This is a genomic window from Kitasatospora sp. NPDC096147 (genome assembly GCF_044763225.1).
Lineage (GTDB): Bacteria > Actinomycetota > Actinomycetes > Streptomycetales > Streptomycetaceae > Kitasatospora.
The window spans coordinates 596706-779854 of the sequence record NZ_JBIWFX010000004.1; the positions used below are offsets into that span (position 1 = coordinate 596706).

Sequence of the window (183149 nt, forward strand, 5' to 3'; positions counted from 1 at the left end):
TTTAGGCGCGGGGGGCGGTGTGGGCGGTGGGGGGGGGGGGGGGGCGGGGGCGGGGGGGGGGGGTGGGGGGGGGGGGGGCCCCCCGGGCCCCCCCCCCCTCCACGTCGTCGGTGGTCCGGTGCGGGTGTCTCAGTAGGCCTGCTCGGCCTGCTCCGCCAGGATCGAGCGCAGCCGGGTGGTGCGCGGGCGGGCCGGTCGCTCGGCCACCGCGTGGGCCAGCGCCGGACCGGCCGCGTGCACCACGGAGAGGTGCCGCTCGGCCCGGCCGAAGACCGTGTAGACCCACTGCCTGGTCAGCCCCGCAGCGGCGTCCTCGGGCAGCACGGCGACCACGCCGGGCCAGCGGCGGCCGACCGCCTGATGGCCCGTCAGCGCCCAGGCGTGCCGCAGCTCGCCGGCCTTCGCGGGCGGCAGGGTGAGCCGGTCGCCGTCGGTCAGCTCCACGTGCAGGCCGGCCGCGTCGCCGTCCAGCACCCGGCCGAGCCGGAGCACGCCCGGGGCGGGGGAGTGCACGACCCGGTCGCCCGGATCGAAGCCGCCGAACCGACCGGGGCCGGGGTTGAGCCGGGCCTTCGCCGCCGCGTTCAGCGCCCGGGTACCGGCGGTGCCGCCGTGACCGGGCGTCAGCAGCACCACCTGCTCGGCCGGGATGCCGAGGGCGCGCGGGATGGAGTCGGTGAGCAGCTGCACGGCGCGGTGCACCGCCTCGCCGCCGTCCTTGGCGGTGAGGATCACCACCTCCTTCTCCGGCGCGTCGACCGGCTGGAGCTCGCCGATGCCGACCGAGGAGACCAGCTCGCCGATCGGACCGAAGTCCGGCGTCCGGGAGGCGACCGCCGGGCAGGTCTTGGCGGCCAGCAGGTCGGCGAAGAACCGGCCGGGCCCGGCCGACCAGAGCTGGCCCGGGTCGCCGCTGAGCACCAGCCGGGTGGAGTCCGCCAGGGCCTCCAGCAGGGTGGCGGCCAGCTCGACGTCGATCAGCGGGGCGTCCAGCACGATCAGCAGGTCGAGGGCGAGCGAACCGTCCGGCGCCCGGCCGGGGCCGTCGGCCCCCGCCAGCAGCTCGCCGAGCACGGCCACCTCGGCGGCTCCGGTCCGGGCCCGCAGGACGTCCCGGCCCTCCGCCGTCCAGGTCGTGGCCCAGGCCCGCAGGCCGAGCCCCCGGGCGGCGGTGAGCAGTACGGCGGGCTCCGCGCGGGCCGCCTCGCCGCCGGTGTGCAGCACCACCGGGTGCTCGGCGACGGCGCGGACCAGGGCGGTGGCGGAGGAGGAGGGCGCGGCCACGGCGGCGGCCTCCCAGGCGGTCGGGCCGGGCTGCACGGGCTCCTCGGTCGCCCGGGCCTCGTCCTGTCCGGCGGGTGCCGCAGGAGCCGACGGGGCGTCGGCGGGCCGGTCGGCGGCCGGGTCGGTGTCCTCGGCCGCCTCCTCGGTGGCCCCGCCGGTCCCGGCGCTGGCGGTCTCCCCGGCGTCCTCCGGGTCTCCGGTGTCCTTGACGTCCTCGGTGCCCTCGTCGTTCTCGCCGCGCCCGTGGTCCTGGCCGGGGCGGTCCGTCGGGACCGCCTCCCGGGCGGCCTGGTACTCCTCGTCGGTGCCGGGCACGAAGGTGGACATCACCCGAACGAGACCGTCGGCGAGGCTCTCCTCGGCGAGCGCGAGCCGCTCCAGCGCGAGCAGCGTGCGCATCGGGGGCTCGTCGTCCTCGTCGTTGCCGGACGGGCGGTGCCCGGGCAGCTCCTCCTGAAAGGCCATCACCAGGCCGTCCATCACGACCTCCTGGAGCGCGGCGGCCGCGTCCGGCAGGCCGAGCCGCTCCAGCCCGGTGGCCACCTCGCCGATCTCCGCGGCCGAGTCGCCGCGCAGCGCGGACTGCTCCAGCAGCCACGGCACCAGCGCCCGGGCACGGCGCGGGTCGCCCGGGCCGGCGGCGGGGCCGAGCAGGCCCCGGGCGAAGTTGTCGGCCTGGTCCGGCCGGACACCCGGGAGGGTGAGCACCGCCCAGGGGTCCTCGCGCAGTGCGCCGGCCGCGCCCTCGCCCAGCACGGCCACGGCGGCCGGGGCGAAGTCGGCCGGGGCGCCACCGGCCGTCAGCACCTCGGCGGCCTCGCGCAGCGCCTGCTCGCGCTGCCCGTCCACCGGGCCGGCGGCCGGGGCCGCGTTCGGCCCCGAGGCCGTGTCCCGGCCCGTCGCCGGGGTGGCCGTCGCGCCGCCGACCGTGCGGATCGCCTCGGCGAGCGCGGCGACGGTGGCGGCGGTGTCGGCGCCGGGCTCCGTCCGTGAGGTCGCCGGGGGCGCTGGCGGTGCCGGGGGCGCCGCCGGGGGTGTTGCCGTCGTGCCGTCAGTTCCCGGCTCCGGAGCGCCTTCGGCCACGTTCTCCGCTTCCTTCACGTCGCCCACCACTTCGCTCCTACAGCTCCGTCCAGCCCTGGTCGGGGTAGCGGTGCACCGGGGCCGAGACGTCGTCCAGCGCACCGCGAATCTCACCCGGAAGCGTAAGCGCTTCCACCGACAGGGCCGCAGCCAGCTGGGTGGCGGTCCGGGCGCCGACCAGCGCGCTGGCCACCCCGGGACGGTCCCGGGCCCAGGCGAGGGCGACCGCGAGCGGGCTGCTGGCCAGGCCGTCGGCGGCGGTGGCGAGGGCGTCCACGATCCGGCGCGAACGGTCGCCGAGGTACGGCTGGACGAAGCCGGAGAGGTGCGGCGAGGCCCCGCGTGACTCGGGCGGCACGCCGTGCCGGTACTTGCCGGTGAGCACGCCGCGGCCGAGCGGGGAGGAGGCGATCACGCCGAGTCCGGCGTCCAGCGCGGCGGGCAGCACCTCGCGTTCGATGCCCCGCTGGAGCAGCGAGTACTCCATCTGGGTGGAGGCCAGCGGCACCCGGCCGGGCACGGCGCGCTGCCAGGTGGCGGCCTTGGCCAGCTGCCAGCCGCTGTGGTTGGAGAGACCGACGTACCGGGCCCGGCCGGAGGAGACGGCCAGGTCGAGGGCGTGCAGCGTCTCCTCGGTGGGGGTGCCGGGGTCGAACGCGTGCACCTGCCACAGGTCCACGTGGTCGGTGCCGAGCCGGCGCAGCGAGCCGTCCAGGGCGGCCAGCAGGCCGCCCCGGGAGGTGTCGAAGCGCCGACCGGAGTCGGGGGTGCTGCCGGCCTTGGTGGCGATCACCAGCTCGGAGCGCGGGACCAGACCGTCCGTCAGCCGGGAGATCAGGTACTCGGCGCCGCCGTCGGCGTAGACGTCGGCGGTGTCGATCAGGGTGCCGCCCGCGTCCACGAAGGTCTTGAGCTGCTCGGCGGCCTCGTGCTCGTCGGTGTCCCGGCCCCAGGTCATGGTGCCCAGGCCGAGCCGGGAGACCCGTAGGCCGGTGCGGCCGAGATGACGCTGTTCCATCGGGCAGGCCCTCCGTCGGCTGACCCGCGCCCGGTGGCCCGGAGCGGACGTCGGGCCCGGCCGGGGCCGGACGTCGGACGCCGGACCGGGCAACGGCGCAGGTGAGGGAAGGTTCCTCCCCCGTCGGCCGAGCGTAGCGGCCCGGGGGCGGCGCGCCGTGCCGACGTGCCGGGGGTGCGACACGCGCGGGCACCTACCGGCGGGTAGCTTGACCGGCTACGCTCCGTCCAGCGGCTCGCCGGCGGGCGGCCGGGCCACCACGACACCCCCTCCGGAGGGCATCACATGCGACTCGGCATCAACCTCGGCTACTGGGGCCTCGGCATGGACTCCGACAACGTCGCCGTCGCCCAGGAGGCCGACCGGCTCGGCTACGCGGTCTGCTGGGCCGCCGAGGCCTACGGCTCGGACGCGGCCACCGTGCTCTCCTACGTGGCCGCCAAGACAGAGCGGATCGACGTCGGCTCCGCCATCTTCCAGATCCCGGCCCGCACCCCCGCGATGACCGCGATGACCGCCGCCACCCTGGACACCCTCTCGGGCGGCCGGTTCCGGCTCGGCCTCGGCGTCTCCGGTCCGCAGGTCTCCGAGGGCTGGTACGGCGTCAAGTTCGACAAGCCGCTGGCCCGCACCCGGGAGTACGTGGAGATCATCCGCAAGGCGATGTCCCGCGAGCGGCTCAGCCACGAGGGTGCGCACTGGACCCTCCCGCTGCCCGGCGGCCCGGGCAAGCCGCTCAAGCTGACGGTGCATCCGGTCCGCGAGCACATCCCGCTCTACATCGCGGCGATCGGCCCGAAGAACCTGGAGCAGACCGGTGAGATCGCCGACGGCTGGCTCGGCATCTTCTTCGCCCCCGAGCACGCCGCGCTCTCGCTGGACCCGCTGACGGCGGGCCGCGCCAAGGCCGGGCAGACCCTGGAGGGCTTCGACCTCTGTCCGACCGTCGCCATCTCGGTCGGCGACGACGTCAAGGCGGCTGCCGACGTCCAGCGGCCGTACACCGCCCTCTACGTCGGCGGCATGGGCTCCAAGGAGAAGAACTTCTACAACCAGCTGGCCCGACGGATGGGCTACGAGCAGGCCGCCGACGAGATCCAGGAGAAGTACCTGGCCAAGGACTACGCGGGCGCGGCCGCCGCCGTCCCGCACGACCTGATCGACTCCACCGCGCTGCTCGGCACCACCGAGCGGATCGCCGACCGGATGCAGGCGTACGCCGACGCGGGCGTCACCACGCTCACCCTCGCCCCGGCCGGCTTCACCCTGGAGGAGCGGATCACCGCGCTGCGCACCGGCGTCGAGGCGCTGGAGCGGGCCGGGCTGGCCTGATCGTCCGTCAGGTCCTGCGCCGGGGCGGGCGGGTCGCCGCGCGGGTGTCCCTGCGGGTGCGTCTCCGTGGTCGTCACGTGCGGGTCGTGGCGCGGGTGTCCTCGCGCGGTCGGCCCCGTGCAGGCGGCCCCGTGCGGCTGCCCGCGCCGGGGCGGGGCTACGGGGTCAGAGCCAGCCGCTGCGCTTGAAGACCCGGTGCAGGACCAGACAGATCGTCACCATCACCCCGACCGCCGCCGGGTAGCCCCAGGGCTGGCGGAGCTCCGGCATGTCCTCGAAGTTCATCCCGTACACGCCCGCGATCATCGTCGGCACGGCGGCCAGCGCCGCCCAGGCCGAGATCTTCCGCATGTCGTTGTTCTGCTGCACGCTGACCTGCGCGAGGTTGGCGTTGAGGATGTCGGAGAGCAGCCGGTCGAGCGCGTCCACCTGCTCGTTCACCCGGGTGAGGTGGTCGGCGACGTCGCGGAAGTAGGGCCGAAGCTTCGCGGGGACGGACTCCACCGTGCCGGAGGCCAGCCGGAGCAGCGGCTCCTGGAGCGGCACGGTGGCCTTCCGGACGCCGGTCACCTGCCGTTTGAAGGCGTAGATCCGTTCGGCCAGCCCGCGCACCGGCCGGCCCGGGGCGAACACCTCGGCCTCCAGGTCGTCCAGGTCGCCCTGGAGCGCGGTGGTGATCTCCAGGTACTGGTCCACCACCATGTCCGCGACGGCGTACAGCACGGCGGCCGGGCCCTCGGCGAGTAGCTTGGGCTCCCCTTCCAGGGCGGAGCGCAGGCCGGCCAACGGGCTGTCGTCGCCGTGCCGGACCGTCATCACGTAGCAGTCGCCGAGGAAGAGCATCACCTCGCCGGTGGAGACGGTGTGCCCGTCGGGGTGGTAGCCCAGGGTCTTGAACACCATGAACGCGGAACCGGGGAAGCGCTCCAGCTTGGGCCGCTGATGGGCCGTCACGGCGTCCTCGACGGCCAGCGGGTGCAGGCTGAACTCCTCGCTGACCAGGTCCAGCTCGGCGGCGGTCGGCTCCTTCAGGCCCAGCCAGAGGAAGGTGTCTCCGGCCTTCCGAGCGGCTGCCAACGCGTCCGAGAAGTCCTCGGGACCGGGAGTGCGACGGCCTGCGCGGTATATGGCGCTGTCGACGATCATGCGGTCCATTCTGGTCCCCGCCGCCCCGTTGCGGCCCGAGGAGAGCACCATACCGAGGGTCCGGGCCCGGGACAGGCCGTACGCTGGGCGCCATGCCGACCCTGCTGCTCGTTCGCCATGGCCGTTCCACCGCCAACACGGCGGGGGTGCTCGCCGGTTGGACCCCCGACGTGCACCTCGACGAGACCGGCCGGGCCCAGGCCGCCGAGCTGGCCGGACGCCTGGACGGCATCCCGCTGGTCCAGGCCGTCTCCAGCCCGCTGGAACGCTGCGCCGAGACCCTCGCACCGCTGCTCGCTGGCCGCCCGGAGCTCGGCCCGGCCGCGGTCGACGAGCGGCTCGGCGAGTGCCACTACGGGGACTGGACCGGACGGCCATTGGCGGAGCTGGCGGCGGAGCCCCTCTGGCGCACCGTCCAGGACCACGCGACGGCGGCCGTCTTCCCCGGCGGCGAGTCGCTGCGCGAGCTGAGCCACCGGACGGTGGACGCCGTGCGGGAGTGGAACGAGAAGATCGCCGCCGAGCACGGGCCGGACGCGGTCTGGGTCGCCTGCTCGCACGGTGATGTGATCAAGGCGGTGGTGGCCGACGCGCTCGGTCTGCACCTGGACCACTTCCAGCGGATCTCGGTCGAGCCCTGCTCAGTCACCGCGATCCGGTACACCCCGCAGCGGCCGTTCGTGCTGCGGGTCGGGGACACCGGGAACCTGGCCTCGCTGGCGCCCCGGACCCCGGCGCCGGGCACGGGCGGCGAGGGTGACGCCGTGGTCGGTGGGGACACCGGCGTCCGCTGAGGGCGCCACCCTCTGCGCGCTGAGGCGAGCGGGGCCGGCCCGGTGCTCGGACCCGTGGTGTTGTCCGGTGCTCCGTCCGGTGTTCTGCCGTGCGTTCGGCGCATGCCTGGACCGGCTGGTGTTCGGGTGGCGCCCGGTCGGGTGCGGCACCGGGCGGAGGCGGGAGTGACAGCTCGGTGCGGGGCTTCGGCCCCGACGTGACGGCGCACGTCGTGTCATCTGACGCAGCGGTACCCGCGCCGCCCCAACTGGGCTGCGCAGGCCGTAGGGTGGCCGGTGAGACCACGATCCACCGCGCGACAACCGCCGCGCTCCCCATCGCGACAGCGTCAGATCCCGGAATCCAGAACTCGGAGCGAGCACGTGCCCCGTCAGGTCCACTTCTATGACCAGCCCGAGCGGTTCGTCGCGGGCACCGTCGGCCAGCCCGGCGCCCGGGCCTTCTTCCTCCAGGCCAGTGCGCGGGGTCGGATCACCTCCGTGCTGCTGGAGAAGGCCCAGGTCGCCGCCCTGGCCGAGCGGGTCGAGCAGGTGCTCGACGAGGCCCTCCGCCGCAGCGACGGCGAGGCGGACATCCCGACGACGGCGCCGGCCGACCTGATCGACACCGCACCGCTCGATCTGCCACTGGAGCAGGAGTTCCGGGTCGGCACCATGGCGCTGGCCTGGGACAGCGTGGAGGAGTGCCTGGTCGTCGAGGCCCAGGCGGTCGTCGAGGGCGAGGAGGAGGCCACCGCCGAGGAGGAGGCCGACTACTACGACGAGGCGGACGAGGAGCACGGCCCCGACATGCTCCGGGTGCGGCTCAGCGGGGCGATGGCGCGGGTCTTCGCCAAGCGAGCCCTCGACCTGGTCGCGGCCGGGCGCAAGCCTTGCCCGTTCTGCAACCTGCCGCTCGACCCCGAGGGCCACCTCTGCCCGCGGGCGAACGGCTACCGGCGCTGACCGTGGAGAGCACGCGCGGGGCCGGACCACAGGCCGAGGAGACCGAACAGGCGCAGCCGGTCGGGCAGACGCGCCCGAGTGGGCGGGCCGAGCCGGGCGGAGCGGCGGAACGGCCGGCTCCGGCCGGCTCCGGCAACGGCACTGGGGGCAGGGGCAGCGGCGATGCCGGGGAGCCGGACCGGATCGAGGTGCCGACGGTGGACCCGGCCGTCGCCGCTGCACTGGCCGCCGACCCTCAGACCGCGCTGGCGCTGCTCCAGTCGGGCGAACTGGAGGTGCACGGCCGGGTCACCAGCGCCTCCAACACGGTGCTCTACTGCACCGTCACCCTGGACGGCCTCACCGCGCCCTGTGCCTACAAGCCGGTCGCCGGGGAACGGCCGCTCTGGGACTTCCCCGACGGCACCCTGGCCGAGCGGGAGGTGGCGTCGTTCCTGGTGTCGGCCGCCACCGGCTGGGGCCTGGTGCCGCCCACCGTGCTCCGCGAGGGCCAGGCCGGGCCGGGCATGGTGCAGCTCTGGATCGAACCTGACGCTGCCGCCGAGGAGCTGATCGACCTTCAGGACCCCGCAGGCCCGGAGGCCGGATGGTTGCCCATCGTCCACGCGGACGTGGGCGGCGGCCGGACCGCGCTGCTGGTGCACCGGGACGACGAACGCCTGCGCCGTCTGGCGGTACTCGACGCGGTGCTGAACAACTCCGACCGCAAGGGCGGCCACTGGATCGAGGCGGTCGACGGCCGGCTGTACGGCATCGACCACGGTGTGACCTTCGCCCAGCCGGCCAAGCTGCGCACCCTGCTCTGGGGTTGGGCCGGCGAATCGCTGCCGGAGGAGTCGGCGGAGGTGCTCGACCGGCTGGCAGGTGCACTGGACGGCGCGCTCGGCGAGGCCCTGCGCCCGTTGCTCACCGCCGCCGAACTGGCTGCCACCCGGGCACGGGTGGCAGCGCTGCGCACCGGGGGACGGCACCCGGAACCGGCTCCTGACTGGCCGTCGATTCCTTGGCCTCCGGTGTGAGGGCGTGAGGCAGCGAGGTGGGCCGGGGTGTGGGGCCGGGCGTGGAGCGAGGGTGAGTGACCTGGGTGTGGAGTGGTGCCCCGGGCAGGGGTGTAGCCCGGCTTTATTCCCGGATGAGGGCAGCTGAAGGTGTAGCGAACGCAATCCGGCCGATCTCGCGTACTGGTTAGCCTTTCAAATGATCGCGAGGTTAGAGTCGAGCCATGCATTCCTGGCCCGCCTCCGAGGTTCCCGCCCTGCCTGGTCAGGGGCTTCCCCTCCACATCCACGACACCGCCACGAACAGCGTCCGCGAGGTGGTCCCTCAAGGGCCGACCGCAGGGCTGTACGTCTGCGGCATCACCCCCTACGACGCCACCCATCTGGGCCACGCTGCCACCTACAACGCCTTCGATCTGGTGCAGCGGGTCTGGAAGGACGCCGGCCACGACGTCCTGTACGTGCAGAACGTCACCGACGTGGACGACCCGCTGTTGGAGCGGGCGGTGGCCACGGGTCAGGACTGGACGGTGCTGGCCGAGCGCGAGACCGCCCTGTTCCGTGAGGACATGACGGCGCTTCGGATCCTGCCCCCGGCCCACTACGTCGGCGCGGTGGAGTCGATCCCGTGGATCGTTCCCCTGGTGAAGAAGCTGCTCGCCTCGGGCGCGGCCTACGAGCTGGACGGCGACATCTACTTCTCCGTCGAGTCCGACCCGCACTTCGGTGAGGTCTCGGGCCTGGACCGGGAGGCCATGGTGCCGGTCTTCGCCGAGCGCGGTGGTGACCCGGACCGCCCGGGTAAGAAGCACCCGCTCGACGCCCTGCTCTGGCTCTCGGCCCGGCCGAACGAGCCCGCTTGGGACACCGAGCTCGGCCACGGCCGGCCCGGCTGGCACATCGAGTGCGTGGCCATCGCACTGCAGTACCTGGACATGGGCTTCGACATCCAGGGCGGTGGCAGCGACCTCTCCTTCCCGCACCACGAGATGGGTGCTTCGCACGCCCAGGTCGCGAGCGGTGATCACCCCTACGCCCGGGCCTACGTGCACGCCGGGATGGTCGGCCTGGACGGGCACAAGATGTCCAAGTCGCGCGGCAACCTGGTCTTCGTCTCGGCCCTGCGCCGCGAAGGTGTCGACCCGGCCGCGATCCGGCTCGCCCTGCTCGCCCACCACTACCGCAGTGACTGGGAGTGGACCCAGGACGATCTTGACCAGGCGCAGGAGCGGCTCGCCCGCTGGCGTGCCGCGGTCTCCCGGCCTGATGGTCCGTCTGCCGAGGCGCTGCTGGCCGAGGTCCGCGCCGCGCTGGCCGACGACCTGAACGCCCCGGCCGCGCTCGCTGCGGTCGACCGCTGGGCCGCCGGGCAGGAGGAGGCGGGTGGTACCGACATCGGCGCTCCGGGGCTGGTCTCCCGGACGGTGGACGCCCTGCTGGGCGTGGCGCTCTAAGGGCTGAGGCTCAGGGGTTCGACGGTCGGCGATCCGACCGACAGGGTCCGTGCCGTTCCGGGATTCTCGGAGTGGTGCGGACCCTGTCGTGTCGTCAGCCGCAGCGTCGAAGGTGACGTCGGACCTGATGCGGTGCGGGGAGTGGTGCGGACGGCTGCTGTCCGTCCGTCACTGGTCCTCGTCCGGCGGGCTCTTCGGTTCGGTGGCGTGGCCAGAGACGGGCTTCTCCCCGGTGGGGCCGAGGTTGTCCCGGCGCCTGAGGTAGCGCTCGAACTCCCTGGCGATGGCATCTCCCGACGCCTCCGGCAGTTCGGCGGTGTCCTGCGCCTCCTCCAACTGCTGGACGTACTCCGCCACCTCGCTGTCCTCGGCGGCCAGCTGGTCCACTCCGAGCTGCCAGGCCCGGGCGTCCTCGGTCAGCTCGCCCGGCGGGATGCGCAGGTCGAGCAGGTCCTCCAGCTTGTTGATCAGGGCCAGGGTGGCCTTCGGGTTCGGCGGCTGGGCCACGTAGTGCGGTACTGCGGCCCAGAGCGTCACGGCCGGGACGCCGGCGTGGGCGCAGGCCTCCTGGAGCACCCCGACGATTCCGGTCGGGCCCTCGTAGCGGCTCTCCTCCAGATCGAGCGAGCGGGCCAGCGCGGCGTCCGAGGTGACTCCGCTGACCGGCACCGGTCGGCTGTGCGGGGCATCGCCCAGCAGGGCGCCCAGGATCACCACCAGCTCGACCCCCAACTCGTGGGCGAAGCCGAGCAGTTCGTTGCAGTACGAGCGCCAGCGCATGCTGGGCTCGATGCCGCGGACCAGGACCAGGTCGCGCGGGCGCGGCTCGGTGACCCGGACCACCGAGAGGCGGGTGGTCGGCCAGGTGATCCGGCGCACTCCGCCGTCCAGCCAGACGGTCGGACGGTTCACCTGGAAGTCGTAGTAGTCCTCGGCGTCCAGTGCGGCGAACACCTTGCCGCCCCAGGTCGTGTCCAGGTGACCGACGGCGGCTGAGGCCGCGTCACCTGCGTCGTTCCAGCCTTCGAAGGCGCAGACCATCACCGGGTCGATCAACTCGGGAACATCTTCCAGCTCGATCACCCAGCGTCTCCCTCCGGACGTTCCATGGTCCCTACCTGCCCAGCCTACGGGCTTTGAAGCGTGGGCCAGGAGCGGTCGAGCCTATCCCGGAGTGGCCTTCCCGACCCACTCGGTTTTGGGATGTTCTGGACGGGTGTCTATGATTACTGGACAGGTGTCTATAAAAGGGAGCTCGTCGTGAACGTCCTCGCGAACGTCCTGGTCGGCCTGGTGGCAGCCCTCCATGCCTGGATCCTGGTGCTGGAGATGTTCCTCTGGGAGCGGGCGCCGGGCCGCAGCCTCTCCGGCTTCGACGCTGTCATGGCCAAGGCCACCGCTCCGCTGGCGGCCAACCAGGGGCTGTACAACGGCTTCCTCTCCGCCGGCCTGGTATGGGGACTGGTGGCTGCCGACCCGACCGGCTTCCGCGTACAGGTCTTCTTCCTGGTGTGCGTCGTGGTGGCCGGCCTGTACGGGGGCGCCACTGCCAACCGCCGCATCCTGGTCGCGCAGGCGCTGCCCGGTGCACTCGCGCTGGCTGCCGTGCTGGTCGCGGGATGACCGGCCCCGACCCGCGAATCCCTGCCGGCGCCGACGCCCGCTCGGACCCGCGCTCGGCCCCCCACTCCGGGGCCGGGGCCGACCCCCGATCGGGCGCCCGATGCGATCCCCGAGTCGACCCCCGAACCGAGCGCACCAGGGCCAGGCTGCGGGCCGCGCTGCTCGCGGAGTGTGCCGAGAGGCCGCTGGCCGAGGTGGGAGTGGCGGCCCTGGCCCGCCGTGCCGGGGTCGGGCGGGCCACCTTCTACGTGCACTACCCGGACCTCCAGGCCTTGGCCGTGGACGCCTGCGCCGAGGTCGTCCGGGCCGGGGTGGAGGCGCTGCACGCCTGGCGCGGTGTACCCGATCCGGCGGCCCCGCCGCCACCGCTGGTGGACTTCCTGACCGCGCTGGCAGGGCACGGCCCGCTCTACCGTGCCCTGCTCACCCCCGGAGGGGGTGGGCCGCTCGGCGAGCTGATGCACCGTGAACTGCGTGCCTACAGCAGGCGCGAGCGCGAACTGGCTGGCGCCCCGCACGCCGCTCTGGTCGCCACCGCCGTCGCCGCGACCTTCACCGGACTGCTCGCCGACTGGCTGCACGGAGAGCTTCCGGGCACGCCGGCCCAACTGGCTGCTCATTGCTGGCGCCTGCTGATCGCGCTCCACCGCACCCCCCTCGATCCTGCGTGAAGGCCGGGGCGCACCCCGCTCCCGAGGCCTTCTCGAGGTCCATCATGGACGCGTTCGCCTTCCCTGTGACCCTGACAAATGTCAGGTACCGGTGCATTCGTCCCGGTGGTTCTCTGATCTCGGCACGGGAGATCCCGAGCCGATAGAGCAGAGCGAGGAGAACCACCATGTTCGGTGCACTCGGAGTCCGCAGGCTGGTGATGGCCGGTGCGGCCCTGGCGCTCGGTGCCGCCACCCTCGGGGCAACCGCGGTCGGTGCCGAGGCCGCGAGCGGCTGCTACGGCATCGGCGGCGGAAAGTACAACTGCAACGTCTGGAAGACCGCCCCGACCTTCTGGGAGAACAACGTCCGGGCGGGCACGCTGAACGCCGGCACCAACTACTTCTACTGCCAGGCGATGGGTACCCGGATGTCGGACGGGCCGTACTACAACAAGTGGTACGCCAAGACCGACGACGACAGCGGCAACAAGGGCGTCTGGGTCAACGCCATCTACATCTCCGGGGGAGGCAACGACGAGCCCGTGCCGGGCCTGCCCTACTGCTGACGGCCGGTCAGCCCCCGTACTGCGCGAGGTAGCGCAGCACCAGGTCGACGTGGGGGCGGACTCGTTCGGGGACGCCCCCCACGTCGGCCACGGTCTTGTCGCTGGTGCGGTAGCCCGCAGTGATCAGGGCGGGAAGGTCACCGTGGACTCCGCGCCGCTTCAACTGCTGGTCCAGCCAGCAGACGTAGTTGCCCATCGTGATGATGGCGTCCGGGGCGGACATGTAGTCCTTCCTGCCGTCCCCGTCGCCGTCCTGTGCCCAGGCGTTGAAGACCGAGGGGGTCCACATCGCGATCCCGTACTCCTCGGTCTGCGGTCGGGAGGCTCGGGGGTCGAAGCCGCTCTCGGCCTTGAGCATGGCGGCGATCAGCACCGGCGTGATCTCGGGCTCGGGGCAGCGTCGGGCCGCCCGCTCGATGGGCTCGCGCAGGGCGGTCGGCACGTCGGAGTCGGGTGGTAAGGCTCCGGCCAGGGCGCTCCGGGCGGTGGAGGGGCCGGCCGGTGCCGGACCGGAGTAGGGGGCGGAGTAGGGGGCGGCGGGTGGCGCAGCAGCCGGGGTCGAGACCGTCGTCGCCGTCGGCGGTGGGGGTGCGGTGGGGGACTGGCCGGCCGCACCCGTCCGTTGCTCGGTGGGCCCGATCACGGGCAGGGCCAGCAGTAGGGCCAGCAGTAGGGCCGGGGTCACGGTCAGGCCGATCCGGCGCCAGCGCCGGGGAGGAGGGGGAGAGTGCAGGAGTCGCAGTCGTGTCACCAGCCGCTCGGCGGTCGGCCGCAGGACCTGATCGACCGCCAGGCAGTCGGAGATCAGCGTCCGCCATCCTTCCGGCAGCCGCTCGTCCAGGCGGAGCGGCGTGCTGCCCCGGGCGTAGCTCTGCGCGGTCAGCGCCCTGGCTCGCGCGGTCGCGCCGAGGAAGGGGTGCAGGCCGCCGGTGAGCACCTGGTGAGCCAGAACGCCGAAGGCCCAGACATCGGCGCTGGGGCGGAGCTGGACACCGCGCGGTCCGGACCGCTGGGACCACCACTCGGGCGGGACATGGTCCAGCGAACCCAGCGGTGGAGCGTAGGCGTGGGTGCCCTCCAACTGCGTGGTCAGCCCGAAGTCGGCGAGCCGAATGCCGCCGTCGGGCATCAGCAGCACGTTGCCGGGCTTCAGGTCGCCGTGCACCCAGCCCCTGCCGTGCATGTGGGCCAGTCCGGCGGCGAGTTGGCCGAGCATCTGCCCGACGTCGGGCAGCGGCCGTCCGGGCGCCGCCTCCTGGAGCAGTTGTTGGAGGCTCAGCTCGGCCCGTTCCATCACCAGGACCACCGCGCCGTCCAGCGCGGGGCAGGTGGGATCCCGGATGGTGGTGACGGACAGGGTGCGGATCAGGTGCGGGTGGTCGGCCCGGCGGCTGAACCGGACCTCACGACGGGTCAGCTCCGCCATGGTCCGCCGCTGCCCGGGGGTGAGCCGGCCGGGCGGCAGGAATTTCACGGCGACGGGAGTGCCATCGGCCTCGCACTCGCCGGCGTACACCCGACCCCAGGCGCCGGAGCCGATGAGTGGCCCGATCCGGCAGCCCGCCACCAGGTAGCCCGCCGGCACGTCGAGCTGGCCCGGCTCGGTCGGCATCGGCACGGCGCCTGCTCAGCCGCGCCGGACGGGGGACACGGTCGGAGCCGCATTCGGTGCGACGGGGTGGGTTGCTGCACCGAGGGCGCGCGCCCGGTCGGCCGACGCGCCGGTTCTGGGCGCGCGGACCGCACCGGCCGTGGCGTCGGCACCACCAGCGGGACTGCCGGCCGTGCCGGGCACGCCCCCTCCACCGGACCTGCTGCTCGCATCGGTTGCCCTGCTCGCATCGGCCGCCCTGCTCGTACCGGCCACCCCGCTGGTACCGGCCACCCCGCGCTGGACGGACTGAACGGGGGCGCCGGGCGGGGCAGGGGCGACGGGCCGTCCGTCGGGCGCCGCTGCCCGGGCTCTGCCCACCGGCGGGTTGAGCAGCGCGAGGTGCTCCTCGCGCACCAGGTCGAAGCGGAGAGCCAGCGAGACCAGCTCCTCCCGCTTGCGACCGGTCCGTCCACCGTCCTCGCAGTCGCGCAGGCGCAACTTCGTCTCCGCCAGGTAGTCGATGTGGTAGTTGACGGCGGATCGGGTCAGGCCCCGCCCGGTCGGCAGGGCACGGAGCCGCGCCAGTACGTCGCCGACTCCCGGTACGGCGGCGGCCGACGGGTCACGCAGTCGCGGTTCGCAGAGGGCGAGCAGGACCAGGAAGTACTTCGCCGTCGGGTCCAAGGCGAAGGGGCTGACGGTGTGTTCGCCGCCTTGGTGGTCGGGTGGCCCGTCCAGGTAGGCGTGCTGTGGTGCGAAGACCTTGAAGTCGGTGGAACCGCCGACCGAGGGAAGCACCACCCGGGCGAACTCGAACGGGACGGGTGCGCCCAGCCGCCCGGGCGCGACCTTCAGGTGCTCGCCCGCCCCCTCCATGTTCTCCACCACGTACGTCGCGGTGGAGCTGAAGTTGGAGAGCCGCCAGTAGTCCTCGGCCGCGATGATCTCGCCGGCCCGCCGGGAGACCCCTTGGTCGACGAGCTGGATCGCGACCGGGCGGTCCGGCGCACCCCGGCCGAAGTCCGCCTGTTCACCGGGCCCCATCCGGAGCAGCGGGAGCCGTTCCGAGGGGGCCGCCCCGGGGCGGCCGGGCAGTTGGACGATCACCGTGTCCATCGGGACTCCTCCCCGGCCGACGGTCGTGCGCGAATCATGCTAGACGCTCCGCTGTCATCCGGTCACCATCCGTTCGGGTGGCCCTGGTTGACCGACCTTCAGCGCACCCGCCCTCCGCCCGCACGTCGGCACTCGCACCCGCTCCCTCGATCTCGGGACCGCCAGCGCTCTCGGCGCCTCCCGGCTTGGGCCGTGCGCCTCGGCGGAGATCTGACGGGCCCTCGGGTACCGCGCCACCGCGAGAGAGCCGTCGTGCTCGTGCTTGTGCGGACCGGCGGGCCCGGTGCGCACATAGAGGTAGCGCACCCCGGTCCCCTCCGGGAGCCGCGTCAACGCGGCGACGTCGGCTTCCCCCTTCCGTCCGCCCGTCCGGGAGGGTTCGCCGGAGTGGGCCGGCCGCAGCCCGATCGCTGTGGTCGCCACCCGAAGGAGCACCAGCAACACGCCCGTTCCGGCGCAGAACAGGGCCCCTCCGCCGGTTCCAAGCTGACCGGATCCGCCGGAATCCCTTGATCAGCGGTCCTCCCTGTGGATGGCGGGCGCTCAGGATGCGGAACGGGTTCTCAGCCTCGGCCTCCGGCCGGATACCCTGACCGCGTGCGTCCCGTACACGGACGGGTCGCATAGCCGACAGCCGTCGCACCCAGGGAGTAGCCCCATGGCCACAGCCGTCCCCTCGTCCACCCCGCAGGAGAGCGCGTCCACCCCGCAGGGCCGCGCGAACGAACTGCGTGAAGCCCTCGCCACCCGCGTGGTGGTGGCCGACGGTGCGATGGGCACCATGCTCCAGGCTCAGGAGCCGAGCCTCGAGGACTTCCAGCAGCTCGAAGGCTGCAACGAGATCCTCAACGTGACCCGGCCCGACATCGTGCGCTCCGTCCACGACGCCTACTTCGAGGTCGGTGTCGACTGCGTCGAGACCAACACCTTCGGCACCAACTACTCGGCGCTGGGCGAGTACGACATCTCCGACCGGATCTTCGAGCTCGCCGAGGCCGGTGCCAGGATCGCCCGTGAGGCGGCGGACGACTTCACCGCCCGGGACGGTCGCACCCGATGGGTGCTCGGCTCGATCGGCCCCGGCACCAAGCTGCCGACCCTGGGCCACGCCCCGTACGAGACGCTCCGGGACGGCTTCCAGCAGAACGCGGCCGGTCTGATCGCCGGTGGTGCCGACGCCCTGTTGGTGGAGACCAGCCAGGACCTGCTGCAGACCAAGGCGGCCATCCTCGGCTCCAAGGCGGCGCTGGCCGAGGCCGGGCTCGACCTGCCGATCTTGGCCCAGGTCACCGTCGAGACCACCGGCACCATGCTGCTGGGCTCCGAGATCGGCGCCGCGCTCACCGCGCTGGAGCCGCTCGGCATCGACTACATCGGGATGAACTGCGCCACCGGCCCGGCCGAGATGAGCGAGCACCTCCGCTACCTGGCGAAGAACGCCCGGATCGGCCTCTCCTGCATGCCGAACGCCGGCCTCCCGGTGCTCGGCAAGGACGGCGCCCACTACCCCCTCAGTCCGGTCGAGTTGGCCGACGCGCACGACAGCTTCACCACCGAGTACGGTCTCTCCCTCGTCGGTGGCTGCTGCGGCACCACGCCCGAGCACCTGCGCGCCGTGGTCGAGCGGGTCCAGGGCCGTCCGGTGGTGGCCCGCGACCCGCAGCCCGAGCCCTCCGCCTCCTCGCTCTACCAGCCGGTGCCGTTCCGTCAGGACACCTCCTACCTGGCGATCGGCGAGCGCACCAACGCCAACGGCTCGAAGAAGTTCCGCGACGCGATGCTCGCCCAGGACTGGCAGGCGTGCGTCGAGATCGCCCGCGAGCAGATCCGGGACGGCTCGCACATGCTCGACCTCTGCGTCGACTACGTCGGCCGGGACGGCGTGGCTGACATGAAGGAGGTCGCCGGCCGACTGGCCACGGCCTCCACCCTGCCGATCGTGCTCGACTCCACCGAGCCGCAGGTGCTGCGGGCCGGTCTGGAGGCGCTCGGCGGTCGCGCGGTGCTCAACTCGGTCAACTACGAGGACGGGGACGGTCCGGAGACCCGGTTCGGCCGGATCGCCTCGTTGGCCCGCGAGCACGGCGCCGGTCTGATCGCGCTGACCATCGACGAGGAGGGTCAGGCCCGCACCGCCGAGACCAAGGTGGCGATCGCCGAGCGTCTGATCACCCAGCTCACCACCGAGTACGGCATCGACGAGGGCTCGATCCTGGTCGACTGCCTCGCCTTCACCCTGGGCACCGGCCAGGAGGAGTCCCGCCGGGACGGCATCGAGACCATCGAAGCGATCCGTGAGCTGAAGCGCCGTCACCCGGCGGTGCAGACCACCCTCGGCCTGTCCAACATCTCCTTCGGCCTCAGCCCGGCCGCCCGCCAGGTGATCAACTCGGTCTTCCTGCACGAGTGCGTCGAGGCCGGCCTGGACTCGGCGATTGTGCACGCCTCCAAGATCCTCCCGATGGCCCGGATCCCGGACGAGCGGCGCGAGGTCGCGCTCGACCTGATCTACGACCGCCGGGCCGAGGGCTACGACCCGCTGCAGAAGCTGCTCCAGCTCTTCGAGGGCGTCAGTGCCGCCTCCGCCGCCGCCTCCAAGGCGGAGGAGCTGGCAGCCCTCCCGCTGGACGAGCGGCTCCAGCGCCGGATCATCGACGGCGAGCGGAAGGGACTGGAGGCCGACCTGGACGAGGCCCTGACGGAGCGTCCGGCCCTCGACATCGTCAACACCACGCTGCTCGCGGGCATGAAGGTGGTCGGTGAGCTGTTCGGCTCCGGCCAGATGCAGCTGCCGTTCGTGCTCCAGTCCGCCGAGGTCATGAAGACCGCGGTGGCCCACCTGGAGCCGCACATGGAGAAGTCCGAGGACGAGGGCAAGGGCACCATCGTGCTGGCCACCGTCAAGGGCGACGTGCACGACATCGGCAAGAACCTGGTCGACATCATCCTGTCCAACAACGGCTACACCGTCGTCAACCTGGGCATCAAGCAGCCGGTCTCGGCGATCCTGGACGCCGCCCAGGAGCACCGGGCGGACGTGATCGGGATGTCCGGCCTGCTGGTGAAGTCCACCGTCATCATGAAGGAGAACCTGGAGGAGCTGAACCAGCGTCAGCTGGCCGCCCAGTTCCCGGTGATCCTCGGCGGTGCCGCGCTGACCCGCGCCTACGTCGAGCAGGACCTGCACGAGATCTACGAGGGCGAGGTCCGCTACGCCCGGGACGCCTTCGAGGGCCTGCGCCTGATGGACGCGCTGATCGCGGTCAAGCGCGGCGTCCCCGGCGCGGCCCTGCCGGAGCTGCGCCAGCGCCGGCACGCCCGGGTCCAGGTGGAGGAGCCGGAGGAGGTGAACCTCGGTCAGGTCCGTTCCGACGTGGCGGTGGACAACCGGGTGCCGACCCCGCCGTTCTGGGGTGACCGGATCGTCAAGGGCGTCCCGTTCGCCGACTACTCCTCCTGGCTGGACGAGGACGCGCTCTTCAAGGGCCAGTGGGGCCTGAAGGCCGCCCGGGCCGGGGAGGGTCCGTCCTACGAGGAGCTGGTGGAGACCGAGGGCCGTCCGCGCCTGCGGATGTGGCTGGACCGGCTGCAGACCGAGGGCTGGCTGGAGGCCGCCGTGGTCTACGGCTACTTCCCGGCCGCCTCCAAGGGCGACGACCTGCTGGTCTACAACTCGGACGGCAGTGAGCACACCCGCTTCACCTTCCCGCGCCAGCGCCGTGGTCGCCGCCTCTGCCTGGCGGACTTCTTCCGTCCGGAGGAGAGCGGCGAGCGCGACGTGCTCGGCCTCCAGGTCGTCACCATGGGGAACCGGATCTCCGAGGCGGCCAACGAGCTGTTCGCCGCCAACGCCTACCGGGACTACCTGGAGCTGCACGGCCTCTCGGTCCAACTGGCCGAGGCGCTGGCCGAGTTCTGGCACGCCCGGGTCCGCTTCGAGCTGGGCTTCGGCGACGAGGACCCACAGGACGTCAAGGACATGTTCCAGCTGAAGTACCGGGGCGCGCGGTTCTCGCTCGGTTACGGGGCCTGCCCCGAGCTGGAGGACCGGGCCAAGATCGCCGAGCTGCTGAAGCCGGAGCGGATCGGCGTGGTGCTCTCCGAGGAGTTCCAGCTCCACCCGGAGCAGTCGACGGACGCGATCGTGATCCACCACCCCGAGGCCAAGTACTTCAACGCGAGGTAACGAGGTAGCCGCGCTCCGTTCGTGTCGTTTCGGCGGGCGGGGCGTATCCTGGATCACCCTGAACGGGCCGGTTCGCTCACCGCGGACCGGCCTGCGTCATCTCCGGGGACGCCCGCCGACGGGAAGGACGCCCACCATGACCACGATCTCCACCGCCACCCAGCTGCCCGGCCGGGGCGACGGACTCGACCCGCAGGCCGTCCTGCTGGACATGGACGGCACCCTGGTCGACACCGAGCACTTCTGGTGGCAGGCGGAGGCCACGCTCTTCGCCGAGCTCGGCCACGAGCTGAGCGAGGCGGACCGCATGCACGCGGTGGGCGGCCCGATGAGCCGGGTCCTCGACCACCTGATCGCGGTCACCGGGGTGACGCTCACCCCGGCCGAGCTCACCGTGCTGGTCAACCAGCGCTTCCTGGACCTGCTGGCCGACGGCGTCCCGCTGATGCCCGGCGCCGAGCGGCTGCTCAACACGCTGGCCGCGCACGGCATCCCGGCCGCCCTGGTCTCGGCCTCGCACCGGCACGTGATCGACATCGTGCTGGAGGGCCTGGGGCGGCACCACTTCGCCTTCACGGTGGCCGGTGACGAGGTGGCCCGCACCAAGCCGCACCCGGACCCGTACCTGGCCGCCGTGGCGCGGTTGGGCGCCGATCCGTCCCGCTGCGTGGTGGTGGAGGACGCCCCGACCGGGGTGCGCTCGGCCGAGGCGGCCGGCTGCCCGGTGATCGCGGTCCCCTCGGTGGCACCGATCGACCCGGCCCCGGGCCGGACGGTGATCACCTCCCTGGAGCAGCTCGACCTGGAGCTGCTCCGCTCGGTGGTGGCCGCCCGGGTCTGACGGTCGCCCATCAGGTCACTGGTCATCCATCGGGCCCACGGTCATCCGCCAGGCCCACGGCCGCCCAGTAGGCCAACGGTCAGCCATCAGGGCCGGGGAGCACTCCGACGTGCGCGATCTGACGGACAGTCAGGGCCAAGTCGGACACTCACCCCCAAGCCGGCCCCAGGTGTGACATTGCCCACCCCGGGCCATGATCCGGCTGCCGCACCGGGGGATGAATCGGGCATTGCCTGACAAGACGTCAAGGTTCCGGCTCGGACGGGCCGATTCGTGATCACTGCCGGTGATATTCGTACATGTTCGATGTGGCACGCTTCATCGGGTTCAGTGACCCCACGCCCGACCGTCGCACGTTCTCACCAGGGACAAGCGACTTCGGCAGCCACCGGCTCACCGTCGGTCCGTCCGAGAAGGAACGTTCCCGCATGACTTCTGCCTACCGTCTGGCCGTGCTGGCGTGTGCCACCCTGGTCGTCACCTCGGCCGCAGGCTGCGCCTCGGCCAAGAAGGTGGTGTCCGGCGGTGACGACAAGGGCGCCATCACGATGGGGACGACCAACGTCACCACGGTGCTCGACCCGGCCGGTGCCTATGACGCCGGTTCCTGGCTGGTGCTCAACAACACCTTCCAGTCGCTGCTCAAGTTCCCCTCGGGCGCCTCGACTCCGCAGCCCGACGCGGCCGAGTCCTGCGCCTTCACGGGCGGCGGCACCAGCGTCTACAAGTGCACCCTGCACAGCGGGCTGAAGTTCTCCAACGGCCATCGGCTGACCGCCCAGGACGTGGTCTTCTCGGTCGAGCGGATGAAGAAGATCGCGGACGAGAGCGGTCCGTCCAGCCTGCTCTCCACGATCGAGAAGGTCACCGCCAAGGGCGACCTCGAGGTGGAGTTCCAGCTGAACACGCCGGACGCGGTGCTCCCGGCCAAGCTGGCCACGGCGGCCGGTGCGATCGTGGACCACGAGGTCTTCCCGGCCGACAAGCTGCTCCCCAACGACAAGCTGGTCGGCTCCGGCCCGTACAAGATCGACGCGATCGAGACCGGCGGCGGGAACGGCAGCCTGGCCAAGGTCACCCTGAGCGCCAACGGTGACTACAAGGGCGAGGCCAAGCTCCAGAACAACAAGTTCGTGGTCCGCTACCTCGCCGACGGCGATGCGCTCAAGGCCGCCCTGGAGGCCGGTGACATCGACCTGGCCGACAACAGCCTGGACCCGGCCACCTCGGCCCGGCTGAAGGACGAGCAGCTCAGCGGCTCCGGCAAGTTCAAGGTCGCCGAGGGCGACAGCGCCGAGACCCGCTACATGGCCTTCAACACCAAGGACGCCATCGGCGGCAACCCGGCCGTCCGCCAGGCGGTCGCGCAGCTGCTGGACCGCAAGGTGCTGGCCCGCGACGTGTACGCGCGCACCGTGCAGCCGCTCTACTCGGTGGTGCCGGCCGGCATCACCGGCCACAACACCGCCTTCTTCGACCGCTACGGCGAGCCGGACGTGGCCAAGGCCAAGAAGATCCTGACCAACGCCAAGGTGCAGACCCCGGTCAAGTTCACCCTGATGTGGTCCCGCTCCCGGGCCGGCGACGCCGAGGCCAAGGAGATCAAGAAGCAGCTGGACGCCAGCGGCCTGTTCCAGGTGACGGTCCAGCAGGAGGCGGACTGGACCGCCTTCCAGAAGGGCTGGACGGACGGCGCGTACCAGGCGTACACGGTCGGCTGGACCCCGGACTACGCGGACGCGGACAACTTCGTCGGCCCGCTGCTGGTCGACGGCGGCGCCTTCCACACCGGTTGGGACGACCCGAAGATCAGCCAGAAGCTGCTCCCGGAGAGCATCAAGCAGACCGACCGCAGTGCGGGCGGCGCCTACGGCCAGGTGCAGAACCTGGTGGCCGAGTCGGTGCCGATCCTCCCGATCTTCCAGAACAAGGCGTTCTACGCCACCCGCACCGACATCACCGGCGTGGACGGCACGGTGGACACCACCGGCGTGTTCCGCTTCTGGGAGATCGGCCGCGGCAAGAAGTGACGCGCGGCGCCACCGGCTGACGCGCCGTCAGCCGTGACGCGAAGGAGGCCCGCCCCACCGATCGGTGGGGCGGGCCTCCTGCTTGCGGCGCCGTTACCTACAAGCCCCGTTACCTGCAAGCCCCGTTACGTGCGGCCCCGCCAGGTGAGCCCATCACGTGCCGTCAGGGCGGACCGGCTACTGGGCTCCCGGCCGGACCAGGCCGCTCTCGTAGGCGTAGACCGCCGCCTGCACCCGGTCCCGGAGCTGGAGCTTGGTCAGCACGTGCCCGACGTGCGTCTTCACCGTGGTCTCGCTGACGAACAGCTGGCCGGCGATCTCCGCGTTGGAGAGCCCGCGGGCGACCAGCTTGAGCACCTCCAGTTCACGCTCCGTCAGCGCACCCAGCGCCTGCGGCGGGGCCTCGTCGCCGGACGGCAGCTTGGTGGCGTACATGTCCAGCAGCCGCCGGGTGATCGAGGGCGCCAGCATCGCCGCACCGTCGGCCACCACCCGGATCGCCTGGACCAGTTCCTCGGCCGGGACGTCCTTGAGCAGGAAGCCACTGGCCCCGGCCCGGAGCGCCTCGACCACGTACTCGTCCAGGTCGAAGGTGGTCAGCACCAGCACCTTGGCCGGACCGTCCCGGCCGGGGCCGGCGATCCGTCGGGTGGCCTCGACCCCGTCCATCCGGGGCATCCGGATGTCCATCAGCACCACGTCCGGCTGGAGCGCGCGCACCTGGTCGAGCGCCTGCTGTCCGTCCCCGGCCTCGCCCACCACCACCAGGTCGGACTCGGCTTCCAGGATCATCCGGAAACCGGTTCGCAGCAGTGGCTGGTCGTCGACCAGCAGCACTCGGATCGTCACTCGGACTCCTTGCTCGTCTCTTCGCTCGTCCGTCCCGCAGCCGGCCCACCGGCCGGTCCGGGACCCTCGTCGTCCGTCCGCCCCGGGAGCGGAAGCACGTCCGCCCCGAGGCCGTCCCCGTCCGGCCGCCGCTGCAGCGGCAGCGGGTAGGGCGGGGGAGTGCCACCGAACTCCGGGCAGCTGGCCTTGTGGTCGCACCAGTCGCAGAGCCGGTTCCGGGTGGCCGGGAAGTCCCCGGTGGCCACGGCCCGGTTGATGGTCTCCCAGAGGGCGGTGAGCTTGCGCTCGACCGCCAGCAGGTCGGCCTCGTCCGGGTCGTAGGTGACCACGTCGCCCCCGCCGCCCAGGTAGACCAGCTGGAGGCGCTTGGGCAGCACGCCCTTCCACCGCCAGACCACCAGGGCGTAGAACTTCATCTGGAACATCGCCTTGCCCTCGAAGTCCCGCGAGGGCGCGCGGCCGGTCTTGTAGTCGACCAGCCGGACCTCGCCGGTCGGGGCGACGTCCACCCGGTCGATGTAGCCGCGCAGCAGCAGGCCGGAGCCCAGCACCGTCTCCACGTAGAGCTCGCGCTCCACCGGGTGCAGCCGGGTCGGGTCCTCCAGCCGGAACCAACGGTCGATCAGCTTCTCGGCGTCGCCCAGCCAGCGGGTCAGCGCCGCGCCGTCGGGGTCCTCCGGGAACAGCCCGGCCAGCTCCGGCCGCTCGCCGAGCAGCCGCTCCCACTGCGGCCGGAGCAGGCCGAGCGCCCGCTCCGGGGTCCGCTCGGCCGCCGGGCTGTCGAACAGTCGCTCCAGCACCGCGTGCACCACCGTGCCCCGGGTGGCCGCTGAACTGGGCGGTTCCGGAAGCTTGTCGATCACCCGCAGCCGGTAGAGCAGCGGGCAGGTCATGAAGTCGCCCGCCCGGGAGGGCGAGAGTCCGGTCGGGGCCAGGGCCGGCCGGGGTGCGGCGGGTGCCCCGGCGGAGCGGTCGGTGTCGTGCTGCATACCCATGACCCTATTGCCCCGGGCTGCCATCCCGCCGTCACCCCACTGTCACGGGCCTCCGCCCACGGGTCACCGCCCACGGCTCGGGGCCCGCCGCCGACCCGACTCCGCCCCTACCTCACCGGCTCAGCCCCTACCTCGCCGGCTCCGCCCCGCCGTCGGCGAGCGTCCCGGCCGCTGGCGAGCGTCCCCGCCATCGGCGAGCGTCCCGGCCGTCGGCGAGCGTCCGGGCGGCGATACGGACACGGCTCGGCAACGACCGGCACGCTCCGTGCGTTGACCGGGTACAGCACCCGCACGGGGCGGACGGCCGGAACCGGCCGGAGATCACGTAGCGTGGCGCGGAAGAGCACCCGGCGCAGGACGACCACGACGAAGGGACCGCGGTGAGTGAGAGCAGGGGTCAGGAGGAGCGGCCTGGCGGCATCCTGATGGGCCGTCCGTTCGGCGTGCCGGTCTACGTCACCCCCTCGTGGTTCGTGATCGCGGCGCTGATCACCTGGATCTTCGGTGGTCAGCTCAGCGAGGTGCTGCCGGACCTGGGCGGCACCCGTTACCTGGTCTCCTTCTCCTTCGCGGTGGCCTTCTACGCCTCCGTCCTGGTGCACGAGCTGGCGCACACCGTGGTGGCGCTCCGCCAGAAGCTCAACCCGCGCCGGATCCAGCTCCAGTTCTTCGGCGGCGTCTCGGAGATCGAGAAGGAGGCCGCCACCCCGGGCCGGGAGTTCTGGCTGGCCTTCGTCGGTCCGTTGCTGTCGGTGGTCCTCGGCGGCCTGTTCTACCTGGCCTTCCTGGCGGTCGAGCCGAGCAGCGTGCCCGGCGTGCTGCTGGCCGGGCTGTTCGTCAGCAACCTGGTGGTGGCGGCCTTCAACCTGCTGCCCGGCCTCCCGTTGGACGGCGGCCGGATCCTGCGCGCGCTGGTCTGGGGTCTGACGGGCCGTCCGATGACCGGCACGGTGGCGGCGGTCTGGGTCGGCCGGGCCCTCGCCCTGCTGGTGCTGTTCGGCCTGCCGCTGGTGGCCGCCGCCCGGGGCGGTGCCGACCGGTCCACCGCCGACAGCCTGATCGACTCGGTGCTGGCCGCGATCCTGGCCGTGATCATCTGGAACGGGGCCGGTGCCGCCCTGCGCAACGCCCGCCTCAAGGAGGCGCTGCCCGGCCTGCACCCGCTCCAGCTGGCCCGCCGTGCCGTGATGGTCACCGCCGACACCCCGCTCGGCGAGGCGGTCCGCCGGGCCCGGGAGGCGGAGGCCGGGGCGATGATCGTGGTGGACGGCCGGGGCGAGCCGGTCGGCCTGGTCAAGGAGGCGGCCGTGAACGCCGTCCCGGAGCACCGCCGCCCGTGGGTCCAGGTCGGCGCGCTGGCCCGTGACCTCGAACCGGGTCTGCGGCTCGGTGCCGAGCTGACCGGGGAGGAACTGCTCGCCGCACTGCGCTCCACCCCGGCCACCGAGTACCTCGTGCTCCGCCCGGACGGCACGCCCTACGGGGTCCTCACGCTCGCCGACCTGGAGCGGTACCTGAGCTCGGCGATGAGCCGGCGCTGACCGGCGCCGACCGCAACCGATCGTCGCAGGCCGGCGCTGGCCGCCCCCGGCCGGAGCCGACCCTTCGCGGACGCGCCGCCGCACCGCCCCGGTCCCGGCCCGGAGCCCCGCTGGTCGGAGGCGCTCCCCGGGTCCCTTAGGATTGCCGTCATGTCCGAACCGACCGGTGCCACCCGCCGACGCGGGCCCTTCCAGGTCGGGGACCAGGTCCAGCTGACCGACCCCAAGGGCCGCCACTACACGTTCACGCTCCAGGCCGGGAACCAGTTCCACACCCACAAGGGTGCGTTCCCCCACGACGAGCTGATCGGCGCCCCCGAGGGCACTGTCGTGCGCACCACGGGGAACGTCCCGTACCTCGCGCTGCGCCCCCTGCTCCCCGACTACGTCCTGTCCATGCCGCGCGGCGCCGCCGTGATCTACCCCAAGGACGCGGGTCAGATCCTGGCGATGGCCGACATCTTCGCGGGCGCCCGCGTGGTCGAGGCGGGTGTCGGCTCCGGCGCGCTCTCCACGTACCTGCTGCGCGCCGTCGGGGACACCGGCCTGCTCGCCTCGTACGAGCGCCGCCAGGACTTCGCCGACATCGCCAAGGGCAACGTCGAGCGCTACTTCGGCGGTCCTCACCCGGCCTGGAAGCTGACGGTCGGTGACCTCCAGGACAACCTGGTGGAGACCGACGTCGACCGCGTCATCCTCGACATGCTCGCCCCCTGGGAGTGCCTGGACGTCGCCTCCAAGGCGCTCGTCCCCGGCGGTCTGATCTGCTGCTACGTGGCCACCACCACGCAGATGTCGAAGACCGTCGAGGCGCTGCGCGAGCACGGCACCTTCACCGAGCCGCAGGCCTGGGAGACCATGGTCCGCACCTGGCACCTGGAGGGCCTCGCGGTCCGCCCGGACCACCGGATGATCGGTCACACCGGCTTCCTGCTGACCTCCCGTCGGCTGGCCGACGGGGTCGAGCCCCCGCTGCGCCGCCGCCGCCCCTCCAAGGGCGCGTACGGCGAGGACTACGACAACGGCACCGGCCGGGAGCCGTCGCTCGCCGAGCGCGCGGCTGCCCGCGCCGCCACCAAGTCCGAGGGCGAGTCCGTGTCCGGGACCGAGGCCGTGTCCGGGACCGAGTCCGAGGCCGTGTCCGGGACCGAGTGACGAACGGCCGACCAGAGCACTGAACGACCGGAGGGTGCCCCCGCGCGGGGGCACCCTCCGGTCGTTCATCAGCCTGCACGGGCGGGCCGGGTCGGCCGTCGGCCCGGGCCGTGGGATGATGCTGCCTCACATGCCACCCCGCCCGGGAGGGGACTGCCTGGTGGAACGCGCGGCCGAGACGGTGCAGATGACGACGGTTCAGACGGACCCGACCGAGACGGACCCCGGGCGGACGGCCGGCCGGAGCCGGATACGCCACTGGGTGCTGGTCGCCGCGGCCACCGCCGCCGTGATCGCCGCCGCCCTGGCGGCCGCCCCGGCCGGCGGCGTGGCGCGGCCCTCGGGCCCCACGGTCGGCCAGGCGGGCCACTCCGACCCGAACGGTCCGTCCGGCAAGCCCGGCAATGCCCCGGCCGCCGCGCTGCCCAGGGAGTCCGCCCCGGACCCGGCGAAGGCTGTCCTGCCGCTCGACTGCGGCCCGGCCCCGGTGAAGGTCTCGCTCAGCTTCGGCGCCCTGCTGGGCGGCCGCCCGAGCACCGTGCTGGCCGCCCACTGCGACGGTGGCAACGGCACCCCACCGGACGGCGTCTTCCTGCTGACCAACGGTCAGGACGGCCGCCCCCGGGTCGCCGCGACCCTGCTGGAGGAGTCGGCCGGCCGCACCGTCACCGAGCTCAGGCTGCGCAGCGACGGCACCCTGACCGCCCGGGCCAAGGGATACTCCAGCGACGAGGTGCCGCGCTTCGCGCCGGACCTGCTGGTCTCGCTGGAGTGGCGGGAGCAGGCCGACGGCGGCTGGCTCAGGTCCGAACGCTCCGAGCCCGCCGCGACCGCCTGAGCCCCCCTCGGCCGACCTGCCGTCAGCCGGGCACCCGACCTGCCGTCAGCCGGGCACCCGACGGGTCGTCAGCCGGTCACCCGACCGGACGCCGGCCGTCACCCGACGGGACGTCAGGCGGGCACCCGACGGAACGTCAGTCCGCGTCCGGCCCGTACACCTCGACCCGGTCCTTCACCCGGCGCACGTGGATGCAGTCCCCGGGGCACTCCTTGGCCGAGTCCACCACGTCCTGAAGCAGCGTCAGCGGCACCGGTGCGGTGTCGCCCGGCTGCTGCCGCAGTTCGTCGTCCTCACCCTTGACGTACGCCAGGCCGTCGATGTCCAACTCGAAGACCTCCGGGGCGTACTGGACGCAGATGCCGTCCCCGGTGCAGAGATCCTGATCGATCCAGACTTCCAGTGCTTCCTGGGCTTCCTGGGTCTCCGACATGTCCTCTACCGCTCCTTCTGGCGAACTCCACGTACCGCGCCGGACACCGCCCGGTCACGATCGGACACCGAGCCTACCCGTCGGCCGCATTAGCGGGCTGACGGTGGGTATCCACTCAGCACGGGGGGCAGCATCCGAGCGCGAAGATCGGACACGCCCGACCTTCTTTCTGATCTACCGGGTTTACCCGGCGGGATTGAAGGTAGGTTTGGGTCGTCCAGCTCCCCCAGGAGGAGGTGAGGACCGTGGCATCCCACGATGACGACTACAACCGCAGCGCCGGTCGGCCCGCACGGGGTTCCGACGACCAGGCAGCTCAGGTCTCGTACCTTGAGCAGGAGATCGCCGTCCTGCGCCGCAAGCTCGCCGACTCACCGCGCTCTTCGAGGATCCTCGAAGACCGCATCGTCGAGCTCCAGACCAACCTGGCCGGTGTGACCGCCCAGAACGAACGGCTCGCCTCCACGCTCCGGGAGGCCCGCGACCAGATCGTGGCCCTCAAGGAGGAGGTGGACCGGCTGGCCCAGCCGCCGGCCGGGTTCGGCACCTTCCTGAGCGCGAACGAGGACGGCACGGCCGACATCTTCACCGGCGGCCGCAAGCTGCGGGTGAACGTCAGCCCCAGCGTCGAACTCGACGAGCTCCGGCGTGGCCAGGAGGTGATGCTCAACGAGGCGCTGAACGTCGTCGAGGCGTTCGCCTTCGAGAGCATCGGTGACATCGTCACCCTCAAGGAGGTGCTGGAGGACGGCGAGCGAGCGCTGGTCACCGGGCACACCGACGAGGAGCGGGTGGTCCGGCTCGCCGAGCCGCTGCGCGAGCTGAAGCTGCGCCCCGGCGACGCGCTCCTGCTGGAGCCGCGCTCCGGCTACGTCTACGAGGTGGTCCCGAAGGCCGAGGTCGAGGAGCTGGTCCTCGAGGAGGTCCCGGACATCGACTACCGGCAGATCGGCGGTCTGGGCACCCAGATCGAGCAGATCCGGGACGCGGTCGAGCTGCCCTACCTGCACGCGGACCTGTTCAAGGAGTACGAGCTCCGGCCGCCCAAGGGCGTCCTGCTCTACGGCCCGCCCGGCTGCGGCAAGACGCTGATCGCCAAGGCGGTGGCCAACTCGCTGGCCAAGAAGGTCGCCGAGGTGACCGGACGGCCGCAGGGCAAGAGCTACTTCCTGAACATCAAGGGCCCCGAGCTGCTCAACAAGTACGTCGGCGAGACCGAGCGGCAGATCCGCCTGGTCTTCCAGCGGGCCCGGGAGAAGGCCAGCGAGGGCACCCCCGTCATCGTCTTCTTCGACGAGATGGAGTCCCTCTTCCGCACCCGCGGGTCGGGGGTGAGCTCGGACGTGGAGAACACCATCGTCCCGCAGCTGCTCGCCGAGATCGACGGTGTGGAGGGCCTGGAGAACGTCATCGTGATCGGCGCCTCGAACCGCGAGGACATGATCGACCCGGCGATCCTGCGGCCCGGCCGGCTGGACGTCAAGATCAAGATCGAGCGCCCCGACGCCGAGGCCGCGAAGGACATCTTCTCCAAGTACCTCAAGGAGACCCTGCCGTTCCACCCGGACGACCTCAAGGAGCACGACGGCTCCGTGGCGTCGACCGTGGGCGGGATGATCCAGGCCGTGGTCGAGCGGATGTACACCGAGACCGAGGAGAACCGCTTCCTGGAGGTCACCTACGCCAACGGTGACAAGGAGGTCCTGTACTTCAAGGACTTCAACTCCGGCGCGATGATCCAGAACATCGTCGACCGGGCCAAGAAGATGGCCATCAAGGCCTTCCTCGACACCGGCCAGCACGGTCTGCGGGTGGCCCACCTGCTGGCCGCCTGCGTGGACGAGTTCAAGGAGAACGAGGACCTGCCGAACACCACCAACCCGGACGACTGGGCCCGGATCTCCGGCAAGAAGGGCGAGCGCATCGTCTTCATCCGGACCCTGGTCACCGGCAAGCAGGGTGCCGAGTCCGGCCGCTCGATCGACACCGTGGCCAACACGGGGCAGTACCTGTAGCACGCTCCACCCTCCGTCCGGCTGCGGCGCCCACCCGGCCCCGCAGCCGGACGGCGCGTCTTGGGACACCGTCAGAACCGGGCAAGGAGGGCCGCATGACCGTACGGCGCGTGATGGGGATCGAGACCGAGTACGGCATCTCGGTGCCGGGCCACCCGAACGCGAACGCCATGCTCACCTCGTCCCAGATCGTCAACGCCTACGCGGCCGCGATGCACCGGGCGCGGCGGGCCCGCTGGGACTTCGAGGAGGAGAACCCGCTGCGCGACGCGCGCGGCTTCGACCTCGCGCGGGACGTCGCGGACGCCAGCCAGCTGACCGACGAGGACATCGGCCTGGCCAACGTCATCCTCACCAACGGCGCCCGCTTCTACGTGGACCACGCGCACCCCGAGTACAGCTCCCCGGAGATCACCAACCCGCGGGACGCGGTGCTCTGGGACAAGGCCGGCGAGCGGATCATGGCCGAGGCCGCGGCCCGCGCGCTGGAGCTGCCGAACGGCCAGCGGATCAACCTCTACAAGAACAACACCGACAACAAGGGCGCCTCGTACGGCACCCACGAGAACTACCTGATGCAGCGGGCCACCCCGTTCGCCGACATCGTCCGCCACCTCACTCCGTTCTTCGTCTCCCGCCAGGTGGTCACCGGCGCCGGCCGGGTCGGCCTGGGCCAGGAGGGCGGCGCGGACGGCTTCCAGATCAGCCAGCGGGCGGACTACTTCGAGGTCGAGGTCGGCCTGGAGACCACCCTCAAGCGCCCGATCATCAACACCCGGGACGAGCCGCACGCGGACGCCGAGAAGTACCGCCGGCTGCACGTGATCATCGGTGACGCGAACCTCTCGGAGATCTCCACCTACCTCAAGCTGGGCACCACCGCACTGGTCCTGACGATGATCGAGGACGGCTTCATCACCGCCGACCTGGCCGTCGACCAGCCGGTCCGGACCCTGCACCGGGTCTCCCACGACCCGTCGCTGCAGTACCTGGTCCAGCTGCGCAGCGGACGGAAGCTGACGGCCGTTCAGCTCCAGCTGGAGTACTTCGAGCTGGCCCGCAAGTACGTCGAGGACCGCTACGGCCAGGACGCCGACGAGCAGACCGTGGACGTGCTGCTGCGCTGGGAGGACGTGCTCAACCGGCTGGAGAACGACCCGATGAGCCTGTCGAGGCAGCTCGACTGGATCGCCAAGAAGGAGATCCTGGAGGGCTACCGCCAGCGGGACGGCCTGGACTGGGACAACTCCCGGCTGCACCTGGTCGACCTCCAGTACAGCGACGTGCGGCCGGACAAGGGCCTCTACAACCGCCTGGTGGCCCGCGGCCGGTTCGACCGGCTGGTGACCGAGGAGGAGGTCACCCGCGCGGTCTCCAAGCCGCCGGAGGACACCCGGGCGTACTTCCGGGGCCGCTGTCTGGAGCAGTACGCCGACCACGTGGCGGCGGCCTCCTGGGACTCCGTCATCTTCGACCTGCCGGGCCGGGACTCGCTCCAGCGGGTGCCGACCCTGGAGCCGCTGCGCGGCACCCGCAGCCACGTCAAGGACCTGCTCGACCGGTGCCGGACGGCCGAGGACCTGCTGCGCGTGCTGGCCGGTGGATGAGGGCCGTCCGGCGGGTAACGTCTCGATCACCAGGGGTGAAATTTCCCCGAAAAGGGAATCATCCTGACGAGGCACGGACGTTGTACGGAAACCGGAAGCGGATGTCGTGGCCGGTGGATAGTGTCGGACCAACCGAGCGAGCGGGGTGAGGGAAATGGCCAGCAAGGACACCGACGGCGGTCAGCAGCGGGCGAGCCGTTCCTCCGAGGAGGTCGAGGAGCAGGCGGTCGACGCACAGGCGTCCGACGACCTCAAGGAGCGCCAGGAGAAGCTCAGCGACGACGTCGACGCGGTGCTCGACGAAATCGACGACGTCCTCGAGTCGAACGCGGAGGATTTCGTCCGGCAGTTCGTCCAGAAGGGCGGCCAGTAGCCGCCCGCCAGTAGCTCCGCCGCGCGCGGCAATCCCGTGGGAATTCCCCCGGGGTTGCCGCGCGCGGACTATCGGAGGACTGTTTCGGCGCCCCGTGGAGAAGCTCGCCGCCGACGAGGTGGTTGAGGGGCGAAGAACGGGTAGTCTCCGGTTCACACAGCGCCAGTTGATCTACCTGGAAGGAATCGAGTGGAAGCCAACACTGGTGGCACCGGGCGTCTACCGGCTGCCTTCCTGACCCCGGGCTCGTCGTCGTTCATCGACTTCCTCGCGCAGCACTCGCCGGAGCTGCTGCCCGGCCGCCGCACCCTGCCGGAGGGCCTCACCATCGAGGCGCCGCACGGCACCACCATCGTCGCGGCGGTCTTCGACGGCGGCGTGGTGCTGGCCGGCGACCGCCGCGCCACGATGGGGAACGTGATCGCCCAGCGGGACATCGAGAAGGTGTTCCCGGCCGACGAGTACAGCGCGGTGGGCATCGCCGGCACGGCCGGCCTGGCGGTCGAGATGGTCCGGCTGTTCCAGCTGGAGCTGGAGCACTACGAGAAGATCGAGGGCGCCGTGCTCTCCCTGGAGGGCAAGGCCAACCGGCTGACCACGATGATCCGGGGCAACCTCGGGATGGCCATGCAGGGCCTGGCCGTGGTCCCGCTGTTCGCCGGCTACGACCTGAACCTGAACCGGGGCCGGATCTTCACCTACGACGTCACCGGCGGCCGCTCCGAGGAGCGGGGCTTCGCCGCCACCGGCTCCGGCTCGGTCTTCGCCCGGGGCTCGATGAAGAAGCTCTACCGCGAGGACCTGACCGCCGATCAGGCCTCCACCCTGGTGGTGCAGGCGCTGTACGACGCGGCCGACGACGACTCCGCGACCGGCGGTCCCGACCTGGCCCGCAAGATCTTCCCGATCGTCTCGCTGATCACCGAGGACGGCTTCCGCCGGCTCTCCGAGACCGAGGTCTCGCAGATCGCGCACTCCATCACCGACCAGCGCCTGGAGCACCCCAACGGCCCGCAGGCCCCGCTCCTCTAAGTCCGCCAGCAACCTCCCAGGAAGGGGACGGCCGAGGTGTCCACACCGTTCTACGTCTCGCCCCAGCAGGCCATGGCGGACCGCGCGGAGTACGCCCGCAAGGGCATCGCGCGCGGTCGCAGCGTGGTCGTGCTGACCTACGACGACGGCATCGTCTTCGTCGCCGAGAACACCTCGCGGGCCCTGCACAAGGTCTCCGAGATCTACGACCAGATCGCCTTCGCGGCGGTCGGCCGCTACAACGAGTTCGAGAACCTGCGGATCGGCGGCGTCCGCTACGCCGACCTGCGCGGGTACTCCTACGACCGGGCCGACGTGACCGCCCGCGGGCTGGCCAACGTCTACGCCCAGACGCTCGGCACCATCTTCTCCTCGGTCGGCGAGAAGCCGTACGAGGTGGAGCTGATCGTGGCCGAGGTCGGCCGCAGCCCCGAGGACGACCAGATCTACCGGCTCACCCCCGACGGCTCGGTGGTGGACGAGAAGAATGCCGTGGTGGTCGGCGGGAACGCCGACTCGATCGGCAGCTACCTGGGCCAGAAGCACCAGGCCGGGCTGAGCCTGGCCGCCGCGCTGAAGCTGGCCGTGGACGGACTGGCCCGGGACCCGAACGGCGGCACGCCGCGCACCCTGACGCCGGACCAGCTGGAGGTCGCGGTGCTGGACCGCACCCGCTTCCAGAAGCGCAAGTTCAAGCGGGTGCTGGGCGGGCAGCTGGGCCGCCTGCTGGCGGGCGACGAGTCGGCCGCCGCCGAGGAGAGCACCGAGGAGTAGGGAGCAGCGGGGGCCGCCCGACGGGGCGGCTCCCGCTCCACCGAGGCGATTTGACGCACCGTCGGCCGCCCCGGGGTTTCGCAAGGCCCTCGAACAGAGAAGAGATGCCTTATGGACCGCCGAATTTTCGGGCTGGAGAACGAGTACGGCGTCACGTGCACGTTCCGGGGGCAGCGCCGGCTGTCGCCGGACGAGGTGGCCCGGTACCTCTTCCGCCGCGTTGTCTCCTGGGGCCGCAGCAGCAACGTCTTCCTGCGCAACGGCGCCCGCCTCTACCTGGACGTCGGCTCGCACCCCGAGTACGCCACCCCCGAGTGCGACGACGTCACCGAGCTGGTGACGCACGACAAGGCCGGCGAGCGGATCCTCGAGGGCCTGCTGGTGGACGCCGAGCGGCGGCTGCACGAGGAGGGCATCGCCGGGGACGTCTACCTGTTCAAGAACAACACCGACTCGGCCGGGAACTCCTACGGCTGCCACGAGAACTACCTGGTGGCCCGGCACGGCGAGTTCTCCCGGCTGGCCGACGTGCTGATCCCGTTCCTGGTGACCCGTCAGCTGATCTGCGGGGCCGGCAAGGTGCTGCAGACCCCGCGCGGCGCGGTGTACTGCGTCAGCCAGCGGGCCGAGCACATCTGGGAGGGCGTCAGCTCCGCCACCACCCGCTCCCGCCCGATCATCAACACCCGGGACGAGCCGCACGCGGACGCCGAGCGGTACCGCCGGCTGCACGTGATCGTCGGCGACTCCAACATGTCCGAGACCACCACCCTGCTCAAGGTGGGCTCGACCGACCTGGTGCTGCGGCTGATCGAGGCCGGCGTGGTGATGCGCGACCTCACCCTGGAGAACCCGATCCGGGCCATCCGCGAGGTCAGCCACGACCTCACCGGCACCCACCAGGTCCGGCTGGCCAACGGCCGGGAGGCCAGCGCGCTGGAGATCCAGGAGGAGTACTACTCCAAGGCGCTGGAGTTCGCCGACCGCAAGGGCATCAACACCGGCACCATCGCCAAGGTGCTGGAGCTCTGGGGCCGCACCCTGGAGGCGGTCCGCTCGGGGAACCTCGACACCGTCGCCACCGAGATCGACTGGATCATGAAGCACCAGCTGATCGAGCGCTACCGGGCCAAGCACAACATGGGGATGTCCAACCCCCGGGTGGCCCAGATCGACCTGGCGTACCACGACATCCACCGCCGCCGGGGGCTGTTCTACCTGCTCCAGAACAAGGGCCAGGCGCAGCGGATCACCACCGACCTGAAGACCTTCGAGGCCAAGTCGGTGCCCCCGCAGACCACCCGGGCCCGGCTGCGCGGCGACTTCATCCGCAAGGCGCAGGAGCAGCGCCGGGACTTCACCGTCGACTGGGTGCACCTCAAGCTGAACGACCAGGCGCAGCGCACGGTGCTCTGCAAGGACCCGTTCCGCTCGGTGGACGAGCGGGTGGAGAAGCTGATCGCCGGGATGTAGCTGGGCCCCGGGCGGGGTGCCTGCGGTGCGGCGGGCGGATCGGGCAATACGCTGCGGGCAGGCTCCGCCCCGTACTTGACCGACAGTTAGGAACACCGTGCGTCGCACCGCCGGTCTGCTCGCCGTCCTGCCGCTGCTGCTGCTCACCGCCTGCGGGGGCAGCGACGGCAAACCCGCCCAGGGCGCCTCCGGCTCCGCCTCGGCCTCCGCCCCGGCGGTGCCCAGCCCGGTGGCCTCGGCCTCGCCGATGCCGACCGTCTCGGGCGGCTTCGGCAGCAAGGCGACGCTGACCCTGCCGGAGGGCCAGCCGGGCGGGCAGTTCGTGGTCTCCACGGTGATCGAGGGCGAGGGCCCGACGGTCAACAAGAACGACTGGGTGACCGTCAACTACACCGCCAAGGACTGGACCTCGGGCAAGGACCTGACCAGCTCCTACGACTCCGGCCAGAAGCCGCAGCTCTACCAGGCCGGCAGCGGGCAGCTGGTGCCCGCCTTCGACCAGAGCGTGCTGGGCAAGAAGACCGGCACCCGGCTGCTGGTGGTGGCCCCGCCGGCGGCCGGCTTCGGCGAGCAGGGCAGCGCCAACCTCGGGATCGCCGGCGGCGACACGGTGGTCTTCGTGCTGGACGTGACGCAGTCGCTGCCGCAGGACTCCACCATCGGCGGCGAGCTCACCCAGCCGCCGGCCGACCTGCCGCAGGTGAAGGACAACGGCAAGGCGGCGCCGACCATCACCGTCCCGGCCGGGCCGCCCGCCCCGCCCACCGAGCTGAAGACCTCGGTGCTGGTGAAGGGCGACGGCAAGCCGGTGCAGTCCGGCCAGACCCTGGTGGTGCAGTACACCGGCGTGCTCTGGGCCAACGGCCAGCAGTTCGACTCCTCCTGGAGCCACGGCGGGGCGCAGGCGCTCCAGGTCGGCACCGGCAGCCTGATCAAGGGCTGGGACCAGGGACTGGTCGGCCAGAGCGTGGGCAGCCGGGTCGAGCTGGTGGTGCCGCCGTCGCTCGGCTACGGCGACAAGGCGCAGGCCTCGGTGCCGGCCGGCTCCACCCTGGTCTTCGTGATCGACATCCTCGCGGCGGTCTGACCGCTCTGACACCGAATCGACGCTCGCGGCTCTTACCGCGCCCTCATGTCCACCTGACATACTGTCGCGCACTGTGGCAGGTGTCCGTCAGGACCCGGCGAGGGCGCGGCCCGCGAGATGGATGGGGAGTCATGACTGAGAAGAGCGTCGGGGACCCGACGGCCGCACGGCCCGGTGGGCCGCTGCCGGGTGACGGCGAGTCGATCGTGGTCCCCCCGGCGATCCTGAAGCAGCAGGCCGGCTGGGGTCAGGACGTGGCGCGCCCGGCCGGGGAGAAGAAGGACGACGACGAGCTCCAGGTCTTCGCCTCCACGGTGCGCCGCAAGGACGTCGACGAGTCCGGCTACGACGAGAACCCCGGCTCGGCGGGCAAGCTCGGCGCGATCCTCGGCACGGTCCTCGCGGTCCTGCTGGTCGGCAGCGGCATCACCCTCTACATGGTGAACCGGCCCGACACGGACAAGAAGGCCGCCGCCGACTCGGCCCCGTCCGCCTCGGCCCAGCCGACCCCGACCCAGGCGCCGGTGCCGCCGATCAAGAACGACGCCAAGGTGCTCCCCGTCGTCACCGGCGACTTCGGCACCAAGGCGAACATCGAGGTCCCCAAGGACGCGCCCGACGGCAACTTCGTGGTGAAGACGCTGACCGAGGGCACCGGCCCCGAGGTCAAGAAGAACGACTGGGTGACGGTCGACTTCACCAGCAAGAACTGGGCCACCGGCAAGGACCTGGCGAACTCCTTCGACAACAAGAAGCCGCAGCTCTTCCAGGCTGGCGCGGGCAAGCTGATCCCGGCCCTGGACGACGCGGTGACCGGCCACAAGGCCGGCAGCCGGATCGTCGTGGTGGCCCCGCCGGCCGCCGCCTTCGGCGACCAGGGCAACACCCAGATGGGGGTCGGCGCGAAGGACAACCTGGTCTTCGTGATCGACATCAAGCAGGGCACCGCGCCGGACGCGGTGCTCAGCGGTCCGATGGCCGCCCCGGCCGAGGGCATGCCCACGGTGAAGGACAACGGCAAGAAGCCGGCCACCATCACCCCGGTGCCGGGCGTGGCCGCGCCGACCGAGCTGAAGACCTCGGTGCTGATCGAGGGCAAGGGCCGCAAGATCGAGTCGGGCGAGAAGGTCATCGTCCAGTACACCGGCGTGACCTACGCCGACGGCAAGCAGTTCGACTCCTCGCTGGAGAAGGGCCAGGCGTTCGGCTTCGTCACCGGCGGCGGCGGCGTGATCGAGGGCTGGGACAAGGCCGTCACCGGCCAGACCATCGGCAGCCGGATCGAGGTCGTGATCCCGCCGGCGCAGGGCTACGGCGACAAGGCGTCCGGGGCGATCCCGGCCAACTCCACGCTGGTGTTCGTGATCGACATCCTGGACGCGGGCGTCGGCGGCAACGACTAGTCGTCGCGTAACGTAGCCCTGTTACATCACCGAACGAGAAGAGCTGTGCTGTGAGCCTTACCAAGCCCGAGATCGACTTCCCGATCGGCGACGCGCCGGCCGACCTGGTCATCGAGGACATCGTCGTCGGTGACGGCGCCGAGGCGAAGGCCGGTGCCATGGTCGAGGTCCACTACGTGGGCGTCACCTTCGAGACCGGCGAGGAGTTCGACGCCTCCTGGAACCGCGGCCAGACCTTCCGCTTCCCGCTGGGCGGCGGCCGGGTCATCAAGGGCTGGGACGAGGGTGTCCAGGGCATGAAGGTCGGCGGCCGGCGCAAGCTGACCATCCCGGCCCACAAGGCGTACGGGAACCAGTCCCCGAGCCCGCTCATCCCGGCCGGTTCGACCCTGATCTTCGTGGTCGACCTGCTCGGCGTCTGATCCCGCGTCAAGGCCGAGGCCCCACCCCGCTCCGTGCGGGGTGGGGCCTCGGCTTTCCCCGCGGCCACTCCGTTCGGTACGGTCAGCGACGGCTCACGAAGCACCCCAGCACGGAGCAACCCCAGTTACCGGAAAGGTCCGCGATGGCGATCGCCAAGGCAGAGCGGCTGATGAACCTCGCCCTGTGCCTGATGAACACCAGACGTCCGCTCTCCAAGAAGGAGCTCCGGGAGTCCGTCGAGGCGTACCGGGAGGCCTGGCAGTCCGGCAGCGAGGAAGCCTTCAACCGGATGTTCGAGCGGGACAAGGACGACCTGCGCGAGCTCGGGCTGATCATCGACGTGGACGAGAACGGCCTGGACGGCGAGATGGGCTACCTGGCCCGCAAGGACCGCAACCGGCTGCCGGAGATCGCCCTGGACGCCGAGGAGGCGGCGGCCCTGACGCTGGCCGCCCGGGTCTGGCAGCAGGCCAAGATGTCCGGCGCGGCCAGCGGCGCGCTGCAGAAGCTGCGGGCCGCCGGGGTGCCGTTCACCGAGGAGCGCGAGCACAGCGCCCTGGAGCCGCGCATCCCGGCCCGGGAGGCGGCCTTCGAGCCGCTGCTCACCGCCGCCCGGGACCGACGGCCCGTCACCTTCGAGTACCGCAAGGCCGGGGCCGCCGCCGTCGAGCAGCGCTCGGTGGAGCCCTGGGCGCTGGAGTGCTGGCGCGGCCACTGGTACCTGGCCGGCTGGGACCGGGACCGCGGGGCGGCCCGGGTGTTCCGGCTGAGCCGGATCACCGGCAAGGTGAAGTCCCGGGCCGGGCGGTTCACCGGCACGGTGCCCGAGCACGTGGACGTGCGGGCCGTGGTGGCCCGCTTCGGCGGCGAGGGCGCGACCGCCTCGGCCACCGTCCGGCTCCGGCAGGGCAAGGGCTTCCCGCTGCGGACCAAGGCGCTGACGGTCCGTGAGGGCGAGGGCGGCTGGGACGAGTTGGAGATCCCGTACGGTCCGGGGCTGGCCGCCGAGGCGGCCGAGTTCGGGCCGGACCTGGTGGTGCTGGCGCCCGAGGACCTGCGGGCGGACGTCGTCGACCGGCTGCGCGCGGTGGCCGGTCTCCTGGAGGGGCAGAGTTGAGCAACGCGATCGACCAGACCCGGCGGATGCTGTCGCTGGTCACCTACCTGCGCGAGCGGCCCGGCGCCGAGGTGGCCGAGGTGGCCCGGGCGTTCGGCATCACCGAGCGCGAGCTGATCAACGACCTGAACGTGCTGCCGATGTGCGGCACCAGCTTCCGGGGCGGTGACCTGCTCGACATCGACACCGACGGCGAGCGGATCTGGTGGCACAACGTCGACGACGTGGCCCAGCCGCTGCGCCTCGCCGCCGACGAGGCCACCGCGCTGCTGGTGGCCGCCCGCGCGGTGGCGGGGCTGCCCGGCCTGCGCGAGCGGGACCGGCAGGCGCTGACCCGGGCGGTGGCCAAGATCGAGGACGCGGCCGGCGACAGCGCCGAGTCCTCGGCCCGGGTCGGGGTCACCTTCGAGGCCGAGGGCCAGGTCTTCGCCGACATCGACCGGGCGCTGAGCGAGGGCCGGCTGATCTGGCTGCGCTACTGGTCGCACGGGCGCGGCGGCATGACGGAGCGTCTGGTCGACCCGATCCGGCTGGTCACCGAGGGGCACACCTACCTGGAGGGCTGGTGCCGCACCTCGGAGGACCGGCGGGTCTTCCGGCTCGACCGGGTGGCCGAGATCAAGGTGCTGGACGAGCCGGCCGACCCGCCCCGGCTGGAGCCGCGCGACCTGTCCGCCGGGCTGGTCACCCCGGCCGCCTCCGATCCGGAGGTGGTGGTCGAGGTCGGCCCCGGCGGTCGCTGGGTGGCCGAGTACTACACCCACGACGCGGCCGAGGAACTGCCCGACGGCGGACTGCGGATCACCCTGCGCAGCGCGGACCCGGCGGGCCTGCGCCCGCTGGCCCTGCGGCTGGGCCGGGACGGCCGGATCGTCTCGCCGCCGGAGCTCGCCGCCTCGGCGCGGGCCGCCGCGCTGGAGGCGCTCCAGGGGTACGGGGACTGAGCCGATGACCGCCGGGGGCACCAGGTTCAAGGTCTACTGCTCGCACTGCCGGGAGAAGGTGGAGCTGCCGGCCGAGGACTTCCGGCTGGCGCTGGGCGCCAGCCGGGAGCGCACGTTCTACAGTTTCAGCTGTCCGGCGTGCGGACGGGCGGTCCGCAAGACCGCCGGCGAGTCCATCGTCGAGGCGCTGACCAGGGCCGGGGTCAGCACCATGCGCCTGCTGCCGGTCGACTGAGCACCACCCAGCTAGGAGAAGCCAGTGCCCTGGACCGTCGTCGCCGCCGTCCTGCTGTCCACCGCCGGACTGCTGGTGCTCGGGGTGCTGGCCGCCCGGCTCTGGCTGGACGTCCGGGCGCTGGCCCGGGAGGTCGGGACGGCCTCCCGGGCGGTGACCGAGGCGGCCGAGCGGCTGACGGGGTGACCGGGGGCCGTCGCGGTGCCCGTTCCCCGAGGCCAGGTAGCATCCGGACGTTGTCGCAGCTTCACCCGCAGGGGCTACCATCGCCGGGAGCGGGGGAGTGCTGCCCCTGGGAGAAAGGTGGTCGCACATGCGGATCGGCACGATCCTCATCATCGTCGTCCTCGCCCTGCTGCTGTTCGGCGCGAAGCGGCTGCCCGACCTCGCCCGGTCGCTCGGCAAGTCCGCGCGCATCCTGAAGGCGGAGGGCAAGGCGCTCAAGGAGGAGGGCAAGTCCCTCAAGGACCGCACGGTGGCCGCCGCCAAGGAGGGCGCCGCCGAGCCGATCGAGCCGGTGGAGCCGGCCCGGGTCGTCAAGTCCGCCCCCGGTGAGACCGCACGGGGCGGGGACCGGGCTTGAGCAAGAGCGAGAAGGCCGTCAAGCCGGCCAAGGACCCCGAGGGCCGGATGGCCCTGGCGGAGCACCTGCGCGAGCTCCGCAACCGCCTGGTCAAGTCGATCCTGGCGATCCTGCTGTTCACCGTCGTGATCGCGGTCTTCTACCGCCCGGTGATCGACTTCCTGATCGCCCCGCTGCCCGCCTGCGGCCCGGACAACAAGCCGCCGCCCGGTGAGAACAAGTGCGCCCTGGTGGCGAACATCGGCCTGATGACCGCCTTCACCGTGGTGCTCAAGGTGGCGCTGACCGGTGGCGTGGTCGCGGCCACCCCGGTCTGGCTGTTCCAGCTCTGGCGCTTCGTGGCGCCCGGCCTGCACAAGAGCGAGCGCCGCTACACGGTGGCCTTCATGGGCTTCGGCATCCCGCTGTTCCTGGCCGGTGCCGCCTTCGCCTACCTGATCATGCCGATGACGGCGGCGATGCTGATCCACTTCGCCGGCACCGACGTCACCTCGATCCTCACGGTCGAGGACTACCTCGACGTGGTGACCAGGATGGTGCTGGTCTTCGGCCTGGGCTTCGAGTTCCCGCTGCTGTTGGTGATGCTGAACTTCGTCGGCATCCTCACCGGCAAGCGGCTGCTCGGCTGGTGGCGCGGCATGGTGATGGCGATCACCGTCTTCGCCGCCTTCGCCACCCCCTCGGCCGACCCGGTGAGCATGATCCTGCTGGCCCTGCCGATCATCGCGCTGTACTTCGTCGCGGTCGGCGTGGCGCTGATGAACGACCGGCGCAAGCTGCGCAACAATCCGGATGCGGACCTGGACGACGAGGAGGCCTCGCACCTCGACCTCTCGGTGGATTCGGTCGAGGACGCCGAGGCCGTCACCGCCTCCGCCGCGCCCGAGCTGCCGTCCGCCGTGCCGGCCGCCCGCCGGGAGCAGCTGGACGACATCACCTGACACAGTCCGAGCTGACCCACCGTCAACTCGCCCGAACGGCCCCGGCCTGCTGGTTCTTCCAGCGGACCGGGGCCGTTCGGTCGTGCGGGCGGCCTTGGCAGCACGAAAACCATGTGACATATTACTGGCGTGTCCACGAGATCCCTCCCCGATGTCCTGGTGGTCGGCGCCGGTGTGGTCGGCGCCGCCTGCGCCTACTACGCGGCCCGAGCAGGCCTGAGCGTCACCGTCGTCGACCGCGGCCCGGTGGCCGGCGGCACGACCGGTGCCGGCGAGGGGAACCTGCTGGTCTCCGACAAGGAGCCGGGCCCCGAGCTCGACCTCGCGCTGTACTCCACCGGCCTGTGGCGCGCCCTGGCCGAGGAGCTCGGCGAGCGGATCGAGTACGAGCCCAAGGGCGGCCTGGTGGTCGCCTCCTCCGAGGCCGGCATGGACGCGCTGCGGAGCTTCGCCGCCGGACAGACCAAGTCCGGCGTGGAGTCCGCCGAGATCTCCGGTGACCGTCTCGCCGAGCTGGAACCGCACCTGGCCGCCGGGCTGGGCGGCGGCTTCCTCTACCCGCAGGACGCGCAGGTCCAGCCCGCGCTGGCCGCCGCTCACCTGCTGCGGGCCTCCGGCGCGCGCCTGCGGCTCGGCGAGACGGTCACCGGCATCCGCACCTCGCCCTCGGGGGAGGTGCTCGGGGTGACGACCGATCAGGGGCGGATCGACGCTCCGGCGGTGATCAACGCGGCCGGCACCTGGGGCGGCGAGCTGGCCGCGATGGCTGGCGTCGAGCTCCCGGTGCTGCCCCGGCGCGGCTTCGTGCTGGTCACCGAACCGCTGCCGAGGATCGTCCGGCACAAGGTCTACGCCGCCGACTACGTGGCCGACGTGGCGAGCGGCTCGGCCGCGCTGCAGACCTCGGCCGTGGTCGAGGGCACCCCGGCCGGGCCGGTGCTGATCGGCGCCAGCCGGGAGCGGGTCGGCTTCGACCGCACCCTCTCGGTCGAGGTGCTCCAGCGCCTGGCGGCCAACGCCGCCCGGCTCTTCCCGGTGCTGCGCACCGTCCAGGTGCAGCGCGCCTACCGGGGCTTCCGCCCGTACCTGCCGGACCACCTGCCGGCCATCGGCGCGGACCCCCGGGTGCCGGGCCTCTACCACGCCTGCGGCCACGAGGGCGCGGGCATCGGCCTGGCCCCCGCCACCGGTGAGCTGATCACCGGTCAGCTCACCGGGCAGACCCCCGGGCTCGACCTCACCCCGTTCCGAGCCGACCGCTTCCCGCACCCTGGAGGAGCCGCGTGAGCGCCCGCACCCCCGCCGAGCTGGTCGGCGCCCTGCCCCAGCCGGGGCACACCATCGACTTCGACGGCCGCCCGATCCCGGTGCTGCCCGGCCAGACCATCGCCGCCGCGCTCTGGGCCAACGGCATCCTGGCCTGGCGCACCACCCGGGTGAACGGACGCCCGCGCGGCGCGTTCTGCGGCATCGGGGCCTGCTACGACTGCCTGGCCACCGTGGACGGCGCGCCGAACCAGCGCACCTGCCTGATCCCGGCCGACCCCGGCACCACCGTCACCACCCAGGAGGGCCACGGCCGTGCCGACCTCGCCGTCTGACCTGCGGGGCCCGTCCGAGGAGCCCTACGACCTGGCCGTGATCGGGGCCGGCCCGGCCGGGCTGGCCGCCGCCGTCACCGCCGCCGCCTTCGGCCTGCGCTGCGTCCTGCTGGACGCCGGGCCGCGCCCCGGCGGTCAGTACTACCGCCACCCCGCGCCGGCCCTGGGCGCCACCCGTCCGGAGAAGCTGCACCACGGCTGGGCCGCCTTCGCCGCGCTGCGGGACAGGCTGGCGGCGAGCACCGTGCACCACCTGACGGAGCACCAGGTGTGGACCGCTGAGGCCGGCACCGCCGAGCGGCCCTGGCGCCTGCACGCGCTGCACGGCGGCGAGGCGGTGCGGGTCGAGGCCACCTCGGTGCTGCTGGCCACCGGTGCCTACGAGCGCCAACTGCCGTTCCCCGGCTGGACGCTGCCCGGCGTGGTGACGGCCGGCGGCGCGCAGGCCATGCTCAAGGCCGGCCTGGTGCTGCCCGGCCGCCGGATCGTGGTGGCGGGCAGCGGCCCGCTGCTGCTGGCCGCCGCCTCCTCGCTGGTCTCGGCCGGGGCCACCGTGCCCGCCGTGGTCGAGGCGTCGAACTACCTGGGCTACGCCCGGGGCCTGACCACCCTGGCGGCCAACCCGGCCAAGCTGGTCGAGGGCGCCGAGCACGGCACCAGGCTGCTGCGCGGCAAGGTCCGGCTGCGCCGCTCCAGCGCGGTGGTCGAGGCGCACGGCACCGACCGGGTGACCGCCGTGACGGTGGCGCGGCTGGACGCCGGGTGGCGCCCGGTGCCCGGCACCGAGCGGCGGATCGAGTGCGACGCGGTGGCGATCGGGCACGGCCTGCTGCCGCAGATCGAGCTGGCCACCGAGCTCGGCGCGCGGACCGTCACCACCGCCGACGACACCGTCGCGCTGGCGGTCGACGACGAGCTGCGCACCTCGCTGCCGGGTCTGTGGGCGGCCGGCGAGACCTGCGGGGTCGGCGGCGCCGACCTGGCGATCGCGGAGGGCGCGCTGGCCGCCCGGGTGATCGCCGGGGCCCCGGTGCCGGCCTCGCTGCGGGCCCGCCGGGAGCGCCGCCGGGCGTTCGCCGGCCTGATGGCCGCCGCGCACCGTCCCGGCCCGGGCTGGACCGACTGGCTGCGCGAGGACACCGACGTCTGCCGCTGCGAGGAGGTCCCGGCCGGGGCGATCCGGGCCGCGGTGGACGAGCTCGGCGCCGCCGACCCACGGACCGTCAAGCTGCTCACCCGGGCCGGGATGGGCTGGTGCCAGGGCCGGATGTGCGGCCCGGCGGTGGCCTGCCTCTCCGGTGCCCCGGAGCTGCGGCCCGACTCCCGCCCGCTGGCCTGCCCCGTCCCGCTGGCCCAGCTCGCCGACGGCGAGCCGCGCTGACCGCGCCCGGACGCGGCGCACTCCGCGGTGGAGTGCGCCGCTCCGCGCCCCTGACATCCCCTCAGGTGGTCCACACCCTTGTGGTTCACCGATCGCTCTAATAAAATGTCACACCTCACCACTCAAGGAGACCCCCAAGTGTCCGCAACGCACGAGCCCACCCGTCCCTGGCGCGGCATCATGGTCGCCACCACGCTCCCGCTGCGTGACGACCTCTCGGTCGACTACGACGCCTACGGCGAGCACGTCCAGTGGCTGATCGCCAACGGCTGCGACGGCGTGGTCCCGAACGGCTCGCTGGGCGAGTACCAGGTCCTCACCGCCGAGGAGCGGGCCCGCGTGGTCACCACCGCCGTCGAGGCGGCCGGTGACGGCTCCCGCGTCATGCCGGGCGTCGCGGCCTACGGCTCCGCCGAGTCCCGCCGCTGGGCCGAGCAGGCCGCCGAGGCCGGCGCCGGCTCCGTCCTGCTGCTCCCGCCGAACGCCTACCGCGCCGACGCCGCGACGGTCCGCGCGCACTACGCCGAGGTGGCCAAGGCCGGCCTGCCGATCGTGGCGTACAACAACCCGATCGACACCAAGGTGGACCTGGTCCCCTCGCTGCTCGCCGACATCCACCGGGACGGCAGCATCGTCGCCGTCAAGGAGTTCAGCGGCGACGTCCGCCGGGCCTACGAGATCGCCGAGCTGGCCCCGGGCCTCGACCTGCTGATCGGCGCCGACGACGTGCTGCTGGAGCTGGCCCTGGCTGGCGCGGTCGGCTGGATCGCCGGCTACCCGAACGCCCTGCCGGAGGCCAGCGCCAAGCTGTTCCACGCCGCCGTCTCGGGTGACCTGGAGACCGCCGTCCCGCTGTACCGCTCGCTGCACTCGCTGCTGCGCTGGGACTCCAAGACCGAGTTCGTCCAGGCCATCAAGCTCTCGATGGACATCGCCGGCCGCCCGGGCGGTCCGGTCCGCCCGCCGCGCTTCCCGCTCTCCCCGGAGATCGAGGCGGCCGTCCGCACCGCGACCGAGAAGGCCATCGCGGCCGGCCTGGTCTGACGTAGCGTCAAGCCCGAGAAGTGACCAGAGGCCGGCTGCGGCGGCAGCCGGCCCTCTCTCCCCGAGGAGATTCCCCCATGCGCAGCCGTCACGTGTTCCACGCCGTGGACTCGCACACCGAGGGCATGCCGACCCGGGTCATCACCGGCGGCTTCGGCACCATCCCCGGGGCCACCATGGCCGAACGCCGGGTGCACTTCCAGCAGCACCTGGACGACTTCCGCACCCTGCTGATGTACGAGCCCCGCGGCCACGCGGCGATGAGCGGTGCGATCCTCCAGCCGCCGACCCGGCCGGACGCCGACTTCGGCGTGCTCTACATCGAGGTCTCCGGCCTGCTGCCGATGTGCGGGCACGGCACCATCGGCGTGGCCACCGTGCTGGTCGAGACCGGCATGGTCCCGGTGGTCGAGCCGGTCACCACCGTCCGGCTGGACACCCCGGCCGGCCTGGTGATCGCCGACGTGCACGTCCAGGACGGCGCGGCCAAGGCCGTGACCATCCGGAACGTGCCCTCCTACTCCGTCGCCCTGGACCAGAAGATCGAGGTCCCCGGCTACGGCGCGGTCTCCTACGACCTGGCCTACGGCGGCAACTTCTACGCCATCCTGCCGCTGGCCGAGTTCGGCATCCCGTTCGAGCGCGAGCGCAAGCAGGAGATCCTGGACGCGGGCCTCGCCATGATGGACGCCATCAACGCGGCCGACCGCCCGGTGCACCCGGAGGACCCGTCCATCCACAGCTGCCACCACGTGCAGCTGCTGGCGCCCGGCTCGACCGCCGAGCACTCGCAGCACGCGATGGCCATCCACCCGGGCTGGTTCGACCGCTCGCCCTGCGGCACCGGCACCTCGGCCCGGATGGCCCAGCTGCACGCCCGCGGCGAGCTCCCGCTCGGCCGGGACTTCCGCAACGACTCCTTCATCGGCACCACCTTCACCGGCCGCCTGGTGGAGGAGACCACGGTGGCCGGCCGCCCGGCCGTGGTCCCGACCGTCACCGGCCGGGCCTGGGTCACCGGCACCGCGCAGTACTTCCTCGACCCGAGCGACCCGTTCCCCGCGGGCTTCCTGCTCTGACCGCGCCGGGCGGGGCGGCCCGGCGTCCGTCCGCGCCGGCCGCTCCCGCCCCGGCCTCCTGACCCACCGTCAAGCCGCCCGACCGCCGTCCGAAAGGCACCCCCGTGATCACCTCGTACAACCCCGCAGACCCGGCCGACCTGGTGGTCGAGGTCGAGAGCCCCGGTGCGGCCGGGGTGACGGCGGCCATCGAGAAGGCCCGGGCCGCCCAGGCCGGGTGGCGGGCGCTCGGTGCGGCGGGCCGCTCCGCCGCGCTGACCAGGGCCGCCGCCGCGATCGAGGCACACGCCGACGAGCTCACCGAGCTGATCGTCCGTGAGGTGGGCAAGCCCGTCGCCGAGGCGCGCGGCGAGGTCGGCCGCACGGTGTCCATCTGGCGCTACTACGCGCAGGCGCCGTTCGCCCCGTCCGGCGAGGTGCACGAGCCTGCCGCCGGCGAGGGCCTGCTGCTCACCCGCCGCCGCCCGTACGGCGTGGCCGGCCTGGTCACCCCGTGGAACTTCCCGCTCGCCATCCCGACCTGGAAGGCCGCCCCGGCCCTCGCGGTCGGCAACGCGGTGGTGCTCAAGCCCGCTCCCGAGGCGACCGCCTGCGCGCTGCGCCTCGCCGAGCTGGCCGACCTGCCCGAGGGCGTGCTGACCATCGTCCCCGGCGGGGCCGAGGAGGGCGCCGCGCTGGTGGCCGGCGCCGACGTGATCTCCTTCACCGGCTCCACCGGCGTCGGCCGGGCCGTGGTGGCCGCCGCCACCGGGCGCGGCGTGCCGGTGCAGGCCGAGATGGGCGGCCTGAACGCCGCCATCGTGCTGCCGGACGCCGACATCGCCCAGGCCGCCGCCCACCTGGCCGCCGCCATCGCCGGCTACGCGGGCCAGAAGTGCACCGCCACCAGCCGGGTGATCGCCGTCGGCGACGCCTACGAGCCGCTGGCCGCGGCGCTGGCCGAGGCGCTCACCGCGATCGCCGCCCCGGGGCCGATCACCGAGGTCTGCGGCCCGGTCATCAACGAGCCCGCGCTGGAGCGCCTCACCACCGCGATCGACTCCGCCGTCGGGGCCGGTGCCACCGCGCTGGCCGGCGGGCACCGGATCGACCGGGACGGCTGGTTCATCGAGCCCACCCTGCTGGAGCAGGTGCCGGCCGAACACCCGCTGCGCACCGAGGAGTTCTTCGGCCCGGTGGCCGTGCTGCTGCCCGCCGCCGACCTGGAGGAGGCCATCGCGGTGGCCAACGACACCGCCCAGAGCCTCTCCACCTCGGTGCACAGCCGCGACCTGGACACCGCACTGGCCGCCGCCGACCGGCTGGACGCCGGCATGGTCCGGGTCAACGCCCCCTCCAGCGGCGTGGACTTCCACCTCCCGTTCAGCGGCGCCAAGGGCGCCGGCTACGGCGCCCGCGAGCAGGGCCAGGCCGTGCTCGACTTCTTCACCGCCCAGCGCACCGTCACCCTGCTCCCCGCCGGGACCGCGCGATGAGCGACGCCCTGACCGTCGACACGGTCGACTACCACACGGCGGGGGAGCCGTTCCGGATCGTCACGGCCGGCCTGCCGGCCGTCCCGGGCGACTCGGTGGCCGAGCGCCGGGCCATCGCGCTCGGGGCCGGCGGCACCGCCACCGACCCCCGGCCGAGCGCGCTGGACACCGTCCGGCAGCTGCTCACCCGCGAGCCCCGCGGCCACGCCGGGATGTACGGCGGCTTCGTGGTGCCGGCCGACGACAGCGAGGCGCACTTCGGCGTGCTGTTCTGGCACAAGGACGGCTACTCCACCGCCTGCGGCCACGGCACCATCGCGCTCGGTGCCTGGGCCGTCGACTCCGGCCTGGTGGAGGCTCCCGAGGACGGCGACGCCCGGGTGCGGATCGACGTGCCCTCCGGCCGGGTGACCGCCACCGTGCACCGCTCCGGCGGCGTCACCACCGGCATCACCTTCCGGAACGTGCCGACCGCCGTCGCGGCCCGGGGCGTCAAGGTGGAGACCTCGCGCGGCACCGTCTCCGTCGACCTCGCGCACTCCGGCGCCTGCTACGCCTCGGTCCGGGCCGCCGACCTCGGCCTCACCGTGACCACCGACCGGCTGCCCGAGCTCACCGCCCTCGGCCGGGAGATCCGGGCCGCCCTGGCGGACCACCCGGCCACCCGGCACGCCGCGGACCCGCTGCTCTCCGGCGTCTACGGGGTGATCCTGCACGAGGACCTGCCCGACACCCCGTCCGGCCCCCACCAGCGCAACGTCACGGTCTTCGCCGACGGCCAGATCGACCGCTCCCCGTGCGGCTCGGGCACCTCCGCCCGGCTCGCCCTGCTGGCCGCCGAGGGCCGGCTGACCGCGGGTCAGGAGCTGCGGCACGAGTCGATCATCGATACGGTGTTCACCGGCCGGCTGGCCGGCGAGCACCCGGACGGGGTGATCACCGAGGTCACCGGCTCCGCCCACCGCACCGGCGAGCACCGCTTCGTGCTCGACCCGGCCGACACCCTCGGGACGGGGTTCCTGCTCTGATGACCGCTCAGCTCCCGTTCGTCCCCCTCACCCTCGGCCCCGCCGAGGCGGTGGACGCGCTCGCCGCCGTCCTGCTGGAGGGCCTCGACGTCGAGGCGGCCCCGGCCCGCAGCAACATCCCCGTCCCGGCGGGCGAGCTGCTGCTGATGCCGGCCGCCTCGGCGCGGTACGCCGGAGTGAAGATCGCCGGGGTGGTCCCGGGCAACGCCGCCCGCGGACTGCCCCGGATCACCGGCAGCTACCTGCTGCTGGACGGTCCGACCCTGCAGCCGGTGGCCCTGCTGGACGGCGTGGCGCTCACCTCGCTGCGCACCCCCGCCGTCACCGCCCTGGCGCTGCGTCAGCTGGCCGAGCCGGACGCCTCGCACCTGGTGCTGTTCGGCACCGGCCCGCAGGCCTTCGCCCACCTGGACGCCCTGCTGGCGATCCGCCCGCTGCGCCGGGTGACCGTGGTCGGGCGCTCGCCCGAGCCGACCGCCGCGCTGGTCTCCTACGCCGCCTCGCTCGGTCTGGCCGCCACGGCCGGGACCGCCGGGGCGGTGGCCGGGGCGGACCTGGTGGTCTGCGCCACCACGGCGCGCGAGCCGCTCTTCGACGGCGCGCTGGTCCCGGCGCACGCCGCCGTGGCCGCCGTCGGCTCGCACGAGCCGGAGGCCCGGGAGGTGGATTCGGTGCTGGTAGAGCGATCCGCGCTGTACGTGGAGTCGCGGGCGGTGGCGCTGCGGGAGGCCGGGGACCTGCTGGTGCCTTCTGTCCCGGCCGACCGGCTTGCTAACCTGTCAGAACTGGTGAACGGCAAGGCAGTTGTCCCCACCGACCGGCCGCGCTTCTTCAAGAGCGTCGGGATGGCCTGGGAGGACCTGGCGGTCGCCTCCGCACAATTTGCTTCGGCCGAACCTAAGTAATTCACAAATCAACGTAACGTGACATTGTACAATGGTGTCCTGCTCAGCCCCCACCGGAGGAACACCATGGCGGACCTCAAGCCCCGCGCACTCATCTCCGTCCAGGAGCGCCTGCGCGACCAGGTCGCCCACGCCCTGCGTGCGGCCCTGATCTCGGGCGAGCTCCGTCCCGGAGTCGTCTACTCGGCCCCCGCGCTCGCCGCCGACTTCGGCGTCTCCGCCACCCCCGTCCGGGAGGCGATGCTCGACCTGGCCCGCGAGGGCCTGGTCGAGGCGGTCCGCAACAAGGGCTTCCGGGTCACCGAGCTGACCGAGCGCGACCTCGACGACTACACCGAGATCCGCGCCCTGATCGAGGTCCCCACGGTGGGCCGGGTCACCCGCACCGCCACCCGCGAGCAGCTGGAGGCCCTCCGCCCGGAGGCCGAGGCCATCGTGGTCGCCGCCCGCAAGCACGACCTGATCGGCTACCTGGAGGCGGACCGCCAGTTCCACCTCTCGCTCCTCGGCCTGGCCGGCAACACCCGCCTGGTCGAGGTGGTCGGCGACCTCCGCAAGCGCTCCCGCCTCTACGGCCTCACCCGCCTCGACCAGCGCGGCGAGCTGGTCTCCTCGGCGGAGGAGCACCTGACCCTGCTCGACCTGATGATCTCCGGCGACGCCGCCGCCGCCGAGCGCTGCATGATGGAGCACCTCGGCCACGTCCGTTCGCTCTGGGCGGCGAACGAGGAGGCCATGGAGGAGCGCCCGGCCCTGCGGCTCGGCGCTCGCTGAATCGGGTGACACCGGCCCGTCTCCCCTCCGGGAGGCGGGCCGGCGGCGTACCGTGCGGCTGTGGATCCGACTCTCCTGCAGGCCGCCGACCTGATCACCGATCGGGTGCCGGGCTTCCGGGCCGAGGTGATCGACAGTCAGATCATGGTGACGCCGCTGCCGGACGGTGGCCATGCGGAACGCCTCACCGATCTCACCCTGACGCTGATCGAGGCCGGGCTGCACGGTGGCGGAACCGTGGTGGTGCAGCGCCTCGCCGTGCGGCTCGTCGGCGGGCCCGCCGACTTCGCGGTCCCGGACCTGGCGGTGGCCGAAGCCGGACTCGTGGACGAGGTCGCCGAGTACAACTGCTACCGGCCCTCGGGCTTCCGGCTGGTCTGCGAGGTCACCTCCGTCAACCCCGCCCTCGACCGGACGGTCAAGCCGCAGGCCTACGCGGCAGCCGGCATCCCGGTCTACCTGATCATCGACCGCGAGCGCGAGCAGGTCGTGCTGCTCACCGACCCGTCCGACGGTGAGTACCGCGTCCACGCGGTGCGGCACCGAGGGCAGACGGTCACGCTGCCCGCGTCCGTCGGTGCGGCCGTCACGCTCTCCGTCGACCTGATGCTCGGCCCGGTCTTGTAGGTCCTCGTCGTTCGCGGCCCGTCTCCTCAGTGGGGAGGCGGGCCGTCGGCGTTCCCGGCCGCGGCCCGCAGGTGGGGCAGGAAGGCGGTGACGGCCGGGGGATCGGTGTGGGTGCGGCGGGTGGCGGTGTGGAGCAGGCGGATCGGGGTGTCGTCGGGGTGGAGCGGGACCAGGGCCAGGTCGGGGCGGGCTGCGGGTGCGGCCAGGGACGGGATCAGGGTGACGCCCAGGCCGGCGGCGACCAGACCGAGTTTGGCCGTCCACTCGGCGACGGTGTACTCGATCCGGGGGTGGAAGCCCTGGCGGAGGCAGGCCGCCAGGAGGGTGGAGCCGGGGTCGCGGTCGGCGGCGATCCACGGGGCGTCGGCGAGGTCGGTGAGGCGCAGCGACGCGCTGGTCGCCTGGGGGTGGCCGGGCGGCAGCGCGACCAGGACCGGGTCGGTGGTCAGCGGGGTGAGGTCGAAGGTGTCGGTGTCGTAGGCGTGGCCGGGGTAGGCGGTGACCACCGCGAGGTCGATCCGGCCGTCGCGGAGGTGGTCCAGGAGGGTGGCCGAGAGGCCCTCGGTGACCGAGACGGCGATGGCGGGGTGAGCGGCCCGGAAGCGAGCCAGGGCGGTGGGGAGCAGCACGGCGTTGGCACTGTCGAAGGAGCCCACCCGGAGGTGGCCGCCGGTCAGTGAGGTGAGGGCGGTGAGCTCGCGGCGGGCGGTGCCGAGCCGGTCGAGGACGGCCTCGGCGTGCGGCAGCAGGGTGCGGCCGTGCTCGGTGAGGCGGACCCCGCGCGGCAGGCGGTCGAACAGCGGCGCGCCGAACTCCCCTTCGAGGGAGGAGATCTGACGGGATATCGCGGACTGGGTGTAGCCCAGCCGTTCGCCGGCCGCCGTGAAGGAGCCGAGGCGGGCGGCGGTGCGGAAGACGTCGAGCCAGGCCATGTCCATCGCGCATGGATAGCATGCGGGACATTCGTTTGTCGCCTGCCGGGCGGCTGCCTACGGTGGACGCCATGGAGAAGATCGCATTCCTCGGGCTGGGCCGGATGGGCCTGCCGATGGCCAGGCGGCTCAAGGACGTTGGCCACGAGCTCCGGGTGTGGAACCGCACCCCGGGCAGGGCGGAGGACCTGGACGCGACGGACGACCCGGTCGAAGCGGTGCGCGGGGCCGGGGTGGTGGTGACGATGCTGGCCGACCGGGTGGCGCTGGCGGAGGTGGCCGGACGGATCGCGGGGGAGCTGACGCCTGGCACGCTCTGGGTGGACATGTCGTCGGTCGGCCCCGAGGCGGTGGCCGAGCTGGCGGGGCAACTCCCTTCCGGCGTCGGCCTGGTGGACGCGCCGGTGCTCGGCAGTGTCGGCCCGGCGGCGAGCGGCGGGCTGACCGTCCTGGCGGGCGGCGCGGCGGTGGACGTGGAGCGGGCCCGGCCGGTGCTGGCCGCGCTCGGCACGGTGGTGCCCTGTGGTGGGCCGGGGAGCGGGGCCGCGCTGAAGGTGGTGGTGATCAGCGCGATCGTCGGGGGAGTCGCGGTGGTCGGCGAGGCGCTGGCGGTGGCCGACGCGTACGGGCTGCCGGCGGAGCTGACGGCTGGGGTGCTGGGGAGCGGCCCGCTGGCCGGTCTGCTGGCCCGGGCCACCAGCATTGAGGCGGACTTCCCGGTCCGGCTCGCCGCGAAGGACGTGGCCTTGGCGGACGGCGGCCGGGTACTGGCGGCGGTGGCCGAGGGGCTCAACTCCCGCCCGGAGCTGGCCGATCGGGACCTGGCCCGGTACGTGGACGCGCTCCGTGCCGAGGTCGTCGCGGCGGCGCGGTAGCCGGGGCGCCGGAGCCCGCCGGGCGGACCCCCGGTCCGACACGGGGCGGAGTCGAGAGGGCCCGCCCGGCGGGAGTGGCGAGGTGAACGGACGGGAGGCCGGCGGGGTGAGTGGCCCGCCGTGCCGATCGGCACCCGACACGGCGAGGCAGACGGCCGGGCCCATGCGGGCGCAGCCGGCGTGCGGCCGGTCGGCGTCATCCAGGCGGGGCGGCCGGGGTACCGGTCCCTTGGTCGGCTTGGACAACACCCAGCCGCCCCAGGATGATTCGCGCTGACCGCGCTGACCGCGCTGACCGCGCTGACCGCGCTGACCGCGCCGGGCCCGCCGCCTGCCGCGCGGCAGGCGGCCGGTGCCGGGCGGCGGGTGTCAGCGCAGGCGGCCGTCGTGCATCTCCAGGACCCGGTCGACCCGGCCGAGCAGGTCGCGGTCGTGGGTGACCATGACGGTCGCGGTGCGGTGCTCACGGGTCACGGCGGCGAGCAACTCGACGATCTGGGCGCCGCGTTCGTGGTCCAGCGCGGAGGTGGGTTCGTCCACCAGCAGCACCGAGGGGGAGCCGAACAGCGCGCGGGCGATGTTCACCCGCTGGCGCTCGCCGCCGGAGAGCTGGTGCGGGCGGCGGCGCTGCTTGGCCGGGTCCAGGCCGACCGAGGCGAGCAGCGCCTCGGCTCGGGCCCGGGCGGCCCGCACCGACCCGCCCCGGACGGATTCCAGCACCAGCAGCTGCTCCACGGCGGTCAGCGAGGCCAGCAGGTTGGACTGCTGGAAGACGATGCCCAGCCGCTCCCGGCGCAGCGCCGCCCGGGCCTTCTCGCCCAGCGCGCCGACCTCCTGACCGTCTATCAGCACCCGCCCCGAATCCGGCCGCAGCAGCGTCGCGGCCACCGCCAGCAGCGAGGACTTCCCGGAGCCGGAGGGCCCTGCGATGGCGGTGAACTCACCGGGGGCGACGGCCAGCGAGACGTTGTCCAGGGCGGTCAGCCGGGCCTCGCCGTCGGGGTAGGTGAGGGTGACGGACTCCAGCGCGAGGCCGGTCCGGACGGTGGTGACGGGGGAGGCGGGGGAGGCGGAGGTGGTCATCGGTTGGCTCCCAGGGCGGCCAGCGGGTCGACGGAGGTGATGCGGCGGACGGCGAGCACGGCCCCGAGCAGGCCGAGCAGCACCATCGCGCTGACGGGGACGAAGACGCTCAGGAAGCCGACGTCGAAGGGCACCGCCGAGGCCGCGAACAGCCCGCCGATCCCGCCGAGCACCCCGCCCAGCAGCGCCCCGCCGAGCAGCACGGCCGCCGCCTGCGCGAGCGCGTCCCGCACCAGGTAGGCGCTGCTCGCGCCGACCGCCTTGAGCACCGCGATGTCCGGCTTGCGCTGCACCGTCCAGACGGTGAAGAAGGCCCCGACCACCAGCGCGCTCACCGCGAACAGGAAGCCCTGGATCATCTGGAGCGAACCCTGCTCGGCCGCGTGCCCGTTGATCCCGGCCAGCGCGTCCGCGCGGGAGACCGTCTCGGTGCCCTGGGCCGCGTCCACCGCCGAGAGGTCGGTGCCCCCGGCCACCTCCAGGGCGAGTGCGGTCGGCTGGGCCTGGCTGCCGGTCCGCTCCCAGGTGGGCACGGTGGTCCACACCGTGGGGGCGTGGCCGAAGGACCGGGCCTCCGTGATGCCGGAGACGGTCACCTCGACCGGGCCGAGCCGCACCTGCTGGCCCACCGTCAGGTGGTACTCCTCGGCGGCGTCCGAGCCGACCGCGATCTGACCGTCCGTCGGGTACGCGCCGGACTCCAGCGGCGGCAGCAGCGCGCCCGGTGCCCCGACCACGCTCACCGAGGCGGCGGCCGCGCTGCCGGTCAGCCGGGTCATCGAGATGCCCAGCGGGTGCACGGCCTTCACCCCGGGGGCGGCGGCCACCGCGGCGGCCTGGGCGGGCGAGACGGTGGAGTTGCTGAACGAGACGGTGGGCGCCGCCCCGGCCGGAGCGCCGAAGACGATCCGGTCGGCCGGCAGCTCGGCCACCGTCGAGGCGGCGGCGGAGGCCAGCCCGCCGGTCAGGCCGTAGAGGAAGACGACCAGGGTGGTTATCAGGGTGACCACCGCGCCCATCAGGGCGAACCGGCCCTTGGCGAAACGGATGTCCCGTAGTGCGACGAACACGGTGACCTCTCGGGGGAGGAGCGGACTTCTGCAGACTCCTCCACCCTGTCGGCGCGGGCGCCGCGTTCCATCAGGGAGAGGAGGGGGAGTCCACTCCTGCGGGGGATGCACCCGGGAATCCATCGAACGGTTGATGCCGTGGCGGCCGGAGCCCCGCCCGGCACCCCGTACTCTCGGAAGGCGTGACTGCCGACCGACCCCACACCGGGACGACGCCCGCGCTGCGGCTGATGAACCTCGCCCTGCACGGGCTGTTCCTCGCCCTGCTGGTGGTGCTGCTCGCCCGGGGTCTGGCGGTCGGCAACCTCGGGCCCGGCGCCGTGGTCACCGCGATGCTGCTGGCCGCCGTCTACCTGGGCGGTGGCGCGGTGGAGTCGGTCCGCACCAGCCGGCTCCGGGCCGGGGTCTGGTTCGGTGCGGTGCTGCTGCTCTGGATCGGGCTGACGCTCCAGCACCCCGAGTTCTGCTACCTGGCCTTCCCGCTGTACTTCGTCTGCCTGCACCTGATGCCGACCCGCTGGGCCGTGCTCGCGGTGGCCGCGCTGACCGCCGTGGTGGTCGCCGCCCAGGCCGGGACGGAGGGCGGGCTGACCACCGCCAAGGTGCTCGGCCCGGTGGCCGGCTCGGTGGTCGCGCTGCTCACCGCCTACGGCTACGCGGCGCTCTACCGGGAGAGCCGGGAGAAGCAGCGGCTGATCGACGACCTGGTCCGGGCCCGGGACGAGCTGGCCGCCACCCAGCGCGAGGCCGGTCGGCTGGCCGAGCGCCAGCGGCTGGCCCGGGAGATCCACGACACCCTGGCGCAGGGCCTGTCCAGCATCGTGCTGCTCGCGCGCTCGGCGGAGTCGGCCCTGCCGGAGGGCGCCGGGACGGCGCGGGAGCGGATCGCCGAGGTCGGGGCCACCGCCTCGGCGAACCTCGCGGAGGCCCGCCGCTTCGTCCAGGCGCTCACCCCGCCCGCACTGGACGACGCCACCCTGTGCGAGGCGCTGCGCCGGCTGACGGCCGGTCAGGGCGCCGCCTTCCACCTGGACGGCGAGCCCTACCCGCTGCCGGTGGAGGCCGAGGTGGCACTGCTGCGGCTGACCCAGGAGGCGCTGGGCAACGCGGTCCGGCACGCCGGGGCCCGGGCGGTGGCGGTGACCCTGACCTACCTGGACGACGAGGTGACGCTGGACGTGTTCGACGACGGGGTGGGCTTCGACCCGCTGGCCCTGCCCGGGCCCGGGCGGGCCCGGTTCGGGCTGCACGGGATGCGGGAGCGGATCGCGGCGCTCGGCGGCAGCCTGACGGTGGAGTCGGCCCCCGGGGAGGGCACGGTGGTGGCGGTGTCGCTGCCGCTGCGGGCGATCGAGGCGGCGGAGACCGTGATGCGGGAGGCCCCGCAGGGCGGGTCCCGGCGGGCGGACACCGGACGGGCGGACACCCGACGGACGGAGACCCCGCAGGTGGAGGCGCTGTGATCAGGGTGCTGCTGGTGGACGACCATCCGGTGGTGCGGCGCGGGCTGCGGGCGATGGTGGACGAGCTGGAGGAGCTGGCGGCGGTCGGCGAGGCGGCCGACGGGGCCGAGGCGCTCCGGGTGCTGGAGGAGCTGGCGGCGGCCGGGGAGGCCCGGCCCGACGTGGTGCTGATGGACCTTCAGATGGGCACCGGCATGCACGGCGTGGAGGCCACCCGGCGGATCACCGCGCTGCCGGACCCGCCGGCGGTGCTGATCCTGACCACCTACAGCACCGACGCGGACATCCTGGCGGCGGTCGAGGCCGGGGCGACGGGGTACCTGCTGAAGGACGCGCCGCCGGAGGAACTGGTGGCGGCGGTCCGGGCCGCCGCGCGCGGGGAGACGGTGCTGGCGCCGCCGGTCGCGGCGCGGCTGCTGGGGCGGGTGCGGGCCGGGCGGCCGACGCTGTCGCCCCGGGAGGCGGAGATCCTCCAACTGCTGGCGGAGGGGCTGGCGAACCGGCAGATCGCCAAGCGGCTGTTCATCAGCGAGGCGACGGTGAAGACCCACCTGGTGCACATCTACGACAAGTTGGGCGTGGACAGCCGGACGGCGGCGATCGCCTCGGGCCTGGCCAGCGGGCTGATCCGGCCCTGAGGCCGGAGGCTCCGCGGGCCGACGGTGCAGCCACTACGGTGAGGGCATGAGGCTTCCGTCGATCATCGCCGCTCCCATGGCCGGGGGCGGGTCCACGCCCGCCCTGGTGGCCGCCGTCAACGAGGGGGGCGGGCTGGGGTTCCTGGCCGCCGGGTACAAGGGGGCGGAGCTCCTCGGGGAGCAGATCGCCGAGACCCGGAAGCTGACGGACCGTCCGTTCGGGGTGAACCTCTTCGTGCCCGGGGAGCCGTCCGATCCCTCGGTGGTCGCGGCCTACCGGGACGTCCTGCGGCCGGAGGCGGCACGCCACGGGGTGGCGCTGCCGGAGCTCACCGGGCCGGACCGGGACGGGTGGGAGGAGAAGACCGCGCTGCTGCTGGCCGATCCGGTGCCGGTGCTCTCGTACACCCTCGGGCTGCCGGGTGCGGCCGAGGCGGCGGCGTTCCGGGCGGCGGGCAGCTACCAGGTGGCCACCGTCACCACGGTGGCGGAGGCCCGTGCGGCGGCGGCGCTCGGGATGGACGCGCTCTGCGTGCAGGGGCCGGAGGCGGGTGGCCACCGGGGCACCCACCGGGCGGACGCGGAGCCGGGCACGACCGCGCTGCCCGAGCTCCTCCGGGAGATCGCCGCCGTCGGTCTGCCGATGATCGCGGCCGGCGGGCTGGCCGACGGGCCGTCACTGGCGGCCGTGCGGCGGGCCGGTGCGGTGGCGGCGCAGATCGGGACGGCGTACCTGCTCGCCGACGAGTCGGGGGCGAACGCGCCCTACCGCCGGGCGCTCGCCGAGCACCCGGGCCCGACCACCGTCACCCGGGCCTTCACCGGCCGCCCGGCCCGCGCCCTGCGGAACGCCTTCGTCGACCGCTACGGCCCGCAGGCCCCGGTCGGCTACCCGGAGGTGCACCACCTGACCGCCCCGCTGCGGGCCGCCGCCACCGCCCGTGGCGACGCGGAGGCGATGCACCTGTGGGCCGGCACCGCCCACCGTCTGGCCCGGCCCGGCCGGGCGGCCGACCTCACCCGGGAGTTTGTCGCGGCCTTCGAGGCGGCGGGCGGGACGGTCTGACGGGGTGTCACCGGCGGTCGGGTGCTTGCGCGGGGTGCCGGGGCTCGGTCGGGGCATTGCGTCGGTGCGGGGGTCTGCGCGGTTTCGGCGGTGTGCGGGTGCTGTTCCGGGGCCGGTCGGGTCTTCGCGTCAGGTGGTCGGTCCGCTGCGGTGCCGGGATGTCGTGCGGCCGGGTGCTCGCGTGGGGTGCCGGGGGTCTGCTTGGGTTTCGGCGGCGTTGCGTGGTGGTGTGCGGGGGCTGTTCCGGGGCCGGGTCTTCGCGTCGCGCGGGTCGGTCCGCTGCGGTGCCGGGATGTCGTGTGGCCGGGTGCTCGTGCGGGGCGCCAGGGCCCGGTCGGGGCGACCGTCGGCGTGCGGGGCCGCCCCCGGCGGGGTGAGTGGCAGTCAGAGGACCTCGCGGTAGTAGGCGATCTTGTCGCGGATCGCCTGCTGCTGGCGCCGCAGCTCCCGGATCTGCTGCTCCACCTGTTCGTCGTGCGCCTCCAGCACCGCCAGCCGCTCCGCCACCGTGGCGTCGCCGGAGCGGACCAGCTCGGCGTAGGAGAGCATGTCGGCGATCGGCATCCCGGTGTCCCGCAGGCAGCGGAGCACGCCGAGCCAGGCCAGGTCGTGCGGGGTGAAGCGGCGGTGGCCGCTGGCCGAGCGGCGGACCTCGCCGAGTAGGCCGACCCGTTCGTAGTAGCGCAGGGTGTCGAGACTGAACCCCGACTCGGCCACCGCCTGAGCCGGGGTCAGTTCGACCTCGTGGTCCGTCGACACGTCCGTCGATGCGCCGGTCGAAACGTCCGTCGAAGCATTCGTCACGGAGCCATCATGGCAAGCCGGCTCAGCCCAGCAGACTGCCCATCCACTCCTCGATACCGGCCACCGAGCGCGGCAGCGCGCCCGACATCAGCCGGGCCCCGTCCGAGGTGATGACCAGGTCGTCCTCGATCCGGACGCCGATGCCGCGCAGCTCGGCGGGGAGCGTCTCGTCGTCGGGCTGGAGGTAGAGGCCGGGCTCGACGGTGAGCACCTGGCCCTCCTCCAGCTTGCCGTCGAGGTACGTCTCGGCCCGGGCCTTGGCACAGTCGTGGACGTCCAGGCCGAGCATGTGGCCGCTGGAGCAGAGGGTGTAGCGGCGGAACAGGCCGCTGTCCTCCTGCATCGCCTCGTCGGCGCTGATCTTGAGGACGCCCCAGTCGGCCAGGCCCTCGGCGATCACCCGCATGCCGGCCCGGTGGAAGTCGCGGAAGCTGGCGCCCGGCTTGAGGGTGGCGATGCCGGCGTCCTGGGCGGCGAGCACCAGCTCGTAGACCTGACGCTGGATCGGGGAGAAGGTGCCGCTGAGCGGCAGGGTGCGGGTGATGTCGGCGGTGTAGAGCGAGTCGGTCTCGACGCCGGCGTCCAGCAGCAGCAGCTTGGACGGGTCGAGGGCGCCGTCGTTGCGGATCCAGTGCAGCACGCAGGCGTGCGCGCCGGAGGCGACGATGGTGTCGTAGCCGGTGCCGTTGCCCTCGGCGCGGGCCCGGAGGTTGAAGGTGCCCTCCAGCCAGCGCTCGCCGCGGCCGTGCTTGAGCGCGTACGGGAGCGCCCGGACGACGTCCTCGAAGCCGGCGGTGGTGAGGTCCACCGAGAGCTGGAGCTGGCCGACCTCCCAGCTGTCCTTGATCAGGCGCAGTTCGGAGAGGGTGGCGGCGAGCTGCGTGTCGGCGGCGGTCGGCAGCAGGGCGTCGAGCAGCGGGTCGACACCGCCGAGCAGGCGGGTCGGCACCTGAGTGCCCGTCAGCAGGTCCTCCAGCGCGTCCAGGTGGGCGGCGCGGATGCCGGTGAGCCGGGCGGCCTCGTCCAGGTCGGGGCGGCGGCCGACCCAGAACTCGCCGTACCGGCGGTCGCGGTAGAACTCGGAGCCGTACGGGCCCTCGCCGCCGCGCGGGGAGCGCGGGCGCAGGTAGAGCACCGGCTCGCCGTCGGGCTCGACCACCAGGACGTGGCCGACCTGCTCCTCGCCGGTGAGGCCGGTGAGCCAGGCGTAGGCGCTGTGCGGGCGGAAGCGGTAGTCGCAGTCGTTGCTCCGGACCTTCAACTGGCCGGCCGGGACGACCAGGCGCTCGCCGGGGAAGGCGGCGGCCAGTCTGGCCCGGCGGGCCGGCATGAAGTCGTGACCGGCCACCCGGTCGGTGGCGGGCAGTGGGGTGGCCGCCCACCCGGTGCCCATGAAGGCGTCCAGGGCGGGGGAGACGGGCAGGTCGTGGCTGCCGGTGTTGAGGGGGCGTGGGTCGGTCACGGCTGCGGCTCCTTCGCCGAACTGGACGGTGCTGGTGCTGTTCCACGCACGGGGTCGACGTGCGGTGTTGCCTGGCGCGGGTGGGGAGTTGAGGGACAGGAGGGACACAGCTCGGTAACGGCCCGCTCCATCCCTTGCCAGTGCAATTTCACATTACTATGTTACGGGTCACACCATGGAGCGGCTAGACCCCGGCGGGCAGCTCTCCTGGCGGCCCCGGATCAGCCCCGGGGCGGACCAAGGCCGCAACTGTGGCCTTCCACTGCGGAGTTGCACATGACCAGGCGCATTCACGCCGTTCTCGCGACGGCGATCACGGCAGCACTCACCCTCGGCCTCGGGGCCTGTTCGAGCACCGGCTCGTCCTCGGACGACACCGACAAGCCCGTCGTGACCGAGGGCAACGGGATCATCGGCGGCACCCCGGTCAAGGGCGGCACCCTGAACCTGCTGTCGAACACCGACTTCGACCAGCTGGACCCCACCCGCAACTGGACCATGCCGGTGATGGACTTCGGCGTCCGGGTGCTCTACCGCACCCTCACCACCTTCAAGGCGGCGCCCGGCGCCGAGGGCCTGAAGATCGAGCCGGACCTGGCCACCGACCTCGGCCAGTCCAGCGACGGCGGCAAGACCTGGACCTTCAAGCTGAAGGACGGCCTCAAGTACGAGGACGGCACCCCGATCGTCGCCGACGACATCAAGTACAACGTCGAGCGCTCCTACTCGCCGGAGCTCCCCGGCGGCCCGGACTACGCCCGGGTCTACCTGAACGCGCCCGACGACTACAAGGGTCCGCTGGCCGGCCAGCGTCTGGGCAAGGAGTCCATCGAGGTCCCGGACGAGAAGACCATCATCTTCCACCTCAAGCGCCCGGTCGCCGAGTTCGGCTACACCGTGACGCTGCCGACCTTCTCCCCGGTGCCGAAGGCCAAGGAGGCGGGCGCGAACTACAGCAACCACCCGGTCTCGTCCGGCCCGTACAAGATCGAGTCGTACGACCGCGGCAAGCGCATGGTGCTGGTCCGCAACACCTTCTGGGACGAGAAGACCGACACCGTCCGCAAGGCGTACCCGGACAAGATCGTCGTCGACCAGACCCTCAAGGGCACCGGTGTCGCCGAGCGCCTGATCGCCGACCAGGGGGACGACCAGAGCGCGCTCTCCTACGTCGACCTGGTGGCCTCCAAGATCAGTGAGGTGCTGACCAACCCCGCGCTGAAGTCCCGGCTGATCTCCGAGAACGCGGGCTGCACCACCTCGCTGCAGATGGACAACAGCAAGGCCCCGTTCAACGACCCCAAGGTCCGCCTCGCGATGCAGTACGCGGTGGACAAGGAGGCGTTCCAGGCGGCGCAGGGCGGACCGGCCTTCGTCGACATCGCCACCACCTACCTGCCGCCGGTGCTCACCGACGGCAAGACGGTCGACCACTTCAAGATCGCGCCGGGCGGCGACCCGGAGAAGGCCAAGGCCCTGCTGGCCGAGGCGGGCCAGGCGGCCGGCTTCAAGACCGAGCTGACCACCTCCACCGGTGGTAAGCAGCAGGCCGAGGCCATCCAGGCCGCGCTGAAGAAGGTCAACGTCGACGTCACCATCAACGTGGTGGACCCGACCGCGGTGAACTCCATCGTCGGTGACAAGACCAAGCAGACCGGTCTGTCGATCAGCGGCTGGTGCCCCGACTACCCGTCGGCCGCCACCTTCCTGCCGATGATCTACGACGGCAAGATCATCAAGGACAAGGGCAACTTCGGCAACGTCACCCGCTTCAACGACCCGGCCACCAATGCCGAGTTGGAGCGCATCGCCGGCCTGAGCGACATCGCCGAGGCGAACAAGGCGTGGCTCGCGCTGGACTCCTCGATCATGGAGAAGTCGCCCGCCGTGCCGCTGGCCTGGGCCAAGAAGCCGCTGCTGGTCGGCTCGAACATCGCCGGTGCCTTCGCCCACCCGGTGTGGGCCGGCCAGGTCGACTACGCCGTCATCGGCCTGAAGTCCGTCAAGTAACCGGGAGTCCCGCATGACCGCCCCGCTCTCTCCGTCCCGGGCCGGCGCCGACGGCGCCGACGGGACCGGGGGAGCGGGGGCGGCGGCCAGTCCCGCTGCCCCCGCCTCCACCAAAGCCCAACTCCCGGCCTCCCCTTGGCGGTTGGCCTGGCAGCGGCTGCGCCGCCAGAAGGCCGCGCTGACCGGCTTCGGCATCATCCTGTTCTTCGTCCTGGTCGCGCTGCTCGCCCCGGTCATCACCGCGATCAGCGGCCACGGCCCGGCGGACACCGACAAGAAGGCGATCAACTCCTACCTGGGCGGCCTGCCCAAGGGCGACTTCGGCGGCATCAGCCCCGACCACTGGCTGGGCGTCGAGCCCGGCCTGGGCCGGGACATCTTCGCCCGGCTGCTCTACGGCGCCCAGATCAGCCTGCTGGTGGCCTTCGCCTCGGCCGCGCTGATCACCGTGATCGGGGTGACCCTCGGCATCCTGGCCGGCTACTTCGGCGGCCGGGTGGACACCGTGATCAGCCGGTTCATGGACGTGATGATGTCCTTCCCCACCCTGATCTTCATGATCGCGCTGCTCTCGGTCGCCCGGGACGTCAACCGGGTGTTCCTGCTGATCGTCGTGATGGGCGTGTTCAGCTGGCCCTACATCGCCCGCGTGATCCGGGCCCAGACGCTCTCGCTCAAGCACCGCGAGTACGTCGAGGCGGCCCGGGCCAGCGGCACCAGCTCGTCGCGCATCCTGGCCACCGAGATCCTCCCCAACCTCTCCGGCACGATCATCGTCTACGTCACGCTGGCCATCCCGGGCCTGATCGGCACCGAGGCCGCCCTCACCTTCCTGGGTGTCGGCGTCCGGCCGCCCACGCCGTCCTGGGGCCAGATGATCGCGGACTCGGTGCCGTACTACAAGGTCGACCCGATGTTCTTCATCCTGCCGAGCGCCTGCCTCTTCCTGGTCGTCCTCGGCTTCACCCTGATCGGTGACGCCCTGCGCGACGCCCTGGACCCGAAGGGCGGCAAGGCGTGATCTGGTTCCTGATCCGCCGTCTGGTCGGCATCGTCGCCACCCTGTTGGTGATCTGCGCCCTGACCTTCGCGGTGTTCTACCTCTTCCCGGCCGACCCGGCCGCGCAGTTCTGCGGCAAGGACTGCTCCGCCGAGCGGATCGAGCTGGTCCGCCAGCAGCTCGGCCTGAGCGATCCGCTGATCGTCCAGTTCGGCCGCTACCTGGTCGGCATCTTCGCCGGCCAGACCATGGGCACCGGCCAGTACGCGGTCCAGTGCGACTTCCCGTGCTTCGGCTACTCCTTCCAGAGCGCCCAGCCGGTCTGGGACCTGATGATGGACCGCTTCCCGGTCAGCGCCTCGCTCGCCCTGGGGGCGGCGGTCTGCTGGCTGGCCCTGGGCGTCTCGGCCGGCGTGGTCTCCGCCCTCAAGCGGAACACCTGGATCGACCGCACCGTGATGGTGGCCACCATCGGCATCGCCGCGCTGCCGGTCTACTTCACCGCGATGATCCTGCTCTACCTGGTGGTCTCGGTGCTCGGCCTGATGGAGCTGCCCCGGTACGTCGCCTTCGGCGAGGACCCGGTCGGCTGGCTGCGCAACCTGATCCTGCCCTGGATCACGCTGGCCCTGCTGTCGGCCGCGCTCTACGCCCGGATGACCCGGAACTCGGTCATCGAGACCATGGCCGAGCCCTTCGTGCGCACCGCCCGGGCCAAGGGCCTGAAGGAGCGCCGGGTGGTCGGGCGGCACGGGCTGCGGCCCGCGCTCACCCCGGTGGCCACCATGCTCGGCCTGGACCTCGGCGGCCTGCTGGCCGGGGCGCTCATCACCGAGCAGCTGTTCAGCCTGCCGGGCGTCGGCAAGCTGTTCGCGGACTCGCTCAACAAGTCCGACCAGCCGGTCATCATGGGCGTCACCCTGCTGGCCTCGTTCTTCATCGTCAGCTCCAACCTCATCGTTGACCTGCTCTACGCCTGGATCGACCCGAGGGCGAGGCTCTCATGACCACACTGCTCGAAGTCTCGAACCTCGAGGTCGAGTTCAACACCGCCGAGGGCGTCGTCAAGGCGATCAAGGGCGTCGACTTCTCGGTCGAGCGCGGCCGGACGCTGGGCATCGTCGGCGAGTCCGGCTCCGGCAAGTCGGTCAGCTCGCTGGCCGTCATGGGCCTGCACCGGGGCGCCAAGGTCACCGGTTCGGTGAAGTTCGAGGGCACCGAGCTGATCGGCGCCCCCGAGGAGACCGTGCGCAAGCTGCGCGGCCGGCGGATGGCGATGGTCTTCCAGGACGCGCTGACCTCGCTGCACCCCTACTTCACCATCGGCGACCAGATCGCCGAGGCGTACCGGGAGCACTTCGGCGCCTCCAAGAAGGTCGCCTGGGCCCGGGCCGTCGAGGTGCTGGGCGACGTGGGCATCCCCGAGCCGGCCCGCCGGGCCGGGGAGCACCCGCACCAGTTCTCCGGCGGCATGCGCCAGCGCGCGATGATCGCGCTCGCGCTCTCCTGCGAGCCGGACCTGATCATCGCGGACGAGCCCACCACGGCGCTGGACGTCACCGTCCAGGCCCAGGTGCTGGAGCTGCTGATGAAGCTCCAACAGGACCGCGGGCTGGGCGTGGTGATGATCACTCACGACCTGGGCGTGATCGCCCGGGTGGCCGACGAGGTGCTGGTGATGTACGGCGGCGCCGCCGCCGAACAGGCCCCCGCCGACACCCTGTTCACCAACCCCCGGCACCCGTACACCCTGGGGCTGCTGGACTCGCTGCCCCGGCTGGACGCGCCGGAGGGTGAGGCCCTGCGCTCCATCCCGGGCTCGCCGCCCTCGCTGCTCAACCCGCCGCCGGGCTGCGCCTTCCAACCGCGCTGCCAGGTCTACGCGGAGAGCCCCAGCGAGCTCTGCACCGACGGCCGGCCGGCCCTGCGCCTGGTCGCCCCGGAGCACCGCAACGCCTGCGTCCGCGACCAGGCCGACCCGAAGGGGGTGACCGCATGACCACCGAAGTGACCGCCGGCGTCACCACCGAGACCATCCTGACGGTCGACGACCTCGGCATGACCTTCCCCGCCCCGCGCTCCGGTATCCGGCGCGGCGCCGGGATCAAGGCGGTGGACGGCGTCAGCTTCGACGTCCGGGCCGGGGAGACCCTCGGTCTGGTCGGCGAGTCCGGCTGCGGCAAGTCCACCACCGGGCGGATGCTGGTCCGGCTGCTGGACCCGACGGCGGGCCGGGTGGCGTTCCAGGGCAAGGACATCACCCGCACCGGGCAGCGTGAACTCCGCCCGCTGCGCAGCAAGTTGCAGATGATCTTCCAGGACCCGTTCGCCTCGCTGAACCCGCGGCAGACCGTCCAGCAGATCATCTCCGCCCCGCTGCGTGCCCAGGGCAACTCCACCGCGGCCATCCAGCGCGAGGTGCGCGAGCTGACCCAGCTGGTCGGCCTCGCTCCCGAGCACCTGGACCGCTACCCGCACCAGTTCTCCGGCGGTCAGGCCCAGCGCATCGGCATCGCCCGTGCCCTGGCCACCCGCCCGGAGCTGGTGGTGGCGGACGAGCCGGTCTCCGCACTGGACGTCTCCATCCAGGCGCAGATCGTCGGCCTGATGGAGCGGCTCCAGCGCGAGCTGGGCGTGGCCTATGTGTTCATCGCGCACGACCTGGCGGTGGTCAAGCACATCAGCCACCGGGTCGCGGTGATGTACCTCGGGCGGATCGTCGAGATCGGCGAGAAGCGGGACGTCTACGACAACCCCGCCCACCCGTACACCAAGGCGCTGCTCTCGGCGGTGCCGCTGCCCGACCCGGCCGCCGAGCGGCGCCGGGAGCGGATCGTGCTGCTCGGTGACCCGCCGAGCCCGGCCAACCCGCCGAGCGGCTGCACCTTCCACCCGCGCTGCCCCAAGGTCCAGGAGATCTGCCGCACCGAACGGCCGCTGCTCCGGATCACCGCGGTCGGCGGTGGCCGGCAGGCCGCCTGCCACTTCCCCGAGGCGTGAGAGCGCCCCGGCACCCCGGGGGCTGACCCCGCGTCAGCACCCCGGCGACCCCCGGCCCGCGCCGTCGTCGTCCTCCCCATGAGGCGGCGGCGCGGGGCAGGGCGCGGGGCCGTCCCCGGACAGCCCCCTGCCCCGGCATCCCGTCCGCGTCGGCACCCCGTCCGTACCGGACACCCCGGCCCGCCCGGAGGCACCGGCCCGTCCGGCCCCACCCGAACAGGCCCGCCCTTCCCGCGCGGACGTCCGCCCCACCTCCACCCCCCACTGGAGCCCCCGTGCGAAACCCCTCCCCCCGAACGGCGCGCACCGCGCCGCTCGCGGCCGCCCTGGCCGCGACCCTCACACTTCCGGCCGTGCAGTCGGTCCGGGCGGCCACCCCGGCCGCCGTCCTGGCCGGCACTTCCGACCGCACCTGCGAGGGCCCCCTGCGCAGGTGACCCAGACCCCCGGTCGGACGTGGCGGGGAACCGTGACGGCGGGCCACGTCCGGCCGGGTCCAACCCAACGACTCCCGCGCGGTGCGGCCGTTCCTTCCGCTTCCGCGGTCGCCCCGCGCGGGTACCACGAAAGGCAGCCACAGACGTGACCCAGGCCCCACAGCCGCTCAGCTGGGACGGCAGTGCCCACCCCTCCGGCCGCACCGAGACGCTGGCCGAGATCGACCTCGGTCTGCCCGGGGTCCGGGCCAGAGCCGTCGCGGTCGGTGCCGGCCACCTGGCCGTGCGGGTGCTCCCGCAGGCCGAGCCGGGCGTGGTGATCGTCGAGGTCACGCCCGAACTGCCCGACGACGAGCAGCCGGTGCGCACCCGGATCGAGTGGCGGCTGCCCTGCACGGGTGCCACCGGGTACTGGACCCCGCTCAGCGGCACCCGCTGGCTGCCGCCCTCCTGGGCGCTGCCCCGGATCGCCTCGCTGCCCAAGGGCGCCCCGGTCGGCAGCCTGGTCGGCACCGCCGACGCCGCGCTGTGCACCTTCGCGGTCGGCGAGACGGTGCTCCCGGTCTCGATCGGCGAGGGGGCGGTCGAGGAGACCGGCGACTTCAGCTTCTGGGTCGAGCACGAGGGCCCGCTCCGGCTCCGCCTCGACCTGAGCGGCCGTCACTTCGCCGACACCGTCCGGGACTGCGCCGCCTGGTGGGCCGAGTCGCTGCCCGCCTCCACGGTGCCGGACGCCGCCTTCGACCCGATCTTCTGCACCTGGTACGCGCTCCACCTGACCATCACCGCCCCCGAGGTGGAGCGGCTGGCCGCGCTGGCCGCCCCGCTCGGCTTCGGCGCGCTGATCGTGGACGACGGCTGGCAGACCGACGAGGTGGGCCGCTCCTACGCCACCACCGGGGACTGGCAGCCCGCCCCGGTGGGCTTCCCGGACTTCGCCGAGCACGTCGCCCGGATCCGCAAGCTGGGCCTCAACTACCTGCTCTGGCACGCCCTGCCGTTCCTCGGCGACCGCAGTGCGGCCCAGGCGGAGCTGGCCCCGCACACCCTGGCGCACCTGCCGATGCTGGAGACCTCGGTGCTGGACCCGCGCAGCCCGCTGGTCCGGGCCCACCAGGTCGAGCGGCTGGCGGCGGCGGTCGAGCAGCACGGGGTGGACGGGCTGAAGATCGACTTCATCGACACCTTCATGCGCGAGGCCACCACGGCCTCGCCCGACCCGGACTGCACCGAGGTCGCCGAGGGCGTCCGCCGCCTGCTGGCGGAGCTGGACACCCGGCTGCGGGCCACCCGCCCCGAGGTGCTGATCGAGCACCGCCAGCAGTACATGGGCCCCGGCCTGTGGCCGTACGCCACCATGGTCCGGGCCACCGACTGCCCGCACAACGTGACCGAGAACCGGGTCCGCTGCGCCGACCTGCGGCTGACCGCCGGCCCGCTGGCGGTGCACGCCGACCCGATCACCTGGCACCCGGAGGAGGCCCCCGAGCAGATCGCGGTCTTCCTGATCGCCTCGCTGTTCGCCACCGCCCAGGTCTCGGTGGACCTGGCCGCGCAGAGCCCGGAGCAGTCGGCCGCCGTGCGGTTCTGGCTCTCCGTCATGCGCGAGCACCGGGACCTGCTCCAGCGGTCCGGCTTCCGGCCGCACCGCCCGGAGCTCGGTTACCCGCTGATCGAGGCCCGCAGCGGCGCCGCGCTGGCCTTCGGTCGGTACGCCGCGCTGCCGGTGAAGGTCACCGGGGAGTGGGACTCGCTGCTGCTGGCCAACGCCGAGGCGGACACCCTGGTCCGGCTGGTCTTCGACCGGGTGCCGGGGCGCTTCTCGCTGCTGGTGCAGGACGCGCTCGGCGGCACGGTGGCGCAGTCCACGGCCTCGGTGGACGGCACCGAGTTCACCGTGCACGTGCCGCTCGGCGGTCTGCTGACGCTCGGTCGGGACTGACCGGTCGTTCGGCGGCCCGGTCGTTCGGCGGCCCGGTTCGGAGGGTGGGGGTCCTCCGAACCGGGCCGTCCCCCGTGGCCCACCGGGCGCAGTGGTGCCTCCGCCCGGTGGACACCCCTGGGCACCAGGCGGATCCGGCGGAGGGAACCGCGAGCAGCGGGATCCGCCTGGTGAGCTCGTGCCCCAGACGTTACGCGCGCCGCCGCCGGGGCCGATACCGCACGAGTGCACGGTGACCGGCCCCCGGCCTGTCACCCCTGCACGGTCGGCTCCGGCCCCGGCGGTCGAGGGCTGTCCGGTCGGCCACCGCCCGGTCGGCCACCGCCCGGTCGGCCGCTGCCTGGTCGGCCGCTGCCTGGTCGGCCACTCCCTGGTCGGCCACCGCCTGGTCAGCCGTTGTCCTCCACGGTGCGAGCCGGCTGCGGGTCCGTCAGCCGTGGTTCGGGGGAGGGGGCTCGGCCGGCCGGGGCTCCGGCAGGGTCAGCTCGCCGAGCGCGGCGAAGGCCAGCACCACCTCGTACACCCCGCCGCCGCCGGACAACAGCTGACGCTGCAACAGCCGCTCGGCGGCCCGCAGGTGCTCCCGGACGGTCTGCGGGTGCAGCCCCAGCTCCCCGGCTGCCCGCTCCACGCCGAGATCGGCCCGCACCCAGGCCAGCAGCGTGCCGCGCAGCGCCCGGCCGTCCGGTGCCAGCCGCTCGAACTGCGCCCGGGCCCAGTCCGACACCGGCCCGGCGGCCAGGAGCTCGCCGAGCGCCGGGGGAGGAGTGCCCGCCGTGCCGAGCACCGCGCACGCGCTGACCGAGCCGGCCGCCTGCAGGGCCAGGTGCAGCACGGTACGGCCGGTCACCCCGTCCAGGTCCAGCCCGAGCCGGTCGGCCGCCCGGTCGATCCGGGCCCGCACGGTGTTCCGGCTGACGCCGAGGATGCGCCCGGCGCTCACCGCGGGGAACTCCAGGCCCAGGTGCAGGGTGCCGAGCAGCTGGTCCCGCCCGTTCAGCGGCAGCTCGTGCAGCGGTCGCAGCACCCCCGTGGCCCAGCGCGCCGCCCCCCACGGGTCCAGCAGCTGCCCGAGCCGGCTCTCGGCCGCGTACAGCGCCGCCCGGTCGGGCCGCAGCCGGGCCACCGCGAGCGCCCGGGTGGCGTCCCCGTAGCAGCCGGCGGTGTGCGCCGGCGGCCGCCGGCCGCTGCCGCCCAGTGCGCGGTCCGGCCGCCCGGCGACGAACTCACGCAGCGTCAGACCGACCCGGTCCCACCCGTCCAGGCCCTCCCAGCCGTCCGCGCCGTCCCGGCCGTAGGCGTGGCCCGCGCCGTCCCGGTCGCCCGCCGGGCCCGCCGTGCCCGCCGGGTCCGCGTGCAGCGGGGCGACCACGATCAGGTGCTGGTCGTACGCGGGGCAGCGGACCACCAGCGCGCGGTCGCCGAGCGCCTCCCGGCACCGCCGGGCCAGCCCGTCCCGCTCCGGGGCCGGGCCCTCCAGCACGTAGACCCGCTGCTCCTCGGCGTCCAGCAGGCCGGGGGCCAGGCCCTCGGCGGTGCGCTGGGCCAGCGTCACCTCACCGCCCATCAGCAGCTGGAAGACGGCCACCCGCAGGGCCGCCCGGACCTCTTCCAACCGCTCCCGGTCGGCCTCGGCCCGCCGCACCCGCACCAGCGGGGCGATCAGGTCGGCGGCGTGCCCGAGCAGGGTGCCCGCGCGGGCGTCGAAGGGCTCGGTGCGCCCCACCGCCAGGACGGGGTACGGGCGGTGGCGGCCGACGGTGGCCAGCCGCACGTGCAGCGGGCCGAGGTCCAGTGCGGCCGAGCGCAGTCGGCCGTCGGTCAGCTCGGCGGTGGCCGGCCCGGCCCCGGCCAGCACCCCGGCGGCCCCGGCCGTCACGGCCGGCTCGCCGGGTCGGCCGGTGGTCAGCCGGACCGGACCGCCGACGGCGTGGGCCAGCCACTCCACCAGGCGCTCCAGCCGCCGGTCCGCCGGGCCGGCGGACTCCCGCAGGTGGCCCAGGAGTCGGGCCAGCTCGGCCCGGCCGTCCTGGGCCTCGCGCAGCCGCGCGTCGCCGATCCGGCGGGCCACCCGCAGCCAGCTCCGCTCGTCCTCGACCGCCAGCAGGGCCAGGCCGTGCCGCTCCGCGCCGACCCGCTGCCGTTCGCTCGGCTCGCCCTGCGGCACCGTCACCCCGACCGCCACCGCCCGCCCGGCGGCCAGCCGGGCGAAGTCCCGTTCGGTGGCCTGTGGTTCGACCCGCACCAGCCGGTCCGCCACCTCCTCGTCCGGCTCGGCCACCCCGGCCACCAGCCGCTCCGCTCCCGTCCTGCCGATCAGCCTCAACCCCGGCAGATCGGCCAGTGATCCCACGGTGGGCAACGGTCCCTCCTCGCTGCGCGTGCTGCTCCGTCGTGTCCCCGCACGGCCTGCCGTCGCCGTGACGTTCCCTCAGGCCGCCGATCCCCCGATCGACCTGCGGCGATCGTACGCACCAAGGCCGGAGCCCCGGTCCGCAGGGTGTGCGGGCCGGGGCTCCGGTGGTGCGGCTGACGGGTGGTCAGCCCTGGTGGTGCGTAAGGGTGCTCACTCCTCGACGGTCAGGAGGCGGGGGCGACGCGGACCGTGGTCAGCTTGCCGCCCTGGGTCTCCCGGACGACCTCGATCTTGGTGTTGGTGTTCGGCACCGCGACCGCGTGCTGCGGGAGCGCCGGGTCGGAGTAGACCCCGGTGCGGTCGTTGAAGACCGGCACGGCCGGCTTCGACGGGAAGGCGTTCAGCACGCCGCCCTTGTGCAGGGTGAACTCGGTGGTGGGCTGGAGCGAGAAGGTCGCGTCGTAGGTCTGCGCGCGGCCGTTCACCAGGGTGCCGTCCGAGAACTTCATCGGCTGCGGGTGGGCGTCGATCGGGAGGATCAGGCCGCCGCCCGGGTGGTCCTTGGTGTTGTTGTCCAGGTAGCTGGTGTCCCACAGCCAGATGAGGACGCCCTCCTGGTACGGGTAGGTGTCGATCACGTTGGCCTTGCCGGCCACGCCCGAGTAGCCGAAGTTGTACGGGCCGGTCTTCAGGAAGGCGCCGTAGCCGACGTAGCGACGGTTCTCCACCACGTAGGCGCGCGGGTGCTCCTTGACGAAGTCCTTGCCCTTGAGCGGGGAGAAGCCGTTCAGCACCCACTCGCCGGTGCCGTTCTCGGCGCCGTCGTTGACCAGCTCGATGCCACCGGCGGTGATCTTGATCGCGTCGACCAGGACGCCCTTGCCGTGGGTGTTGCTGTCGGAGGTGACGTGGAACCGCAGCTGGACCTTCTTGCCGAGGTAGGAGGTCAGCGGGATGCTGACCTGCCGCCAGGCGTTCGAAGTGCCGCTGAAGCCGGGCACGTTGGCCACGGTGTTGGTGATCGGCGAGCCGTCCACCGTGCCGCCGAGGGCCTTCCAGGTCTTGCCGTTGTCGATGCTGGCCTCGACGGTCAGGAAGTCGTAGTCCTGCTCGATGTCGTACCAGGTGGCGGCGGTGAGGTTGGCGCTGCCGATCCGGTTGGTCAGGTCGACCGTGCGGGTCAGCGAGTTGTCCAGGTAGTCACCGGTGCCGCTGTAGAACTGGTTGGCACCCTCGAAGGGGTCGGCCAGCGTGGTGGTCCTGGTGGTCGGCGGCAGGTGCACCAGCACCGCCTGCGCCTGGTCGGTGTTGTAGCCGCTCACGCCGAGCGCGTGGCTGGACCGGGTGGCGGCCTGCGCGTCGTCGTAGTTGAGCCAGCCGAACTGCAGCTTGCTCCAGGCGTCCAGGTCACCGGGGTACTCGCCCGTGGTGTTCTTGCCCTTGCCCAGGTACGAGGCGGAGGACATCAGCGACCAGAAGTTGACGCTGTTGTCGCCGCCCGTGGTCGGGTAGAGGTCCGGGAGGCCGAGGTTGTGGCCGTACTCGTGGGCGAACAGGCCCACGCCCGAGTTCTCGCCGCCCTGGACGTAGTCGTAGGCGTAGACGCCGGTGTCGCCGAGCGGCGCACCGCCGATCTTGTTGCCCTCCGGGCCGATCTGGCCGGCCGGGTCCGGCAGGGCCCAGGCGCGGTGCGCCCACATGGCGTCGCCGCCCTGCGCACCGCCGCCCCAGGTCTCGTCGACGCCCGCGTGGACCACCACGAGGTTGTCGATGTACCCGTCGGGCTCGTTGAAGTTGCCGTCCTTGTCGAAGTCGTACCGGTCGTAGACGTCGTACTGCTTGATCTCGTCCTTGACCGCCTGCGGGGTACGGCCCTTGGCGATCTCGCCGTCGTACCACGCCTTGGTGGCGTCCCGGATGAACTCGTGCGCCTGGGTCCAGGCGCCGCCGCCCTGCGGGCCCTTGTTGGACCCGTAGCGCGCCTCGTTCCAGGGCAGCGTGACCCAGTCGGAGACGGTGCCCTCGATGTCGTACCGGCCGGAGGACTGGGTGCGGTAGAAGTTCCGCATCGAGTTGGCGCCGGCCGTGTCGTCGAAGAACATCTGCTGGTAGAAGGACTTGGAGAAGTCGTTCTTCCAGAAGGTGTGGGTGTCGCTCTTGTCCGGCTTCGGGATCGCGTTGTGCTTCGGACCCGGGGTGCCGGCGTAGCGCGGGACGCCGTTGTAGAGCGTGGTGTTGTCGACCTGGTCGCCGAACTGGGCCAGGATCACGAAGACCTTGTCCTTGCGCTCCTGCGCGAGCTGGACGTAGTCGTTCCCGATCTTGACCTGCTTCGGCGCGGTCTTCGCCGAAGTCTTCGCCACGGCGCCCTTGTTGAGCTGCTCCAGCGCCTTGGTACGGAGCGCCTGCCGGACCTTCTCCTGCGGGGCGAGCGGGGCCTGCGGGGCCTCCTTGGCCTCCAGACCGGCGCCCACCTGGGCGTTGACGGGGGGAGTGGGCAGCGGGGCGGCGGCGGCGATGCCGCTGCCGAGCAGCGAGGCCGCTATCGCGCTGGTGGTCAGTGCAGCGAGGGCTGCTGCGGTCATTCTGCGCAACTGACCGGTCCTTTCCGGACGGGGGTGGTCGGGTGAGCGAGGGTAATATTTCACATGTCATCCATCACAAGGAACCCCTCTGACTACCCGAATTTCCCACCGGCCACACGGGGTGTTCCGGCGCACCGTCCGACGGGCGCCGCAGCTCTGACGCACCGTCAGGCGGGCTACCGCTCCGGCCGGGTGGCCGGGTCCGGTCGGGCGGCCGGCGCGCTGTCCGCCGGCACCTCGTCGTCGTGGAGGATCGCCCGGTGCTGGACCGGGGGGCGGGCCGGTCGATGCCGCGGGGCCCGGCGGACGGGAGTCCACCGGGCCCCGCGAACCTCGGGTCAGCCCAAGTGCGAGCCGAGGAAAGCCAGTTCGGCCTCGGTGATCAGCTCGTTCATCCCGTCCGGGGTCATGTGTGAGACGCCGGAGAGCGGCAGCACGGAGTGCGGGCGGGCCGCCGCGTGCAGGGCCTGGGAGAGCAGCAGGGTGTGCGAGGGGTGCACGTTGTCGTCGGCCAGGCCGTGGATCAGCAGCAGCGGACGGGTCAGCGCCGGGGCGTCGTCGACCAGGCAGTCGGCGGCGTAGCCCTCGGGGTTCTCCTGCGGCAGGCCCAGGTAGCGCTCGGTGTAGGCGGTGTCGTAGAGCCGGAAGTCGGTGGGCGGGGCGCCCGCCGCGGCGGCGTGGAAGACGTCCGGGCGGCGGAGCACGGCCAGTGCCGCGAAGTACCCGCCGTAGGACCAGCCGCGCACGCCGACCCGGGTCAGGTCGAGGTCCGGGTGGGTCTCGGCGAGCGCCTGGAGCGCGGCCACCTGGTCGTCGATCGCCACCTGGGAGAACCGGCGGAAGATCGCCTTCACGAAGGTGGGCGAGACGAACGGGGTGCCCCGGTTGTCGGTGGTGACCACGGCGTAGCCCTGGTCGGCCCACCACTGGCGGGCCTGCCAGCGGCGCGGCTCGTTCGCCACCGCCTGGTAGCCGGGCCCGCCGTAGACGTCCAGCAGCACCGGCAGCCGGCGGCCGGCCACGTGGCCCCGCGGGTAGACCACGGCGGTCGGCAGGCCCAGCTCGGTGACCCGGGCCAGCTGCGGGGTGACCACGTACGGCAGCGGTGCCGAGAGGTCCTGGAGGTCGAACTCCGTGCCGTCGAAGTGCAGTCGGCGGGTGATGCCGGCGGGGGTGGCCGAGGTGAGCAGCAGGGTCTCGCCCGCCACGAGCACCGAGTGCACGCCGGTGCCCTCGGTCAGCCGGGTCAGCTCGCCGCTGTCCGGGTCGAGCCGGAAGACGTGCTGGTCGGCCGGGTCGTCCTGGCCGGCCTCGATCAGCAGGCCGCCCCGGTGGTGGCCGACCACCCGGCGGACCTGGGTGCGCTCGTCGGTGAGGATCTTGCCGTCCAGGGCCACCGCGCGGGCCTCGCCGCCGGGGGTGTCGGCCGAGGTGAGCAGCCGGCCGTCGGGCAGCCTGGCCGGCGTGCCGGGCAGGTCGTCCACCCAGAACTCGTCCACGGTGCGCGAGAGTTCGCGGGTCTCGCCGGTCGCCGGGTCGGCGCTGAGCAGCAGCACGTTCTGCTGCAGGCGGTCGGCCACGGTGAGCAGCAGCTCGCCGTCGCCCTCCCAGCCGGCCGCGCAGACGTACGGGTACGCCGCGCGGTCCCAGCGGACCTCGGTGCGGCTGCCGTCCAGGCCGAGCACCCAGAGTCGGAGGTCCACGTTCGGGCCGCCGGCCTGCGGGTAGGCGAAGCTCTCGGCCGGCTGCTCCGGGCGGGACGGGTCGGCGAAGTACCGCAGCGGCAGGGCGGATTCGTCGATCCGGGTGGCCAGCACCGCGCGGGCGTCGGGGGACCACCAGTGGCCCCGGGTGCGGCCGAGCTCCTCGGCGGCGGCGAATTCGGCGACGCCCCAGACGCCGCCGTCGGCCGGGCTGAGCGGCTCGGCCCGGTCGGTCAGGTGCAGCGCGCCGCCGGTGACGTAGGCGACCACCGCGCCGTCGGCGTTCGGGCGGGGGTCGAAGGCCGGTCCGGCCACCGGGAGTTCGGTGGTGGAGCCGTCGGCGACGGAGGTCCGGAAGATCCGGCCGTCGAGCGCGAAGACGGCGTGCGAGAGGTCCGAGGTGGCGGCGAAGGAGCCGATGCCGGGGGCCCAGAGCCGGATGCGCTCGCGCAGGCGGCGCTCCAGCACGGGCAGGTCGGCGGGGGCTCCGGTGCGGCCGGGCAGCAGGACGGTGGGGTCGGCGACCAGGTGTTCCTGACGGGTGCTCAGGTCGAACAGCCAGAGCCGCTCCACCGGGTCCTCCGAGCCGGTGGAGCGCAGGAACAGCAGCCGGGTGCCGTCGGCGGAGAAGGTCACCGCGCGCGGCGCGCCGTAGGTGAAGCGGCCGGTGCGGGAGCTGAGGGCGAGGAACGGGTCGGTGTGGGTCACGGGCCCGATGGTTGCCCCGGAGGGGTGATTTCGGCTAGAAGTATGCAGTGTGAAATGTCACACATCATCACCTGAGGGAGCCGCATGAACAACGAACTGCCCCGCCAGATCCAGGGGGCGGCCTCGCTGTTCACCCTCGACCCGGCCGTGGCACATCTGAACCACGGCTCCTACGGAGCCGTGCCACTACCCGTCCAGCGCGCCCAGGCCAAGCTCCGCGCCGAGCAGGAGCAGGACCCGGACGGCTGGTTCATGGAGCTGCCGGACCGGATCGCCCGGGCCCGCGCCCGGATCGCCACCGCCCTGAACGCCCGGCCCGACCGGATCGCCCTGGTCACCAACGTCACCGAGGGCGTGGCGGTCGTGCTGGACTCCATCCCGCTCGCCGAGGGCGACGAGATCCTGGCCACCGACCACGGCTACGGGGTGGTCACCCGGGCCGCCGAGCGGCGGGCCGACGAGAGCGGCGCCCGGGTGCGCACCGTCCGGCTCTCCCTGCACACCCCGGATCAGCAGGCCGTCCGGGAGCGCGTGCTGGCCGCGGTCGACGAGCGCACCAAGGTGGCCGTGCTCGACCTGGTCACCTCGCCGACGGCCCGCCGGATCGCCGATCCGGTGCTGCTGGCCGAGCTGCGGGCCCGGGGCGTGATCACCGTGGTGGACGCCGCGCACGCGCCCGGGATGCTCCCGGTGGACCTCGGCGAGCAGGCGGGCGGCGCCGACTTCTGGATCGGCAACCTGCACAAGTGGGCCTTCACCCCGAGGGCGGCGGCGGTGCTCGCGGTGGCCGGCACCTGGCGCTCGCGGATCCGGCCGCTGATGTTCTCCTGGGAGCACGACCGGGGCTTCCCCGGTCGGGTGGAGTGGCGCGGCACCGCCGACTACACCCCCTGGCTGGCCGCCCCCACCGGCTTCGCCCTGCTCGACCAGCTCGGCACCGAGCGGGTCCGGGCGTACAACGACGCCCTGGCGGCCTACGGGCAGCAGCAGTTGGTGGAGCGGGCCGGACTGCGGCTGCTGCCCGGCATGGCCGGGGCCGCGATGCGCTGCGTCCGGCTGCCCCCGGGCTGTGCGGAGAGCGACCACACCGCCAAGGCGCTGATGGTGGCGATCCGGCGGCGGCTGAACGCCCGGGTGGCGATCCGCCCGTGGTCCGGCGGCGGGGTGCTGCGGGTGAGCGCCCAGATCTACAACCGACCGGAGGAGTACCGGCAGTTGGCGGCCGGTCTGGTGGAGCTGCTGGACGGTCGCTGAGGCGGCCCCTCGAACCCTCGGTGCCCGTCCGCTCCTGGCGGGCGCCGAGACCGGGGGAGCGGATCGTGGCCCGCTCCTCCCACCCCGTCGGGGGCCCGCTGTGCGGCCGGGCCCCCGACGACCCCTCGCTGCTGACGACCCCTCGCTCCTGAGACTCCTCACTCCCGGCGATCCGTCGCCCTGACGATCCCTCACCTCCGGCGGACCGTCAGTTCCCCGCCGCCCGCAGCTCCGCGAGCAGCGCGTCCCGGTCCGAGATCAGCTCGGTGAGGATGCGCCGGGCCGCCCGCATCAGGTCGGCCACGTCCCCGCCGGCCAGCGCGTAGACCACCGTCGGGCCCTCCCGGGTGGCCGTGACGATCCCGGCCCGCCGGAGCACGGCGAGCTGCTGGGAGAGGCTGGAGGGCTCGATCTCCAGATCGGCGAGCAGGTCGCGGACCGGGGTCGGCCCGGCCTGGAGGATCTCCAGCACCCGGATGCGGACCGGGTGTCCGAGCATGCGGAAGAGTTCCGCCTTGGCCTGGTACAGCTGGACCGGCATCGGTCACCTCCTCCCCCCTGGTGCACCGTCAGAGTTCCAGGCCCGCCTCGATCAGCCGCAGTTGGTGCCGGGCCATCGCCATGTTGGCCCGGGCCCGGTTGAGTGCCAGGTAGAGGAAGAGGCCCCGGCCGTTCGGCATGGTGAGCGGGCGGATCAGGTGGTACTGGGTGGTGAGCGAGATCAGCATGTCCTCGATCTCGTTGTCGTGCAGGTTGAGCATCTGCATGGTGCGCATCTTGGCGCGGACCAGGTCGGTGTTGGCGGCGGCTGCCACGTTCAGGTCCAGCTCGGTGCTGCCGTCGGTGAGGGTGCCGAGCGCCATCCCGCTGTCGTAGTCGACCAGGGCGACACCGATCGCACCGTCGATGCTCATGGCGTCCTTGAGTGCGCTGTCGAGACTTGCCATGGTGCCGTGCCCTCCCGCTGTCGGTGGAGGCAGCGCCCGTCCGGGCGGCCTCGGTGCACCGACTGTAGGAAGCCGCCCGTCCCGGGGAGGCGGGCTGCCCGGAACCGACCGGGAAAGGACCGCTCCTGACCGGGTGTTGACGAGATGAAGGATTTCGCAACTGACAAGCTGATCCGAAGCTGATCACCCCGCGAGCCCGCCGGCCGGTCCGGGTCCGGTCGGGCGCGCGGGGTGATCAGCCGCTGGCCGCCACCAACCCGGCCGCCAGCCGAAGGGAGTCGTCCAGCTGCCGGCGCGAGGACCGCAGCAGCTCGCCGTGCTCCTCGATCAGCTCCCGCTGGTACGCGGACTCCACCGCGAACCAGATCCCGACCAGGTTGGTCTCCCGCTTGCAGGCGACGTCGGCGGTGGCCGCACCGATGCCCTCGGGGCCGGTGAAGGTCTCGGGCCGGAGGCCGAGTTCGGGCATCGGGCTGACCGGGTTCTTCGCCTGGTAGCCCTTCCGCGCCATGCACTCCTGCCACTTCTCGGTGGCCAGGTTCACCCGTACCTCCCGGCGCGAGCGGTCGTACGCCTGTGCGTCCAGCTCCTGCACCTCCAGCGGGTCGGGCGCGTCGGCGGTCGGCACCCAGAGCTTCAGGTACGCCTCCCGGGTGCACCCGCCGGGCGGGACGGGGAGGCCGTTCACCCGGCCCGCGTCCTTGCCGGACTTCTCCACCTCGGCCTGACTGCCCGGCAGCTCGCCCGGCCGGGTGCCGTCCTCCCCGCCGAGCACCAGCTGCTCGGTCGGGTCCATCTCCGGCCGGGGCGCCCGGGTCCCGCCGTCCGTGCCGTAGGTCCCGTAGCCGCTGGCCGCCGCCGCCACCGGATCGGCCAGGCCGTACCGCCGGGTGTTCCCGACGGCGGGGGCGGGCGGCACCTCGGGCAGCCGGTAGCGGAAGCCGTACCGGGTCATGCACTGGTCGGTCAGCACCCGTTGGGCCCGGTTCAGCTGCTCCAGCTCGCCCTCGCCCGGCAGGTACTCCTGGAGCGGCAGCCGCAGTGAGCCGGCGTCCGTCGGGGTGGGTACCAGGCCGATGTCCACCGCCGGGGCCGGGCCGAGCCGGTGCGCCGTGCTCCCTCCGGAACAGCCCGCCAGCAGCAGGGCGGCGGCGACGGTGAGGACGGCGGGCGAGACGGTGGAACGCAAGGCGGTGCTCCCGGAGGTGACGGTGCGGAGGGTGCGGCACCGCCCGGCGCCGACGGGCGGCCGGGCGGTGCGCGGCGGTGGGCTGACGGCGCGTCAGTTGTAGTAGGCGGAGGAGACCCGGTGCCAGAACGAGCCGGTGGCGTTGGACGAGACGCCGGGGCTGATCCAGCCGTGCTGGCCGTTGCGGTACGAGTCGGTGTAGACGTGCCAGGTGAGGCCGTCGCGGTTCCAGTAGGACTCGTTCTGGTCGTTCACCGGGCCGCCGTAGCGGGGCCACGAGAGCTTCCCGAGGTCGTTCCGGGAGAGGTAGAGGTCGAAGACCTCGGAGGTGGTGTTCGGGCCGCCGTAGATGATGAACTCGCCGCCCTCGCTGTACCCGTCCAGCTCGGCGGCCCCGGCCGGGGCCGCCCCCGCGAGGGCGAGGCAGGCGGCGGTGGTGATTCCGGTCGCAAGGGTGATCAGGCGGTGCAGGGGCCGTGGTCGCTGGGCCGGCATGGCGGGGCCTCTCTGGAAGGGGGATGTGGTCGCGGTGCCCGGTGCCTGGTGCTGGAGAGCAAGTCGATCAGCCCGGTGACTCCTTGCACAGGCCCGATCGCGCCACGTTGCGACTGCCCGGTCCGGCCCGGATCGCCCCGGTCCGCCCCCCTGGGGGCCACCCGGGGCCACCGAAAAGGGTGCTCTTGATGTCGCTCCCGGCGGGTAGTGTCTGGCTGAGATGCACGATCACCACACCCACCGCACCCGCTGCGCCCCCGCCGGCGCCCAGGCCGTCCGGGCCCGGGCCGCGCGGGCCCCGCAGCCGCAGGCGTCGCCGTCTGCACACCCGTCCCGCCCGGCCCTTCCCCGGCCCGGCATCCAGCTGTCCCACGGGAAGATGAGGTGACGCCGATGAACAGCGCCGTGCCCGAGAACACCCCGGCCGCACCCGACACCGAGCAGCTCGGCCCCGCCGAGGCGTACGCGGCCTTCCGCCGCCGGGCCAAGGAGCAGGCCACCGTCCTGCACGGCTTCCAGCAGCTCTACGACTTCGGGCTGGACGAGTTCCAGTTGGAGGCCTGCCGTTCGCTGGAGGCCGGCGAGGGCGTGCTGGTCGCCGCGCCGACCGGCTCCGGGAAGACCATCGTCGGCGAGTTCGCCGTCCACCTGGCCCTGCAGTCCGGCCGCAAGTGCTTCTACACCACACCGATCAAGGCGCTCTCCAACCAGAAGTTCGGCGACCTGGTCAAGCGCTACGGCGCCGACCAGGTCGGCCTGCTGACCGGTGACAACAGCGTCAACGGCGACGCCCCGGTGGTCGTGATGACCACCGAGGTGCTGCGGAACATGCTCTACGCCGGCTCCTCCGCGCTGGACGGCCTCGGCTACGTGGTGATGGACGAGGTCCACTACCTGGCCGACCGCTTCCGCGGCGCGGTCTGGGAGGAGGTCATCATCCACCTCCCCGAGTCGGTGGTGCTGGCCTCGCTCTCCGCCACCGTCTCCAACGCCGAGGAGTTCGGCGACTGGCTGGACACCGTGCGCGGCGGCACCAAGGTGATCGTCTCCGAGCACCGCCCGGTGCCGCTCTGGCAGCACGTGATGGCCGGCAACCGGATGTACGACCTGTTCGCCGACCCGGACCGGGACGGCCGCCCCAAGGGCTCGCAGACCAACCCGGCCAAGGCGGTCAACCCCGAGCTGGTCCGGCTGGCCCGCTCCGAGGGCGACCGCAACCCGCGCGGCGACCGCTTCGGCCGGGGCCGCGGCCGCTCGATGCCCAACGGCCGCCCCAGCCGGGTCTGGACCCCGGGCCGGGTCGACGTGATCGAGCGCCTGGACGCCGAGGGCCTGCTGCCCGCCATCACCTTCATCTTCAGCCGGGCCGGCTGCGAGGCCGCCGTCCAGCAGTGCCTCACCTCCGGCCTGCGGCTGAACCGGGAGGCCGACCGCGCGGTGGTCCGCGAGATCGTCCAGGAGCGGTGCGCCGACATCCCGGACGAGGACCTGCACGTGCTCGGCTACTTCGAGTGGCTGGACGGGCTGGAGCGCGGCATCGCCGCCCACCACGCCGGGATGCTGCCCCGGTTCAAGGAGGTGGTCGAGGAGCTCTTCGTGAAGGGCCTGGTGAAGGCCGTCTTCGCCACCGAGACCCTGGCGCTCGGCATCAACATGCCGGCCCGCTCGGTGGTGCTGGAGAAGCTGGTCAAGTGGAACGGCGAGACCCACGCCGACATCACCCCCGGCGAGTACACCCAGCTCACCGGCCGGGCCGGCCGGCGCGGCATCGACATCGAGGGCCACGCGGTGGTGCTCTGGCAGCGCGGCCTCGACCCGGAGGGCCTGGCCGGCCTGGCCGGCACCCGCACCTACCCGCTGCGCTCCTCCTTCCGCCCCTCCTACAACATGGCGGTCAACCTGGTCGGCCAGTTCGGCCGGCACCGCTCCCGGGAGCTGCTGGAGACCTCCTTCGCGCAGTTCCAGGCCGACCGCGCGGTGGTCGGGATCGCCCGGCAGGTGCAGAAGAACGAGGACGGCCTGGCGGGCTACCGCGAGTCGATGACCTGTCACCTCGGCGACTTCGAGGAGTACATGACGCTCCGCCGGGACCTGAAAGACCGGGAGAACGAGCTCGCCCGCGAGGGCACCGGGCAGCGCCGGGCCTCCGCCATCGAGTCCATCGAGGCGCTCAAGCCCGGCGACGTCATCCACGTGCCGACCGGCAAGTTCGCCGGCCTCGCCCTGGTCCTCGACCCCGGCCTGCCGCCGGTCTCCCGCTCCCCGCGCCAGCAGCGCCACCCCGACTACCAGGACGGGCCGCGCCCGGTGGTGCTCACCGCCGAGCGGCAGGTCAAGCGGCTGGCGATGATCGACTTCCCGTACCCCGTGACCGCCGTCGACCGGCTGCGCATCCCCAAGTCCTTCAACCCGCGCAGCCCGCAGTCCCGGCGCGACCTGGCCTCCGCCCTGCGCACCAAGGCCGGCCACCTGGAGCCCGAGCGCTTCCGCAAGGGCCGGGCCGCCGCCGCCGACGACCCGCAGATCACCCGCCTGCGCACCGAGCTCCGCCAGCACCCCTGCCACGGTTGCTCCGACCGCGAGGACCACGCCCGCTGGTCCGAGCGCTACCACCGGCTCAAGCGCGACACCCAGGTGCTGGACCGCAAGATGCGCTCCCGCACCCACACCATCGCCCGCACCTTCGACCGGGTCTGCGGCCTGCTCACCGACCTCGGCTACCTCAGCGGCGACACCGTCACCGAGGACGGCAAGCGCCTCGGCCGCCTCTACGGCGAGCTCGACCTGCTCGCCTCCGAGTGCATCCGCGAGGGCGTCTGGGCCGAGCTGGCCCCGGCCGAACTCGCCGCCTGCGCCTCGGCCCTGGTCTACGAGTCCCGCCAGTCCGACGACGCGGCCACCCCGCGCGTCCCGGACGGCGCGGCCAAGGAGGCGCTCGCCAGCATGGTCCGCATCTGGGGCCACCTGGACGCCCTGGAGGAGCAGCACCGGATCAACACCGCCGAGGGCGTCGGCCAGCGCGAGCCCGACCTCGGCTTCGCCTGGGTCGCCTACCGCTGGTCGCTCGGCCACAACCTCGACCAGGTCCTGCGCGACGCCGACCTCCCGGCCGGCGACTTCGTCCGCTGGACCAAGCAGCTGATCGACGTCCTCGGCCAGATCCAGGACGCGGCCGGCGGCGACACCAAGCTCCGCACCACCGCCCGCAAGGCGGTGGACAGCCTCCGCCGCGGCATCATCGCCTACAGCTCGGTCGGCTGACACGACGACGGCGCCCGTCCCGTCCTGACTCGTGGTCAGGACGGGACGGGCGCCGTCGCGTTCACGCTCCGAGCGTCTCCACCAGACGCTCCAGCGAGCTGCCCAGGCCCCACTGGGTGGCGAGGGCCTCCAGGGTCATCGGATCCAAGGGCTCCTTGGGGAGGGCCGGGTCGAAGTCCGGGAGCGGGGCGTCGGTGGCGACCCGGACCACGGTGGGGGCGACGTCGAGGTAGGGGGCGGCTTCGAGGATGTTCTTGCGGCGGGCCGGGGTGAGCTTGGAGAGCGGATCGGCGGCGGCGGCGCGGATGGCGGGCAGGGTGCCGTACGTGCGGATGAGCTGGGCGGCGGTCTTCTCGCCGATGCCCTTGACGCCGGGGAGGCCGTCGCTCGGGTCGCCGCGCAGGGCGGCCATGTCGGCGTACTCGGCGCCGGTCACGTCGTACTTCTCCAGCAGGGCGGCCTCGTCGATCAGTTGGGCGTTGCCGACGCCCTTGACCGGGTAGAGGACGGTGATCCGCCGGGCGTCGTCGACCAGTTGGAAGAGGTCGCGGTCGCCGGTGACGATCTGCACCGGGCCGGTCGCCCGCGCCGTCAGGGTGCCGATCACGTCGTCGGCCTCGTAGCCGGGGGAGCCCAGGCGGGCGATGCCCAGGGCGTCGAGGACCTGCTCGATCACCGGGACCTGGGGGGCGAGGGTGTCGGGGACCTCCTCCTCGCCGGCGACCGCGGCCTCGGCGACCCGGTGGGTCTTGTAGGTGGGGATCAGCTCCACCCGCCAGGCGGGGCGCCAGTCGGCGTCCATGCAGGCGACCAGCTGGTCGGGCCGGTGGTCCTGGACGAGGCGGGTGATGAAGTCCAGCAGGCCGCGCACGGCGTTCACCGGCTGCCCGTCGGGAGACTTGATGGACTCCGGCACGCCGAAGTAGGCACGGAAGTAGAGACTCGCCGAGTCGAGCAGCATCAGCCTGGGTGCGGTCATGCCCCGATCATGCCGCACCCGGCTGACGGAGCGTCGGGAGCGGCACGGGTGGTTCAGTGCCGGTGCGGCTCGCGGCGGTGGACCGGGCCGTGCAGGTCGTCGCAGTGCTCGTCGCCGGCGGGCCCGGGGTCGGTCCGGCCGAGGGTGAGCAGGTCCTGGCCGAGCTGCTCGCCGACGTGGTCGACCTGGAGGGTGGCGTGGGTGATCCGGTACTCGTCCCGCAGCAGGCGCTGGAGGTCGCGGCGGACGGCGTGGCAGTCGCCGCCGGGGGCGACCAGGATGTGCGCGGAGAGGGCCGGCTCGCCGGAGGTGATCTCCCAGATGTGCAGGTCGTGGATCTCCCTGACCTCGGAGCCGGCGATCAGCCGGTCGGCCACCTGGTCCGGGTCGATGCCGGCCGGGGCGGCCTCCAGGAAGATCCGCCCGGACCGGCGGACCAGACTGGTGCCGGCCTTGAGCATCAGCGCCACCACGATCAGCGAGGCGATCGGGTCGGCCCGGGTGAAGCCGGTGGTCACGATGATCACACCGGCCACCGCCGTGGCGATGAAGGCGTAGAGGTCGCTCAGCACGTGCTGGAAGGCGCCCTCGACGTTGAGCGAGCTGCGGTTGGCCCGGGACATGCACCAGGTGGCGGCGACGTTCACCACGATGCCGACCAGCGCGGTGACCAGCACCAGGGAACCGGTCACCTCCGGCGGGTCGAACAGCCGGACCACCGCCTCGTAGCCGAGCCAGGCGGAGAGCAGCAGCAGGGTGATCCCGTTGGCCTGGGCGGAGAGGATCTCGGCCCGCTTCAGGCCGTAGGTGTAGCCGCCGCGGGCCGGCCGCTTGGCGAGGGACATCGCGATCAGCGCCAGCACGATGGAGACCGCGTCGGTGAGCATGTGCGCGGCGTCCGAGATCAGGGCGAGCGAGCGGGCGGCGAAGCCGACCACCACCTCGCCGGCCATGAAGACCACGATCAGGGCCAGGGCGCTGAGCAGCCAGCGCCGGTCGGCGTCGGCGGAGACTCCGTGCGAGTGGCCGGCCGGGCCGCTCCGGTGGTCGTGCGGGTGCTTGGACATGCTGGTCCTCTTCCCGGTGGCCGGGCCCGGCAACGGTTTCCGGCCGTTCATCAGCCGGTCGGCCGCCTGCGCTATGGTGCCGCCGCCGAAAAGCGATCACCGGGGAGTGGCGAGCGAAGTGCCGGAGCGTCAGGAACGGGTGTCACTGGGCACCATCGCGGTGGAGTGGGGCCGGATCGGCTGCACCGGCTTCGGCGGGCCGCCCACCCACATCCTCCTGCTGCGCCGGCTCTGCGTGGAGCGGCGCGGCTGGCTCGGCCCGGAGGAGTTCGAGGACGGCATCGCGGCCACCAACCTGCTGCCCGGTCCGGCCTCCACACAGCTGGCGGTCCTCACCGCCTGGCGGCTGCGCGGCGCTGCGGGCGCGCTGGTCGGCGGGGTCTGCTTCATCGTGCCGGGCCTGCTGCTCATCCTGGCTCTGGCCGCGCTCTTCCTGGCCGCCGACCCGCCCGCCCCGGTGCTGGGCGCGGCGGCCGGCGCGGGGGCGGCCGTCCCGGCGGTGGCGGTGCAGGCGGCCACCGCCCTGGTACCGGGCAGCTGGGCCCGGGCCGGGGTCGAACGGGCGGCCCGGGCCCGCTGGCTGGGGTACGCGGCGGCCGGGGCGGCGGCGGCGCTGCTCACCGGGCCGTGGCTGGTGCTGGTGCTGCTGGCCGCCGGGCTGGCCGAGATCGCGGTCCGGGAACGTGCGGACGAGCGCGTGGAGGGGCCGGGAGTGCCCGTGCTGCCGCTGCTGGCGGGTGCGCTGCCCGCGGCCGGCGGGCTCGGGGCGCTGGCCTGGGTGGCGCTCAAGGTCGGCGCGCTCTCCTACGGCGGCGGCTTCGTGATCATCCCGCTGATGCGGGCCGACGCGGTGGAGCGGTACGGCTGGATGACGGACGGTCAGTTCCTGAACGCCGTCGCCCTCGGCCAGATCACCCCCGGCCCGGTGGTGCAGACCGTCGCCGTGGTGGGCTACGCGGCGGCCGGGTTCGGCGGCGGGCTGCTGGCGGCGGCGGTGGCCTTCGCCCCGTCCTTCGCCTTCGTGCTGTTCGGCGCCCGGCACTTCGACCGGCTCCGGGGCGACCGGCGGGTGCAGTCCTTCCTGACCGGCGCCGGCCCGGCGGTGGTCGGCGCGATCGCCGGCTCGGCCGTGCCGCTCGCCCTCGGGCTGGGGTACGGCTGGCAGGTCGCGGTGCTGGTCCTCGCGCTGGCCTGGCTGCTCGCGGCCCGCCGCTCCGTGGTGCTCTGCCTGCTGGCGGCCGGAGCGGCGGGGGCGGTGATCGGCCCCTGGTACGGCCTCTGACGGTCCGTCGGCGCGGTGCCCGGTCGGCGCGGTGCCGGGTCGGCGCGGTGCCCGGTCGGGGACGGCGGGCGGCAGCCGGCCAAGGGTCGCGCGGGCGGCGGGCGGCAGTCGGCCAGTGGTCGCGCGTACGGAGGGTCGTACGGACCGGCCGGCATCGGGGGCCCGGAAGGTGCCGCTGCCGTCGGTGGGCCCCGGCCCGGTGAGCGGCGCGACGGGCCGCTCCGGCCCGGCCGGGGACCGGGCCGCGCGGTGTCAGCCGACCGGCGTGGGCACCATCGCCGCCGTCACCAGAGCCTCCATCACCCGCAGGTCGGTGCCCTGCTCCGGGTGCCACTGCACGCCGAGCACGAATCCCTCGCCCTCGACCGCCTCCACCGTCCCGTCCCCGGCCCGGGCACTGACCGTCAGACCCTCGCCGAGCCGGTCCACCGCCTGGTGGTGGAAGGTCGGGACCACCACCTCGGTCTCCGGCAGCAGCTGTGCCAGCCGGGTGCCGGGCAGCGGGCGGATCGGGTGCGAGCCGTAGTGGTTGGGCGTGCCGAGGTGGTCCGCGCCGTCCTCCAGGTGCTGGATCAGCGAGCCGCCGCAGACCACGTTGAGCAGCTGCATGCCCCGGCAGATGCCGAGCAGCGGCAGACCGGCGGCCAGCGCGGCGCGCAGCAGGGCCGCCTCCCAGAGGTCCCGCTCGGGGGCGAAGGCCCGGGTCTTCGGGTGCGGCTGCGCGCCGTAGAGCGAGGGGTTGACGTCCGGGCCGCCCGCGATGACCAGGCCGTCGACCCGGGCCAGCAGGTCGGGGGCGGTCTCCGGGGCCTGCGGGGGGAGCAGCAGCGGGATGCCGCCCGCCTCCTGGACCAGCAGCGGGTAGCGGTGCGGGAGCAGGACGGCCCGCTGGGCGTCCCAGTGGTCCCACTTGGCCTCGGTGAGGTAGGTGCTGATGCCGATCACGGGTCTGGTGGTCATGGCGGGATTCTGCCGCCTCCGGCCCCTCCGGTACGCCCGTTTCGCCGCGGCCCCACCCGTACGCCCGAGGTTCCGTCAGGTGCCCGGACCGGCCCGGTGGCGGTTCTCAGGTGAATCTCATCGAAAACGGGGCGGAAACAGCCTCCCCCTGATACCGCGTTTAACCGGGGGCCCTTACATTTTCAGGCGTGAGCGAGCAGATTCCCGCCGGGTGGTACCCGGACCCGCAGGACACCACGAGCGCCCCGAGGCCGCAGCGGTGGTGGGACGGGCGCGGCTGGACGGCGTCCACCCGGCCCGCGCCGGGCGACGCGCCCCCGCCGGCCGGTGCCCCGGCCTCCGCCCCCGCCGACGCGACGGCCGACGCCCCGACGGTGCTGTCGGAGCCGGTCGCCGAGCCGGCGCCGACCGTACTGACCGGGGAGGTGCTGGAGCAGGGGGCCGCCTACCGCTACCCGGAGCCGCCGGCGTACACCCCGCTGCCGAAGCCGAAGACCGGGCCGAGCCGGCCGGTGCTGATCGCCGCCGCCGTCGCGGCGGTGGCGGGCCTGCTCGTCGGATCGGGCGTCACCTACCTGGCGATGGACGGCCGTTCGGACCGCCGGGCCTCGGAGCGGGTGCGCTCCGACCACCGCCCGGCGGGTGACGGCGTCGAGCGCGAGCAGGGCGCCCCGGACGCGCCCGGCTCCTCCGCCTCGCCGAAGAGCCCGGACGGCCGCACCCCCGACGGCACGGCCCCCGACGGCCGGGGCGGCCGGGGTGCCGGCCTGGCCGTGGACGTGGTCAACAAGCTCAGCCTCGCGGTCCCGTCCGGCTGGCAGGCCGGCACCACCAAGGACGGCTTCGCCGCCATGTCGGTGGGCTCCTACGCCTGCGCCAGCGGCGAGGGTGAGTGCTCGCTGGGCGGGGCCAACACCGGCCGGATCGACGGCACCGACGCCAAGAAGGCCGCCGAGCAGGACATCGACGCGGCTGCCCAGCAGGCGTACGGGAAGATCAAGTCGCACGAGCAGCTCAAGTCCGAGCCGATCGCGGTGGACGGGCGGGACGGCTGGCTGGTCCGCTGGAAGGTGGACTCCCCGGAGGGCAACGACGGCTACGTGCAGACCGTGGTCTTCCCGACCGCCGACGGCAAGGGCCTCTCCACCCTGCACCTGGGCTTCGACATCGCCGACAAGGCACCCACGCTGAGCCAGATGGACAAGATCGTGGAGTCGGTCAAGGCCTTCAACGGCAAGATCGGCGAGGGCGACGCGGGCGCCGGCACCGGCACCTGACGGCCCCTCACCCGGGACGGCCCCGCCCTGACGGCGGGGCCGTCCCGGTGTGTGCCGGGGCCCGTCGTCCGGCCGGTCAGCCCTTGATGACGCCGATGTTGTGGGCCTGGATCACCTTGCCGTGGAAGGTCCCGCCGCTGATCACGTTCTCCGTGCCGTGGTGCACCCGCACCTGCACCTCACCGCCGTGCTCGGCCAGTACGGCGCGCAGCTCGTCGGCGAAGCCCGGGTGCTCCGCCACCGCGCGGCGCAGCCACTCGGTCAGCGAGGCCGCGTCACCGTACTGCTCGTACTCCTCGCGGACGGTCTCCAGCTCGGCCGTCACCACCTCCTCGCGGTCCCGGCCGAAGAAGCCCGCCACCCGGTCCCGGACCGTCTGCCAGGCGGAGGTGGTCATCGCACCCGCCAACGAGGTGGCCACTGCCGTGATCAGTTCGGCTTCCATCTGCCCTGCCCCCTGTGCTCGGTGATGTCCCGTCAGCCTAGGACAGGGCACGGAGGACTGTCAGAGGAACGTCCGCCCCTCGCCCCGGTAGGTCGGCACGGTGGCCACCACCCGGTCACCCTCGATGAGCTGCAACTCCGCGAAGCGCTCGCAGAGTTCGCCCGCCTTGGCGTGCCGGAACCACACCTTGTCGCCGATCCGCAGGTCGTCCGCCGCCGCACCGAGCAGCGGGGTCTGCACCTCGCCCGCACCCTCCTGCGGGTCGTACCGCAGCCCGGCCGGCAGGTACGGCACGGGGGAGCGGTCGGCACCCGCCGCACCCGAGGCCGGGTACCCGCCGCCGAGCACCGTGACCACCCCGAGCCCGGGCCGCCGGACCACCGGCTGGGCGTACAGCGCGGCCGGACGCCCTTGGAACGAACGGTAGTTGTCGAACAGCCGGGGCACGTACAGCCCCGATCCGGCGGCCACCTCGGTGACCGCCCGCTCGGCCACCGTGGACTCCACGCTGCCGGTGCCGCCGCCGTTCACGAACTCCAGCTCGGCCACCTCGCGCAGCCGCCGCACCACGGCCGCCCGCCGCACGGCCAGCTCCCGGCGGGCCTTGGCCTGCATCGCCTGGATCACCTTGGACCGCACCGGCCGGCCCGCCAGCGAGTCACCCACCCCCGCCACGTGCCCCTCGTACGCCATCAGCCCGACCACCCGGAAGCCCGGGCGGCGCTGCACCAGCTCGGCGAACGCGCCCAGCGCCTCCGGGGTGCGCAGCGGCGCCCGGCGGGCGCCGATCCGGACCTTGCCGCCCAGCAGCTGCAGCGAGGTGTCCAGCTCCAGGCAGACCCGGACCTGCTCGGTGCCCTCCCGGGCCGCGTCGATCAGGTCCAGCTGCGCCGGATCGTCCACCAGCACGGTGACCTCGGCGGCCAGCTTCGGATCGGCCGTCAGCTCGGCGTACCCGGCCCGGTCGGCCGAGGGGTAGGCCAGCAGCACGTCCCGGAATCCCTCCCGGGCCAGCCAGAGCGACTCGGCCAGGGTGAAGCTCATCACCCCGGCGAAGCCCTCCACCGCCAACGCCCGCTCCAGCAGCGCCCGGCAGCGCACCGACTTGCTCGCCACCCGCACCGGCTTGCCGTTCGCCCGGCGCACCAGGTCGGCCGCGTTGGCGTCGAAGGCCGCCAGGTCCACCACCGCCAGCGGCGCGTCCAGGTGCGCGGTGGCCCGGTCGTACCGGGCCCGGTCGGCGGCGAGGCCCGGGGCCGAGAGCTTGGTCATGGGCGCAGACTGCCACAGCTCCGTACTCATGGGTAGGGGGTTGTCGGTGCGTCAACTCCTCGCTCAGCCCCCGGTCAGCGCGGTCGCGGCGGCCTTCGCCAGCCCCTCGACCGTGGCGATCCCGGCCTGTTCGTCGGCCGAGCCCTCGGTCAGCACGGCGATCAGCAGCCGCCGGCCGTCGTGGGTCACCTCGCCGATGCTGTTCACCGCCCAGAGACCGGTGGCGCTGCGCGGCAGCCAGCCGTTCTTCAGGGTGTACGCGCCGTCCTGGTCGGCGGCCGAGACGCCCCAGTCCTGATCCGCCGCTACCTGCCCCATCAGGGACCCGAGGTACTGCTGCGAGGCGCTGCCCAGCGGCGAGTCCGCGCCGAACACCACCTGGAGGAGCCTCAGCTGGTCGCCGGTGGTGGTCGAGGTCAGCCCCCAGTACCCGTCCGTCCCGGCGGTGGTGGCGGTCAGCCCGAAGGCGGCGTTCGCCTCGTCCAGCCCGGCTGCCCCGCCGATCGCGGCCCACAGGGTGTCGGCGGCGTCGTTGTCGCTCTGCTCGATCATCAGCGCGGCGGTGGCCCGCTCGGAGGCACTCAACTCGCGCCCGGCGCGCTGCCGTTGCCAGAGCAGGGTGGCCAGGATGTCGGCCTTGACGATGCTGGCGGTGACGAACGAGCCGCCTCCGTAGGCGGCGCTCGCCCCACTCGCGGTGTCCAGGACGGCGACCGACACCTCGCCCTGCGCGGGCACCTGCCCGGCGGCCGAGGCCAGCGCGGCGGTGAGGTCCGCCCCGGCCACCCCGGCGGACGAGCCCGATGCCGACGCCGACGCCGATGCCGATGTCGTGCCCGACGGCTCGGACGGCTCGGACGGCTCGGACGGCTCCGGTGAGGCGTCGGGCGTGGCCGGTGCCGTGGACGACGCCGCCGTCCGGACGTTCGCCACCGGAGCCGCCCGGCCGCCGCCGTCGGCCTGGGCGACGTACACCCCGCCCGCCGTCAGTGCCAGTACCGGCAGCAGCAGCGCACCCCCGAACCGACTCCTCCGCATCCCTGTCATGCCGCCGACCCTCCGCCCCGCCGATGGGCGCGCCCTGAGCGGGGCATGAGCACCGGCTGAGAAGTGCGGGGCCCGGTTGGCATACGCTCACCGGGTGGAGCAGAAGAACATCCCGAACCCCGGATTCGCCGACGACGACGGCACCGCCGACCCGCGCCTGAGCGCGGCGCTGGCCGCCTGGGAGGAGAGCGGGGCCGGAGAGCCGGAGCTGCTGGCCGCTCTGACGGGCAGTCGGCTGATGGTCCCGATCGTCGCCCTGCTGGGGGAGGTGGAGATCGACGCGCACGGCCACAAGCACGAGAAGACCAGCGACATGGCGGTCCCCGTGATCGAGGCCCCGGACGGCCGGCGCGCACTGCCCGCCTTCACCTCGCTGGCGTCGATGGCCGCCTGGCGGGCCGACGCCCGGCCGGCTCCGGTGGCCGCCCCGCAGGCCGCGATGGTGGCCTACTCCGAGCGGGCCGACACCCTGCTGGTCGATCCGGCCGGTCCGGTCACCTTCGCGCTGTCGGGTGCCCGGCTGCGCGCCGTCGCCGAGAACCGCCCGTACCTGCGGCCCGCCGAGGACCCGGCGGTCCGGGCCGCGGTGCAGGCCCTGATCGACGCCGAGCCCGCCGTCCTCCGGGCCGAGCTGCGCCCCGGCACCGAGACCGACGCGGTGCTCGCGCTCTCGCTGGCCGAGGGCACCGCCGTCCAGGAGCTGGCCCAGCGGCTGGCCGCCGCACTGGCCGCCGACGACACCCTCCGGGTCCGGCTGGACCGCGGCCTGGACCTGGCCCTGCTGGGCTGAGGCCGGGGAGCGACCCCTCGCGGTCACCCCGGGGTGCGGGCCAGGCCGGTCTCCCGCCACCGGTGGCGTGGCGGTCGGCGCCGGCCGTCGGCCCGCTCGCCCCGGGCCGCCGGCGGCCTGCGGCCCGGCCCCCGCCCACACGGCGGACCACCGTCGGCCCGGGCCCCCTCGGCGCGCCCGTCGTTCCGGCCGGCGCCCCGCGGTCGGCGCGGCCACCGGGACCGGAGGCCGGTCGGCACCCGCTCGGAACGGAGAAGGGTCCGGAGCCGTACCCGGCTCCGGACCCTTCCTGGCGGTCGGTCAGCTGTAGACCGGGCCGGTGAACTTCTCGCCCGGGCCGGAGCCCGGGGCGTCCGGCACCAGCGAGGCCTCGCGGAAGGCCAGCTGGAGCGAGCGCAGGCCGTCCCGGAGCGGGGCGGCGTGGAAGTTGGAGATCTCCGGGGCGCCGGCCGTGACCAGCCCGGCCAGGGCGGTGATCAGCTTGCGGGCCTCGTCCAGGTCCTTGTCCTTCTCGCCGCCCTCGGCCAGACCGCACTTGACCGCGGCGGCGCTCATCAGGTGCACCGCGACGGTGGTGATCACCTCAACGGCCGGGACCTCGGCGATGTCACGGGTGAGGTCGTCGAAGCCGATCTCGGCGTCCTGCGGGGTGGTGTCGTCGCTCACGGCTGCTCACTTCTTCGGTGGAGGGCGTACGAGAAGGAGCGTACCGAGCACGCACCGCCCGCCCGCCCCGGGAGGCGGAATACCGCGGCCCCGGGAAATGCTGGTAGTCTTCGAGACTGACCGGCCAGGAGGTCCCACGGACCGCCCGGCCAGCAAGTGGAGGCTCCACTCACAGGAGGCCCGAGAGGGCAACCGCGAAAGTCTCCCACCTGATCGGCCTAGCGGTCGACGGGTCCGGTCCGCGACACCTGAGCTGCCAGGCTTCAGCGAGTCGCCCGCAGCGCCCTCCGGGGTGCCGCCCCGGTCGTGTGGAGCCCCGCTTGTATACCGAGCGGGGCTTTTTTCGTGCCGCGGTGCGTACGCCAGTGGGCAGCGCAGCACGAATGAAGCCCCGCCCAGTGGTCGAGTCCACTACGTGCGACCGCCGTCCGACGGCCGCATCGCAGAAGGTGCAACCGAGGAGGCCCCATCAGCACCGAGCCCCGCATCAACGACCGGATTCGCGTCCCCGAGGTGCGACTCGTCGGTCCCAGCGGCGAGCAGGTCGGCATCGTGCCGCTTGCCAAGGCGCTGGAGCTCGCGCAGGAGTACGACCTCGACCTGGTCGAGGTCGCGGCGACCGCCCGGCCGCCGGTGTGCAAGCTCATGGACTACGGCAAGTTCAAGTACGAGTCGGCCATGAAGGCCCGTGAGGCGCGCAAGAACCAGGCGCACACGGTCATCAAGGAGATGAAGCTCCGGCCGAAGATCGACCCGCACGACTATGACACCAAGAAGGGTCACGTCGTTCGGTTCCTCAAGCAGGGCGACAAGGTCAAGATCACGATCATGTTCCGTGGTCGCGAGCAGTCCCGCCCCGAGCTGGGCTTCCGTCTGCTCCAGCGGCTCGCCTCGGACGTCGAGGACCTCGGCTTCGTCGAGTCGTCGGCCAAGCAGGACGGCCGGAACATGATCATGGTTCTCGGCCCGCACAAGAAGAAGACCGAGGCGATGGCCGAGGCCCGCGCGCTGGCCGACGCCCGCAAGGCCGAGCGTCAGGGCCGCACCGTCGGCTCCGACGCCGCCGCGGATGACGACGACGCCGCACTCGAGGCGGAGAACGCCGCCCTCGAGGCCGAGGCGGACGACGCCGACGACGCCGAGGTGGAGGCCGACGAGGCCGCCGCCGAGGCGCCCGCCGAGGTCGAGCAGCCGGCCGCGACCGCCCAGGACGCCTGAGCGGTCCGGTCACCCAGGTAGTGGGGCGTCCCGCCCCACTCACCAGATCCATCCGGCCCCGCCCGCGTGGCAGCACGCGGGCGGGAGTCCGGACCGACGAGGAAGAGACGGCGATATGCCGAAGCAAAAGACGCACAGCGGCGCCAGCAAGCGCTTCAAGATCAGCGGCTCCGGGAAGGTGCTGCGCGAGCGTGCCGGCCGTCGCCACCTGCTGGAGCACAAGCCCTCGACGCTGACCCGCAAGCTGGCCGGCACCGTCGTGGTCGCCCCCGCCGACGCGAAGAAGATCAAGAAGCTTCTCGGCAAGTGATCGCCCGCCCGCGGCAGCAGCCGCGGGAGTCCGGCTGATCCTTCCGTCCCCATCGTTAACGGACCGCGTGAAGTAGTCCGTGGTCCAACCCAAGGAGTAATGAAGTGGCACGCGTCAAGCGGGCAGTGAACGCCCACAAGAAGCGCCGGGTCATCCTCGAGCGGGCCAGCGGTTACCGCGGCCAGCGGTCGCGCCTGTACCGCAAGGCCAAGGAGCAGGTCACCCACTCGCTCGTTTACAACTACAACGACCGCAAGAAGCGCAAGGGTGACTTCCGCCAGCTCTGGATCCAGCGCATCAACGCTGCGGCCCGTGCCAACGGCATCACCTACAACCGCTTCGTGCAGGGCCTGAAGATCGCGAGCGTCGAGATCGACCGCAAGATGCTGGCCGAGCTCGCCGTGAACGACCCGGGTGCCTTCGCCGCGCTCGTCGAGGTTGCCCAGAAGGCGCTGCCCGAGGACGTCAACGCCCCGCGCGTCGCCGCCTGAGGCCGATCCCCTGAGGATCCTTCAGCCGTGTAGCTGATCCACCCAGACCCGCAGGTTCGCCTGCGGGTCTGTGTGCTTCCGGGCCCCGACCGGGTTCCTGACACCGTGTCACAGAGACGAGACCATGCAGAGCACCGAGACCCCCCTGCTCACCTCCCTGCGCTCGCCGCGGGTGATCGCCGCCCGCAAGCTCGCCCGGCGCAACCAGCGGAGCAAGGAGCGGCGCTTCCTGGCCGAGGGCCCGCAGGCGGTCCGCGAGGCGGTCGCGTACGGTCGCCCGGCCGGCTCGGACCAGCACGTGGTGGTCGAGGTGTACGTCACCCAGGAGGCGGGGGAGCGGCACGCCGAGATCGTGGCCGCCGCCGAGCAGGCCGGCCTGCCGGTGCTGACCGCCACCGACGAGGTGATCGCGGAGATCTGTGACACCGTCACCCCGCAGGGCATCGTGGCGCTCTGCCGCTTCCTGGACACCCCCTTCGAGGAGGTGCTCAAGGCCCGCCCGCAGCTGGTCGCCGTGCTGGCGCACGTGCGCGACCCCGGGAACGCGGGCACCGTGCTGCGCACCGCCGACGCGGCCGGGGCGGACGCGGTGATCCTCACCGACGCCTCGGTGGACCCGTACAACCCGAAGGCCGTCCGGGCCTCGGTGGGCAGCCTGTTCCACCTGCCGTTCGCGGTCGGGGTGCCGGTGGAGGAGGCGGTGGCGCGGCTGCGCGAGGCCGGGGTGCGGGTGTTGGCGGCCGACGGGGCCGGGGACCGTGACCTGGACCAGGAGCTGGACGAGGGCACCCTGGGGGCCCCCGGCGCGTGGGTGTTCGGGAACGAGGCCTGGGGCCTGCCGGAGGAGACCCGCGCACTCGCCGACGAGGTGGTGCGCGTGCCCATCCACGGACACGCCGAGAGCCTCAACCTCGCCACGGCCGCCGCCGTGTGCCTGTACGCCTCCGCGCGCGCCCAGCGGTCCCCGGGCGGGTGTCGCGCGAAGGGGTAGGGGCGCTAGGGTCGGACGGTGGGGGAACGGACACGGTGGGTGAGATCCTCGGCCGGAGGATCTGGGCGGGAGGGCAACCCATGGCCGGTGACGGCGCCGAGCTCGACCTGGACGACCTGCCGGACGGGGTGGTGGTCGCCGACGCCTCCGGCGTGGTCGTGCGGTTCAACCGGGCCGCCGAGCGGCTGACCGGCATCCGGCCGGAGGCCGCGCTCGGCCGGCGGCTGGAGCTGGCGCTCCCGCTGGAGGACCTGGACGGCCGCCGCTGGTGGCAGCTCACCGACCCGTACGGCGGTCTGACGATCCGTACGGGGCAGCCCGAGCGCTACCTGCTGCTGCCCGGCAGCCGCGAGCTGCTGGTCTCCGCCCGCTACGTGCGCGAGCACCGGGGCGGCCCGGTCCGCCGGGTGGTGGTGGCGCTGCGCGGCACCGAGGCCCGGCGGCGCACCGAGCGCAGCCACGCCGAGCTGATCGCCACCGTGGCGCACGAGCTGCGCTCGCCGCTGACCAGCGTCAAGGGCTTCACCCGCACCCTGCTGGCGAAGTGGGAGCGCTTCACCGACGGCCAGAAGCGGGTGATGCTGGAGACCGTCGACGCCGACGCGGACCGGGTCACCCGGCTGATCGCCGAGCTGCTGGACATCTCCCGGATCGACGCCGGCCGGCTGGAGCTCGGCAAGCAGGTGGTGGACCTCCCGGCGGCGGTGCGCCGGCACGTGGAGGGCAAGGTGGCGGCCGGCATCCCGGCGGACCGCTTCGACATCCGGATCGAGGAGCCGCTCACCCAGCTCTGGGCCGACCCGGACAAGCTGGACCAGGTGCTGGCCAACCTGCTGGAAAATGCCGTGCGCCACGGCGAGGGGACTGTCACGATCGAGGTGGCGCCCGCCAAGGAACTGGTGGAGAGCGCCGGACGCGAACGGGTCCTTGAAGGGACGGCGGTGACGGTGAGCGACGAGGGCAGTGGCATCCCCGAGGAGTCGATGCCGCGCGTCTTCACCCGCTTCTGGCGCGGCTCCAAGCGCGGCGGCACCGGCCTCGGCCTCTACATCGTCAAGGGCATCGTCGAGGCCCACGGCGGCACCATCCGGATCAGCCGCGCCCCGTCCGGCGGCGCCCGCTTCCGATTTATCCTGCCCGCCGGAGTGCCCGACTTCATGCTGTAGGAGGTCCGGGCCCGGCGGGCGGTTCGCAGGCTGCGACTACACTCGACCATTGCGTTGTGTGACGCCCTGCGCGGCTGTGCCGCGGACACCCTTCCTGAGCGATGCGGGAGCGGCTGCCCGTGCCCCGGCCACGCAGTGCGTAATGCAATGGGCGAGGCACCCCTTCACGAGCAGGAGCACGGGAAAGATAGCGATGTCGGCACCCAACAAGGACTACGACCCGGTCGAGGTCGAGGCACTCAAGCCCGAAGCGGTCGAGCAGGCCCGGGACGAAGCCCTCGCGGCCTTCGCCGCGGCGGCCTCGCTGGACGAGCTCAAGCAGGCGAAGGTGGCCCACACCGGCGACCGCTCGCCGCTCTCGCTCGCCAACCGCGAGATCGGCGCCCTTCCCCCGCAGGCCAAGGCCGCGGCGGGCAAGCTGATCGGCCAGGCCCGCGGCGCGGTGAACCAGGCGCTGGCGAAGCGTCAGGTCGAGCTGGAGGCGGAGCGGGACGCCCGCGTGCTGGTCGAGGAGGCGGTGGACGTCACGCTGCCGTTCGACCGCACCCCGCGCGGCGCCCGCCACCCGCTCACCACGCTGGCCGAGCGGATCGAGGACACCTTCGTGGCCATGGGCTACGAGGTGGCCTCCGGCCCCGAGGTGGAGGCGGAGTGGCTCAACTTCGACGCCCTCAACCTGCACCAGGACCACCCGGCCCGCTCGATGCAGGACACCTTCTTCGTGCAGGCCCCGGACGGCTCCGCCGACTCCGGCGTGGTGCTGCGCACCCAGACCTCGCCGGTGCAGATCCGCACCATGCTGGACCGCGAGCCGCCGCTGTACGCGGTGAGCCCGGGCCGGGTCTACCGGACCGACGAGCTGGACGCCACCCACACCCCGGTGTTCCGCCAGGTCGAGGCCATCGCGGTGGACGAGGGCATCACCTTCGCCGACCTCAAGGGCACCATCGAGCAGCTGGTCGAGAAGCTGATCGGCGGCGGCCTGGAGCTGCGCTGGCGCCCCTCGTACTTCCCGTTCACCGAGCCGAGCGCGGAGATCGACCTCCAGTGCTTCGTCTGCCGCGGTGAGAGCGTCGGGAACCCGGACCGCCCCTGCCGGACCTGCTCCTCCGAGGGCTGGATCGAGCTCGGCGGCTGCGGCGTGGTCAACCCGCGCGTGCTGGTCGCCTGCGGCGTGGACCCGCAGCGCTACAGCGGATTCGCCTTCGGCCTCGGCCTGGAGCGGATCCTGATGAACCGTCACAACGTCGCCGACATGCGCGACATGGTCGAGGGCGACGTCCGCTTCACCCTCCCGTTCGGAATGGAGATCTGATGCGCGTCCCGCTTTCCTGGCTGCGCGAGTACGTCGACCTTCCGGCCGGTGAGACCGGCCGCGACGTGGCCGCCCGCCTGGTCCGGGCCGGTCTGGAGGTCGAGACCGTCGAGCAGCTCGGCGGTGACCTCAAGGGCCCGCTGGTGGTCGGCCAGGTGCTCTCGATCGAGGAGCTGACCGGCTTCAAGAAGCCGATCCGGCACTGCTACGTCAACGTCGGCGACGCCAACGGCACCGGCGAGCCGCAGGAGATCGTCTGCGGCGCCCGCAACTTCGCGGTCGGCGACAAGGTGGTCGTGGTGCTCCCGGGCGCCGTGCTGCCCGGCCCGTTCCCGATCGCCGCCCGGCAGACCTACGGCCACACCTCGGCCGGCATGATCTGCTCGGCCCGCGAGCTCGGCATGGGCGACGACCACGACGGCATCATCGTGCTGCCGCCGGAGTACGAGCCCGGCACCGACGCGATCGAGCTGCTCCAGCTGGTCGACGAGGTGCTGGACATCGCCGTCACCCCGGACCGCGGCTACTGCCTCTCGATGCGCGGCGTGGCCCGGGAGGCCGCCGCCGCGTACGGGCTGCCGCTGGCCGACCCGGCGCTGCTCGACGTGCCGCCGGCCAACTCCTACGGCTACCTGGTCAAGGTCGCCGACCCGGCCGGCTGCGACCGCTTCGTGGCCCGCACGGTGACCGGCGTGGACCCGTCCGCGCAGTCCCCGATCTGGCTCCAGCGCCGGCTGCAGAAGTCGGGCATCCGCCCGATCTCGCTGACCGTCGACATCACCAACTACGTGATGCTCGAGGTCGGCCAGCCGCTGCACGCCTACGACCGCGACCGGGTGGACGGCCCGATCCAGGTCCGCCGCGCGGTCGAGGGCGAGACCCTCACCACGCTGGACGGCAGCGAGCGCAAGCTCTCCGCCGAGGACCTGCTGATCTGCGACAACTCCGGCCCGATCGGGCTGGCCGGTGTCATGGGCGGCGCCTCCACCGAGATCCTCGACCCGGTCACCGACCCGGAGACCGGCATCACCACCGGCTCCACCGAGATCGTCATCGAGGCCGCGCACTTCGACCCGGTGACCATCGCCCGCACCGCGAAGCGCCACAAGCTGCCCTCCGAGGCCAGCAAGCGCTTCGAGCGCGGCGTGGACCCGGAGGCCGCCCGGGCCGCCGCCCAGCGCGCGGTCGACCTGCTGGTGCTGATCGCCGGCGGCACCGCCGAGGCCGGTGTCACCGACATCGCCGCCCCGCACCCGGTGCGCACCATCGCCATCGACGCCGACCTGCCGGACCGCGTCGCGGGCACCCAGTACGGCCGGGAGACCGTCACCCGGCGGCTCCAGGAGATCGGTGCCACCGTGGTCGGCGCCGACGTGCTGGAGGTCACCCCGCCGAGCTGGCGCCCCGACCTGACCGACCCGTACGACCTCGCCGAGGAGGTCATCCGGCTGGAGGGCTACGACAACGTCCCCGCCCGGCTGCCCTCGGTGCCCCCGGGCAAGGGTCTGACCGAGGCCCAGCGCTTCCACCGCCGCACCGGCGTGGCGCTGGCCGGGGCCGGCTACGTCGAGGTCAACAACTACCCGTTCCTCGGCGACGCGGCCTTCGACGCGCTCGGCCTGGACGCGGGCGACTCCCGCCGACGGACCGTCAAGCTGGTCAACCCGCTGAACGACGAGGAGCCGGCGCTGCGCACCACGCTGCTGCCGGGCCTGCTCGGCGCGCTGCGGCGCAACGTCGGCCGGGGCAACACCGACCTGGCGATCTTCGAGCAGGGCACCGTCTTCCTGCCGAAGGCCGAGCTCAAGGTCGCCCCGCGCCTGCCGGTCGACCGCCGGCCGAGCGCCGAGCAGCTGGCCGAGCTGGACGCCGCCCTGCCCGACCAGCCGCGCCGGGTCGCCGTCGCGCTGGCCGGCGAGCGGCTGCCGTCCGGCTGGTGGGGCAAGGGCGCCGGAGCCTCCTGGGCGGACGCCGTCGAGGCGGCCCGCACGGTCGCCCGGGCGGCCGGCGTGGAGCTGACGGTCCGCCAGGCGCAGTACGCGCCCTGGCACCCGGGCCGCTGCGCCGAGCTCTCGGTGGACGGCCGGGTGGTCGGCCACGCCGGGGAGCTGCACCCGCGCGTCATCAAGGCGCTGCACCTGCCGGAGCGCACCAGCGCGATGGAGATCGACCTGGACCTGCTGGGTGCGGAGAACGCCGACCGGGTCTCCGGCCCGCCGGTCTCCTCCTACCCCGTGGCCACCCAGGACGTCGCCCTGATCGTGGACGCCGCCGTCCCGGCCGCCGAGGTCGAGGCAGCGCTGCGGGACGGGGCCGGCGAGCTGCTGGAGGCCATCCGGCTGTTCGACGTCTTCACCGGTGAGCAGGCGGGCGAGGGCAAGAAGTCCCTGGCCTACTCGCTCCGCTTCCGGGCGGCCGACCGCACCCTGACGGCCGACGAGGCCAGTGCGGCCCGCGGCGCGGCCGTCGAGGCCGCCACCGCTCGCACCGGCGCGGTCCTGCGCGGCGCCTGACCCCGCACCACCCCGGAGGGCCCGGCCTTCGCCACCAACGGCGAGGGACCGGGCCCTCCGGCGTTCCGGGGGAGTCCTGCGGGGCCATGTGGGGCCGTGGGGCGCGAGGAACTGCGCGGGGTGGGGGTGTTGGCGCGGTTGCCGGGTGCGGGCCTTCACTTGCAGGTGGCTGTCCGTTTCCGGCGGGCGGGTGGTCGTCTTCCGTTTCGCGCAGTTCCCCGCGCCCCTGATGGCCCTTCGGGCCGCCTCGGTGCCAATGGGCAGATGGGGGCCACGGGGGCGCGAGGAACTGCGCGGGGCGGGAGGTATCGGTCTGATGGCCGGGGGCGGAGGGTCACTTGCAGGTGGGGGTCCGTACCCGGCACGCGGGTGGTCGTCTTCCGTTTCGCGCAGTTCCCCGCGCCCCTGACGGCCCTTCGGGCCGCCTTGGTGCGGATGGGGCAGATGGGGGCCGTGGGGGCGCGAGGAACTGCGCGGGGTGGGAGGCGTAGGTCTGATGGCCGGGGCGGAGGGTCACTTGCAGGTGGGGGTCCGTACCCGGCACGAGGGTGGCTGTCTTCCGTCTCGCGCAGTTCCCCGCGCCCCTGTCGGCCCTTCGGGCCGCCACGGTGCGGCGGAGCCGTGCGCCGTCGTACACCTGTGTCACCCGGACGCCGTCGCGTCGTGGTCGGTCGTGTGCGGTGGGTTCTGCCTAGCCTCGTAGCGGTAGGTGGACCGAGGAGGACGCATGCGACAGGCCGGGGTCTGGTTGGTGGGCGGCAGTGTGCTGCTGGTGGCGGCCTGCGGGGGTGCGGCGGAACGTTCCTCCCAGAGCGTGCCCGAACCGCCGGTGAGCGTGGCGCCCAGCCCCAGCCCCAGTCCGTCACCCACGCCGGAGCCCTCCCCGAGCCCCGGGCCGGGGGAGACCGACGTGGCGCCGCTGGCCGCGCAGATCGCCCTGGCCGTCCCCGCGGAGCCGGAACGCCCTGACTGTGCCCGGGACCTGAGCCGGGATCAGCTCCCGCCCGCCTACAGCGAGGGTCCGGCGGTCTGGCTCAGCAGCGCGGCCAACGGCCCGGTGGAGCTGCGGCTGACCGAGCCGGTCGCGCTCTGCCTGCACGGCTTCCGGGCGGACCAGGAGGTGGCCGTGACGCTCGCGGTCGGCAGCCGGACCTTCCGGACCGGGGTGCTGCCCCGGGCGGAGGCGGTGGCGGAGGGGGAGGAGCCGGCCGAGGCGCTGTTCGGCGGGGCCGGGTTGGTGGTCTACGGGGAGGACGGGGCCGTCCAGGGCAGCCGGCCCTGGCGCTTGGTGCCGCCGAACGTGCCCCGGGAGGCGCTTGCCAAGGCCGGTTCGTTCCAACTCACCGCCCAGCAGGGCACCTTGACGGCCCAGCACGGCCAGGGCGTCGCCCTGCCGGACCATCCGGGGGCGGACGCCCCGGCTGCACCGGTCGGCACCGCCCGCCACCTGGTGGTCTCCGGCTACCGGCCCGGCGAGATGGTCCCGGTCGGCCTCTACCGGCTGGGTGACGCGGGTGACCGGGCGGACCTGGCGAGCCGGGTGGGGGAGGTGGTGATGCCGGTCTCGCGGGTGGCCGTCTTCACCCTTCCGGCGGGTGCGGTGCCGGCCGACGGGGGTGCCTACTGCGTCGCGGTGCCCCTTGGGGGGCCGGGCAACTGCCCGAAGGTTTGACGGAGTTGTCGCGCGTCCGGTCTTGCGGGCCGGGCGCGGGCACGGTTCAATCTGTCTTCGTTAGGAAAGTTTCCTAACTTCCGCTTCCCCCACGGAGTTCCCCATGACTGTCGTGCGCCGCCGTACCGCGATCACCGGCCTGCTGGCCGCCGCCGTCTCCCTCACCCTGGTCACCGGCACCACCGCCCAGGCCGCCGGGGCGGGTCTGGACGACCCGGCGAAGAAGGAGATCGCGATGAAGCTGGTCTCCAGCGCGGAGAACTCCTCGCTGGACTGGAAGGCCCAGTACAAGTACATCGAGGACATCAAGGACGGCCGGGGCTACACCGCCGGGATCATCGGCTTCTGTTCCGGCACCGGCGACATGCTCGACCTGGTCGAGCACTACACCGACCTCAAGCCCGGCAACATCCTGGCCAAGTACCTGCCCGCGCTGCGCAAGGTGAACGGCACCGAGTCGCACGCCGGCCTCGGCTCCGCCTTCGAGAAGGACTGGGCCACCGCCGCCAAGGACTCGGTCTTCCAGCAGGCCCAGAACGACGAGCGCGACCGGGTCTACTTCAACCCGGCGGTCAAGCAGGCGAAGGCCGACGGCCTGCGCGCGCTGGGCCAGTTCGCCTACTACGACGCCATCGTGATGCACGGCAACGGCGGCGACTCCACCAGCTTCTCCAACATCCGCAAGCGCGCCCTCGGCAAGGCCAAGACCCCGGCCCAGGGCGGCGACGAGACCACCTACCTGAACGCCTTCCTGGACGCCCGGGTCTGGGCGATGCAGCAGGAGGAGGCGCACAGCGACACCAGCCGGGTGGACACCGCCCAGCGGGTCTTCCTGAAGGCCAAGAACTTCGACCTCAACCCGCCGCTGAAGTGGAAGGTCTACGGCGACAGCTTCAGCATCAACAGCTGACGGTAACGTTTGGAAATCCGCTGCGCGGCTGTGATCACATGACCGTTCCGGTCCCCCGGACGGTGGGGGCACAGTGAACGGGATCGCGGCGTGAACTCCGAACAGAGCAGTCCTCCTCCGTCCTCGCCGTGGCAGGCACCGCCGCAGTGGCAGGAGGCTCCGGCGCCGCCGGTCGCCCTCCGGTCACTGCGCGGTCCTGCGGTGGCGGCGATGGTGATGCTGGGGCTGGTGGTGCTGGTCGACCTGCTGGACGCCTTCGTCTCGCTGGTGGTCCGGGCGGACTACCAGCGCCTGGTGGACGACCCCGGCCTGCCGGGCGACCTCACGGTGGCGGACGAGGTGGTCGGGGCGATGGTCTCGATGGTGTCCATGGTGGCCTTCGTCGTCTGCGGCCTGGTCTTCCTCTTCTGGTTCCACCGGGCCCGCGGCAACGCGCTGGCGCTGGCGCCCTGGCAGCGGCAGAGCCGGTCGCCGGGGTGGACGGTGTGGGGGTGGATCGTCCCCGTGGTGTCGTTCTGGTTCCCCTACCAGATGACCCGGGACGCCTGGCGGGCCACCGCCCCGCAGGAGGGCCCCGCGCCCGCCACCGGTCTGCTCCGCTGGTGGTGGGCGCTCTGGCTGGTGGGCCAGGGGGCCGGGATGGTCGACGCCCAGGTGTACGGCGCCGCGAGGGAGCCCGCCGAGTACGTGCTCAGCTTCTCCCTGACGGCGGCCACCGACCTGCTGGACGCGGTCGCGGCGGTGCTGGCGATCCTGGTGGTCCGCCGGCTGACGGCGCTTCAGACCGCCGCGATCGCCCGGTACGCCGCCGGGCCGCAGGTGTCCTGGCAGTGGGCGGCATCCGGTCGGCAGCCGTAACGGCCGCCGGGCCGACGGGCGGTGGCCGCGGAGCCCCGGGGTGGTGTGGGCCGCCCCGGGGCTCCGGCGCGTCAGCAGCCGTTCAGCACCGAGGAGAGCGCGGACTTCTCGGCGCTGTCCACCGAGAGGCCGTAGTAGTACTTCACCTGGACCCAGGCCCGGGTGTAGGTGCACTGGTAGGCGGCGCGCGGCAGCCAGCTGGACGGGTCCTGGTCGCCCTTGCTGCGGTTGCTGCTCGCGCTGACGGCGATCAGCTGGGGGCGGGTCAGGTCGTTGGCGAAGGCCTGGCGCTGGGCGGTGCTCCAGGCCCAGGCGCCGGAGCGCCAGGCCTCGGCGAGCGGCACCATGTGGTCGATGTCCAGGCTGCCGGAGGCGGTGAAGGTGAGGGCGTCGTACTGGCTGTACCAGGAGCCGGAGACCGAGGCGCAGGCCGAGTCGGTGACCACGCCGGAGCCGTCCCGCTTGAGCACCGTCTCGCGGGTGTTGCAGGTGCCCGAGATGGTGATCCAGTGCGGGAAGAGCGCCCGGTCGTAGGTCGACTCGTGGGATTCGGCGCTCACCGTCAGCGAGGCCAGGTAGCTGCGGGCGGTGGCGGCCGAGACGGGAGTGGGCAGGGCGGCCTGGGCCGGCGCGGCGGCGGTCAGCAGGGCGGCGGCGCCGAGCAGTGCGGCACCGGTGGCGGCGAGGGCACGACGGAATCGGGGCATGGCGAACTCCAGCACGGTGAGGGGGAGTTGACGACCCGTGGGCTGCGGGCAGCCTGGGGTGGCATGGCCCCGCCATCATGGTGCAGGTGGTGTTTACGCGGGTAGACCCCGGAGGTGAATTTCTCGCTCCGGACGTGCACAGCGGATGCGCGCCGGCCGCGTGACGTCGACCATGGGAACGTCCAGCCACGCTCCACAGGGAAGGACCGCACCGTGTTCGAGAAGCTGAAGAACATGATCAAGGGCCACGAGGACACCGCCCGCTCCGGCGTCGAGAAGGCCGGCGACATGGTGGACGAGAAGACCGGCGGCAAGTACGCGAGCCAGGTCGACACCGCCCAGCAGAGGATCAACGAGCAGCTCGGCACCCACCAGGAGCCGCCCGCCCCGCAGTAGCCGTGGGTACGACGGGAGGCCGGAGCCCCTCAGGGCTCCGGCCTCCCGTGCTGCGCGCCTGAGGTCAGGCGGCGGTGTAGTCGTAGAAGCCCCGGCCGGACTTGCGGCCGAGCAGGCCCGCGTCGACCATCCGGGAGAGCAGCGGGGGAGCGGCGTACAGCGGCTCCTTGTACTCGTCGTACATCGACTCGGCGATCGAGACGATGGTGTCCAGGCCGATCAGGTCGCACAGCCGCAGCGGGCCCATCGGGTGGGCGCAGCCGGCCTCCATGCCCTTGTCGATGTCGGCGGCGGTGGCGACGCCGGACTCGAACATCCGGACGGCCGAGAGCAGGTAGGGCACCAGCAGCGCGTTGACCACGAAGCCGGCCCGGTCGCGGGCCCGGATCGGCTCCTTGCCGAGCACCTGGACGGCGAACTCCTCGACCCGGGAGGTGGTCTCGGCGGAGGTGGTCAGGGTGGGGATCACCTCGACCAGCTTCTGCACCGGCGCCGGGTTGAAGAAGTGCAGGCCGATCACCTGCTCCGGGCGGGAGGTGGAGGCGGCCAGCTTCACGATCGGGATGGAGGAGGTGTTGGAGGCCAGGATGGCGTCCCGGCGCTCGACCACCTGGTCCAGGGTCTGGAAGATCTTCGTCTTGACCTCCTCCTGCTCCGCCACCGCCTCGACCACCAGGTCGCGGTCGGCGAAGTCGGCCAGGTCGGTGGTGAAGGAGATCCGGGCCAGCGTCTCGTCCCGCTGCTCCTCCGTCAGCTTGCCGCGCCGGACGGCGGTCTCCAGCGAGTTGGTCAGCCGGGTCCGGCCGAACTCCAGGGCCTCGCCGGTGGCCTCCGAGACCAGCACCTCCAGCCCGGCCCGGGCGAACACCTCGGCGATGCCCGAACCCATCAGTCCGCAGCCGACTACCCCGACGCGCGCGATGTCACTCACTCAGTTGCCCTTCACGGTGGAGCTGGGGGTGGCCCAGCGTGCTCTGACGGGTGGTGCGCCGGTGTCGTGGCCGTACGCGCCGCCCGGACGACCGTACTACCCGGCTACCGGCGAGTACATCTGCGGTCCGTCATGTGATCCCGCCCTCCCCGGTGATCGAACGGTGCGGGTGCGCACCCTGAGCCGATCGGATGACAAGCGGCCCGGTGATCCACAGCGGCCCCGGGGCGGGCCCGAAGAATCGGCGGCAGGACAGCAGCAGTCGAGGAGGGAGCAGGCCACCATGCCGAGCGGATCGCTGGTAGGACAGGTCGCGCTGATCACCGGGGCCGGGCGCGGCATCGGGCGGGAGCTGGCGGTCGGGCTGGCCGCCGAGGGGATGGCGGTCGGGCTGCTCGGACGCAACCACGACAGCCTGACCGAGACGCTGCGCGAGTGCGTCCGGCACGGGGCGCGCGGGGTCGCGGTGACGGCGGACGTGACCCGGCACGGCTCGGTCCGGGAGGCCGTCCGGGCGGTGGAGCGCGACCTCGGGCCGGTGGACCTGCTGGTCAACAACGCCGGGCAGGTGGACCGCGAGGAGGTCCCGCTCTGGGAGACCGACCCGAACCAGTGGTGGCAGGTGGTGGAGACCAACCTGCGCGGCCCGTACAACCTGCTGCGCACCGTGCTGCCCGGCATGGTCGAGCGGCGGCGCGGCCGGGTGGTCAACCTCAACTCCGGCTTCGCGCTCCGCCCGGACGGCCACTACACCGCCTACGCCACCTCCAAGGGCGCCCTGCTCAAGCTCTCCGACAACATCGCCGACTCGCTGGCCGAGCGGCGGGTGGTGGTGCTGGACATCAGCCCCGGCGCGGTGGCCACCGAGATGACCGCCGGGATGCCGATGTTCCGCGACATGAAGGCCTGGGGCTCCATCCCGTACATGGTGGCCGTCACGGTGGACGCCGCCCGCGGGCGGTTCGACGCCCTCCACGGACGCTTCATCCACGCCGGGCGGGACAACCTGGAGCTGCTCTGCGAGCGGGCGGAGCAGATCCGGGAGAGCGACGCCCGGACGCTGCGGCTGCGCCCCTACGGGGAGGACGACCCGATGGCCTGAGGCGCCGTCAGGAGACCGGCGGCGTCCAGCCGGTGGCCTCCTTCCAGGCCAGGTGGGCGCCGTGCACCCTGGCCCAGAGCCGCTCGCGGTCCGCCCCGTCCAGGCCCAGCGGGCCGTCCAGCGCGAGGCCGAACGGGCCGGTCAGCAGCGCGTACCAGGCGTCCGGGTCGGTGTACTCGGTGACCGTCCGGCCCTCGGCGGTGACCCGCACCAGCACGCAGCCGCGCAGCGTCTCCACCACCTCGGCGTCCCGGCGCAGCACGGTGGCCACCCGGACGAACGGGGACTCCGGCGCGGTCGAGAGCCACTGGTGCTGCGCCCGGAAGTCGGCCATCCCGGTGGCCGGGCCCTCGCGGAAGTCCATGCCGGTGAAGGAGCCCTGCGGGTCGTTCGCCAGCCGCCAGCCCCCGGGCTCGGCCGCCGAGGCGGCCAGCACGAAGGTGAGCGGCGCCTGACGGTACGTCCCCTCGCGCAAGGGCAGCGGCTCGTGCAGCGCGTCGCCGAGGCCGACGTCCACCAGGAACTCCCGGCCCTCGCAGCGCACGGTCAGCGCGAGGTGGTTGGCGTCCGCGCCGGCCGGGTCCTCGGGGCCGCTCTGCACCCCGCCGACGTGCAGCCGGACGTCGTAGCCGAGCGAGGTCAGCAGGGCGGCGAAGGCGCCGTTCAGGTGGAAGCAGTAGCCGCCCCGGCCCGCGGCTATCCGGCGGGCGGAGTCGGCCGGGTCGATGGTGGTCGGCCGGTCGAGGTGGATGTCCAGGGTCTCGTACGGCACCCGCTCGACGTGCGCCCGGTGCAGGGCGAACAGCGCGGCCACCGTCGGCGGCCCCGGATGCCCGGTGCCCAGGCGCTCCAGGTAGCCGGCGACCAGCTCGGCCGGCAGCTCGGCGGGCTCCGCCTGACGCTCCGTCGCCCCGGCCGGCCGGGGCGGGCCCGCCAGCACCTTCGCGTCGGCCACCCGGCGGTACCCCTCGCGCAGCTCGCCGCCGCAGTGCGCCAGCACCTCGGCCACCGCCGCCGCGAACGGCCCGGCGGGGCCGCCCGCGAGCAGCCCGAGGTAGCTGTCCAGCAGCCGGCCGCCGAGCTCCGGGTGGGCGGCGCGCAGCATCCGGGGCAGCCACTTGCCCTTGCCCTGCCAGTGGCCGCCGCTCGACAGCAGCAGCTCGGAGGCCCGCTCCAGCACCTGGGCGGCGATCACCGCCCGCTCCTCCCGGGGCCGCTCGTCCGCCAGGTCGTCGTACAGGTCGGTCAGCAGGTACCGCCGGGTCTCCAGGGTCTCCGCCGGGACGGGCGCCGGCCCGGCCGCCAGCAGCCGGGCCGCCTCGGCGCGGAGCTCGGCGGCGGTGCCGTCGGCGTCGCACAGGGTCAGACCGGTGGCGCACATCGAGATCAGCGAGGGCACCGCGTGCACCCGGTCCCAGTCGAAGAACGCCCGGGTCGAGGACGGCGTCTGGACGAACAGCTCGACCGGCCAGCCCTCGAAGCGGACCGTCTCCCGGTGGACCTCGAACCCCTCGGGGCGGATCACCACCAGGTCCAGGTCGGACCCGGCCGTCGCCTCCCCCCGGGCGGTGGATCCGCCGAGGAAGGCGGCGACCGCCTCCGGGAAGGCCGACTTGACGAGTTGCTGCGCCGCTGCGAGGGGATCGGTCATGCCGGAGATGATCGCTCAGCGGCCCGGCCCCGCGCAGCCCCTTTTGCCGCTCGTGACCTGCTGACGAGGGCTCAGGTCAGCTCGTCGGCCAGCAGGTCCATCAGCAGGCCGTCGTGCCAGCTGCCGTCCGCGCCGCGCTCGTAGCGGCGCATCACGCCGACCGGGCGGAAGCCGGCCTTGGCGTAGCAGCGGATCGCCGCCGCGTTGTCGGCCGCCGGGTCGATCACCAGGCGGTGGTGGCCGAGGGTGGTGGTGAGGTGGCGGGCCAGGGTGCGGACCGTGTCGGTGCCCAGGCCCCGGCCGTGCACCGAGGGGTCCAGGAAGAGGTCGATTCCCGCGTGCCGGTACTCCGGGTCGGTCTCGGCGTACCACTGCACCGCGCCGACCACCCGGCCCCCGTGCTCCACCGCGAACACCTCGGTCTCCGGGTCGGCCAGGTCCTCCGCCACCTCGGCGAGCAGGTCGGCGCTGCCGCGCCAGCGGGCCCGCACCTCGGGGGTGTCCCGGATCTCGGCCAGCCGGGGGACGTCGTCGGCGGTGGCGGGGCGCAGCGTCACGGCGTCGCCGTGCAGGATGGTGGCCATGCCACCGACCTTAGGGGTTGTCTCCTCGGTGGGGTCGGCTGTGACACCGTGCGGCTCCGCCGCTTGGGCGGGCGCCGCCGGACCACGTACCTCTCTGGCTTCTCGTCGGTCGCCGATGCTCCCGTGGACTTCCCCCGGCCTCCGGCCGGGAGGTGCCTCCGCCCCGCCTTCGGCGTCCCAGCCTCCGGCCGGAAGGTGCCCCACCCCGCCGCGTAGTCCCACGACGCCCGGCCAGGTGGCGGAGCCGCACGGTGTCACGGCCGACCCCACCAAGGAGACAGCCCCCGGGCCGCCGGGCCGGACGGGGCCAGTCAACGGGCCGTCAGGAGCCGTGCGGGGCCACGTCCGGGGGCCACTCGCGGGCGAGCAGCGCGTAGACGTACTCGCTGCCCCAGCGGTCGCCGTCCAGGTCGTTCTCCACCAGGTGCGCCTCCCGGCGCAGGCCGAGCCGTTCGCACACCCGGACCGATCCGGTGTTCAGCACGTCGAGGCGGGCGAACAGCCGGTGCACCCCCAGGGTGCCGAAGGCCAGCCCGGCGGCGGCCCGGGCCGCCTCGGTCGCGTAGCCCCGGCCGCCGGCCCCGGGGTGGAAGACCCAGCCGATCTCGGCCTGGCGGGCCCGGGCGTCCGCCAGCTTCAGGACGATCTCGCCGACCACGTCCGCCTCGCCCGCAGGCTGGACGGCGAGCACCAGCGCGTCGCCGTCCGCGGTCCAGGACGTCCCGGCCGCGCGCTTCGCCAGGCTCTCCGCGCACTGCTCCCTGGTGAGCGGCGGCCGGTAGAGGTAGCGGGCCACCTCGGGCAGCCGCTGGTACGCGTGCACCGCGTCCAGGTCGTCCGGGGTGAACGGGCGCAGCACCAGGCGTTCGGTGCTGACGGGCAGTGAGAACGGCGTCATCGGTTCCGGGACCCCCTCGTGGCGGACCGTCAGGCTAGCCGACCGGCCGCCGCCCGTCGGGGCCCCGCCTGCCCGCGCGGTCCGGCGCCGTGCAGCTCGGTGGAGACGGACGGGCCGCCGATGTGCGGCCTCGCCCACGCCGTCGAGGTGCACGGCGCCGCCCCCGGCGACCGCACCGCCACCGCGCACCGCTGCCTGGCCGTCCTCCCTGCCGGGCTGCGCGCCGGGCCGGACGGCGACGCAGCTCGGATAGCCTGAGGGCACGATGGAAACCTTCACCACGCCCTGGGGCGAGCTCGAACTCAGCCGTTACCCCGACGACCCCCGGAACCTCCTGCGGGCCTGGGACGCGGCGGACGACTACCTGCTGCGCCACCTCGCCGGCACCGACGACGCACCGCCCGTCCCGCTGACCGGCCGTCCGGTGGTGTTCGGCGACCGCTGGGGCGCGCTGGTCACCGCGCTGGCCGCGCACCGCCCGGTGCAGATCTCCGACTCCCACCTCGGCCGGCAGGCCACCCGGGCCAATCTGGCCCGGGCCGGGGTGGCGGAGGGCGAGGTGGAGCTGCTCACCACCCAGGACCCGCCGCCGGAGCGGATCGACGTGCTGCTGGTGCGGGTGCCCAAGAGCCTGGCGCTGCTGGAGGACCAGCTGCACCGGCTGGCCCCGGCCGTGCACGCCGGGACGGTGGTGGTGGGCACCGGCATGGTGACCGACATCCACACCTCCACGCTGCGGCTGTTCGAGCGGATCATCGGCCCGACCAGGACCTCGCTGGCGGTCCGCAAGGCCCGGCTGATCTTCTGCACCCCGGACCCGGCGCTGCCCCGCACCGCCAGCCCGTGGCCGCTGCGGTATGCGCTGGAGGAGGGCATCGGGCCGGTCTCCGGACGGACCGTCACCAACCACGCGGGCGTGTTCTGCGCGGACCGCCTGGACATCGGCACCCGCTTCCTGCTGGCCCACCTGCCGCCGACCACCGGGGCGGTCCGGATCGCCGACCTGGGCTGCGGCAACGGCGTGGTCGGCACCGCCGCCGCGCTGGCCAACCCGGCGGCCGAGCTGCTCTTCACGGACGAGTCGCACCAGGCGGTGGCCTCGGCCGAGGCCACCTTCCGGGACGCGCTGGGCCCGGCGGCCAAGGCGACCTTCACCGTGGGCGACGCGCTGGCCGGGGTGGAGCCCGGCACGCTGGACGTGGTGCTCAACAACCCGCCGTTCCACAGCCACCAGGCCACTACGGACGCCACCGCCTGGGGCATGTTCACCTCGGCCCGCCGCGCGCTGAGCCCGGGCGGCGAGCTCTGGGTGGTCGGCAACCGGCACCTGGGCTACCACGTCAAGCTGAAGAAGCTCTTCGGCAACTGCGAACTCGTCGCCAGCGACCGCAAGTTCGTCCTGCTGCGGGCCGTCCGCCGGTAGCCCTCAGCGGCGCCAGTACAGGTGGTGGGTGACGCCGCTGGGGCTGGGCACCACGTCCCGGTGGAAGCGGTCGAGCAGGTCGTCCGGCGAGTCCCACAGGCGCAGGCCGGTGCCGAGCTCCAGCGGCGAGACCACCACGTGCAGGGTGTCGACCAGGTCGGCGTCCAGGAACTGACGGATCGTGGTGACCCCGCCGCCGAGCCGGACGTCCTTGCCGTCGGCCGCCTCCCGGGCCCGCTCCAGCACCGCCGCCGGCTCGCCGGAGACGAAGTGGAAGGTGGTGTCGGAGAGCGTGATCGAGGGGCGCTCGTGGTGGGTCAGCACGAACACCGGGGTGCGGAACGGCGGCTCCTCGCCCCACCAGCCCTGCCACTCCAGGTCCTGCCACGGGCCGCGCTGCGGGCCGAACTTGTGCCGGCCCATGATCTCGGCGCCGATGTTGCGGGCGTAGTCCCTGGTGAAGAGGTCGTCCAGGCCCCGGCTGCCGCCCGGGTCGGTGCGCATCGGCCAGCTGGCCGTGGCCCCGGCCCAGGCGAACAGCCGGCCGGGGTCGACGTGGCCGAACGGGCGCTCCAGGGTCTGGTCCTCGCCCGCTCCGATGCCGTCGGCGGAGACGTTGAAGTTCTGCACCCTCAGCAACTGCTCGGCCATGCGTGGTACCTCCGGCGGTCCTGGCGTGCGGACCGGGCGGCCCGCACGCTACGAGTCTGCCCCGGAGGGTACGGGTCGGGACTGACGCCACACCCCCGTGGCGGCGCCGGTCCTGACGGCCGGTCAGGCGCCGTACACCTCGGCGAGGAAGCCCTCGACCACCGCGGTGTAGAGCTCCGGCCGCTCCATGGCCGGGATGTGCGCGGTGCCCGGGATGTCGGCGACCCGGCCGTTCGGGGCGCCCTGGGCGAAGGGGGTGGCCAGCGAGAGCAGGGCGGGGGAGTCCAGCGCGCCGCCGGCCGCCAGCACCGGGACGGTGACCTCGGCGGCCCGGGCCAGGGTGCCGGGCACCTGGAGGTGGTGGTTCGGCTCGTCCGGGGTGTGCTTCATGATCGTGCGCAGGGCCATGTCCCGGCGCCGGCGCACCAGTTCGGGGTCGAGGTCGGCGACCTCGCGGTGCGGGCCGGCGATCCAGAGGGCGAGCGAGTCGAGCCAGCCCTCGATGTCGCCGGACATCAGGGCCGTGTTGTGGACCACGTGGCCGCGGTCGTTCCACTCGTCGGTGACGGTGGGCTCGTGGGTGCCGCCGCCGCTGATCAGGATGCCGGCCACCAGCTCGGGGTGTTCGAGGACGGTCTCGACCGCGATGGTGGCGCCCATCGAGAGGCCGACCAGCACGGCCGGGCCGAGGTCGAGGTGGCGCAGCAGGGCGGCCAGGTCGTCGCACTGGCGGAACGGGCGGCTCGCGTTGGCCGAGGCGCCGTGGCCCCGGGCGTCCGGGGCGATCACCCGGTGGGAGGCGGAGAGCGCCTCGACCTGGGCGTCCCACATGGTGAAGTCCATGAAGCCGCCGTGCAGCAGCACGACCGGGCGGCCGGAGCCGGCGTCGCGGTAGGCGAGCGGGCCGTCCTCGGACTCGAAGGTGCGGATGGTGGCGGCGTAGGACTGCTCGGTGGCGTTCGTCATGACAACCAAGGTGCCATGTCCGGGGAGAGATGACAACCCAGTTGTCATTCTGCTCGGGAAATTGGCACCTCGGGTGTCATGATGGGTGGGTGACCGCCAACGACGCACCCCGTGAACCCGACCTCGCCCCCCGGCTGATGGAGGTCTTCGCCCTGGTCGGCCCGCTCTACCGGCGGGTCCAGCGCAAGGTGGAGACGGACGTCCCCGAGCAGGGGCTGTCCGTCGGCGTCCGGGCCGTGCTCGACCTGATCCGCGAGCACGGGCCGATGACCGTCCCGCAGATGGGCCGGGCCCAGGCCCTGAGCCGCCAGTTCGTCCAGCGGATGGTCAACGACGCGCTGGCGGCCGGCCTGGTCGAGGCCGTCCCCAATCCGGCCCACCAGCGCTCCTCGCTGATCCGGCTGACCGACGGCGGCCGGGCCGCCATCGCGGCCGTGCTGGCGCGGGAGCACGGCCTGCTGCGGCAGATCGGCCCGGACGTCAGCGAGGCGGACGTGGCGACCACCGTCCGGGTGCTAGGCCGGATGCTGGAGCTGTTCGACGACGTGGACGTGAACTGAGCGTCCGTCAGAGGGTCGGCGGCTCCTCGACGGTGAAGTCCCCGGGGGCGGGCTCCTGCTCGGCGAACACCTCCCCGGCGGCCAGCCGGGCCCGCAGCCGCAGCACCGCGCCCGGCGCCACCCCGACCAGCTGGGCCGGTCGGATGTCCAGGTCGAGCGGGCGGCCGGTGCGGGCCGAGAGCAGGTCGGCGAAGCCCGGGACGGGGGTGGCCGAGAGCAGGTCCACCCGGGCCAGCTGCCAGCCCGGCAGCCGGGGGTGCGGGGCCGTGCTCACCAGGCGGACCCGCAGGGCGGTCAGGTTCTCCAGCGGCGCGACCATCGGCTCATGCCTCCACGGGGGTCGGGGCGCCGGCCAGCAGCGCGGCCAGGGCGGCGGCGATCGGCAGGCCGGTGTGCGATTCGTAGTAGCTGTGGGCGGGCATCGGATTCACCTCGAAGCACACCCAGGCGCCGTCCGGCCGCAGCCGCAGGTCGATGCCGGCCAGCGGCAGCCCGAGCGCGGCGGCCAGCGCCACCGAGCGCTCGGCCACCTCGGGCGGCAGCCGGTAGCGGGTCAGCTCGGTGCGCAGCCCGTCCCGGTCGGCGTAGCGGTAGTCCACCGCAGCGCTGTCCACCGCCGCCGCGTACACCTCGCGGCCGACCACGTGCACCCGTACGTCCCGGCCCGGCACGTACGCCTGGAACTGGGTCGGCAGCCCGCGTACCAGGTGCAGGCGTGACTCGTCGTCAGGTGTCAGCTCCCGGACGATCGAACGGATGCCGCTGACCGACTTGTAGACCACCCGGCCGTGCTCGGCGCGGAACTCCCGCACCTCGGCCGGATCGTCCGTCACCAGGGTCTCCGGCACCGGGAAGCCGGCCCGGGCGATCAGCTGGGCCTGGTACGGCTTGGAGGAGTTGGATTCCATGGCGAGCGGACGGTTGACCACCAGGGTGTCCGCCCAGTCCAGCCAGTCGGTGAACCAGCGGTGGAAGGCCGCCGCCCGGGCCCGCGCCGCCGCGTCCTGGCCCGGGGCGGCGGGCAGTTCCAGTGGCCGGGCGTACACCGCGCCGACCTCGGCCAGCTCCACCTGCCGCCCGTCCACCGCCAGGCGGCCCGGCACACCGGTGCCGCAGACGAAGTCGTACCGGGCCAGCCGGGCCTGGTCCACCACCAGGTGCGGGTACCCCGCCCGCCGGGCGGCTGCCACGGTCCGGCCCAGCGGCGGGTCCTCGGGACGGCCGTAGAACAGGATCACCGCACGGCCTCCGGCGCCCGGGCGGACACGGAGGCGGGCCCGGCGCCGGGCGCCGATCGCCGGGCCGCGTCGCCTGTCGCCGGCGTGACGGTCGCGGCGGGGCCGGCTGCCGCCGTGCCGTGCAGCCAGTCGGCGACGGCGGTGCGGTGGGCCCGGAGGGCGAGCGGCGGGAGCAGGTCGATGCCGGTCAGCAGGCCGCCGGGGGCGAGCCGGAGTTCGAGCAGGGTGGTGCCCAGGCGGCCGGCGAGCAGCCGCAGCTGCGGGCCGTACGGGGTCTCGCCGCCGGTCAGCCCGGTGCCGCAGAGCAGCAGCCGGGTGGACGGGCCGGGGGCGGGGTGCACCTCGGCGGGGACGGGCGCGGCCGGGCCGCCGGGCCAGGCCAGTTCGGGCACCAGCACCTCGCCGGGCCCGGCCCCGAGCAGCCCGGCCCGGGTGGCCCGCCCGGTCCGGGCGACCGGCAGGCCGAGGTGCTCGGCGAGGGCGAGTGCGGTGGCGGCCGACAGCGGCCCGGGCGCCGTGCCGCAGGCGTGCACCGGCCCGAGCACCCGGCTCCCGAGCCCGAGCAGCCAGGCGGCCAGCAGGGCGTACCGCTCGGCGCGTGCGTAGTCTCGGTCCTTGGCGGTGGTGCCGGTGCAACCGCCTCCGGGGGCGGACGGTGACGCGCCGTCAGGGGCGGGGGTGCCCGGCAGCGGCAGTGGGGTGGTGGGCACGGTGGGCGCGGGGTGGCCGCAGGAGCGGCCCGTGGGTGCTCCGGTGCGGGCGTCAGCCGGTCCACCGGTACCCGGTGGGTGGCCGCCCAGGTCTCCCCGGGCGGACGCGCCTGCCGGGCCCTCGTCGCCGGGTGCGGCCCGGGCACCGGGACCGGACGGCCCGGGGCGGTGGGCCGCGCCGGGGGCGGCCTCCGGTGCGCGCCCCGTCCGGGTGGGCGGGAGCGGAAGGTGCGTCAGCCGGTGCAGCACCGCGCCGATGCCGTCGTCCGTCAGCCGCTCACCGCCGGGGAGGGTGAGGGTGGTGCGCGGCCTGCCGGCCGCGTCGGTCCGGTGCGACCAGCGGGCGCGGAGCAGGTCGGTGGGGCCGAGCAGCAGGACCCGGCCGGCCCCCGGGCGGGCGGCCAGCTCGCGGGCGATCGCCGCCGCGCCGTGGTCGGCCCGGTCGGCGAGCACGACGACGGTGCGGGTCACTGCGGCGGCAGGGTGTCGAAGGCCCGCTTGGCCTGCGGGTCGCCCTCGGCGACCGCCTGCCGCAGGCCGTCCGCCTCCGGGTCGTGGCCCGGGCCGCCCACCAGGTCGGGCCGCAGCTCGGCACCGATGAAGGGCTCGGTGCCGGTGAACGCCCCGCCGCCGGTGTACTCCCCGTCCACCGCCGGACCGCCGTCCCCCTGACCGCCCGTCAGGAACTGCTCCACGGCGGCCAGCCGGACCTGGAGGTCGAGCACCGCCTCGGTCAGCGGATCGCCGGCCGCCGCGCCGCCGCCGCGCCCGAACGGTGGCCGCTCGGGCCGCTTGTGCTCCAGCCGGTCCTTGGCGTCCTTGCGCTCCTTGTAGGGCTCCTTGCTGTCCTTGCGCTCCTTGCCGCCGTCCTTCAGCTCCTTGGACAGCGGCTTGCCGCAGGAGACCGAGACGGTGGCGGTCATGCAGACCGCCGGGGCCGGGATGCCGGTGACGGAGACGCAGGTGTCGGCCCCGGCGAAGGACTTGGAGCTCGGGGTGCTGGTCGCGGTGAACTCGGTGCGGCCCGCGCTGCCGGGGTACGGGTCGCCGCCGTCGCCCCGGTTCCGGGCCAGCTCCAGGTCGCGGCGGTCGTCCGCCTGGACCAGGCCGACCTTGTAGTGGTTCTCGTCGGTGTTCCCCGGCCTGGTCTCGTCCACGTGCCAGATCAGCAGGCCGGAGCCGGGCAGCGAGACGTCGTAGCCGGTCTGCTGACGGTTCTCCACCAGGAAGTACTCGCTGCCGCCCGCGCCGTCCTTCCAGAGCCGGTGGACGGTGTGCCCGGTCTTCACGTCCTCGAAGGTCACCGGGCCGCCGGAGGTGACCACGGTGGTGCCCGCCCAGCCCTGGTTCACCTTGCACCAGGCGGACGGGTGGGTCGGCACGTCGCCCCCGCCGCCCCAGGAGCCGCCGCCCATCAGGCACCAGTTCCCCACCCCCTCGGAGGTGCCGTCGGTGTCGTACAGGTCGGGGAAGCCGAACAGCAGGTGGCCCAACTCGTGGGCGCAGACGCCGATCTTCGCGTCCTCCGGGATGGTGAGGTAGGCGAAGACCTTGGTGCCGTCCGCGTTCTGCACCTCGGGGAGGGTCCACTTGTGCGACCAGATGTCGCCGGGAGCGCCGGTGGCCTCGCCGCCGGAGCCGGCGTGCACCACGACGAAGGCGTCCACGAAGCCGTTGCCGTCGTTGTCGTACGGGGTGAAGTCCACCGTCGGGTCGGCGGCCAGCAGGGCGTCCCGGGCCATCAGGTGCGCCCGGGGCTCGCCGGTCGGACGGCCGATGCCGAAGTTCCCGTTGGCGTACCAGGCCAGCGGCTTCGGCAGCCGGAGCGGGCCGACCACCTCGCCGACGATGTCCACCAGACCGTGCGTCACCTCGCGGTAGTACTCCCGCACCGAGCCGTGCGGCAGCTCGCCGAGCGAGAAGAACAGCTGCTCGAAGTGGGCCTGACCGGCCGTCAGGGCCCGGTCGGAGAAGTCCGCCAGCACCACCACCACCCGCACCGCGCCGCGCAGCGGGGCGCGCTCGGCCGCCGCCTGCTTGATGGTGGTGTAGGGGGTGCCGAGCGGGAAGTCCTCGGGCGGGAAGATGGCGCCGTCGTCGAAGCCCAGCCGGTGCGGCGTGCGTCCCACCGCGAACTGTCCGGCCAGCTCGTCCGGCCCGGAGCGGAGCCGGGCCAGCTCCTGCCGGAGCCGGTCGCGGAGCTCGGGGCTGGGGGCGACGGCGCAGAAGTCGGACCAGACGGCGCGGGGCGAAAGCTCGGGCATGGCGGCTCCCTCGGCAGCGGGCTGCGATCTGCTGACTACGGATGGTAGTGGCGCGGATCCGCGGGCGATACCGCCGTGCGAGGGAGTCGCCTTGGGAATTCAGCCCTGTTCGATCACGAAGCGTTCCGTCTCGGACTTGCTGACGCCCAGTCCGGTCAGGATGCCCGCACCGTCCTCCAGCTCCAGGGCGGCCAGCACCACGTGCTCGGTGCCCACGTGCTGGTGGCCGAGCCGGACGGCCTCGCGGAAGGTCAGCTCCAGCAGCTTCTTGGCCGCCCCGTCGTACGGGATCAGGGCCGGCTGGTGCTCGGCCGGGGTGGGCAGGGTGGCGGTGGCGGCGGCCCGCAGCGCCTGCGCCGTCACACCCTGGGCGGCCAGCGCCCGGAAGCCGAGCGAGTCCTGGGTGACCGTCAGGCCGAGCAGCAGGTGGGCGGTACGGATCTCGTCGCCGCCCGCCGTCCTGGCCTCCTCCTGGGAGGCGATCACGGCGGTGCGGGCCGCGTTGTCGTACTTCTTGAACGCCTGGGTCATGTCCAGGGCGCCCGCCTCGCCCGGGTCCTTGGGCACGAAGCGCTTCTGTGCCGCCTGGCGGGTGACGCCCATGCTGCGCCCGATGTCGGTCCAGGAGGCGCCGGAGCGGCGGGCCTGGTCGACGAAGTGCCCGATCAGGTGGTCGGCCAGCTCGCCGAGGTGGTCGGCCGCGATGACCGCCCCTTCGAGCTGGACCAGGGAGTCGGCGGGGTGGTCCTTCTTGATGGACTCGATCAGGTCGTCGAGCCGTACCGGAGTCGTCATGCTGTCAACGTTAGGTTGACAGCTGTTGGGTGTCAACCATGAGTTGACAGTTCCTCGGCGGGGCAGAACGCGTCCCGGGCCGGGCGCCGGCCGGTGGTCAGGAAGTCGGTCGCCAGCCGGTCGCCGCAGGCGTTCCCGTTGGCGGCGTAGACGTCGTGGCCGCCGGAGTCGACGGCGACCATCCGGGCCCGCTGGCCGAAGGCCTGACGGAGCTTCAGGGCGCCGGCGTAGGGGGTCGCGGGGTCGCGCAGGTTCTGCACCAGCAGCACGTTCGGCGGGCCGGCCGGGGTGATCCGGACCGGGGGTTCGGCGGGGGCGGGCCAGAAGGCGCAGGGCATCACGTTCACCGGCATGCCGGCCGTCAGCGGGTGCTTCGCGCGGGAGTCGGCGACCGCCCGGGTGTACCCGGCGGGGTCGCGCGGCCAGGCCACGTCGTTGCAGAGCACCCCGACCGAGACCGCCACCGTGTTCTGCAGCGCGGCGTCCGGCGGCAGTTGCGGGGCGGCCGGGGTGCGGCGGGCCAGCCCGTCGGCGATCAGTCGGGCCAGGCCGGGGAAGCGCTCGTCGTCGTACAGCGCGTTGAGCAGCGCCTCGCGGAGCGCGTTGCCGTCCAGGACGGCCGGGTTGGCGCCGGGCCAGGGCAGCGGCTCGCGGTCCAGCCGGGCGGCCAGCTCCAGGAAGAGCGGGCGGACCTGCTCGGGCCGCTCGGCCAGCCTCAGCGGACTGTCCGGTGCGGCGGCCCAGCGGGCGAAGTCGGGGAAGCGGTCCTCGGCGCCCGGGCCGAAGGCGGCCAGCCAGCCCCGGCCGACCTTCGCCGGGTCCGGGTCGTCGTTGCTGTCCAGCAGCACCCGGTCGGTGCGCTGCGGGTACATGGTGCTGTACACCGCCCCGGCGTAGGTGCCGTAGGAGATGCCCCAGAGCGAGAGCTTCCGCTCCCCGAGGGCCTGCCGGATCCGGTCGATGTCGCGGGCCTCGTTGGCGGTGGAGAGGCTGCGCAGCACCGGGCCGCCGTTGCGCAGGCAGGTCTCGGCGACCCGGCGGGCGGTCTCGGTGTTCGCCGTGGTCGAGCCGTCGGCGGCGGGCCAGGGGCGCAGCTTCGTCATCGACAGGTCCTCGTGGGCCAGCCCGCAGCTCACCGGCGTGCTCCGGCCCACCCCGCGCGGGTCGAAGCCGATCAGGTCGTACCGCTCCCGCACCTCGCGCGGCAGCTGCTTCGCGGCCTTGCCCGGCCAGTCGACCGCCCCGCCGCCCGGGCCGCCGGGCACCATCAGCAGGACGCCCCGGCGGAGCTCCGGCCGCTCGGCCGGGATCCGGGAGACGGCCAGGGTGATCGTCGGGCCGTCCGGGACGGCGTGGTCGAGGGGTACTTCCACGGTGGTGCAGCGCTGGCGCGGGTCGAGGCCCTGGCCCGGGCAGTCGCCCCAGGCGGGCCGGGCGGCGGCGGTGGCGCCGGGGGCGGCCAGGCCGAGCAGGGCGGCGGTGACGGCGGTCGCGGTAGCCAGGGTGGCGAGTCGGTTCCTCATGCCCGGAAGTCTGCTCGGCCGGGCCGCGCCGCCCCATCCGGCCACCCGGCCGGTCCGGGGTGGGGTGTTCCCCACCCCGGCACGGGAGTTGACGTCAGGTCAGCGGTCGAAGCGGTGGTCGAACGGCCGGCCGGGGCAGCGGTGGCACTCGAAGAGGTAGACCCCGCCCAGGCCGCCGAGCCGCAGCTCGGGCCCGACGGTGGCCGGATCCTCGCCCGCCGGGCCCCAGGCCGGGTTCAGCGGGTACTCGCTGCTCTCGATCGACAGCAGGTGCGTCATGGGGGAGCGGCAGCTCCGGCAGTCCGGCCGGCGGGGGTCCTGGCACCAGGCCGGGTAACCGCCCAGCTTGATCCCCGGCGCGGTGGAGAGGTGGTTCTGGTAGTCCCACCAGCGCTCCCGCTCGACCTCCTCGAAGCGCGGTTCCAGCCGCTGCCAGAGCTCCTCCGGCAGGTCCCAGCTCGGGTACTCCGTCACCGCCTCCGGGTGCACGGTGCACGGGCGGGGCAGGTAGACCCGTTCCGCCTCCGCGGGCGGCGGTGGAGCGGTGGCCAGGGCGACGCCCCCGGCGGGGGCCGCACGCCAGACCACCAGCGGCTCCACCCACCGGCCGTCGTGGTCGCGCGGGCACCAGAGCACCTGGAGCAGGTCGCGGTCGGCCGGGTACGGCACCACCTGCTCCGGCAGGTCGTCCCGGCGGACCTGGACCACGGCCACCATCGGCGAGCCGGAGTGTTCGGGGCAGAGCGGCCAGGGCTCGTCGGCCGGCCAGAGCAGCGGCCCGCCCACCGAGCTGTCCCGGCGGCCGGGCGAGCCGGCCCGGGGGTGCAGGCGGACGGCCCGGCGGCGGTGGGGCACCACCTCGGGGAAGAGGCGTTCGACGTCCAGCGGGCGGCTGGGGGTCCGGGGGTTCACCGGGCGCACGGTACCGGCGGCGGGGAGGGCTCCGCACCGGGGTTTCCGGAGGCTGTCGGTGCGCCGGTCCGGCTGGCAGGATGGCCGCTCGGAGGCCCCGGCCGAAGCGCTTTGCATGGCCATGCATTCTGATGCATACTCTTCCCATGTCCAAGGTCCTCACCTCCCTTCCCACCGGCGAGCGAGTCGGTATTGCCTTCTCCGGCGGTCTCGACACCTCGGTGGCCGTCGCCTGGATGCGTGACAAGGGCGCCGTGCCCTGCACGTACACGGCCGACATCGGCCAGTACGACGAGCCCGACATCGCCTCGGTGCCCGGCCGCGCCAACGCCTACGGGGCGGAGATCGCGCGCCTGGTGGACTGCAAGGCGGCCCTGGTCGAGGAGGGCCTGGCGGCGCTGGCCTGCGGCGCGTTCCACATCCGCTCCGGCGGGCGGGCGTACTTCAACACCACCCCGCTCGGCCGGGCCGTCACCGGCACCCTGCTGGTCCGGGCGATGCTGGAGGACGGCGTCCAGATCTGGGGCGACGGCTCCACCTACAAGGGCAACGACATCGAGCGGTTCTACCGCTACGGCCTGCTGGCCAACCCGCACCTGCGGATCTACAAGCCCTGGCTGGACGCGGACTTCGTGACCGAGCTCGGTGGCCGCAAGGAGATGTCCGAGTGGCTGGTCGCGCACGGCCTGCCCTACCGGGACTCCACCGAGAAGGCGTACTCCACCGACGCCAACATCTGGGGCGCCACCCACGAGGCCAAGACCCTGGAGCACCTCGACACCGGCATCGAGACCGTCGACCCGATCATGGGCGTGCGGTTCTGGGACCCGTCGGTGGAGATCGCCGCCGAGGACGTCACGATCGCCTTCGAGCAGGGCCGCCCGGTCTCGATCAACGGCAAGACCTTCGCCACCCCGGTCGACCTGGTGATGGAGGCCAACGCGATCGGCGGCCGGCACGGCCTCGGCATGTCCGACCAGATCGAGAACCGGATCATCGAGGCGAAGAGCCGCGGCATCTACGAGGCCCCCGGCCTGGCGCTGCTGCACATCGTCTACGAGCGGCTGGTGAACGCGATCCACAACGAGGACACCATCGCCGCCTACCACAACGAGGGCCGCCGCCTCGGCCGGCTGCTCTACGAGGGCCGCTGGCTGGACCCGCAGGCCCTGATGGTCCGTGAGTCGCTCCAGCGCTGGGTCGGCGCCGCGATCACCGGTGAGGTCACCCTGCGGCTGCGCCGGGGTGAGGACTACTCGATCCTCGACACCAAGGGCCCGGCCCTCAGCTACCACCCGGACAAGCTCTCGATGGAGCGCACCGAGGACGCCGCCTTCGGCCCGGTCGACCGGATCGGCCAGCTGACCATGCGCAACCTGGACATCGCCGACTCCCGCTCCCGGCTGGAGCAGTACGCCGCGCTCGGCCTGGTCGGCGAGGCCCCCGGCGGCCAGCGCTCGATCGGTGCCGCCCAGGCGGCCTCGACCGGCCTGATCGGCGCGATGGACCAGGGCGGCGCCGAGGCCATCGCCTCCACCGTCGAGCCCACCGCCGAGGAGGCGGCCCTCGACCGCGCGGCGATGGAGTCCGGCACCGACTGACCGTCAGCCGCCGCACCCCGTACGGAGTCCGGGCCCCGACAGGCACACGCCCTGTCGGGGCCCGGGCTCGTCCCCGGGCAGAATCGGCGGCATGACCGACTCCGAGGCCCCCGGATACCTGCTCGACAACGCCCGGCCCGAGGCGGGGGTGCGGTTCGACGCGCTCGGCAGCCTCTTCGACCCCGGCACCTTCCGGCGGATCGAGGCACTCGGCATCGCGCCGGGCTGGCGGTGCTGGGAGGTCGGCGCGGGCGGGGCCACGGTGCCGGCCTGGCTGGCGGAGCGGGTCGGGCCGCGGGGCCGGGTGCTGGCCACCGACCTGGACACCTCGTGGGCCGCTGCGGCCGCTGCGGCCGGTGGCGGGGTGCTGGAGGTGCGCCGGCACGACGTCGGCCGGGAGGAGCCTCCGGGCGAGGGCTTCGACCTGGTGCACGCCCGGCTGGTGCTGGTGCACGTGGCCGGGCGCGAACGGGCGCTGCGGTCGATGGCGGCCGCCCTGAAGCCGGGCGGTTGGCTGCTGCTGGAGGACGCCGATCCGGCCGCCCAGCCGTTGGTCTGCCTGGACGGGCACGGCCCCGAGCAGGAGTTGGCGAACCGTCTGAAGGCCGCCTTCCGCACCCTGCTGACGGCCCGTGGGGCGGACCTGGCCTTCGGGCGGAAGCTGCCCCGGCTGCTCCGGGAGGCCGGGCTGGCCGAGGTGGCGGCGGAGGCGTACTTCCCGGTGACCTCGCCCGCCTGCGCGGTGCTGGAGGCCGCCACGGTGCGGCACGTCCGGGCCGAGCTGCTGGCCGCCGGGCTGGCCACCGAGGACGAGATCGACCGGCACCTGGCCGCCGTCGAGGCGGGCCGGCTGGACCTCTCGACCTCCCCGATGATCTCCGCCTGGGGGCGCCGGCCCTGAGCCGGTGGTCGGAGCAGCCCGCCGGGCGTGGAAAACTTAGGGTCGCCTAAGTAGTGCGGGCGGCGCCGGGTGGCGAGGCCGTCCCGTGTGCAGCTCCTTGCATGGATGTTCCGTGCTGCGTATATTCATGCCTAGTCCTAGAGAGGAATCGTCATGGCATTGCGAGTCGCCGTCGCCGGTGCGAGCGGGTACGCGGGTGGCGAGGTGCTGCGCCTGCTGCTCGGCCACCCGGAGGTCGAGATCGGCGCCCTGACCGGCGGGTCCAACGCCGGGGCGCGGTTCGGCGAGCTCCAGCCGCACCTGCTGCCGCTGGCCGACCGGGTGCTGGAGCCGACCACCCCCGAGACGCTGGCCGGGCACGACGTGGTCTTCCTCGGGCTGCCGCACGGCCAGTCCGCCGCCGTGGCCGAGGCGCTCGGCGAGGACGTCCTGGTGGTCGACTGCGGGGCCGACTTCCGGCTCCGGGACGCGGCCGTCTGGGAGAAGTTCTACGGCTCCCCGCACGCCGGTACCTGGCCCTACGGCCTGCCCGAACTCCCGGGCCACCGCGCCGCGTTGAAGGGCAGCAAGCGGATCGCGGTGCCGGGTTGCTACCCGACCGCCGTCACGCTGGCGCTCTACCCGGCGTACGCGGCCCGGCTCGCGGAGGCGGAGGCGGTGATCACCGCCGCCTCGGGCACCTCCGGCGCCGGCAAGGCGGCCAAGCCGCACCTGCTGGGCAGCGAGGTGATGGGCTCGATGAGCCCGTACGGCGTCGGCGGCGGCCACCGGCACACCCCGGAGATGGCGCAGAACCTCTCGCCGGTGGCGGGCGAGGACGTGATCGTCTCCTTCACCCCGACGCTGGCCCCGATGCCGCGCGGCATCCTGGCCACCTGCAGCGCCAAGGCGAAGCCCGGCACCACCGCCGAGTCGCTGCGCCGCGCGTACGCCGAGGCGTACGCGGGCGAGCCGTTCGTCCGGCTGCTGCCCGAGGGCCAGTGGCCGCAGACCAGCTCGGTCTACGGCTCGAACGCCGCGCTGGTGCAGGTCGCGCTGGACGAGCACGCCGGCCGGATCATCGCGATCAGCGCGATCGACAACCTGGTCAAGGGCACCGCCGGCGGCGCGGTGCAGAGCATGAACATCGCCCTCGGCCTCCCCGAGGAGCTGGGCCTTCCCCTGAACGGAGTCGCACCGTGACCACCACTCGGAACGTCGGCGTCACGGCGGCCAAGGGCTTCCGCGCCGCCGGGGTCACCGCCGGCATCAAGGCCAGCGGCACCCCGGACCTCGCCCTGGTGGTCAACGACGGCCCGCAGCTCGCCGCGGCCGGCGTCTTCACCGCGAACCGGGTGAAGGCCGCGCCGGTGCTCTGGAGCGAGCAGGTGGTGAAGGGCGGTCAGGTCTCCGCCGTGGTGCTCAACTCCGGTGGCGCCAACGCCTGCACCGGCCCGGCCGGCTTCCAGGACACCCACGCCACCGCCGAGAAGGTAGCGGCCGAGCTGGGGCTGAACGCGGGCGAGGTGGCCGTCGCCTCCACCGGTCTGATCGGCGTCCGGCTGCCGATGGACATCCTGCTGCCCGGCGTCGAGCAGGCCGCCAAGGCGCTCGGCGAGGACGGCGGCGAGGCCGCCGCCATCGCCATCAAGACCACCGACACCGTGCACAAGACCGCCCAGGTCAGCCAGGGCGGCTGGACGGTCGGCGGGATGGCCAAGGGCGCCGGCATGCTGGCCCCGAGCCTGGCCACCATGCTCGTGGTGCTCACCACCGACGCGGTGGTGGACGCCCCCGGCCTGGACGCCGCGCTGCGCGCCGCCACCAAGGTGACCTTCGACCGGATCGACTCCGACGGCTGCATGTCGACCAACGACACCGTGCTGCTGCTCGCCTCCGGCGCCTCGGGCGTCACCCCGGACGCCGGGGAGTTCGCCGCGGCGGTGGCCGCCGTCAGCGCCGACCTGGCCCGCCAGCTGATCGGCGACGCCGAGGGCGCCTCCAAGGACATCCGGATCGAGGTGCTGAACGCGGCCACCGAGGCCGACGCCGTCGAGGTGGCCCGCACCATCTCCCGGAACAACCTGCTCAAGTGCGCCCTGCACGGCGAGGACCCGAACTGGGGCCGGGTGCTGGCCGCGATCGGCACCACCTCGGCCGCCTTCGACCCGAACGCGCTGGACGTCGCGATCAACAACGTCTGGGTCTGCCGGGACGGCGGCGTGGGGGAGGACCGCGAGCTGGTCGACATGACGGGCCGTGAGATCGTCATCACCGCCGACCTGAAGGCCGGTCAGGAGCAGGCCACCGTGTGGACCAACGACCTCACCGCCGACTACGTCCACGAGAACAGCGCCTACTCCACCTGAGCCGGGGGACACCGTGAAGATCGCACCCAAGGGCGAACAGGCCCGGAACAACACCGCACTGCCCAAGGCGATGACGCTGATCGAGGCGCTGCCCTGGCTGGAGCGCTTCCACGGCAAGACCGTGGTCATCAAGTTCGGCGGCAACGCCATGGTCGACGAGGAGCTGAAGGCCGCCTTCGCCCAGGACGTGGTCTTCCTGCGTTACGCCGGGCTGCACCCCGTCGTGGTGCACGGCGGCGGCCCGCAGATCAGCTCGCAGCTGGAGAAGCTCGGCCTGGAGTCCAGCTTCACGGCCGGCCTGCGGGTCACCACCCCCGAGACCATGGACGTGGTCCGGATGGTGCTGGCCGGCCAGGTCCAGCGCGAGCTGGTCGGGCTGCTGAACGAGCACGGTCCGTTCGCGGTCGGGATCACCGGCGAGGACGCGCACACCATGACCGCCGTGAAGCGGTACGCCGTGGTGGACGGCGAGCCGGTGGACATCGGCCTGGTCGGCGACATCGTCAACGTCGAGGCGGGCGCGGTGAAGGCGCTGATCGCGGACGGCCGGATCCCGGTCATCTCCTCGATCGCGCGCGGCACCGACGGCCACGTCTACAACATCAACGCCGACACCGCCGCCTCCGCGATGGCGGTCGCGCTCGGCGCCGAGATGCTGGTGGTGCTCACCGACGTCGAGGGCCTGTACGCCAACTGGCCGGACTCCGACGACGTGATCAGCCAGCTCGGCGCGGGCGAGCTGGAGAAGCTGCTGCCCACCCTGGCCAGCGGCATGCTCCCGAAGATGGAGGGCTGCCTGCGCGCGGTCCGCTCCGGCGTGGGCACCGCCCGCGTGCTGGACGGCCGGGTGCCGCACAGCCTGCTGCTGGAGATCTTCACCGACGAGGGCATCGGCACCATGGTGGTGCCGGACGACGACGAGACGGTCCTGGGGGGCCTGGCATGACGAACACTCAGCTCACCCAGCGGTGGCAGCACTCGCTGATGGACAACTACGGCACCCCCCGGATCCCGCTGGTCCGGGGCGAGGGCTCGACCTTCTGGGACGCCGACGGCAAGGCCTACCTGGACCTGGTCGGCGGCATCGCGGTGAACGCGCTGGGCACCGCCCACCCCGCCGTGGTGGAGGCGGTGACCGCGCAGATCTCCACCCTCGGCCACGTCTCCAACCTCTTCATGGCCGAGCCCACCATCCGGCTGGCCGAGCGGCTGCTGGAGCTGGCCGGCCGCCCGGGCAAGGTCTTCTTCTGCAACTCCGGCGCCGAGGCCAACGAGGCCGCCTTCAAGATCGGCCGGCTCACCGGCCGGACCCACGTGGTCTCGCTCCAGGGCGCCTTCCACGGCCGGACCATGGGCGCGCTGGCGCTCACCGCCCAGCCCGCCAAGCAGACCCCCTTCCTGCCGCTGCCCGGTGACGTGACCTACGTCCCGTTCGGTGACGTGGAGGCGCTGCGGGCCGCCGTGACGGAGCGGACGGCCGCCGTCTTCCTGGAGCCGATCCAGGGCGAGAACGGCGCGATCCCGCTGCCCGACGGCTATCTGACGGCGGCTCGGGAGATCACCCGGGCCACCGGCACCCTGCTGGTGCTGGACGAGATCCAGACCGGCATCGGCCGGACCGGCCAGTGGTTCGCCCACCAGGCGTACGAGGGCGTCGAGCCGGACATCGTGACGTTGGCCAAGGGCCTCGGCGGCGGGCTGCCGATCGGTGCCGTGCTGGCCTTCGGCGAGGCCGCCGAGCTGCTCCACCCGGGCCACCACGGCACCACCTTCGGGGGGAACCCGGTGGTCGCCGCGGCCGGGCTCGCGGTGCTCGACACCATCGCCTCGCAGGGCCTGCTGGAGCACGTCCAGAAGGTCGGCGAGCAGCTCCGCACCGGCATCGAGGCGCTCGGCCACCCGCTGGTCAGCCACGTCCGGGGCGCCGGGCTGCTGCTCGGCATCGTGCTGAACGAGCCGGTGGCGGCGAAGGTGCAGGCCGCCGCGCAGGAGGCCGGGTTCCTGGTGAACGCGGCGGTGGCGGACGCCGTCCGGCTGGTACCGCCGCTGGTGCTCACCGAGGCGGAGGCCGCCTCCTTCCTGGCCGCCCTGCCGGAGATCCTGAACGGCGTCACCCCTGACGCGAACGTCTGAGCGGACTCCGGGAGAATCCTCGTCATGACCGCACCCAGCTCCGACCAGCCGGCCGCCGGGCCGACCCCGCAGGTCCCGCAGACCCGCACCGCCCGGCACCGCAGGATCGTCGACCTGCTGACCCGTCAGCCCGTCCGCTCGCAGAGCCAGTTGGCCAAGCTGCTCGCCGACGACGGTCTGGTGGTCACCCAGGCGACCCTCTCCCGGGACCTGGACGAGCTGGGTGCGGTGAAGATCCGGAACCGGGACGGCGCGCTGATCTACGCCGTCCCGGCCGAGGGCGGGGACCGCACCCCGCGCGCGCCGATGGGCGAATCCGCCACCGAGGGCCGGATGGCCCGGCTGGCCGGCGAGCTGATGGTCTCCGCCACCGCCTCCGGCAACCTGGTCGTGCTGCGCACCCCGCCGGGCGCCGCCCAGTTCCTGGCCTCCGCGATCGACCAGGCCCAGGTCTTCGAGATCATCGGCACCATCGCCGGTGACGACACCGTGCTGCTGATCAGCCGGGACCCGTTCGGCGGCCAGGCGCTGGCCGACCACCTGATGCAGCTCGCCCAGGCCAAGGCCCAGTAGCCGCGCCCGGGCCCACGGGTGCGGCCCTACCAGGGCACCGGCCCGGCGTCGTCGAAGAACCGCCCGGTCGGGCCGCCGTCGGGCAGGGTCGCCAGCTCGACGGCGATCGCCGCGCCCTGCGCCGGGGTGCGCACACCCCGGAAGCCGTTCAGGTCGGTCGCGACGTAGCCGGGGCAGGCGGCGTTGACCAGCACGTCCGTCCCGCTCAGCTCGCGGGCGTACTGCAGGGTGACGGCGTTCAGGAAGGTCTTCGACGGCGCGTACGCCATGGCCACCGGGCCCGCCGTCCGGTCCGGCTCGGGGCCGGACTGCCGGGCCAGCGAGCCGACGCTGCTGGACATGTTGACGATCCGGGGCGAGGCGGAGCGCCGCAGCAGCGGCAGCATCGCGTTGGTGACCCGGATGACGCCCAGCACGTTGGTCTCCAGCACCGCCCGGACGGTGGCCAGGTCGACCTCGGTCGGCTGCTGCGGCATGGCGCCGCTGATCGCGGCGTTGTTGACCAGCACGTCGAGGCGGCCCTCCTGACGCTCGATCAGCCGCGCGGCGGCCGACACGCCGACGTCCTCGGTGACGTCCAGCGGGACGCCGAAGGCGTCGATCCCGGCCGCGCGCAGCCGCTGCACCGCCGCCGCGCGGCGCCCGTCGTCGCGGGCGCCGACGCCCACCCGCCAGCCGAGGGCACCCAGCCCGGCGGCGATCTCGTAACCGATTCCCTTGTTCGCGCCGGTGACCAGCGCGACCTTCCGTTCGCTCATGCGGCCATGCTGCCCGGGGGCTGCGGAGGGCGTCCAAGACCGATCGGGTGGGCATCGATACCGCCGGGGTATCGATCCGGCGTACGGTGACCGGATGGAGACCAGGGAACTGCGCTACTTCGTCGCGGTGGCCGAGGAGTTGCACTTCGGCCGGGCCGCGCTGCGGCTGGGGATCGCGCAGCCGCCGCTGTCCCGGGCGATCCAGCAGCTGGAGCGCCGGCTCGGCGCCGCCCTGCTGGAGCGGACCAGCCGGGCCGTCACGCTGACGGCGGCCGGTGCGGTGCTGCTGGCCGAGGGCCGGGCGGCCCTGGACGCGGTGGACGCGGCCGAGCGCCGCACCCGGCGGGCCGCCGGCGCCGTGACCGGCCGCCCCGGGCTGGTCCTGGCCACCAAGGCCAGCGCCTCCGGCGACCTGCTGGCGAGGCTGCTCGACGCCTACGCCGGCGGACCGGACGCCGTCGAGGTCGAGGTCGTGCTGTGCGGCCCGGCCGAATCCGGCCGGCTGCTGCGCGAAGGCCGGGCCGACGCGGCGCTGCTGCTGCGGCCGTTCGACCCGACGGACGGCCTGCACACCGAGGAGCTGGCCACCGAGGGCCAGGTCGCCCTGCTGCCGGCCGGCCACCCGCTGGCCGCCCGGCCCCACCTGCGGATGGCCGACCTCACCGGTCTGCCCGGCCTGCCGCTGCCCCGCTGGCCCGGCCCCGACGGCGGCTACCCGCCCGGCCCCGGCCCGGAGGTCCGCGACCACGCGCAGCTGCTTCAGCTGGTCGCCCTCGGCCGGGCCTGCGCGGTCTCCCCGGAGTCGGCCCGCACCCACCTGCGCGGCGACCTGGCCGCCGTCCCCGTCCTGGACGCGCCCGAGGTCACCACGGTGATCGCCTGGCCCCCGCACAGCCGCTCCCGCGCCCTCGCCGACCTGGTCCGGACCGCGACTCGGCTGTCCGGCTAGGGCGCCTCCGGGGGCCCGTGGCCGACGGCCATCGGCCGGGCTGCGTCCTCGGGAGCCGGTGTGCCGACGCCCCGTCCGACGCCGGGCCCGGTACCGACCGCCCCGTCGGACGGGCCGGCGGGGTGGTGTGGACGACGCGCCGGACCTGTGGCTGCCTGCGGGGGCGCGGTGATCCCGCCGTCGGGCCGCCTCCCGAGGAGCCCGGGCTGACGCCCGCTCACCTCGACGGGCTCTCCTGGGCTCACCTGCCCGCGTCGCCGTCCTCCGGGGCCGTCGGCCGGCCTTACCGGCACCGGTCCGGCTGCGGATCACCGGTCCGCCGGAAGTCGACGCCTTCGCCGCGACCGTGACGGCCCGTCAGGCTCCGGGCGACGAGGCGGCCGCCGTGCTCCGGGGGCGGGTGCGGACCCGTCGGGGTGCCCCGGGCCCGAGAGGGACCCCGGCCGTCCGTCGGCCGCCGCAGCGGCTCCCCGCCGCCCCGCCGGAAGTCGTTTGGTGTTTCATGCGCGGCAGTGCATACTTATGCCAATCCTCGTACAGTCACCCGAAGGAGCCCACGCGATGACCGCCGACCAGAACGCCGACGTCCGCCTCTGGGGCGCCCGCTTCGCCGACGGCCCCTCGGAGGCGCTGGCCAAGCTGTCCGCCTCGGTGCACTTCGACTGGCGGCTCGCCCCCTACGACATCGCCGGCTCCAAGGCCCACGCCCGGGTGCTGCACAAGGCGGCCCTGCTCACCGACGAGGAGCTGGCCGGCATGCTGGGCGGCCTCGACCGGCTGCTCGCCGACGTCCAGGCCGGCACCTTCACCGGTACCGTCGCCGACGAGGACGTGCACACCGCCCTGGAGCGGGGCCTGCTGGAGCGGCTCGGCCCGGACCTCGGCGGCAAGCTCCGCGCGGGCCGGTCCCGGAACGACCAGATCGCCACGCTGTTCCGGATGTACCTGCGGGACCACGCGAAGATCATCGGCGGTCTGCTGCTGGACCTCCAGCACGCGCTGGTCGGCCTGGCCGAGGCGTACCCCACCACCGCCATGCCGGGCCGCACCCACCTCCAGCACGCGCAGCCGGTGCTCTTCGCCCACCACGTCCTCGCGCACGTGCAGGCCCTCGGCCGGGACGCCGAGCGGCTGCGTCAGTGGGACGTCCGCACCGCGGTCTCGCCGTACGGCTCCGGCGCGCTGGCCGGGTCCTCGCTCGGGCTGGACCCGGAGCAGGTGGCGGCCGAACTCGGCTTCGAGCGCGGCTCGGTGGGCAACTCGATCGACGGCACCGCCTCGCGGGACTTCGTCGCCGAGTTCGCCTTCGTGACCGCGATGATCGGGATCAACCTCTCCCGGATCGCCGAGGAGGTGATCATCTGGAACACCAAGGAGTTCGGCTTCATCACGCTGCACGACGCCTTCTCCACCGGCTCCTCGATCATGCCGCAGAAGAAGAACCCGGACATCGCCGAGCTGGCCCGGGGCAAGTCCGGCCGCCTGATCGGCAACCTGACCGGGCTGCTGGCCACCCTCAAGGCGCTGCCGCTGGCCTACAACCGGGACCTCCAGGAGGACAAGGAGCCGGTCTTCGACTCCTGCGACACCCTCGAGGTCCTGCTCCCGGCCTTCACCGGCATGATGGCCACCCTGACCGTGCACCGGGAGCGGTTGGAGGAGCTGGCCCCGGCCGGCTTCTCACTGGCCACCGACATCGCCGAGTGGCTGGTCAAGCAGGGCGTCCCGTTCCGGGTGGCACACGAGGTCGCGGGGGCCTGCGTCAAGGTCTGCGAGGGCGAGGGCATCGAGCTCTCCGACCTGACGGACGAGCAGTTCGCCGGGATCAGCGAGCACCTGACGCCGGAGGTCCGCTCGGTGCTCAGCGTGCACGGCGCGATCGCCTCCCGCAGCGGCCGGGGCGGCACCGCCCCGTCGGCGGTCGCCGTCCAGCTGGCCGAGCTGAAGGCCGACCTGGCCGTCCAGCAGGAGTGGGTCCAGGGCTGACACCACCCGTTCGAAGGGGCGCCTCCGGGCGCCCCTTCGTCGTTCTCCGGGAGTGATCCGCTACGCCGAGCTCCGCCCCGACGTCACCCGGACGGAGTGGACCGTGCCGTCCGCCGAGGACCAGGTGCTGACCGCCGCCCGGGAGCGCGCCGTCCGCCGCGCGCTGGCCGTGCTGCCCGGGCGCTGCCCCGAACTGATGGCCGCGCTGGCCGAGGCGCCCGAACTGACGTACCGCCAACTCGCCGAGCGGCTGGGGCTGCCGCGCGGCAGTATCGGACCGACCCGTTCGCGCTGCCTGGCCTGCCTGCGCGCCCTGCTGCACAACGAGCGACCCGACTGAGCCGTAGTGACCCTCGCCACGTCCCGGCGTCCGGAGGGTTGCCGTGGGCGGGCCGCGGGGTAGCACGGTGGCGAACGCGTCCTTGACGACTCCTCACCCGGCCCGAGAATGGGCGTGCGCGCAGGTCGGGCCCGGAGGACAGCCGGGACGTGGTCTGCGCCACCCCCGGCCTGGGCGGATCCCCGGCCGGGAGACCTTCGGCAGGGCGACCGGTGCACAACCCTCACCGCGCGCACCGGAACCAACTGATGGGGAGGCCCCCGCACATGGGCATGAGCGTGAACATCTCGGTGGCGAGCGTCGAGGACGCCGAGCAGATCCTGAAGCTCCAGTACCTGGGCTACCAGTCCGAGGCCGAGCTCTACGGGGACTGGGCGATCGACCCCCTGACCCAGACCCTGGAGAGTCTGCGCGCCGAACTGACGGAGCGCCACGTCCTGGTCGCCCGGCTCGGCGACGAGATCGTCGGCACCGTCCGGGGCTCGGTGGACGAGGACGGCACCGCACACATCGGCCGGCTGGTGGTGCACCCCCGGATGCAGCGGCACGGCCTCGGCGGCCGGCTGCTGGAGGCGGTCGAGCGCCGCCTGCACGAGCGGCACGCGGTCGGCGCGTACCGGCTCTTCACCGGCCACCGCAGCCTGGGCAACCTCCGGCTCTACGCCCGGCACGGCTACCGGCAGACCGAGGTCCGCGAGGTGTCCGGCCGGCTCAGCATGGTCACCCTGGAGAAGCACCACCCGGTCGCCGCAGCGGCCTGAAGCACCGTCAGCGACACCCACGGCGCCCCGACCGAACGACTGGTCGGGGCGCCGTCACCCTTGAGGTGACAGTGTCGTGTCCGAAGTGCGGACAGCTGCTCCTGATAATTGGGATCGTGTCCATATGTCTGATTTACTTTCACCCATGACCACGACGACGACGCGCACCGCCATCGGCACCATGCCGACGGGTGAGAGCTGCATGTGTCGCTGTCGAATGTGTCGCTTCTGAGGGCGTCTCAGCCCCCTCTTCCGCCGCACCGCGAGCCCTGACACGTAAGGGCCACGCCCACGCGCGCCCCGGCCGTCCAGCGGCCACGATCGAAGCATGGCCGGACCTGACCCACCCTCAGAGGTGTGCCTCCGCACGCCCTCGTCCGCCCCCGAACAACGGAAGCAGCCGTGATCACCACCAAGGACCTGACCAAGGTCTACCGAAGCCGGGGCCGCGAGACCACCGCGCTCGCCGGAGTCGACCTGCACGTCCGCGAGGGCGAGGTGTACGGGGTCGTCGGCACCAGCGGCGCCGGCAAGTCCACCCTGATCCGCTGCGTGAACATGCTGGAGCGCCCCAGCTCGGGCACGGTCATCGTGGACGGCGTGGAGCTGACCGCGCTGCCCGGCACCGAACAGCGGGCCGGCAGGGAGCTGCGGGCCGCCCGGCAGAAGATCGGCATGGTCTTCCAGCACTTCAACCTGCTCTCCTCGCGCACCGTGCAGGAGAACGTCGAGCTCCCGCTGGAGATCATCGGACTGGACCGCACCCAGCGCCGCCGCAAGGCCGCCGAGCTGCTGGAGCTGGTCGGCCTCGCCGACAAGGCGCGGAACTACCCGGGCCAGCTCTCCGGCGGCCAGAAGCAGCGGGTCGGCATCGCCCGGGCGCTGGCCGGCGACCCCAAGGTGCTGCTCTCCGACGAGGCCACCTCGGCGCTCGACCCGGAGACCACCCGCTCGATCCTGGCGCTGCTGCGCGACCTCAACCAGCAGCTCGGCCTCACCGTGCTGCTGATCACCCACGAGATGGACGTCATCAAGTCCGTCTGCGACTCCGCCGCCCTGATGCGCGGCGGCCGCGTGGTGGAGGCCGGGAAGCTCACCGACCTGCTCGCCACCGAGGGCTCCGAGGTGGCCCGGGAGCTGTTCCCGCTCGGCGAGTTCGGCCAGGGGCACCCCGGCAACACCGTCCTGGAGATCACCTTCCAGGGCGACAGCTCGGCCCGGCCGTTCGTCTCCCAGCTGGCCCGGACCTACCAGATCGACATCAACATCCTGGGCGCGGCGGTGGAGACCGTCTCCGGCCGCATGGTCGGCCGGATGCGGGTCGAACTGCCGGGGCGCCACCAGGACAACGTGGTGCCGATCGGCTTCCTGCGCGAGCAGGGCCTCCAGGTGGACGTGCTGGACCAGACGGACGGAGCGGCGGCATGACCTGGGACCAGATGCAGGAGCTGATGTGGCCCGCCACCTGGGAGACCTTCCAGATGGTCGGCGTCTCCGCCGTCATCACCGTGCTGCTCGGGCTCCCGCTCGGCCTGCTGCTGGTGCTCACCGACAAGGGCGGCGCACTGCAGAACGCCCCGGTGAACCGGGTGATCGGCGCCGTCGTCAACCTCGGCCGCTCGATGCCGTTCATCATCATCATGGTCGCGCTGCAGACCTTCACCCGGGCCATCGCCGGGACCACCATCGGCTGGGAGGCGGCCACCGTGCCGCTGACGGTCGGTGCCATCCCGTTCTTCGCCCGCCTGGTGGAGACCTCCGTCCGCGAGGTGGACGGCGGACTGCTGGAGGCGGCCCACTCGATGGGCGGCGGCACCTGGACCACCGTCCGCAAGGTGCTGCTCCCCGAGTCGCTGCCCTCGCTGGTCTCCTCCGTGGTCACCACGGTCATCGCGCTGATCGGCTTCTCCGCGATGGCCGGCACGGTGGGCGGCGGCGGCCTCGGCTTCCTCGCCATCAACTACGGCTACCTGCGCTTCGAGACCGGCTTCATGTGGGTCATCGTCGCCGAGCTGGCCGTCATCGTGACCGCCATCCAGTTGATCGGCGACCTGATCGTCCGTCGGCTCACCCACCGCGGCTCCTCCGGCGGCACCACCCGGCTGCTGCGCTCCCGCGCCACCCCCACGGAGAAGGACGAGGAACTCGTCCTCCCGCACTGACCACCCCGCCCCACCCGTTCAACCCATGGAGAAAGGCACTTTTCGTGCGTAACGTCCTGAAGTCCGTCAGCATCCTCGCCACCGCCGGGCTCGCCCTGTCCCTGACCGCCTGCGGCAGCGACAGCTCCTCGTCCTCGGGCTCCGGCCCGGACGCGGCGCTGACCGTCATCGCCAGCCCCACCCCGCACGCGCAGATCCTGGACTACGTGAAGAAGAACCTGGCCGACGCGGCCGGGCTCAAGCTCGAGGTCAAGGTCGTCACCGACTACGTGACCCCGAACACCGCGGTGCAGGACGGCTCGGCCGACGCCAACTACTTCCAGCACGTGCCCTACCTGGAGGACTTCAACAAGAAGAAGGGCACCGACATCGTCTCCGTCGGTGCGGTGCACCTGGAGCCGCTGGGCCTGTACTCCAAGAAGGTCAAGGCGGTCACCGAGCTGGCGAACGGTGCCACCGTCGGCCTGCCCAACGACACCACCAACGAGGGCCGGGCGCTCAAGCTGCTCGCCGACAACGACGTCATCAAGCTCAAGGACGGCGTCGGCACCGCCGCCACCCCGGCCGACGTGGTGAGCAACCCGAAGAACCTGAAGTGGAAGGAGCTGGAGGCCGCCCAGCTTCCCCGCTCGCTCCCCGACCTGGACGCCGCCGTGATCAACGGCAACTACGCGATCGAGGCCGGCCTCAAGCCGGCCGGCGACGCGATCGTGCTGGAGAAGGCGGCCGGGAACCCGTACGCCAACATCCTGGCCGTCAAGAAGGGCAAGGAGAGCGACCCCCGGGTGAAGAAGCTGATCGAGCTGCTCCAGGGCGACAAGGTCAAGCAGTACATCGACGAGACCTTCAAGGGCTCGGTCGTCCCGGCCTCCTGACACCGCCCGCGAGCCGCCTGACAGCCGCTCAGAACGGCACCCCCGCCCGCGTGGTGGGGGTGCCGTCGGCGTTCCACCGGGTACCGTGTCACGGCCCGGGCAGGGCTGGGCGTACCGTGTGTCCACGACCCGGCGAGGAGAGAGACGGCATGCCTGCGAGCTTCCCCGAGACCGCGATCAGCACCGAGCGCCTGCTGCTGCGACCCCTCGCGGGTGACGACGTCCCCGGCCTGGTGGCGATGATGGACGACGAGCTGGTGAACGCCTGGACCGACGTCCCGCAGCCCTTCACCGAGGAGTACGCCCGGGAGTGGGCCCGGATGCTCGCGCCGGCCCGCCGCATCGAGGGGCGAGGAATCGTTTTCGCCGTCACCGAGCACCTCACCCGCCGCCTGGTCGGCGTGGTCGAACTCCGGGCCACCGACTGGCGGCTGCGCTCCACCGAGGTGGTCTTCGTCACCGCCTCCTGGGCCCGGGGCGAGGGCTACGCGCCCGAGGCGGTCAACGGGGTGGCCCAGTGGCTCTTCGAGGACCGGGGCTTCCTCCGGCTGGAGCTGCGCACCGCCGCCGAGAACACGGCCGGCCAGCAGGTCGCCCAGAAGCTCGGCTGCATCAGCGAGGGCGTGCTGCGCAGCGCCTGGATAGTGCGCGGTGGTGAGGAGGTCGGCGGCACCGAGGAGAGCCGCAGCGACCTGATCCTGTGGAGCCTGCTGCCCGAGGACATGGAGCCGCTGGCCCCCCGCGAGGCCGACCACGCCGGACTGCGCTGAGCCCTCCGGGCCCGACCCGGCCCAGCTGCGTCGGTCCTCCGGAGCCGACCGCGCCCGGCCGCTGACGGCGCGTCGGAACCCTGCGCACTGCTGTGCGAGTTTCCCGCCCCGCTTCCCCGCCCCGGACCCCTCCCACCGGGTACCCTCTGCACCGGGCGGACCGACGGACCGTCACGGGGACGAGGGAGAGCAGCGGTAGATGGCGGACCGGATCACGGTCATCGGGTGGGACGGCACGCCGCTGACCGAGGCGGCAGCCTCGGCACTCGCGGGCGCGACGCTGGTGGCGGGAGCCCCGTACCAACTGGCCGCGCTGCCGGTGCCGGCCGGTGCCGAGCGGCTCACCCTGGGCAGCGTCCAGCAGGCGGCCCGGCGGATCGCCGCCCACCGGGGCGCCGCCGTGGTGGTGGCCGAGGGTGACCCGGGCTTCTTCGGGGTGGTGCGCGAACTCCGCCGCCCCGAGTACGGGTTGGAGCTGGAGGTGCTGCCCGCGGTCTCCTCGGTGGCCGCCGCCTTCGCCCGGGCCGGGATGCCCTGGGAGGACGCCCAGGTGGTCAGCGCGCACGGCGGGCGGCTGCGCCGGGCGGCCAATGTCTGCCGGGCCCACCCCAAGGTCGCGGTGCTCACCACCCCCGACGCCGGCCCCAGCGAACTCGCCCTGATGCTCCGTGGGGTGCACCGTACCTTCGTGGTCTGCGAGGCGCTCGGCACCGACGACGAGGACGTCACCGTGCTCACCTCCGAGCGGGTGCCGGACCACGACTGGCGGGACCCGTCGGTGGTGCTGGTGATCGGTGGTGCCGGCCCCAACCACGCACCCGGCGAGACCTCCGGCTGGCTGGCCGGCCGCCCGCTCGGCTTCCCCGGTCCGGACCGGGGCTGGGCCCTGGACTCCCGGGCGTACGCGGGCGCGGAGCAGCTGGCGGGCACGGCGGGCGGTGCCGGGGCCGCCCTGCCGCCGCACGTCCGCGCGCTGGCGCTGGCCCGGCTCGGCCCGGTGCCCGGCGAGCTGGTCTGGGCGGTCGGCGCGGGCAGCGGGGCACTGGCGGTGGAGGTCGGCCGGTTCGGCGCGGCCGTGGTCGCGGTGGAGGCGTCCCGCTCGGCCTGCGCCCAGATCACCGTGAACGCCCGCCGCTACGGCGTGGAGGTCGAGGTGGTGCACGGCGTCGGCGCCGAGGTGCTCGGCGGGCTGCCCGAGCCGGACGCGGTGGTGGTCGAGGCCGGCGGCGCGGAGGCGGTCCGTGCGGTGCTGGCCCGGCGCCCGGACCGCCTTGTGGCGGTCGCCCACACCCTGGCCGAGGCCGAGGCCGTCCGGGCCGCGATCACCGCCGCCGGCTACGTCGCGGGCGGTGCGCTGCTGCAGTCCTCGCCGCTGGCCCCCGCGCCGGGTGGCGTCCAGGGGCTGACCGTCGGCGCGGGGGAGCAGAGCCTGGTGCTCTGGGGAGAGCTGGCCACCTGACGGACCGTCGGCCGGCCCCGTGCGGCCGGGGCGGTCACCCCGCCGGGTAGGTCTGTCGGTGCCCCGTCAACGGGGGTCGGCCAAACTGCGGCGGGTGTGATCAGGATTCGGACAGGGATTCGGTGTCCGTTCGGGGCAGGCCGGTAGGGTGAAGCCTCCCGCCCGCTCGCGGTCGTCGGTTCGTGTCCAGTTCGGCCTGTTTGCCACCTTTCTGACGTGGCGGAACTTACAGCCCGGAGAGGTCGTGGACATTCGACGCGGCGCGGGTCGGGCCGGAAGAATGCCGTTGGGCCCGGTGCGGTCGTGCCGGTTGTCCCCAGCTGTCGTTGTTTCTGATGGTGCGCCACCCCTCCCACGGGAGGCGCTCGGTCCGGAAGCGCGGCACGGCGGACGCCGGGCGGCTGGACGGACGGATGGACGGGCGGGAGCACGGCTCGCCCCGAGCGGAGAGGGGCGCGGCGGTCGGCGACCGGTCGCGCCAAGGGTGCGGCAGCGCCCGGAAGGAGCTTTGAGATGACCGATGGCGGCCACGTTCCCAGCGAGGGCCTGCCCGAGCACCTGCTCGGCGGTGCCGACCCGCTCGGCCGCCCGGAGGGCGTCCAGCTGACGGGGCCCGCCCCGGCCCAGCACGCCGCGTACACCTTCCTCGACGACGAGGAGGAGGACCTGCTGCTGATGCCCGGCCCGCAGTCCTGGGGCGACGCCCCGGTGCAGGGCGGGGTGGAGACCGTGCTGGTCGGCGAGATCCCGTCGGTGCCCGGGGTCGCCCCGGCGCCGGCCCCCGGTGCCGGCCCGGTGCCGACCCTCGGCCCGCCGCTGGGCGACACCGTGACGCTCCGTCCGATCGACGAGCCGCTCGCCACCCCCGCCCACGGGACCCCGGCCCACGGGACGCCCGCCCACGGGACCCCGGCGCACGGCGTCCCGGTCGCTCAGGACACCCCTTCGTACGGCACCCCGGTCGCCCAGGACACGCCGTCCTACGGCACCCCGGTCGAACCGTCCTGGCCGCCGCTGGCCCCGCCGGTCCCGGCCGAGGCTCCCGCCTTCCCCGGCGCGGACCCGCTGACCGCCCCGCTCGCCGACCCCCTGACCGACCCCCTGACCGACCCGCTCACCGCGCCCCTGGCCGCCTCGCCGTTCCCCGGCAGCCCGGTGGCCGGCCCCGCCACCGGTCAGTTCACCCCGCCCGGTGTGGTGCCGGACGCACTGGCGAACACCGTCCCGGTGGCCGCGCCGGCGCCGGCCGCAGAACCGGTTGTGCAGACCGTCCCGGTGACGCCCCCTCAGCCCCAGCGCCGGCCGCTGCACGCCGGGCCGCCCATCCCGGACCCGTCCCTGATGACCGGTCACGTCCCGGTCCGCTCGCTCGCCGACCGGGGCCCGTCCGGTGGCACCCCGGCGTACGGCGTGCCGATCGTGCCCGTCCCGGCGCCGGTGGCCACGGTGCCGCCGCAGGCCGTCCCGGTGCCCGCCCAGCCGCAGCCGGTGGCCGAGGCCGTGCCCGCCGCCGCTCCGGCGGTCGAGTCGGCCGTCGAGCCGGTGGGTGAGCCGTCGGCCGAGGCGCAGGGCGAGCCGGTGGCGGAGCTCCCCGTCGAGCTCCCCACCGAGACGTCCGTCGAGCCCTCCCCGGAGCCCTCGGCGGAGCTTCCGCCGGAGGCCCCGGCCGATGCCCCGGCCGAGCCCGAGGCCGCCCCGGCGGATGCTCCGGTGGAGACCCCGGCGGATGCGGCCGTGGTGGCCGGGCCGGAGCCGGTGGCGATCCCGGTCGAGCCGGTGCCCGTCCAGGCGGTGCCCGGGTCCGAGGCGCCCGCCGAGGCCGGGCCGGTCGGCGTCGAGCTCCCGGTCGTGGAGACCGTCGTCAACGAGGCCCCGCCCGTCGCTGACCTCGGCGTCGAGCCGTCCCAGCCCGTCGAGGCCGGGCAGCCCGCTGCCGAGCCCGTCCGGGCGCAGGCCGCTCCGGTGTCGCTGGAGCCCGTGTTCGTGGAGCCGGTGGCCGTGCCGGAGCCGGTGCTCGCTGCGCCGGTCGCCGAGCCTGCGGCTGCCGCCGAGGCGGAGGCCGCGGTTGAGTCCGGGGTGTCGGAGGAGCAGCCCGCCGCCGAACGGTCCGTCAGCGAGCAGGCCGCGCCGGAGCAGCCGTCCGTCGAGGGCGGCCCTGCTGACGCCCCGTCGGCCGAGGCCGCCTCCGAGGCTCCGGTCGAGCCCGAGCCGGTGGCCGAGGTGGGGCCCGCCGCCGAGGTGCAGGCCGAGCCCGTGGCCGAGCAGATGCCTGCCGTCGAGGAGCAGCCCGAGCCCGTCGCCATCCCGGCGCAGGCCGCCGCCCCGGCCCGTCAGCCCGGTCGGATCTCCGCCTTCCTGTCCGCACCCGCCCCGGCCGGTCTGCCGACCGTCGAGGCGGAGCCGACGCAGGGTCAGGCTCCGGCCGTGGTCCCGGGCGACGCGGCTGCCGAGCCGGCCGAGGCGGAGCCGACGCCCGTTCAGCCCGAGCCGGTCGTCACCGAGGCCGTCACCGACACCGCCGCTGTCACCGAGCCCGTGGCCGGCGGCGAGGAGGCCCCCGAGCAGGAGGCCCCCCAGGAGGAGGCTGCCGAGGCCGTCACGGACCAGGTGCCGGACGGCGACCGTCCGGACGAGGCCACCGGGACCGCCACCGAGGCCGACGCCGGGACCACCGCCGAGGAGCGTCTCCCCGCGGCCCCCGGCTTCGACGAGGCCGCCCGCGAGGCCGTCCACCAGGTGATCCGCGAGCGCCGCGACATCCGCAACGGCTTCCGCCCGGACCCGATCCCGCACGAGGTGCTGATCCGGGTCCTGGAGGCCGCCCACACCGCGCCCAGCGTCGGCTACTCGCAGCCCTGGGACTTCGTGGTGATCCGCTCCGCCAAGACCCGCCGCAAGATGCACGAACTGGCGGAGCGTCAGCGCGAGGCGTACGCCGACTCGCTGCCCAAGGCCCGGGCGAAGCAGTTCAAGGAAATCAAGATCGAGGCCATCCTCGAGACCCCGGTGAACATCGTGGTCACCGCCGACCGCACCCGGGGCGGCCGGCACACCCTGGGCCGCCACACCCAGCCGCAGATGGCCCCGTACTCGGCCGCCCTGGCGGTGGAGAACCTCTGGCTGGCCGCTCGCGCGGAGGGCCTGGGCGTCGGCTGGGTGAGCTTCTTCGACGAGGAGGAGATGGTCCGCGAGCTGGGCCTGCCGGACCACCTCGACGTGGTCGCGTACCTCTGCGTCGGGTACGTGGACTCCTTCCCCGACGAGCCCGAGCTCCAGCAGCAGGGCTGGGCCAAGAAGCGCCCGCTCTCCTGGGTGGTGCACGAGGAGCAGTACGGCAACCGCGCCCTGCCGGGCGAGGAGCCGTCGGACCTGCTGGCCGAGACGCTGCGCGGCATCCGCCCGCTGGACGCCAAGGCGCTCGGCGAGGCCTGGGACCGGCAGAAGCGGATGACCAAGCCGGCCGGTTCGCTGGGCGTGCTGGAGGTCATCGGGGCCCAGCTCAGCGGGCTCTCCCGGAAGTGCCCGCCGCCGATCCCGGAGCCCGGCTGCGTGGCGGTCTTCGCAGGCGACCACGGCGTGCACGCCCAGGGCGTCACCCCCTGGCCGCAGGAGGTCACCGCCCAGATGGTGGCCAACTTCCTGGCCGGGGGAGCGGTGGTCAACGCCTTCGCCGCCCAGGTCGGGGCCGAGGTCTGCGTGGTCGACGTCGGCGTGGCCGCCGAGCTGCCCGGCCCGGTGCAGAACGGCCGCACCACCGGCCTGCTGCCCCGCAAGGTCAAGCCCGGCACCGACGACATGACGCAGGGTCCGGCGATGAGCCGGGAGGAGGCGCTCAAGGCGATCGAGGTCGGCATCGAGACCGCCCGCGACCTGGTCTCGGCGGGCAACAAGGTGCTGGTGACCGGCGACATGGGCATCGCCAACACCACCGCTTCGGCCGCCCTGATCTCGGTCTTCGCCGGCCTCGACCCGGCCGAGGTGACCGGGCGCGGCACGGGCATCGACGACGAGACGCACGCCCGCAAGATCGAGGTGATCCGGACCGCGCTGGCCCTCCACCAGCCCGACCCGGCCGACCCGATCGGCGTACTGGCCGCCGTCGGCGGTCTGGAGCACGCGGCCATCGCCGGCTTCCTGCTCGGCGCCGCCTCGCTGCGCACCCCGGTGATCCTGGACGGCGTGATCGCCGGGTCGGCCGCCCTGGTCGCCAAGGCCGTCGCCCCCGAGGTGCTGGCGGCCTGCATCGCCGGTCACCGCTCCGCCGAGCCCGGCCACAAGGCCGCGCTCGACAAGCTCGGCCTGCGCCCGCTGATCGAGCTGGACCTCCGTCTCGGTGAGGGGACCGGCGCCCTGCTGGCCCTCCCGCTGGTGCAGAGTGCGGCCCGCGCGATGCACGATGTAGCCACCTTCGACTCTGCCGGCGTCACCGAGAAGAACTAGTCCCACCCCAGCACTCCTCCACACCGGCCCGAGGGCGCGCCGGTGCGGGGGAGTGCTGCCGTACGACCGCAAAACCCTCTCCCCCAGCCCCAGGAGCACCGCCGATGACGACCCCCGCGCCCAACCCCCACCCCAGCACCGAGGGCCGCACCCCCTACCCCGTCGGACTGCTGCTGGCCGGCCGCCGCGTGGTGGTGATCGGCGGCGGCCAGGTCGCCCAGCGCCGGCTGCCCGCCCTGCTCGCCGCCGGGGCGGAGGTGCACCTGATATCGCCCGCCACCACCCCGGCCGTCCAGGCGATGGCCGACGCGGGCGAGCTGACCTGGCACCGGCGCGGCTACGCCGAGGGCGACCTGGCGGACTCCTGGTACGCGCTGGTCGCCACCGACGACCCGGCCGTGAACACCGCGGTCTCCGCCGAGGCCGAGCGCCTGCGGGTGTTCTGCGCCCGCAGCGACGACGCCGCCGCGGCCACCGCCTGGACGGCCGCCACCGGCCGCGACTCCGGCACCACCGTCTCGGTCCTCACCGGAGACCCGCGCCACTCGGCCGCGCTCCGCGACACCATCGTGGACGCCCTGCGGGACGGCTCGCTGGCGGCCCGTCAGTTCCGCAGCCGGGAGCCGGGCGTGGCCCTGGTCGGCGGCGGGCCGGGCGATCCGGACCTGATCACCGTGCGCGGCCGGCGGCTGCTCGCCGACGCCGACGTGGTGGTGGCCGACCGGCTGGCCCCGCGCGAGCTGCTCGCCGAGCTGCCGCCGCACGTCGAGGTGATCGACGCCTCCAAGATCCCCTACGGCCGCTACATGGCCCAGGAGGCGATCAACCGGACCCTGATCGACCACGCCAAGGCCGGCAGGTTCGTGGTCCGGCTCAAGGGCGGCGACCCGTACGTCTTCGGGCGCGGCGGCGAGGAGTTGCTGGCCTGCGTGGAGGCCGGCATCCCGGTCACCGTGGTCCCCGGCATCTCCAGCTCGATCTCCGTCCCGGCGGCGGTCGGCATCCCCGTCACCCACCGGGGCCTGACCCACGAGTTCACCGTCATCTCCGGCCACGTCGGCCCCGACGAGCGCTCCCTCACCAACTGGGACGCCGCCGCCCGGATGACCGGCACGCTGGTCCTGCTGATGGCCGTCGACAAGATCGGTGCCATCGCCGCCAAGCTGATCGAGCACGGCCGCCCCGCCACCACCCCGGTCGCGGTCGTCCAGGAGGGCACCACCGCCGCGCAGCGCCGGGTCGACGCCACCCTCGCCACCATCGCCGACACCGTCACGGCGGAGGGCATCAAGCCCCCGGCCGTCATCGTCATCGGCGACGTGGTCAACGTCCTCGGCCACCACTGACCCCCCGTCAGGCCCCGCCCCTCCCGGGCGGGGCCTCCCCGGCGGTACCGTGCCCCTGCCGTCGTATCGTCACGTCCGTCGGAGGGAGGCCCGGCACCGTGTCCGACACCGCGCACCCCCCCGTAGGTACCTCCGGAAATCCCGGAGGGCCCTACGGAGGCCCGCCTTGTCCCGCACCGTCCGCACCATCCCGTACCGGCTCCGCACCGCTGAGCCCGGACCGGTCTCCCTCGCCCGCCTCGACCTCCGCTACCCGCACGCCGAACTGACCCGTGCCGCCCGCGAAGGCCGCCGCCCCGTCCCGGTCCCGACCCTGCGCCGGCTCCGCAGCCGGCACTGGAACCGCCTCGACGGCAGCACGGACGGCTTCACCGCCATGATCGCCACGTCCAACGGCCGTGCCCGGCTCCGAGCCCGCCTCGCCGCCGACCGCATCCGCGGCCTCCACCGAGCCGGCCACTCCGTCGACGGCGCTGACGTCCCCCCGGCCCGCCACCGCCGCGACGCCCTCTGGCACGCCTGACCGGTGCCGCCCCGTCAGCTCGGGCGGCGGATCAGCTCCGCGGTGCCCGACTCGAAGCCGAACGGCTCCGGGACGGGCACCGCGTCGCCGAACGTGCTGTCGGTCCCGACCCCGTCCGGAGGGATCACCGGACCGGGCCGCGTTCGTCGACGGACACGGTCGGCTCGGCCAGGAACGCCTGAGGAGCCACCGGGCCGTAGGCGATGTTGAAGGTGTCGAGCCAGTACGACCAGTCGCGGACGCCCGCCGCGCTGCTGAAGCGGTAGTTGAGCTGCCACCGCACCCACTGGCCCGGCCGCAGCCGTACGGCCGGTGGCCGGCGGTGCCGGGGCGGCAGCCCGAACAGCGGGTCCACCCGGGGCAGCACCCGCAGCGCGCCGTCCGACTCCCGCAGGCTGACCGCTACCTCGCGCCGCTCCACCCGCGACTCCTGCGGGGTGAAGCCGTGGCGCTCGTCCATCCTGACGTGGTGCGCGAGCGGGCCGAGGCCGGTCGGCAGGACGAAGCCCGTCGGGGTGGCGTTCCGCCGCGCGGCGGCCTCACCGCCCCGCGACTCCTTCGTCCAGAAGGTCCTGACCCACTGCACCGTGATCTCCACTGCCACCGCCTCTCCCGGCGCAGCCTACGGAGACCCTCAGCGGGGCTCCGCCCGTGGGTGCTCCGGGGAGGCGAGGACGATCCGGCGCCGGTCCAGGTCCAGGTCGGACAGCAGGACGGCGAGCTCCTCACCCACCGTCAGGACCTCCTCCGGATGTCCGGGCGGGAGACCGTCGGGACCGGTCAGTTCGGAGACGTGGAGCATCCCTTCGACTCCCTCGGCCACCCGGACGAAGGCGCCGAACGGGACCAGGTACGTCACCACGCCCTGGACCGTCGCGCCCACCGGTGGGAGTCGTCCCGGCAGCCGCCAGGGGTCGGGCGTCAGGGCCTTCACCGACAGGGCGACCTGTTCCCGCTCCAGGTCGACGTGGAGGACCTCCGCCCGGATCCGCCGCCCGACGGGGGCGATCTCGTCGACGGAGTCGAAGCGCTCCCAGGACATCTCGGGGACGCGCAGGAAGCCGAGCCCGCGTCCCAGTCCCTCGGGGCCGTCGCCCAGCTCCAGGTCCACGTGCACGCCGATGTCGTCCAGTCCGCTCACCACCGTCCCCGTGACGAGGTCTCCTTCCCGGACGGCGCCCAGCAGGGACCGGACCCGGTCGGCCCGCGTGCTGTCGGTGCGCCAGCGGGCCCGCAGGACACCGTCGGGATCGGGCAGCTGACCGGCCATCAGCGGGGCCGGGCCGCCAGGGCCCAGCGGTACCAGGGCGGCACGCCGCCCCGGGCCGTCGGAGATCGTCGGATGGCTGAGGTCGTCCCGGCCCATCCAGGCCTCGGCGATCCGCTCCGGGGCGAACCGGCCGTCGGGCCACCGCTGGACGAGCAGTTCCAGCCGCTCCCCGCACCCGAGGACGGCGGTGCGCACGGCCGCGATGTCCTCGCTCAGGTCCGGCCACACCCACAGGCGTGCCCGAGGGGTCAGCACACCCCGCAGGGCGGCCACCTCCCCGGCGTCCGCCGGCCGGTGCCAACGCCGGGCGTTCCCCGCCCACCGCTCCTCGACCAGTACCGCCCCGGCCCCGGCGACCAGCTCCCCGAGCCGTCGCCACCAGGCGTCGTCCGACACCGGTTCGTCCGCCGGTACGTCGAGCTCGGGCCGGTAGGGCGAGGCCGGCACCGGCACGGCGAGCAGCTCCGACGAGCCCACCACGAACGGTCGTTCGCCGCCCATGTAGAGGTCGTCCTCCTCGCCGACGTGCACGAAGAAACCACCGCTCCCCGAGAGGCGGCACCACGGCCCCTCCCGCGCGAGCACGCTCCGCAGCAGCCCTACCCCGGTCGCCAACGGCACCCTCGCACCGTCGTGGAAGCCCGGCGGGCCCTCGGGAAGGAGCTCTGCCAGCCGCCGCTCCGCCCGGCTGCGGCCGGCCCGGAAGGAGAAGAACCCACCCAGCATCGGATTGTCGATCACCCACTCGGTGACCCCGGCCGCCCGGGCTGCCCCGGCGACCACCTCCGCGGCCGCCTCGGCGAACCGCAGTCGTTCCCGGTGGTCCAGCCGGCCCCCCGACACGGGGGTCAGCCGCTGGACGTGGAGCGCCATCTCAGCGCCCCGCGCGGCTCGAAGTCGCCCCGAGGGCCGGTCGCGGGTGGACAGGAGAGAGAATCATGCGCGCAGCGTAGCGGACACCCCTCCGGCCCGTTTCCGCCCACCACCGCTCGGCGGGCGGTCCTTCGATCCGGGTCCGCCCCTGATCCGCCGTCAGCGAAGGGTCTGGCGAGGGGGGCGGGGGAGTGCTTGGGTGGGCGGCATGGATCTCCTCGTACTCGGAGGCACCGCCTGGCTCGGCCGGGAAGTCTCCCGTCAGGCACTCGCACTCGGCCACCGCGTCACCTGCCTCGCCCGGGGCGAGAGCGGCGGGGTGGCGGAGGGTGCCGCGCTCGTCGCGGCGGACCGTTCGCAGCCCGGCGCGTACCGGGAACTGACGGGGCGTGACTGGGACGCCGTGGTGGAGGTGAGCTGGCAGCCCGGCTTCGTTCGGGACGCGCTGGACGCCCTCGCGCCCCGCGCCCGGCACTGGAGCTACGTCTCCTCGGTGAGTGCCTACGCCGAGCACCCGCTCGGCGCGGACGAGACCACCCCGCTCCTCCCGGCGCTCGAAGGCCGGGAGGCCGCCCGCGAGACGTACGGCGAGGCCAAGGTCGCCTGCGAGCGGGCCTCCGCGCAGGCCCTCGGCGACCGCCTGCTGATCGCCCGGGCCGGGCTGATCGGCGGCCCCGGCGACCGCACCGGCCGGAGCGCGTACTGGGTGGACCGCGCCGCCCGGGCCCCGAGGGAGCCCCTGCTGGTCCCCGACGCCCCGGACCTCGCCACCCAGGTCATCGACGTCCGCGACCTGGCCGCCTGGCTGCTGCACTGCGCGGAGGGGGATACCTCCGGCACCTTCGACGCGGTCGGTCCGGTGCTCCCGTTCGGCGAGTGGGTCGAGCTCTCCCGCACCGTCGGCGGCCACACCGGCCCGGTGGTCCCGGCGCCCTCTGCCTGGCTGCTGGAACAGGGCGTCAACCAGTGGATGGGCCCGGACTCCCTCCCGATGTGGCTGGCCGACCCCGAGTACGCGAGCCACTCCACCCGCCCGGGTGCCGCCGCCCTCGCGGCCGGGATGACCCACCGCCCCCGCACCGAGGTCCTCACCGACCTGCTCCACTGGATCCGCACCGACGCCCCGGAGCTCGCCGCGGGCCTGACCGAAGAGCGGGAGCGCGAACTCCTCCGCGCACTGGCGGGCTGACCCCCCGTCAGCACCCCGGGGAGGCACGTCGGGCAGACTGGACCGGTGGAAACAGGGGCGGGGGCGGACGACGTGGAACACGACGACGCGTGGGGCCCCGGGGGGCTCAGCGCCGCCCTGCGGCGGGCGGCGGAGCAGCTCGGAGTGGAGTGGCCCGCCCCGGCACGGGACTCGGGCCGGATCGCGGAGTACGGCGCGGACGGGGGTGCCCGGCGGGTGACGGTCTACCCGCCGGACGAGGCGTGGCAGCAACCGTTCCAGGTCAACCTCCAGCAGGGCGGCCCCCGGCTGGCCGGCGGCTGCACCGACGACCTGGACGAGGTGGTCCGGGCGACGGTCGCGTGGATCGCCGGGGTAGGTCTGGAGGAGACCCGGGAGCGCGCCCCGTTCATCGGGTTCCGGCCCTGGGCCCTGGCCCACGAGCGGGAGCCGCTCGGCCGGGTGGAGCTGACCTGGCGCCTCAAGCTGGACCGGGTCCACCTGCCGCCGTACGACCGCTTCCCCGAGGCCCACGCGCTGGTCGCGGCCGCGTACGCCCAGTCGGCGCTCCGTCAGCTGATGCCGGTCAACAGCCACTTCGACCTCTGGTTCTCCCACCGGATCGAGGACGGCTGGCGGTATCCGGTGGGCCACGTCATTGCTCCCGACCCCGAGGACGGGTACGCGGTCTACGACAACCACGAACTGGTCGCGCGCACCGCGACCGCGGAGGAGGCCGCCGCCCTGGTGGCGGCCGCGCTGCCGGAGGGCCTCGGCCCGGCGACCTGAACGCCCCGGCCCGGCCGACCCGCCGTCAGACCCCCACGCGGAGCCGCTCCACGGCGGGCAGCACGGTCGGCATCTCGTCCGTCACCCAGGCGTACTCCAACGCGGACAGGTACTCCCCGCCCTCCGCCCACAGCAGCAGTTCCCCGACGTACCCGCCGTCCTCGGCGTACACCTCGGCGCCGACCGGCAGCAGCACGGACCTCCGGCCGGACTCCGCCGCCCCGCGCACCCGCAGGTCGACACTGACCGACCGCTCCGACCAGGCGGCCACCACCTCGACCCGGTCCAGCTGGGCGCGCAGCTCCAGGGCGCCGGGGAAGTCGGCGGCGAGCAGGTGCTCCAGGACGGCGCGCTCGGCGGCGTTCAGCGCACGGGGTTCGATCGAGACGACGGCCATGCGCCCATCATCGCCTCCCCGTCCTCTCACCTCCCCGCCCCTTGCTCCGGCGCCTGAGCGCCGCACGCCACCCCTCCCCACCTGTGCCAAGATCGACGGATGGCAGAACCGAGCACCATCACCGACCCGACCGACCCGCGCCTGGCCGACTACACCGGCCTGACCGACGTCGAGCTGCGCCGCCGGCGCGAGCCCGAGGAGGGCCTCTTCATCGCCGAGGGCGAGAAGGTGATCCGCCGGGCAGTGGCGGCCGGGTACCGGATGCGGTCGATGCTGCTCACCCCGAAGTGGCTGGACGTGATGGCCGACGTGATCGCCGAGACCCCGGCGCCGGTCCACGTCGTGGAGCCCGGCCTCGCCGAGGAGGTCACCGGCTACCACGTGCACCGGGGCGCGCTCGCCTCGATGGAGCGCAAGCCGCTCCCGGAGGCGGCCGAACTCCTCGGCGGCGCCCGCCGGGTGGCCGTCCTGGAGGGCTTGGTCGACCACACCAACATCGGCGCCATCTTCCGCAGCGCCGCCGCCCTCGGCATGGACGCCGTCCTGCTCTCGCCGGACTGCGCCGACCCGCTCTACCGACGGGCCGTCAAGGTCTCGATGGGCGCGGTCTTCTCCGTCCCCTACGCCCGCCTCGACCCCTGGCCCGCCGCCCTGGCCACCGTCCGCGAGGCCGGCTTCGAACTGCTCGCCCTCACCCCCGCCGGTGCCGACGACCTGAACGCCACCGCCCCGCACACCCTCCCCAAGGCCGCCGTGATGCTCGGCGCCGAGGGCGACGGCCTCACCCCCAAGGCCTTGGCCGCCGCCACCCGCCGGGTCCGCATCCCGATGTCCCACGGCATCGACTCCCTCAACGTGGGAGCCGCCGCAGCCGTCACCTTCTACGCCGTCAACACCGGCCTCTGACTCCGGGCCCTTCCACTCTCGTCCGGCCCGGATCGTAGGCCGGGGCCCGCCAGGGGCGTTCGCTGCACGGGTGGAGGGACTCGAACCCCCAGCCTGCCGCTTTGGAGGCGGCTGCTCTGGCCAATTGAGCTACACCCGCTCAGCCCGGCTGGAACTGAACCAGCGACCCCCGCCTTATCAGTTCGACCGGGGAACCTCCTGACGAGAACGGCCGCACTGCCGGACGGGGAGTCCGCTCCGTCCACATGCTTGCTGGACCGCTGGCGTCCGCTGCTGTTGATGTCAGACTCTGATGTCAGATGACTTGTACCTCCGAGGCCTTGGCCGCTCCGAACGAGCGCGGGGCCCGGACCGCCGGCGGTGGTCCGGGCCCCGCGGGCCATCTCAAAGTCGACCTCTTCGTCCCGAAGTAACCCAGGAACCCGCCCGCTGTGGGGGAAGGGCCTCCCTGGGCGAGGGCTCCGACGTCTGGATCTCTCGTAAGTATCAGTGATCGAAAAACTGTACGGGCATTGGTGGCAAACCAGTGGTCGAGCTGTCCCAAATGGGGGACGATGGCGCGGATGTTGTCCCTTGATGTTCGGAGCGAGCATGGGCAAGGCCAGTCGCCGGAAGAAAGATCTGCGAACGGGTGCCGCGACGCATGAGGAGAAGCTGCGGCAAGAGCGGCGCAGGGCTGATCGGGCAGAGCGTCGTGGCGCCCGTCGGGGATCCGGCCTAGCTGAGTATGAAGAACTGGCACGCCTCGGTTCGCGGCATGTAATAGAGACGCTAGTCGCGCGGCATAACAAGCGCATGCTGAACATCGGTGGTTTGGTTGGCGAGCCTGTTCGTCCCGTGCTGGCGGCATTCTCGGCATTTGCAATGATTGACCTTTCATTGCAGCGGCTTGGGGCAACAAGAGACAGGCATCCTGCAATGTGGTCGGGGAAATGGATTGACCATTTGGCCTGGGGGGCAGATAGCGCATGTGTTGCAGCCAGGCTGCTATTTAGTGGGCAATATGTAGGCGCTGCGGCGATTCTGCGGTCGCAATTCGAGCGATGGACTGAGAATGTAGCCTTTAATGCGAGGGTCGAGCATCGGACCGGCGAGAGCTTTGCCGAATTTTCCGCGAGAGCATGGTCGACCCTGTATTCGAAGGCTCCTTGCTCGGCTGAGCCAGACCTGCCTTCCGTGGATGGTGATTCATGGGAAGAGGAGGGGTCTGATGAACGAGGGTCGGACCTATCTGTTCAGCTCGGGAAGGACTATTATGTCTACCCGGCTAGGCTCATGAATGAAATGTCGGAAATATTGCACGGCCGGCCGGGTTCTATGAATGCCACTCGCTGGGAGGCCTCTAGTCTTCTGGAGGGTGAATCGAAAGAAGGAGCGAAGGTCTCGTCATTGCTTGCGGACGTGATGATGCTGAATCTCCGCCAAGTACGAGTTTGCCTAGCGACGCTCGCAGAAGAGACCGGAGATAGCCATACCGCGCACGGTCTTCTCGCGCTTCCGGAGCTTGTATATGCCGGAGAGTCACCGCCGCCCCTACGGTTTCTGATCCCACTTCACCCCAAAACTGGATTGGGTCAAGATATCGTTTCCGAGCTGAAGGCTGTAGATAGAAACTACAGCCTTCTCCTGCGAGGACAGCGGCCAGCCGGCAGGCTGTATCGGGATGATGAGATGGCCATGCTTTCCTTCGGTGAGCGGCGGGCTCGTGCTGCCCGATGGTCACTTCGGAGCTTCGAGATGGAAAAGAGGAGGCTTGGTCAAGACTTTGATATCGACTCGCTGAGCGGCCGGGAATTCCCCTATGTCCTGGCTGGTGAGATGGCTGGGTTGCTGGCGATTTGGCTTGGCGACTCTATGCGCGGAAATGCGGCGGCAATTTGTTCCTCTGCAATGCGGTCGGCTTATTGGCTGTGGTTGGAGGATGATGACCGCTCCCTTGCCGTCATGCGGGTGATCCTGGAGCAGTGCGCGCGCCTTAAGACCTGGTCGACAAGGCCAGACAAGGCAGAAAAGCTGGAGAATTCAACTTCCACCACTCCCAAAGACTGGCTTGATGCTGCAGGGTGGCGTCGCCTGACTGCCTTCAATCGGGCATTGGGGGAATTCGCGCACGCTCATAAGCGTATCCGATGGGACGGGGCACGCGAGATTCTTCAAGTTATCCAACCGGATGCTGAGGCCGAGGACGCTATTCACACTGCTCGTGGACATGCCCTTGACGCGCTTGCCGCCGTACTGATCGCGGAATGCGTGAGAAGCGCCGAGTCAATTTCGCCAACTGTAGGGCAGTCGTTCAGGGAGATCTCGGAAGAGGTTTTTGGCGAGAGTGGTGGGTTGGATGCCAGCCTCGAAAAATTCCTAAACAGAGTACTGTCGCACAAATCAGCTGATCTAGGCGAATACACTTTCCAAGGCCGTACGGGTGATACTGGCTGAGGGGGAGTGTGAGTGTGCGGGTGGTGCCCCCAGTCTTGCTTATTGTGAGCCGTGGGAGCGATGGGTGGGTAAACCGAGGAGCCGCCCGCCCGCCAAGGCGAGGTTGGCCCAGATCGGACCATCCGTCGCCTGGCGCGGCCGGCCGCCGAAGCGGGGCGAGGACAGGAGCGGCGGCCAGCGGTTGAGGCTGTGCGCGGCACGTCTGCGCGCCCTTGTACAGGTTCGCCTGTTGTCTCATCGGATGGATATCCGGACAACTATCACGCCCCCACCTGGGGCGCTTCGCGGTCACTTCGACGATGGGGCCGCAATCGTCGCCACGGATGCCCCGGCTCGTCCGTGGGGCGCTTTAAACACCTCGCTAGAGGGGAAGGCAGTAGGGGCCGGGGAGAGAATCGATGATCTTCCCTGGAGACGCCGAGAGGTAGTCGAGGCAGGCACCGTCTGAAGCGCAGCTTCTTACGTGTACGGGGATCCGCCACGACTTGCCATCCGAGTAAATCGTTCGCTCTTTCCGCGACTGAACATCTGAGAGTTTATATTTACACCTCACGGTGAAAATATGACCTCGATGGCTGGATTGTGAGAACTGCCAGCGATGCGGAGCATGCCGCACTATGATGCAGGTGGCGGAGCTGCCAAGGCCGACTCGGGCGAAGGGTGCACTAAGGTGGAATCTGGATCAGTTCGTAGGTTTCTTTTCATTGGATCAAACGATAGCGACTTTTCCATCAAGAACCTCAAGGTTTCGGGGGCTCAGTATAGAAGAAAGAGCCTTACTTCTCGCCCGGAAAACTGGGAATCCATCACCGACATCATTAAAGATCCAGATGTCACGGGAGTGGTTGCCAAGTTGACATCCTGGAACTTCAAGATGATCTGCAGTGATGAGTACTTCAGGGTCGCGGAAAGCCTCTTTGCGGCTCTTGGGAATAAGCCGCATCTTCTGCTTGCTCACGAATCAATCCTCAGTGGGGAGTCCACTGTCGCCGACTCTCCGCAAGAGTATGACGAAGATTCGGATATCGACTCTTATTGGGATCACGTTAAGCGTACATATCTGACGCCTCCAGATGAAGCTATCCGGGTCCGAGTCCTGGAGTTGCTTGATCGCTGTTCGATTACAGTAATCCCATATCGAACGAATGCGGAAATGTATGTCCTCTCCGACTCATTTCTCGGCGACCATGAGAATAATCTACTGTTCCGAGTATATGTTCCATCCGGCAGGCTCTATGCAACGGAGGCGGACCGGCTCCTTGAATTGTTCCAGGATTGGCTTACTCAGGTAGGGCGACATGCGGTACGTCGCGATGGGTACAGCACTGCCGCTGGCCGAGTTTACGAATTCTTTGGCGGAGATTCACTTTTGCCTCAGTTGATGAACAATGAATTCGACAGATTCTCTAGCTTCCTCAGTCTCTGCGTCAGTGACCCAGATGCGGCTGAAGGGCAGCTCTCTGCGAGTGGAATCGATTACCAGCATGCTGCGGTGCTGGTCACCAAGTACGGGAAAGCCGTGCGGCGACTAAATGTAGACATGCGGCAGCAGCGGGAGACGAGAATTCTGCAAATTCGCCACAGGCTTGAATCTGAAATCCTTGACGCGTGCGACGGTTTTGGTGCGCCGCCTGGAGCGTTGGAGGAGTTTATTGATAACCTGACACCCGGAGCCCAGGGGTCGATCGCTGGGATAATGGCAGGATTCCGTCCTTCCGCTAATTCCGGAGTGGTAATCAATCAGCAGATCTTCAATGGCCTGCAAGGGACAGTGGTGCAGAGCATTGACGGCACGGTAAATCTTGGGGCGGAAGCCCGGGAGATCTTGGATCTGGTTGCTTCTCATGGCGGTAGTGATAGGGCAGCCCTGGAGAGTGCGGTTCACGAACTGGAAGATCCGGACGCCCGCAATACCGATCGATTGACAGCCAAGCAGCGACTCAAGGGGTTTTTGATGCGTTTGGGTGGCACTGTGGAAGCCGCTGGATTGAGCGCTTTGCAAAAATATCTTGAGGCTAAAATGGGCGGCTAGTCGTTGCCCGTAGAAGCGGAAGAAGGTCTTTGATCGCGAGCCTGCAGCATGGCATATGTCGCAGAACGAGGGTGGAGTCTACCGGTAGGACGGTCGACTCCACCCTCGTTGAAGTGCCGACACGAGGTCTCAAGTTTGACCGTCAGTCGGTCGGAATGAGACGACTCGTATAGCCGCGTGATACCAAGCGCTCGTATGCGTTGAGGGCCTCGGCTGGTACTGGCTGGCTGATCGTGAATCCCTGCTGTGGATAGATAAGGAGACGTTGCAGGGCGCCGACGAGCATGGCGATGACCTTCCGGTCATCGCCGATGGAAATCAGATACTCATCGAAGGTCTGCGCCGTGGAGGCGCTGACGATGTCCACCTCTGGCCAGAGCTTCCGAGCAGTCGCGTAGGCCCGCCGCTCCTCATACGGCTTGCTGACCAGCAGCACGGACGAGACCTTCACCCCGGCCTTGTCCAGCAGTTCCCGCGAGAACCGGATGTTGTCGCCGGTATTGCGGGCCTGCGGCTCGACCAGGACGGCGGAGTTGGGTACACCGAGTTCGACAGCCCGCTCACGGTAGTGGACAGCTTCGCCGCGCGGCATGATCGCCTGGGTCGTGGGACTCGTTGCTCCGGTGAAGACGACAAGTGGCACGAGGCCCTGGTGGTAGAGGTCAGCGGTGACGTCCGCGACGCTGAGGTCGTGGCTGCCGAGCCCTATGGCCACGGAGCACGGGCGCGGGTCGTGGTGCATCTGGTGGTAGTCCCAGATGATCTGAGCGTCCGTGAGGTCCTGTTGCGACGTCACTTGCTCACCTTCTCGGCCTGGCTGGTGTCGGGCACCTCGAAGTCGTACCGCCAGGCGAACCGTGATGCGGCGTGCACGCCGATGGCGAACTCGACCACAGTGCCGTCGGCTGTGTAGGTCGTCCGGTGCAGCTCCACGACTGGCTCGCCGGAGGGAAGTTGGAGGAGCTTCACCTCTTCGGGGGTCGCCGCTCGGGCGAACAGCTCCTCCCGCATGTGGTCGATCTCGAAGCCGGCGTCATAGAGCACCCGGAAGCCACCGCCACGACCGGCCGGTCCGGGAGTCGGGTCCACCAAGATTGTCCCCTCAACGTGCTCGGGCCTGTAGTAGCTGGTCAGGGTGTGCGTGGGCTGCTCGCCTTCCTTGACGAGCCGCGCTCGCGCGTACACCGGGGAGTCGGCCGGCAGGCCGTGCGCCGCGGCGACAAGAGCCGGTGCGGCTATGCGTTCCACGGTCTGGGTCTGCTCGTTCCGCTGGTAGGCCCGCCCCGAGGCGACCCGGTCGGCGTTGATGTCAGACCCTGATGTCAGAAGCCCCGGACCGTGATCGGTCCGGGGCTTCTGTGCAGGTCACGCGCGGTCAGCCCGGCTGGAATTGAACCAGCGACCCCCGCCTTATCAGGGCGGTGCTCTGACCGACTGAGCTACGGGCTGTCCGGCCTCGCGGCCGTTGGCTCGATTCTGCGGCCCCGTCCGCCACGGGGTCACCTGGTTTTCCTCAGACGAGCTGACAGTCAGGCCCTTTCATCTCGCTATGTCCGTTGTCTTGTTGCGGCGACATGGCACTTCGTGCTCGCGTTCAACCTGCTCGGCGACGCCGTCGGGGACGCTGGACTCGCGCGCCTCCGCCCGCTGACCGACCGTCAGACACCGCCCCCTCTACCGCGCCACACCCCAGGGCAAGGAGGCACTCCGCCAAGCGCCCGAACCGATCGACCCTCACAGTCCTCGCCACCGCGCTGCCGGCCTCCGCCTGCTCGCTACGACGGCCAGGACGCCACCCGCCCCGACCGGGCGCTGCGCCGCCGGCCGGCCCGCGAGGTGCAGCTGGTCTTCCAGGACCCGTACGCCTCCCTCAACCCGCGCCGCACCGTCGCCCAGACCCTGGACACCCCGCTGCGCCTGCACGCCACCCTCACCGCCGCCCAGCGGCGCGAGCGCTCCGCCGAGCCGCTGGAGCAAGTCGGCCTCGCCGCAGCCTACTTGGACCGGCACCCGCAGGAGTTCTCCGGCGGTCAGCGGCAGCGGATCGGCATCGCCCGGGCGCTGGCCCCGGGCTCCGCCTGGTCATCGCCGACGAACCGGTCTCCGCCCTCGACGTCTCCGTCCAGGCCCGGGTGCTCAACCTGCTCGCCGAGCTGCGCGACCGCCTCGGTGTCGCCTTCCTGTTCGTCTCGCACGACCTCGCGGTGGTCCGGCACTTCTGCGACCGGATCGCCGTCGTGCACCGGGGGCGCCTGGTCGAACGGGCGCCCCGGGACGGACTGTTCGCCGCGCCCCACACCGACTGCACCCGCGCTCTGCTGGCGGCGGCCGGATAAGACGAGACGGGCCGTCTTGTCATGTGGGTATCGATGGTCTACAGTTCTGCAAGACGAGACGGACCGTCTCGCATGAAGCCGAACGAAGGATCCAGCTTGCGCACTGCCGCGCCCGCAGACACCCGCATCACCCTGTCCGAGGTCACCAAGCACTACGGTGACCGCCTCGTCCTCGACCGCGTCACCTGCACCGTCCGGCCCGGCGAACGGATCGGCCTGGTGGGGGAGAACGGCGCGGGCAAGTCCACCCTGCTCCGGCTGCTGGCCGGTCTGGAGCAGCCCGACAACGGCACCGTCCGGGTCGACGTCCCCGGCGGCACCGGCCACCTCGCCCAGACCCTCGACCTCCCGCCGACCGCCACCGTCGGCCGGGCCGTCGGCCTCGCACTGGCGGGGCTGCGCGCCCTCGAAACCGACATCCGGCTGGCCGAACTGACCCTCCCTCAGGACGGCCCCGAGGGGCTCGCGCGGTACGGCGAGCTGCTCGCCGCCTGGGAGGCCCGGGGCGGCCCGACCGCCGACCGCGCCGTCGCCACCGTGCTGCGACGGCTCGGCGAACGGGCCCCGCTGGACCCGTCCCGCCCGCTCGGCACCCTCTCTGGCGGCCAGCGGTCCCGGCTGGCCCTGGCGGGCGTGCTGGCCGGTGCCCCTGAGCTCCTGCTGCTCGACGAGCCGACCAACGACCTGGACGACGAGGCCGTCGGCTGGCTGGAGGAGCACCTGCGGGCGCACCCCGGCACCGTGGTCACCGCCACCCACGACCGCACCTTCCTGGCCCGGATCACCGACACCGTGCTGGAGGTGGACGAGGCCCGGCACACCCTGCACCGGCACGGCCACGGCTACCGGGGCTACCTTGCCGCCAAGGCGGCGGCCCGGGCCCGCTGGGTGCACGACCACCGCGAGTGGAAGGCCGAACTGGCCCGCCACACCGCCCTCGCCGAGGCCGGAGCCGTGCGGCTGGCCGCCGTCCCGCGCAAGGCCCCGGCCGCGTTCAGCGGCGCCGGCGCCTTCCGGGCCCGGTCCCGGGCGCACGGCTCGATGAGCCGGATCCGCAACGCCCGCGAACAGCTCCACCGGCTCACCGAACGGCCGGTGCCCCCGCCCCCGGAGCCGCTCCGCTTCGCCGCCCGCGCGGCGGACGGCGGCAGCCCGGGGCCGGTCGAGCTGTCCGGCGTCCGGGTGGAGGGCCGGCTGGCCCTCGACCTGCTCCGCCTGGAGCCGGGCGCCCGACTGCTCGTCACCGGGCCCAACGGCGCGGGCAAGTCCACCCTCCTCCACCTGCTGGCCGGCGAACTGACCCCGACCGCAGGCACCGTCCGCCGCCCGACCCGGACCGGGCTGCTCCGCCAGTACGCGGGGCCGGTCACCGACGACCGCACCCTGCTCGACGCCTACGCGGCCGGCCGCCCCGGCGAACCCGCCGCGCACGCCGACCGGTTGCTCAGCCTCGGTCTCTTCCGCCCGGCAGACCTCACCACCCCGCTCCGCCACCTCTCGATCGGCAACCGCCGCCGCCTCGACCTGGCCCGGCTGCTCACCACCCCCACCGACCTGCTCCTGCTGGACGAGCCCACCAACCACCTGGCCCCGGCCCTGGTGGAGGAGTTGGAGGAGGCCCTGACGCACTACCCGGGCACCCTGGTCATCGCCACCCACGACCGCCGCCTGCGCAGCACCCTGGGGGGCGAGCGGCTCCACCTCACGGGCGGTGGGCAGGTCGGCGGGTGAGTGGTCGTCAGGTGCGGATGCGTGCGGCCCCGGACATGACCGCGACCGGCGCGACGGCGACCCGCACGACCGCGACCGCACCCGCGCGACCGCGACCGCACCGGCGCGATCGGGCCGCCCCGGTGGGCTGCGCCCGAGGGCGTCAGCTGCCGGTGGGCGTGGTGCTCGGGGTGACGGCGGCCGGCGGAGCGCCGGCCGCAGCGGCGGCTGCGGGGCCGGTCGGGCCGCCGGTGATGCCGGAGCCGGGCCAGGACTCCTCCAACTGGCCGTCCCCGCGGACGGTGTAACGGGTCGTCGAACCGGCCCCCGTCGCCGAGACGCGCTCCTCCCGGACCAGGGCGCCCGACTCGACCCGCCAGGTCGCGGTGGCCTGCGGGTCGGCGACCGAGGTGCGGGAGGCGAGCAGTACGGGGGTGTCGGCGCTGAAGCCGTACAGCTGCACCAGGTCGGCCGGGGCCGAGCCCTCCGCCCGGCGGAGCACCACCAGGGTGGCCGGTGCACCGTGGTACCGGGCCGGCACCACCGAGCTCAGCGAGACCTGGGCGCCGCCGCCCTCGGCCGCCGAACGGCCGTCCCGCAGGCGGATCGCCGCCCCGCCGGACGGGTCGGCGTAGCTGCGGTTGGCCCAGTCGACGGCGGGCACCGCGCCGTTCGCGGTGGCCAGCCCGGTGTCCCCGGAGGCGCCTCGGGCCACCGCCGCGAACGGCGCGGAGGGCAGCGCCCCGTCGATCGAGACCGAGACCGCCGTGCCGGAGGGGGAGGTCGGCGAGTGCGCGGGCCGCAGGCCCTGCTCGGAACGGTTCTCGCAGCCCTGGGCCGCCGCGATGGCCAGTGCCACCCCGAGGGTGACGGTCACGAAGACCACCAGCCGCTGCCGGAGCAGCCGTCGCCGCGCCTCTCCGGGCCCGCCCGGGCGGCCGGGGGCGGGAGTGTGCTGACGGTCTCGCCGGGGCGCACCGCCCCGGGGCCCGGGCGGCACCGGTCGGCCCCCGGCCGGCGTCGGCCGCTCCCGGGTCGGCCCGGGCCGGGTGCCACCCGTCCGCCCACCCGGGTGCTCTCCCTCCCAGCCGCCCGGACGACCGCCCTGAGGGCGGTCCGGACGGCCCCCAGGGCGGTCGTCCTGATAGGTGCTGTGACTCCCGCTCCGCCGTGCGTCCTGGTAGGTGTCCTGATGGTCCCTCAGGGCCTCGGCGGTGACGCCCTGCGGCAGCGGCAGGGTGGCCGGCTGGCGGGTGCCGGGCGGGTAGGCGGCGGGCCGGGCCGGAGGCGGCGGCACCGGGGGCCGCTGCGGGGCGGCCCGGCCGGGCTGCGGGGGAGCGGCGGCACCCCGCCGGCCGCCCCCGGCCGCCGCGCCCCGGGCGGCCAGCTCGGTGAGGCGCTCGTGCAGGGCGGCGGCGCCGGGCCGCTCGGCGGGCTCCTTGGCCAGGCAGGCCCGTACCAGCGGCGCCAACTGCGGTGGCACGCCGGTGAGATCGGGCTCCTCGTGGACCACCCGGTAGAGCATCACCTCGGAGGAGGCGCCGGAGCCGAACGGTGAGTCCCCGGTCAGGGCGTAGGCCAGCGTGGCGCCGAAGGCGAACACGTCGGTGGCCGGCGTGACGGCCGCGCCGCGCACCTGCTCGGGTGCCAGGAAGCCGGGCGACCCGACGGCGGTGCCGACGTGGGTGAGGGTGGAGGCGCCGCGCGACCAGGCGATGCCGAAGTCGATGATCCTCGGACCCTTGGGCGAGAGCAGGATGTTGGAGGGCTTGAGGTCGCGGTGCACCACCCCGGCCTCGTGCACCTTCACCAGCCCGTCGGCCAGCGCGGCCCCGATCCGGGCCGCCTCGGTCCAGGGCAGCGGCCCCTCCTCGCCCACCCGCTTGTACAGCGACGGGCCGGGCACGTACGCGGTGGCCAGCCAGGGCCGGTCCGCCTCGATGTCGGAGCCGACCACCCGGGCGGTGCAGCCGCCCCGGATCTTCGAGGCGGCGGCGATCTCCCGGGCGAAGCGGGTGCGGAACTCGGCGTCCTCGGCCAGCTCGGCCCGGATCAGCTTGAGCGCGACCCGCTGCCCCTTCCGGTCCGAGCCGAGGTAGACCACGCCCATCCCGCCGGCCCCGAGCCGGCGGTGCAGACGGTACGGGCCGACGATGCGGGGGTCCTCACGCCTCAGCCGCATCATCGCCATCGTCAGTTCTTCCCGTCAGTCCGGTGGTTGAGACCCCGTCGGGTGGGGCACCGTCAGAATCCCGTTCCGGCACAGCTTACGGACTCCGCGCTGCGGTGTGCTGATACGCAACACCACCAGGCCGGTCGGATTGTCCGATCTCCCCCGGAAGGTCCGGTCGCAGCAGGTCGGCGGCCCCGACCGGCCCCGACCGACCCCGACCGGGGCCGTCGGAGCCCGGGGTCTCGGGGTCGCCCTCAGGGTTCCCTCCGGGATCACGCCCCCGCGCCCTCCGCCTCCAGTAGTACCTGAGGGGGAGGGGCGTCATCCTCCGGGAGGCCTCGCGAACGGTACGCGGGCATGACGTCCGGCGCGGCGCCGCGCCATACCTTTGAGTCAGCGGTGGGCGGCCCGGCTCGTCCCCCGAGGTGAACCGCCCACCGCGACCGTCATACCGGCAGGACCACGCAGACCAGCGACCACTTGAAGAAGGCAGGAGCACCCACCATGGCCGTCCAGCTCAACGAGGCGGGCCGTCGCCGCCTCGGGCTCCGCCCGGCTTCCACCCGCTCCTCCGAGCAGGCCACCCGGCACCCGGTGGTGGCGGTGGCCATGGTGCTCCCGGTCGCGATCGCCCTGCTGATGCTCTTCGGCGGCTGGGACCAGCTGGCGACCCAGACCAGGGCCGTCGCCGAACTGATCGGGCGCTGACCTTCTGGGGAGAGGGCAGGCGCCACAGCCGGAGCACGCAGGACCAGGGGCACGCGGACGGGCGGGCGGGTCGTGCGGGCGTCAACTCCGGCGCACGGAGCAGGGGTCGGGTACGGGTCGTCGGTGAGGGCGGCTCGGGCCCGGCCCCTGCCGCACGTCCGGCCGCCGGCACCGGTGCCGGCGGAGCCGACGCACCGTCAACTCCGGGCAACGCGAAGGGCCGTGATCCTGTCCGGATCACGGCCCTCGGCTGTCTGGTGCGCGATACTGGGATTGAACCAGTGACCCCTACCGTGTCAAGGTAGTGCTCTCCCGCTGAGCTAATCGCGCCTGGTGAGGCGGTACTGCAAGTGCGCGATACTGGGATTGAACCAGTGACCCCTACCGTGTCAAGGTAGTGCTCTCCCGCTGAGCTAATCGCGCCTGATGGGGCGGTACTGCAAGTGCGCGATACTGGGATTGAACCAGTGACCCCTACCGTGTCAAGGTAGTGCTCTCCCGCTGAGCTAATCGCGCGGGGAGGCCCCCTGGCGAACCAGGGGGACCTCATGGAGGTGGAGACGGGATTTGAACCCGTGTACACGGCTTTGCAGGCCGTTGCCTCGCCTCTCGGCCACTCCACCAGGCAACTGCGAAGAACGATCTTACCCTGTTCTCCGTCGAGCGGACGACGAGATTCGAACTCGCGACCCTCACCTTGGCAAGGTGATGCTCTACCAACTGAGCTACGTCCGCCTGTCCTCGGGGCCCCTCACCGCTGTGTTGCGGCTCCGTTTCCCGGCGACGTGTTGAACTTTAGCGGATTCCCGGGCCAGCTCAAATTCCGTTCCCGCAGCGTGCCGCCGGGGCGCCCCCGGAGGCCCCTCCGAGCTGGCACCTCGTCAGCTCCGCAGGCCAGTCCGGCGACCCTCGCCGCCCGACGCCCGGGACCCCCGCCGACCTACACTTCGAAGCACCCCCGCACCACCCTCACCGCGCAGGAGCACCGTGTCCGGCCGCACCACCCCCCACACCAGCCCGACCCCCATGGCGAGGTTCGGCGGCCGGCTGGCGACCGGCCTGCGCGACGTCACCTCCGACCCGGCCGCCCTCGAGGGTGAGGGGTACTGGGCGGTGGCCTACGACTTCGAGGGGCGGCTCACCTGCGCCCGCTTCGACTCCGTCCGCCCCGATCCGGCCCCGCCGGGCACCGCGGGCTGGCTCGGGCCCGACCCGGGCAGCTGGCGCAGCTCGCTGGACCGGGCCGCCTACACCGCCGGGGTCCGGCGGATCCGCGAGCACATCGCGGCCGGCGAGGTCTACCAGGCCAACCTCTGCCGGGTGATGACCGCGCCGCTGCCCGATCCGGACCGCAGCGACATCGACGCCCTCACCGGACTGCTGGCCCACGGGAACCCGGCGCCGTACGCAGGAACGATCCGGCTGCCCGGCCACGGCGTGGAGATCGCCACCGCCTCGCCCGAGCTCTACCTGCGCCGCCGCGGCCGCACCGTCTCCTCCGGGCCGATCAAGGGCACCGGCCGGACCGAGCACGACCTGCTGGAGAAGGACCACGCCGAGAACGTGATGATCGTGGACCTGGTCCGCAACGACCTCGGCCGGGTCTGCGCCACCGGCACCGTCACCGTCCCGGACCTCTGCGTGGTGGAGAAGCACCCCGGCCTGGTGCACCTGGTCTCCACCGTCGAGGGCGAGCTGCGCGAAGGCGCGGGCTGGGGTGAGCTGTTCGGCGCCACCTTCCCGCCCGGCTCGGTCACCGGGGCCCCGAAGTCCAGCGCGCTGCGGATCATCGAGGCGCTGGAGACCGCTCCGCGCGGCCCCTACTGCGGGGCGGTCGGCTGGGTGGACGCCGACCGGGGTGAGGCCGAACTCGCCGTCGGCATCCGGACGTTCTGGATCGACCGGGCCGAGCCTGGCCGTCCGCTGCTGCACTTCGGCACCGGTGCGGGCATCACCTGGGGCTCCGACCCGGAGCGCGAGTGGGACGAGACGGAGCTCAAGGCCGGCCGCTTGGTCGCGATAGCCTCGGGCACCGAGCAAGCCAGTTAGGGGCACCTGATGATCTGGGTCAACGACCGCCTGGTCGACGAGAGCAGCGCCACCGTCTCCGTACTCGACCACGGGCTGACCGTCGGCGACGGAGTGTTCGAGACCGCCAAGGCGGTGGACGGGACGGCCTTCGCGCTCACCCGTCACCTCGACCGGCTCAGCCGCTCCGCCGAGGGGCTCGGCCTGGCCGCTCCGGACCACGCCCTGGTCCGCGAGGGTGTCCGCCAGGTGCTGGCGGCCAGTCCGATGGAGCTCGGCCGACTGCGGATCACCTACACCGGCGGCACGGCCCCGCTCGGCTCCGAGCGCGGGGACGCCCCGCCCACCCTGGTGATCGCCCTCGGCACCGCCAAGCCCCGCCCCGACACCACCGTTGTGAAGACCGTCCCGTGGCGGCGGAACGAGCACGGCGCGCTGACCGGGCTGAAGACCACCTCCTACGGGGAGAACGTGGTCGCGCTGGCCGCCGCCCACCGGGCCGGCGCCTCCGAGGCGATCTTCGCCAACACCGCCGGACGGCTCTGCGAGGGCACCGGCTCCAACATCTTCGTGGTGCTCGGCGGCCGGCTGCTCACCCCGCCGGTCTCCTCCGGCTGCCTGGCCGGCATCACCCGGCAGCTGGTGGTCGACTGGAGCGGGGCCGAGGAGGCCGACCTCCCGTTCGAGGTGCTGGCCGAGGCCGAGGAGGTCTTCCTCACCTCCACCCTGCGCGACGTGCAGGCCGTCACCCGGATCGACGACCGCGAGCTCGCCGGTCCCGGGCCGGTCACCCTCAAGGCGATGGCCCAGTTCACCGAGCGGGCGGCGGACGACCTCGACCCGTGATCCGCGCGGGCGGATCAGGTGCGGCGGAGCGGGGAAGGGACCTTCCATGACCACCACCCTCCGCCCCGAGCAGCCCGAGGACGTCCGGCCGGACGGCAGCCGTACCCGGCGCTGGCTGATCTGTGTGAACGGCCGCCCGGTCGGCTCGCTGCGCACCACCGCCACCCCCTACGGCGAGCAACGCTGGGGCACCATCTCGGAGTTGGAGGTCACCGAGGGCCTCCGCCGGGGCCGTGCCACGGTCGGCGCGCTGGCCGCCGAGGAGGTGCTGCGGGGCTGGGGCTGCAACCGGGCGGACGTCACCGTCCCGGCCGGGAACGAGGCCGCCCTGGGCCTGGCCCGGCTGCTCGGCTACACCGAGCGGATGCGGAACATGGCCAAGCGCCTCGGCCGCCCGCCGGAGCTCCCGGACGGCCTGACGGTCCGTCCGATCGGAGCGGAGCGCTTCGACGCCTGGCTGGCCGAGGCGAAGGAGGGCTACGTCGCCCACCTGACCGGCTCGGGCCTGGCCGAGCAGCAGGCCCGGGAGAAGGCCGACGCCGACCACCGGCAGCTGCTGCTCCAGGGCCACGCCACCCCCGGCACGGCCCTGCGCGAACTGCTGGACGCGCAGGGCACCGTGCTGGGCACCCTCTGGCTGACGCTGCGTCAGAAGCAGCTGCCGGACGGCTCCCCGCTGGCCTGGGTGATGACCGTGGAGGTCGGCCGGGAGCACCGGGGGGCCGGCCACGGCCGGACCCTGATGCGGCTCGCCGAGCGGGAGTGCCTGGCCGCCGGGGTGGCCGACCTCGGGCTCAACGTGTTCAGCTCCAACGAGGTGGCGATCCGGCTCTACGAGTCGCTCGGCTACCGGCTGACCCGGCGGGTGCTGGGCAAGCGCCTGCTCTGAGCGGCTGTCCTGCGGGGCGGCGGTCAGGCGGTGGTGGTGGCGGCGTCCAGGATGGCGGTGATCCGCTCGCGCAGGCCGTCCTGGCTCTTGCCGCCGTCCAGGCGCTGACCGGCGATCAGGTAGGTCGGGGTGCCGGTGACACCGATCGCCTTGCCCTCGGCCTGGTCGGCGTCCACCACCAGGGTGTGGCGGCCGTCGATCAGCGCCACGTCCATCTCCTCGGCGTCCAGGCCGAGCTCGCCGGCCAGCGCGACCAGGAAGGCCTCGCCGCTCTTGGCCTTGGCCAGCTCCTCGCACCGCTCCAGCAGCGCCTCGGTGTACTCCCAGCCCCGGCCCTGGGCGAGCGCCTCCTCGGCGGCCTGGGCGGCGGTGTAGGCGTGCCTGTTCTTCTCCAGCGGGAAGTGCCGGAGTTCGAGGGTGAGCGCCTCGCCGTACTGCTCGCGCAGCGCGCGCAGGTCGGTCAGGGCGGTGCGGCAGTCGGGGCACTGGAGATCGGCCCAGAACTCGAGCCGGGGGAGGGGTGCGTCGGTCATGCCCCCAAGTCTTCCACCCTTCCGGCCTGCCGCTTTCCGCCCGGGGCCGATTCTGTGGCCGGGCTCCACCGGCACTCCGGCCGACCGGTCACCCGGCGGACCGCCGGGCGGCCCGTCCGATCGGGGGCTCAGCTCGCGGCGACCGTCTCGGCCGAGCGCTGGCGGGCCCGGTAGGCGGCCACGTGCAGGCGGTTGCCGCAGGTGCGGCTGTCGCAGTAGCGGCGGGAGCGGTTGCGGGAGAGGTCGACGAAGACCCGGGCGCAGTCCGGCGCCTCGCAGCGGCGCAGCCGCTCGCGCTCGCCGGCCATCACGATGAAGGCCAGTGCCATGCCCAGCTCGGCCGCCAGGTGGTCGCCGATCGCGGCGTGCGGGGCGAAGTAGTGGATGTGCCAGCCGTGGTGGTCGTGGTTGACCAGCCGGGGCGTGGTGCCGGCCGCCGCGACCACCGCGTTGACCAGCTCGGCGGCCTCCTCGGTGGAGCCGGCCGAGAAGACCTCGCGCAGCCGGCCGCGCAGGCGCCGGACGGCGGTCAGGTCGATCTGGGTCAGCGAGTCGACCTCGCTGATCTCCCGGCGGGCCACGAACGAGTGCAGGGCCGGCAGGTCCGGGAGCTGCTCGCTGCCGCAGGCATCGGGCGAGGTGTTGAGCAGCTCGACCAGAATGCCCAGCGCGCATTCGGTGTCATGGGTGATCAGCACGTGAGGCTCCTCGCGCGGCGGGGGCTTCGTGGGCCCCGCGTCGGTCGTTCCCGCGACTCTACCGGCACGGGCCGTCACCACGGGCCGGACCGGGGAAGGGCGAGGGCCCCGGCGCGCTCCACTGGGGAGCGTGCCGGGGCCCGGCCCTGACGACCGCCCGGTGGGCGGGGAGAGTGCGACCGTGCCCCCGAGTAGGACGGACGCGGTGGCGGGACGTTACCCGTGCCGGAGCGGTCAGCTCTCGGCGAGGATGTGGGACAGCTCCCGGTCGAGGTCGAAGTGACGGTGTTCGGTGCCGGGTGGCACGGCGGCGTCGGTGCGCTTGAGGAACGACTCGAGCGCTCGTGCCGGGGCTTCCAGCAGGGCTTCTCCTTCCGGAGAACTCAGGGCGATGCAGACCACCCCCTGACCGTGGCTGCGCGAGGGCCACACCCGGACGTCGCCGGTGCCCGTGGGTCGGTGCAGCCCCTCCGCGAGGAGGTCGCGGGCGAACACCCACTCCACGGTCTCGTCGGCTCCCGTGTGGAAGGTCGCGTGGACGGCATAGGGGTCGGCAGTGTCGTAGCGCAGGCCCGCGGGGACGGGCAGTGAGGACTCGCTGGACACGATGAGGCGCAGGTGCAGCTCGCAGCTGACCGTGGTGTTCATAAGCGCCAGGGCCTTTCGCTCAGTGTGCGCTCGGGGAATCGCACGTCGGCGAACGGACCATCCCACCTGAAAGCCCGGTGTAAACCCGTCTGTCCCGATTCCTGCCCGAGTCGTACCCCTTCCGGCGCATTGCGGAATCGCTACGGAGCCCGTCCGGGCCGGGAACCGTGGGGCTGCTCCGGTAGTTTTCGCGGCATGGCTGTACGAAACGACAATCCCGGGCCCGAGCGCTCGGAGGACGCTCCGGCGCAGACGCCGGAGCAGGAGCAGGCCGACGCCGGCCTCGGCTCCAAGGCTCCGCACTTCATCCGCCGCTCCCGGCCGCTCCACCTGAGCTGGCAGGTGGCGGTCTTCCTGGTCGGCCTCGCGGTGGTCGCGCTCGGGGTGGTGATGCTGCCGCTGCCCGGGCCGGGCTGGGTGGTCATCTTCCTGGGCATGGGCATCTGGGCGACCGAGTTCGTCTGGGCCCAGCTGGTGCTGCGGTGGACCAAGCGCAAGGTCACCGAGGCGGCGCAGAAGGCGCTGGACCCGAAGGTCCGGCGGCGCAACATCATCCTGACCACCGTCGGCCTGGTGATCATCGCCGGGCTGGGCGGGCTGTACCTGTGGAAGTACGGGATGACCATGCCGTGGAAGATCAACCGCTGACCGGCGGCCCGGCCGGGCCCGGGGGCGACGTCGACGGGGGAGCGGGGAGGGTGTCCGGAGCACCCCTCGGGATGCGGTAATGTTTTCCCTGCACCCGGGCGATTAGCTCAGCGGGAGAGCACTTCGTTCACACCGAAGGGGTCACTGGTTCGATCCCAGTATCGCCCACCGGAATGCGGGAAGACCCCGGCCAATTAATTGGCCGGGGTCTTCCGTCGTTTCCGGGAGTTCCGTTCCGCGGAGCTGATTCGGCGTCAGTCCCCTTCGCCGGTACCGGAAGTGGCGGAGCGTCGGGCGGGGGTCGTCGGATGGAATTGGCCAGCCGCGCCCGGGAGGTGCTACTGTTCATCTCGTTGCCCGGGCGATTAGCTCAGCGGGAGAGCACTTCGTTCACACCGAAGGGGTCACTGGTTCGATCCCAGTATCGCCCACCGAGTAACACAGAGGCCCTGACCGGCAGTTCGCCGGTCAGGGCCTCTGGCGTTGACGGGCCGTCAGGCCGCGACGGTGCAGTCGTGCTCGGGGTAGGGCCGGCCGCCGCAGGCGCACCGGGCCGGGCGCAGCGGCCAGGAGAAGTCCACCTGCTCGGCCACCCCGGAGCGGTCGAACCAGCCCTGCAGGCCCCGGGCCTGGGCCGCGTGCCAGACCACCTGCCGCAGGTGCAGCTCGGCGGGGGTGAGCGAGCCGAGCGGCCCGGGGAAGCGCTCGCCCAGGGTCCGGGTCAGCTCCAGGGCGGCGGTGGCGTCGGCCGCCGCGTCGTGCGCGCCGGTCAGCGTGACCCCGTAGTGCGCGCACAGGTCGGTCAGGGTGCGGCGGCCCTTGCGGTAGCGGTCGGCGTACTTGTCCATCACCCGGGGGTCCAGCACCAGCAGTTCGTTCGCCCCGAGGCTCGCGGCGAGCGTGCTGGCCCGGTGCCGGCGCAGCTCGCGGTCGAGCAGGGTGAGGTCGTAGGGGGCGTTCATCACCACCAACGGCACGTGCCGGTGGGCCTGTTCGGCCAGGGCGCGGGCGATCTCGGCGACCACCACCCGGGGCGGGCGGCCGAAGTCGCGGGCCCGCTGGTCGGTGATGCCGTGCACCGCCCGGGCGCCCTCGGGGATCGGGACCCCCGGGTCGGCCAGCCAGGAGAGGGTGCGCACCGGCGCACCGGGAGCGGTCTGGAGCACCAGCGCGGCCGAGACGATCCGGTCGGTCTCGACGTCCACGCCGGTGGTCTCGGTGTCGAATGAGGCGAGCGGGCCCTGGTACCAGGGCAGGACGTTCGGCATGGCGAGCCCCCGATCCCCACCGGGCGGCGCCCGGCGCGCCTCCGAGGACCGGAGGCGCGCCGGGCACGGCCGCGTTCTGCCCTGTTGATACCGCAGTTGACGGCCCCTCAATCCAGCGTGCGGCGCGCACCCGTCCGGCGCCGTGGTCGCAAGGGGGCAGCGGTGCGCGGTGCGGCTCGTGATCTCGGTACCATCGGACTCGCGCAGCACCGTGCTGCGGCACACAGAGGTCAGGAGAGACCGGTGACCGACGTCCGGATCATCATCAACCGCGAACCCGATCGGGAAGAGCGCGTGGTGACCACGGGCACCACGGCCGCCGAGCTGTTCGCCGACGACCGTGCCGTGATCGCCGCCCGGGTGGCCGGCGCGCTCAAGGACCTGGCCTACCAGGTGCAGGAGGGCGACGAGGTCGAGCCCGTCGTCATCTCCAGCAAGGACGGCCTGGACATCCTGCGGCACTCCACCGCGCACGTGATGGCGCAGGCCGTGCAGCAGCTCTTCCCGGAGGCCAAGCTCGGCATCGGCCCGCCGGTCAAGGACGGCTTCTACTACGACTTCGACGTCGAGAAGCCGTTCACCCCCGACGACCTCAAGGCCGTCGAGAAGAAGATGCAGGAGATCATCAAGCGCGGGCAGAAGTTCTCCCGCCGGGTGGTCACCGACGAGGCAGCCACCGAGGAGCTGGCCGGGGAGCCCTACAAGCTGGAGCTGATCGGGCTCAAGGGCTCGGCCGCGACCGCCGGCGAGGGCGCCGACGTCGAGGTGGGCGGCGCCGAGCTGACCATCTACGACAACGTGGACGCCAAGACCGGTGACCTCTGCTGGGGCGACCTCTGCCGCGGCCCGCACCTGCCGTCGACCCGGCACATCCCGGCCTTCAAGCTGATGCGCAACGCGGCCGCCTACTGGCGCGGCAGCGAGAAGAACCCGATGCTCCAGCGCATCTACGGCACCGCCTGGCCGACCAAGGACGAGCTCAAGGCCCACCTCGACTTCCTCGAGGAGGCCGCCAAGCGCGACCACCGCAAGCTCGGCGCCGAGCTGGACCTGTTCTCCATCCCGGAGGAGATCGGCTCCGGCCTGGCCGTCTTCCACCCCAAGGGCGGCATCATGCGCCGGGTGATGGAGGACTACTCGCGCAAGCGCCACGAGGAGGCGGACTACGAGTTCGTCTACTCCCCGCACGCCACCAAGGGCACCCTCTTCGAGCTCTCCGGTCACCTCGACTGGTACGCCGACGGGATGTACCCGCCCATGAAGCTCGACGGCGACATCGACTACTACCTGAAGCCGATGAACTGCCCCATGCACAACCTGATCTACCGCTCGCGCGGTCGCTCCTACCGCGAACTGCCGCTGCGCCTCTTCGAGTTCGGCACCGTCTACCGCTACGAGAAGTCCGGCGTGGTGCACGGCCTGACCCGGGCCCGGGGCTTCACCCAGGACGACGCGCACATCTACTGCACCCGCGAGCAGATGGCCGACGAGCTGGACTCGCTGCTGACCTTCGTGCTCGACCTGCTCCGCGACTACGGGCTGAACGACTTCTACCTCGAGCTGTCCACCAAGGACCCGGAGAAGTTCATCGGCTCGGACGAGGACTGGGAGGAGGCCACCGAGACCCTGCGGGCCGCCGCCGAGAAGCAGGGCCTGGAGCTCGTGCTCGACCCGGCCGGCGCCGCCTTCTACGGCCCGAAGATCTCGGTGCAGGCCCGGGACGCGATCGGCCGCACCTGGCAGATGTCCACCATCCAGGTCGACTTCCAGCTGCCGCAGCGGTTCGAGCTGGAGTTCCAGGGTTCGGACGGCAACCGCCAGCGTCCGGTGATGATCCACCGTGCCCTGTTCGGCTCGATCGAGCGCTTCTTCGCGGTGCTGCTGGAGCACTACGCCGGCGCCATGCCGCCGTGGCTCGCCCCGGTCACCGTGGTCGGCATCCCGATCACCGACGAGCACATCCCGTACCTGCGCGAGGTCGCGGCCGAGCTGAAGAAGCAGGGCATCCGGGTCGAGGTGGACGCCTCGGACGACCGGATGCAGAAGAAGATCCGCACCGCCCAGAAGTCCAAGGTCCCGTTCATGCTGATCGCGGGCAACGACGACGTCGAGGCCGGCGCGGTCTCCTTCCGCTACCGCAACGGCGAGCAGAAGAACGGCGTGCCGGTGGCCGAGGCGGTCGCCGAGATCGTCGAGGCGGTCCGCAGCCGGGTCCAGGTCTGACGGTCCGTGTGCTCCGGGGCGGCCTCTCTTCCGGAGAGACCGCCCCGGACTGCTTTCCCCGGGCGCATCGGCGAATATGCTGATCAGCATGACGAGTGAGCCGGAACTGCAGCGGGGTGTGGGCGAACCGGATGGATTCCGGCGCCTGTGGACGCCTCATCGGATGGCGTACATCCAGGGAGAGAACAAGCCCACCGGGCCCGCGCCGGACGACGGTTGTCCGTTCTGCTCGATCCCCTCGCTCAGCGACGAGGACGGGCTGGTGATCGCCCGCGGCAGCGCGGTCTTCGCGGTGCTCAACCTGTACCCGTACAACGGCGGGCACCTGATGGTGGTGCCGTACCGGCACGTGGCGGACTACACCGACCTGGACGCCGAGGAGACGGCCGAGCTGGCCGACTACACCAAGCGGGCCATGACGGCGCTGCGCACCGCCTCCGGCGCGCACGGCTTCAACATCGGGATGAACCAGGGCGCGGCGGCCGGTGCCGGGATCGCCGCCCACCTGCACCAGCACGTGGTGCCGCGCTGGGGCGGGGACGCCAACTTCATGCCGGTGGTCGGGCACACCAAGGTGCTGCCCCAACTGCTCGCCGACACCCGGAAGATCCTCGCCGAGGTGTGGCCGCAGGCCTGACCCGACGACGGAGGGGCGGTACCCGGTCGGATCCGGGTACCGCCCCTCCGTGGTGGCTGCGAGCGGCTCAGCCCGCGTCGTAGCGGTCGGCCCTGAACGGGCGGACGCCCTGCAGCTCGGACTTGAGGATGCCGCCCCGGTTGGCCAGCCGGGTGGAGTCCACGTCGTGCTCGTCCAGGAACTCGATGGTGGCGGCCAGCACCGCGTTCACCACCGGGGCGGCGCTGAACACGGCGTCGTCGGACTTGAACCGGCTGGTCCAGGTCGGATCGGCGAAGGAGCTGCGGAACGAGAACGGCTCCGGCAGGCCGATGCCGCCGCCCAGCCAGGCCAGCAGACCGGGGATCGCCACGAGCGGCGCCCGGACCGCCTGCCGGACCACCTCGTCGTCGGTGACCAGCGGGAGGACGACGGTGCGCTCCTCCCAGAACTTGCCGGTCTTCGGGACCTTGATCTCCTCCGGCTTGGGCTTGGCACCGAACAGCCCGTTCAGCGGGCCGAGCGCGTGGCCGGAGACCGAGACCCGCAGGGTGTTGCTCATCACCGTCACGCCGATCACCACCGTGGTGACCAAGTGGCCCTTGTGCAGCACCAGTTGGGCGACGGTGCGGTGCCGGCTGTCGGTGCCCAGGCTCTGCCGGTTGGCGATGGTCTGGAGCGCGAAGTCACGCATCCGGTAGCCGTCCATGTCCGGTCCGCCCGGGCGGCCGATCTCGTCCATGCCCTCCGAACCGTCGATCACCAGCCACTGCTGGACGGCCATGTGCGGCATGCCGCCACCGCCGACCTCGCTCTGCGTCAGGCCGCCCAGCCTGGAGGTGATCTTCCGGCTGAGGTCCCAGGGGTGGAAGGCCCGGAAGTCGGCGTGCCCCTCGGCCGGGCGCAGCTCCTCGACCACCTGCCAGTCGCCCCAGCGCGCGCCCGCGCCGAGCAGGCCCTTGGCGCCGGCGTAGTGGTGGACGTTGGTCTCCTGCTCCGCCGTCAGCCGCTCCAGGGAGGCGCGCAGGTCGGCGGCCTTCTTGTCCAGGTCGTCCTTGGGCACCGCCTTGGGCACCGTGGCGGCCAGCGCGCTGCCCTCGACCAGCCCGGCCCAGCGGTCCCGCAGCTCCACCGTGGAGCGCAGCACCAGCCGCTTGGCCAGGTACCAGCCGAGCACCGGGGCCAGCATCATCACCCGGAAGTAGAGCGAGAACGGGCCGGCCACCGGGGGGATCAGCGCCAGCAGCAGGGCGAGCCCGGCGCCGACGAACATCAGCAGGGAGTTGTAGAGGCCCCGTCGGTTGGCCGGAGCCTTCCGGCGGGACCAGTCCCGGCCGTAGAAGATCGCGAGCCAGATCAGCGTGCCGGGCAGGAACAGCACGCCGGTGAGCACGGAGATGATCTGCAGCTTGCGGTCCCGCTGGTCGCGCAGGTCCTCGGCGGCCAGGCAGTGCTCGACCACCATCCGGGTGTCGGTGCCGAAGGAGGGCACCAGCGGGTTCCGTCCGGCGCCGAGGGTACGGGCGATGACCGCCTTGGCGTACGCCTCGCCGACGCTGGGGCGGAACAGGCTGTTCTTGCCCTTCTTGACGGTGACGCCGGGCAGGGCCTCCAGCTTCTCGACGTTGCCGTCCCGGTACGCCACCGAGGAGAGCAGCTGGGTGACCGCGGTCTGCGGTCCGACGTCCGTACGGGGTATCTGCGCGCCCGGGGTCATGTCCAGCTTGGTCACGGCGGCGTCCCCTCCTCCCCTTGTCAGCGGCAGGTTACCGTGCGACCGGCACCCCGCGTGCTTGATCGTCTGAACCGCCGTCACTTCCCGTCGTGCGGACGGGGCGTGCAGTGATCGTGCCCACTTTCGAGCGGCACCGATCCTCGGGGCGGCGGATGGGGCAGGATCGGGCCATGAGCGAGACGCGGGCGGTCGATCCGGTGCTGGTCTACGACGGGGACTGCGCGTTCTGCAGCAGCAGCGCGCAGTTCGGTGAGCGCTACCCGAGGGCGAGCCTGTCGGCGGCGAACTGGGAGTCGGTGCCGTTCCAGTTCGCCGACCTGGCGGCGCTCGACGCCCTGGCGGGCGGCCGGGGACTGGTCAGCCGGGAGCGGGCCGAGCGGGAGGTGCTCTGGGTGACGCCGGCCGGGCGGGTGTACGGCGGGGCGCAGGCGGTGGCCCGGCTCCTGATGCGGTCCGGCGGCGCCTGGGCCTACGCCGGAGCGGTCCTGACCCTCCCCCCGGTCCGCCCCCTGGCCGCCTGGGCCTACCGCTGGGTCGCCGCCCACCGCCACAGCCTCCCCGGCGGGACGCCGGCCTGCGCCCTGCCCCGGCGCGGGGCGCAGGGGTGACCCGAGGCTCAGTAGCACCCCAGGGGTGCCGGGAACTGCACGCGTCGGAAGGCGGTCGACCGGCAACTGAACCGCCGTCAGCCGGTTGCACGTGCTGCCGTTCCCCCGCGCGCAGTTCCTCGCGCCCCTGGGCGCCTGCCCTGCCGGTACGTGGCGTCGTCGGGCGGGAGCTCTGCCGATAAGGGGGCTCCGCCGCGTGGGCGCGGGGCCCTGCTGATGTGCGGCTCCGCTGCGGGGCGCGGGTCGGTAGGCGGCTGACCGGCAACTGATCCGCCGTCAGCCGGTTGCAGGTGCTGCCGTTACCCCGCGCGCAGTTCCTCGCGCCCCTGGGCGCCTGCCCTGCCGGTACGTCGCGTTGCACGGGTCGGCTCGCGGGGGCCGGGCTCTCGCAGGGGTCGGCCCGCGGGGTCCGGGGTCAGGCGTACTGCGCTGCCAGGGACGGCGGCATCGGGGCGTGGCGGACGTAGCTGCGGGAGAAGGTGCCGGTGCCGTGGGAGAGGGAGCGGAGCTCCACGGGGTAGCGGCTGAGTTCGAGTTCGGGGACCTCCGCGCGGACCAGGCTGAGGCCGGGGCCGCCGGGTTCGGTGCCGAGGACGTGGCCGCGGCGGGCCGAGAGGTCGCCGAGGACGGCGCCCTGGTACTCGTCGGGGAGCAGCACCCGTACCTCGTCCACCGGCTCCAGCAGCTGCACGCTGCCGTGCGCCGCCGCCTCCTTGAGGGCGAGTGCGGCGGCGGTCTGGAAGGCGGCGTCGGAGGAGTCGACGGAGTGCGCCTTGCCGTCGGTGAGGGTGACCCGGACGCCGACCACCGGGTGGTCGCCGCGCAGGCCGTGGGCGAGCTGGGCCCGGACGCCCTTCTCCACCGAGGGGACGAAGTTGCGCGGCACGGCGCCGCCGACCACCCGGTCGACGAACTCGACCTCCCCGCCCGGCAGCGGATCGACCGTCAGGTCGCAGACCGCGAACTGCCCGTGCCCGCCGGACTGCTTGACGTGCCGGCCGTGCCCGCTGCTGCTGGTGGCGAAGGTCTCGCGCAGGGCCACCCGGTACGGGACGGTGTCCACGTGCACGCCGTAGCGCTCGCGCAGCCGGTGCAGGACGACGGCCTGGTGGGCCTCTCCGGTGCACCAGAGCACCAGTTGGCGGGTGTCCGGGTTCTGCTCGACCCGCAGGGCCGGGTCCTGGGCGGTGAGCCGGGCCAGGCTCTGGGCCAGGCGGTCCTCGTCGGCCTTGCTGTGGGCCTGGACGGCGACCGGGAGCAGGGCCTCGGGCTGCGGCCAGCCGGGGAGCTGTCCGCCGGTGCCGCCGAGGGTGTCGCCGGTGCGGGCCCGGGCCAGCTTCGCCAGGCAGACCAGGTCGCCGGGCAGGGCGTGCGGGACGGGGCGCTGGCGGGCGCCGAACGGGCTGGTCAGGGCGGTGACGCGCTCGTCGGGGCGGTCAGGCAGGTGGAGCGTGGTGTCGGGCCGCAGGGTGCCGGACCAGATCCGGGCCAGGCTGAGCCGGCCGACGTACTGGTCCTCGCCGGTCTGGATCACCTGGGCGGTGACGGGGGCGTCCGGGTCGCAGGCGGGCCGGTCGTCGGCGCGCTCGACGGGGGAGGGCAGCACGGTGACGATCAGGTCGAGGAGTTCGGCGGCGCCCAGCGGGGCGGCGGTGCAGAGCAGCGGGTGGACGGCGTCGGCTCGGACCTCGCGGCGCAGCGCTCCGGTGAGCGAGGCCGGGTCGAGCTGCTCGCCGGCCGCCCAGCGCTCCAGCAGTTCGTCGTCCTCGCCCGCGATGGCCTCCACCAGGGCGCCCCGGGCGGCCGGGTCGGGCTCGGGCGCCTCGCCGTACGCCTGCCCGGTGAGCAGGTCGACCGAGCCGGTCAGCCGGCCGCCGGCGAAGCGCGGCTGGTACAGCGGCAGCACGGTGTCGGGGTGGCCGTCGCCGAACGCCTCCTGACAGGCCGTCACGGCCTCCGGCCCGTGCACGTGGGTGAGCGCGACGACGGTGGGCAGCCCGGCGGCCCGGCACTCGCGCCAGAGCGCCAGCACGGTGGGGCCGACGGCGTCGGTGGCGTTCACCACCAGGACGGCGGCCTCGGCGGCGTGCATCGCGGCGTGCCGGCTCCCGGCGAAGTCGGCGTAGCCGGGGGTGTCCAGCAGGTTGACCTTGTGGCCCTGCCAGGGGAGCGGCAGCAGGGCGAGCTGGACGGAGCGCTGCTGGTGGTGCTCGATCTCCTCGTGGTCCGAGGCGGTGGTGCCGGCGGTGACGCCGCCGGGCCGGGTGAGGGCGCCGGCGGTGACGGCCAGGGCTTCGGCGAGGGTGGTCTTCCCGGCTCCGGCGGCGCCGACCAGGACGACGTTGCGCAGCCGGGACGGATCTTCGACCGGTGCGGGGGGAGGGGTGGTCCGGTCGGTCATGGCGCACCTTCGATCACGGTCGGTGTGCCGTCGGATGCCCTGGGTGGCCGCGCGTTGGGCCGGATGGCGCTCGCGGGCGTGGGGCGGCGAGGGGTGCGAGCGGCGTGGATACCATTGTCCGGCCGGGCGGGCCGATCCGCCCGGCCGTCCGCCGTCCACCGGGCGGCGGCGGGTTACGGAAGATCGGGGCGGTCCGGAAGGCCATGCTCAACAAGTACGCACGTGCCTTCTTCACACGTGTCCTGACGCCGTTCGCCGCGCTGCTGCTCCGCTGGGGCGTGAGCCCTGACGCCGTGACGCTGGTCGGGACGGCCGGTTCGGTCGCCGGGGCGCTGGTGTTCTTCCCGCGCGGGGAGTTCTTCTGGGGCACCATCACCATCACCCTCTTCATCTTCTCCGACCTGGTGGACGGGAACATGGCCCGCCAGGCCAACACCTCCAGCCGCTGGGGCGCCTTCCTGGACTCCACCCTGGACCGGGTCGCCGACGCGGCGATCTTCGGCGGGCTGGCGCTCTGGTACTCCGGGCAGGGGGACAGCAACGCGCTCTGCGCGGTGGCCGTCTTCTGCCTGGCGAGCGGTCAGGTGGTCTCGTACACCAAGGCGCGCGGCGAGAGCCTGGGCTTCCCGGTGAACGTCAACGGGCTGGTGGAGCGGGCCGAGCGGCTGGTGATCACACTGGTCGCGGCCGGGGTGACCGGGCTGGGCACCTTCGGGGTGCCGTACCTGGAGTGGCTGCTGCCGACCGCGCTCTGGGTGGTGGCCGTGGGGAGCCTGGTGACGGTGTTCCAGCGGATGCTGACGGTGCGTCGGGAGTCCCGCGAGGCGGACGCGGCGGAGGCGAAGGCGTGACGGGTGTGAAGGAACGGCTCACCGACGGGGCGTACGCGCTGGGTTGGGCGGCGCTCAAGCACCTGCCCGAGCCGGTGGCGCGCGGCCTGTTCGACCAGCTCGCGGACTTCACCTGGCGCCGCCGGGGCAAGGGCGTGCTGCGACTGGAGGCCAATCTGCGCCGGGTCCGGCCCGAGCTGGACGAGGCCGGCATCCGGGCGCTGTCCCGGGCCGGCATGCGCTCCTACCTGCGGTACTGGAAGGAGTCGTTCCGGCTCTCGGTGTACAGCCGGGCCCAGCTGGCGGAGCAGTGCCAGGTCAAGGGCCTGGAGCGGCTGGACGAGGCGCTGGCCTCCGGGCGCGGCGCCGTGGTGGCGCTGCCGCACATGGCCAACTGGGACCTGGCCGGGGCCTGGGTGGCCGCCGTCGCCGGGCACCCGTTCACCACGGTGGCCGAGCGGCTGAAGCCGGAGTCGCTGTTCGACCGCTTCGTGGCCTACCGCGAGGGGCTCGGCATGGAGGTGCTGCCGCTGACGGGCGCCTCGGTCTCGGTGATCGGGACGCTGGCCCGGCGGCTGCGCTCGGGGAAGCTGATCTGCCTGGTCGGTGACCGCGACCTCTCCGAGGCGGGCCTGCCGGTGGACTTCTTCGGCGAGACCACCAGGATGCCGGCCGGTCCGGCCGCGCTGGCCCTGCGTACCGGGGCCGCGCTGTTCCCGGTGACGCTCTGGTACGACGGCCCGGTGATGCGGGGCGAGATCCACCCGGAGGTCGTCCCGGCGGCCGAGGGCGACCAGAAGGAGAGGACCTCGGCGATGACCCAGGCGATGGCGGACGTCTGGGCCGAGGGCATCCGCGAGCACCCGGAGGACTGGCACATGCTGCAGCGGTTCTGGCTGGCCGACCTGGAGGCGCGGGCGTGAGGATCGGGATCGTCTGCCCGTATGACTGGGACGTGCCCGGCGGGGTGCAGTTCCACATCCGCGACCTGGCCGAGCACCTGATCGGCCTCGGCCACCAGGTCTCGGTGCTGGCCCCGGCCGAGGACGAGTCGGCGCTGCCGCCGTACGTGGTCTCGGCCGGCCGGGCGGTCGCCGTGCCGTACAACGGCTCGGTGGCCCGGCTGAGCTTCGGCATCCTGTCGGCGGCCCGGGTCCGGCGCTGGCTGAACGACGGCCACTTCGACATCCTGCACGTGCACGAGCCGGCCTCGCCGAGCCTGTCGATGCTGGCCGCCTGGTCCGCGTCCGGGCCGATGGTCGGCACCTTCCACACCTCCAACCCGCGCTCCCGGGCGATGATCGCGGCCTCGCCGATCCTGCAGCCGGGCCTGGAGAAGATGAGCGCCCGGATCGCGGTCAGCGAGTACGCCCGCCGCACCCTGGTCGAGCACCTGGGCGGCGACGCGGTGGTGATCCCGAACGGGGTGGACGTCGGCTTCTTCGCCGGCGCCGAGCCGGACCCGCGCTGGACCGGCACGGTGGCCGCGCCGACCATCGGCTTCATCGGCCGGATCAACGAGCCCCGCAAGGGCCTGCCCACCCTGCTGGCCGCCCTGCCGAAGATCCTGGCCGAGCGCCCGGGCGTGCGGCTGCTGGTGGCCGGCAAGGGCGACGAGGAGGAGGCCGCGGCCGGCCTCACCCCCGAGGTGCGCCGGCACGTGGAGTTCCTCGGCATGGTCAGCGACGAGGAGAAGGCCCGGCTGCTGCGCAGCGTGGACCTGTACGTGGCGCCCAACACGGGGGGCGAGAGCTTCGGCATCATCCTGGTCGAGGCGATGTCGGCCGCCGCGCCGGTGCTCGCCTCCGACCTGGACGCCTTCAAGCAGGTGCTGGACGGCGGCGGGGCCGGGGAGCTCTTCCCGGTGGAGAACGCGGCGGCGCTGGCCGACGCGGCGGTGCGGCTGCTGGCCTCACCGGAGCGGCTGGCCGAGCTGCGCGAGGCGGCCTCGCGGCATGTGCGGCGCTTCGACTGGGAGACCGTGGGGGCCGACATCCTCGCGGTCTACGAGACGGTCACCTCCGGCATGCCGCAGGTGGCCGAGGACACCCGGGGCGGCTGGCGCGAGCGCCTCGGCCTGGCCCGGGACTGACGGAACGACAGGTGGGGGAGTGACATGCCGCAGGTCCTGATCGACCACACGGCCGGGCTGGACGTGGACTGGCCGAGCCTGACCGAGATGCTGCACCGGGTGGTCCCGGAGGTGATAGGCGCCGAGGTGGCCGCCTGCAAGACCGTGCGCCGCCCGGCCGAGCTGGTGCTGGTCGGTGACGGCGGGTCAGGGGAGGCCCTGGTGCTGGTGGAGGTCAAGATCCTGGCCGGCCGGGACGTCGGGAAGCGGGCCGAGCTGACCCGCCGGGTGCTGGACCTGCTCCGGGCGTACGTCACCGTGCCGGCCGCGTTCGGCGTGCAGGTCACCGAACTCGACCGGGACACCTACCGCTTCGAGCACCACCCGGCGCGGTAGCGTACCTGCCCGTGAGCAACTGGATCTGGGCCGCCGTGGCGGTCGTGCTGTTCGGCATGTACCTGAGTTGGACGGCGGGGCGGCTGGACCGGCTGCACGCCCGGATCGACGCGGCGCGCGCCTCGCTGGACGCGCAGCTGCTGCGCCGCTCCTCGGTGGCGGTGGAGCTGGCCACCTCCTCGCTGCTCGACCCGGCGGCCTCGATCCTGCTGCTGGAGGCGGCGCACGCGGCCCGGCAGGCCGAGGACGACCACCGCGAGGTGGCCGAGAGCGAGCTCAGCCTGGCACTGCGGGCGGTCTTCGCCGAGCCGGAGCAGCTGACCGCGCTGGCCGGTGCGCCCGGCGGGGCGGAGGCACTGAAGGACCTGACGGCCGCCGCCCGCCGGGTGCCGATGGCCCGGCGCTTCCACAACGACGCGGTCCGGGCGGCCCGCGCGGTGCGCGAGCACCGCCTGGTCCGGTACTTCCGGCTGGCCGGGCGGGCGCCCTTCCCGCTGGCCTTCGAGATGGACGACGAGCCGCCGGCCGCGCTCACTCCCGAAGGTGCACCGGCCTGACGTCCGGATGTCCGTCACGAGCCGCTTTGTCGTAAGCATCAGGCCGTTCTTGCCTTGGTGGTGCATGGCCCCCACCCGGTTCGGGCCTACGATAGGGCGATAGCACTGGTACATCTTCGAGTGAGGTCACACGTGTCCACCACCCCCATCACCGCTGACCAGCCGCAGATCGGCACCGCCCGCGTGAAGCGCGGCATGGCCGAGCAGCTCAAGGGC

The 183149-nt window shown here is 73.1% G+C and carries 161 protein-coding genes, 9 tRNA genes and 4 pseudogenes; 112 read left to right on the top strand and 62 right to left on the bottom strand.

Features of this window, described 5'->3' with window-relative positions; translation table 11 throughout:
* Positions 1 to 129 precede the first annotated feature (129 nt).
* On the bottom strand, positions 130 to 2394 hold the full coding sequence (locus ACIRBX_RS16760) for an ATP-binding domain-containing protein (RefSeq protein ID WP_402297352.1): 2265 nt from the start codon (positions 2392 to 2394) through the stop codon (positions 130 to 132).
* Positions 2395 to 2404: 10 nt separating this feature from the next.
* Positions 2405 to 3385 carry an aldo/keto reductase gene (locus tag ACIRBX_RS16765; protein ID WP_402297353.1) on the bottom strand — a complete coding sequence of 327 codons (981 nt, stop codon included), beginning with the start codon at positions 3383 to 3385 and terminating at the stop codon, positions 2405 to 2407.
* A 285-nt stretch (positions 3386 to 3670) separates the two neighbouring features.
* On the opposite strand from ACIRBX_RS16765, the gene ACIRBX_RS16770 reads away from it, so the two are divergent.
* Positions 3671 to 4717 carry an LLM class F420-dependent oxidoreductase gene (locus ACIRBX_RS16770; RefSeq protein ID WP_402297355.1) on the top strand — a complete coding sequence of 349 codons (1047 nt, stop codon included), beginning with the start codon at positions 3671 to 3673 and terminating at the stop codon, positions 4715 to 4717.
* A gap of 165 nt (positions 4718 to 4882) precedes the next feature.
* Here ACIRBX_RS16770 and ACIRBX_RS16775 read toward each other — a convergent pair whose 3' ends face one another.
* The gene (locus tag ACIRBX_RS16775) at positions 4883 to 5872 is read right to left on the bottom strand and encodes a magnesium and cobalt transport protein CorA (protein WP_402297357.1); all 990 of its coding nucleotides are present in this window, start codon (positions 5870 to 5872) and stop codon (positions 4883 to 4885) included.
* Positions 5873 to 5955: 83 nt separating this feature from the next.
* Here ACIRBX_RS16775 and ACIRBX_RS16780 point away from each other — a divergent pair, with 83 nt between their 5' ends.
* The 4 genes from ACIRBX_RS16780 (at position 5956) to mshC (ending at position 10054) form a co-directional block, all read left to right on the top strand.
* Positions 5956 to 6657 (top strand): histidine phosphatase family protein, encoded by a 702-nt coding sequence (locus tag ACIRBX_RS16780; protein WP_402297359.1) that lies wholly within the window; start codon positions 5956 to 5958, stop codon positions 6655 to 6657.
* 363 nt (positions 6658 to 7020) lie between these two features.
* On the top strand, positions 7021 to 7602 hold the full coding sequence (locus ACIRBX_RS16785; protein WP_402297361.1) for a DUF3090 family protein: 582 nt from the start codon (positions 7021 to 7023) through the stop codon (positions 7600 to 7602).
* Positions 7603 to 7823: 221 nt separating this feature from the next.
* Positions 7824 to 8621 (top strand): SCO1664 family protein, encoded by a 798-nt coding sequence (locus tag ACIRBX_RS16790; RefSeq protein ID WP_402297637.1) that lies wholly within the window; start codon positions 7824 to 7826, stop codon positions 8619 to 8621.
* 203 nt (positions 8622 to 8824) lie between these two features.
* Positions 8825 to 10054: a cysteine--1-D-myo-inosityl 2-amino-2-deoxy-alpha-D-glucopyranoside ligase gene (mshC, locus tag ACIRBX_RS16795; RefSeq protein WP_402297363.1), complete on the top strand. Its 1230-nt coding sequence runs from the start codon at positions 8825 to 8827 to the stop codon at positions 10052 to 10054.
* Between the two features lie 168 nt (positions 10055 to 10222).
* On the opposite strand, the gene ACIRBX_RS16800 is transcribed toward mshC, so the two are convergent.
* Positions 10223 to 11137, bottom strand: coding sequence for a PAC2 family protein (locus ACIRBX_RS16800; RefSeq protein ID WP_402297365.1), 915 nt, complete (start codon positions 11135 to 11137; stop codon positions 10223 to 10225).
* Positions 11138 to 11314: 177 nt separating this feature from the next.
* Here ACIRBX_RS16800 and ACIRBX_RS16805 point away from each other — a divergent pair, with 177 nt between their 5' ends.
* The 3 genes from ACIRBX_RS16805 (at position 11315) to ACIRBX_RS16815 (ending at position 12896) form a co-directional block, all read left to right on the top strand.
* Positions 11315 to 11677 (top strand): DUF1304 domain-containing protein, encoded by a 363-nt coding sequence (locus ACIRBX_RS16805; protein ID WP_402297366.1) that lies wholly within the window; start codon positions 11315 to 11317, stop codon positions 11675 to 11677.
* A 146-nt stretch (positions 11678 to 11823) separates the two neighbouring features.
* Positions 11824 to 12348, top strand: coding sequence for a TetR/AcrR family transcriptional regulator (locus ACIRBX_RS16810; protein WP_402297639.1), 525 nt, complete (start codon positions 11824 to 11826; stop codon positions 12346 to 12348).
* Positions 12349 to 12515: 167 nt separating this feature from the next.
* Complete coding sequence (locus ACIRBX_RS16815) at positions 12516 to 12896, top strand: hypothetical protein (RefSeq protein ID WP_402297368.1); 381 nt, start codon at positions 12516 to 12518, stop codon at positions 12894 to 12896.
* Between the two features lie 7 nt (positions 12897 to 12903).
* Here the strand turns inward: ACIRBX_RS16815 and ACIRBX_RS16820 are convergent, their stop codons facing one another.
* Both ACIRBX_RS16820 and ACIRBX_RS16825 read right to left on the bottom strand, forming a co-directional pair.
* The gene (locus ACIRBX_RS16820) at positions 12904 to 14508 is read right to left on the bottom strand and encodes a serine/threonine-protein kinase (protein WP_402297370.1); all 1605 of its coding nucleotides are present in this window, start codon (positions 14506 to 14508) and stop codon (positions 12904 to 12906) included.
* A gap of 345 nt (positions 14509 to 14853) precedes the next feature.
* Positions 14854 to 15606, bottom strand: a pseudogene (locus tag ACIRBX_RS16825) (serine/threonine protein kinase); the annotation flags it as partial.
* 658 nt (positions 15607 to 16264) lie between these two features.
* Here ACIRBX_RS16825 and metH point away from each other — a divergent pair.
* The 3 genes from metH to ACIRBX_RS16840 all read left to right on the top strand — a co-directional run bounded on the left by metH (position 16265) and on the right by ACIRBX_RS16840 (position 22663).
* Positions 16265 to 19792, top strand: a complete 3528-nt coding sequence (gene metH, locus ACIRBX_RS16830; RefSeq protein WP_402297372.1) for a methionine synthase — start codon at positions 16265 to 16267, stop codon at positions 19790 to 19792.
* A 136-nt stretch (positions 19793 to 19928) separates the two neighbouring features.
* Positions 19929 to 20633: an HAD family hydrolase gene (locus ACIRBX_RS16835; RefSeq protein ID WP_402297373.1), complete on the top strand. Its 705-nt coding sequence runs from the start codon at positions 19929 to 19931 to the stop codon at positions 20631 to 20633.
* 428 nt (positions 20634 to 21061) lie between these two features.
* Positions 21062 to 22663 carry an ABC transporter substrate-binding protein gene (locus ACIRBX_RS16840; protein WP_402297375.1) on the top strand — a complete coding sequence of 534 codons (1602 nt, stop codon included), beginning with the start codon at positions 21062 to 21064 and terminating at the stop codon, positions 22661 to 22663.
* Positions 22664 to 22840: 177 nt separating this feature from the next.
* Here the strand turns inward: ACIRBX_RS16840 and ACIRBX_RS16845 are convergent, their stop codons facing one another.
* Together ACIRBX_RS16845 and ACIRBX_RS16850 are read right to left on the bottom strand one after the other, a co-directional pair.
* A complete protein-coding gene (locus ACIRBX_RS16845; protein WP_402297376.1) occupies positions 22841 to 23512 on the bottom strand; it encodes a response regulator in 672 nt (223 codons plus the stop codon).
* Positions 23509 to 24501 (bottom strand): RecB family exonuclease, encoded by a 993-nt coding sequence (locus ACIRBX_RS16850; RefSeq protein WP_402297377.1) that lies wholly within the window; start codon positions 24499 to 24501, stop codon positions 23509 to 23511. Before ACIRBX_RS16850 ends, ACIRBX_RS16845 begins: the two co-directional genes overlap by 4 nt.
* Positions 24502 to 24887: 386 nt before the next feature.
* Between ACIRBX_RS16850 and ACIRBX_RS16855 the strand changes: the two genes are divergently transcribed.
* From ACIRBX_RS16855 to ACIRBX_RS16865, 3 genes are all read left to right on the top strand, one after another.
* The gene (locus ACIRBX_RS16855; RefSeq protein ID WP_402297379.1) at positions 24888 to 26048 is read left to right on the top strand and encodes a site-2 protease family protein; all 1161 of its coding nucleotides are present in this window, start codon (positions 24888 to 24890) and stop codon (positions 26046 to 26048) included.
* 150 nt (positions 26049 to 26198) lie between these two features.
* Positions 26199 to 27203, top strand: coding sequence for a tRNA (adenine-N1)-methyltransferase (locus tag ACIRBX_RS16860; RefSeq protein WP_402297380.1), 1005 nt, complete (start codon positions 26199 to 26201; stop codon positions 27201 to 27203).
* A 187-nt stretch (positions 27204 to 27390) separates the two neighbouring features.
* On the top strand, positions 27391 to 28041 hold the full coding sequence (locus tag ACIRBX_RS16865) for a hypothetical protein (protein WP_402297382.1): 651 nt from the start codon (positions 27391 to 27393) through the stop codon (positions 28039 to 28041).
* 136 nt (positions 28042 to 28177) lie between these two features.
* Here ACIRBX_RS16865 and ACIRBX_RS16870 read toward each other — a convergent pair whose 3' ends face one another.
* Positions 28178 to 28474, bottom strand: coding sequence for a ferredoxin (locus tag ACIRBX_RS16870; RefSeq protein ID WP_402297384.1), 297 nt, complete (start codon positions 28472 to 28474; stop codon positions 28178 to 28180).
* Positions 28475 to 28719: 245 nt separating this feature from the next.
* Between ACIRBX_RS16870 and arc the strand changes: the two genes are divergently transcribed.
* The 25 genes from arc to ACIRBX_RS16995 all read left to right on the top strand — a co-directional run bounded on the left by arc (position 28720) and on the right by ACIRBX_RS16995 (position 52395).
* Entirely contained in the window at positions 28720 to 30489 is a 1770-nt protein-coding gene (arc, locus tag ACIRBX_RS16875) for a proteasome ATPase (RefSeq protein ID WP_402297386.1), read from the top strand.
* Between the two features lie 95 nt (positions 30490 to 30584).
* On the top strand, positions 30585 to 32096 hold the full coding sequence (dop, locus tag ACIRBX_RS16880) for a depupylase/deamidase Dop (protein ID WP_402297388.1): 1512 nt from the start codon (positions 30585 to 30587) through the stop codon (positions 32094 to 32096).
* 154 nt (positions 32097 to 32250) lie between these two features.
* Positions 32251 to 32469, top strand: a complete 219-nt coding sequence (locus ACIRBX_RS16885) for a ubiquitin-like protein Pup (RefSeq protein ID WP_345289782.1) — start codon at positions 32251 to 32253, stop codon at positions 32467 to 32469.
* A gap of 189 nt (positions 32470 to 32658) precedes the next feature.
* Entirely contained in the window at positions 32659 to 33501 is an 843-nt protein-coding gene (gene prcB / locus ACIRBX_RS16890; RefSeq protein WP_402297390.1) for a proteasome subunit beta, read from the top strand.
* A 36-nt stretch (positions 33502 to 33537) separates the two neighbouring features.
* Positions 33538 to 34275 (top strand): proteasome subunit alpha, encoded by a 738-nt coding sequence (gene prcA, locus ACIRBX_RS16895; protein WP_402297391.1) that lies wholly within the window; start codon positions 33538 to 33540, stop codon positions 34273 to 34275.
* A gap of 111 nt (positions 34276 to 34386) precedes the next feature.
* Complete coding sequence (gene pafA, locus ACIRBX_RS16900; RefSeq protein WP_402297393.1) at positions 34387 to 35748, top strand: Pup--protein ligase; 1362 nt, start codon at positions 34387 to 34389, stop codon at positions 35746 to 35748.
* Positions 35749 to 35845: 97 nt separating this feature from the next.
* Entirely contained in the window at positions 35846 to 36835 is a 990-nt protein-coding gene (locus tag ACIRBX_RS16905; RefSeq protein ID WP_402297394.1) for an FKBP-type peptidyl-prolyl cis-trans isomerase, read from the top strand.
* A 131-nt stretch (positions 36836 to 36966) separates the two neighbouring features.
* Positions 36967 to 38238, top strand: coding sequence for an FKBP-type peptidyl-prolyl cis-trans isomerase (locus ACIRBX_RS16910; RefSeq protein WP_402297396.1), 1272 nt, complete (start codon positions 36967 to 36969; stop codon positions 38236 to 38238).
* Positions 38239 to 38288: 50 nt separating this feature from the next.
* Positions 38289 to 38660 (top strand): FKBP-type peptidyl-prolyl cis-trans isomerase, encoded by a 372-nt coding sequence (locus tag ACIRBX_RS16915; RefSeq protein ID WP_402297398.1) that lies wholly within the window; start codon positions 38289 to 38291, stop codon positions 38658 to 38660.
* A gap of 143 nt (positions 38661 to 38803) precedes the next feature.
* Positions 38804 to 39778 (top strand): helix-turn-helix transcriptional regulator, encoded by a 975-nt coding sequence (locus tag ACIRBX_RS16920; protein ID WP_402297400.1) that lies wholly within the window; start codon positions 38804 to 38806, stop codon positions 39776 to 39778.
* 26 nt (positions 39779 to 39804) lie between these two features.
* Positions 39805 to 40722, top strand: a complete 918-nt coding sequence (locus ACIRBX_RS16925) for a helix-turn-helix transcriptional regulator (protein WP_402297640.1) — start codon at positions 39805 to 39807, stop codon at positions 40720 to 40722.
* Positions 40723 to 40726: 4 nt separating this feature from the next.
* Positions 40727 to 40957, top strand: a complete 231-nt coding sequence (locus ACIRBX_RS16930) for a hypothetical protein (RefSeq protein ID WP_402297401.1) — start codon at positions 40727 to 40729, stop codon at positions 40955 to 40957.
* A gap of 24 nt (positions 40958 to 40981) precedes the next feature.
* Positions 40982 to 41143: a hypothetical protein gene (locus ACIRBX_RS16935; RefSeq protein ID WP_402297403.1), complete on the top strand. Its 162-nt coding sequence runs from the start codon at positions 40982 to 40984 to the stop codon at positions 41141 to 41143.
* A 127-nt stretch (positions 41144 to 41270) separates the two neighbouring features.
* Complete coding sequence (gene tatA, locus ACIRBX_RS16940) at positions 41271 to 41540, top strand: Sec-independent protein translocase subunit TatA (RefSeq protein ID WP_402297405.1); 270 nt, start codon at positions 41271 to 41273, stop codon at positions 41538 to 41540.
* Positions 41537 to 42481 carry a twin-arginine translocase subunit TatC gene (gene tatC, locus ACIRBX_RS16945; protein WP_402297407.1) on the top strand — a complete coding sequence of 315 codons (945 nt, stop codon included), beginning with the start codon at positions 41537 to 41539 and terminating at the stop codon, positions 42479 to 42481. Before tatA ends, tatC begins: the two co-directional genes overlap by 4 nt.
* A 129-nt stretch (positions 42482 to 42610) precedes the next feature.
* Complete coding sequence (locus ACIRBX_RS16950) at positions 42611 to 43768, top strand: NAD(P)/FAD-dependent oxidoreductase (RefSeq protein WP_402297409.1); 1158 nt, start codon at positions 42611 to 42613, stop codon at positions 43766 to 43768.
* On the top strand, positions 43765 to 44082 hold the full coding sequence (locus ACIRBX_RS16955) for a (2Fe-2S)-binding protein (protein ID WP_402297410.1): 318 nt from the start codon (positions 43765 to 43767) through the stop codon (positions 44080 to 44082). Before ACIRBX_RS16950 ends, ACIRBX_RS16955 begins: the two co-directional genes overlap by 4 nt.
* A complete protein-coding gene (locus tag ACIRBX_RS16960; protein ID WP_402297412.1) occupies positions 44063 to 45463 on the top strand; it encodes an NAD(P)/FAD-dependent oxidoreductase in 1401 nt (466 codons plus the stop codon). Before ACIRBX_RS16955 ends, ACIRBX_RS16960 begins: the two co-directional genes overlap by 20 nt.
* A 180-nt stretch (positions 45464 to 45643) precedes the next feature.
* Positions 45644 to 46507, top strand: a complete 864-nt coding sequence (locus ACIRBX_RS16965; protein ID WP_402297641.1) for a dihydrodipicolinate synthase family protein — start codon at positions 45644 to 45646, stop codon at positions 46505 to 46507.
* A 77-nt stretch (positions 46508 to 46584) separates the two neighbouring features.
* Positions 46585 to 47586 (top strand): proline racemase family protein, encoded by a 1002-nt coding sequence (locus tag ACIRBX_RS16970; protein WP_402297413.1) that lies wholly within the window; start codon positions 46585 to 46587, stop codon positions 47584 to 47586.
* 104 nt (positions 47587 to 47690) lie between these two features.
* Entirely contained in the window at positions 47691 to 49061 is a 1371-nt protein-coding gene (locus ACIRBX_RS16975; protein WP_402297414.1) for an aldehyde dehydrogenase family protein, read from the top strand.
* Positions 49058 to 50089, top strand: coding sequence for a proline racemase family protein (locus ACIRBX_RS16980; RefSeq protein ID WP_402297415.1), 1032 nt, complete (start codon positions 49058 to 49060; stop codon positions 50087 to 50089). The genes ACIRBX_RS16975 and ACIRBX_RS16980 overlap by 4 nt, the downstream gene beginning before the upstream one ends.
* Positions 50089 to 50994, top strand: coding sequence for an ornithine cyclodeaminase family protein (locus tag ACIRBX_RS16985; protein ID WP_402297417.1), 906 nt, complete (start codon positions 50089 to 50091; stop codon positions 50992 to 50994). Before ACIRBX_RS16980 ends, ACIRBX_RS16985 begins: the two co-directional genes overlap by 1 nt.
* Positions 50995 to 51060: 66 nt before the next feature.
* Positions 51061 to 51768, top strand: a complete 708-nt coding sequence (locus ACIRBX_RS16990) for a GntR family transcriptional regulator (RefSeq protein WP_402297418.1) — start codon at positions 51061 to 51063, stop codon at positions 51766 to 51768.
* 60 nt (positions 51769 to 51828) lie between these two features.
* Entirely contained in the window at positions 51829 to 52395 is a 567-nt protein-coding gene (locus ACIRBX_RS16995; protein WP_402297420.1) for a Uma2 family endonuclease, read from the top strand.
* Between the two features lie 26 nt (positions 52396 to 52421).
* Here ACIRBX_RS16995 and ACIRBX_RS17000 read toward each other — a convergent pair whose 3' ends face one another.
* On the bottom strand, positions 52422 to 53333 hold the full coding sequence (locus tag ACIRBX_RS17000; protein ID WP_402297421.1) for a LysR family transcriptional regulator: 912 nt from the start codon (positions 53331 to 53333) through the stop codon (positions 52422 to 52424).
* Positions 53334 to 53398: 65 nt separating this feature from the next.
* Here ACIRBX_RS17000 and ACIRBX_RS17005 point away from each other — a divergent pair, with 65 nt between their 5' ends.
* On the top strand, positions 53399 to 54202 hold the full coding sequence (locus tag ACIRBX_RS17005) for an NAD(P)-dependent oxidoreductase (protein WP_402297423.1): 804 nt from the start codon (positions 53399 to 53401) through the stop codon (positions 54200 to 54202).
* Positions 54203 to 54571: 369 nt separating this feature from the next.
* Here the strand turns inward: ACIRBX_RS17005 and ACIRBX_RS17010 are convergent, their stop codons facing one another.
* Positions 54572 to 55285: an ABC transporter ATP-binding protein gene (locus ACIRBX_RS17010; protein ID WP_402297425.1), complete on the bottom strand. Its 714-nt coding sequence runs from the start codon at positions 55283 to 55285 to the stop codon at positions 54572 to 54574.
* The gene (locus ACIRBX_RS17015) at positions 55282 to 56355 is read right to left on the bottom strand and encodes an ABC transporter permease (protein ID WP_402297426.1); all 1074 of its coding nucleotides are present in this window, start codon (positions 56353 to 56355) and stop codon (positions 55282 to 55284) included. The genes ACIRBX_RS17010 and ACIRBX_RS17015 overlap by 4 nt, the downstream gene beginning before the upstream one ends.
* Positions 56356 to 56537: 182 nt before the next feature.
* Between ACIRBX_RS17015 and ACIRBX_RS17020 the strand changes: the two genes are divergently transcribed.
* From ACIRBX_RS17020 to ACIRBX_RS17030, 3 genes are read left to right on the top strand one after another with little or no spacing between them, the layout of a single operon-like run.
* Positions 56538 to 57818 carry a sensor histidine kinase gene (locus tag ACIRBX_RS17020; protein ID WP_402297428.1) on the top strand — a complete coding sequence of 427 codons (1281 nt, stop codon included), beginning with the start codon at positions 56538 to 56540 and terminating at the stop codon, positions 57816 to 57818.
* Positions 57815 to 58456, top strand: coding sequence for a response regulator (locus tag ACIRBX_RS17025; protein ID WP_402297430.1), 642 nt, complete (start codon positions 57815 to 57817; stop codon positions 58454 to 58456). The genes ACIRBX_RS17020 and ACIRBX_RS17025 overlap by 4 nt, the downstream gene beginning before the upstream one ends.
* 46 nt (positions 58457 to 58502) lie before the next feature.
* Positions 58503 to 59522, top strand: coding sequence for a nitronate monooxygenase (locus tag ACIRBX_RS17030; protein WP_402297432.1), 1020 nt, complete (start codon positions 58503 to 58505; stop codon positions 59520 to 59522).
* Positions 59523 to 59906: 384 nt separating this feature from the next.
* On the opposite strand, the gene ACIRBX_RS17035 is transcribed toward ACIRBX_RS17030, so the two are convergent.
* Both ACIRBX_RS17035 and ACIRBX_RS17040 read right to left on the bottom strand, forming a co-directional pair.
* Complete coding sequence (locus ACIRBX_RS17035) at positions 59907 to 60326, bottom strand: MerR family transcriptional regulator (RefSeq protein ID WP_402297433.1); 420 nt, start codon at positions 60324 to 60326, stop codon at positions 59907 to 59909.
* Positions 60327 to 60348: 22 nt separating this feature from the next.
* Positions 60349 to 61788 (bottom strand): aminopeptidase P family protein, encoded by a 1440-nt coding sequence (locus tag ACIRBX_RS17040; protein WP_402297435.1) that lies wholly within the window; start codon positions 61786 to 61788, stop codon positions 60349 to 60351.
* A gap of 276 nt (positions 61789 to 62064) precedes the next feature.
* On the opposite strand from ACIRBX_RS17040, the gene ACIRBX_RS17045 reads away from it, so the two are divergent.
* From ACIRBX_RS17045 to ACIRBX_RS17075, 7 genes are all read left to right on the top strand, one after another.
* A complete protein-coding gene (locus ACIRBX_RS17045) occupies positions 62065 to 63798 on the top strand; it encodes an ABC transporter substrate-binding protein (RefSeq protein ID WP_402297437.1) in 1734 nt (577 codons plus the stop codon).
* 13 nt (positions 63799 to 63811) lie between these two features.
* Positions 63812 to 64819, top strand: coding sequence for an ABC transporter permease (locus ACIRBX_RS17050; RefSeq protein ID WP_402297439.1), 1008 nt, complete (start codon positions 63812 to 63814; stop codon positions 64817 to 64819).
* Positions 64816 to 65805: an ABC transporter permease gene (locus ACIRBX_RS17055; protein ID WP_402297440.1), complete on the top strand. Its 990-nt coding sequence runs from the start codon at positions 64816 to 64818 to the stop codon at positions 65803 to 65805. Before ACIRBX_RS17050 ends, ACIRBX_RS17055 begins: the two co-directional genes overlap by 4 nt.
* Positions 65802 to 66797, top strand: coding sequence for an ABC transporter ATP-binding protein (locus ACIRBX_RS17060; protein WP_402297442.1), 996 nt, complete (start codon positions 65802 to 65804; stop codon positions 66795 to 66797). The genes ACIRBX_RS17055 and ACIRBX_RS17060 overlap by 4 nt, the downstream gene beginning before the upstream one ends.
* A complete protein-coding gene (locus ACIRBX_RS17065; protein ID WP_402297445.1) occupies positions 66794 to 67798 on the top strand; it encodes an ABC transporter ATP-binding protein in 1005 nt (334 codons plus the stop codon). Before ACIRBX_RS17060 ends, ACIRBX_RS17065 begins: the two co-directional genes overlap by 4 nt.
* Before the next feature lie 275 nt (positions 67799 to 68073).
* Positions 68074 to 68235 carry a hypothetical protein gene (locus tag ACIRBX_RS17070; RefSeq protein ID WP_402297446.1) on the top strand — a complete coding sequence of 54 codons (162 nt, stop codon included), beginning with the start codon at positions 68074 to 68076 and terminating at the stop codon, positions 68233 to 68235.
* A gap of 145 nt (positions 68236 to 68380) precedes the next feature.
* Positions 68381 to 70177, top strand: coding sequence for a glycoside hydrolase family 36 protein (locus tag ACIRBX_RS17075; RefSeq protein ID WP_402297448.1), 1797 nt, complete (start codon positions 68381 to 68383; stop codon positions 70175 to 70177).
* A gap of 430 nt (positions 70178 to 70607) precedes the next feature.
* Here the strand turns inward: ACIRBX_RS17075 and ACIRBX_RS17080 are convergent, their stop codons facing one another.
* From ACIRBX_RS17080 to ACIRBX_RS17090, 3 genes are all read right to left on the bottom strand, one after another.
* Positions 70608 to 72530, bottom strand: coding sequence for a helix-turn-helix domain-containing protein (locus ACIRBX_RS17080; protein ID WP_402297643.1), 1923 nt, complete (start codon positions 72528 to 72530; stop codon positions 70608 to 70610).
* 227 nt (positions 72531 to 72757) lie between these two features.
* Positions 72758 to 75118, bottom strand: a complete 2361-nt coding sequence (locus ACIRBX_RS17085; RefSeq protein ID WP_402297449.1) for an immune inhibitor A domain-containing protein — start codon at positions 75116 to 75118, stop codon at positions 72758 to 72760.
* Between the two features lie 338 nt (positions 75119 to 75456).
* Positions 75457 to 77529 (bottom strand): prolyl oligopeptidase family serine peptidase, encoded by a 2073-nt coding sequence (locus ACIRBX_RS17090; RefSeq protein WP_402297450.1) that lies wholly within the window; start codon positions 77527 to 77529, stop codon positions 75457 to 75459.
* 84 nt (positions 77530 to 77613) lie between these two features.
* On the opposite strand from ACIRBX_RS17090, the gene ACIRBX_RS17095 reads away from it, so the two are divergent.
* The gene (locus ACIRBX_RS17095; RefSeq protein ID WP_402297452.1) at positions 77614 to 78783 is read left to right on the top strand and encodes an aminotransferase class V-fold PLP-dependent enzyme; all 1170 of its coding nucleotides are present in this window, start codon (positions 77614 to 77616) and stop codon (positions 78781 to 78783) included.
* A 208-nt stretch (positions 78784 to 78991) separates the two neighbouring features.
* Here ACIRBX_RS17095 and ACIRBX_RS17100 read toward each other — a convergent pair whose 3' ends face one another.
* The 4 genes from ACIRBX_RS17100 to ACIRBX_RS17115 all read right to left on the bottom strand — a co-directional run bounded on the left by ACIRBX_RS17100 (position 78992) and on the right by ACIRBX_RS17115 (position 81414).
* Entirely contained in the window at positions 78992 to 79324 is a 333-nt protein-coding gene (locus tag ACIRBX_RS17100) for an ArsR/SmtB family transcription factor (RefSeq protein WP_402297454.1), read from the bottom strand.
* A 28-nt stretch (positions 79325 to 79352) separates the two neighbouring features.
* The gene (locus ACIRBX_RS17105; protein WP_402297455.1) at positions 79353 to 79730 is read right to left on the bottom strand and encodes a hypothetical protein; all 378 of its coding nucleotides are present in this window, start codon (positions 79728 to 79730) and stop codon (positions 79353 to 79355) included.
* Positions 79731 to 79965: 235 nt separating this feature from the next.
* The gene (locus ACIRBX_RS17110) at positions 79966 to 80919 is read right to left on the bottom strand and encodes a hypothetical protein (protein ID WP_402297457.1); all 954 of its coding nucleotides are present in this window, start codon (positions 80917 to 80919) and stop codon (positions 79966 to 79968) included.
* 93 nt (positions 80920 to 81012) lie between these two features.
* The gene (locus ACIRBX_RS17115; RefSeq protein WP_402297459.1) at positions 81013 to 81414 is read right to left on the bottom strand and encodes a peptidase inhibitor family I36 protein; all 402 of its coding nucleotides are present in this window, start codon (positions 81412 to 81414) and stop codon (positions 81013 to 81015) included.
* A gap of 393 nt (positions 81415 to 81807) precedes the next feature.
* Between ACIRBX_RS17115 and ACIRBX_RS17120 the strand changes: the two genes are divergently transcribed.
* A complete protein-coding gene (locus ACIRBX_RS17120; RefSeq protein WP_402297461.1) occupies positions 81808 to 84675 on the top strand; it encodes a DEAD/DEAH box helicase in 2868 nt (955 codons plus the stop codon).
* 61 nt (positions 84676 to 84736) lie between these two features.
* Here ACIRBX_RS17120 and ACIRBX_RS17125 read toward each other — a convergent pair whose 3' ends face one another.
* Together ACIRBX_RS17125 and ACIRBX_RS17130 are read right to left on the bottom strand one after the other, a co-directional pair.
* Complete coding sequence (locus ACIRBX_RS17125; protein ID WP_402297464.1) at positions 84737 to 85654, bottom strand: 5'-3' exonuclease H3TH domain-containing protein; 918 nt, start codon at positions 85652 to 85654, stop codon at positions 84737 to 84739.
* A 53-nt stretch (positions 85655 to 85707) separates the two neighbouring features.
* The gene (locus tag ACIRBX_RS17130; RefSeq protein ID WP_402297466.1) at positions 85708 to 86721 is read right to left on the bottom strand and encodes a cation diffusion facilitator family transporter; all 1014 of its coding nucleotides are present in this window, start codon (positions 86719 to 86721) and stop codon (positions 85708 to 85710) included.
* A 118-nt stretch (positions 86722 to 86839) separates the two neighbouring features.
* Here ACIRBX_RS17130 and chrA point away from each other — a divergent pair, with 118 nt between their 5' ends.
* A complete protein-coding gene (chrA, locus tag ACIRBX_RS17135; RefSeq protein WP_402297468.1) occupies positions 86840 to 88003 on the top strand; it encodes a chromate efflux transporter in 1164 nt (387 codons plus the stop codon).
* Between the two features lie 252 nt (positions 88004 to 88255).
* On the opposite strand, the gene ACIRBX_RS17140 is transcribed toward chrA, so the two are convergent.
* On the bottom strand, positions 88256 to 88963 hold the full coding sequence (locus ACIRBX_RS17140) for a gamma-glutamyl-gamma-aminobutyrate hydrolase family protein (RefSeq protein ID WP_402297470.1): 708 nt from the start codon (positions 88961 to 88963) through the stop codon (positions 88256 to 88258).
* Positions 88964 to 89151: 188 nt separating this feature from the next.
* Between ACIRBX_RS17140 and ACIRBX_RS17145 the strand changes: the two genes are divergently transcribed.
* Positions 89152 to 90240 carry a DUF2510 domain-containing protein gene (locus ACIRBX_RS17145; RefSeq protein ID WP_402297471.1) on the top strand — a complete coding sequence of 363 codons (1089 nt, stop codon included), beginning with the start codon at positions 89152 to 89154 and terminating at the stop codon, positions 90238 to 90240.
* Positions 90241 to 90316: 76 nt separating this feature from the next.
* On the opposite strand, the gene ACIRBX_RS17150 is transcribed toward ACIRBX_RS17145, so the two are convergent.
* The 3 genes from ACIRBX_RS17150 to ACIRBX_RS17160 form a co-directional block, all read right to left on the bottom strand.
* Complete coding sequence (locus ACIRBX_RS17150) at positions 90317 to 90685, bottom strand: hypothetical protein (protein ID WP_402297472.1); 369 nt, start codon at positions 90683 to 90685, stop codon at positions 90317 to 90319.
* A gap of 60 nt (positions 90686 to 90745) precedes the next feature.
* Positions 90746 to 91957 (bottom strand): amino acid deaminase/aldolase, encoded by a 1212-nt coding sequence (locus tag ACIRBX_RS17155; RefSeq protein WP_402297474.1) that lies wholly within the window; start codon positions 91955 to 91957, stop codon positions 90746 to 90748.
* Positions 91958 to 92020: 63 nt separating this feature from the next.
* Entirely contained in the window at positions 92021 to 93004 is a 984-nt protein-coding gene (locus ACIRBX_RS17160) for a serine hydrolase (RefSeq protein ID WP_402297476.1), read from the bottom strand.
* Between the two features lie 94 nt (positions 93005 to 93098).
* Between ACIRBX_RS17160 and ACIRBX_RS17165 the strand changes: the two genes are divergently transcribed.
* Entirely contained in the window at positions 93099 to 93794 is a 696-nt protein-coding gene (locus tag ACIRBX_RS17165; RefSeq protein ID WP_402297478.1) for an SseB family protein, read from the top strand.
* Between the two features lie 300 nt (positions 93795 to 94094).
* Here ACIRBX_RS17165 and ACIRBX_RS17170 read toward each other — a convergent pair whose 3' ends face one another.
* On the bottom strand, positions 94095 to 94460 hold the full coding sequence (locus tag ACIRBX_RS17170) for a DUF1844 domain-containing protein (RefSeq protein ID WP_402297480.1): 366 nt from the start codon (positions 94458 to 94460) through the stop codon (positions 94095 to 94097).
* Between the two features lie 468 nt (positions 94461 to 94928).
* On the opposite strand from ACIRBX_RS17170, the gene infC reads away from it, so the two are divergent.
* From infC to ACIRBX_RS17220, 10 genes are all read left to right on the top strand, one after another.
* Positions 94929 to 95678 carry a translation initiation factor IF-3 gene (gene infC / locus ACIRBX_RS17175; RefSeq protein WP_402297644.1) on the top strand — a complete coding sequence of 250 codons (750 nt, stop codon included), beginning with the start codon at positions 94929 to 94931 and terminating at the stop codon, positions 95676 to 95678.
* 115 nt (positions 95679 to 95793) lie between these two features.
* On the top strand, positions 95794 to 95988 hold the full coding sequence (gene rpmI, locus ACIRBX_RS17180; protein WP_329486877.1) for a 50S ribosomal protein L35: 195 nt from the start codon (positions 95794 to 95796) through the stop codon (positions 95986 to 95988).
* A gap of 104 nt (positions 95989 to 96092) precedes the next feature.
* Positions 96093 to 96479 carry a 50S ribosomal protein L20 gene (rplT, locus tag ACIRBX_RS17185; RefSeq protein WP_402297484.1) on the top strand — a complete coding sequence of 129 codons (387 nt, stop codon included), beginning with the start codon at positions 96093 to 96095 and terminating at the stop codon, positions 96477 to 96479.
* A gap of 124 nt (positions 96480 to 96603) precedes the next feature.
* Positions 96604 to 97470, top strand: a complete 867-nt coding sequence (locus ACIRBX_RS17190) for a TrmH family RNA methyltransferase (protein ID WP_402297486.1) — start codon at positions 96604 to 96606, stop codon at positions 97468 to 97470.
* Between the two features lie 80 nt (positions 97471 to 97550).
* Positions 97551 to 98636, top strand: coding sequence for an ATP-binding protein (locus ACIRBX_RS17195; protein WP_402297487.1), 1086 nt, complete (start codon positions 97551 to 97553; stop codon positions 98634 to 98636).
* 193 nt (positions 98637 to 98829) lie between these two features.
* Positions 98830 to 99951 carry a phenylalanine--tRNA ligase subunit alpha gene (pheS, locus tag ACIRBX_RS17200; protein ID WP_402297489.1) on the top strand — a complete coding sequence of 374 codons (1122 nt, stop codon included), beginning with the start codon at positions 98830 to 98832 and terminating at the stop codon, positions 99949 to 99951.
* On the top strand, positions 99951 to 102464 hold the full coding sequence (pheT, locus tag ACIRBX_RS17205) for a phenylalanine--tRNA ligase subunit beta (protein ID WP_402297491.1): 2514 nt from the start codon (positions 99951 to 99953) through the stop codon (positions 102462 to 102464). The genes pheS and pheT overlap by 1 nt, the downstream gene beginning before the upstream one ends.
* Before the next feature lie 727 nt (positions 102465 to 103191).
* Complete coding sequence (locus ACIRBX_RS17210) at positions 103192 to 104136, top strand: hypothetical protein (RefSeq protein ID WP_402297493.1); 945 nt, start codon at positions 103192 to 103194, stop codon at positions 104134 to 104136.
* A 103-nt stretch (positions 104137 to 104239) separates the two neighbouring features.
* On the top strand, positions 104240 to 105046 hold the full coding sequence (locus tag ACIRBX_RS17215; RefSeq protein ID WP_402297495.1) for a chitosanase: 807 nt from the start codon (positions 104240 to 104242) through the stop codon (positions 105044 to 105046).
* 90 nt (positions 105047 to 105136) lie between these two features.
* Complete coding sequence (locus ACIRBX_RS17220) at positions 105137 to 105904, top strand: DUF4328 domain-containing protein (protein ID WP_402297496.1); 768 nt, start codon at positions 105137 to 105139, stop codon at positions 105902 to 105904.
* A 71-nt stretch (positions 105905 to 105975) separates the two neighbouring features.
* Here ACIRBX_RS17220 and ACIRBX_RS17225 read toward each other — a convergent pair whose 3' ends face one another.
* Positions 105976 to 106611: an HNH endonuclease family protein gene (locus ACIRBX_RS17225; RefSeq protein WP_402297497.1), complete on the bottom strand. Its 636-nt coding sequence runs from the start codon at positions 106609 to 106611 to the stop codon at positions 105976 to 105978.
* Positions 106612 to 106824: 213 nt separating this feature from the next.
* Between ACIRBX_RS17225 and ACIRBX_RS17230 the strand changes: the two genes are divergently transcribed.
* Positions 106825 to 107007 (top strand): antitoxin, encoded by a 183-nt coding sequence (locus ACIRBX_RS17230; protein WP_402297499.1) that lies wholly within the window; start codon positions 106825 to 106827, stop codon positions 107005 to 107007.
* Between the two features lie 64 nt (positions 107008 to 107071).
* On the opposite strand, the gene ACIRBX_RS17235 is transcribed toward ACIRBX_RS17230, so the two are convergent.
* Positions 107072 to 107938, bottom strand: coding sequence for a 3-hydroxybutyryl-CoA dehydrogenase (locus tag ACIRBX_RS17235; protein WP_402297500.1), 867 nt, complete (start codon positions 107936 to 107938; stop codon positions 107072 to 107074).
* 283 nt (positions 107939 to 108221) lie between these two features.
* Between ACIRBX_RS17235 and ACIRBX_RS17240 the strand changes: the two genes are divergently transcribed.
* Entirely contained in the window at positions 108222 to 109040 is an 819-nt protein-coding gene (locus ACIRBX_RS17240; protein WP_402297502.1) for an SDR family NAD(P)-dependent oxidoreductase, read from the top strand.
* A 7-nt stretch (positions 109041 to 109047) separates the two neighbouring features.
* On the opposite strand, the gene ACIRBX_RS17245 is transcribed toward ACIRBX_RS17240, so the two are convergent.
* From ACIRBX_RS17245 to ACIRBX_RS17255, 3 genes are all read right to left on the bottom strand, one after another.
* Entirely contained in the window at positions 109048 to 110691 is a 1644-nt protein-coding gene (locus tag ACIRBX_RS17245) for an arylamine N-acetyltransferase (RefSeq protein WP_402297503.1), read from the bottom strand.
* Between the two features lie 71 nt (positions 110692 to 110762).
* Complete coding sequence (locus ACIRBX_RS17250; RefSeq protein WP_402297505.1) at positions 110763 to 111275, bottom strand: GNAT family N-acetyltransferase; 513 nt, start codon at positions 111273 to 111275, stop codon at positions 110763 to 110765.
* 322 nt (positions 111276 to 111597) lie between these two features.
* Positions 111598 to 112173 (bottom strand): GNAT family N-acetyltransferase, encoded by a 576-nt coding sequence (locus tag ACIRBX_RS17255; protein ID WP_402297506.1) that lies wholly within the window; start codon positions 112171 to 112173, stop codon positions 111598 to 111600.
* An 18-nt stretch (positions 112174 to 112191) separates the two neighbouring features.
* On the opposite strand from ACIRBX_RS17255, the gene ACIRBX_RS17260 reads away from it, so the two are divergent.
* A complete protein-coding gene (locus ACIRBX_RS17260; RefSeq protein ID WP_402297507.1) occupies positions 112192 to 112431 on the top strand; it encodes a hypothetical protein in 240 nt (79 codons plus the stop codon).
* A gap of 7 nt (positions 112432 to 112438) precedes the next feature.
* The gene (locus tag ACIRBX_RS17265) at positions 112439 to 113596 is read left to right on the top strand and encodes a methyltransferase (RefSeq protein ID WP_402297508.1); all 1158 of its coding nucleotides are present in this window, start codon (positions 112439 to 112441) and stop codon (positions 113594 to 113596) included.
* 3 nt (positions 113597 to 113599) lie between these two features.
* On the opposite strand, the gene ACIRBX_RS17270 is transcribed toward ACIRBX_RS17265, so the two are convergent.
* The gene (locus ACIRBX_RS17270; RefSeq protein WP_402297509.1) at positions 113600 to 114247 is read right to left on the bottom strand and encodes a dihydrofolate reductase family protein; all 648 of its coding nucleotides are present in this window, start codon (positions 114245 to 114247) and stop codon (positions 113600 to 113602) included.
* 123 nt (positions 114248 to 114370) lie between these two features.
* Positions 114371 to 115213, bottom strand: a complete 843-nt coding sequence (locus ACIRBX_RS17275; RefSeq protein ID WP_402297511.1) for an alpha/beta fold hydrolase — start codon at positions 115211 to 115213, stop codon at positions 114371 to 114373.
* Positions 115214 to 115350: 137 nt separating this feature from the next.
* Between ACIRBX_RS17275 and ACIRBX_RS17280 the strand changes: the two genes are divergently transcribed.
* Entirely contained in the window at positions 115351 to 115773 is a 423-nt protein-coding gene (locus tag ACIRBX_RS17280) for a MarR family winged helix-turn-helix transcriptional regulator (RefSeq protein WP_402297646.1), read from the top strand.
* Between the two features lie 7 nt (positions 115774 to 115780).
* Here ACIRBX_RS17280 and ACIRBX_RS17285 read toward each other — a convergent pair whose 3' ends face one another.
* The 7 genes from ACIRBX_RS17285 to ACIRBX_RS17315 all read right to left on the bottom strand — a co-directional run bounded on the left by ACIRBX_RS17285 (position 115781) and on the right by ACIRBX_RS17315 (position 123215).
* Positions 115781 to 116092 carry a hypothetical protein gene (locus ACIRBX_RS17285; RefSeq protein ID WP_402297513.1) on the bottom strand — a complete coding sequence of 104 codons (312 nt, stop codon included), beginning with the start codon at positions 116090 to 116092 and terminating at the stop codon, positions 115781 to 115783.
* Positions 116093 to 116096: 4 nt separating this feature from the next.
* Positions 116097 to 117011 carry a RimK family alpha-L-glutamate ligase gene (locus ACIRBX_RS17290; protein ID WP_402297515.1) on the bottom strand — a complete coding sequence of 305 codons (915 nt, stop codon included), beginning with the start codon at positions 117009 to 117011 and terminating at the stop codon, positions 116097 to 116099.
* Positions 117008 to 118192 carry a hypothetical protein gene (locus ACIRBX_RS17295; protein WP_402297516.1) on the bottom strand — a complete coding sequence of 395 codons (1185 nt, stop codon included), beginning with the start codon at positions 118190 to 118192 and terminating at the stop codon, positions 117008 to 117010. Before ACIRBX_RS17295 ends, ACIRBX_RS17290 begins: the two co-directional genes overlap by 4 nt.
* Positions 118189 to 119985 (bottom strand): M6 family metalloprotease domain-containing protein, encoded by a 1797-nt coding sequence (locus ACIRBX_RS17300; protein ID WP_402297518.1) that lies wholly within the window; start codon positions 119983 to 119985, stop codon positions 118189 to 118191. Before ACIRBX_RS17300 ends, ACIRBX_RS17295 begins: the two co-directional genes overlap by 4 nt.
* Before the next feature lie 99 nt (positions 119986 to 120084).
* Positions 120085 to 120780: a Clp protease N-terminal domain-containing protein gene (locus ACIRBX_RS17305; protein WP_402297521.1), complete on the bottom strand. Its 696-nt coding sequence runs from the start codon at positions 120778 to 120780 to the stop codon at positions 120085 to 120087.
* A 32-nt stretch (positions 120781 to 120812) separates the two neighbouring features.
* On the bottom strand, positions 120813 to 122303 hold the full coding sequence (locus ACIRBX_RS17310) for an alpha/beta hydrolase (protein ID WP_402297523.1): 1491 nt from the start codon (positions 122301 to 122303) through the stop codon (positions 120813 to 120815).
* Positions 122304 to 122402: 99 nt separating this feature from the next.
* Positions 122403 to 123215: a DUF1963 domain-containing protein gene (locus ACIRBX_RS17315; protein WP_402297525.1), complete on the bottom strand. Its 813-nt coding sequence runs from the start codon at positions 123213 to 123215 to the stop codon at positions 122403 to 122405.
* 146 nt (positions 123216 to 123361) lie between these two features.
* On the opposite strand from ACIRBX_RS17315, the gene argG reads away from it, so the two are divergent.
* The 7 genes from argG (at position 123362) to ACIRBX_RS17350 (ending at position 130771) form a co-directional block, all read left to right on the top strand.
* Positions 123362 to 124816: an argininosuccinate synthase gene (gene argG / locus ACIRBX_RS17320; protein ID WP_402297527.1), complete on the top strand. Its 1455-nt coding sequence runs from the start codon at positions 123362 to 123364 to the stop codon at positions 124814 to 124816.
* Between the two features lie 91 nt (positions 124817 to 124907).
* Positions 124908 to 125717: a methyltransferase gene (locus ACIRBX_RS17325; protein ID WP_402297529.1), complete on the top strand. Its 810-nt coding sequence runs from the start codon at positions 124908 to 124910 to the stop codon at positions 125715 to 125717.
* Between the two features lie 153 nt (positions 125718 to 125870).
* Positions 125871 to 126899, top strand: coding sequence for an N-acetyl-gamma-glutamyl-phosphate reductase (argC, locus tag ACIRBX_RS17330; RefSeq protein ID WP_402297531.1), 1029 nt, complete (start codon positions 125871 to 125873; stop codon positions 126897 to 126899).
* A complete protein-coding gene (gene argJ, locus ACIRBX_RS17335) occupies positions 126896 to 128065 on the top strand; it encodes a bifunctional glutamate N-acetyltransferase/amino-acid acetyltransferase ArgJ (RefSeq protein WP_402297532.1) in 1170 nt (389 codons plus the stop codon). The genes argC and argJ overlap by 4 nt, the downstream gene beginning before the upstream one ends.
* A gap of 70 nt (positions 128066 to 128135) precedes the next feature.
* A complete protein-coding gene (argB, locus tag ACIRBX_RS17340; RefSeq protein ID WP_402297648.1) occupies positions 128136 to 129011 on the top strand; it encodes an acetylglutamate kinase in 876 nt (291 codons plus the stop codon).
* On the top strand, positions 129008 to 130198 hold the full coding sequence (locus ACIRBX_RS17345) for an acetylornithine transaminase (RefSeq protein WP_402297534.1): 1191 nt from the start codon (positions 129008 to 129010) through the stop codon (positions 130196 to 130198). The genes argB and ACIRBX_RS17345 overlap by 4 nt, the downstream gene beginning before the upstream one ends.
* Before the next feature lie 24 nt (positions 130199 to 130222).
* On the top strand, positions 130223 to 130771 hold the full coding sequence (locus ACIRBX_RS17350) for an arginine repressor (RefSeq protein WP_402297536.1): 549 nt from the start codon (positions 130223 to 130225) through the stop codon (positions 130769 to 130771).
* 26 nt (positions 130772 to 130797) lie between these two features.
* Here ACIRBX_RS17350 and ACIRBX_RS17355 read toward each other — a convergent pair whose 3' ends face one another.
* Entirely contained in the window at positions 130798 to 131529 is a 732-nt protein-coding gene (locus ACIRBX_RS17355) for an SDR family oxidoreductase (protein ID WP_402297538.1), read from the bottom strand.
* Positions 131530 to 131623: 94 nt separating this feature from the next.
* On the opposite strand from ACIRBX_RS17355, the gene ACIRBX_RS17360 reads away from it, so the two are divergent.
* The 12 genes from ACIRBX_RS17360 to ACIRBX_RS17415 all read left to right on the top strand — a co-directional run bounded on the left by ACIRBX_RS17360 (position 131624) and on the right by ACIRBX_RS17415 (position 147140).
* Positions 131624 to 132478, top strand: a complete 855-nt coding sequence (locus ACIRBX_RS17360; RefSeq protein ID WP_402297539.1) for a LysR family transcriptional regulator — start codon at positions 131624 to 131626, stop codon at positions 132476 to 132478.
* A 561-nt stretch (positions 132479 to 133039) separates the two neighbouring features.
* On the top strand, positions 133040 to 134464 hold the full coding sequence (gene argH, locus ACIRBX_RS17365) for an argininosuccinate lyase (protein ID WP_402297541.1): 1425 nt from the start codon (positions 133040 to 133042) through the stop codon (positions 134462 to 134464).
* A 52-nt stretch (positions 134465 to 134516) separates the two neighbouring features.
* On the top strand, positions 134517 to 134804 hold the full coding sequence (locus tag ACIRBX_RS17370; RefSeq protein WP_402297543.1) for a hypothetical protein: 288 nt from the start codon (positions 134517 to 134519) through the stop codon (positions 134802 to 134804).
* A 266-nt stretch (positions 134805 to 135070) separates the two neighbouring features.
* A complete protein-coding gene (locus ACIRBX_RS17375) occupies positions 135071 to 135565 on the top strand; it encodes a GNAT family N-acetyltransferase (protein WP_402297544.1) in 495 nt (164 codons plus the stop codon).
* A gap of 402 nt (positions 135566 to 135967) precedes the next feature.
* Positions 135968 to 136993: a methionine ABC transporter ATP-binding protein gene (locus ACIRBX_RS17380; protein ID WP_402297546.1), complete on the top strand. Its 1026-nt coding sequence runs from the start codon at positions 135968 to 135970 to the stop codon at positions 136991 to 136993.
* Positions 136990 to 137727: a methionine ABC transporter permease gene (locus tag ACIRBX_RS17385; RefSeq protein ID WP_402297548.1), complete on the top strand. Its 738-nt coding sequence runs from the start codon at positions 136990 to 136992 to the stop codon at positions 137725 to 137727. The genes ACIRBX_RS17380 and ACIRBX_RS17385 overlap by 4 nt, the downstream gene beginning before the upstream one ends.
* 44 nt (positions 137728 to 137771) lie before the next feature.
* Positions 137772 to 138602 carry a MetQ/NlpA family ABC transporter substrate-binding protein gene (locus ACIRBX_RS17390; protein WP_402297550.1) on the top strand — a complete coding sequence of 277 codons (831 nt, stop codon included), beginning with the start codon at positions 137772 to 137774 and terminating at the stop codon, positions 138600 to 138602.
* A gap of 149 nt (positions 138603 to 138751) precedes the next feature.
* Positions 138752 to 139372, top strand: a complete 621-nt coding sequence (locus ACIRBX_RS17395; RefSeq protein WP_402297552.1) for a GNAT family N-acetyltransferase — start codon at positions 138752 to 138754, stop codon at positions 139370 to 139372.
* A 199-nt stretch (positions 139373 to 139571) separates the two neighbouring features.
* Positions 139572 to 140831: a precorrin-6y C5,15-methyltransferase (decarboxylating) subunit CbiE gene (gene cbiE / locus ACIRBX_RS17400; protein WP_402297554.1), complete on the top strand. Its 1260-nt coding sequence runs from the start codon at positions 139572 to 139574 to the stop codon at positions 140829 to 140831.
* A gap of 513 nt (positions 140832 to 141344) precedes the next feature.
* Positions 141345 to 145271, top strand: a complete 3927-nt coding sequence (cobT, locus tag ACIRBX_RS17405; RefSeq protein ID WP_402297555.1) for a nicotinate-nucleotide--dimethylbenzimidazole phosphoribosyltransferase — start codon at positions 141345 to 141347, stop codon at positions 145269 to 145271.
* 104 nt (positions 145272 to 145375) lie between these two features.
* Entirely contained in the window at positions 145376 to 146617 is a 1242-nt protein-coding gene (cobA, locus tag ACIRBX_RS17410) for a uroporphyrinogen-III C-methyltransferase (RefSeq protein ID WP_402297557.1), read from the top strand.
* Between the two features lie 166 nt (positions 146618 to 146783).
* Positions 146784 to 147140, top strand: a complete 357-nt coding sequence (locus ACIRBX_RS17415; RefSeq protein ID WP_402297558.1) for a hypothetical protein — start codon at positions 146784 to 146786, stop codon at positions 147138 to 147140.
* Positions 147141 to 147264: 124 nt separating this feature from the next.
* Here the strand turns inward: ACIRBX_RS17415 and ACIRBX_RS17420 are convergent, their stop codons facing one another.
* Positions 147265 to 147738 (bottom strand): hypothetical protein, encoded by a 474-nt coding sequence (locus ACIRBX_RS17420; protein ID WP_402297649.1) that lies wholly within the window; start codon positions 147736 to 147738, stop codon positions 147265 to 147267.
* A gap of 36 nt (positions 147739 to 147774) precedes the next feature.
* Entirely contained in the window at positions 147775 to 149283 is a 1509-nt protein-coding gene (locus tag ACIRBX_RS17425) for a S1 RNA-binding domain-containing protein (protein WP_402297560.1), read from the bottom strand.
* 208 nt (positions 149284 to 149491) lie between these two features.
* On the opposite strand from ACIRBX_RS17425, the gene ACIRBX_RS17430 reads away from it, so the two are divergent.
* The gene (locus ACIRBX_RS17430; RefSeq protein ID WP_402297561.1) at positions 149492 to 150472 is read left to right on the top strand and encodes an NAD-dependent epimerase/dehydratase family protein; all 981 of its coding nucleotides are present in this window, start codon (positions 149492 to 149494) and stop codon (positions 150470 to 150472) included.
* A 45-nt stretch (positions 150473 to 150517) separates the two neighbouring features.
* Positions 150518 to 151240: a DUF6193 family natural product biosynthesis protein gene (locus tag ACIRBX_RS17435; RefSeq protein ID WP_402297564.1), complete on the top strand. Its 723-nt coding sequence runs from the start codon at positions 150518 to 150520 to the stop codon at positions 151238 to 151240.
* A 25-nt stretch (positions 151241 to 151265) separates the two neighbouring features.
* On the opposite strand, the gene ACIRBX_RS17440 is transcribed toward ACIRBX_RS17435, so the two are convergent.
* Positions 151266 to 151637, bottom strand: coding sequence for a hypothetical protein (locus ACIRBX_RS17440; RefSeq protein ID WP_402297565.1), 372 nt, complete (start codon positions 151635 to 151637; stop codon positions 151266 to 151268).
* A gap of 99 nt (positions 151638 to 151736) precedes the next feature.
* Here ACIRBX_RS17440 and ACIRBX_RS17445 point away from each other — a divergent pair, with 99 nt between their 5' ends.
* Positions 151737 to 152543 (top strand): TrmH family RNA methyltransferase, encoded by an 807-nt coding sequence (locus ACIRBX_RS17445; protein WP_402297567.1) that lies wholly within the window; start codon positions 151737 to 151739, stop codon positions 152541 to 152543.
* Positions 152544 to 152608: 65 nt separating this feature from the next.
* Here the strand turns inward: ACIRBX_RS17445 and ACIRBX_RS17450 are convergent.
* Positions 152609 to 152682 (bottom strand) — tRNA-Trp (locus ACIRBX_RS17450).
* 656 nt (positions 152683 to 153338) lie between these two features.
* Between ACIRBX_RS17450 and ACIRBX_RS17455 the strand changes: the two genes are divergently transcribed.
* Together ACIRBX_RS17455 and ACIRBX_RS17460 are read left to right on the top strand one after the other, a co-directional pair.
* A complete protein-coding gene (locus ACIRBX_RS17455; RefSeq protein WP_402297569.1) occupies positions 153339 to 154979 on the top strand; it encodes a hypothetical protein in 1641 nt (546 codons plus the stop codon).
* Positions 154980 to 155586: 607 nt separating this feature from the next.
* A complete protein-coding gene (locus ACIRBX_RS17460; protein ID WP_402297571.1) occupies positions 155587 to 157011 on the top strand; it encodes a hypothetical protein in 1425 nt (474 codons plus the stop codon).
* A 142-nt stretch (positions 157012 to 157153) separates the two neighbouring features.
* Here ACIRBX_RS17460 and ACIRBX_RS17465 read toward each other — a convergent pair whose 3' ends face one another.
* The 3 genes and pseudogenes from ACIRBX_RS17465 to ACIRBX_RS17475 form a co-directional block, all read right to left on the bottom strand.
* Complete coding sequence (locus ACIRBX_RS17465) at positions 157154 to 157807, bottom strand: YdcF family protein (protein WP_402297573.1); 654 nt, start codon at positions 157805 to 157807, stop codon at positions 157154 to 157156.
* Positions 157804 to 158313 (bottom strand): annotated as a pseudogene (locus ACIRBX_RS17470) (UTRA domain-containing protein); the annotation flags it as partial. The gene ACIRBX_RS17465 and the pseudogene ACIRBX_RS17470, both read right to left, overlap by 4 nt.
* A gap of 73 nt (positions 158314 to 158386) precedes the next feature.
* A tRNA-Ile gene (locus ACIRBX_RS17475) sits at positions 158387 to 158460 on the bottom strand.
* Positions 158461 to 158847: 387 nt separating this feature from the next.
* Between ACIRBX_RS17475 and ACIRBX_RS17480 the strand changes: the two are divergent.
* From ACIRBX_RS17480 to ACIRBX_RS17490, 3 genes and pseudogenes are all read left to right on the top strand, one after another.
* Positions 158848 to 159018, top strand: a pseudogene (locus tag ACIRBX_RS17480) (ABC transporter ATP-binding protein); the annotation flags it as partial.
* A gap of 125 nt (positions 159019 to 159143) precedes the next feature.
* Complete coding sequence (locus ACIRBX_RS17485) at positions 159144 to 159347, top strand: hypothetical protein (protein WP_402297653.1); 204 nt, start codon at positions 159144 to 159146, stop codon at positions 159345 to 159347.
* Positions 159348 to 159419: 72 nt separating this feature from the next.
* Positions 159420 to 161078: an ABC-F family ATP-binding cassette domain-containing protein gene (locus ACIRBX_RS17490; protein WP_402297574.1), complete on the top strand. Its 1659-nt coding sequence runs from the start codon at positions 159420 to 159422 to the stop codon at positions 161076 to 161078.
* An 802-nt stretch (positions 161079 to 161880) separates the two neighbouring features.
* Here ACIRBX_RS17490 and ACIRBX_RS17495 read toward each other — a convergent pair.
* Positions 161881 to 163248 (bottom strand): annotated as a pseudogene (locus ACIRBX_RS17495) (serine/threonine-protein kinase); the annotation flags it as partial.
* 486 nt (positions 163249 to 163734) lie between these two features.
* On the opposite strand from ACIRBX_RS17495, the gene ACIRBX_RS17500 reads away from it, so the two are divergent.
* Entirely contained in the window at positions 163735 to 163938 is a 204-nt protein-coding gene (locus ACIRBX_RS17500) for a hypothetical protein (RefSeq protein ID WP_402297575.1), read from the top strand.
* A gap of 255 nt (positions 163939 to 164193) precedes the next feature.
* Here ACIRBX_RS17500 and ACIRBX_RS17505 read toward each other — a convergent pair.
* The 5 genes from ACIRBX_RS17505 to ACIRBX_RS17525 all read right to left on the bottom strand — a co-directional run bounded on the left by ACIRBX_RS17505 (position 164194) and on the right by ACIRBX_RS17525 (position 164673).
* Positions 164194 to 164268: transfer RNA gene (locus ACIRBX_RS17505), tRNA-Val, on the bottom strand.
* A gap of 21 nt (positions 164269 to 164289) precedes the next feature.
* Positions 164290 to 164361 (bottom strand) — tRNA-Val (locus ACIRBX_RS17510).
* Positions 164362 to 164382: 21 nt separating this feature from the next.
* A tRNA-Val gene (locus ACIRBX_RS17515) sits at positions 164383 to 164454 on the bottom strand.
* A 33-nt stretch (positions 164455 to 164487) separates the two neighbouring features.
* Positions 164488 to 164561 (bottom strand) — tRNA-Cys (locus ACIRBX_RS17520).
* Between the two features lie 39 nt (positions 164562 to 164600).
* Positions 164601 to 164673 (bottom strand) — tRNA-Gly (locus tag ACIRBX_RS17525).
* A 291-nt stretch (positions 164674 to 164964) separates the two neighbouring features.
* Between ACIRBX_RS17525 and ACIRBX_RS17530 the strand changes: the two genes are divergently transcribed.
* The 3 genes from ACIRBX_RS17530 to ACIRBX_RS17540 are packed head-to-tail and all read left to right on the top strand — an operon-like array spanning position 164965 to position 167701.
* Complete coding sequence (locus ACIRBX_RS17530) at positions 164965 to 165987, top strand: chorismate-binding protein (protein WP_402297576.1); 1023 nt, start codon at positions 164965 to 164967, stop codon at positions 165985 to 165987.
* Positions 165988 to 165993: 6 nt separating this feature from the next.
* On the top strand, positions 165994 to 166812 hold the full coding sequence (locus ACIRBX_RS17535) for an aminotransferase class IV (RefSeq protein ID WP_402297651.1): 819 nt from the start codon (positions 165994 to 165996) through the stop codon (positions 166810 to 166812).
* A 46-nt stretch (positions 166813 to 166858) separates the two neighbouring features.
* Complete coding sequence (locus tag ACIRBX_RS17540; protein ID WP_402297578.1) at positions 166859 to 167701, top strand: GNAT family N-acetyltransferase; 843 nt, start codon at positions 166859 to 166861, stop codon at positions 167699 to 167701.
* Positions 167702 to 167724: 23 nt separating this feature from the next.
* Here ACIRBX_RS17540 and ACIRBX_RS17545 read toward each other — a convergent pair whose 3' ends face one another.
* The 3 genes from ACIRBX_RS17545 to ACIRBX_RS17555 form a co-directional block, all read right to left on the bottom strand.
* Positions 167725 to 168234, bottom strand: a complete 510-nt coding sequence (locus ACIRBX_RS17545) for a DsbA family protein (RefSeq protein WP_402297579.1) — start codon at positions 168232 to 168234, stop codon at positions 167725 to 167727.
* A 128-nt stretch (positions 168235 to 168362) separates the two neighbouring features.
* Positions 168363 to 168932: a CGNR zinc finger domain-containing protein gene (locus ACIRBX_RS17550; RefSeq protein WP_402297580.1), complete on the bottom strand. Its 570-nt coding sequence runs from the start codon at positions 168930 to 168932 to the stop codon at positions 168363 to 168365.
* A 234-nt stretch (positions 168933 to 169166) separates the two neighbouring features.
* Positions 169167 to 169580 carry an SsgA family sporulation/cell division regulator gene (locus tag ACIRBX_RS17555; RefSeq protein WP_030056266.1) on the bottom strand — a complete coding sequence of 138 codons (414 nt, stop codon included), beginning with the start codon at positions 169578 to 169580 and terminating at the stop codon, positions 169167 to 169169.
* A 195-nt stretch (positions 169581 to 169775) separates the two neighbouring features.
* Here ACIRBX_RS17555 and ACIRBX_RS17560 point away from each other — a divergent pair, with 195 nt between their 5' ends.
* The 3 genes from ACIRBX_RS17560 (at position 169776) to ACIRBX_RS17570 (ending at position 170659) form a co-directional block, all read left to right on the top strand.
* A complete protein-coding gene (locus ACIRBX_RS17560) occupies positions 169776 to 170228 on the top strand; it encodes a TIGR02611 family protein (RefSeq protein WP_402297581.1) in 453 nt (150 codons plus the stop codon).
* Positions 170229 to 170324: 96 nt separating this feature from the next.
* A tRNA-Val gene (locus tag ACIRBX_RS17565) sits at positions 170325 to 170396 on the top strand.
* A 191-nt stretch (positions 170397 to 170587) separates the two neighbouring features.
* A tRNA-Val gene (locus tag ACIRBX_RS17570) sits at positions 170588 to 170659 on the top strand.
* 63 nt (positions 170660 to 170722) lie between these two features.
* On the opposite strand, the gene ACIRBX_RS17575 is transcribed toward ACIRBX_RS17570, so the two are convergent.
* Positions 170723 to 171496: a 3'-5' exonuclease gene (locus ACIRBX_RS17575; RefSeq protein WP_402297582.1), complete on the bottom strand. Its 774-nt coding sequence runs from the start codon at positions 171494 to 171496 to the stop codon at positions 170723 to 170725.
* A 243-nt stretch (positions 171497 to 171739) separates the two neighbouring features.
* Here ACIRBX_RS17575 and thrS point away from each other — a divergent pair, with 243 nt between their 5' ends.
* Complete coding sequence (thrS, locus tag ACIRBX_RS17580; protein ID WP_402297584.1) at positions 171740 to 173719, top strand: threonine--tRNA ligase; 1980 nt, start codon at positions 171740 to 171742, stop codon at positions 173717 to 173719.
* Positions 173720 to 173795: 76 nt separating this feature from the next.
* Positions 173796 to 174356: an HIT family protein gene (locus ACIRBX_RS17585; RefSeq protein ID WP_402297586.1), complete on the top strand. Its 561-nt coding sequence runs from the start codon at positions 173796 to 173798 to the stop codon at positions 174354 to 174356.
* Between the two features lie 67 nt (positions 174357 to 174423).
* On the opposite strand, the gene ACIRBX_RS17590 is transcribed toward ACIRBX_RS17585, so the two are convergent.
* Positions 174424 to 176067 (bottom strand): hypothetical protein, encoded by a 1644-nt coding sequence (locus ACIRBX_RS17590; RefSeq protein WP_402297587.1) that lies wholly within the window; start codon positions 176065 to 176067, stop codon positions 174424 to 174426.
* Positions 176068 to 176240: 173 nt separating this feature from the next.
* Here ACIRBX_RS17590 and ACIRBX_RS17595 point away from each other — a divergent pair, with 173 nt between their 5' ends.
* Positions 176241 to 176678, top strand: a complete 438-nt coding sequence (locus tag ACIRBX_RS17595) for a thiol-disulfide oxidoreductase DCC family protein (RefSeq protein ID WP_402297589.1) — start codon at positions 176241 to 176243, stop codon at positions 176676 to 176678.
* Positions 176679 to 177093: 415 nt separating this feature from the next.
* Here the strand turns inward: ACIRBX_RS17595 and ACIRBX_RS17600 are convergent, their stop codons facing one another.
* The gene (locus ACIRBX_RS17600) at positions 177094 to 179079 is read right to left on the bottom strand and encodes an elongation factor G (RefSeq protein WP_402297591.1); all 1986 of its coding nucleotides are present in this window, start codon (positions 179077 to 179079) and stop codon (positions 177094 to 177096) included.
* Positions 179080 to 179282: 203 nt separating this feature from the next.
* On the opposite strand from ACIRBX_RS17600, the gene pgsA reads away from it, so the two are divergent.
* Genes pgsA through ACIRBX_RS17625 form a run of 5 tightly spaced genes read left to right on the top strand, consistent with a single transcriptional unit; the run spans position 179283 to position 182933 of the window.
* Positions 179283 to 179930, top strand: a complete 648-nt coding sequence (gene pgsA, locus ACIRBX_RS17605; protein WP_402297593.1) for a phosphatidylinositol phosphate synthase — start codon at positions 179283 to 179285, stop codon at positions 179928 to 179930.
* Entirely contained in the window at positions 179927 to 180832 is a 906-nt protein-coding gene (locus tag ACIRBX_RS17610) for a phosphatidylinositol mannoside acyltransferase (protein ID WP_402297595.1), read from the top strand. Before pgsA ends, ACIRBX_RS17610 begins: the two co-directional genes overlap by 4 nt.
* On the top strand, positions 180829 to 182001 hold the full coding sequence (locus ACIRBX_RS17615; protein WP_402297597.1) for a glycosyltransferase family 4 protein: 1173 nt from the start codon (positions 180829 to 180831) through the stop codon (positions 181999 to 182001). Before ACIRBX_RS17610 ends, ACIRBX_RS17615 begins: the two co-directional genes overlap by 4 nt.
* A 24-nt stretch (positions 182002 to 182025) precedes the next feature.
* Complete coding sequence (locus tag ACIRBX_RS17620; RefSeq protein WP_402297599.1) at positions 182026 to 182376, top strand: 5-carboxymethyl-2-hydroxymuconate Delta-isomerase; 351 nt, start codon at positions 182026 to 182028, stop codon at positions 182374 to 182376.
* A gap of 56 nt (positions 182377 to 182432) precedes the next feature.
* The gene (locus tag ACIRBX_RS17625; protein WP_402297652.1) at positions 182433 to 182933 is read left to right on the top strand and encodes a hypothetical protein; all 501 of its coding nucleotides are present in this window, start codon (positions 182433 to 182435) and stop codon (positions 182931 to 182933) included.
* Positions 182934 to 183149: the final 216 nt, after the last annotated feature.

Coding starts and splice junctions, on each gene's coding strand:
- ACIRBX_RS16765 (WP_402297353.1), bottom strand. CDS start 3,385: ATGGAACAGCGTCATCTCGGCCGCACCGGCCTACGGGTCTCCCGGCTC.
- ACIRBX_RS16770 (WP_402297355.1), top strand. CDS start 3,671: ATGCGACTCGGCATCAACCTCGGCTACTGGGGCCTCGGCATGGACTCC.
- ACIRBX_RS16775 (WP_402297357.1), bottom strand. CDS start 5,872: ATGGACCGCATGATCGTCGACAGCGCCATATACCGCGCAGGCCGTCGC.
- ACIRBX_RS16780 (WP_402297359.1), top strand. CDS start 5,956: ATGCCGACCCTGCTGCTCGTTCGCCATGGCCGTTCCACCGCCAACACG.
- mshC (WP_402297363.1), top strand. CDS start 8,825: ATGCATTCCTGGCCCGCCTCCGAGGTTCCCGCCCTGCCTGGTCAGGGG.
- ACIRBX_RS16815 (WP_402297368.1), top strand. CDS start 12,516: ATGTTCGGTGCACTCGGAGTCCGCAGGCTGGTGATGGCCGGTGCGGCC.
- ACIRBX_RS16820 (WP_402297370.1), bottom strand. CDS start 14,508: ATGCCGACCGAGCCGGGCCAGCTCGACGTGCCGGCGGGCTACCTGGTG.
- metH (WP_402297372.1), top strand. CDS start 16,265: ATGGCCACAGCCGTCCCCTCGTCCACCCCGCAGGAGAGCGCGTCCACC.
- ACIRBX_RS16835 (WP_402297373.1), top strand. CDS start 19,929: ATGACCACGATCTCCACCGCCACCCAGCTGCCCGGCCGGGGCGACGGA.
- ACIRBX_RS16840 (WP_402297375.1), top strand. CDS start 21,062: ATGACTTCTGCCTACCGTCTGGCCGTGCTGGCGTGTGCCACCCTGGTC.
- ACIRBX_RS16850 (WP_402297377.1), bottom strand. CDS start 24,501: ATGCAGCACGACACCGACCGCTCCGCCGGGGCACCCGCCGCACCCCGG.
- ACIRBX_RS16860 (WP_402297380.1), top strand. CDS start 26,199: ATGTCCGAACCGACCGGTGCCACCCGCCGACGCGGGCCCTTCCAGGTC.
- ACIRBX_RS16865 (WP_402297382.1), top strand. CDS start 27,391: ATGACGACGGTTCAGACGGACCCGACCGAGACGGACCCCGGGCGGACG.
- ACIRBX_RS16870 (WP_402297384.1), bottom strand. CDS start 28,474: ATGTCGGAGACCCAGGAAGCCCAGGAAGCACTGGAAGTCTGGATCGAT.
- dop (WP_402297388.1), top strand. CDS start 30,585: ATGACCGTACGGCGCGTGATGGGGATCGAGACCGAGTACGGCATCTCG.
- ACIRBX_RS16885 (WP_345289782.1), top strand. CDS start 32,251: ATGGCCAGCAAGGACACCGACGGCGGTCAGCAGCGGGCGAGCCGTTCC.
- pafA (WP_402297393.1), top strand. CDS start 34,387: ATGGACCGCCGAATTTTCGGGCTGGAGAACGAGTACGGCGTCACGTGC.
- ACIRBX_RS16910 (WP_402297396.1), top strand. CDS start 36,967: ATGACTGAGAAGAGCGTCGGGGACCCGACGGCCGCACGGCCCGGTGGG.
- ACIRBX_RS16920 (WP_402297400.1), top strand. CDS start 38,804: ATGGCGATCGCCAAGGCAGAGCGGCTGATGAACCTCGCCCTGTGCCTG.
- ACIRBX_RS16925 (WP_402297640.1), top strand. CDS start 39,805: ATGCTGTCGCTGGTCACCTACCTGCGCGAGCGGCCCGGCGCCGAGGTG.
- ACIRBX_RS16930 (WP_402297401.1), top strand. CDS start 40,727: ATGACCGCCGGGGGCACCAGGTTCAAGGTCTACTGCTCGCACTGCCGG.
- tatA (WP_402297405.1), top strand. CDS start 41,271: ATGCGGATCGGCACGATCCTCATCATCGTCGTCCTCGCCCTGCTGCTG.
- ACIRBX_RS16965 (WP_402297641.1), top strand. CDS start 45,644: ATGGTCGCCACCACGCTCCCGCTGCGTGACGACCTCTCGGTCGACTAC.
- ACIRBX_RS16970 (WP_402297413.1), top strand. CDS start 46,585: ATGCGCAGCCGTCACGTGTTCCACGCCGTGGACTCGCACACCGAGGGC.
- ACIRBX_RS16980 (WP_402297415.1), top strand. CDS start 49,058: ATGAGCGACGCCCTGACCGTCGACACGGTCGACTACCACACGGCGGGG.
- ACIRBX_RS16985 (WP_402297417.1), top strand. CDS start 50,089: ATGACCGCTCAGCTCCCGTTCGTCCCCCTCACCCTCGGCCCCGCCGAG.
- ACIRBX_RS16990 (WP_402297418.1), top strand. CDS start 51,061: ATGGCGGACCTCAAGCCCCGCGCACTCATCTCCGTCCAGGAGCGCCTG.
- ACIRBX_RS17000 (WP_402297421.1), bottom strand. CDS start 53,333: ATGGACATGGCCTGGCTCGACGTCTTCCGCACCGCCGCCCGCCTCGGC.
- ACIRBX_RS17005 (WP_402297423.1), top strand. CDS start 53,399: ATGGAGAAGATCGCATTCCTCGGGCTGGGCCGGATGGGCCTGCCGATG.
- ACIRBX_RS17010 (WP_402297425.1), bottom strand. CDS start 55,285: ATGACCACCTCCGCCTCCCCCGCCTCCCCCGTCACCACCGTCCGGACC.
- ACIRBX_RS17030 (WP_402297432.1), top strand. CDS start 58,503: ATGAGGCTTCCGTCGATCATCGCCGCTCCCATGGCCGGGGGCGGGTCC.
- ACIRBX_RS17045 (WP_402297437.1), top strand. CDS start 62,065: ATGACCAGGCGCATTCACGCCGTTCTCGCGACGGCGATCACGGCAGCA.
- ACIRBX_RS17050 (WP_402297439.1), top strand. CDS start 63,812: ATGACCGCCCCGCTCTCTCCGTCCCGGGCCGGCGCCGACGGCGCCGAC.
- ACIRBX_RS17060 (WP_402297442.1), top strand. CDS start 65,802: ATGACCACACTGCTCGAAGTCTCGAACCTCGAGGTCGAGTTCAACACC.
- ACIRBX_RS17065 (WP_402297445.1), top strand. CDS start 66,794: ATGACCACCGAAGTGACCGCCGGCGTCACCACCGAGACCATCCTGACG.
- ACIRBX_RS17085 (WP_402297449.1), bottom strand. CDS start 75,118: ATGACCGCAGCAGCCCTCGCTGCACTGACCACCAGCGCGATAGCGGCC.
- ACIRBX_RS17095 (WP_402297452.1), top strand. CDS start 77,614: ATGAACAACGAACTGCCCCGCCAGATCCAGGGGGCGGCCTCGCTGTTC.
- ACIRBX_RS17100 (WP_402297454.1), bottom strand. CDS start 79,324: ATGCCGGTCCAGCTGTACCAGGCCAAGGCGGAACTCTTCCGCATGCTC.
- ACIRBX_RS17105 (WP_402297455.1), bottom strand. CDS start 79,730: ATGGCAAGTCTCGACAGCGCACTCAAGGACGCCATGAGCATCGACGGT.
- ACIRBX_RS17115 (WP_402297459.1), bottom strand. CDS start 81,414: ATGCCGGCCCAGCGACCACGGCCCCTGCACCGCCTGATCACCCTTGCG.
- ACIRBX_RS17120 (WP_402297461.1), top strand. CDS start 81,808: ATGAACAGCGCCGTGCCCGAGAACACCCCGGCCGCACCCGACACCGAG.
- ACIRBX_RS17125 (WP_402297464.1), bottom strand. CDS start 85,654: ATGACCGCACCCAGGCTGATGCTGCTCGACTCGGCGAGTCTCTACTTC.
- ACIRBX_RS17130 (WP_402297466.1), bottom strand. CDS start 86,721: ATGTCCAAGCACCCGCACGACCACCGGAGCGGCCCGGCCGGCCACTCG.
- ACIRBX_RS17140 (WP_402297470.1), bottom strand. CDS start 88,963: ATGACCACCAGACCCGTGATCGGCATCAGCACCTACCTCACCGAGGCC.
- ACIRBX_RS17150 (WP_402297472.1), bottom strand. CDS start 90,685: ATGGAAGCCGAACTGATCACGGCAGTGGCCACCTCGTTGGCGGGTGCG.
- ACIRBX_RS17155 (WP_402297474.1), bottom strand. CDS start 91,957: ATGACCAAGCTCTCGGCCCCGGGCCTCGCCGCCGACCGGGCCCGGTAC.
- ACIRBX_RS17160 (WP_402297476.1), bottom strand. CDS start 93,004: ATGACAGGGATGCGGAGGAGTCGGTTCGGGGGTGCGCTGCTGCTGCCG.
- rpmI (WP_329486877.1), top strand. CDS start 95,794: ATGCCGAAGCAAAAGACGCACAGCGGCGCCAGCAAGCGCTTCAAGATC.
- ACIRBX_RS17190 (WP_402297486.1), top strand. CDS start 96,604: ATGCAGAGCACCGAGACCCCCCTGCTCACCTCCCTGCGCTCGCCGCGG.
- ACIRBX_RS17195 (WP_402297487.1), top strand. CDS start 97,551: ATGGCCGGTGACGGCGCCGAGCTCGACCTGGACGACCTGCCGGACGGG.
- pheS (WP_402297489.1), top strand. CDS start 98,830: ATGTCGGCACCCAACAAGGACTACGACCCGGTCGAGGTCGAGGCACTC.
- pheT (WP_402297491.1), top strand. CDS start 99,951: ATGCGCGTCCCGCTTTCCTGGCTGCGCGAGTACGTCGACCTTCCGGCC.
- ACIRBX_RS17210 (WP_402297493.1), top strand. CDS start 103,192: ATGCGACAGGCCGGGGTCTGGTTGGTGGGCGGCAGTGTGCTGCTGGTG.
- ACIRBX_RS17215 (WP_402297495.1), top strand. CDS start 104,240: ATGACTGTCGTGCGCCGCCGTACCGCGATCACCGGCCTGCTGGCCGCC.
- ACIRBX_RS17225 (WP_402297497.1), bottom strand. CDS start 106,611: ATGCCCCGATTCCGTCGTGCCCTCGCCGCCACCGGTGCCGCACTGCTC.
- ACIRBX_RS17240 (WP_402297502.1), top strand. CDS start 108,222: ATGCCGAGCGGATCGCTGGTAGGACAGGTCGCGCTGATCACCGGGGCC.
- ACIRBX_RS17245 (WP_402297503.1), bottom strand. CDS start 110,691: ATGACCGATCCCCTCGCAGCGGCGCAGCAACTCGTCAAGTCGGCCTTC.
- ACIRBX_RS17250 (WP_402297505.1), bottom strand. CDS start 111,275: ATGGCCACCATCCTGCACGGCGACGCCGTGACGCTGCGCCCCGCCACC.
- ACIRBX_RS17255 (WP_402297506.1), bottom strand. CDS start 112,173: ATGACGCCGTTCTCACTGCCCGTCAGCACCGAACGCCTGGTGCTGCGC.
- ACIRBX_RS17265 (WP_402297508.1), top strand. CDS start 112,439: ATGGAAACCTTCACCACGCCCTGGGGCGAGCTCGAACTCAGCCGTTAC.
- ACIRBX_RS17270 (WP_402297509.1), bottom strand. CDS start 114,247: ATGGCCGAGCAGTTGCTGAGGGTGCAGAACTTCAACGTCTCCGCCGAC.
- ACIRBX_RS17275 (WP_402297511.1), bottom strand. CDS start 115,213: ATGACGAACGCCACCGAGCAGTCCTACGCCGCCACCATCCGCACCTTC.
- ACIRBX_RS17280 (WP_402297646.1), top strand. CDS start 115,351: ATGGAGGTCTTCGCCCTGGTCGGCCCGCTCTACCGGCGGGTCCAGCGC.
- ACIRBX_RS17285 (WP_402297513.1), bottom strand. CDS start 116,092: ATGGTCGCGCCGCTGGAGAACCTGACCGCCCTGCGGGTCCGCCTGGTG.
- ACIRBX_RS17300 (WP_402297518.1), bottom strand. CDS start 119,985: ATGCCCGAGCTTTCGCCCCGCGCCGTCTGGTCCGACTTCTGCGCCGTC.
- ACIRBX_RS17305 (WP_402297521.1), bottom strand. CDS start 120,780: ATGACGACTCCGGTACGGCTCGACGACCTGATCGAGTCCATCAAGAAG.
- ACIRBX_RS17310 (WP_402297523.1), bottom strand. CDS start 122,303: ATGAGGAACCGACTCGCCACCCTGGCTACCGCGACCGCCGTCACCGCC.
- argG (WP_402297527.1), top strand. CDS start 123,362: ATGTCCAAGGTCCTCACCTCCCTTCCCACCGGCGAGCGAGTCGGTATT.
- ACIRBX_RS17325 (WP_402297529.1), top strand. CDS start 124,908: ATGACCGACTCCGAGGCCCCCGGATACCTGCTCGACAACGCCCGGCCC.
- argC (WP_402297531.1), top strand. CDS start 125,871: ATGGCATTGCGAGTCGCCGTCGCCGGTGCGAGCGGGTACGCGGGTGGC.
- argB (WP_402297648.1), top strand. CDS start 128,136: ATGACGCTGATCGAGGCGCTGCCCTGGCTGGAGCGCTTCCACGGCAAG.
- ACIRBX_RS17345 (WP_402297534.1), top strand. CDS start 129,008: ATGACGAACACTCAGCTCACCCAGCGGTGGCAGCACTCGCTGATGGAC.
- ACIRBX_RS17350 (WP_402297536.1), top strand. CDS start 130,223: ATGACCGCACCCAGCTCCGACCAGCCGGCCGCCGGGCCGACCCCGCAG.
- ACIRBX_RS17355 (WP_402297538.1), bottom strand. CDS start 131,529: ATGAGCGAACGGAAGGTCGCGCTGGTCACCGGCGCGAACAAGGGAATC.
- ACIRBX_RS17360 (WP_402297539.1), top strand. CDS start 131,624: ATGGAGACCAGGGAACTGCGCTACTTCGTCGCGGTGGCCGAGGAGTTG.
- argH (WP_402297541.1), top strand. CDS start 133,040: ATGACCGCCGACCAGAACGCCGACGTCCGCCTCTGGGGCGCCCGCTTC.
- ACIRBX_RS17375 (WP_402297544.1), top strand. CDS start 135,071: ATGGGCATGAGCGTGAACATCTCGGTGGCGAGCGTCGAGGACGCCGAG.
- ACIRBX_RS17385 (WP_402297548.1), top strand. CDS start 136,990: ATGACCTGGGACCAGATGCAGGAGCTGATGTGGCCCGCCACCTGGGAG.
- ACIRBX_RS17395 (WP_402297552.1), top strand. CDS start 138,752: ATGCCTGCGAGCTTCCCCGAGACCGCGATCAGCACCGAGCGCCTGCTG.
- cbiE (WP_402297554.1), top strand. CDS start 139,572: ATGGCGGACCGGATCACGGTCATCGGGTGGGACGGCACGCCGCTGACC.
- cobT (WP_402297555.1), top strand. CDS start 141,345: ATGACCGATGGCGGCCACGTTCCCAGCGAGGGCCTGCCCGAGCACCTG.
- cobA (WP_402297557.1), top strand. CDS start 145,376: ATGACGACCCCCGCGCCCAACCCCCACCCCAGCACCGAGGGCCGCACC.
- ACIRBX_RS17425 (WP_402297560.1), bottom strand. CDS start 149,283: ATGGCGCTCCACGTCCAGCGGCTGACCCCCGTGTCGGGGGGCCGGCTG.
- ACIRBX_RS17430 (WP_402297561.1), top strand. CDS start 149,492: ATGGATCTCCTCGTACTCGGAGGCACCGCCTGGCTCGGCCGGGAAGTC.
- ACIRBX_RS17440 (WP_402297565.1), bottom strand. CDS start 151,637: ATGGCCGTCGTCTCGATCGAACCCCGTGCGCTGAACGCCGCCGAGCGC.
- ACIRBX_RS17445 (WP_402297567.1), top strand. CDS start 151,737: ATGGCAGAACCGAGCACCATCACCGACCCGACCGACCCGCGCCTGGCC.
- ACIRBX_RS17455 (WP_402297569.1), top strand. CDS start 153,339: ATGCTGAACATCGGTGGTTTGGTTGGCGAGCCTGTTCGTCCCGTGCTG.
- ACIRBX_RS17460 (WP_402297571.1), top strand. CDS start 155,587: ATGCCGCACTATGATGCAGGTGGCGGAGCTGCCAAGGCCGACTCGGGC.
- ACIRBX_RS17490 (WP_402297574.1), top strand. CDS start 159,420: ATGAAGCCGAACGAAGGATCCAGCTTGCGCACTGCCGCGCCCGCAGAC.
- ACIRBX_RS17500 (WP_402297575.1), top strand. CDS start 163,735: ATGGCCGTCCAGCTCAACGAGGCGGGCCGTCGCCGCCTCGGGCTCCGC.
- ACIRBX_RS17530 (WP_402297576.1), top strand. CDS start 164,965: ATGGCGAGGTTCGGCGGCCGGCTGGCGACCGGCCTGCGCGACGTCACC.
- ACIRBX_RS17540 (WP_402297578.1), top strand. CDS start 166,859: ATGACCACCACCCTCCGCCCCGAGCAGCCCGAGGACGTCCGGCCGGAC.
- ACIRBX_RS17545 (WP_402297579.1), bottom strand. CDS start 168,234: ATGACCGACGCACCCCTCCCCCGGCTCGAGTTCTGGGCCGATCTCCAG.
- ACIRBX_RS17555 (WP_030056266.1), bottom strand. CDS start 169,580: ATGAACACCACGGTCAGCTGCGAGCTGCACCTGCGCCTCATCGTGTCC.
- ACIRBX_RS17560 (WP_402297581.1), top strand. CDS start 169,776: ATGGCTGTACGAAACGACAATCCCGGGCCCGAGCGCTCGGAGGACGCT.
- ACIRBX_RS17575 (WP_402297582.1), bottom strand. CDS start 171,496: ATGCCGAACGTCCTGCCCTGGTACCAGGGCCCGCTCGCCTCATTCGAC.
- ACIRBX_RS17585 (WP_402297586.1), top strand. CDS start 173,796: ATGCTGATCAGCATGACGAGTGAGCCGGAACTGCAGCGGGGTGTGGGC.
- ACIRBX_RS17595 (WP_402297589.1), top strand. CDS start 176,241: ATGAGCGAGACGCGGGCGGTCGATCCGGTGCTGGTCTACGACGGGGAC.
- ACIRBX_RS17600 (WP_402297591.1), bottom strand. CDS start 179,079: ATGACCGACCGGACCACCCCTCCCCCCGCACCGGTCGAAGATCCGTCC.
- pgsA (WP_402297593.1), top strand. CDS start 179,283: ATGCTCAACAAGTACGCACGTGCCTTCTTCACACGTGTCCTGACGCCG.
- ACIRBX_RS17620 (WP_402297599.1), top strand. CDS start 182,026: ATGCCGCAGGTCCTGATCGACCACACGGCCGGGCTGGACGTGGACTGG.
- ACIRBX_RS17625 (WP_402297652.1), top strand. CDS start 182,433: ATGTACCTGAGTTGGACGGCGGGGCGGCTGGACCGGCTGCACGCCCGG.